The 230,686-nt window shown below is 69.9% G+C and carries 175 protein-coding genes, 2 tRNA genes, 13 pseudogenes and 1 riboswitch (1 of these 191 only partly in view); of the genes and pseudogenes, 105 read left to right on the top strand and 85 right to left on the bottom strand.

Translation table 11 applies throughout. The features are described 5' to 3' along the window. Positions 1-25 precede the first annotated feature (25 nt). Positions 26-1,543, bottom strand: a complete 1,518-nt coding sequence (locus tag ACN28I_RS09915; protein ID WP_420941822.1) for a lipopolysaccharide biosynthesis protein — start codon at positions 1,541-1,543, stop codon at positions 26-28. A gap of 1 nt (position 1,544) precedes the next feature. Continuing rightward, the gene (locus ACN28I_RS09910) at positions 1,545-2,876 is read right to left on the bottom strand and encodes an O-antigen ligase family protein (RefSeq protein WP_420941821.1); all 1,332 of its coding nucleotides are present in this window, start codon (positions 2,874-2,876) and stop codon (positions 1,545-1,547) included. A 268-nt stretch (positions 2,877-3,144) separates the two neighbouring features. On the opposite strand from ACN28I_RS09910, the gene ACN28I_RS09905 reads away from it, so the two are divergent. The 3 genes from ACN28I_RS09905 to ACN28I_RS09895 all read left to right on the top strand — a co-directional run bounded on the left by ACN28I_RS09905 (position 3,145) and on the right by ACN28I_RS09895 (position 9,236). After that, on the top strand, positions 3,145-4,641 hold the full coding sequence (locus ACN28I_RS09905; protein ID WP_420941820.1) for a right-handed parallel beta-helix repeat-containing protein: 1,497 nt from the start codon (positions 3,145-3,147) through the stop codon (positions 4,639-4,641). A 144-nt stretch (positions 4,642-4,785) separates the two neighbouring features. Further along, a complete protein-coding gene (locus tag ACN28I_RS09900; RefSeq protein ID WP_420941819.1) occupies positions 4,786-6,438 on the top strand; it encodes a right-handed parallel beta-helix repeat-containing protein in 1,653 nt (550 codons plus the stop codon). A gap of 185 nt (positions 6,439-6,623) precedes the next feature. After that, a complete protein-coding gene (locus tag ACN28I_RS09895) occupies positions 6,624-9,236 on the top strand; it encodes a N,N-dimethylformamidase beta subunit family domain-containing protein (RefSeq protein ID WP_420941818.1) in 2,613 nt (870 codons plus the stop codon). A gap of 107 nt (positions 9,237-9,343) precedes the next feature. Here ACN28I_RS09895 and ACN28I_RS09890 read toward each other — a convergent pair whose 3' ends face one another. The 6 genes from ACN28I_RS09890 to ACN28I_RS09865 form a co-directional block, all read right to left on the bottom strand. Further along, positions 9,344-9,787, bottom strand: a complete 444-nt coding sequence (locus tag ACN28I_RS09890; RefSeq protein WP_420941817.1) for a hypothetical protein — start codon at positions 9,785-9,787, stop codon at positions 9,344-9,346. Continuing rightward, the gene (locus tag ACN28I_RS09885; protein ID WP_420941816.1) at positions 9,784-10,431 is read right to left on the bottom strand and encodes a hypothetical protein; all 648 of its coding nucleotides are present in this window, start codon (positions 10,429-10,431) and stop codon (positions 9,784-9,786) included. The genes ACN28I_RS09890 and ACN28I_RS09885 overlap by 4 nt, the downstream gene beginning before the upstream one ends. Beyond that, positions 10,418-11,515: a hypothetical protein gene (locus tag ACN28I_RS09880; protein ID WP_420941815.1), complete on the bottom strand. Its 1,098-nt coding sequence runs from the start codon at positions 11,513-11,515 to the stop codon at positions 10,418-10,420. The genes ACN28I_RS09885 and ACN28I_RS09880 overlap by 14 nt, the downstream gene beginning before the upstream one ends. A 253-nt stretch (positions 11,516-11,768) precedes the next feature. Further along, positions 11,769-12,626, bottom strand: a complete 858-nt coding sequence (locus tag ACN28I_RS09875; RefSeq protein WP_420941814.1) for a DUF2381 family protein — start codon at positions 12,624-12,626, stop codon at positions 11,769-11,771. A 99-nt stretch (positions 12,627-12,725) separates the two neighbouring features. Then, positions 12,726-14,615 carry a serine/threonine protein kinase gene (locus tag ACN28I_RS09870; protein ID WP_420941813.1) on the bottom strand — a complete coding sequence of 630 codons (1,890 nt, stop codon included), beginning with the start codon at positions 14,613-14,615 and terminating at the stop codon, positions 12,726-12,728. Positions 14,616-14,722: 107 nt separating this feature from the next. Further along, positions 14,723-14,923: a hypothetical protein gene (locus ACN28I_RS09865; protein ID WP_420941812.1), complete on the bottom strand. Its 201-nt coding sequence runs from the start codon at positions 14,921-14,923 to the stop codon at positions 14,723-14,725. 358 nt (positions 14,924-15,281) lie between these two features. On the opposite strand from ACN28I_RS09865, the gene ACN28I_RS09860 reads away from it, so the two are divergent. From ACN28I_RS09860 to ACN28I_RS09835, 6 genes and pseudogenes are all read left to right on the top strand, one after another. Then, the gene (locus ACN28I_RS09860) at positions 15,282-15,923 is read left to right on the top strand and encodes a polysaccharide biosynthesis/export family protein (protein ID WP_420941811.1); all 642 of its coding nucleotides are present in this window, start codon (positions 15,282-15,284) and stop codon (positions 15,921-15,923) included. 55 nt (positions 15,924-15,978) lie between these two features. After that, positions 15,979-17,133 (top strand): hypothetical protein, encoded by a 1,155-nt coding sequence (locus ACN28I_RS09855; protein WP_420941810.1) that lies wholly within the window; start codon positions 15,979-15,981, stop codon positions 17,131-17,133. A 27-nt stretch (positions 17,134-17,160) separates the two neighbouring features. Beyond that, a pseudogene (locus ACN28I_RS09850) lies at positions 17,161-18,583 on the top strand (GumC family protein). A gap of 40 nt (positions 18,584-18,623) precedes the next feature. Then, the gene (locus ACN28I_RS09845; protein WP_420941809.1) at positions 18,624-19,361 is read left to right on the top strand and encodes a CpsD/CapB family tyrosine-protein kinase; all 738 of its coding nucleotides are present in this window, start codon (positions 18,624-18,626) and stop codon (positions 19,359-19,361) included. A 102-nt stretch (positions 19,362-19,463) separates the two neighbouring features. After that, positions 19,464-20,849 carry a sugar transferase gene (locus ACN28I_RS09840; RefSeq protein WP_420941808.1) on the top strand — a complete coding sequence of 462 codons (1,386 nt, stop codon included), beginning with the start codon at positions 19,464-19,466 and terminating at the stop codon, positions 20,847-20,849. A 225-nt stretch (positions 20,850-21,074) separates the two neighbouring features. Then, positions 21,075-22,031: pseudogene (locus tag ACN28I_RS09835) on the top strand (gluconeogenesis factor YvcK family protein). 31 nt (positions 22,032-22,062) lie between these two features. On the opposite strand, the gene ACN28I_RS09830 reads toward ACN28I_RS09835, so the two are convergent. From ACN28I_RS09830 to ACN28I_RS09815, 4 genes and pseudogenes are all read right to left on the bottom strand, one after another. Then, positions 22,063-23,481 carry an FAD-dependent oxidoreductase gene (locus ACN28I_RS09830; RefSeq protein ID WP_420941807.1) on the bottom strand — a complete coding sequence of 473 codons (1,419 nt, stop codon included), beginning with the start codon at positions 23,479-23,481 and terminating at the stop codon, positions 22,063-22,065. Between the two features lie 81 nt (positions 23,482-23,562). Beyond that, positions 23,563-24,204 (bottom strand): FAD-dependent oxidoreductase, encoded by a 642-nt coding sequence (locus ACN28I_RS09825; protein WP_420941806.1) that lies wholly within the window; start codon positions 24,202-24,204, stop codon positions 23,563-23,565. Between the two features lie 265 nt (positions 24,205-24,469). Beyond that, positions 24,470-24,973, bottom strand: a pseudogene (locus ACN28I_RS09820) (FAD-dependent oxidoreductase); the annotation flags it as partial. 339 nt (positions 24,974-25,312) lie between these two features. Then, positions 25,313-25,585 carry a hypothetical protein gene (locus ACN28I_RS09815; protein WP_420948881.1) on the bottom strand — a complete coding sequence of 91 codons (273 nt, stop codon included), beginning with the start codon at positions 25,583-25,585 and terminating at the stop codon, positions 25,313-25,315. Between ACN28I_RS09815 and ACN28I_RS09810 the strand changes: the two genes are divergently transcribed. The 3 genes from ACN28I_RS09810 to ACN28I_RS09800 all read left to right on the top strand — a co-directional run bounded on the left by ACN28I_RS09810 (position 25,477) and on the right by ACN28I_RS09800 (position 28,746). After that, positions 25,477-26,307, top strand: a complete 831-nt coding sequence (locus ACN28I_RS09810; protein ID WP_420948610.1) for a GNAT family N-acetyltransferase — start codon at positions 25,477-25,479, stop codon at positions 26,305-26,307. The two genes, ACN28I_RS09815 and ACN28I_RS09810, sit on opposite strands and share 109 nt — an antisense overlap. After that, positions 26,295-27,470: a DegT/DnrJ/EryC1/StrS family aminotransferase gene (locus ACN28I_RS09805; RefSeq protein WP_420941805.1), complete on the top strand. Its 1,176-nt coding sequence runs from the start codon at positions 26,295-26,297 to the stop codon at positions 27,468-27,470. The genes ACN28I_RS09810 and ACN28I_RS09805 overlap by 13 nt, the downstream gene beginning before the upstream one ends. A 64-nt stretch (positions 27,471-27,534) precedes the next feature. After that, positions 27,535-28,746 (top strand): GNAT family N-acetyltransferase, encoded by a 1,212-nt coding sequence (locus ACN28I_RS09800; protein WP_420941804.1) that lies wholly within the window; start codon positions 27,535-27,537, stop codon positions 28,744-28,746. 6 nt (positions 28,747-28,752) lie between these two features. Here the strand turns inward: ACN28I_RS09800 and ACN28I_RS09795 are convergent, their stop codons facing one another. Next, positions 28,753-29,967, bottom strand: a complete 1,215-nt coding sequence (locus tag ACN28I_RS09795; protein WP_420941803.1) for a hypothetical protein — start codon at positions 29,965-29,967, stop codon at positions 28,753-28,755. 137 nt (positions 29,968-30,104) lie between these two features. Between ACN28I_RS09795 and ACN28I_RS09790 the strand changes: the two genes are divergently transcribed. From ACN28I_RS09790 to ACN28I_RS09780, 3 genes are all read left to right on the top strand, one after another. Beyond that, a complete protein-coding gene (locus tag ACN28I_RS09790) occupies positions 30,105-30,773 on the top strand; it encodes a nitroreductase (RefSeq protein WP_420941802.1) in 669 nt (222 codons plus the stop codon). A 172-nt stretch (positions 30,774-30,945) separates the two neighbouring features. Next, a complete protein-coding gene (locus ACN28I_RS09785; RefSeq protein WP_420941801.1) occupies positions 30,946-31,725 on the top strand; it encodes a PAS domain-containing protein in 780 nt (259 codons plus the stop codon). A gap of 72 nt (positions 31,726-31,797) precedes the next feature. Continuing rightward, positions 31,798-32,739: an ATP-binding protein gene (locus ACN28I_RS09780; RefSeq protein WP_420941800.1), complete on the top strand. Its 942-nt coding sequence runs from the start codon at positions 31,798-31,800 to the stop codon at positions 32,737-32,739. Between the two features lie 93 nt (positions 32,740-32,832). On the opposite strand, the gene ACN28I_RS09775 is transcribed toward ACN28I_RS09780, so the two are convergent. The 3 genes from ACN28I_RS09775 to ACN28I_RS09765 all read right to left on the bottom strand — a co-directional run bounded on the left by ACN28I_RS09775 (position 32,833) and on the right by ACN28I_RS09765 (position 34,807). Further along, positions 32,833-33,765 (bottom strand): tetratricopeptide repeat protein, encoded by a 933-nt coding sequence (locus tag ACN28I_RS09775; RefSeq protein ID WP_420941799.1) that lies wholly within the window; start codon positions 33,763-33,765, stop codon positions 32,833-32,835. Further along, positions 33,762-34,244, bottom strand: a complete 483-nt coding sequence (locus ACN28I_RS09770) for a cytochrome c-type biogenesis protein (protein WP_420941798.1) — start codon at positions 34,242-34,244, stop codon at positions 33,762-33,764. The genes ACN28I_RS09775 and ACN28I_RS09770 overlap by 4 nt, the downstream gene beginning before the upstream one ends. A 146-nt stretch (positions 34,245-34,390) precedes the next feature. Continuing rightward, positions 34,391-34,807, bottom strand: a complete 417-nt coding sequence (locus tag ACN28I_RS09765; RefSeq protein ID WP_420941797.1) for a helix-turn-helix transcriptional regulator — start codon at positions 34,805-34,807, stop codon at positions 34,391-34,393. Between the two features lie 238 nt (positions 34,808-35,045). Between ACN28I_RS09765 and ACN28I_RS09760 the strand changes: the two genes are divergently transcribed. The 7 genes and pseudogenes from ACN28I_RS09760 to ACN28I_RS09730 all read left to right on the top strand — a co-directional run bounded on the left by ACN28I_RS09760 (position 35,046) and on the right by ACN28I_RS09730 (position 42,505). Beyond that, positions 35,046-36,197, top strand: coding sequence for a serine/threonine-protein kinase (locus tag ACN28I_RS09760; RefSeq protein WP_420941796.1), 1,152 nt, complete (start codon positions 35,046-35,048; stop codon positions 36,195-36,197). 69 nt (positions 36,198-36,266) lie between these two features. Next, positions 36,267-36,674, top strand: a complete 408-nt coding sequence (locus ACN28I_RS09755; RefSeq protein WP_420941795.1) for a (deoxy)nucleoside triphosphate pyrophosphohydrolase — start codon at positions 36,267-36,269, stop codon at positions 36,672-36,674. Between the two features lies 1 nt (position 36,675). Further along, positions 36,676-37,617 carry a hypothetical protein gene (locus tag ACN28I_RS09750; protein ID WP_420941794.1) on the top strand — a complete coding sequence of 314 codons (942 nt, stop codon included), beginning with the start codon at positions 36,676-36,678 and terminating at the stop codon, positions 37,615-37,617. A 240-nt stretch (positions 37,618-37,857) separates the two neighbouring features. Beyond that, positions 37,858-39,892: pseudogene (gene ftsH, locus ACN28I_RS09745) on the top strand (ATP-dependent zinc metalloprotease FtsH). A 112-nt stretch (positions 39,893-40,004) separates the two neighbouring features. Continuing rightward, positions 40,005-40,250, top strand: a complete 246-nt coding sequence (locus tag ACN28I_RS09740) for a hypothetical protein (protein WP_324950427.1) — start codon at positions 40,005-40,007, stop codon at positions 40,248-40,250. A 50-nt stretch (positions 40,251-40,300) separates the two neighbouring features. Continuing rightward, a complete protein-coding gene (locus ACN28I_RS09735; RefSeq protein ID WP_420941793.1) occupies positions 40,301-40,918 on the top strand; it encodes a nucleotide exchange factor GrpE in 618 nt (205 codons plus the stop codon). Positions 40,919-41,056: 138 nt separating this feature from the next. Continuing rightward, complete coding sequence (locus ACN28I_RS09730) at positions 41,057-42,505, top strand: trypsin-like peptidase domain-containing protein (RefSeq protein WP_420941792.1); 1,449 nt, start codon at positions 41,057-41,059, stop codon at positions 42,503-42,505. Positions 42,506-42,517: 12 nt separating this feature from the next. Here ACN28I_RS09730 and ACN28I_RS09725 read toward each other — a convergent pair whose 3' ends face one another. Continuing rightward, entirely contained in the window at positions 42,518-43,174 is a 657-nt protein-coding gene (locus ACN28I_RS09725; RefSeq protein WP_420941791.1) for a DUF6066 family protein, read from the bottom strand. A gap of 182 nt (positions 43,175-43,356) precedes the next feature. On the opposite strand from ACN28I_RS09725, the gene ACN28I_RS09720 reads away from it, so the two are divergent. Beyond that, positions 43,357-43,722: a PilZ domain-containing protein gene (locus ACN28I_RS09720; protein ID WP_420941790.1), complete on the top strand. Its 366-nt coding sequence runs from the start codon at positions 43,357-43,359 to the stop codon at positions 43,720-43,722. 78 nt (positions 43,723-43,800) lie between these two features. On the opposite strand, the gene ACN28I_RS09715 is transcribed toward ACN28I_RS09720, so the two are convergent. After that, positions 43,801-45,351 carry a Glu/Leu/Phe/Val family dehydrogenase gene (locus tag ACN28I_RS09715; RefSeq protein ID WP_420941789.1) on the bottom strand — a complete coding sequence of 517 codons (1,551 nt, stop codon included), beginning with the start codon at positions 45,349-45,351 and terminating at the stop codon, positions 43,801-43,803. Between the two features lie 302 nt (positions 45,352-45,653). Here ACN28I_RS09715 and ACN28I_RS09710 point away from each other — a divergent pair. Further along, positions 45,654-45,729: transfer RNA gene (locus ACN28I_RS09710), tRNA-Thr, on the top strand. A 164-nt stretch (positions 45,730-45,893) separates the two neighbouring features. Here ACN28I_RS09710 and ACN28I_RS09705 read toward each other — a convergent pair. From ACN28I_RS09705 to ACN28I_RS09675, 7 genes are all read right to left on the bottom strand, one after another. Next, the gene (locus ACN28I_RS09705) at positions 45,894-46,532 is read right to left on the bottom strand and encodes a cation diffusion facilitator family transporter (protein WP_420941788.1); all 639 of its coding nucleotides are present in this window, start codon (positions 46,530-46,532) and stop codon (positions 45,894-45,896) included. Further along, on the bottom strand, positions 46,525-47,292 hold the full coding sequence (locus ACN28I_RS09700) for a methyltransferase (RefSeq protein ID WP_420941787.1): 768 nt from the start codon (positions 47,290-47,292) through the stop codon (positions 46,525-46,527). The genes ACN28I_RS09705 and ACN28I_RS09700 overlap by 8 nt, the downstream gene beginning before the upstream one ends. A gap of 2 nt (positions 47,293-47,294) precedes the next feature. Further along, positions 47,295-48,575, bottom strand: a complete 1,281-nt coding sequence (locus ACN28I_RS09695) for a TolC family protein (RefSeq protein ID WP_420941786.1) — start codon at positions 48,573-48,575, stop codon at positions 47,295-47,297. Then, the gene (locus ACN28I_RS09690; RefSeq protein ID WP_420941785.1) at positions 48,562-51,711 is read right to left on the bottom strand and encodes an efflux RND transporter permease subunit; all 3,150 of its coding nucleotides are present in this window, start codon (positions 51,709-51,711) and stop codon (positions 48,562-48,564) included. The genes ACN28I_RS09695 and ACN28I_RS09690 overlap by 14 nt, the downstream gene beginning before the upstream one ends. A gap of 5 nt (positions 51,712-51,716) precedes the next feature. Next, positions 51,717-53,288, bottom strand: coding sequence for an efflux RND transporter periplasmic adaptor subunit (locus ACN28I_RS09685; RefSeq protein WP_420941784.1), 1,572 nt, complete (start codon positions 53,286-53,288; stop codon positions 51,717-51,719). A gap of 445 nt (positions 53,289-53,733) precedes the next feature. Continuing rightward, positions 53,734-54,039, bottom strand: a complete 306-nt coding sequence (locus ACN28I_RS09680; protein ID WP_420941783.1) for a hypothetical protein — start codon at positions 54,037-54,039, stop codon at positions 53,734-53,736. 35 nt (positions 54,040-54,074) lie between these two features. Continuing rightward, positions 54,075-54,608, bottom strand: coding sequence for a TlpA family protein disulfide reductase (locus ACN28I_RS09675; protein ID WP_420941782.1), 534 nt, complete (start codon positions 54,606-54,608; stop codon positions 54,075-54,077). A 96-nt stretch (positions 54,609-54,704) separates the two neighbouring features. Here ACN28I_RS09675 and ACN28I_RS09670 point away from each other — a divergent pair, with 96 nt between their 5' ends. The 5 genes from ACN28I_RS09670 (at position 54,705) to ACN28I_RS09650 (ending at position 59,838) form a co-directional block, all read left to right on the top strand. Then, the gene (locus ACN28I_RS09670) at positions 54,705-55,034 is read left to right on the top strand and encodes a YnfA family protein (RefSeq protein ID WP_420941781.1); all 330 of its coding nucleotides are present in this window, start codon (positions 54,705-54,707) and stop codon (positions 55,032-55,034) included. Between the two features lie 146 nt (positions 55,035-55,180). After that, a tRNA-Thr gene (locus tag ACN28I_RS09665) sits at positions 55,181-55,283 on the top strand. Between the two features lie 291 nt (positions 55,284-55,574). Then, on the top strand, positions 55,575-56,795 hold the full coding sequence (locus tag ACN28I_RS09660; protein WP_420941780.1) for an AHH domain-containing protein: 1,221 nt from the start codon (positions 55,575-55,577) through the stop codon (positions 56,793-56,795). 9 nt (positions 56,796-56,804) lie between these two features. Continuing rightward, positions 56,805-58,052: an imm11 family protein gene (locus ACN28I_RS09655; RefSeq protein WP_420941779.1), complete on the top strand. Its 1,248-nt coding sequence runs from the start codon at positions 56,805-56,807 to the stop codon at positions 58,050-58,052. Between the two features lie 271 nt (positions 58,053-58,323). Then, positions 58,324-59,838 (top strand): N-acyl-D-amino-acid deacylase family protein, encoded by a 1,515-nt coding sequence (locus tag ACN28I_RS09650; protein WP_420941778.1) that lies wholly within the window; start codon positions 58,324-58,326, stop codon positions 59,836-59,838. Between the two features lie 60 nt (positions 59,839-59,898). On the opposite strand, the gene ACN28I_RS09645 is transcribed toward ACN28I_RS09650, so the two are convergent. The 4 genes from ACN28I_RS09645 to ACN28I_RS09630 form a co-directional block, all read right to left on the bottom strand. Then, complete coding sequence (locus ACN28I_RS09645) at positions 59,899-61,023, bottom strand: SMP-30/gluconolactonase/LRE family protein (protein ID WP_420941777.1); 1,125 nt, start codon at positions 61,021-61,023, stop codon at positions 59,899-59,901. Between the two features lie 158 nt (positions 61,024-61,181). Further along, positions 61,182-61,631 (bottom strand): DUF2147 domain-containing protein, encoded by a 450-nt coding sequence (locus ACN28I_RS09640; RefSeq protein ID WP_420941776.1) that lies wholly within the window; start codon positions 61,629-61,631, stop codon positions 61,182-61,184. Positions 61,632-61,762: 131 nt separating this feature from the next. After that, entirely contained in the window at positions 61,763-62,161 is a 399-nt protein-coding gene (locus ACN28I_RS09635) for a DoxX family protein (RefSeq protein ID WP_420941775.1), read from the bottom strand. A gap of 78 nt (positions 62,162-62,239) precedes the next feature. After that, a complete protein-coding gene (locus ACN28I_RS09630) occupies positions 62,240-62,878 on the bottom strand; it encodes a TetR/AcrR family transcriptional regulator (RefSeq protein ID WP_420941774.1) in 639 nt (212 codons plus the stop codon). Between the two features lie 94 nt (positions 62,879-62,972). Here ACN28I_RS09630 and ACN28I_RS09625 point away from each other — a divergent pair. Continuing rightward, a pseudogene (locus ACN28I_RS09625) lies at positions 62,973-63,653 on the top strand (flavin-containing monooxygenase); the annotation flags it as partial. Positions 63,654-63,918: 265 nt separating this feature from the next. Then, on the top strand, positions 63,919-64,551 hold the full coding sequence (locus ACN28I_RS09620; RefSeq protein WP_420948880.1) for a hypothetical protein: 633 nt from the start codon (positions 63,919-63,921) through the stop codon (positions 64,549-64,551). 45 nt (positions 64,552-64,596) lie between these two features. Here ACN28I_RS09620 and ACN28I_RS09615 read toward each other — a convergent pair whose 3' ends face one another. From ACN28I_RS09615 to ACN28I_RS09590, 6 genes are all read right to left on the bottom strand, one after another. Next, positions 64,597-64,962 carry a Rieske (2Fe-2S) protein gene (locus ACN28I_RS09615; protein ID WP_420941773.1) on the bottom strand — a complete coding sequence of 122 codons (366 nt, stop codon included), beginning with the start codon at positions 64,960-64,962 and terminating at the stop codon, positions 64,597-64,599. Further along, the gene (locus tag ACN28I_RS09610; RefSeq protein ID WP_420941772.1) at positions 64,959-65,972 is read right to left on the bottom strand and encodes a fumarylacetoacetate hydrolase family protein; all 1,014 of its coding nucleotides are present in this window, start codon (positions 65,970-65,972) and stop codon (positions 64,959-64,961) included. The genes ACN28I_RS09615 and ACN28I_RS09610 overlap by 4 nt, the downstream gene beginning before the upstream one ends. Further along, positions 65,969-67,282: a homogentisate 1,2-dioxygenase gene (hmgA, locus tag ACN28I_RS09605; protein WP_420941771.1), complete on the bottom strand. Its 1,314-nt coding sequence runs from the start codon at positions 67,280-67,282 to the stop codon at positions 65,969-65,971. The genes ACN28I_RS09610 and hmgA overlap by 4 nt, the downstream gene beginning before the upstream one ends. Positions 67,283-67,315: 33 nt before the next feature. Further along, positions 67,316-68,389: a 4-hydroxyphenylpyruvate dioxygenase gene (gene hppD / locus ACN28I_RS09600; protein WP_420941770.1), complete on the bottom strand. Its 1,074-nt coding sequence runs from the start codon at positions 68,387-68,389 to the stop codon at positions 67,316-67,318. Between the two features lie 129 nt (positions 68,390-68,518). Further along, positions 68,519-68,986 (bottom strand): MarR family winged helix-turn-helix transcriptional regulator, encoded by a 468-nt coding sequence (locus tag ACN28I_RS09595; RefSeq protein ID WP_420941769.1) that lies wholly within the window; start codon positions 68,984-68,986, stop codon positions 68,519-68,521. Positions 68,987-69,006: 20 nt separating this feature from the next. After that, positions 69,007-69,522 (bottom strand): OmpA family protein, encoded by a 516-nt coding sequence (locus ACN28I_RS09590; RefSeq protein ID WP_420941768.1) that lies wholly within the window; start codon positions 69,520-69,522, stop codon positions 69,007-69,009. A gap of 309 nt (positions 69,523-69,831) precedes the next feature. On the opposite strand from ACN28I_RS09590, the gene ACN28I_RS09585 reads away from it, so the two are divergent. From ACN28I_RS09585 to ACN28I_RS09575, 3 genes are read left to right on the top strand one after another with little or no spacing between them, the layout of a single operon-like run. Continuing rightward, a complete protein-coding gene (locus ACN28I_RS09585) occupies positions 69,832-70,995 on the top strand; it encodes a protoglobin domain-containing protein (protein ID WP_420941767.1) in 1,164 nt (387 codons plus the stop codon). A gap of 7 nt (positions 70,996-71,002) precedes the next feature. Next, positions 71,003-71,725 (top strand): response regulator, encoded by a 723-nt coding sequence (locus ACN28I_RS09580; protein WP_420941766.1) that lies wholly within the window; start codon positions 71,003-71,005, stop codon positions 71,723-71,725. Then, positions 71,722-72,828 carry a sensor histidine kinase gene (locus ACN28I_RS09575; protein ID WP_420941765.1) on the top strand — a complete coding sequence of 369 codons (1,107 nt, stop codon included), beginning with the start codon at positions 71,722-71,724 and terminating at the stop codon, positions 72,826-72,828. The genes ACN28I_RS09580 and ACN28I_RS09575 overlap by 4 nt, the downstream gene beginning before the upstream one ends. Before the next feature lie 15 nt (positions 72,829-72,843). Here the strand turns inward: ACN28I_RS09575 and ACN28I_RS09570 are convergent, their stop codons facing one another. The 4 genes from ACN28I_RS09570 to ACN28I_RS09555 all read right to left on the bottom strand — a co-directional run bounded on the left by ACN28I_RS09570 (position 72,844) and on the right by ACN28I_RS09555 (position 76,811). Continuing rightward, positions 72,844-74,268, bottom strand: coding sequence for a sigma-54-dependent transcriptional regulator (locus tag ACN28I_RS09570; protein WP_420941764.1), 1,425 nt, complete (start codon positions 74,266-74,268; stop codon positions 72,844-72,846). Positions 74,269-74,344: 76 nt separating this feature from the next. After that, positions 74,345-74,887 (bottom strand): OsmC family protein, encoded by a 543-nt coding sequence (locus ACN28I_RS09565; RefSeq protein ID WP_420941763.1) that lies wholly within the window; start codon positions 74,885-74,887, stop codon positions 74,345-74,347. A gap of 123 nt (positions 74,888-75,010) precedes the next feature. Next, positions 75,011-76,354, bottom strand: a complete 1,344-nt coding sequence (locus ACN28I_RS09560; protein WP_420941762.1) for a universal stress protein — start codon at positions 76,352-76,354, stop codon at positions 75,011-75,013. 40 nt (positions 76,355-76,394) lie between these two features. Next, positions 76,395-76,811, bottom strand: a complete 417-nt coding sequence (locus ACN28I_RS09555) for a CBS domain-containing protein (protein WP_420941761.1) — start codon at positions 76,809-76,811, stop codon at positions 76,395-76,397. A gap of 261 nt (positions 76,812-77,072) precedes the next feature. Next, positions 77,073-77,182: riboswitch (TPP riboswitch) on the top strand. Between the two features lie 39 nt (positions 77,183-77,221). Between ACN28I_RS09555 and thiC the strand changes: the two genes are divergently transcribed. Together thiC and ACN28I_RS09545 are read left to right on the top strand one after the other, a co-directional pair. Beyond that, complete coding sequence (thiC, locus tag ACN28I_RS09550; RefSeq protein WP_420941760.1) at positions 77,222-79,108, top strand: phosphomethylpyrimidine synthase ThiC; 1,887 nt, start codon at positions 77,222-77,224, stop codon at positions 79,106-79,108. Between the two features lie 121 nt (positions 79,109-79,229). Further along, positions 79,230-79,616, top strand: coding sequence for a DUF4870 domain-containing protein (locus tag ACN28I_RS09545; RefSeq protein ID WP_420941759.1), 387 nt, complete (start codon positions 79,230-79,232; stop codon positions 79,614-79,616). Between the two features lie 13 nt (positions 79,617-79,629). Here the strand turns inward: ACN28I_RS09545 and moaA are convergent, their stop codons facing one another. The 3 genes from moaA to thiO form a co-directional block, all read right to left on the bottom strand. Continuing rightward, positions 79,630-80,628: a GTP 3',8-cyclase MoaA gene (moaA, locus tag ACN28I_RS09540; protein WP_420941758.1), complete on the bottom strand. Its 999-nt coding sequence runs from the start codon at positions 80,626-80,628 to the stop codon at positions 79,630-79,632. A gap of 57 nt (positions 80,629-80,685) precedes the next feature. Then, entirely contained in the window at positions 80,686-82,026 is a 1,341-nt protein-coding gene (locus tag ACN28I_RS09535; RefSeq protein ID WP_420941757.1) for an HD domain-containing phosphohydrolase, read from the bottom strand. 111 nt (positions 82,027-82,137) lie between these two features. Next, positions 82,138-83,247 (bottom strand): glycine oxidase ThiO, encoded by a 1,110-nt coding sequence (gene thiO, locus ACN28I_RS09530; protein WP_420941756.1) that lies wholly within the window; start codon positions 83,245-83,247, stop codon positions 82,138-82,140. Between the two features lie 306 nt (positions 83,248-83,553). On the opposite strand from thiO, the gene hisG reads away from it, so the two are divergent. The 12 genes and pseudogenes from hisG to ACN28I_RS09470 all read left to right on the top strand — a co-directional run bounded on the left by hisG (position 83,554) and on the right by ACN28I_RS09470 (position 95,652). Then, positions 83,554-84,408 (top strand): ATP phosphoribosyltransferase, encoded by an 855-nt coding sequence (hisG, locus tag ACN28I_RS09525; RefSeq protein WP_420941755.1) that lies wholly within the window; start codon positions 83,554-83,556, stop codon positions 84,406-84,408. Next, positions 84,405-85,706 carry a histidinol dehydrogenase gene (gene hisD, locus ACN28I_RS09520; RefSeq protein WP_420941754.1) on the top strand — a complete coding sequence of 434 codons (1,302 nt, stop codon included), beginning with the start codon at positions 84,405-84,407 and terminating at the stop codon, positions 85,704-85,706. The genes hisG and hisD overlap by 4 nt, the downstream gene beginning before the upstream one ends. Beyond that, positions 85,703-86,740, top strand: a complete 1,038-nt coding sequence (locus ACN28I_RS09515; RefSeq protein ID WP_420941753.1) for a pyridoxal phosphate-dependent aminotransferase — start codon at positions 85,703-85,705, stop codon at positions 86,738-86,740. The genes hisD and ACN28I_RS09515 overlap by 4 nt, the downstream gene beginning before the upstream one ends. Next, positions 86,737-87,331 (top strand): annotated as a pseudogene (gene hisH, locus ACN28I_RS09510) (imidazole glycerol phosphate synthase subunit HisH). Before ACN28I_RS09515 ends, hisH begins: the two are co-directional and overlap by 4 nt. Then, positions 87,328-88,041, top strand: coding sequence for a HisA/HisF-related TIM barrel protein (locus ACN28I_RS09505; RefSeq protein WP_420941752.1), 714 nt, complete (start codon positions 87,328-87,330; stop codon positions 88,039-88,041). The pseudogene hisH and the gene ACN28I_RS09505 overlap by 4 nt, the downstream one beginning before the upstream one ends. After that, positions 88,038-88,574 (top strand): imidazoleglycerol-phosphate dehydratase, encoded by a 537-nt coding sequence (locus ACN28I_RS09500; RefSeq protein ID WP_420941751.1) that lies wholly within the window; start codon positions 88,038-88,040, stop codon positions 88,572-88,574. The genes ACN28I_RS09505 and ACN28I_RS09500 overlap by 4 nt, the downstream gene beginning before the upstream one ends. Beyond that, on the top strand, positions 88,575-89,333 hold the full coding sequence (hisF, locus tag ACN28I_RS09495; RefSeq protein WP_420941750.1) for an imidazole glycerol phosphate synthase subunit HisF: 759 nt from the start codon (positions 88,575-88,577) through the stop codon (positions 89,331-89,333). Continuing rightward, a complete protein-coding gene (gene hisN, locus ACN28I_RS09490; RefSeq protein ID WP_420941749.1) occupies positions 89,334-90,107 on the top strand; it encodes a histidinol-phosphatase in 774 nt (257 codons plus the stop codon). It begins immediately after the preceding gene. Then, a complete protein-coding gene (hisIE, locus tag ACN28I_RS09485) occupies positions 90,104-90,733 on the top strand; it encodes a bifunctional phosphoribosyl-AMP cyclohydrolase/phosphoribosyl-ATP diphosphatase HisIE (protein WP_420941748.1) in 630 nt (209 codons plus the stop codon). Before hisN ends, hisIE begins: the two co-directional genes overlap by 4 nt. Before the next feature lie 307 nt (positions 90,734-91,040). Beyond that, entirely contained in the window at positions 91,041-92,858 is a 1,818-nt protein-coding gene (locus ACN28I_RS09480; protein ID WP_420941747.1) for an N-acetylmuramoyl-L-alanine amidase, read from the top strand. Positions 92,859-92,945: 87 nt separating this feature from the next. Then, positions 92,946-94,337, top strand: coding sequence for an LGFP repeat-containing protein (locus tag ACN28I_RS09475; protein WP_420941746.1), 1,392 nt, complete (start codon positions 92,946-92,948; stop codon positions 94,335-94,337). Between the two features lie 31 nt (positions 94,338-94,368). Further along, positions 94,369-95,652 carry a peptidoglycan DD-metalloendopeptidase family protein gene (locus ACN28I_RS09470; RefSeq protein WP_420941745.1) on the top strand — a complete coding sequence of 428 codons (1,284 nt, stop codon included), beginning with the start codon at positions 94,369-94,371 and terminating at the stop codon, positions 95,650-95,652. A gap of 43 nt (positions 95,653-95,695) precedes the next feature. Here ACN28I_RS09470 and ACN28I_RS09465 read toward each other — a convergent pair whose 3' ends face one another. From ACN28I_RS09465 to ACN28I_RS09450, 4 genes are all read right to left on the bottom strand, one after another. Beyond that, positions 95,696-97,591 (bottom strand): ribonuclease R family protein, encoded by a 1,896-nt coding sequence (locus tag ACN28I_RS09465; protein WP_420941744.1) that lies wholly within the window; start codon positions 97,589-97,591, stop codon positions 95,696-95,698. Between the two features lie 60 nt (positions 97,592-97,651). After that, the gene (locus ACN28I_RS09460) at positions 97,652-98,380 is read right to left on the bottom strand and encodes a WD40/YVTN/BNR-like repeat-containing protein (RefSeq protein ID WP_420941743.1); all 729 of its coding nucleotides are present in this window, start codon (positions 98,378-98,380) and stop codon (positions 97,652-97,654) included. A 65-nt stretch (positions 98,381-98,445) separates the two neighbouring features. After that, the gene (locus ACN28I_RS09455) at positions 98,446-99,255 is read right to left on the bottom strand and encodes a hypothetical protein (protein ID WP_420941742.1); all 810 of its coding nucleotides are present in this window, start codon (positions 99,253-99,255) and stop codon (positions 98,446-98,448) included. A 25-nt stretch (positions 99,256-99,280) separates the two neighbouring features. After that, positions 99,281-100,384 (bottom strand): hypothetical protein, encoded by a 1,104-nt coding sequence (locus ACN28I_RS09450; protein ID WP_420941741.1) that lies wholly within the window; start codon positions 100,382-100,384, stop codon positions 99,281-99,283. Positions 100,385-100,460: 76 nt separating this feature from the next. Between ACN28I_RS09450 and lpdA the strand changes: the two genes are divergently transcribed. Beyond that, on the top strand, positions 100,461-101,858 hold the full coding sequence (gene lpdA, locus ACN28I_RS09445) for a dihydrolipoyl dehydrogenase (protein ID WP_420941740.1): 1,398 nt from the start codon (positions 100,461-100,463) through the stop codon (positions 101,856-101,858). A 24-nt stretch (positions 101,859-101,882) separates the two neighbouring features. On the opposite strand, the gene ACN28I_RS09440 is transcribed toward lpdA, so the two are convergent. Continuing rightward, the gene (locus tag ACN28I_RS09440; protein WP_420941739.1) at positions 101,883-102,671 is read right to left on the bottom strand and encodes a DUF72 domain-containing protein; all 789 of its coding nucleotides are present in this window, start codon (positions 102,669-102,671) and stop codon (positions 101,883-101,885) included. Positions 102,672-102,912: 241 nt separating this feature from the next. On the opposite strand from ACN28I_RS09440, the gene lipA reads away from it, so the two are divergent. The 5 genes and pseudogenes from lipA to ACN28I_RS09415 all read left to right on the top strand — a co-directional run bounded on the left by lipA (position 102,913) and on the right by ACN28I_RS09415 (position 109,264). Continuing rightward, positions 102,913-103,848 carry a lipoyl synthase gene (gene lipA / locus ACN28I_RS09435; protein ID WP_043394636.1) on the top strand — a complete coding sequence of 312 codons (936 nt, stop codon included), beginning with the start codon at positions 102,913-102,915 and terminating at the stop codon, positions 103,846-103,848. Between the two features lie 40 nt (positions 103,849-103,888). Beyond that, positions 103,889-105,170 (top strand): annotated as a pseudogene (locus ACN28I_RS09430) (dihydrolipoamide acetyltransferase family protein). 85 nt (positions 105,171-105,255) lie between these two features. Beyond that, positions 105,256-106,632 (top strand): ClpX C4-type zinc finger protein, encoded by a 1,377-nt coding sequence (locus ACN28I_RS09425; RefSeq protein ID WP_420941738.1) that lies wholly within the window; start codon positions 105,256-105,258, stop codon positions 106,630-106,632. Continuing rightward, complete coding sequence (lipB, locus tag ACN28I_RS09420; RefSeq protein WP_420941737.1) at positions 106,629-107,714, top strand: lipoyl(octanoyl) transferase LipB; 1,086 nt, start codon at positions 106,629-106,631, stop codon at positions 107,712-107,714. The genes ACN28I_RS09425 and lipB overlap by 4 nt, the downstream gene beginning before the upstream one ends. Positions 107,715-107,845: 131 nt before the next feature. Then, positions 107,846-109,264: an IS4 family transposase gene (locus ACN28I_RS09415; protein ID WP_420941666.1), complete on the top strand. Its 1,419-nt coding sequence runs from the start codon at positions 107,846-107,848 to the stop codon at positions 109,262-109,264. Between the two features lie 43 nt (positions 109,265-109,307). Here the strand turns inward: ACN28I_RS09415 and ACN28I_RS09410 are convergent, their stop codons facing one another. The 3 genes from ACN28I_RS09410 to glp form a co-directional block, all read right to left on the bottom strand. Further along, on the bottom strand, positions 109,308-110,114 hold the full coding sequence (locus ACN28I_RS09410; protein WP_420941736.1) for an MBL fold metallo-hydrolase: 807 nt from the start codon (positions 110,112-110,114) through the stop codon (positions 109,308-109,310). A gap of 61 nt (positions 110,115-110,175) precedes the next feature. After that, entirely contained in the window at positions 110,176-110,853 is a 678-nt protein-coding gene (gene ribA / locus ACN28I_RS09405; RefSeq protein WP_420941735.1) for a GTP cyclohydrolase II, read from the bottom strand. Between the two features lie 66 nt (positions 110,854-110,919). Beyond that, positions 110,920-112,146 (bottom strand): gephyrin-like molybdotransferase Glp, encoded by a 1,227-nt coding sequence (glp, locus tag ACN28I_RS09400; protein ID WP_420941734.1) that lies wholly within the window; start codon positions 112,144-112,146, stop codon positions 110,920-110,922. 236 nt (positions 112,147-112,382) lie between these two features. On the opposite strand from glp, the gene ACN28I_RS09395 reads away from it, so the two are divergent. The 6 genes and pseudogenes from ACN28I_RS09395 (at position 112,383) to ACN28I_RS09370 (ending at position 124,160) form a co-directional block, all read left to right on the top strand. Then, positions 112,383-113,792: a transcriptional regulator gene (locus ACN28I_RS09395; RefSeq protein ID WP_420941733.1), complete on the top strand. Its 1,410-nt coding sequence runs from the start codon at positions 112,383-112,385 to the stop codon at positions 113,790-113,792. Between the two features lie 121 nt (positions 113,793-113,913). After that, a complete protein-coding gene (gene rnr / locus ACN28I_RS09390) occupies positions 113,914-117,459 on the top strand; it encodes a ribonuclease R (RefSeq protein WP_420941732.1) in 3,546 nt (1,181 codons plus the stop codon). A 158-nt stretch (positions 117,460-117,617) separates the two neighbouring features. Beyond that, positions 117,618-122,911 (top strand): annotated as a pseudogene (locus ACN28I_RS09385) (trifunctional serine/threonine-protein kinase/ATP-binding protein/sensor histidine kinase). 134 nt (positions 122,912-123,045) lie between these two features. Beyond that, entirely contained in the window at positions 123,046-123,219 is a 174-nt protein-coding gene (locus ACN28I_RS09380; protein WP_420941731.1) for a DUF5670 family protein, read from the top strand. 133 nt (positions 123,220-123,352) lie between these two features. Next, positions 123,353-123,448, top strand: a pseudogene (locus ACN28I_RS09375) (pilus assembly protein PilO); the annotation flags it as partial. A 448-nt stretch (positions 123,449-123,896) separates the two neighbouring features. Beyond that, positions 123,897-124,160 carry a hypothetical protein gene (locus ACN28I_RS09370; RefSeq protein WP_420948879.1) on the top strand — a complete coding sequence of 88 codons (264 nt, stop codon included), beginning with the start codon at positions 123,897-123,899 and terminating at the stop codon, positions 124,158-124,160. Positions 124,161-124,298: 138 nt separating this feature from the next. Here ACN28I_RS09370 and ACN28I_RS09365 read toward each other — a convergent pair whose 3' ends face one another. Then, positions 124,299-126,701, bottom strand: coding sequence for an endonuclease MutS2 (locus tag ACN28I_RS09365; protein WP_420948609.1), 2,403 nt, complete (start codon positions 126,699-126,701; stop codon positions 124,299-124,301). A gap of 56 nt (positions 126,702-126,757) precedes the next feature. Here ACN28I_RS09365 and ACN28I_RS09360 point away from each other — a divergent pair, with 56 nt between their 5' ends. From ACN28I_RS09360 to ACN28I_RS09295, 14 genes and pseudogenes are all read left to right on the top strand, one after another. Further along, a complete protein-coding gene (locus ACN28I_RS09360) occupies positions 126,758-127,480 on the top strand; it encodes a tetratricopeptide repeat protein (protein ID WP_420941730.1) in 723 nt (240 codons plus the stop codon). Between the two features lie 60 nt (positions 127,481-127,540). Beyond that, on the top strand, positions 127,541-128,794 hold the full coding sequence (locus ACN28I_RS09355) for an adenylate/guanylate cyclase domain-containing protein (RefSeq protein WP_420941729.1): 1,254 nt from the start codon (positions 127,541-127,543) through the stop codon (positions 128,792-128,794). 16 nt (positions 128,795-128,810) lie between these two features. Beyond that, entirely contained in the window at positions 128,811-130,004 is a 1,194-nt protein-coding gene (locus ACN28I_RS09350) for an exo-beta-N-acetylmuramidase NamZ domain-containing protein (RefSeq protein ID WP_420941728.1), read from the top strand. Between the two features lie 8 nt (positions 130,005-130,012). Continuing rightward, the gene (locus tag ACN28I_RS09345) at positions 130,013-130,684 is read left to right on the top strand and encodes a hypothetical protein (RefSeq protein ID WP_420948608.1); all 672 of its coding nucleotides are present in this window, start codon (positions 130,013-130,015) and stop codon (positions 130,682-130,684) included. Next, entirely contained in the window at positions 130,681-131,241 is a 561-nt protein-coding gene (nadD, locus tag ACN28I_RS09340; RefSeq protein WP_420941727.1) for a nicotinate (nicotinamide) nucleotide adenylyltransferase, read from the top strand. The genes ACN28I_RS09345 and nadD overlap by 4 nt, the downstream gene beginning before the upstream one ends. 50 nt (positions 131,242-131,291) lie before the next feature. After that, on the top strand, positions 131,292-133,445 hold the full coding sequence (locus tag ACN28I_RS09335) for a hypothetical protein (RefSeq protein WP_420941726.1): 2,154 nt from the start codon (positions 131,292-131,294) through the stop codon (positions 133,443-133,445). Continuing rightward, complete coding sequence (locus ACN28I_RS09330; protein WP_420941725.1) at positions 133,442-134,782, top strand: hypothetical protein; 1,341 nt, start codon at positions 133,442-133,444, stop codon at positions 134,780-134,782. The genes ACN28I_RS09335 and ACN28I_RS09330 overlap by 4 nt, the downstream gene beginning before the upstream one ends. 98 nt (positions 134,783-134,880) lie before the next feature. Further along, positions 134,881-137,695, top strand: a pseudogene (locus ACN28I_RS09325) (cation-translocating P-type ATPase). Positions 137,696-137,833: 138 nt separating this feature from the next. Beyond that, positions 137,834-138,256 (top strand): response regulator, encoded by a 423-nt coding sequence (locus tag ACN28I_RS09320; protein ID WP_420941724.1) that lies wholly within the window; start codon positions 137,834-137,836, stop codon positions 138,254-138,256. Positions 138,257-138,295: 39 nt separating this feature from the next. Then, positions 138,296-139,837 (top strand): ATP-binding protein, encoded by a 1,542-nt coding sequence (locus ACN28I_RS09315; RefSeq protein WP_420941723.1) that lies wholly within the window; start codon positions 138,296-138,298, stop codon positions 139,835-139,837. After that, the gene (locus ACN28I_RS09310) at positions 139,834-140,787 is read left to right on the top strand and encodes a sensor histidine kinase (RefSeq protein WP_420941722.1); all 954 of its coding nucleotides are present in this window, start codon (positions 139,834-139,836) and stop codon (positions 140,785-140,787) included. Before ACN28I_RS09315 ends, ACN28I_RS09310 begins: the two co-directional genes overlap by 4 nt. After that, a complete protein-coding gene (locus tag ACN28I_RS09305) occupies positions 140,690-142,486 on the top strand; it encodes a PAS domain S-box protein (RefSeq protein ID WP_420948607.1) in 1,797 nt (598 codons plus the stop codon). The genes ACN28I_RS09310 and ACN28I_RS09305 overlap by 98 nt, the downstream gene beginning before the upstream one ends. A 167-nt stretch (positions 142,487-142,653) precedes the next feature. Beyond that, positions 142,654-143,166 carry an RNA polymerase sigma factor gene (locus ACN28I_RS09300; RefSeq protein WP_420941721.1) on the top strand — a complete coding sequence of 171 codons (513 nt, stop codon included), beginning with the start codon at positions 142,654-142,656 and terminating at the stop codon, positions 143,164-143,166. Between the two features lie 657 nt (positions 143,167-143,823). Beyond that, positions 143,824-144,159, top strand: coding sequence for a Carotenogenesis protein CarS (locus tag ACN28I_RS09295; RefSeq protein WP_420948606.1), 336 nt, complete (start codon positions 143,824-143,826; stop codon positions 144,157-144,159). A gap of 12 nt (positions 144,160-144,171) precedes the next feature. On the opposite strand, the gene ACN28I_RS09290 is transcribed toward ACN28I_RS09295, so the two are convergent. From ACN28I_RS09290 to ACN28I_RS09280, 3 genes are read right to left on the bottom strand one after another with little or no spacing between them, the layout of a single operon-like run. Then, positions 144,172-144,633 (bottom strand): PIN domain-containing protein, encoded by a 462-nt coding sequence (locus ACN28I_RS09290; RefSeq protein WP_420941720.1) that lies wholly within the window; start codon positions 144,631-144,633, stop codon positions 144,172-144,174. A 2-nt stretch (positions 144,634-144,635) separates the two neighbouring features. Further along, entirely contained in the window at positions 144,636-146,996 is a 2,361-nt protein-coding gene (locus ACN28I_RS09285) for a WD40 repeat domain-containing protein (protein WP_420941719.1), read from the bottom strand. Next, positions 146,951-148,066: a serine/threonine-protein kinase gene (locus tag ACN28I_RS09280; protein WP_420941718.1), complete on the bottom strand. Its 1,116-nt coding sequence runs from the start codon at positions 148,064-148,066 to the stop codon at positions 146,951-146,953. The genes ACN28I_RS09285 and ACN28I_RS09280 overlap by 46 nt, the downstream gene beginning before the upstream one ends. Before the next feature lie 145 nt (positions 148,067-148,211). Here ACN28I_RS09280 and ACN28I_RS09275 point away from each other — a divergent pair. Next, positions 148,212-149,135 (top strand): annotated as a pseudogene (locus tag ACN28I_RS09275) (PAS domain-containing protein); the annotation flags it as partial. Positions 149,136-149,649: 514 nt separating this feature from the next. Next, positions 149,650-150,111 carry a sensor histidine kinase gene (locus ACN28I_RS09270; RefSeq protein ID WP_420948605.1) on the top strand — a complete coding sequence of 154 codons (462 nt, stop codon included), beginning with the start codon at positions 149,650-149,652 and terminating at the stop codon, positions 150,109-150,111. Here the strand turns inward: ACN28I_RS09270 and ACN28I_RS09265 are convergent. Both ACN28I_RS09265 and ACN28I_RS09260 read right to left on the bottom strand, forming a co-directional pair. After that, entirely contained in the window at positions 150,089-150,604 is a 516-nt protein-coding gene (locus ACN28I_RS09265) for a hypothetical protein (RefSeq protein WP_420941717.1), read from the bottom strand. The two genes, ACN28I_RS09270 and ACN28I_RS09265, sit on opposite strands and share 23 nt — an antisense overlap. 38 nt (positions 150,605-150,642) lie before the next feature. Next, entirely contained in the window at positions 150,643-152,199 is a 1,557-nt protein-coding gene (locus ACN28I_RS09260) for a hypothetical protein (protein ID WP_420941716.1), read from the bottom strand. A 391-nt stretch (positions 152,200-152,590) separates the two neighbouring features. Here ACN28I_RS09260 and ACN28I_RS09255 point away from each other — a divergent pair, with 391 nt between their 5' ends. After that, complete coding sequence (locus ACN28I_RS09255) at positions 152,591-154,612, top strand: ELWxxDGT repeat protein (protein WP_420941715.1); 2,022 nt, start codon at positions 152,591-152,593, stop codon at positions 154,610-154,612. Between the two features lie 85 nt (positions 154,613-154,697). Here ACN28I_RS09255 and ACN28I_RS09250 read toward each other — a convergent pair whose 3' ends face one another. Next, entirely contained in the window at positions 154,698-156,269 is a 1,572-nt protein-coding gene (locus ACN28I_RS09250; protein WP_420941714.1) for a bifunctional metallophosphatase/5'-nucleotidase, read from the bottom strand. A gap of 272 nt (positions 156,270-156,541) precedes the next feature. On the opposite strand from ACN28I_RS09250, the gene ACN28I_RS09245 reads away from it, so the two are divergent. Continuing rightward, entirely contained in the window at positions 156,542-157,702 is a 1,161-nt protein-coding gene (locus ACN28I_RS09245) for a hypothetical protein (protein WP_420941713.1), read from the top strand. On the opposite strand, the gene ACN28I_RS09240 is transcribed toward ACN28I_RS09245, so the two are convergent. Both ACN28I_RS09240 and ACN28I_RS09235 read right to left on the bottom strand, forming a co-directional pair. After that, complete coding sequence (locus ACN28I_RS09240; RefSeq protein WP_420941712.1) at positions 157,644-160,730, bottom strand: cyclic nucleotide-binding domain-containing protein; 3,087 nt, start codon at positions 160,728-160,730, stop codon at positions 157,644-157,646. The genes ACN28I_RS09245 and ACN28I_RS09240 overlap by 59 nt on opposite strands. A 114-nt stretch (positions 160,731-160,844) precedes the next feature. Further along, positions 160,845-161,825, bottom strand: a complete 981-nt coding sequence (locus ACN28I_RS09235; protein ID WP_420941711.1) for a PKD domain-containing protein — start codon at positions 161,823-161,825, stop codon at positions 160,845-160,847. Positions 161,826-162,139: 314 nt separating this feature from the next. Between ACN28I_RS09235 and ACN28I_RS09230 the strand changes: the two genes are divergently transcribed. The 6 genes from ACN28I_RS09230 (at position 162,140) to ACN28I_RS09205 (ending at position 171,803) form a co-directional block, all read left to right on the top strand. After that, positions 162,140-162,661 carry a hypothetical protein gene (locus ACN28I_RS09230; protein WP_420941710.1) on the top strand — a complete coding sequence of 174 codons (522 nt, stop codon included), beginning with the start codon at positions 162,140-162,142 and terminating at the stop codon, positions 162,659-162,661. A gap of 29 nt (positions 162,662-162,690) precedes the next feature. After that, positions 162,691-163,680: a hypothetical protein gene (locus tag ACN28I_RS09225; protein ID WP_420941709.1), complete on the top strand. Its 990-nt coding sequence runs from the start codon at positions 162,691-162,693 to the stop codon at positions 163,678-163,680. Positions 163,681-163,898: 218 nt separating this feature from the next. Beyond that, entirely contained in the window at positions 163,899-165,752 is a 1,854-nt protein-coding gene (locus ACN28I_RS09220; protein ID WP_420941708.1) for an ATP-binding protein, read from the top strand. Next, positions 165,749-166,741, top strand: coding sequence for a FecR domain-containing protein (locus ACN28I_RS09215; protein WP_420941707.1), 993 nt, complete (start codon positions 165,749-165,751; stop codon positions 166,739-166,741). Before ACN28I_RS09220 ends, ACN28I_RS09215 begins: the two co-directional genes overlap by 4 nt. Before the next feature lie 43 nt (positions 166,742-166,784). Beyond that, entirely contained in the window at positions 166,785-168,668 is a 1,884-nt protein-coding gene (locus ACN28I_RS09210) for a hypothetical protein (RefSeq protein WP_420941706.1), read from the top strand. Positions 168,669-169,208: 540 nt separating this feature from the next. Beyond that, the gene (locus ACN28I_RS09205; RefSeq protein WP_420941705.1) at positions 169,209-171,803 is read left to right on the top strand and encodes a hypothetical protein; all 2,595 of its coding nucleotides are present in this window, start codon (positions 169,209-169,211) and stop codon (positions 171,801-171,803) included. A gap of 6 nt (positions 171,804-171,809) precedes the next feature. Here ACN28I_RS09205 and ACN28I_RS09200 read toward each other — a convergent pair whose 3' ends face one another. From ACN28I_RS09200 to ACN28I_RS09190, 3 genes are all read right to left on the bottom strand, one after another. Continuing rightward, a complete protein-coding gene (locus ACN28I_RS09200; RefSeq protein ID WP_420941704.1) occupies positions 171,810-173,036 on the bottom strand; it encodes a sensor histidine kinase in 1,227 nt (408 codons plus the stop codon). A gap of 179 nt (positions 173,037-173,215) precedes the next feature. Continuing rightward, positions 173,216-175,222 carry a hypothetical protein gene (locus ACN28I_RS09195; RefSeq protein WP_420941703.1) on the bottom strand — a complete coding sequence of 669 codons (2,007 nt, stop codon included), beginning with the start codon at positions 175,220-175,222 and terminating at the stop codon, positions 173,216-173,218. Between the two features lie 515 nt (positions 175,223-175,737). Then, positions 175,738-176,151: a hypothetical protein gene (locus ACN28I_RS09190; protein WP_420941702.1), complete on the bottom strand. Its 414-nt coding sequence runs from the start codon at positions 176,149-176,151 to the stop codon at positions 175,738-175,740. A 106-nt stretch (positions 176,152-176,257) separates the two neighbouring features. On the opposite strand from ACN28I_RS09190, the gene ACN28I_RS09185 reads away from it, so the two are divergent. Beyond that, the gene (locus tag ACN28I_RS09185; protein ID WP_420941701.1) at positions 176,258-177,541 is read left to right on the top strand and encodes a hypothetical protein; all 1,284 of its coding nucleotides are present in this window, start codon (positions 176,258-176,260) and stop codon (positions 177,539-177,541) included. A gap of 124 nt (positions 177,542-177,665) precedes the next feature. Here ACN28I_RS09185 and ACN28I_RS09180 read toward each other — a convergent pair whose 3' ends face one another. Further along, positions 177,666-178,061 carry an SET domain-containing protein gene (locus tag ACN28I_RS09180; RefSeq protein ID WP_420941700.1) on the bottom strand — a complete coding sequence of 132 codons (396 nt, stop codon included), beginning with the start codon at positions 178,059-178,061 and terminating at the stop codon, positions 177,666-177,668. 295 nt (positions 178,062-178,356) lie between these two features. On the opposite strand from ACN28I_RS09180, the gene ACN28I_RS09175 reads away from it, so the two are divergent. Continuing rightward, on the top strand, positions 178,357-178,998 hold the full coding sequence (locus ACN28I_RS09175) for a hypothetical protein (protein ID WP_420941699.1): 642 nt from the start codon (positions 178,357-178,359) through the stop codon (positions 178,996-178,998). 12 nt (positions 178,999-179,010) lie between these two features. Here the strand turns inward: ACN28I_RS09175 and ACN28I_RS09170 are convergent, their stop codons facing one another. After that, positions 179,011-179,862 (bottom strand): Rossmann-like and DUF2520 domain-containing protein, encoded by an 852-nt coding sequence (locus ACN28I_RS09170; RefSeq protein ID WP_420941698.1) that lies wholly within the window; start codon positions 179,860-179,862, stop codon positions 179,011-179,013. Positions 179,863-179,866: 4 nt separating this feature from the next. Then, a complete protein-coding gene (locus ACN28I_RS09165) occupies positions 179,867-182,440 on the bottom strand; it encodes an AAA family ATPase (RefSeq protein ID WP_420941697.1) in 2,574 nt (857 codons plus the stop codon). 235 nt (positions 182,441-182,675) lie between these two features. On the opposite strand from ACN28I_RS09165, the gene ACN28I_RS09160 reads away from it, so the two are divergent. From ACN28I_RS09160 to ACN28I_RS09135, 6 genes are read left to right on the top strand one after another with little or no spacing between them, the layout of a single operon-like run. Continuing rightward, positions 182,676-183,365 (top strand): YIP1 family protein, encoded by a 690-nt coding sequence (locus ACN28I_RS09160; RefSeq protein ID WP_420941696.1) that lies wholly within the window; start codon positions 182,676-182,678, stop codon positions 183,363-183,365. After that, positions 183,362-184,690 carry a TolC family protein gene (locus ACN28I_RS09155; RefSeq protein ID WP_420941695.1) on the top strand — a complete coding sequence of 443 codons (1,329 nt, stop codon included), beginning with the start codon at positions 183,362-183,364 and terminating at the stop codon, positions 184,688-184,690. Before ACN28I_RS09160 ends, ACN28I_RS09155 begins: the two co-directional genes overlap by 4 nt. After that, positions 184,687-185,952, top strand: coding sequence for an efflux RND transporter periplasmic adaptor subunit (locus ACN28I_RS09150; protein WP_420941694.1), 1,266 nt, complete (start codon positions 184,687-184,689; stop codon positions 185,950-185,952). Before ACN28I_RS09155 ends, ACN28I_RS09150 begins: the two co-directional genes overlap by 4 nt. Continuing rightward, positions 185,949-186,713 (top strand): ABC transporter ATP-binding protein, encoded by a 765-nt coding sequence (locus ACN28I_RS09145; protein WP_420941693.1) that lies wholly within the window; start codon positions 185,949-185,951, stop codon positions 186,711-186,713. Before ACN28I_RS09150 ends, ACN28I_RS09145 begins: the two co-directional genes overlap by 4 nt. Beyond that, positions 186,710-187,942 (top strand): ABC transporter permease, encoded by a 1,233-nt coding sequence (locus tag ACN28I_RS09140; protein ID WP_420941692.1) that lies wholly within the window; start codon positions 186,710-186,712, stop codon positions 187,940-187,942. The genes ACN28I_RS09145 and ACN28I_RS09140 overlap by 4 nt, the downstream gene beginning before the upstream one ends. 32 nt (positions 187,943-187,974) lie before the next feature. Next, positions 187,975-189,204, top strand: coding sequence for an ABC transporter permease (locus ACN28I_RS09135; protein ID WP_420948604.1), 1,230 nt, complete (start codon positions 187,975-187,977; stop codon positions 189,202-189,204). Between the two features lie 22 nt (positions 189,205-189,226). On the opposite strand, the gene msrA is transcribed toward ACN28I_RS09135, so the two are convergent. The 3 genes from msrA to ACN28I_RS09120 all read right to left on the bottom strand — a co-directional run bounded on the left by msrA (position 189,227) and on the right by ACN28I_RS09120 (position 193,251). Beyond that, on the bottom strand, positions 189,227-189,886 hold the full coding sequence (gene msrA / locus ACN28I_RS09130) for a peptide-methionine (S)-S-oxide reductase MsrA (protein ID WP_420941691.1): 660 nt from the start codon (positions 189,884-189,886) through the stop codon (positions 189,227-189,229). Between the two features lie 112 nt (positions 189,887-189,998). After that, a complete protein-coding gene (locus ACN28I_RS09125) occupies positions 189,999-191,207 on the bottom strand; it encodes a peptidylprolyl isomerase (RefSeq protein ID WP_420941690.1) in 1,209 nt (402 codons plus the stop codon). Between the two features lie 136 nt (positions 191,208-191,343). Next, positions 191,344-193,251 carry a hypothetical protein gene (locus ACN28I_RS09120; RefSeq protein WP_420941689.1) on the bottom strand — a complete coding sequence of 636 codons (1,908 nt, stop codon included), beginning with the start codon at positions 193,249-193,251 and terminating at the stop codon, positions 191,344-191,346. 115 nt (positions 193,252-193,366) lie between these two features. Here ACN28I_RS09120 and ACN28I_RS09115 point away from each other — a divergent pair, with 115 nt between their 5' ends. Further along, the gene (locus tag ACN28I_RS09115; protein WP_420941688.1) at positions 193,367-193,654 is read left to right on the top strand and encodes a hypothetical protein; all 288 of its coding nucleotides are present in this window, start codon (positions 193,367-193,369) and stop codon (positions 193,652-193,654) included. Positions 193,655-193,683: 29 nt separating this feature from the next. Here the strand turns inward: ACN28I_RS09115 and ACN28I_RS09110 are convergent, their stop codons facing one another. Next, entirely contained in the window at positions 193,684-195,261 is a 1,578-nt protein-coding gene (locus ACN28I_RS09110) for a GspE/PulE family protein (RefSeq protein WP_420941687.1), read from the bottom strand. 130 nt (positions 195,262-195,391) lie between these two features. Between ACN28I_RS09110 and ACN28I_RS09105 the strand changes: the two genes are divergently transcribed. Further along, complete coding sequence (locus tag ACN28I_RS09105; protein ID WP_420941686.1) at positions 195,392-197,347, top strand: lysyl oxidase family protein; 1,956 nt, start codon at positions 195,392-195,394, stop codon at positions 197,345-197,347. A gap of 67 nt (positions 197,348-197,414) precedes the next feature. Here ACN28I_RS09105 and ACN28I_RS09100 read toward each other — a convergent pair whose 3' ends face one another. After that, positions 197,415-197,939 (bottom strand): hypothetical protein, encoded by a 525-nt coding sequence (locus ACN28I_RS09100; protein ID WP_420941685.1) that lies wholly within the window; start codon positions 197,937-197,939, stop codon positions 197,415-197,417. 152 nt (positions 197,940-198,091) lie between these two features. Between ACN28I_RS09100 and mtgA the strand changes: the two genes are divergently transcribed. From mtgA to ACN28I_RS09085, 3 genes are all read left to right on the top strand, one after another. Next, positions 198,092-198,970, top strand: coding sequence for a monofunctional biosynthetic peptidoglycan transglycosylase (gene mtgA / locus ACN28I_RS09095; protein ID WP_420941684.1), 879 nt, complete (start codon positions 198,092-198,094; stop codon positions 198,968-198,970). Positions 198,971-199,178: 208 nt separating this feature from the next. Then, the gene (locus ACN28I_RS09090; RefSeq protein ID WP_420941683.1) at positions 199,179-199,760 is read left to right on the top strand and encodes a hypothetical protein; all 582 of its coding nucleotides are present in this window, start codon (positions 199,179-199,181) and stop codon (positions 199,758-199,760) included. Continuing rightward, the gene (locus ACN28I_RS09085) at positions 199,757-202,195 is read left to right on the top strand and encodes a S8 family serine peptidase (RefSeq protein ID WP_420941682.1); all 2,439 of its coding nucleotides are present in this window, start codon (positions 199,757-199,759) and stop codon (positions 202,193-202,195) included. Before ACN28I_RS09090 ends, ACN28I_RS09085 begins: the two co-directional genes overlap by 4 nt. An 83-nt stretch (positions 202,196-202,278) precedes the next feature. Here ACN28I_RS09085 and ACN28I_RS09080 read toward each other — a convergent pair whose 3' ends face one another. Next, complete coding sequence (locus ACN28I_RS09080; protein ID WP_420941681.1) at positions 202,279-202,731, bottom strand: hypothetical protein; 453 nt, start codon at positions 202,729-202,731, stop codon at positions 202,279-202,281. 210 nt (positions 202,732-202,941) lie between these two features. On the opposite strand from ACN28I_RS09080, the gene ACN28I_RS09075 reads away from it, so the two are divergent. Further along, positions 202,942-204,021 (top strand): DUF3616 domain-containing protein, encoded by a 1,080-nt coding sequence (locus ACN28I_RS09075; RefSeq protein ID WP_420941680.1) that lies wholly within the window; start codon positions 202,942-202,944, stop codon positions 204,019-204,021. A 22-nt stretch (positions 204,022-204,043) separates the two neighbouring features. Here ACN28I_RS09075 and ACN28I_RS09070 read toward each other — a convergent pair whose 3' ends face one another. From ACN28I_RS09070 to ACN28I_RS09035, 8 genes and pseudogenes are all read right to left on the bottom strand, one after another. Continuing rightward, positions 204,044-204,622: a hypothetical protein gene (locus tag ACN28I_RS09070; RefSeq protein WP_420941679.1), complete on the bottom strand. Its 579-nt coding sequence runs from the start codon at positions 204,620-204,622 to the stop codon at positions 204,044-204,046. A gap of 17 nt (positions 204,623-204,639) precedes the next feature. Next, positions 204,640-206,523: a GH25 family lysozyme gene (locus tag ACN28I_RS09065; protein WP_420941678.1), complete on the bottom strand. Its 1,884-nt coding sequence runs from the start codon at positions 206,521-206,523 to the stop codon at positions 204,640-204,642. A 314-nt stretch (positions 206,524-206,837) separates the two neighbouring features. Further along, complete coding sequence (locus tag ACN28I_RS09060) at positions 206,838-207,635, bottom strand: hypothetical protein (protein ID WP_420941677.1); 798 nt, start codon at positions 207,633-207,635, stop codon at positions 206,838-206,840. Positions 207,636-207,661: 26 nt separating this feature from the next. Continuing rightward, a complete protein-coding gene (locus ACN28I_RS09055; protein WP_420941676.1) occupies positions 207,662-208,237 on the bottom strand; it encodes an imm11 family protein in 576 nt (191 codons plus the stop codon). Beyond that, complete coding sequence (locus tag ACN28I_RS09050; protein WP_420941675.1) at positions 208,234-209,046, bottom strand: hypothetical protein; 813 nt, start codon at positions 209,044-209,046, stop codon at positions 208,234-208,236. Before ACN28I_RS09050 ends, ACN28I_RS09055 begins: the two co-directional genes overlap by 4 nt. Positions 209,047-209,079: 33 nt before the next feature. Beyond that, complete coding sequence (locus ACN28I_RS09045) at positions 209,080-210,234, bottom strand: beta-ketoacyl synthase N-terminal-like domain-containing protein (protein ID WP_420941674.1); 1,155 nt, start codon at positions 210,232-210,234, stop codon at positions 209,080-209,082. Between the two features lie 482 nt (positions 210,235-210,716). Next, positions 210,717-212,297, bottom strand: a complete 1,581-nt coding sequence (locus ACN28I_RS09040) for a cation:proton antiporter (RefSeq protein ID WP_420948603.1) — start codon at positions 212,295-212,297, stop codon at positions 210,717-210,719. A gap of 115 nt (positions 212,298-212,412) precedes the next feature. Next, positions 212,413-212,562 (bottom strand): annotated as a pseudogene (locus tag ACN28I_RS09035) (cation:proton antiporter); the annotation flags it as partial. A 259-nt stretch (positions 212,563-212,821) separates the two neighbouring features. On the opposite strand from ACN28I_RS09035, the gene ACN28I_RS09030 reads away from it, so the two are divergent. From ACN28I_RS09030 to ACN28I_RS09010, 5 genes are read left to right on the top strand one after another with little or no spacing between them, the layout of a single operon-like run. Next, positions 212,822-213,733 carry a DUF2135 domain-containing protein gene (locus ACN28I_RS09030; RefSeq protein WP_420941673.1) on the top strand — a complete coding sequence of 304 codons (912 nt, stop codon included), beginning with the start codon at positions 212,822-212,824 and terminating at the stop codon, positions 213,731-213,733. A gap of 15 nt (positions 213,734-213,748) precedes the next feature. Next, positions 213,749-214,330 (top strand): DUF1175 family protein, encoded by a 582-nt coding sequence (locus ACN28I_RS09025; protein ID WP_420941672.1) that lies wholly within the window; start codon positions 213,749-213,751, stop codon positions 214,328-214,330. Beyond that, positions 214,327-215,946 (top strand): hypothetical protein, encoded by a 1,620-nt coding sequence (locus ACN28I_RS09020; RefSeq protein WP_420941671.1) that lies wholly within the window; start codon positions 214,327-214,329, stop codon positions 215,944-215,946. The genes ACN28I_RS09025 and ACN28I_RS09020 overlap by 4 nt, the downstream gene beginning before the upstream one ends. Beyond that, positions 215,943-220,661 carry an MG2 domain-containing protein gene (locus ACN28I_RS09015; protein ID WP_420941670.1) on the top strand — a complete coding sequence of 1,573 codons (4,719 nt, stop codon included), beginning with the start codon at positions 215,943-215,945 and terminating at the stop codon, positions 220,659-220,661. Before ACN28I_RS09020 ends, ACN28I_RS09015 begins: the two co-directional genes overlap by 4 nt. 7 nt (positions 220,662-220,668) lie before the next feature. Next, positions 220,669-222,882, top strand: coding sequence for a hypothetical protein (locus ACN28I_RS09010; RefSeq protein WP_420948602.1), 2,214 nt, complete (start codon positions 220,669-220,671; stop codon positions 222,880-222,882). Here ACN28I_RS09010 and ACN28I_RS09005 read toward each other — a convergent pair. The 4 genes from ACN28I_RS09005 to ACN28I_RS08990 all read right to left on the bottom strand — a co-directional run bounded on the left by ACN28I_RS09005 (position 222,870) and on the right by ACN28I_RS08990 (position 226,823). Then, complete coding sequence (locus tag ACN28I_RS09005) at positions 222,870-223,523, bottom strand: HAD hydrolase-like protein (RefSeq protein WP_420941669.1); 654 nt, start codon at positions 223,521-223,523, stop codon at positions 222,870-222,872. The two genes, ACN28I_RS09010 and ACN28I_RS09005, sit on opposite strands and share 13 nt — an antisense overlap. Positions 223,524-223,533: 10 nt before the next feature. Beyond that, complete coding sequence (locus ACN28I_RS09000) at positions 223,534-223,956, bottom strand: hypothetical protein (protein WP_420941668.1); 423 nt, start codon at positions 223,954-223,956, stop codon at positions 223,534-223,536. A gap of 115 nt (positions 223,957-224,071) precedes the next feature. Further along, positions 224,072-225,370, bottom strand: coding sequence for a dipeptidase (locus ACN28I_RS08995; RefSeq protein WP_420941667.1), 1,299 nt, complete (start codon positions 225,368-225,370; stop codon positions 224,072-224,074). Positions 225,371-225,404: 34 nt separating this feature from the next. After that, positions 225,405-226,823 (bottom strand): IS4 family transposase, encoded by a 1,419-nt coding sequence (locus ACN28I_RS08990; RefSeq protein WP_420941666.1) that lies wholly within the window; start codon positions 226,821-226,823, stop codon positions 225,405-225,407. Positions 226,824-227,064: 241 nt separating this feature from the next. Between ACN28I_RS08990 and ACN28I_RS08985 the strand changes: the two genes are divergently transcribed. Beyond that, entirely contained in the window at positions 227,065-228,711 is a 1,647-nt protein-coding gene (locus tag ACN28I_RS08985; protein WP_420941665.1) for a DUF692 domain-containing protein, read from the top strand. Between the two features lie 15 nt (positions 228,712-228,726). On the opposite strand, the gene ACN28I_RS08980 is transcribed toward ACN28I_RS08985, so the two are convergent. Then, the gene (locus tag ACN28I_RS08980) at positions 228,727-229,674 is read right to left on the bottom strand and encodes a hypothetical protein (RefSeq protein WP_420941664.1); all 948 of its coding nucleotides are present in this window, start codon (positions 229,672-229,674) and stop codon (positions 228,727-228,729) included. Between the two features lie 240 nt (positions 229,675-229,914). Between ACN28I_RS08980 and udk the strand changes: the two are divergent. After that, positions 229,915-230,551 (top strand): annotated as a pseudogene (gene udk / locus ACN28I_RS08975) (uridine kinase). Positions 230,552-230,560: 9 nt separating this feature from the next. On the opposite strand, the gene ACN28I_RS08970 reads toward udk, so the two are convergent. Next, on the bottom strand, positions 230,561-230,686 hold the final stretch of the coding sequence (locus ACN28I_RS08970; RefSeq protein ID WP_420941663.1) for an alpha/beta fold hydrolase. The gene runs 876 nt beyond the window's last position; only the last 126 of its 1,002 coding nucleotides appear in the window; the start codon falls outside the window, past its right edge; the stop codon is at positions 230,561-230,563.

Genomic DNA, 230,686 nt, shown 5'->3' with positions numbered 1-230,686 from the left:
TTCAGATGGCGAGGTCTCGAGTGCTTCAGCGCCTGAGCGAGGCGAGCAGGGCGAGGGGCCGCAGCCCGAACACCTGGAGGAGTGGCACCAGGGCTCCTGTGAACAGGACGCCCGCGACGGCGACGTGAAGCACTGCCCCTTCGCGCCCGCCCAGCGTCTCGAGCACGGGGCCCAGCCGGGTGGTGAAGGCCAGCACCGCCACCGCACACACCCCCGTGGCGCCGCACAGCCGGGCGAGCTCCTTCACGGGCAGCCAGTCGCGCAGCGCCGGCAGCGGCCCGCCAGCGGCGAGTGCGCGCGGCAATTGCCGCAGCAGCAGCGTCTTGCCCACCACCTCCGCCAGGAGCCAGGCCAGGATGCCGCCGAGCATCCCCAGCCAGGGCACGAGCAGCGCGAGCAGCGGCACCGTGGCGATCGCCTTGCCCAGGTAGGAGAAGAAGATGGCGCGCGTCTGTCCACGCGCGCGCAGCAGCCCGTCCATGGGCAGGCACGCGAGCATGATGCCCAGCACGCTCACCCGGAAGATGGGGACCGCGGCGTCGAACTTGCCGCCGAACAGCGCGCGCACCACCCACGGGGCACTGAGGACGAGGAAGGCGCTCGCCGGGATGAAGACGAGCGCGAGCTTGCGCGTGGCCTCCCGGAAGAGCGCGGCCGCCTGGGCGCCGAGCCCCTGCTTGTCCAACTGGCCCACGCGCACCATGAGGACTTCGCTGGTGGGCGAGTAGAACAGGTCCACCAGCGGCACCTGGAAGCAGCCCACCGCGTACACGGCGTAGAGCGCGGGCGGCACGCTCAGGGCGACGGCGTACTGGTGCGCGACCTGCTGGGGGATGCTGATCATCATCGCCGCGCCGAACGGCAGGGCGTAGGCGAGCTGCGCGCGCAGGCCGGCCCACGAGGGCCCCCCGCCCTCCGCCGAGAGCACCATCGAGAGCGTCACGCAGAAGCGCGTCAGGGTCAGGACGGCGAGCGCCGCCATGGCCCCCTTCATCCCGAAGCCCAGGAGGAACGGCGCGACGAGCGCCACGCTCTTGAGGATCTCGTAGCCCACGTAGACGAGCGCCGACGCCCGGGTGCGGCCTTGGCTGGTGAGGGTCGTCTCCAGCAGACCGCCGGCCAGCGAGAAGAGGACGAAGAAGGCGAGCTCGCCGCGGAACAGCAGCAGCGCCGGGTTGGGGAACCGCTCCGCGGCGAGCGGGAGCGCCGCCCAGAGGAGCCCCGCTCCCACGAACCCCATGGCCAGGTTGAAGAGCTGCGTCTGCAGGAGGACGGCCCGGGGCCCCTGGGCCCGCGGCACGAAGTAGTAGAGGCTCTGCGCCATCCCCAGCGACAGGATGCTCAGGACCGGGCCGCACAGCAGGAAGATCTGCTTGTAGGTGCCGTACTCCTCGAGCGACAGCTTGCGCGCGAGGTACAGCGGGGTGACCACGGTGATGACGGCCGCGGTCATGCGCGCGAGCACGAGCGGCAGGGCCTGGCGCGTGGCGCTCGTGCCGCGCTGCTGCTGCTGTGCCGCCTCCGCCGTCTTGTCCGCCGCCATGTCACAGTCCTCCCCGTGTGTCGCCACGGGCCAGACGTCCGGGCTGGGGCGCGTCCCCTCCCGCCCAGGGCGCGCGAGGCACGAGGGGCGCGGGGGAGAGCGAGCCCGTGCCGGACGTGCCTTCCGCCGGAACCGGGGACACCTGCGCCAGCCGCTCCGCGCAGGCGGCCAGCGCGAAGAGCACGTAGAAGTGGACGGACACCAGGAAGCCCGCGAAGAGGCAGGACACCAGGTGGCCCACCACCGCCGCCGCGAGTGCCCGGGCCAGCCAGCCCCGCTCCTTCTCCCGTGCGGCCTGCCACAGCGGCCCGAGCACCGAGCCGATGAAGGCCAGGAAGAGCCCCAGCCCCACGAAGCCCAGATCCGAGATGACCTGGAGGAAGACGTTGTGCGCGGCGTACACCCGGCCGCCCGTGTGCTGAGGGCCGTAGATCCGCCACGCGAAGGGGAAGGTGCCCGCCCCCACGCCCAGCAGCGGGTGCTCCAGGCTCACCCGAGAGGCCACCGTCCAGGCCTCGACCCGGCTCATCGCCGAGGCATCCTGCTCATAGGTGGACACCGTGCGGGTCCGATCCCAGAAGCTCCGCGGAGAGAGCACCAGCATGGCCATGGCCACCGCCACGACGACGAGCGTGCGGCCCAGGTGACGCTCCAACACCAGCCATGTCACCGCGGAAGCCACGAGCCCCAGGAAACCGCCGCGCGAATAGCTCAACACCATGGCGGTGATGGCCATCGCGGCGGCCACGCCACACGCCAGGCGCACCCACCAGGCGCTCCGCCGCCGGACGAAGAAGGCCACCGCCAGGGGGACCACGATGCCCACGCTCATCGCCATGCGGTTGGGGTCCGCGTACACGCCCAGCCACCGCGCGCGGTAGCCCTCCACCAGCTCCACCCCCGCGTTGTGCCAGGCGATGACGCCGCGGGAGGTGATGAGCGAGGACAGGATGAGCGCGAGCAGGGCCCACCGCAGGCGCCGCTCCGTCGTCACGAGGTTGATGACCGTCAAATAGACGAGCACCCACTTGAGGAGCTCCGCCGCCGTGGAGCGCGTGACGTCCGGGTACAGCGACCAGCGCAGGGACACGAAGGCCAGGCCACAGAAACACATCAGGAGCACGCCCCGCTGGCCACCCGCCCACAGCGGCTGTCTGCGCCCCACGCGTCCCAGGAGAAACAGGCCCGTCGCCATGGCGGACGTCAGCAGCGCCGGACGCCACCGATCGGCCCCGGGAATCCACTCACCGGGGCTCAGATAGATGCAGGCGAGGAAGGCGAGCAGGAATCCGAATGCCCAGCGGTCCCGGCCTTGTCGCGGCTTGCGTCCCATACTCATCTCCCAACGCCCATCCGCCGAGCCAAGGCCGACTCATCCCGGCAGTGCACCCCAGGGTGCACACATGGGGAGGCGGGGGCCATTGCCTCCCGGCGCACCATCTGGGGGGCAAGGAATCATCGCCTGCCGGATGAGAAGCGGGCCCGCGGGGCATGCCAGCCAGCGGCCTCTCCTCGCGCTCCTGGGCCCTCGCCCGCCGGAATCATCCGCGTCCGCGCGGTGTCCCAGACCACTCACTCTTTTCCCACGAGGGGTTGTCCTCATGCGTATCGGATTCACCGTGTTCCCTCTGCTCGCCGCCGTGATGCTGGCCTCCGCGTGTGGAGAAGGAGCAGCCCCGGGAGCGAGCGGTGCGCTCGGCTCGGACACCACCCGGCCAGACGGGCCCCCGGGGGTTCCCTCGTCCCCCTCCGGCGTCGAGCCAACGGTTCCGGTCGTGCCAGCCAACCCCGCGCGCGAGTGGGTGGTGAGCCCCACGGGCAACGACACGGCGGCCGGTACGGCCGCGGCCCCGCTGCGCACCATCTCCAAGGCCATTACCCAGGCCGGGCCAGGTGAGCTCATCCGCGTGCGCGCCGGCACCTACGCCGAGCGCGTCCTCATCATGGGCTCGGTCCGCCACGGCACCGCCTCGGCTCCCATCACCCTGCTGGGTGAGGGCAAGCCTCGCATCGTTCTGGGCTCCCAGTCCGGAGCGCTCATGGTGGTGGAGCGCAGCCATTGGGTCATCCGGGGCTTCGACATCGACGTCGAGAATCGTCCGACGCTCGCGGTGGCGTTCACCGGCAATCTCGAGGGCACGTTCCTCGCCGACTCGGAGATCCACCACGCGAAGTACGGCGCGGGGGTGAGCTTCCACAATGGTGCCAATGGCGCCACGCTCGAGAACAACAACATCCACCACCACGTCATCCCGGGTCAGGACTCCCACGGGGTGATGATCCAGCCCACGGCGCGCAACATCACCGTGCGCAACAATGTCATCCACGACAACTCGGGAGACTCCATCCAGTGCTACAGCGAGGATGGTGCGATGCCCGGCGCTCCGGCGGATGGCATCCTCATCGAGGGCAACGAGCTGTACGGCAACTTCGAGCAGGGGTTGGACATCAAGACGTGCACCAACGTCACCGTGCGCCGCAACAAGATGCACAACTCCAAGGGCAACGGCGCCATGGTGGTGCACATGTCCGCGAGGGACATCCTCATCGAGGAGAATGAATTCTACGAGTCGGGTCTGGCCATCGGCGTGGGTGGCAACCGCTACGGTCCGATGCCCTCGGGCATCGTCATCCGCCGCAACCTCATCCGGGACATGAGCACGGACCGGGGGACGGGTGGCGGGCTGCAGATGGCCAACTCCTCGGGGACGCAGGTGTACAACAACACCTTCACCCGGCTGCAGGCCCCGGCGCTCATCGTGGGGAGCGGGCAGGGCGGTCCGACGCAGGACATGGTGGTGAAGAACAACATCATCGACGCGGATTCCGCGGTGAGCCTGGGCAGCCAGGCGCCGGGGCTGAAGATGGACTCCAACCTCTACCGGCCGGGCTCCACCTTCCGGAGCGGGGGCTCCGTCTGGAATCTGGCCCAATGGCAGGCACAGGGCCACGATGGACGCTCGCGCGAGGGCAATGCCCAGCTCGACCCCACCACGCTGGCGCCTGGACCGGCCGCCGTGGATGCCGGAGAGCGTGTGGAGCTCAGCGCCACGTGCGGTGCCGGGCCGGATATCGGCGCCGTGGAAACCGGCTGTTGATGCGGCCCTTCGGGCAGCAGGCTTCCTGACAACAGATCGAGTCCTTGATGGGAGTGCGGGGTCCGCACTCCCATTTGCTTTCAAAGGAATAGGTGGGGGGATCCCCCTGTCGAGAGCACCGCACGAAACACAAAGGTGTTCTCCATGAACTATTTCAACAAGTCCTCCCTGTTCGCCGCTGCTCTTGTGTCCTGTCTGGTGACTGCCTGCGGAGCCCCCGCTGAGCGGGATGGAGCTCAAGGGCTCATCGACGGACCTGCCACGGAAGTTCCCACCCCCATCGACTCACCCAGTCCATCCACTCCACCGGTGGGCGACATTCCCATCGATGCGCCACAGGCGGGTGACTCGCCCACCGAGGCTCCGCAGGCGGGCGAAGTACCCTCCGAGCCCTCGCAGGGTCAGCCTCCCTCCGGCCAGAACGAGGGCTCGGGCCCCTTCCCGTTGCCCAGCACCCCTCCTGCCGCCCCTCCCGTCACCGCGGCCTCGTACAAGCGGGAGTGGGTGGTGAGCACCACGGGCAAGGACACGGCGGCCGGTACGGCCGCGGCCCCGCTGCGCACCATCTCCCGGGCCATCACCCTGGCCGGGCCGGGTGAGCTCATCCGCGTGCGTGCCGGCACCTACGCCGAGCGCGTCCTCATCATGGGCTCGGTCCGCCACGGCACCGCCTCGGCTCCCATCACCCTGCTCGGTGAGGGCAAGCCCCGCATCGTCCTGGGCTCCCAGTCCGGCGCCCTCATGGTGGTGGAGCGCAGCCATTGGATCATCCGGGGCTTCAACATCGACGTCGAGAATCGCCCGGCGCTCGGCGTGGCGTTCACCGGCAATCTCCAGGGCACGTTCCTCGCCGACTCGGAGATCCACCGTGCCAGGTATGGCGCGGGGGTGAGCTTCCACAATGGTGCCAATGGCGCCACGCTCGAGAACAACAACATCCATCACCACGTCATCGCGGGCCAGGACTCCCACGGGGTGATGATCCAGCCCACGGCGCGCAACATCACCGTGCGCAACAATGTCATCCACGACAACTCGGGGGACTCCATCCAGTGCTACAGCGAGGATGGCTCGATGCCCAGCGCTCCGGCGGATGGCATCCTCATCGAGGGCAACGACCTGTACGGCAATTACGAGCAGGGGTTGGACATCAAGACGTGCACCAACGTCACCGTGCGCCGCAACAAGATGCACAACTCCAAGGGCAATGGCGCCATGGTGGTGCACATGTCCGCGAAGAACATCCTCATCGAGGAGAATGACTTCTACGAGTCGGGTCTGGCCATCGGCGTGGGTGGCAACCGCTACGGTCCGATGCCCTCGGGCATCATCATCCGCCGCAACCTCATCCGGGACATGAAGACGGCCCTGGGGGTGGGTGGCGGGCTGCAGATCGCCAATTCCGTGGGGACGCAGGTGTACAACAACACCTTCACCCGGCTGCAGGCCGCGGCGCTCATCGTGGGGAGCGGGCAGGGCGGTCCGACGCAGGACATGGTGGTGAAGAACAACATCATCGACGCGGCCTCCGCGGTGAAGCTGGGCAGCCAGGCGCCGGGGCTGAAGATGGGCTCCAACCTCTACCGGCCGGGCGCCACCTTCCTGAAGGGCGGCTCCTCCTTGAAGCTGGCGCAGTGGCGCGGCCAGGGCTTCGACGGCAACTCGCTCGAGGGCAATGCCCAGCTCAACACCACCACGCTGGCGCCTGGGCCGGCCGCCGTGGACCGCGGTGAGAAGCTGGGCCTCGAGTTCTGCGGTGCCGGGCCGGACATCGGCGCCGTGGAGACGGGCTGCTGATCACCCCTGAAACGGCGCTTCCACGCTGAACCCGGGCACCCGCTCCCCTCCGAGGGGGGCGGGTGCTCGTTCATGAAGCGACGCTCTCCTCCTCCTGGCGGCGGTGGTTCCTCGTAGGAAATCCGGGCAATACCCTCTTCTCCGCCTTGCTGGGCTCGAGTCCCAGCTCCTGACAGGAGAGCGGTATGCGCGCGGAGCGTGGTGGAGTCTTCGGGGGAGGGGTGTTGCTGTTGGTCGCGATGCTCTGGGGGGGATGCCATGAGACTCCCACCCGCCCGAAGTTGGAGGAGCCGCGCCCCGAGGCCCCTGGGGGTGGATGCACTTCCAACTGCACTTCGCCCGCGCAGCCTCTCGAGCGCCAGCCCCAGCCCAACCCCATCCTGGTGGAGAACCAGCTCCCGGGAGATCCTCAGTGGCAGAGTGGATTCGCCGCCGGCGAGGGCGAGCTCGAGTTCTACACCTCCACCGAGTCCGTGGAAGCGGGCGAGAGCATCGGCGTCAAGGTCTCCACCCCCACGGAGCGCACCGTCACGGCCACGCTGTACCGGATGGGCCATTACGGGGGCGCCAAGGCTCGCAAGGTGTGGAGTGGGGGACCCTGGCGGACGCGGGCGCAGGCGCCGTGCCGGCGCGACGCGGCGAGCGCACGCATCGAATGTGATTGGCTCGACACCTTCTCCATTCCCATCGACGCCTCGTGGGTCTCCGGCCTCTACGTGTTGAAGCTCTCCCGGGAGGATGGGGGCATGCGGTACACGCCCTTCGTCATCCGAGACAGGCGCGCGGCGGAGATCCTCTACACGCCGAACTTCACCACCTATCAGGCGTACAACACCTGGGGCGGCACGAGCCTCTACTACGATGCCTCCGGGAAGACACCGTTCGGCCGTGCACGCGAGGTGTCCTTCAACCGCCCCTACAATGCCGGGAACGGCGTCGGGAAGACGTTCTTCCTGGAGCTCGGCTTCATCCAGCTCCTGGAGAAGCAGGGCTATGACGTGACGTATGGGACGCAGCTCGACTTCTTGCGCTTCCCCAATTTCCTGGAAGGGATTGGCGCCTTCGTCGGCGCGGCCCAGGACGAGTACTGGCCGGAGCAGGAGAGGGATCAGATCGACGCCGCGCTCGCGGGCGGAAAGATGAGCCTGGCCTACTTCGGCGGGAATGGCGGGTACTGGCGCATCCGCATGGAGCCGGACTCGAAGGGACGTCCGCTCCGCAACCTGGCCTGCTACAAGAACGAGCACAAGCTGGACTCGCGGCCGGGCACCACGGTGCGCTTCCGGGATCCGCCCAACGCGCGTCCGGAGAGCAACCTCTTCGGGGTGATGTACGAGGGCTGGCAGATCGTCATGTTCCCCCTGGTCGTGACGGACGACACGCACTGGCTCTTCGAGGGGACGGGGCTGCGGCGGGGGATGCCGCTGACAGGGCTCGTCGGGTATGAGTACGACAGGCATTTCCCCGAGCTGCCGGGCGCTCCCTCGGGGCTCAACGTCAGCATGGTGAGCCCGGTGGTGAGCGCGGAGGGCGTCCCGTCCTACAGCACGACGGTGGATCGCACCCTGCCCTCGGGGCGGCTGGTGTTCTCCGCGGGCACCATCTACTGGGGGCTCGCCATGAGCCCGGATCCGGAGCTGAGGGATGCCCGGGTCGAGCGCATGACGCTCAACGTGCTCGAGCGGGCGCTCTCCCACCGCCGTCCCCCGCGCACGCTGCCCGAGATGACGGGGCCGGGGCCCGTGAGCGACCCACCGGTGGGCCAGTGGGCCCGCGGTGTGGAGGCCTTCGCCGGGCAGGCCGGTGCATCGGGATGGCAGGATGGCCCCGCGGCGGAGGCCCGGTTCAAGGCGCCCACCGGGCTGGCCGTCACCCCGGCGGGGGAGGTGGTGGTCGCTGACACCGGGAATCACCGCATCCGGCTCATCCAGGCGGATGCGGCGCGCACGGTCATCACACTCGGTGGCAACGGGCTGCCCGGCTTCCGCGATGGTCCTGGGGAGCAGGCCATGTTCCGCCACCCCACGTCGGTGGCGGTGGGGCCGGCGGGGGAGATCTACGTGGCGGACTCCGACAACCACGTCATCCGCCGGATCCAGCGTGGCGCCACCGGCTGGACGGTGAGCACCGTCGCGGGGCGGAGCACCCAGGGAGGCTTCGCCGACGGCACGGGCTCGCAGGCGAAGTTCTTCCGGCCCCTGGCGATCGCCACGGACGCGGCGGGCAACCTCTATGTCGCGGACGAGATGAACAACCGGCTCCGGATGATCCGCGCCGGCACGCAGGAGGTGGTGACCCTCGCCGGCAGTGGCGCCGCGGGCAGGCAGGACGCGGAGACGGGCAAGCAGGCCAGCTTCTTCTATCCCACAGCGCTGGCGATCGGGGCGGACGCCCTGTTCATGCTGGATGCGGGCAGCCAGTTGGTGCGCCGCATCTCCCTGACTCCGCCCCACGCGGTGGAGACCATTGCCGGCAGGCAGCGCGGAGGGGTGTTCGGCTTCGCGGATGGAGCGGGGAGCGACGCCCGGTTCCGCGCGCAGCTCGGCATGACGGTGGCCGCGGATGGGAGCGTGGTGGTGGCGGACTCGGGGAACTTCCGCATCCGCAAGCTGCTGCCCGGCGCCCAGGCCAACTCCTGGCGGGTCGTCACCCTCGCCGGCTCGGGCCAGGCGGGGGCCCGGCTCGGTCCAGGTGACGTGGCGGATCTCGCCGCGCCCACGGGGCTCGCCACCGGTGCCGGCGGGCAGCTCTACGTGAGCGACTCGTACAACCACGCCATCCGGATCATCCTCCCGTAGCCGCCGTTCGCGAGGGGATGCGGCTACACCCGCGCCTGCTGCGGGATGTCCAGGCACGGCTGCGCACGGGGCTTCGCGGTCTTCTCACCCCGGCAGTACCCCATCGCTCAACCGTTCAGCTGGGCGGCGAGGAACTCCAAGAGCCTCTCGGGCTGTGGCTCTCCGAAAGGCAGGCGCCAACTGGAGAACGGCGGCTGCCCCGCGCCACAGGTGAATTGGATGTGATGGAGAGGGTGTTTCGGCCACGCCTGGCGTTCCGGGTCCAGGTGGAACATGAGCTGCCAGAACGGCACCTCGAAGGGAGGCCATGCGACGCACATTTCGAAGTCGGTGATGAGTTCTCCCTTTCCCTTTATCTGGAAATTGAGGGCGGCCCCGGTTGAAAGGGAATAGAGGGCATTGCGTTCCGAGGGCTCGAAGCGCCCTTCGCCGCAGTAGATGCGCCATCGTTGCTGGGGCCACTGGTCCAGGTGGGGTGGCTTGCCGCTCCAGTGCTCATGGCTGCCCACCCGCTTGCGGATGCCCTGGAGGAGTTGCTGGGCATACTTCATTCCAATACCTCGCGGAGGGCCTCGGACAGCGAGCGCCAGCGACTCAGATCCGGCTCAGGCACTCCCGTCGGCTCGCGGTCGAGGAGACGGCGCACAAGCTCGCTCGTGCTCATCCCATAGCGCGCCTCCAGCTCAATGCACCCTCGGCGGAAACTATCCACCATCGAGGTGTCACTTGGGTCCACGGCGAAGGAGTCTTCGCTCACGGTGATGACCTGGGCAACCGCCAGCAGATCGGGCGCATGGCGGGAGATCTCCGGCATGCGTGTCACGGTGGTCAAGAAGACCAGGGAGGCGCGAGGTTCGTGGGAGCGCAGGGTGTCGGTGAGCCAATCCCGCAGCAGGTTGAGTTCCCGCCAGCGGGCCTGGAGCTCTTCCGAGCTGCCTTCCGCGGCATCGTAGACGCACCAGACCGTCCGGCACTCCAAGGATGGATGGGTCTGGAGGCGTGCCTGGAGCGAGCTGGCCGGCACCTCATTCACGTGCGCTTCGGTCAGGCTCGGGATGGCGGACTGGAGCCACTCTCTCGCCTGTTGCACGCCGTGCAGGTCCTGGCAGACGGCGAGGGTGATGGGACTGCCGCCCGAGATGGCGATGGCGGCCACGTCGTCCAGCCAGCCCGAGTGCAGCTCAATCCCTGGCATGTTCCGCCTCCTGACGCCTGCGTCGCAGCAGTGCTTCCACGAGCGGATTGACGACGATGCGCAATCCCCCAGTCGGCAGGTCATGCTCCACGAGGGCTCCAATGCGCAGCAACCGCGCCCGGATGTGGGAGGGCCGCTCGGTATCGTTCAGCTCCAAGGCCTCATAGTCGTCAGGCTCGAGCTGGTACTGCCAGCGTTCGGTGACACGCTGGACGGCACGGGCGAAGGACTCGGGTTGAACTCGCTCCAGCCCATCGACGAGCGCTTGCGTCGCGGCATTGGAGAGGAGCTGCAGGAACTGGCGTGGGAGCCCACTGCTCAGGCGGATGGCCTCTCCGATGAGCTCACCAGAGAATATCTTGCTGGCTCCGCGTGCCTCGGTCATCCGAAGGAGGAAGTCATAGCCGGGTGAGTCAGGATCGCAGGGCAGGGCGCGCAGGCGCTCGACGAGGCGGAACCGCTCCTCAATGTCTCCAAAGTAGCTTTCGAAGCTAAGAGCCAGAGGCGCGGTGATGACCGCCCGGCAGGGCAACTCGCTGGTGGGGTTGCGCGCATCAAGGAAGAGGTCACGGGCGCTGTCCAGCGGCATCCTCTCCAGCCCATCCCAGATGAGGACGGCGGGTTTATTGGCAGCTTCGGCGATGGCTCTCAACAGAGCGGACGCCATGTCCCAGAACTGAGCTGGACCTTGTGCAATGAGAGGACGGGCGTGAAGAGGCTCGTTGCGGAAGCGCTGCAGGGCCGTGGGGGTAGGTGGGCCGCGAAAGGTACGCAGAGTAGGAGGAGTCAAACTGAGTGCCCTACCTAGCGCAGCGTTCAGATCCTCGATGTCGGCATTGCTCTCCGCGGAGATTCCGAACCAATCTTCACGCAGATGGACATAGGCCCAGAGTGCGCTGAAGACGAGCAACTCATGCCAACTCGTACCTTGGAGGTTGAGCACTTTGTCGACAGAAGGCTGGATAACGAGGTAACGCTCGTGAAGCAGGCTAGCTAGTCGGGCCAGTTCAGTGGACTTGCCTACGCCTGTCTGACCGAAGAGGAGCACGCGCGACCTGGTGGAGGGGGCGAGCTCGATGGCCAAGCGTGAGGCGAAGTCCGGGTTACGCGGCACATATGCTCCCTCTGGGGGGAAGCTCCGAGGGGTCGCATCGCGCGATGAACTCACTGAGGGGCGCCTGACGGCTCATGGCTTCAAGGTAGCAGTCCGGACGTCCGAGTTCAGGTGGTTCCCTGCCCGCCCGCATCCATCGGGTCGCTCACTCGTTGACGTCAACGAGTGGTGTGTGGGGAGTGCCTACATCACTCGTTGACGTCAACGAGTGAGTCCTCCGGCGTCAGGGGAAGCTCACGTTTCCAATCTCGACGCCCAGGGTTCCCTGTCCATCCCGGAGGCCGAGCGTGAGCTTTCCGCGGGCTTCCCGCTCCGGCAGCTCCGTCTCCGCCACGACGAAGCCGCGCCCCAGGGGCGCAAGGGGTTTCGGCTGCCACACGCCGGGCTGTGTCACCTCTTCTCCGTCACGTGTCAGCGTGGCCTTCGCCGCCGTCCAGGGTTGCTCCCCCGGGTTCCTCAACCTCAGTGCCACGGCCACCCGGAACACGGGCTCGCCGCCCTCCGGCACGTCCGGGGTGTAGCGGTAGGCGAAGACCGCCTCCACCTCGAGTGTGTTCATCGGAGACAGGGTGATGGACTTCGAGAGATCGCTGAACACGACCCCCGGGTCGCCCATCTTCATCCGGCCCCTGGCGAACAGCCGGGTGATGGGACCCTGTCCTGGGTCCTCCGTCTGAAGCCGCCGCAGCTCCCGCGCGAGCCTTTCGTTCTCCTCACGTGCCTCCCGGAGCTCTCGCTCCCAGGGCTCCTCTGGACGTCCGAAGCGGAAGACATCCACCGCCCGCGCGAGCCGGGCCGGGTGGAACAGCAGCGCGAAGGTGGCGCTCGCGGGGGCGGAGTCCCCCTCGAAGTACACCGTCAACCGCGAGGGCTTCCCGCTCCGGGATTTCCTCCTGGGCACGAGCACGAGGGTCCCCTCGTCCTCGTCCACCGGCCGGAACCGCTCCGCGTCCTCCAGCTCCACCCGAGCGATCCCGGAGTCGAAGACGAAGGTGGTGGGGCAGCTCCGCGCTGATGCACACCTCGATCGGCTCCCGGGCGGACTCCGCCGGCAACTCGATGGACCGCGTGGGCTCCGCACACGCGTCCGGGTAGGCCCGGCAGAGCGTGGTATCCGGGGACGAGGAGAGCAGCAGGAGGGCGGCGGAGGGGAGGAGCATGGCGGCCTGGGGAGGGCGCGTCAGTCGAAGCGGCGGACCGGCAGCGCGATGATGTTGGTGGAGAACGCCTCGACCTCGCCGGGGGTGCTTCCTGGCCTCAGCTCGAGGCCGCGCGCTGTCGGCTCCCAGATCTCCGCGCAGATGGGGAAGGTGGTTCCCTGGGGCGTCCAGGCCCGGGTGAGGCGCGCGTAGGCGCGTCCTCGCGCGAAATGCAGCTTCCCGGTGAGCACGCTGTTGGCGGGCAGCTTGCCCCAGGGGTCCGAGAGGAGGGCCGAGATGTCACCCTCGCGCACGGCGAGCCACCGGGGCTGGCCCTCGGTCTGCAGGCGGAGGCCGGGCCCTTTGTCGCCGAACTGGTTGCGGTAGCGGTAGAAGTCACCGAGCGTCTTCGTCATGGCCTCCTGGGCGCCGGCCGGGCACGCCTCGGGTGCGGGGTGGGCCTTGGCCACCGGGGCTCCCGCGCAGGCCAGGTTCGTGACGGCCGCCGCTCCGGCACACAGGCCGCGCAGGGTGGTGTTGCCCGCCCTGGCCGGCCGCTGGCTCCTGGGCGGAGTGGGGCTCTTCTGCGGAGTGGGGCTCTGCTGCTGTTGGTCTTTCACGGGGCTCACGGGGGTCTCCTCCTCGGAGGACGCCGCGGGGGAGGCGGCGGCCGCGGGGGTTGACTCCGGAAGTAGTGGAGCCGCGGCCGACCCAGTGTCAGGGGCCTTGGGCGCCCGCGCCATTTCGTGACTCGCGGAGACCGCCGCCGCCAGGGCGAGGCCGGCACCCAGCGCCACGGCCAGCCATTTCCATGGCCACGCCAGGCCTCGCGCCGGGCGCTCCCGGGCCGCCGCCCGTCCTCTTCGTCCCCGCCCGGAAGCGCCGCCTCCCTCCGCGAGCCTCACGGCGGGCGCGGGAGGTGTCTCCGGACGCGTGGGCAGCTCCGGCCGGCGGATGCGCCGCCCGGGGGCCTCTCCCTCCCGGGCCGCCGCCACCTCCTCCCACTCGAAGACGTCCGCCTCCCACTTCGCCCGCCTCCCGAAGGTCACCGCCGCCATCAGCGCGTCGTGGACCTCGGCGCCGTCGCGGTAGCGCTCCTTCGGGTCCTTGGCCAGCATGCGCATCAGCACGCCGCTCAGCGCCCGGGGCATCCGCCGGTTGACGCTCCGGGGCTCGGGCGCCCGTTGCGTGGCGATCGCCAGCACCAGCAGCTCTCCCAGCACCTCGGGCTTGAAGGGGTAGTGCCCCGTCGCCGCGCGGTACAGGCTCACCCCCAGCGCGTACAGGTCATCCGCGGCGCCCACCTCGTACGGCTCGCCCGAGTGCCTGCCCCGCTCCAACCAGAAGCGCATGGCCTCGGGGCTGCGCAGGTGCGTGGTGCCCGGTGGCAGCGGGCCCGGGGTGAGCGGCTCGGCGCCCTCGTAGACCCCGATGCCGAAGTCCACCAGCACCGGCTCTCCATCCGGCTCGCGGATGAGGATGTTCCCGGGCTTCACGTCCCGGTGCACCACGCCCCGGGCGTGCAGCGCTCCCAGCGTCAGCGCCATCTTCGCCCCCACCTCGGCGAGCTGGAGGAAGGAGGTGTCGCGCGTCTCGGGCCACTCGTCCAGGGGCAGGCCGGGCACCAGGTCCATGACATGGTAGAGGTGGCCCTCGACAGGATCCGGCCAGCGCCCATGTCCGTGGATGCGGACCACGTTGGGGTGCACGGCCTTGTCCATCAACAACACCACCTCCCGGCCGGCGCGGACGTCTCCGGGGCGCAGCGCCAGCTTGAGGGCCAGCATGACGCCGGGGTGATGGATGTCCTCCACCTGGTAGGCGGCGCCGTAGCCCCCCACGCCCAGCTTCTCCACCACGCGCCAGTGGCCCACCTCCGTGCCCGCGGGCAGGGCCTCGGGAAGCAAGGTGCGCGTCAACTCGGATTGCATGGGGGGCCATCCTCCCGGCAAGGGGGGTGACCTTGCAAGTCAGAAGGACGCGCGGCCCGGAATGACCTGGGAAGTCACCGGCCCGCGCTCGTCCCCCCGTAGGTTTTTCAGGCCTCCTTGGCGATGCCGGCCGCGGGCACCGTCTCCTTGGTGCCGCTCAGCACCGAGGTGCCCGCGAACAGGCCCACGCCGACCAGGGCCAGCGCCGCCGCCTCCGCGTAGTTGCCCAGCACCGAGCCGAGCAGCGTCATCATTCCCGCGCCCACCGTGAACATCCCCAGCACCGCCCCCGCCGCCGCCTTGCGCATAGCCGCCGTCCGCTCCTCACTCGCCCAGGCCCTGCCTGGGTCCGGGTTCCTCCGGAGAAGGCTTCAAGCGGCGTGCCACGTCTTCCCGCGAGGGAATGGGAAAAAACCAGGGACAGGGTGGGAAGCGCGGTTCCCATTCCGAGGGAGATCCGGCGAGTGATCCGGAACCACCCCCCGGGGTGATGCCGGAATTTTTTCCCGTACAGCCCTCCCACTTCCCCTGGGGTGTAGCGCGTAACCCATGACGATCCGGGGACTTTGCCTGTCTGGGGTCGTTGGCACACCCGCTGCTAGTGCCTCCCGCGAACATGCGGTCCCTGGCCTTTCCGCGGCCGGGGACTTTGGGGAGAGGCGAACGATGGGAAAGACGAGCGCGAGGTGGTGGGTGGTGCTGGGGTTGCTCCTCCTGTCGGGGTGCGCCCACCGGGCCCCGGCGCGGGTGGACAATTCGGACCAGCCGTACCGCATCGGCCGTGAGGACATCCTGGATGTGGCGGTGTGGCGTGACGCGGATCTCTCGCGCACGCTGCCGGTGCGGCCCGATGGTTTCATCTCCCTGCCCATGGTGGGTGAGGTAAGGGCCGAGGGGCGCACGCCCGAGGAGCTGGCCGCCGAGGTCCGCGAGGCCCTCAAGCCGTACGTGCAGGATCCCCGGGTGACGGTGATCGTCCGCGAGGTGAACAGCAGCCGGGTCTTCATCACCGGAGAGGTGACGAACCCCGGCGCCTACCCGCTGCGTGGCCGGGTGTCCATCCTCCAGGCCATTGCCCTGGCGGGCGGCTTCACCGACTTCGCGGATCGCGACGCCATCGTCGTGCTGCGCCGCTCGGGGGCGAAGAAGGCCGCCACCGCGGAGGGCTCGGGCACGGGTGGCTCCGGCACCCAGGAGGCCACCACGGAGGGCGACTACATCTCCGTGAGCTACAGCGAGCTGGTGAAGGAGCCGCGGAAGTACGAGCCGCTCATCCTGCGGCCGGGCGACACCATCATCGTTCCGTAGCAGGTCGAGGCACCGCGGGTGTGGTCTGGGTTGGAGCGTGGGGATGGAGGGTGCCGTGAAGGTTTCCTGGAAGAGATGGTTGGCGGCGGCGGCGGTCGTGGGGACCTCTCCGGCCGCGCTCGCCAGCACCGTGGTGGAGCCTCGAGCCCAGGTGTCGCTCGAGGAGCGCTACGACGATGACTTCCGGCTCAACGACGCCGGTGTGACGGGCGGTCAGTTCATGACCAAGGTCACGCCGCGGCTCGGGCTGGACCTGAAGGATCCAACGCTGAAGCTGGAGAGCTACTACGCGGCGGACCTTCTGATGCGGCACGGCAGCGGCCGGTTCACGCTGGATCACCGCGGGGGCGTGTCGGTGCGCAAGCAGCTCTCGCGCCGCCTGCGGGTGGAGGTGTCCGGCAGCATCTACCGGGTGACGGATCCCGCCTCGCTGCCGCGTGACAGCGTGGCGCGCTCGACGGATCCGGTGCTCTACGGCCAGTCGCGGGTGTACGCGTCGGGGCGGCTGAGCCGGCAGGTGGACCTGGGGGCGGGCTACGCGTTCGAGGGCGTGCAGGTGCAGATGGCGGGCAGCGATGCCGGCTTCGTGCACACGCCGTTCGCCGAGCTGTGGCTGCGCACCTCGCGGCGGCTGTCGCTGGGGGTGGAGTACCGCTACCAGGGCTTCGTTTTCGGCGACAACTTCCAGCAGGCGCACGGTGTCTTCGGTGCGCTGCGCTACCGGCTGTCGCGGCTGACGACGTTCACGGCCCGCGGCGGTCCGGTGTCCTTCACCGCCGAGGACGGGACCGGGGGACTCATTCCCCGGGTGAAGCTGGAGCTGGTGCACGAGGCGGGGCCGTTCGACCTGGGCTTCGTCGCGGGGCATGACCTGGTGGGAGCCAGTGGCTTCACCAACGCGCTGTGGGCGGACTACGCGGGCCTGGTGCTCAACCGGCACTTCAATGACCGGGTGTCCGTCTACGGGGTGGCCAGCTTCTTCCGCAATGGACGCGCGCCAGGGGAGGGGGCCTTCACCTGGGACGGCGGTGCGCGGGTGGCCCAGGGCTACGCGCTCGGCGCGGGGCTCGAGTTCAAGATCAACCGGTATGTGTCGATGCAGACGGCCGTGGATCGCATCGCGCAGGTGGGCGTGGATGAGGAAGTGGCGGCGGGAATGAACCTGACCCGGAACGTCGCGGCGGTCCGGCTGCACATGAAGGCTTGGTGACACGTGGAGCGAGGAGGAGGAGCGCACATGGAGCGTGGGATGACGGCAGACCAGGTGCTCAAGGCACTGTGGCGCCGGAAGGTGCTGGTCGGGGCCATCGTGCTGGCAGTTTTCGCGGTGGGAGCCGCCATCGTGTTGAGCCAGCCGAGCGTGTACGAGGCGACGGCGGTGGTGCGCGTGCAGCACCAGCGCCCCGGAGAGGAGATGGTGCAGCGCACCGTCAGTGAGCTGGTGGAGCAGCGGCTGCTCACCGTGCGCCAGGAGCTGATGGCGCGGCCGGTCCTCCAGAAGGCCATCGAGGAGATGAACCTCTATCCGGAGATCGTCTCGGAGAAGGGCATGGAGGCCGCCGTCAACCGCATGCGCAAGGACATCACCGTGCGTGTGGAGGGGGAGAGCGCCTTCGAGCTGACGTACGCCAGCACGGATCCGAACGTGGCGGCGCAGGTGGCCAACCGGCTGCCGCAGCTCTTCGCCGAGCAGGCGCGGAAGTCCCGCCAGGAGCAGGCGGCGCGCGCCACCCAGCTCTTCCAGGACGAGGTGGTCGCGCTCTCCAAGAGCGTCACCGAGTGGGAGAAGAAGATCGCCCAGTTCAAGGTGGACCACCAGGGTGAGCTGCCCGAGCAGCTCGAGATGAACATGCGCGGCCTGGAGCGCGTGGGGGCGCTGCTGCAGACGAAGTCCGAGGAGCTGCGCGTGGCCGAGGCCCGCCGCTCCGACCTGGCGCGGGCCCGCAACGCCGCGGACAGCGAGGCCGGCCGCATGGAGGCCGCCGAGCACTCGCTCACCCAGGGCCTGGTGGCCGCCCGCTCCTCGTGGACGGCGGATCACCCCGAGGTGAAGCGTCTGTCCGCGGAGCTCAACACCATGCGTGAGCGCCGCAAGGAGGCCGAGGGCCGCCAGTGGGCCGAGCGTCAGGAGCGCACCCGCGTGGCCGAGCTCATCACCTCCATCCAGAAGGAGATCGAGGGGCTGCACCAGCAGGCCAAGGACTACCAGGCGCGGCTGGATCGCACCCCGCAGTGGGCCCACGCGCTGGGCGTGCTGAACCGGGACTACGAGATTGCCCGCACCAAGTACCAGAGCGTGGTGTCCCGCCGCGTGGAGGCGGAGCTGGCCCAGGAAGCTCGAGGCCAAGAGCGCCGAGAGCCTCTTCAACACCATCTCCCCGGCCGGCGTGCCGGTGGCGGCGGCGCGGCCGGATCGCATGAGCGGCCTGCTCATCGCCTTCCTGCTCGCCCTGGGCGTGGGTGTGCTCACCGGTGTGGTGCTGGAGATGCGCGACGACACCATCCGCGACACGCAGGAGCTGCGCGAGCGCCTGCCCCTCCCTGTCCTCGCGGTGGTCCCGAACATGCAAGGCAAGGCGGAGAAGCGGGTGCTGATGCCCGCGACGGGGAACCGCAATGGAGTGGTGACGCCGTCCACCAACGACACGCCGCTCAACTAGGAGACTTCGGGTGAACAACGCGGAATCCGGGAGGAATGGAATGGAGCAGCAAATGGAACGGGCGGGGAATTTCCTTCCCCGGGTGGATGACGCGGCGGGCTCGCCCAACGCGGTGGACAGGCGGGTGGTGTCGCTGACGGCACCGGCGTCGGGTGCGGCGGAGCAGTACCGCAGCCTCTACTACCGGCTGGAGCGGATGCGCGAGCTGCGTCCTCTCAAGGTGGTGGGTGTCACCTCGGCCATGCCGGGTGAGGGCAAGACGGTGACCACCGTCAACCTCGCCCTGGCGGCGGCCCGGGCGAATCCGGAGCGGCGCATCCTCCTCATCGACGCGGACCTGCGCCGCGGCCAGGTGGCGGATGTGCTCGGCATCAAGGGCAGGCCCGGCCTGTCGGAGCTGCTGAGCGGGGAGTGCGAGGTGAGGGACCTGGTGCGGCGCTTCCACGCCACGCGCATGGCCGTCATCACCGCGGGCGGTACGCCCGAGGAGCCCACCCAGGCGCTGGCCAGCGGGAAGATGAAGCAGTTCCTCAAGGTGGTGCGCGAGCACTTCGACGAGGTCTACATGGACCTGCCGCCGACGCTGCCCTTCGCGGACTCGGCCATCCTGGGGCACCAGACGGACGGGCTGCTCATGGTGGTGCGCGCCAACGTCACCCCGGCCGGTGCGGTCAACCAGGCCGTGGAGCAGCTCGGTGGGGCGCCCATCCTGGGCTGCGTGTTGAACGGGGCGGAGATGAGCGACACCCCGTACATGAAGAACTACGTCCGGAAGTAGCGGACGGAGGGCTCCCGGCCACGCGGAAGCAGCGCGTGGCCGGGGGTCTCGAGGCGGCAAGGGCAGCGCTGGGGGGCGGGCGAGGCGGTCGGAGGGAGATACGTGCTTCGGGTTTTCCATCATTACTTTTCATCCAGGAAGCTGACGCTCTTCATCATCGAGGGCGCCGCCATTGCCCTGGCGTGTCTGCTGGGGGCGGCGGCCTGCGCGAGGGTGCTGGCGCCGGCGGATTCCCATCTACCGTTGGCCCAGGCGATGCCGGGGTTGTTGTTGCTGGGGGCCACCTTTGTCCCCACGTTCCAGTTCTCGCTGTACCTGATGGATCTGTACAACCTGAGGGTGGCGGCGGAGGACCGGAGCCGGGGAGCCCGGCTGCTCAAGGCGGCCGGAGTCACGACGGCGGTTGTCGGTCTGTTGATGTTGGCGGTGCCGGCGGTGCTGCCGGTGCGGTTGCCGCCCGGTGCGCTGCTGGGCGGGGCCGTGGGCGCCCTGGTGGGGACGCTGCTGGTGCGCTCCTCGCTGCGCGCGGTGGTGGGTGTCCCCAGCCGCGTGCTCATCGTGGGGGATGGCCTCAAGGCGCGCTCGGTGGCCAACGCCATCGAGCAGGGCGGTGAGGACAGCTTCCAGGTGGTGGCGCTGGTGGATCCGCGGGTGCCACTGGCCAACGGCGCGGAGGCCGAGCCGGTGGACGTGACGGCCGAGCGGCTCGGGGCCGAGTTCGTGGTGCAGGCGGCGGATGACATGCGCGGGGCCAACTGGATGGAGGCGCTGCTGCGCTGCCGTCTGGCCGGGCGCCGGGTGTACGAGGCCGCCGGCTTCTGCGAGCGGGTGTTGCGCCGCTTCCCGGTGGCGCACGTGCGCACCAGTGACTTCGCCTTCGCGGACGAGCTGACGGTGTCGAGCACGCGCAAGTGGGCCAAGCGTGTCTTCGACATCGCCGTGGCCTCGACGCTGCTGCTGTGCGCCGCGCCCTTCCTGCTGCTGGTGGCGATCGCCATCAAGCTGGACTCCAAGGGGCCGCTCTTCTACCGGCAGGAGCGCGTGGGCCTGAATGGTAGGACGTACCAGCTCTGGAAGTTCCGCAGCATGCGCACCGACGCGGAGAAGGACGGGGCGGTGTGGGCCCGGGCGAATGACGATCGTGTCACCCGGGTGGGCCGCTTCATCCGCAAGACGCGCATCGACGAGATTCCCCAGGTCTTCAACATCCTCACGGGGGACATGAGCTTCGTGGGGCCGCGGCCGGAGCGTCCCGTCTTCGTCGAGCAGCTCAAGCAGCAGATCCCCTTCTACGGGCTGCGTGAGGCGGTGAAGCCGGGCCTCACCGGGTGGGCGCAGATCCGCTACCCGTACGGGGCTTCGGTGGAGGACGCGCGCAACAAGCTGGAGTTCGACCTGTACTACGTGAAGAACGGCTCCCTGTTCCTGGACATGGCCATCATCTTCCATACCGTGCGGCACGTGTTGCTGGCGCGGGGGGCGCGGTAGAGCGGTACGGGCCGGGCCACGGTGGCTCGGGTGTGTGGGGTGACACCGCCGGGGGGGCCCGGCGGTGGTGGTGCGGATGGGCGTTGGAGGGGATGGGACATGCTCGAGTCATCGGAACTGCCTCTCGACGAGGCGTTGGAATGGGATGCGCGCACGGGGCGCCGGACGGCCCACCGGAACGAGCTGCTGCAGGCGCTCGACATCCGGCCGACGCGCATCGTCGCGATGGGGGGCGGCACGGGCCTTCCCATGGTGCTGCGCGGCCTGGCCCGGCGCGCGGATCCGAAGCTGGGAGACCCGGGGCTGGACATCACCGCCGTGGTCGCGATGAGCGATGACGGCGGAGCTCCGGCCGGCTGCGGCGCACGCGGGGGACGTTGCCTCCCGGGGACGTGCGCAACTGCCTGGTGGCCCTCGCGGGCGGCAAGGGCACCAGTCCCCTGAGCGAGGTGTTCCAGTACCGCTTCGCCGGGAAGCGGGGGCTGGCGGGCCACGCGGTGGGCAACCTGCTGATCGCCGCGCTCGCCGAGGCTCAAGGGCGACTTCCTGGAGGCGGTGCGCGTCTCCGGGGAGCTGCTGGGGGTGAAGGGCCGGGTGCTGCCCAGCACCACGTCCCCGGTGCAGCTCGTGGCCCAGATGGAGGACGCCACCGAGGTGGTGGGCGAGCGCAACATCAGCCGCGCCCACGGCCGCATCCGCAAGGTGCTGCTCAGCCCGCGCTCGCCGCCTCCGGTGGACGGGTTGATCGAGTCCATCCGCACCGCGGACCTCATCGCCATCGGGCCGGGCTCGCTGTACTCGAGTGTGCTGCCCAACCTGCTGGTGGACGGGGTGGCCCAGGCGCTGTGCGAGACGCGGGCGCTGAAGGTGATGGTGGCCAACCTGATGACGCAGCCGGGCGAGACGGACGGCATGGACTGCCTGGACCATGTGCGTGCCGTCATCGACCACGTGGGCCCGGTGCTGGACGCGGTGCTCATCAACGGCGCCCTGCCTTCGGACGAGGCCGCGAAGCGCTACGCGCTCAAGGGCCAGTTCCCCGTCCGGGTGGATCGCCGCGCCCTCATCAGCGCGGGCGTGGTGCCGGTGGAGGCGGACCTCCTCAAGGAGGGCTCGCGCATCCGGCACGACAGCCGCAAGGTGGCGCGCTGCCTGCTGAAGATGGCGCGCTCCGGGCTGTAGGCGGGCGCCCGTCCGGCGGGAGCCGCCCTGCTCAGGCCGCCTGATTCTTGGCGGCGGTGGCGGGAGCGAAGGGCGGCTCCGGCTTGCGCTCCATCGCGGCGGCCGTGGGCCTGGAGGTGAGGACCTTCAGGACCATGCCCGGGGAGAAGAGGGCCGTGGACGGCTCGACCATCTGCATCACCCGCACGAAGGTGTTCAGGGCCTCCTCGTCGTGGCCCACGAGCGCCTGGAGGCGGTCGCTGTACCAGCTCATCAGGGCGAACGCGGGAGGGCGCTTGCCCTCCACCTGGGGAAAGCGCAGGTCTCCGCTCGTCGCCATGGTCCAGGGGGATTCCAGGAGCTGGCCCACCTGCCGGCGGTAACGTGAAGCCAGCCCGCCCAGCCCCTGGCGCAGGCCCTCGCCCAGGGCCCGCGCCTGCAGCGCGCCCGTGGTCATGCCCTGCCCGTAGATGGGGTTGAAGGAGCAGAACGCATCTCCCACGGGCGCGAGCCCCTCGGGGAAGCGGGACATGCGCTCGTAGTGGCGCCGCTGGTTGTGGGAGTAGCGGAAGACGTTGATGGGCCCGAGCGGCTCGGCATCCTGGAGCACCTCGTGGATGTGCGGCTGGATCAGCTCCCGCGTGTATCCGAGGTAACCGGCGTCATCCAGGGGCGGTTGCAGGCCATGCCAGCCGGCGAGCAGGAGCAGCATCTGATCGTTCTCGATGGGGGCGAGCACGGCCATCCGCCGCTCCGTGGGCAGCTTGGGGCCGATGCTCATCATCTTCCAGTCCGCGACGAGCCCGGGGGGCCGCCGGAAGAGCCGGCTGGCGTAGACCACGTCGACCTGGATGTGCGTCTCCTCGACGCGGGGAAAGCCGAGGGCCTCCAGCCACTGGGGGGTCCGCGAGCCGCGGCCGCTGGCGTCCACCACGAGCTCGGCCTCGAGCGTCTCCTCCTGCCCGCCGCCGGGGACGCGCAGGTGGACCCCCGTGACGCGGGCCTTGTCGGGGCTCGTCAGGAAGCCTGTCACCTCGCGGCCATCGCGCACGTGCACGTTGGGCAGGGCCTGGAGGCGCTGGCGGATGACCCACTCCAGCAGCGGCCGGCTTTGCGCGTAGAAGTGGAGACCGCAGGGGATTCGCGGGCGCCAGAAGCCGCCCATGAACCAGGCATGCTCGTCGGTGAAGTCGATGAAGTGGGAGCCGGCGGCCTTCAACTCCTCCCGGAAGCCGGGGAAGACCTCGCACAGGACGTTCATGCCGGGCGTGAACAGGCCGTGGACGTGTGCCCCCTGGGGGACGCCCTTGCGGAGCTGGGCGCCGTTCTCCAAGCGGTCCCTCTCCACCAGGGTGACGCGCTCGAAGTGGCGGGACAGCACACCCGCGGCGATCAGCCCCGCCGTGCTACCGCCATAGACGAGGGCGTGCTTGCCGGCGGGCGTGGAGGGGAGGGGGGTCGAAGTGCTCATGGGGACCTCGGTGCCGCGAATGAAGGCCCAGAGCGTAGGCGACAACCTCCCCGGACGTCGAACGGCTGAAGGCCCGCCTGCTCAGGCCGCCTGGTTCCTCGAGATCGCCATGGGCACCGGCGCGTGCGTCTGGGCGCTCGCGGCGGGCCGGGTGGTGAGCGCCTTGAGCACCATCCGCGGGGCACCCATGGTGGCGGGGGACGCGACCATGTGCATCACCCGCATGAACGTCTTCAGCGCCTCGGGATCCCGCGCCGCGAGCCGCTGGAACCGGTCGCCATACCAGTTCGTCAGGCCGAACCCCGGCGGACGCTTGCCCTCCACCTCGGGGAAGCGCAGGTCGCCGGTCGTCGCCATGGTCCAGGGGAGTTGGAGCAGCTCGCCCACGTGCCGGCGGTAGCGCTGCGCCACCCCGTCCAGCCCCTGGCGCAGGCACTCGCCCAGGGCCTGCGCCTGCAGCGCGCCCGTGGTCATGCCCTGGCCGTAGATGGGATTGAAGGAGCAGAAAGCATCTCCGAGCACCGCGAGCCCCTCGGGGAAGCGGGGCATGCGCTCGTAGTGCCGCCGCTGGTTGTGCGAGAAGCGGTAGTGGTGGATGGGCCCGAAGGGCTCGGCGTTCTTGAGGGCCTCGTAGAGGTGCGGCTGGGGCAGGGTCCGGGCGAACTGGAGGAAGTCCGCGTCGTCCGTCGGGGAAGGGCCCTCGCCCAGCCAGCCGCCCAACATCACCAGCCAGCGGTCCCCCTCGATGCGCTGAATGGTGCCGACCTTCCGCTGCTCGGGCAGCTTGGGGGAGATGCTCAGGAGGCTCCCATCCCGGCTCGAAGCCCTGGGGCCGGTGGTACAGGCGGGTGGCGTAGCGCACGTCGACGTGGATGTGCGTCTCCTCCACGCGGGGGTAACCCAGTGACTCCAGCCACTGGGGTGCGCGTGAGCCGCGGCCGCTGGCGTCCGCCACCAGGTCCGCCTCGAGCGTCTCTTCCTCGCCGCCGCCGGGCGCCTGCAACCGGATGCCCGTGACGCGGGCCTTGTCCGGGCTCGTCAGGAAGCCCGTCACCTCGCGGCCATCCACGATGCGCACGTTGGGCAGGGCCTGGAGGCGCTGGCGGATGACCCACTCGAGCAGCGGCCGGCTCTGGCAGGTGAGATCCAGACCAATGCGTCCCCGGGGAATCCAGTTGCCGCCCATGCACCAGGCGTGGTGCTCGGTCATGTCCATGATGATCCCCCCGGCGGCCTTCAGATCCTCGGAGAAGCCAGGGAAGATCTCGTTGAAGATGTTCAGTCCGCGCGAGAGCAGGCTGTGGGCATGCTGCGCCTGGGGGACGCCCTTGCGCGCCTGCGGCCCGGGCTCGAAACGGTCGCGCTCCACGAGGGTGACGCGCTCGAAGTGGCGGGAGAGCACTCCCGCGGCGATCAGCCCGGAGATGCTGCCGCCGTAGACGAGGGCGTGCTTGCCAGCGGGAGGGGAAGGCGGGGAGGTGGGAGTGCTCATGAGGACCTCGGTGTGGGAGAAGAGGGCCGAAGCGTAGGCGACCCCCCGCGCAAGGTCGATTTGCTGACAGATGCCTGCCAGCTCCCTGTGGGTTTGCCTCGGAGGGAGCGGGCGGAAATGCCGCGCGTGGGTTGTGGGCGGGCACGTCCGTTACCACCTTCCGGCGCACGCGGGCCCTCGAGGCGCCGCGCCGTCAGGAGCCGGACACATTCACATGGAAGCCAGACAGCTCTCCCCCGCGCCGAGCGTCACCGAGGTGGCGGATCGGACCGCCTTCATGGCACTCGAGCCTGAGTGGAACGCGCTCGTGGAGTCCACGGCCGATGAGCCTTTCTACCGTCATGAGTTCATCCGGATATGGATGGACAACTTCGCCCCGGAGTCGAAGCAGCGCGTGCTGACGCTGCGCGACGAGGCGGGGAAGCTGAGCGCCGTCCTGCCGCTGATGGCCGGGCGGGCGTCGATGTATGGGGTGCCGGTGCGGCAGCTCTCCGCCGCGGCCAATACCCACTCGTGCCGCTTCGACGTGGTGGCGCGCGAGCCGAAGGTGGCCGCGGAGGCGTTCCTCTCGCACCTGCGCACGGACAAGAGCTGGGACGTGCTGCTGCTCACGGACGTGCCCGAGGGCGGGGCCGGCTGGCCGCTGTACGAGGCGGCGAGGGCGGCGGGGCTGTCGGTGGGGACGTGGGAGTCGCTGCAGTCGCCCTACATCCCGTTGCCGGCCTCGTGGGAGGCGTACCAGCAGAACGCTGCAGTCCAAGTTCAAGGCCAACTGCCGCCGTCGGCGCCGCAAGCTGGAGGAGAAGGGCCGCGTCACGGTGGAGCGGGTGGAAGGCGGCCTGGATCTCGAGGCGAAGCTGGAGGAAGGCTTCGCGCTGGAGGCGAGCGGCTGGAAGGGCCGGCGCGGAACGGCGATGGCGCAGGACGCGCGGACGCGGGGCTTCTACTCGGAGCTGGCGCGCTCGGCGGGCTACGCGGGCCGGCTGGCGCTCTACTACATGCGGCTGGACGGGCGCGCGGTGGCCTTCCAGTACGCGCTGGAGTACGGCGGGCGCTACTTCCTGCTCAAGCCCGGCTACGACGAGACGCTCGGGGATTGCAGCCCGGGCCAGCTCCTCATGGAGGACGTGTTGCGCGACTGCATGTCGCGAGGCCTGCGCGAGTTCGACTTCCTCGGGCCGGACATGGTGTGGAAGCGGGACTGGACGGACAAGGTCCGCCGCCACACCTGGCTCTACGTCTTCAACGATACGGCATTGGGCCGCGCCATGTGCGCGGCGAAGTTCCGCTGGGCACCGGTGGCCAGGGAGGTGGTGGCGAAATGGAAGCGGTGAAGAATTCGCGGTTGTTCGTTCCCGCCCTGCCGACGTTGTGGCCGGGCATGTTGCTGGGCCGCGGTGAGCCGAGCGGCTTCATGCCCTTCAGCGCGCCCAACGTGCGCTGGTTCTACTTCGCCCGCAACGCCGTCTGGCTGACGGTGAAGATGCTGGGGTTGGACAAGGGCGAGGTGCTGATGCCCGCCTACCACCACGGTGTGGAGGTGGAGGCCGTGGCGGACGCGGGTGCCACGCCGCGCTTCTACCGGGTGGGCAGCCGCTGGGACGTGGACGTGGAGGACGTGGAGCGGCGCATCGGGCCGAACACCAAGGCGCTCTACCTCACGCACTACGCGGGCTTCCCGGGCCCCGCCGACGAGATGCGGCGCATCGCCGACAAGCATGGCCTGCCGCTCATCGAGGACTGCGCGCTGTCGCTGCTGAGCGCGGACGGCTCGGTGCCGCTGGGGACGACGGGAGACATCGGCATCTTCTGCCTCTACAAGACGCTGCCGCTGCCACATGGCGGGGCGCTCGTCGTCAACGGCCCGAGGCAGTACAGCCTGCCCGAGCCGCCCATGCCGCCGCTCACGTCCACGTTCAGCCACACGGTGTCCGCGCTGCTGCAGAACCTGGAGCTGCGGGGAGGCCGCTTCGGGCGCGGGGTGCGCAGCTTCATCCGCGGCCTGGGCAAGGGCGCGGTGAAGGCCGCGGACATCCAGCGCGTGGCCACGGGCACGCAGCACTTCGATCGGCGGCACGTGGACCTGGGGATGAGCCCGTTCGCGAGGCGGATCGCCCAGGCGCAGGACCTGGAGTCCATCGTCGAGCGGCGGCGGCGCAACTACTTCTACCTGCTGGGACGGCTGCGGGACGTGTCGCCGCCGCTGTTCAACCAGCTTCCCGCGGGGGTGAGCCCGCTCTTCTACCCGCTGGTGGTGGAGGACAAGGCGGAGGTGCTGGCGAGGCTGCACGCGAGGGGCATCGAGGCCATCGACTTCTGGCGGCACATGCACCCGGCGTGCGACGCCTCGGCCTTCCCCGAGGTGATGCAACTGCGGCGGAGCATCGTGGAGATTCCGTGCCACCAGGATCTCACGCCGGAGGTGATGGCGGAGGTGGCCCTGGCGGTGCGAGGCGCGCTGACGCAGGACCAGCGCACCCGCAAGCACGCGGGCTGAAGTCCCCCCTCTCCCTCCGGGAGAGGGCCGGGGTGAGGGTCTTTCGAAACACGAGGTCAACACCGTGATCCACGAAGCGGAACTGTCACCCACTCCGAGCCCGGCGCAGTGGCTGGAGGTGGACACCGTCTGGGGCCTGTCGCAGCTCGCGGGGCTGCGGGGCGCCTGGAGCGGGCTGCTCGAGCAGAGCAACGCGGGCCCGTTCAACGCCTGGGAGTGGCTGTACCCGTGGTGCCGGCGCATTGGCGCGGACCGCAAGCCCTTCGTGATGCAGGCGAAGGACCGGACGGGAGCGCTGGTGGGGCTGATGCCGCTGGGCTTCGAGTACCTGTGGGTGCTCGGGAGGCCGGTGCGGCGGCTGGCGTTCCTGGGCGAGACGCACGTGGGCAGCGACTACCTGGACGTGGTGGCCCGGCGAGGCCGCGAGGAGGAGGTGGCGCGCCTCTTCGCCGAGGCCCTGTGGGAGCTGAGGGACCAGTGGGACGTGCTGGATCTGTCGGACCTGCGCGAGGACTCGGTGACGGTGCGGGTGCTGCGGGAGACGTTCGGCAAGTACCGGGCGGACCTGCGGATGTCCACGCGCTACGTGTGCCCGTACGAGACGCTGGGGAAGGGCGAGTCCTTCGACGGCTTCCTGAAGCGCACGAGCCGGCGGGACAACTTCCTGCGCCGCAAGAAGTGGCTGGAGAAGCAGGAGGGCTACCGCATCGAGAAGACGGAGGCGCCGGGCGCGCTGGCCGGGCCGCTGACGGACTTCTTCCGGCTGCACGCGATGCGGTGGGAGTCGGACGGAGGCTCGCAGGGCATCCGCGGCAGTGGCGTGGAGTCCTTCCACCGTGACGCGACGCAGTTGCTCGCCGAGCGGGGCCGGCTGCGCATGTACACGATGAAGGTGGGAGGCCAGGCGGTGGCCTCGGTGTACGGCATCCTCCACCGGGACTCGTTCATCTACTTCCAGTCCGGCTATGACCCGGCGTGGCGCAACCGGAGCGTGGGCCTGGTGCTGGTGGGCGAGACCTTCAAGGACGCCCTCGAGGCCGGGCTCACCGAGTACGACTTCCTGCGCGGCACCGAGTCCTACAAGTCCGACTGGACGACGCAGCAGCGGCGCACCGTGTCGATGCGCGTGCTGTCTCCGGGCGGAGGCGGCGAGTGGCTCGTGCGGCGCGAGGAGGCGATGAAGCAGGTGCGCGAGGTGGCCAAGCGCGTGCTGCCGCAGGACATGGTCGAGCGCGTGCGCCGGTTGCGGCGCAGGCTCTCGGCGGTGCGCGGGTAGGCCGCGTCAGGGCGCGCTGTCGCCAGCCACGGCGGGAGAACGGGCCGGGGCTGGCACGGGCTCGAGCTCGAGCACGCGCGGGGTGCCCAGGAGTCCGGTGGTGACGAGCACCTGGACCTCGGAGTCGCGGGGGATGGCCTGTCCGAAGTCATAGGGCAGGCTCACCTTGCCGATGCGCTCCAGCTCCAGCTCCCAGAACTCGACGCCTCCCAGGTCATCGGGGTACGAGCGGAGGACCTTCACCTGGTCCCCCTCGACCCTGGCACCGGAGGGCAGGGTGTTGAGGCCGCAGAGGAGGATGGGGAGCAGCACGCTGCCGATGATGGCGAGGCAGGGCACCTGCCAGGCGCGCCGGTAGAAGCTGTGCTGGCCGCGCGAGGCCCACAGCAGGCCCAGGCCCACCAGCGCCCCGGCGGCGAGCCCGAGCAGCCAGCTCGTGAGCAGGCCCAGCGGGAAGGCCGCGTTCCCGGTGAGCACCTGCAGCACGGCCAGCAGGGTGAGGCCCGCGGGCATGGACAGCATCGCCAGGGTGGTGGTGACGCGCAGCTCCGCGTTGGTGTCGAGTACGCGGGACCGCAGCGCTCCGGGCGTGCCACGCCGGGGCGACTCCTTCAACGTCTTCACCACCGTGTGGAGCTGCTGGAAGAAGGAGGCGAGGCGCGCGGGGAACTCGGCCTCGTCCACGCGGTGGAGATCCAGCTCCGCCTCCAGGCACTGTCCGGCCTGTACCCAGGCGACATGGCCCTTTGGCCCGGGAGTCGCCGGGTCGTTGTCCGCTTCCAGCGGGAGCGCGGCGATGGCCTGGCGCAGCGGCTCGTGGCTGAGCAGGCGCGCGGCGGCCTCGGGGTCCGAGCACAGCAGCAGGTGCCGCGCATCGAAGGCCGCATCGCCGGTGGTCAGCTCGGCGATGAAGCCGCGCTTCTTCCACTTCTGATCCGAGGACGTCTCGGCGCGCAGCACCAGGTCCGTGGAGGTGACGGACGGGAAGGTCAGGTGCCAGAAGGGGCGCGCGGGGATCAGGGTGTGGGTGAGCACCAGCTCCCAGGGGATGCCCTCGGCCGTCCCGGTCACGCGGCGCGCATCCTGGGCCGTGCCCCCGAGCTCCTGGGCCACGGCGTTCACCCACGCGCGGCGGCGGCGCAGGCCCATGAAGAAGAGGATGACCGGGGCCCACAGCGGGTTGAGGAGCATGAAGAGCTTCCCCCAGGCGATTCGGAACATGCGTCGGCTCCCTGTCGAGCGGGCATTCTCACCCAGGGACGGGCCGGGTGCCCAGAGGGGGGGCCGCGAAGCTGGAACTCGCACTCGTCCACGCCCCCTTCACTCCCTCCCGCGGATGTGGGAATGAAGCGGCCATCATGTTGGACTTCGAGGAACTCGTCCGAAGCCGGTGCTCGAGCCGCCGTTTTCTCCCCACCCCCATTCCTCGAGAGCTGCTCGCGGAGGCCCTGGCGCTCGCGCAGCTCGCGCCCTCCAACTCGAACATCCAGCCCTGGCGCCTCTTTCTCATGGAGGGCGAGCGCCTGGAGCGCCTGCGCGAGGCCCTTCGGGCGGAGGTGAAAGCGAATCCGCGTGAGCTGGCACCGCTGCCCGTGTCCTTCCAGGGGTATCGCCGTGAGTTGGGGACGATCGTCTACGGGGCGATGGGGATTTCCCGGGACGATGAAGCCGGAAGAGCACTGGCCTCGCAGCGCAATTACGAGTTCTTCGGCGCGCCCATGGCCGGCATCTTGTGCATGCACCGGGACCTCGGTCTCGCGGATGCGGTGAGCGTCGGAATGTACCTCCAGACCCTGGTCCTGGGATTGACGGCTCGGGGTATCGGCTCCTGCGTCCAAGCCGCGTTGACGACGTATCCAGAAGTCATTCGCCGTGAGCTGGCCATCCCCGAGGAGCTCGTGATCCTCTGTGGGCTGTCCTTGGGGTATGCGGATCCTGCCTTTCCCGCGAACCACCTCAAGGTGCCGAAAAGGCCCGTGGAACAGAATGTGTCGATTCTCGGCCCGGATGCGGACCGGGCCGCGTGAGCCCTTGACCCGCTCGCTCTCTGAGCAGGGCTCCTCTTCGCCTTTTCCTTCCGGGCGAATGGCCCGGTGCGCCGGGAGGGGTTGTGTCCAGACCCGGGCTTCCTCGTCCCCTGGCCGTTGACGGGGAGAGACGCCTTGGGCACACCTGCGGACCCCCGCTGGGCCCATCGAGATGGACACCCGAGAGAACCCCGCCCGCCAGGCAGCCGAGGGCAGCCATGGCTCCCCGCTCCCCATGCCGCCTGTTGCTCCGGTGCTCGACCATCAGGATCTGTTCGAGAACACCCCCAACCCCTACCTCGTCGTGACGCCGGACCTCACCATCGTCGCGGTGAACGAGGCCTACCTGCGCGCCGTGAAGGCGGTGCGCGAGAGCCTCCTCGGGCGCTACCTCTTCGACGTGTTTCCGGACAACCCCTCCGACCCGGGCGCCACGGGCGTGAGGAATCTGCGCGCCTCGCTGGAGCGGGTGCTCTCGACCCGGGCGCCGGACATCATGCCGGTGCAGAAGTACGACATCCGCACGCCGGAGACGGGGGACTTCGAGGAGCGCTTCTGGAGTCCCCGCAACATGCCGGTCCTCACCGCCGGGGGCCAGGTGCGCCTCATCATCCACCACGTGGAGGACGTGACGGAGTTCGTCCGGATCTCCCGGCAGCGCGAGCGCGAGCGGGAGATGAACGCCGAGCTGCGCAGCCGCAACGCGCGGATGGAGGCCGAGATCCACCAGAGCGGGCTGGAGGCTTCCAGGCGCTCAACGTCGAGCTGCTCGCCGCCAACGAGGCGCTCGCGCGGCGCATCCGGGCGTCGGAGCAGGCCGAGCGGGCGGTGCGCGAGAAGGAGGAGCTGCTGCGGGCCGTCATCAGCTCGCTCACGGAAGGCGTCACGGTGCAGGATGCCCGGGGGGTGCTGTGGCTCGCCAATGCGACGGCCGAGCGGCTCTTCGGCCTGACCCAGCCGGAGACTCCAGGGGCGCGACTCCGCGGACCCCCGCTGGGGGGCGGTGTACCTGGATGGCACGCCCATGCCCGCCGAGCAGCACCCGCCCATGGTGGCGCTGCGCACCGGGATCCGCCAGGTGGACCGGGTGATGGGCATCCAGCAGCCGGACGGCACGCGCGTGTGGCTGTCGGTGAATGCCCAGCCGCTCTTCGAGCCCGATGGCCGCACCCTCGCCGGCGTGGTCTCCTCCTTCTTCGACATCACCGAGCGCATCCGGAGCGAAGAGGAGCGGGGGCGGTTGCTGCGGGAGGCCCAGGAGGCCGTCCGGGTGCGGGATGAGTTCCTCTCCATCGCCTCGCACGAGCTGCGCACGCCGCTCACGCCGCTGAACCTCAAGCTGCACAGCCTGCTGCGCGCGGCGGAGTCCGCTCAGGGGGGCGCGGTGCCGGCCGCGCGTGTCGCCGCGGATGTCCACGTGGCGCAGCGGCAGGTGCGCAAGCTGGCGGACCTGATTCGAGACCTGCTCGACGTCTCGCGCCTCGCGCACGGCAGGCTGTCGTTGAACCTGGAGGACGTGGACCTGGCGGCGCTGACGCGGGAGGTGACGGAGGGGCTGGCGCCAGAGGCCGAGCGCGCCGGGTGCACCGTGGAGGTCCACGCGGCGGCGGCGCTGGTGGGGCACTGGGATCGGCTGCGGCTGGAGCAGGTGCTCACCAACCTGCTGACCAACGCGCTCAAGTACGGCGCGGGCCAGCCCATCCGGGTGGATGTGCGCGCGGAGGGGGAGGGCGCGGTGCTCGAGGTGCGCGACGGCGGCATTGGCATCGAGGCCGAGCATCTCGCCCGCATCTTCGGCAAGTTCGAGCGCGCCGTGTCCGAGCGCCACTATGGCGGACTGGGGCTCGGGCTCTACATCACGCAGCAGGTCGTCCAGGCGATGGGCGGCAGCCTTCACGTGGAGAGCCAGCCGGGGCAGGGAGCCACCTTCCGTGTGCACCTGCCCCTGCGCGGCGCGCGGGCCTGAAAACACCGGGGCCGGACACCGCTGACGAATCAGCGGCGTCCGGCCCCGATTGAAGTGTCCCCGACAGGATTCGAACCCGCCGGGGTGGCCTTTCTACCGGCCCAGCTCGCCGCGGAGCTGCTGGATGGCGGAGAGCAGCGGCGGCGGGTGCATCTCGCCAGGCACCTCGACGGCGAAGCGCTCGAACATCCCCAGCGCCTTGGCCTTGTCGCCCTGCCGCATCGCGATGGCGCCCAGGAACAGCAGCGCCTCCTGCGCGTCCGGGTACGTGTCCACCAGCATCATCAGATCCCGCTCCGAGCCCGCCTCGTCCCCGCGCACGGCCTTCAGCACGCCCAGGTGCACCCGCAGCTCCACGCTGAACGGATCCAACGCCAGCGCGCGCTGCGTGACGCGATCGGCCTCCTCGTACATCTGCCGCCGGATGAGCTCGTGGCTCAGCAGCGCCGCGGCATCGATGTCCGACGGGTTGTTCCTCAGGCGCTCCATCGCCTGCTCCAGATCCGGATCCTGCTGCGGCGGCTGCTGCGCGTTGGCGCCCAGGCCCGGAGGCACCCGGCCCGTGGCGGCGGCGTCCTCGCCTCGCGGGAGCTGCTCGGACACCAGCGTGTAGCTCAGGATGGCGAAGAACAGCACGATGCCTCCGCCCCACATCGCGCCCTTCAACTGGGGCGACAGGCCGCCCGTGGCCGCCGGCGCCTCCCGCAACTCGCCCGCGGCCCCCGGGGTGGCTCCGCGCTTCTTCAGGTTCGCGTCCTTGGCGCGCAGCGCCGACGCGGCCTCCAGCTCCAGCCGCTTGCGCTCCGACTCATAGCGCTCCGGCTCCAGGGCATGCTTGTCCGCGGCCAGCTCCTTGAGCTGCTCGATGAGCGACTGGTAGCGCCGCTCCAGATCCTCGAGCGCGCCATCCTTCGACTCCGGCGCGGGCGCACCGCTCTTGCGGGTGAGGAGGAACAACACGGCGGCGATGAAGCCCACCGCGAGCACGATGAGGCCAGGCATCCAGTTGGTGGCGGTCGGGTTCATTGATCCAGCTCCCGGCGCACGGCCGCGAGGTAGGGGTCCTCGGAATCGGTGGAGGCGGTGGGCGTCACGGGCGCGGAGGCCGCCGGAGTGGCGGAGCCGGGCTCGCGCTTCACCTGCCGGTAGATGACGAAGGCGCCGCCCAGCAGCAGCAGCACCGGGGTCAGCCACACGAGCGGGTTCTCGGCCACCTTGGGCTGCAGCAGCACCCACTCGCCGTAGCGGGCCACGAAGTAGTCACGGACCTCCTGGTCCGTCTTCCCCTCGGAGACGAGCTCGCGGATCTTGTCGAGCTGGGCGCGGGCCATGGACGAGGGGCTGTCCGTGACGGAGAGGCCCTGGCAGACGGCGCAGCGCAGCTCCTTGCCGAGCGTTTGCACGCGGGCCTCGAGGGCCGGCGCGAGGGGTTCACTTCCAGCCTGCTGGGGCGCGTACTGCCCCGAGGCGAGAAAGAGGGTGAGCGTGAGGAGGGCAGCAGTCATGGGGTGGCCGGAATCCGGCTCACCTACCTAGCGCCCCTGCCCGGGTGTTGCCTAGGGAAACCCCAGGGCAGGAGGGCGGACACGGCCCCCGCCCGCCCGCTCCCCGGCCACCCGAAGCCGCCTGGAGGGCCTGTGAAGGGGGCCTGTCAGGAGGGGGAGGAGTCCTCGGAGGAGCGGCCCTGCCGGATCAACCGCAGGCGCAGCAGTCCGGTGGCCATGAGACTGAGCAGGCGGAACTCGGCCGGCTCCAGCCGCTTCACGGTGCGGACCAGGCGGCGGATCTCCCCGGGCTCCTCGACGGGACGGGGGGCCGGCTCCTTGGTCCAGAAGTTCTCCTGCGCGGGGGTCAGCCCCAGCAGCACATCCGAGGGGATGCGCAGGATCTCACAGAGCTTCTTCAGCGTGGGGACGCTGGGCAGCATGCCGCCGCGCTCCAGCCGTCCATACACCTCGGTGGCGAGACCCACCCGTTCGGCCACGTCCTCCTGGGTGAGATTGGCCCGGACCCGAGCCGCCCGGGCCGCTGTCCCGATGGTCCCAGCCAGTCCTCGTGGGAGTGCCATGCCGTGCGATCCTCGAAATAGAGAGCAGGGCGTAGGGCCCGGAGCACCCGGGCCTACGTGACTTCTAAGATAACCGGAAAAGTGGTGACTTCAAGAGTCATGTGAGAGGTAGACACGACTTTCGAGGTCACAGCCCGAAGATCCGCCCCAGCAGCTCCCTGTCATCATTCTTGGTGCTTCGTGGGGCGCATGTTTACCTTTCGAGTCAGCCCGCGCATACCCCCAAGGAGTGCTTCGCATGTCGATCCGGACGACCCCTGAAACAACCTCCACGCGAGAGACCCACCCGGTGGTGTTCGATGCCGGGATGGTGAGTTACGAGCTGGTGCGCTCGTTGGGCCAGGGCCATCACGGGGAGTTGTTGCTCACGCGCCAGCGTTATCACGACGGCGCGGGAGGCTACACTGTTCTCAAGCGTCTCAACCGCGTGGTGCGTCAGGAGGACTACCAGCGGTTGGTGGAGGAGGCGCGCCTGGGAGGCCAGTTGCGCCACCCCAACATCGTCTCGGTGCAGCTCCTCGGGGGCACCGCGGACGCGCCGCTGCTGCTGGTGGAGTACGTCGAGGGCCAGCTCCTGGGTGACCTGATGCGTCAGGCCGCGCGTGCGGGCCGCTCCGTCTCGGAGGCCCTCGCCTGCCATGTGACCTCTGAGGTCGCGGATGGGTTGCACTACGCGCACGCCGTCCTGGACGAGAAGGGCCGCCACCTGGGCGTCGTCCACCGGGACGTGACGCCCCAGGGCATCATCCTGAGCCGGCATGGCGAGGTGAAGCTGACGGACTTCGGGGCCGCCTGGTCCCGGCTCGAGGGGCGCATCTCCACCGAGGGCGATAGCGACCTGGGCAACCTGGCCTACAGCTCCCCCGAGCGGGCCATGTTGGATCCCCTGGACGGACGCTCGGATCTGTTCTCCCTGGGACTGATCCTCCTGCAGCTGCTCACGGGCGAGCACCTGCTGCACGCGGCCGAGCGCCACGAGGCGGAGCTGCTCAGCCGCCAGTTGCGTGCGCGGGGGGACGGCCGCGTGCCGGGCCTCGAGGAGCTGAGCGCCTCGCGCACCGGCGAGCTGATGAAGCGCATGCGCCAGCTCAGCTCCCAGCACGTGCAGGCGGCGACGCGCTCGCTGCCGGAGGGGCTGCGGCCCATCATCCACCGGGCGCTCGCGCCGCGGCGGGAGGACCGTTATGCCACGGGGGGGGAGCTGGCCCGGGCACTCCGGGATCATCTGTGGAGCTCGGGGCTGAGGTACGGACGGGCCGAGCTGGCGGCGGAGGTCTCCTCGCTCACCCAGGCGGCCCTGGCGGAGCTGGAACAGCCCGCGGGCACCCCGAAGCGGGGCAGGAGGTCGGCGTCCCGGGGCCGACGGGGAGGCGCTGGAAAGGCGTCCTGAGGCTTGGCCTGGGGCCCCGGGCCGTGTTAGTCCGCCCCCCTTCCTGCTTCCGTGAGAAGGAGTCTGGAAATGGCTCGCCGTCACATCCGCGTCGTCGGCGCGATGCTTCAGAACACCGAGGGGCGCTACCTCATCACCCAGCGCCCGCCCAAGGCGACGCTGCCGCTGCTGTGGGAGTTCCCCGGAGGCCGGGTCGAGGAAGGGGAGGGGGACGAGCAGGCCCTCGCCCGGGAGATTCGTGAGGAGATGGGCGTGGAGGTGGAGGTGCTGGAGCAGGCCCTCCACACCCATCACGACTATCCCACCTATGACATCGACTTCCGCGTCTACCGCTGCCGGCTCACCAGCGCGGAGTCGGCCATCCAGCACCTGCGCGTGCATGATCACCGCTGGGTGACGCTGGAGGAGATGGCGAAGTACCAGTTCCCCGACGCGGACGCGAAGACGTTGGCCAAGCTGCTGGGCCTGGAAGCCTGACGTGAGCCGTCGTTCCGCCCTGGTGCTCGCGGGGCTGTTGCTGGGGGCCTGCACGACGAAGAAGCCCTCCGGCTCCGAGTCCTCCACCGCGGCCGACCCGCGCTACCCTCCCGCCGAGGGCCTGCCCGGCTGCCGGCTCTATGGGGAGCCCCGGCGCATTGGCCAGGTGGCGCTGGAGCTGGCCGAGCTGTCCGGTCTCGCCGCCAGCACCCGCCACGAGGGGGTGCTGTGGGCCCACAACGACTCCGGCAACTCCTTCCGGCTCTTCGCCCTCGATGCGTCCGGCAAGGTGCTCGCCTCGGTGACGCTCACCGGGCTCGAGCCGAAGGACGGGGCGAGGATGGACCTGGAGGACATCGCCCTGGGCCCGTGCGCCTCGGGTGAGACGCGCTCGTGTCTCTACCTGGCCGACATCGGTGACAACTTCGAGCGCCGGGAGCAGGTGCGGATCTTCCGCTTCCCCGAGCCGGAGGTGGCCGACGCCTCCGTCGCCGTGGAGACACTGGCCTTCTCCTATCCGGACAAGCCCCATGACGCCGAGTCGCTCATCATTGAAGCGGGCACGGGCCGGCTGGCGGTCATCACCAAGGAGCGCGGCTCGCTGGGCGAGGTGTTCGCGCTGGACGGGCTGGCGCCGGGCACGGTGACGAAGGCCACGCACCTGGGCACGCTGCATGCACCCGGGGAGGTGGACTACCGCACCACCGCGGCGGCGCTCCATCCGTCCGGCCAGCGGCTGTTGCTGCGCACCTATACCCGTGTGTGGGAGGTGCGCCGTCCCGAGGCCTCCCGGTTGGAGGAGCTCGTCCAGGGCGAGGTGGCGGAGGTGCCCGGCCCCAGCCAGGCCCAGTCGGAAGCCATCACCTGGTTGCCCGGTGGACGCTCCTTCGTGCTCGGTTCCGAGTTCGCCGGCCAGTTCATGTACCGGGTGGACTGCCGCTGATCGGCGTCCCCGGCCGCGAGCTGTTTACTGCCGGGCAGAGCCGTTGTCCGGATGGATGAGCGCTGTTCCGGCGTTACCACCATTACCCAGCTGTATCGGGCATGCCGGGTTGACCGGCGGGCGAGTGTGGACATCTTTTGCCCGCGGATCAGTCGTAACACGTACCACCAGGGGTACGTGCCATGGGGGAGGGGGAGTGCGTCGACGATGAAGCCTCAGAACACCATGCCGCCGGGGGGAATGAGCCCTCGCGGAAAGAAACAGGAAAAGCCACAGCCTCCTCCCGCCAACAAGGGGTTCCGGTTCGGCTCGCCGCTGGGCTACATCCTTCTGCTCGTCCTGGGCTTCATGCTCTTCAGGAACGTCTTCACGGACGCGGGCGTGCAGCGCAAGACCTACAGCGAGCTCCGCGCGGCCATCGAGGAGGACAAGTTCTCCAAGGTGCAGATCGCGCCGGACTGGGTGAAGGGCTATCTCAAGGAGAGCGGTACGCCTCGTGCGTCCGGCACGCCCGCGAGCGGGTCCGAGCGCCTGCGTCCCGAGCTGCAGTGATCTGCCGTGGATGGCCTACCGCGTCCAGGGAGACGAGGAGCTGGTGCCGCTGCTGGAGCGGCAGGGCGTCCCGTACGAAGCGGTGGTCCAGTCCGGCTTCAGCGATGTGCTGCTGATCTGGCTGGTGCCGCTGGGCCTCGCCTTCCTCTTCTGGAGCTTCATGATGCGGCGGATGGCCGGCGGGATGGGCCAGGGTCCGCAGAGCGTCATGAGCTTTGGGAAGACACGCGCCAAGGTGCAGGCCGAGGCCGACACCGGCGTGGGCTTCAAGGACGTGGCCGGCGTGGACGAGGCGGTCGACGAGCTGCGGGAGATCGTCGAGTTCCTCAAGACGCCGGAGAAGTTCCGCCGGCTGGGCGGCCGCATCCCGAAGGGCGTGCTGCTGGTGGGCCCGCCGGGAACGGGCAAGACGCTGCTGGCCCGTGCCGTCGCGGGTGAGGCGGGCGTGCCCTTCTTCAGCCTCTCCGGTTCCGAGTTCGTGGAGATGTTCGTCGGCGTAGGCGCCGCCCGGGTGCGCGATCTGTTCGCCCAGGCCACCGCCAAGGCCCCGTGCATCATCTTCATCGACGAGCTGGACGCCATCGGCAAGAGCCGCAACGCGGGGGTCGCCGGTGGCCATGACGAGCGCGAGCAGACGCTCAACCAGCTCCTGGCGGAGATGGATGGCTTCGACAGCCGCGCCGGCCTCATCATCCTGGCGGCCACCAACCGCCCGGAGATCCTCGACAGCGCGCTCATGCGTCCGGGCCGCTTCGACCGGCAGGTGCTGGTGGATCGTCCGGACAAGCGCGGCCGCGAGCGGGTGCTGGAGATCCACTCCAAGGGCGTGAAGCTGGGACCGGACGTGGACCTCAAGTCCATTGCCTCGCGGACCCCGGGCTTCGCGGGCGCCGACCTGGCCAACGTGGTGAACGAGGCGGCCCTGCTCGCCGCGCGCCGCAACCGCGACTTCGTCATGAAGGCCGACTTCGAGGAGGCCATCGAGCGCGTGGTGGCCGGCCTGGAGAAGAAGAACCGCCGGATGAACGAGCGCGAGAAGGAGATCGTCGCGCATCACGAGGCCGGCCACGCGGTGGTGGGGTGGATGCTGCCCCACGCGGAGCGGGTGACGAAGGTGTCCATCATCCCCCGAGGCATCGCCGCGCTGGGCTACACCATGTCCCTGCCGCTCGAGGACCGGTACCTCATGTCCTACGACGAGCTGCGCGACAAGATGGCCTCGATGATGGGCGGCCGTGCCGCCGAGGAGATCTTCATCGGCGAGGTCTCCACCGGTGCCTCCAACGACCTGAAGCAGGCCTCGGAGATCGCCAAGCTGATGGTGCGCGACTACGGCATGAGCTCGCTGGGGCCCGTGGCCCTGGGGGCCGAGCAGAACCCCTTCCTGCGCTCGGCCGGCGGTCCGGAGGTGCGCACCTACTCGGAGCAGACGGCGCGGATGGTGGACGATGAGATCCGCAAGATGGTGACCGAGGCGCTCGAGCGGGCCCGGGAGGTGCTCTCCACCCACCGGGACAAGGTGGAGGCACTGGCTGCCCGGCTGCTCGCCACCGAGGTGGTGGACGAGGATGAGATCCTCCGCATCCTCGGGCCCAAGGCCACCGCGGCACGGGGTCTGCTGCACCCGGAGGCGCGCCAGGTCATCTCCGCCCACCCGGCGGGCGGTGACGAGCCGCCTCCGCCCGGAGCCCAGCACTCCACCGGGAAGTTGCCCGACGCCTGAGCCTCCGGGCGCCCGCCCGCTTGCTCTCCAGCCTTGCCTTCGCCCTTTCACGCCGCATGTTCTGCGGTGTCGAGAGGGCGAAATTATGTTGCCCGGGAAGGAGGGAGAGGCCGTGGAGAATAGAATCGGGAAGAGCTATACGGCGCGGAAGGCACTCTTCGCCAAGGGACTGCGAGAGGGCCGTCTGTCGGTGCAGGAGATAGAGAAGGCCCTGCCGGCGGGGACGCTCACGGCGGCCGAGCGGTGGCTGCTGTACTACTCGCTGCGAGCAGCCCAGGTGGAGATCGTCGACGAGGTGACGGGCCAGGTGGATCACGGCTTCATGTCCGAGCAGCCCGCCGCGCCCGCCGAGCACTAGTTCCGCCGTCGGAGCGTTGACACATCCCCGGGGCTGGTTACGTTCGCCGCATGAACGGCAATCCCCGGACAGAGGGTGCGTCCCAGGACGCGCAGGCCCAGGAGGCCGCCGCCTCGGCTGCGCCCGAGACGTCCACCGAGCAGCAGCCGCCGGCCCAGGAGGCCGCGCCAGCGGTGGATGCGGAGAAGCAGCGGTTGGAGGCGGAGTTGGCCACGGCCCGGCGCCGCGTGGATCAGCTCGCCCGCGCCTACCAGGAGCTGGAGAAGGACCGCGAGGAGTTCAAGCAGCGCCTCACCCGCGAGCGTGAGCGGATGATGGACGTGGAGCGCGGCAACGTGGCCACCGTGCTGCTGGAGGCGGTGGACGAGCTGGACCGCTCGCTGGCGATGAGCGGGGGAGATGTCTCGTCGCCCCTGGCGCAGGGCGTGAAGATGATCCGCGACGGGATGCTCTCGAAGCTGCAGCAGTCGGGCATCGAGCGCCTCCAGGTGGTGGGGCTGCCGTACGATCCCAACACGGCCGAGGCCACGGACATGGAGATGACCGCCAACCCGGACGATGACCAGAAGGTGGTGGCCGAGGTCCGGGCGGGTTACCGGCTGAAGGAGCGGATCATCCGTCCGGCCCGGGTGAAGGTGGCGAAGTACATCGCCCCCGCCCAGGCCTGAGCGGCGCCACAGGTGTTCCCTCTCCCTCTGGGAGAGGGGTAGGGTGAGGGTCTTCCCCCTCGCCCCGCCGTGCCCCGGAAGCGGATCCGGACAATCCTGGGAAATAGGCGGAGGGAGTGGCTGTTCGAGCCCATCGCCATGGCCCGTGTCGTGAATCCCCGGTCTCTGTCCCTTTTCCCCCTCCTCGCGGTGCTCTCGCTGGTGCTCGTGCCCCGGGCGGGGGCCCAGCAGGGAGCGCTCGCGCCGTGGCTCGAGGCACGGGCGCGGGAGCATGCGGCCTGGGCCGAGGACACCCAGCGGGTGACCAGCGGGCCCATGGGGCTGTGGCGGGAGTGGGCCGCCAGCGAGCCGATGCTGCCGGGCTTCGTGCCGCCCACGTCGCTGGCGCCGCTGATCCGCGCGGTGGAGGCGGGCGTGGTGAACATCAACGTCATGGGGGCGGCCCACCCGCTGCGGGGCGTGACGCGCTCGGCGAGCGGCTCGGGCTTCATCCTCACCCCGGACGGGTTGGTGGTGACGAACAACCACGTGGTGGCGCGCGAGGACGAGGCGGCGAGTGAGATCATCGTGCGCCTGTCGGACGGGCGCGAGTTCTACGCCGAGGTGGTGGGGCGCGACGCGTCCACGGACGTGGCGCTGCTGAAGCTGCTGGGCAAGGGCGTGGGGGGGCTGCCGGCGGTGTACCTGGGGGACTCGGACCGGATGGAGGTGGGGGACTGGGTGGTGGCCATCGGCAACCCGTTCGGCCTGGACCACTCGGTGTCGCACGGGATGATCTCCGCCAAGGAGCGGGTGATCGGCGTGGGCCCCTTCGACGACTTCATCCAGACGGACGCGCTCATCAACCCGGGCAACTCGGGCGGGCCGCTCTTCAACATGCGCGGCGAGGTGGTGGGCGTGAACACGGCCATCATCACCGAGGGGCAGGGCATCGGCTTCGCGGTGCCCATCAACATGGTGAAGGATCTGCTGCCCAACCTGCGCAAGAACGGCCAGCTCCAGAAGGGGTGGCTGGGCGTGGTGATCGACGAGCAGCCGCAGGTGGGCACGCGCGCCGCGGTGGTGACGCGGGTGTACCCCATCAGTCCGGCGGCGCAGGCGGGCATCCGCCCCGGAGACCAGGTGGTGCGGGTGAACGGCAAGCAGGTGGACTCGTTCCAGCAACTCCTGCGCAAGGTGGCCATCATGGCGCCGGGGTCCGAGGCGAAGCTGACGTTGCTGCGTGACGGCGTCTCGCAGGAGGTGGTGGTGAAGCTGACCGCCCGTCCGGCGCAGGAGGTGCTGGCGGCGATGAACAGCCCGGGCAACCTGGGGGAACTCGGACTGATCCTCCGGGACGTCACCCCCGAGGTGGCCGCCCCCATGGGCCTGCAGCCCTACGGCGGGGTGCTGGTGTCGGGGGTGTTGCCGCGCAGCCCGGCGGCGAACGCGGGGCTGCGGACGGGAGACGTGGTGACGGAGGTCAACCGCCGCAAGGTGAAGGACGTCGCGGCGGTGAAGGGGGCGCTGGAGAAGGGCGCGGGCGCCTCGGTGCTCCTGCGCGTGCAGCGCGGGGATGTGCAGCAGTACGTCGCGCTGAAGCTCTGAGCCCTCCGGGGCCTACTTCTTCTTGCCCTTCCTGGCGCCTGTCCCGGCGGCGGCCCCCTCGGCGAACCACAGGCCGAGCGGCTCGCCCGTGCGCGCGTCCGTGAGGCGGATGGCCTCCACGCGCGCCGCCACCCCCTGGGCCTTTCCGCCGCTCTTGCGCGGGAGCGTCCACACCCCCTGTGGCGTGAAGACGACCTGCACCCGGATCTGCCGGGCGGAGAAGAGGCGCAGGAAGTCGGTGGCGGCCCAGCCCTCGGGGGTGGTGCCGGTGATGCGGATGAGGGGCAGCAGCGGGTTGCCCGCCGAGTCCGTCTGCGTGGGTGTGCCCTGGGTGAGGACGTAGGCGCCACCCGGGAAGGAGGGGATGACCTGGATGGTGTAGTTGCCGCTGCGGGGCTGGTACGGGCCGGGGCTGAGCATGGTCGCCACCTCCTCGCGGACGATCATGTAGAGCTTCCGGCCGCCGTACTTCCCGCGGAATGCCTCGGCGTCCCTGCGGCAGGACGGGCCGGCGAACAAGCCGGCGCACTCGCCGATGTACTTGTCCAGGAACGTCGTGAGGCTGCCCAGGGCCTCGGCCTGATCCCTCAGTTGCGCGAAGCGCGCGTCCACGTCCGCCAGGGCGAGGGTGGGCAACAGCAGCAGGGCGGTCAGGAAGAGTCGTTTCACGGGGGGCTACTCCAAGAAGAAGGGAGGGGGAGAGTGCCACCGCCCGGCGCCTCCGGGCACCCCGGAGATGGGTACGTGACGGTACGTCTCGGTATGTGGCGGTATGGGATGGTGGAGATTTTGACTACATGTCCGCACCATGTAGTTTCTGTCCCACCTTCCCCCCTACCCAGAGGCACCGGATGGCACCACAGGCCCAGGTTCGAGAGCGGCGTACCCACCTGCGTTTCGACAAGGTTTTCACCATCTACCTCTCGACGGAGGGGGGGCTGAGCCGGGGCATCGGCCGCAACATCAGCGCGCAGGGCATGTTCGTGGAGACGCGGGAGCAGCTCTCGCTGGGCGAGCGGGTGAAGGTGACGTTCGCGGGCGAGGACGGCACGGAGATGACGTGCCTGTGCGAGGTGCGCTACCAGGTGGCGCTGGCGTACGGGCGCAAGGACGGGCGCGAGGGCAACAGCCGCGGCGTGGGCCTGCGGGTGGTGGCCTACGAGGTGGCGGAGGATCAGCCGCTGCTGCTGGTGGCGCGCGAGCGGGTCATGCACTGAGAAGCGCCGGGGGATGGAAAAGCGAAAGGGCACGGCCGCCAGGAGCGACCGTGCCCTTCGTGCTTCAGGGGGAGGGGATTACTGCGAGAAACCCTCGAGGAGGTAGTGGGCCTCGATGCGCTTGAGCGCGAGGATCATCGCGGCGCAGCGGGGATCCACTTCCTTGCCGATGCAGAACGGACGGCTGTCGTGCGTGTCCGAGCGGCGGGCCTGGTTGCGGGAGATGTCGCGGATGATGCGGTAGTTGCGCTTCATCGCGTGCTCGAGGCGCTGGTTGACCTCGGCCTCGCTCCAGCGCTCCATGCGCTTGTTCTGGATCCACTCGTAGTAGCTCACCGTCACGCCGCCGGCGTTGGCGATGATGTCGGGGATCATGTCGATGCCGCGCTTCTGCAGGACGCGATCGGCCTCGGGGGTGGTGGGGCCGTTGGCGCCCTCGGCGATCAGCTTGACCTTGAGGCGCTCGGCGACGTCGGCGGTGATCTCTCCACCCAGGGCGGCGGGGAAGCAGATGTCGGCCGGGACCTCCCAGAAGTCCTTCTTCTCGATCTTCTGGGCGCCGGGGAACCCGAGCACGCTGCGGCGCAGGTTCTTCGGATCGTTGACGTGGGCGATGAGCGCGGGCACGTCGATGCCGTCGCCGTTGAAGAGGGTGCCGTCGGCGTCGTTCACCGCGAGGAGGCGGGCGCCCATCTTCTGGAGGATGGCGGCGCCGTGGCTGCCCACGTTGCCGAAGCCCTGGAGGATGAAGGTCTTGCCCTTGAGGGTCTCACCCTTCTCGGCGAAGTAGTCCTCGATGCAGAAGGCCACGCCCTGGCCGGTGGCGGCCGCACGGCCCTCGGAGCCGCCGATGCGCACGTCCTTGCCGGTGACGATGCCGCGCAGGTTGTGCCGCTCGCGCTCGCCGTCCGAGTACTGGCGGTACATGAGCGCCATGATGTCCCCGTTGGTCCCCACGTCGGGTGCGGGGATGTCGATGTTGGGGCCGATCAGGCTCTTGAGCCTGTACATGAAGCGCAGGGTGATGTTCTCCAGCTCCTCGCGGCCGTACGAGCGCGGGTCGATCTGGATGCCACCCTTGCCACCGCCGAACGGAACCTCGGAGATGGCGGTCTTCCAGGTCATCTCGGCGGCGAGCGCCTTGAAGAGATCCAGGGAGACCTCGCGGTGATAGCGGATGCCGCCCTTGTAGGGGCCGCGGGCCTGGTTGTGCTGCACGCGGTAGGCCTTGAAGCGCTGGGACTCGCCGGGGACGAGCTGGTAGACGTTGCCGTCCGGCAGGCGCAGGTGGCCGCGGCTGATGTTCACGTCCGAGCCCAGCAGGGCGCGGCCGTTGAGGATGATCTTCCCGTCGGCCAGGCGCTCGAGACCCTCGGGGTTGCGGACCTGGGTGACGGAGAGGCTGGCGAAGTCACGCGCCTGCTCGGGGGCGAGCGGCACGAGGCGGTCCTTCAGCTTCGCGGTGACGTAGAAGATGTGCTCGTAGTCGGGCTCCTCGAGCTCGAGCCGCACGCGCTTGTCGAGGCCGATGAGATCGGCGGCGCGATGGAAGATCTCCATCGCCTCCGTGTAGACGGTGCGCTTGGGCGTCGGGGCCGGGGCGCGCATGAAATTCTCTTCGCTGGCCATGTGAAAATCGCTCCTTGGGGATAGGCGATTGTTGAGTAAAGGCGAGGCCCTTATGCGCATAGCCGCCCCCATGAGGTCAACCGCCGGGCAGGCTTGTTGGAATCCAAACTTTTAGTTCTTTCAGGTAGTTAGCCAACGCGGCGTGTCATTCACACACCGGGTGCTCGCCTGCGTGCGCTCCCGGGCTGGGCGCGGAGGGGGAGGGGGCTTGACGGGGGGGATGAAAGAAGTGCTTGCCCTGGTTGGAGCAGCGTGTTACTTCGCGCCCATCTTTCGGTGACGCCGAAAAGCGCTGTGGTTGTGCCGACATAGCTCAGTCGGTAGAGCAACTGATTCGTAATCAGTAGGTCTCCGGTTCAAATCCGGATGTCGGCTCCATGAACGGGTCGCCAGGCGAGAGTCTGGCGGCCCGTTCTCTTTTTGCGCGCTGGCGTCTCCGGCCTTCTTCCGTGCCTGTCGAGCCCCTCTGCCATCCTGGGGCCGCGCTGGCCCTGCTCATGTGGGGCTACCTGGGCTGTGTTCCTCTTCGAGAAGCTCGTCCGTCAAGCACAGCAGTCCTCACCGCGCCACGCCTCGCGGCCCTCCTTCACCAGGAAGAAGGTCATTCCCAGGGCGGCGACCGGGTCGGCCCACCACCAGCCGAAGGCGGCGTTGAGGCCGATGCCCACCAGGGTGATGAGGGACAGCCACCAGCACGCCGTCGTCTGGAAGGCGTCGGCCTCCATGGCTCGGCTGCCGAGGGCCACGGCCGTGCACCGCTTCGCTCGCGCCAGCCATACCATGACCCCCAGGGACAGCGAGGTGAGCAGGATGCCCACCAGCGACGGCTTCACCTCCTCGCTGCCTCGAAGTGTTGTCACGGCGTCCACGGCGATGAACCCGGCCAGGAGGAACAGCGAGAGGCCGATGAGCTGGTGGGCTCGCCTGTCCAGCCGCTCCACCGCCTCGGTGTTCCTGGCATGGCGCTCCGCGAGCAGCCGCCACAGCATGACACCGCCCGAGGTGCTCTCCACGAAGCTGTCCACCCCGAACCCCAGGAGGGCCACGCTGCCCGCGGCCAGCGCAGCGGTCACGGCCACCACGCCCTCCACCACGTTCCACCCCACCGTCAGCCCCGTGAGGGCCAGCGCCCGGCGGAGGAGAAGCGGGCGTCCTTCTGGCAGCGGATGCGCTTCAAGCATGGGTTACCCCTCCAGCCTGGAACCGCGCGGGGAGTCGGCCCACGCCGGGAAGGAAGCGGCCCACCCGTGACGCATAGGCCCGGTAGGCCTCTCCATGAAGGCGCATCAGGTGCTCCTCTTCCAGCCGCACTTGGAGGGACACCAGCAGCACGTAGTCGGCCCACGCCATCACCGTCCACGCGCTCGGCGTCACCAGGGCGATGCCCGTCACCACCAGCAGCATGTCGGTAAAGATGGGGTTGCGGACCACGGCGAACAGGCCCCCCGTCACCAGTTCCGTGCGCTCCCGGTCGATGCCGATGCGCCAGGAGGTGCCCATCTGCGCCTGGGCCACCATGGTGACGAGCAGGGCGCCGCCTGCCACTCCCCAGCCCACCCAGCGGATGGAGGCCGGGGTGGACCACACGCCGAGCGACTCTCTGAGCCGCCGGCCCAGGGCCTGCCGCGCTCGATGCAGCCGCACCGCCGCGTTGTTGGGCGTGAGGCCCGCTTCCTGGGCGAAGGTGGACACGCTGACCCCCTCCAGGTCCACCCGGCGCACGATGGCCGTGTACTCGGGCTTGAGTGTACCGGCCAGCTCCGCCACGCACCCGCACACCGCGCGCTCCGCGTCGTGCAGCCCCTCGCCCTTCTCCAGGCCCCGCACGAAAGCCGCCTGGAGCACCTCCTCGGCTTCACCCGGGCTGCCCACGCGAGGGGTGAGGAAGGCGAGGAAGCGTTGCCGCTGCGCCACCAGCACGTCCAGGACCTGCGGCTCCATGCTCACGGCTCCACTCCCTTCCCGGCGGAGGTGGGCAGGCCGCCGCCCACCACGCGCTCCAGCTCCGCCTCGGCGGCGTTCAGCTCTTCCAGTGCCTCGATGTAGCCCCGGCGGGCCTCCAGCGCCTCACGGCGGATGAGCAGCAGTTGCAGGAAGTCGAGTTGCCCGGCTCGGTAGCCCTCGGTGGCCAGCTCCGCATTCTCCCGGGCCGCCTGGAGGACTCCTCCGGTGAAGGCTTCCCATGCTTCACGGGCAACCCGGTAGCGGGCCGCTGCGAGTTGCACCTCCTGCGTGACGCGCCGCTCCAGCGCCTCCAGCGCGAGCTGCGCCTGGGTGACGCGGGCGCGGGTGGCTCCACGCTCGGCCTGGTTGCGGTTGAAGAGCGGGAGCGAGAGGCCCAGGGTGCCCTGGACGATATGGGCGTCCTCCTCGCGGTTGTAGCTTGCGCCAAGTCTCGGGGTGGGAATGACCTCACGGCCAGCGAGTCTCTGCGCTGCCTCCGCGGCACGCAGCTCCTCACGCGCCACCAGCAGATCCGCCCGGTTGCTTCGAGCACGGGACAGCCACGTCTGCACCTCAGCCGTAGGCCGAGCCTCGGTGGGCTCCAGCGTGCCCTGCACGGTGAGGGGCTCGCCGGCCTCCAGGGCCAGGAGCAGCTTCAAGGCCCCCGTCGCGACCCCATGCCGGTTCTGGGCCGCCAGCCGCTCGCGGCGGGCACGGCCCAGCTCCACGCGCGCCGTGTTCACCTCGATGAGCGACGCATCCCCCGTGCGGTAACGCTCCTCGGCGGCCTGGAGGGCCTGTCCCGCCAGCTCCGCTGCTTCGGCGGCGAGCTTCACCTGCTCCGCGGTGGCCAGCCCCCGGCCGAACGCCTCGCGCACCTCCGCCGCGAGCTGGACCCGTCGCAGCTCCAGCCGCGCCTCGGTGGCGCTGCGCAGCGCCTGGGCCTCATCGCGCCGGGCTCCACGCTGCCCGCCTATCTCCACGGGCTGGGTGAGCGACACGCCGTACTCCAACGTGCTGGTGCCGCCGCGCTGGCGGGGGCCGAGGGCCGCTTCCAGCTCGGGGTTGTTGCGCAGAAGGAGGCTGGCCTCGGACAGCCGGGCATCCGCCGCCGCGACCTCGGCCTGAGCCGAGCGCACCTCCGGGTGGTTCTCCAGCGCCAGTCGCACCGCTTCGTCCAACGTGACGGTGCGCTCCTGGCCCCTGGCGGGCACCGCCACGAGCAGCACGAGCCCCATCAGGGCCGGCCAGAGGGAAGGGCTGCGGTCAGACAGCGGCATGGGCCGGCTCCTTTTCTTCTTCGTCGGGGCCGGACTCGGGCCCGCTTGCGTGCGCTCCCTCCTGCGTCCGGGTGGTGCCGCTCCCCGCGCCGAAGACCGAATACAGCACCGGCAGCACCAGCAGCGTCAGGACGGTGGAGGAGAGGACGCCACCGATGACGACGGTGGCCAGGGGCCGCTGGACCTCCGCGCCCACGCCCGTGTTGAGGGCCATGGGGAGGAACCCGATGGCGGCCACGGCGGCCGTCATCAGCACCGGCCGCAGCCGCGAGTGGGCCGCTTCGCGGAGGGCTTCCTTCAGCGCCTGGCCCCGGTGGAGGAGCTGCCGCACGCGGGAGACCAGCACCATGTCCCCCAGCACCGACACGCCCGAGAGGGCGATGAAGCCCACGGCGGCCGAGATGGAGAAGGGCAGGCCCCGCACCAGCAGTGCCAGCACTCCGCCCACCATGGCGAACGGCACGCCCGCGAAGACGCGCAGCGCATCCAGCACCCGCCGGTAGGTGAGGTACAGCAGGGTGAAGATGAGCGCGAGGGCGATGGGCACCACGATGAGCAGCCGCTCCCGTGCCCGCTCCAGGTTCTCGAACTGCCCACCGAACCGGAGGTAGTACCCGGCCGGCAGCTCCACCTTCTCGCCCAGCGTCCGGCGGACCTCGTCAACGAAGCTGCCCAGGTCGCGCCCGCGGACGTTGGCCTGGATGACGACGCGGCGCTTGCCCCATTCGCGCTGGATGGTGGTGGGCCCTGACACCTCGCGGATGGTGGCGAGCCGCCCCAGGGGAACCCGCTCGCCGCTGGGGGCGGCCACGAGCACCGTGGCGAGCTTCGCCGGGTCCTCCCGGTACTCCTCGGTGAGGCGCACGGCCAGGTCAAACCGGCGCTCTCCCTCCCGCACCTCGCCCACGATGTGCGTGCCCACGGCGGCCACCACGTCCAGCACGTCCCGGGCGGGAATGCCGTAGCGGGCGATGGCCGCCCTGTCCACCGCCACCTCCAGCACGGGCTGTCCCGTCACCTGCTCCACCGTCACATCCGCGGCACCGGGGATGGCGCGCACGAGGGCCTCCATCTCCCGGGCCTTGGCCTTGAGCACGTCCAGGTCATCCCCGAAGAGCTTGATGCCCACGTCACTGCGCACGCCGGCAATCATCTCGTTCACGCGCATTTCAATCGGCTGGAGGAAGGCCATCCTCATGCCGGGCAGGTCCGCCAGCTCCGCCTTCATCTCCGCCACCAGCTCCTCCTGCGTGCTGGCGCGCTTCCACGCCTCCCGGGGCTTGAGGGTGACGAACACGTCGGACAGCTCGATGCCCATGGGGTCGGTGGCCACCTCCGCCGTCCCGGTGCGCGTCCACACCCGCTTCACCTCGTCGGGGAACCTGGCGAGGAGCACCTTCTCGAGCTGTCCCCCGTAGCGCAGCGACTCGGTGAGAGATACCTCGGCCAGCCGCACGGTGTTGATGACGATGGTGCCCTCGGACAGGCGCGGGACGAACTCGCTGCCGAGCCAGGTGGCGGCGACGCCGGTCCCCACCACCAGCAGGCTCGCGCCCACGAGGACGGCCCTGGCGTGGGTGAGGGCCCAATCCAGGGCCGGGCGGTAGACGCGCAAGAGGAAGCGGACGAGGCGTGGCTCGCGGTGCGTTGCGCCCCCCTTGCGCAGCGCGAAGGAGGCCAGCACCGGCATGAGCGTCATGGACAGCAGGGCGCTTCCGAGCAGGGCGGAGATGACGGTGAGCGCCATGGGGCGGAAGAGCTTCCCCTCCACCCCCTCCAGGGCGAGGATGGGCAGGTACACCACCATGATGATGAGCTCGCCGAAGAGGGTGGGTTTGCGGACCTCCACGGCGGCGTCCCGCACCACCTCCAGGATGCTGCGCCCCTCCTTCACCTTGGCCAGCCGCCGCTCCGCGTTCTCCACGAGGATGACGGAGGAGTCCACCACGAGGCCGAAGTCGATGGCTCCCAGGGACATGAGGGTGCCAGCGATTCCGAAGCGCAGCATCGCGTTGAAGGCGAACAGCAGGGACAGCGGTATGGCCGCCGCGACGATGAGGCCCGCCCGCCAGTTGCCCAGGAAGATGAAGAGGACGGCGATGACGAGCAGCGCGCCCTCCAGGAGGTTGGTCCGTACCGTGCGCAGGACCAGGTCCACCAGCTCCGTGCGCTCGTAGACGACCTCGACCTGGACGTCCCCGGGCAGGCTCTTCTTCACCTCCTCGAGGCGCTGGGCCAGGGCCTGCGTCACGACGTGGGAGTTCTCTCCCATGAGCATGAAGCCCAGGCCCAGCACGACCTCTCCCTCTCCATCCGCGGTCGTGGCTCCGCGGCGGATCTCGCTGCCCACCTCCACCCGGGCCACATCCCGCACGCGCACCGGCACGCCGTTGCGTGCGGCGATGACGACCTCCTCCACTGCCTTGCCGTCCTCCAGCACGCCCACGCCGAGGACGAGGCTGGCCCCTCCACCGCGCTCCACCACACCGCCGCCCACGTTGGCGTTGTTGGCCTCCAGGGCGCGGTACACGTCCCCCAGCGAGAGGTTGAACTGCTGGAGCCGCCGGGGTTCCACCACCACATGCCACTGCTTCTCCGCCCCGCCCCAGGCGTTGATCTCGGCCACGCCCGGCACGCTGCGGAGCTGCGGCGCGATGGTCCAATCATGCAGCGTGCGCAGCTCCTCCAGGCTCTTCGTCCTGCTTTTGACGAGGTAGTGGAAGACCTCGCCCAAGCCCGTGGCCACCGGCCCGAGGGTGGGATGAGCGATGCCCACGGGCACCTCCACCCGGCCCAGCCGCTCGGCCACCTGCTGGCGGGCGAACCACAGGTCCGTGCCGTCGCTGAATTGGAGCGTCACCTGGGACAGGCCGAACTTGGAGATGGAGCGCATCTCCGCCAGGTGAGGCAGGCCCGCCAGTGCCTGCTCGATGGGGATGGTGAGCTGCCGCTCCACCTCCACGGGGGTGAGGGCCGGGGCAACGGCATTCACCTGCACCTGGGCGGGCGTGGTGTCCGGGAAGGCGTCCAGTGGCAGCGCCCGGAAGGCCAGGAGGCCAGAGACGATGAGGGCCAGGGTGAGCAGCAGCACCGCTCCGCGGTGTTTGAGTGACCAGTCGATGATGCGGGTCAGCATGGTGGCTATTCGCCTTCCTCGCAGCAGCCCGCGCCGATGGAGTCCTTGAGGATTTCCGTCTTGAGCAGGAAGGCTCCCGTGGTGACGACCTCCACGCCGGGAGCCAGGCCCTTCACCACCTCCACCTCCTCCCGGGTGCCCGCGCCCAGCTCCACCGCGATGGGCTCGTAGAGGCCGGCTTCCTTCTTCACGAAGACGAGCGTGCGGCCCTCGGCGCGCTGGATGGCCTCGCGGGGCACCATGAGCGCTTCATGCTCGGCGGCCACCTGCACCTTGGCCCGCAGGAAGAGGCCCGCCTTGAGGGTGCGGTCCGGGTTGGGCAGCTCCACGCGGGCTCGCACGGTCCGGGTGGCCGGGTCCACGGAGGCCCCCACGCGCGTCAGGGTCGCCTCCCGGGCTTCACCTGGCACTCCCTCGAAGGTGAGCGTGACCCGCTGGCCCGCGCGCACCACGCCAGCGTCCGCTTCGGGAATCTCGAGCTGCGCCCAGAGGATGGACAGGTCCGCGATTTGAATGAGCACCTGCCCGGCGGCCACATTGCGGCCTGGGACGGCATCTCGGGCCACCACCGTGCCGCTGAAAGGGGCCTTCAACAGATAGGAACCCTGCTGGGTTCCGGTGGACGCTCCCGCGGCCGCCAGCGAGGCACGGGCCGCATCCCGCTCGCCTTCGGCCGCCGCTGCCTCGGCCTGTGCCTGTTCCAGGTTCTTGCGGGGGCTGATGCCGCGCTCAACGAGCGCCTGCTGTCGGGCGAGCGCGGCGCGTGCGGCCTCGAGCCGGGCCTGGGCCGCGGAGAGCCGTCCCTGGTCCTCTCCCACGGCGGCGGAAGCGACGGCCACCAGGGGCTGGCCCGTCTTCACCTCGTCGCCCACGTCCACGTGTGCTTCGATGACGAGGGCATCACTGCGTGCGGACAGTTGTGCGAGCCGGTTCTGGTTGAAGTCGAGCTGGCCCACCACGTCCAGGGTGCGGGCAAAGCGCTTCTTCTCCACGCGCTGCGTCTGGATGCCGGCCTCACGGGCCGTCTCCGCCGAGGCCAGCCGAACGCGCATGTCGGGCGGGGGGAAGACGGGAGGCTCCGCTCCGGCCGCCTTCACCAGCTCCGGGTGGCAGTACGGACAGACAGACTCCGGGAAGCCGTGCTCGCGGCAGTAGTCGCCGGCCTCGATGAACCTGGCCACCAGCTTCGGGTTGCATTTGGTGCACTTGGACTCGGGGACCGCGTGCTCCTTGCTCCAGTCCTTCGGGGTGGTGGCCTGCGCGGTGAAGGTGAGGCCCGGATTGCACTGGCGGCAGTGGGACTCGGGCAACCCGTGCTCCTCGCACCAGTCGTCCTGTGCCTTGAAGACGTCGATGAGGTCGGGGTTGCACTTCGTGCACAGCTCCGCGGGCACGCCGTGCTCGCACAGCTTCACCGCCTGGGCGGCTTCAGTGCCCGGCGCGGAGGGGTCGCCCGCATCGGCCGACTTCGAGGCGGACTGCTCCGTCGCGGTGGGCCTGCCGTCCTTCGAGCAGGCGAGCACTCCCATCACGAGGAAGGCCGCCAGGGCCATCGGGCCGATGCGGGCGGGCAGCATCTACTTCACTCCCTTCTTGGCGAGCCTCCGGGTGGCAGATGGCGCACTGGGACTCGGGCCGCTCGTGCTCGGCACACCAGTCACCCTTGGCCTTGTAGACGGCCGCCAGCTTGGGGTTGCAGCGGGTGCAGAGGGACTTCTGCACGCCGTGCTCCTCGCATCTGGGCTTTTCAGCCTCGGCCTTGGGGGCCTGCTTCGGCGGGGCCTCCTCGGCCAGGGCGGGGAGGGTGGGGACGAACAGGAGGGACAGCACCACGGACAGGGAACGCAGCGAACGCATGGATGGAACTCCAGTCGCGAAGGCCCCGAGAGGCCCGCGACGACGGTGCAAGCCCCGCGCGGCATGCGCGGGGAGGTGAGGGGACACAGGATTGAGCGAGGACTCGCGTGCGTCGGCAGCGCCCGCGACGGGGCTCTGGACACACGTCTCCCTAGAAGGACGGTCTCAGGCTCTCGGTGGCTGGAAGATGTCCGCGCTCACGCCGGAGGGAACCGACTCGTGAATGATCGACTGCACCGGTTCATGGATGGGGACCGGGACCGGCGCCTCCACCATCGGCATGCTCGGGGCCGCCCGGAGCGGGCAGCACAGGCACATCGCGCAGTCGAGTGCGCAGTCCGCGCACTGCTCTCCCGTCTCCTCTTCGTCCTCGCACGTCACGGCCCCCTCGCTGGCGAAGGCGAGCGTCTGGAAGACGCCCCCGGTCGTCAGCACGAGCAGGATGGCAAGGATGCGCAGGAGGAGCTGCATCGGTCGTCAGGGCTTACTGGGGACCCGGCGGAGAGTCAATGCGCGGGAGCGGGCGCACGGGGGGGATGCTCCCGGCTCAACCTCTCCAGAAGGCGGCGCATGGCCTGGGAATTCCAGTCACGAGGGCCGGAGAAGCGGGCCACCAAGCGCCCGTCGACCACCAGGATGCTCGCCGGGAGCGTGTCCACGCCAAACGAGCGGGCAACCGCGTGGCCCTCGTCCAGGCGCAGGTGGAGCCCGGGGGCGGGCGGTCCCCCCAGGAAGGCTTCCACGTCCTGCATGTGCGCGTCATGACTGAAGACGATGACGCGCAGCCCCTCGGGTGGTTTCTCCGCCAGCTCGAGCAGCCCAGGCGTCTCCTCCCGGCAGGGTGGGCACCAGGAGGCCCAGAAGACCACGAGCAGTGCATGGGAGGTGGGCACGCTCTCGAGCGCGGGAGCGGCTCCATCGAGCCGGACGTAGCTCGGAGGTGGCTCGGTCCGGCAGCCCGGCAGCAGCACCAGGCAGAGCAGGGCGGCCACGCTCGGGCCGATGATGCGCGTGAGATCACGGAGTAGCGGATGGGTCATGACCTTCCCGAGGGCCTGACCGTTCTATCGCGAGCCCTTGGCCTTGTAGTACCAGGAGTCTGTCGCCCCCCTCGCTCTCCTGAGAGGTACAGTACAGTGCTGCTGCTGCGCGCCTTCGGACTCTTCGTCCTGACGGCTCTGGCCGAGGTGATCGGTTGCTACCTGCCCTACCTGTGGCTGCGCGAGGGCAGGTCCGCGCTGCTGCTCGTCCCCGCGGCTGTGAGCCTCGCCGTCTTCGCGTGGCTCCTGACGCTGCATCCCACCGGAGCCGCCCGTACCTACGCGGCTTACGGAGGTGTGTACATCGCCGTGGCGCTCATCTGGCTGTGGCTCGTCGAAGGAGAACGGCCCACGACTTGGGACATTGTCGGAGCACTCGTCGCTATGATGGGAATGGCCATCATCGTGCTCGGCCCCCGAAGGTAGCGGCGCCGGACGCGCATGGAGACCCCCGTGCAACGGGGGAGGCGTGGGTTGGGTTCTCGCCCGTGAGCCCACCTGGAAAGCCGCTTCCGACCCGCCAGTGTTGGGTAATTCGAGCCGCCACTAGCGGCCAAGCAGGGCCAAAACAGGCCGATTTCCTCAGTGATTCTGGCTGGTTGCGATGGCGACCCGAGAGGGCACCACTCATTCGTAATCAGTAGGTCTCCGGTTCAAATCCGGATGTCGGCTCCATGAACGGGTCGCCAGGTAAAAACCTGGCGGCCCGTTCTCTTTTCCGGGCGCCAGCGTCTCCCGCTTCCTTTCGTACCTGCCGAGCCCCTCTGTCATCCTGGGGTCGGTCCCTGGCCTCGGAGGTGCGGTGTGTCCACCCGTTTTGTGGGTCCGTGCTCGGCAGGCACGCGGCAGCGCCCTTGGCTGGGTGCTTGGGCCCTCATCATCCTCTTCCTGCATGCCGCGTGCGCCACGGGCGTGCCTCACACGCGTTCATCCACGGCTGAAGCGGAGGTGGAGGGCTCGGACGAGGTGGTTCGCCTCGCCCAGCCCACCCGATTCGGGGCCGTGCAGGTCAGCGACGTCGAACTCAACGCGGCCCTCACCACCCTGGTGCTGAACATGCCGTTGCGGGTGGCCAGCTCCGGTTTTCCGCTCTACCTCCATCGGAAGCTGGCACTGGCCTCCGTCCCACTTACGGGCGAGGCGTGGCGCACGCCCCTGGCGCGGTCCTACGGGGGCTTCTGCGAGCGGCAAGGCACGCCGGGCGACTGCCTCAAGCTGTTCAAGGACGGACCGGGTCTGGATGGCGAGGACAAGCGAGACCTCGCCCTGGCGCTCTCCGTGAATGCGGCGCTGGAGGCGCGGGACGCGGAGCTGCGCGGCATGTTCTCCACGACGCAGCTGTGGACGACGCTGAGCCTCACCATCATCGGATACATGGCTTTGGTGGCGGCACCCGAGCCCGTCTCTAAAGGCGTGGCCGCTGCACTGGCCCTGCTCATGTGGGGCTACCTGGGCTGGGAGTTCTTCGAGCTGGTGCGGGCCTGGTTCCGGCTGTGGGAGGAGGCGGCGGAGGCCAGCACGTTCGCGGAGCTGCGTGAGGCGGGTGACCGCTTCGGCAAGGTCATCGGGCCCAACAGCGTGCGGATTCTCCTCCTGCTGGGCACGGCGGCAGTAGGGGAAACGGCGGCGCTCGTGTCCAAGGCCCCGACGCTACCGGGCTTCGCGAAAGCCGCCGATGCGCTCAAATCTCATGCCGGCATCCGAGACGTGCTGACGGCCGCGCAACAAGCGGACAAGGTGAAGGTCGCCGTGGCCGAGGGCACCTTCAGTGTCGTCCTGCCCGCCAACGTCGTGAGCATGGCCGCGAGGGGCTCTCCGGCGGGAACTCCGGCACGTACAGCTCCCTCGAAGAAGAAGCCGGAACTCCACCACATCGCCACCATCGAGAACGAGAAGTCCACCTTGCGCGGCGGTCCCTGGACGAAGGCATTCAAGCCGATCTTCGACAAGGCGGGCATGTCGATGAAGGACCCGGCGAATACGGTTTCACTGCTTGGGCACAGAGGTCCTCATCCCGAGGAGTACCATCAAGCCGTTTTTCGTCACCTGAAGACGGCGACGGAGAACTGCCCCAATCAACAGGCATGTGCCGTAGCATTGAAGAAAGCACTCCGTGAGTTGGCTGCGGAAATCTCCGATACGGGCAGCTTGCTCCACAGGCTGCTGACCCGTGGGGCCTCGCCCTAGGAGTTCTTCATGGCGAAGCGGTATTTCGACTTGTTCGAAGACGTTTACATCCCGAACCGGTGGGCACTGGGAAACCCCCTGGATGAGGGGAATCAAGAGCTTCGTACCTGGCTCTTTGAGCGGGGCGAGCCCGCGCACCTCGAGGGGCTCATTCGCATTCCCCTCTATGCTCCTGGGAGCGCGCTCGACTTCTCTTTCGTGTCAGGGGCGACCATCCCCGTGGTCCATGCCAGGGTAGCCGCTGTGTTCGCCAAGCTGGCCCCCGGTGATGTGCAGCTCATTCCGGTGGAGGTGAGCGGGCAGAGCGAGCCGTATGTCCTCCTCAACATCACGCGCGTCGTGAAGTGCATCGACGACGAGGCTTCCGACGAAGTGCGCTACGTGACACCGGAGCATGGTCTGCCGGACCAACTCGGAGGGTACCGGTCCGTGATCGGCATGCGGATCGACCCCACGAAGGTGGGCGATGCCCAGGTGTTTCGTACCTGGGGATGGAAGGTCGCCATCATCGTTTCCGAGGCCATCAAGGAGGCCCTTGAGGAACTGGGCGCGACGGGGTCGAAGTTCAAGGAGGTCACCGGCCCCAGCACCATCAGCGCGGACGAGCGCACGAGGAACCGGAAGATCCGCGAGCTGCTGGAGACGGCGGCCACCGCTCGTGAAACGGCTTGGCGCACCCTCGGCTCGCTGGACAAGGACGTCTTCATGCCCATCGCCATGAGCGGCTCGTGGCCGGGCCAGCGGCAGCTCTGGAGCGTCATCCGCCGCGAGTCAGGGCGTACGCTGCTTGTCACGCACGGACTCTCGGACCCGTTCATCGAGCGCCTGGAGCCCTCCGTGGGCTTCGGTCTGGAACTCGCCCTGGAAGTGGACGCGGCCGTGAAGGACATCTCCAAGGGCTGGCCCCTGATGCTGCTGGACCGTGTGGCGGATGAAGTCGCCGAGCACGAGCACGTGCGCGAGAGCGTGAAGGCGGGCCTCTTCTCCATGGAGGTGTCCGGAAAGGGCATGCCCAAGTCCCTCGTCACCGAGGAGGGCAGGGTGGCCGTGCTGCTGGGCGTGGAGTCACGCACGCTGCCGAGTCACTTCTCCGCTCCGTATGGGGAGGTGAAGCTCGTCACCGTCAAGGCGCTGCTACCCTCGGAGCTGGCGTACCTGCTGGAGCACGGCGCGGAGGGCCAGTCCGAGTTGGCGCGGCGCTTCGTGGAGAGCGGCGAGGAGCACCTGTCGCGTCTCAGAAGGAAGCCCGTGGCGTAGCACGGAGCGGTGATGCGAGGGTTGGCGCACCGACCGGACGGCTCCGGGCTATAGAGTGCCCATGGCTCCCTCCCATCCCACGATTCACCGCCTGGCCGCCTCCGCTGCATCCGCTCCCCTGACACGCCGCACTGTGCTCGGCTCGGCGTTCGCACTGGCCGGCGCGAGCGCACTCGGATGCGCGGGACGCGGACAGAGGCCCGGGGCGGGTCAAACCTACGACGTCCTGGTCCAGGGCGGCACTGTCTATGACGGCACGGGCGCTCCAGGCATGGCCGCGGACGTTGGCATCGCGGGAGGGCGCATCGTCGCCATCGGTACGCTGGCGGGAGCCGCGGCGCGCACCCTGATCGATGCGCGCGGGCTCGCCGTTGCACCCGGTTTCATCGACCTGCACTCCCATGCGGATGGCACCCTGTTCGACGACCCGAATGCCGAGTCCGTCCTCCGCCAGGGCGTGACGACCGTCGTCGCCGGGCAGGATGGGTTCTCGCGAGCGCCCCGCCTGCGTGCTCCGGCGCCATCCGTGGCGGGAGGTGGCTCGGAGCGCTTCTTCGGGAGCATGGGCGCCTTCTTCGAGGCCGTCGAGCGCCTCTCGCCCGCCGTCAACGTCGCGAGCATGGTCGGGCTCGGAACGGTCCGGGAATCGGTCATCGGGGAGGAGGACCGTCCTGCCACGCCCGAGGAGTTGGCCAGGATGGTGGCCCTCGTCGAGGCCGCGCTCGCAGAAGGGGCATGCGGTGCGTCCTCCGGGCTCGAGTACACGCCCGGGGCCTTCGCATCCCTCGAGGAACTCATCGCCCTCTGCCGTCCGCTTGGTGCACGCGGGCTCGTCTACGCGACGCACATGCGCAACGAGGACGAGCGGCTCCTCGAATCCATCGACGAGGCGATTGCCGTCGCGCGGGGCGCGGGCTGCCCGCTCCACATCTCCCACCTGAAGACGCAAGGCCCCAGGAACTGGAGCAAGCTCGATCAGGTCTTCGCGCGGCTGGAGCGCGCGCGCACGGTGGAGCGTGTCGATCTCTCCTTCGACCGCTACCCCTACGCGGCGTACCAGACCAACCTGACCAATCTCTTTCCCGCCTGGAGCCGGGACGGTGGCGCGGAGGCCTTTCTCGCGCGTCTCTCGGATCCGGTGATGGGAGAGCGCCTGCGGTCCGCCGCGATGGCGAAGGTGGAGAGCATCGGCGGCTGGGACAACGTGATGGTGTCCGCGGTGGCCCATGCGGCGGACCGGGCCGCGGAGGGTCAGCGGCTCGGCGGTTATGCCGCGGCACTCGGCACCTCTCCCTATGAGACAGCCGTCGGTCTGCTCCAGCGCAGCCGCGGTAACGTGGGCATGGTCGGCTTCGCCATGAGCGAGGACAACCTCGTGCGCATCATCTCGCACCCGCTCTGGATGGCGGCGAGCGATGGCTCCGCCGTGGCGCTGGAGGGGGCCGCGCGCCGCGGCCACCCGCATCCGCGCTCGCTCGGGACCTTCCCCCGGGTGCTCGGCGTGTACGTGCGTGAAAAGAAGGTGCTGACGCTCGAGCAGGCCATCCACAAGCTGTCGGGCTTCCCCGCCGCGCGCGCGCGGCTGAAGGATCGCGGACTGCTCGCCCCCGGGATGGCGGCGGACGTCGTGGTGTTCGACCCGGACCGCGTCGCGGACCAGGCCACCTATCCCCAGCCCTTCGCGTATGCCACGGGGATCCGCGCGGTGCTCGTCAATGGGGCGCTCGCGTTGCGTGACGGCGAGCGGGGGCCGCACCGGGCGGGACGTCCTCTGCGTCCTGACTGATGGGCGCGTGCTCCGGCTCCGCCGCCCTCAGCCGGCACGGCCCGCCGGGGAGGGCCCTGATCAAGGCCTCTGGGTGAGCGGCACGATCAGGAGCGAGCGAGAGACAAAGGAGCCGATCCAGAGCTCGTCACCGACGACGATGGCGCTCGTGCCCGCACTGAAGGTCTCGTTGGCGCCTCGCTTGAAGAGCGTGGCCGCCTGGAAGGTGGCCGGATCGATGCGGGCCACCTCCGTCCCAATGCCGCACTTCAGGACGAATCCACACAGGCCCACGACGGCGAGGTAATTCGGGTGCCCTGTCGCGAGGATGGCGCCGTCGGGCGCGAACCGGATGTTGTCTGGATGGAAGCCAAGTTCGACGGACCGGGGGGGCGTGGCGGCTCCACCGAGGGGGACCTCGTGCACCTTGTTGTTGAAGTACTCGTTCACGTACAGGCGCGTGCCGTCCGGCGACACGAGGATGCCGTTGTCTCCTTGAAAGCGGGTACCCGGAACTTCCGTCCAACCGCCTCCAGGCCCCCACCGCAACACCGCACCCTGCGACGAAGACGGAAGGTGCGGAATGGTGACGACGATGCCGCCGTCCGGGAGGGGGGCGACGGAGTTGGCTTCATGCTCCGCGGGCAGCACGATGCAGCCGGTCCAGGTCAGCTCGGGCCCCTCGGTTGAAACCCGGACGTCGAATACCTCGATCGACTCGCGGCCGCCGTGGTTGACGGCGTAGAGCGTGTGCTCACCCTGGGCGCGGGCACGGAGGGCAATCCCGTGCGCGGAGAGGAGCTTCGGATCGGGTGCACCGGGGCAGCCGGGGTAGGCCGGCGCGGCCGGACGCGAGAGCTCGGGTGTGATGGCGCGGAAAGCCTTGTCGCCGATCCTGACGGCGTAGAAGCCGCCCGAGGCCCAGTCGTCGTTGCCCATGTTGCCCGTGATGACCCAGTCACTGTCCCCGAGGCGCAGCAGGTCTTCTGGCTTGTTGAGCCCACACACGGCGCGGACGCCGCTGGTGAGCTCGCACTCCCTGCCCACACCTCGCCCGGCCGGCCAGATCTTCCAGTAGAGAGCGGGCGCGGCGGCGAACACCAGCAGCGCGAGGAGGCCGAGTGCGGCGATGCGCACGCCCCTTCTGCTGAAGAAGGAGCGGGGAGCGGCGGGTGCCCGTGTTGCTTCACTGTCAGGTGTCGGCATGTCTGTCATCCGGACCTCCTCATGGGACGCTTGCCGGCACGCGATCGTGGTGCGCTTGAACGGCCCGTGCCAGACCAGCGGGTCCGCGGCGTACCGCTCCCCGACGGCCGGGTTGCGTGACAACGTGGTCACGTCCGTCGCGGAGCGGTCCGGTCCACCTACTCGGCGCGGACCCAGTGCTGGGTGCGCCCAATCAGTGCGATGCCGATGAAGCCGCGGACCTTCAGCTTCTTGCCGCCGTCCTCGACGGCGATCTTGCACTTGTAGGTCTTGCCATTGGCCGGATCGAGGATCGTGCCGCCCGACCACTCATTGCCGTCCTTCTTGAGGTCGCGCAGGATGACCATCCCCGTGATGGGCTGGTTCTTCAGCGCCCCCTCGCACTTGTCGCAGGCCGGATTCTGCTCCTCGTTGGGCTCGCGGAAGAGCTTCTCGATCTTCCCGAAGAGCTTGCCGCCCTCTTCGTAGATGACGATGACGGACTTGGGCTTCTTCGTCTCGTCGTCAATGGTGGTCCAGCGCCCCACCGCGCTCGGCGCCTGGGCCAGGGCGCTCGTGGCGAACAGCAGGGTCAGCGTGGCCAGTCCCAACCAACGGGTTGCAGTCATTTCGAGGTCCTCAGGCGCTGGGAGTCACATGCCGCGAGGGGCCGTGCGCCGCGGTAACGTCCCCTCCGCGTTCCATCCGCACTCAGCGGCTGAGCCTACCCCCAGAGCAAGAAGTACCCAAAGCCCTCCTTCTATCTCTTCGCGCCCCGGCGCGCGGCATCGACGCTCCAGATGCCCGAGCCGTGCACGGAGATGTAGAGGAACACGAAGCAGTAGAGCGCGGCGAGCTCGCCATTGTTCACGATGGGGAGGATGTTCCCGGCGGGAAACACGTGTCCCATGAAGAAGGCGACCGCCATGGTGCCGCTCGCCAGGAAGGCCGCGGGTCCGGCGAACAGCCCGATCAGGATGAGCACACCGCACACGAACTCGATACCTCCGGCGCCGTAGACGATGAACGGAGGCGCCCCGGGAGGCGTGCCACCGAACATGCCGAAGAGTTTCTGCATCCCGTGCAGCGAGAACATGAATCCGCTCATGATCCGGAACAGGGCATAGATGCGTTCAGCGTGGGGCTTCAGGAATCTCATGGCTTCTCCTCTTCGTGCATTGGCGCACGACACGCGCAGAGCTGACACCAAGATGGATAGAAGCCGTCCAGGAAATCTTCACGCTCCGGCGGTCCAGCCCTGGCCCCTGAGCACGAGGCACAGGCGCATGGCGGCGTCGACCACCTCGTGAATCGGTTGCGAGTAGCCGCTGGCGATCCAACTCAAGGCGATGTGGATGACACCGCCCATCACGCCCGCGCGCAGCAGCGGTTCGGCCGCCGCGCGGCTTTCCCCCTGGGGGTCGATCGTCCGCGCGAGCAGGTCCCCGAGTGCACGCAGGGACGCTTCGAGGGCCTGGTCGACCGCGGGACTGACGCCCGAGATCTCCACGAGGAACACCCGCGCCGACTGGGGATGGGCCTTGAGCGCCTCGTAATAGGCGCTGAGCATCGCGCGGGCCCGCTCGATGGGTCCGTCCGGGGCCCCGGCCACCGCCTTCTCCAGCTCGCCGAGGAGGAAGTGCATCACGGCCTGGAACGAAGCCACGAGCAGTTCCTCACTGTTGGAGAACGACTCGTAGAAGTAGCGCTCGGTCAGCCCGGCCGCCTCGCAGACGGCCTTCACGGTCGCGTTGCGATAGCCCTGCTCGCCGTAGACCTGGATGGCCGCCCGGAGGAACTGCTCGCGCCGCTGGGCTCGCCGCTCCTCTGCGGAGGAGCCGCGGTAGCGCCGGTTGGCCACGGGGGAGGGGGGCATGTTGCTCCTATTGACATGAACAATTGTCAGATGCAAATTGACAACGTGCGGTGTCAATTATGTCCATGACTTCGGTGCACGGGAGAGCGCATCCATGACTGACCGGGCGGCACACGTCGAACACGCCTCTGGCAGCTCGGCCGCGAGGCCGGAAACCCCGGTGGAGCACCACGACGTGCTCATCGTCGGCGCGGGCCTGTCCGGCATCGGCGCGGCGTATCACCTGCAGGCCAACTGTCCGGGCAGGACCTACGTGCTCCTCGAGGGGCGCGAGGCGATCGGCGGGACGTGGGATCTGTTCCGCTATCCGGGCATCCGCTCGGACTCGGACATGTACACGCTGGGCTACTCGTTCCGGCCGTGGACCGATCCGAAGGCGATCGCCGACGGGCCGTCCATCCTGCGCTACGTGCGGGAGACGGCGAGCGAGTATGGGATCGACCGGCACATCCGCTTCCGCCACCACGTCAAACGGGCTTCCTGGTCCTCCGAGCACGCTCGCTGGACGGTCGAGGCCGAGCGCGGGCCCGACAAGGAGCTCGTCCGCTTCACCTGCAACTTCCTGCTGATGTGCAGCGGGTACTACAACTACGCCGAGGGCTACCGGCCCGAGTTCCCCGGTGAGGCGCGCTTCCAGGGCACCCTCATCCATCCGCAGTTCTGGCCGGAGAAGCTGGACTACGCGAACAAGCGCGTCGTGGTGATCGGCAGCGGCGCGACCGCCGTCACCCTCGTGCCCGAGATGGCGAAGATGGCCGCGCACGTCACCATGCTGCAGCGCTCGCCGACCTATGTCGTCTCGCGCCCGGCCGAGGATCGGCTCGCCAATGGGTTGCGCCGCATCCTGCCGTCGATGCTCGCCTATGGGATCACCCGGTGGAAGAACGTGCTGCTCAGCATGTTCTTCTACAAGCTGGCGCGGAAGATGCCCGAGCGGGTGAAGGCGTTCCTCGTCGACCAGGTGCGCGCGCAGCTCGGTCCCGGCCACGACGTCGCGCACTTCACGCCGAGCTACAAGCCGTGGGACCAGCGCGTTCTGCATGGTCCCCGACGCCGACCTGTTCGACGCCATCAAGCAGGGCCGCGCCTCGGTGGTCACCGATCACATCGAGACGTTCACGGAGAAGGGCATCCAGCTCGCCTCCGGCCAGGAACTGGAGGCGGACATCATCGTGACCGCCACGGGGCTCAAGTTGCAGCTCCTGAGCGATGTCGTGTTCAGCATCGATGGCGAGCGGCGCGACCTGGCGAAGAGCCTCAGCTACAAGGGCATGATGTTCAGCGACGTGCCGAATCTCGCCTACTCGTTCGGCTACACCAACGCGTCGTGGACTCTGAAGGCGGACCTCACCTGCGAATACGTCTGCCGGCTGCTCAACCACATGGCGCGGCACGGCGAGACGACCTGCATGCCGCGCCGCGACCCCTCGGTCGAGGAGCTGCCGCTGCTCGACTTCTCGTCGGGCTATGTCCTGCGGGCGCTCGACGTGATGCCGAAGCAGGGCTCGAAGCATCCGTGGCGGCTGTACCAGAACTACGCGCTGGATCTGTTCATGCTGCGCTTCGGCAAGGTCGACGATGGCACGATGGCGTTCTCCCGCGCGCCGAAGCCGGCGTTATCGAGCGGCCAGGAACCCCCGCGCGACGCGACGTCGTCGCGCGAGGCCGCCTGACGCTCCTTTCAGGGCTGGAAGCGGGGCGGTGGAGTCCGGCCCGTGTCAGGCCGTGCGCACCACGCCGTGCTCGACCGTGACGGGCCAGGGCGTCAGCCGTTGGCCAGCACACGGGCCACCGACGCACACCCCATCGTCCAACCGGAAGAGTGCCCCATGCCAGGAGCAGGAGATCAGCCGGGCATCGGGCGTCAGATAGCTGTCGAGCTTCTGCGCGAGCGGCAGTCCCTGATGCGGGCAGCGGTCCACGTAGCCCCGGACCTGCTCGCCGGTGCGCACCAGGAAGCCGTGGAAGTAAGCGTCATCGATCTGCAGGACGAAGTTGCGCGCCCCGGGGTCCGCCAGGGCGTCGAGCGTACAGAGCGCGACGCCCGCGGGGGTCTCGAAGACGCGCGTCCGCTCCGGGTTCATCGGCGTGGAGCCGCGACGGTCTGCTCGATCGCGCCGAAGAGGGAGCGGCCCGCCTCGTCCTGCATCTCGATGCGCACGCGGTCCCCGTGGCGGAGGAAGGGCGTCTTGGGCGCCCCGGCCAGGAGGGTCTCGACGGTCCGCACCTCGGCGATACAGGAGTAGCCGAGCCCGCCATCCCGGATGGGCTTCCCCGGCCCACCATCCGCGTCGCGGTTCGACACGGTGCCCGAGCCGATGATGGTGCCCGCGCAGAGGTCGCGCGTCTTCGCGGCGTGGGCCACGAGGGTGCCGAAGTCGAACGTCATGTCGACGCCCGCGTCCGCGCGCCCGAAGGGCTCCCCGTTCAACGAGACGCGCAGCGCCCCGTGCAGCTTGCCCTCGCGCCACGCGCCACCGAGCGCGTCCGGCGTGATGGCCACGGGCGAGAACGAGGAGGCCGGCTTGGATTGGAAGAACCCGAACCCCTTGGCCAACTCCCCCGGGATGAGGTTCCGGAGCGACACGTCGTTGACCAGCATGACGAGCCGGATCGCCTTCAGCGCCTCTTCGCGCGTCGCGCCCTGCCGCACGTCTCCGGTGATGACCGCGACCTCGCCCTCGAGATCGCAGCCCCAGCTCTCGTCCGCGAGGGGAATGGGTTCACGCGGGGCGAGGAAGCCGTCCGAGCCGCCCTGGTACATGAGCGGGTCCGTCCAGAAGCTCTCGGGCATCTCCGCCTTGCGCGCCTTGCGCACGAGCGCCACGTGGTTCACGTACGCCGAGCCGTCCGCCCACTGGTAGGCGCGGGGCAGGGGAGAGGCGCATTCCGCCTCGGAGAACGGGCTCCTCGGCCCATCGCCCCGGTTCAGAGCCGCCGCGAGGGTGCGGAGCGGCCCTTCGCAGCGGTCCCACTCGTCGAGGGCCCGCTGCAAGGTCGGTGCGATCGCCGTGGCGTCCGCGTACCAGGCCAGGTCATCCGAGACGACGGCCAGACGGCCATCACGTCCTGACTTCAGTGAGGCGAGCTTCACCGCTTCGTCTCCGAGCCCGTTCCGGGCAGGCGTGCCTTGGGGAAGTTCGACCAGCAGGCGTCGTAGTCACGCTGCAGGGCGGGGGTCTCCATCGCGAAGCGCGTCGGAGAGATCACCTGGCGGGTCTCGAACATGAACGCCAGCGTGTCGGCGATCTTGTGCGGCGCGAGGTTGACGGACACCGCGCGCTCGTAGGTCTCACGGTCGGGGCCGTGGCCGCTCATGCAGTTGTGCAGCGACGCGCCGCCCGGCATGAAGCCCTCGGCCTTCGCGTCGTACGCACCGTGCACGAGCCCCATGAACTCGCTCATGATGTTGCGGTGGAACCACGGCGGCCGGAAGGTGTTCTCGGCCACCATCCACCGCGGCGGGAAGATGACGAAGTCGCAGTTGGCCACCCCGGGGCTCTCGCTCGGCGAGGTGAGTACCGTGAAGATCGACGGATCCGGGTGATCGAAGCTCACCGTTCCGATCGTGTTGAAGCGCGACAGGTCGTACTTGTACGGCGCCAGGTTGCCGTGCCACGCCACGACGTCGAGCGGCGAGTGGTCGAGCTCGGCGGCCCACAGGCGGCCCTGGAACTTCTGCACCACGCGCGTCGGGCGGTCCACGTCCTCGTAGGCGGCCACCGGCGTGAGGAAGTCGCGCGGGTTGGCGAGCCCGTTCGCGCCGATGGGCCCGAGTTCGGGGAGCCGGAAGTGCGCCCCGTAGTTCTCGCAGAGGTACCCGGAGGCCTCGCCGTCGGGCAGCTCGGCGCGGAAGCGTACCCCGCGCGGCACGATGCCGGCCTCGCCCGGCGCGAGCCCGAGCACGCCCATCTCGGTGACCAGCCGCAGCCGCCCCGACTGCGGGACGATCAGCAGCTCTCCGTCGGCGTTGTAGAAGACGGTGTCGGTCATCGACCGGTTGGCGACGTACTGGTGGATCCCCACGCCCGTGCCGTGCGACGGCGAGCCGTTCCCACCGAAGGTGACCAGCCCCTCGATGAAGTCGGTGGGCTGGGCCGGACGCGGGAGCGGGTTCCAGCGCAGGCGGTTGGGTGTGGCGGGCGCCTCGTTGAAGGGCCCGCTGCGCAGCAGGCCCTCCGGGAGCGGACGAAAGGGCCCATGGCTCGAGCTGGGGCGCAGCCGGTAGAGCCAGCTCCGGCGGTTCTCCCGCCGGGGCGCGGTGAACGCCGTGCCCGAGAGCTGCTCGGCATACAGCCCGTAGGGCACACGCTGCGGAGAGTTCTGCCCCTCCGGAAGCGCACCCGCAACGGCCTCGGTCGCGAATTCGTTACCGAAGCCCGACATGTATCCATCCATCGCCATGTGTCCTCCGCGAGGTTCCGCGCTACGGGATGACTACTTCCGGGTCTCGACCTTGATGACGCCGCGCCGGATCTGATCGAGCTCGATGGACTCGAACAGCGCCTGGAAGTTCCCGTTGCCGAACCCCTCGTTGCCCTTGCGCTGGATGACCTCGAAGAAGATGGGCCCGAAGAGGTTCTCGGTGAAGATCTGCAGCAGGAAGCCCTCGGACTTGCTGCCGTCGATGAGGATGCGGTTGTGCTTCATCCGCGCCAGGTCCTCGCCGTGGCCCGGCACCCGCTTGTCCACCAGCTCGTAGTAGGTCTCGATGGTGTCCTGGAAGATGACGCCGCGCTCGCGCAGCTTCTCCACCGTCGTGTAGATGTCCGGGGTGGTCAGCGCCAGGTGCTGGATGCCCTCGCCGTTGTACTGGCGGATGAACTCCTCGATCTGCGACTTCTCGTCCTGGCTCTCGTTGAGCGGGATGCGGATGGCCTGGTCCGGGGCGATCATCGCCTGCGAGAACAGGCCGGTCGCCTGGCCCTTGATGTCGAAGTACTTCTGCTCGGTGAACCCGAACACCCGGTTGTAGAAGGTGGACCAGGTGCGCATCTCGCCGCGGCGCACGTTGTGCGTGAGGTGATCGAGGATGTCGAGGCCGACGCTGTTCTTCTTCTCGGCCTCCTCGGCCCCGGGAATCTGGCGCCAGCCGTCATACAGCGAGCCCTTCGCCCCGTGGCGGTCCACGAGATAGAGCAGGCTGCCCCCGATGCCCTGGAGGACATATCCGTCGGCGCCCAGCGTGCCGGACGCCGGGTCCGCCGGACGCGCGCCCCGCTCGATCGCCAGCTCGTAGGCCTTCTTCGCGTCCGCCACCCGGAACGCCATGCCGTTGGCCGAGGGGCCATGCAGCTTGCGGAACTCGGCGGCCTGCCCGGTGGGCTCCCGGTTCACGAGCAGGTTGATGCCCCCCTGCTTGTAGCGGATGACGTCCTTCGTCGGGTGCATCGACCAGGCCGTGAAGCCCAGCCGCTCGATGAGCTCGATCATCTTGCCGGGCTCCGGCGAGGTGAACTCGACGAACTCGAAACCATTCAACCCGAGGGTGTTCTCCGCCACGTTGCTCATGAGCCGGTCTCCTCCGTCTAGCTGCCGAGATAGTAACATCTGAAACAGTAACATCTGAAACCAAGTACGCAAGCGAGCAGGGGGGCGCCTGTCGGGCGGTGGATGCCGCGAGGGGGGAGACGCGGTGCGTCAGCGACGGGAGAGGACGCGCTCGGCGGCCGTTTCCAGGCGGCGGAGCACGTCCTGGAGCTCGGAGATCTCCCGCTCGCTGAGCCCCTGGAGGACCTCCGCCTCGAGCTCGAGCGCCGCGGGCATGACGCGGGTGTAGAGCTTCTGCCCCTCGGCCGTGAGCGAGAGGCGGAGGGAGCGGCCATCCTCGGTGTTCGTCACGCGGCGCAGCAGCTTGCGCCGCTCGAGCACCTGAGCGGCGCGGCTCACCGTCACCTTGTCCATCTTCGTGCGGCCGACGATTTCCTGCTGGGTGAGCTCGCCGTCCTGCGCCACCACGGCGATGACGCGCCACTCGTGCGTCTTGAGGCCGAAGTGCTCCTCGTAGGCCCGGGCGATGACCTGGCTCACCGCGTTGGAGGCCAGGGACAGCCGGTACGGCAGGAACTCGTCGAGCTTGTGATGAGGGGAGCGCGCCACGGTCGTCACGGATTGTACAACACGCCGGCTCAGAGCCGGACCTGGATCTCGTAGCGCCGGTTCTTCGCCTTCTTGGCCGCCGTGTTGTCCGGCTTCACCAGGAGCTGCTCCGAGCCGCGGCCCACGGCGATGATCTCCCCGCGCGGCACGCCCCGGGCGACGAGCTCCTTGACGATGACCTCGGCGCGCTTCTCGCTGAGCTGCTTGTTCTTGGCCGCGTCGCCGCTCGAGTCGGTGTGCCCGGAGACCTCGAACTTGTAGTTCTTCACCCCGCCGGCATCGAGCTGCTTCTTCGCCTCGACGAGGGCGTTGGTGAGGTTGCGGAGCTTCTTGTCGCAGCCGGGCTCGAGCACGTCGGTGCCCGACTTGAAGCTGCACTGGTTCTTGCGGGCGTCCTCCATCAGCTTCGCGTTGACGCGCTTCTCGATGGCGGCCTTGCCCGCGTTACCCGCCGACTGCTTGAGCTGGTCGAACGGGCTCTGGGCGGACGTGGCCGTGGGAATCGCGAGCAGGGACAGGGCAATGCACAGCGCCTTCAGCTTCATGGGGTTCTCTCCGGGTCTGGACTGCGACGGCCGCCCAGGCTGCCCGGGGAGGGCGCGTGGATCCAGCCTCGCGTGTGCAAAAGCTGCGCGCTGTCCCGTCCTTCCGCACGGGTTGCGCTCCACCAGGAACACGCCAAGGCGGTTCCCATGGCGTGCTTCTTGCCTTGTGAGAGCTTCGCGGCCGAGCGCTTCCGCCCGCTTGCCCGGGGGAGCGGCCGCCCTGCTTCCCACCGGGTTGATTTCCATGCAGGGGAGGAGGGTTCAACCGGTGTTTCCCAGCTTGGGGCGCGCTAGAACGTTCACCTACGAATGGCTGAGACCTTGTTCGAGGAGTTGAAGAGATACGTAGGCTTCGGGGTGGAGGACGAGCAGGCGCTCCGTTCCCTGCACGAGCTGGCCCGGAACGAGTTCCCGGCCATCTCGGTGATCTTCTACGACCGCATCCTGCAGCACGAAGGCGCGCGCAGCGCCCTGGCCGGTGAGAGCCAGGTGGGCCACCTCAAGGTGACGCTGGTGGCCTGGATGGAGCAGCTTCTGCGCGGGCCCTGGGATGAGGACTACTACCTGACGCGCTGCCGCATCGGCCGCATGCACGTGCGCATCGCGCTGCCCCAGCACTACATGTTCGGCGCGATGAACGTCCTGCGGCAGGAGCTCAACCGCATCATCGACGAGCGCTATGCCCAGCAGCTCGCGCTGCTGCGCGCCGCGCGGGTGGCGCTCGGGAAGATCCTCGATATCGAGCTGGCCATCATGCTGCACACGTACCGCGAGGATCTGCTCGCCCAGCAGGCGCGCAGCGAGCGGCTGTCCACCTTCGGCCAGCTCGTGGGCTCCATCGGGCACGAGCTGCGCAATCCTCTGGGTGTCATCGAGACGTCGCTCTTCATCCTCAAGGGCCGGCCCCTGGCCACCGACGAGCGCGCCACCAAGCACCTGGATCGCATTGGCGAGCAGGTGACGCTGGCCAACCGGATCGTCACGGACCTGCTGGACATGATCCGCGACCGGCCGCTCAAGCGCGAGCCCCTGCGGCTCGACGAGGTGTGGAAGGACGCGCTCACCTCGGTGCCCGCGCCCGAGGGGGTGTCCATCCGCGCCGAGGGCCTGGAGGGACTCCCCACGCTCGCGGGTGACCCCGGGCAGATGCGCCAGGTCTTCGTCAACCTGCTGGAGAACGCCGTGCAGGCCGTGGGGAACACGGGCACGGTGACGCTGGAGGCCTCGGCGGGTCCGGACAAGGTGGAGCTCGTCCTGGAGGACTCGGGGCCCGGTGTCAGCGACATCATCCGGCGCCGGATCTTCGAGCCGTTGATGACCACCAAGGCACGGGGCATCGGCCTGGGGCTGCCGCTCGTCAAGCGCATCCTCGAGCGGCACGGGGGCTCCATTGCCTATGCTCCTCGCGAGGGCCGGGGCGCGCGCTTCGTGCTCCGGCTCCCTTCTCTTTCCTCCCCTCCCTCTTCGATGTAGCGATGCCATGAGGAAATACCTGCTGCTGGATGACAACGAGGCCTTCGCGGAGAACCTCGCGGAGATCCTCCGCGACGGAGGAGACGAGGCCACGGTGGTGACGGAGGGCGCACGGGCCCTGGAGCTGGCGCGCTCCCAGTGCTTCGACGTGCTCCTCACCGACATGAAGATGCCCGGCATGAGCGGGGCCGCGGCGGTGCATCGGATCCGCCAGGTGGACCCGGGGCTCGCCGCCGTGGTCATCACCGCCTACCCGGGGGAGGATGACCTGGAGACGGCCCGGCGCGAGGGGCTGCTCGCGGTGCTGCCCAAGCCCGTGCCCATCCCCACGCTCGTGTCGCTGCTGTCCGAGGCGCGCCGGGATGGACTGGTGGTGCTCGTCGAGGATGACCTGGCCCTCAGCGACAACCTCACCGAGGTGCTGCGCTCGCGCGGCTTCTCGTGCGTCACCGCCCGCTCGGTGCTGGACACGGAGCAGTTGGCCTCGGTGCGGCCCTTCGCGGCGCTGGTGGACCTGCGGCTGCCGGGGGGCCCGGATGGGGAGGCGCTGCGCCGGCTGCGGGCACGCTTCCCGCATCTGCCGGTGTTCGTGATGACGGCCTACCCGGAGATGCTTCCTTCGGCGGCCATGCCGGAGCACACGGACGTCTTCTCCAAACCCTTCGATACGGCCGTGTTGCTGGATGTGCTGGATCGCGTCCACGCCTCGCGCCCGCAGAGGTCCTCATGAGCCTCTCCCACTCCAAGCGTCCCCGCGTGCTCGTCATCGACGACAACGCGGCCTTCCTCGACAACCTCCAGGAGTTGCTCGGCGACGCGGGCTACGAGGTACACGGGGCGAGCAGTTGCCGCGAGGCCCGCGAGCGAGTCCGGGAGGGCTTCGACGTGGCGCTGGTGGACCTGCGGCTGCCGGACGGGGACGGGACGGCGCTCGCCCGCGAGCTGAAGGAGAAGGTGCCCGAGTCCGAGGTGGTGCTGCTCACCGGGTTCGCCACGCTGGAGACGGCCGTGGCGGCGGTGCGCGCGGGGGCCTGCGCCTACCTGATGAAGCCCTGCGCGCCCAACGAGCTGCTCCTCACGCTGGAGCAGGCCATGCGCCAGGTGCGCCTGCAGGAGGAGAAGCGCGAGCTGGCGCGCCGGGCCCAGGTGACGGAGAAGCTCGCCGCGGTGGGCACCATGACGGCCGGGCTCTCGCATGAGATCCGCAATCCGCTCAACGCGGCGGCCCTGCAGTTGTCGGTGTTGGAGCGGCGGATCCGCCGGCTCTCCGAGGAGCAGCAACCCCATCTGCTGGAGCCGCTGCTGCTGGTGCGTGATGAGATCCGCCGGTTGGATCACATCCTCGAGGACTTCCTCCAGTTCGCGCGGCCGCGCGAGTTCCGCCCGGATCCGGTGGAGGTGAGCCAGTTGCTGCGGCGCGTGGTGGATCTCCTGAGCGGCCAGGCGGAAGCGCGCCGGGTGCGGCTGCTGCTCGAGGGGGACGGGGGCGAGTCGGTGCCGCCCGTCCAGGGAGAGGAGGAGCGGTTGCGCCAGGTGCTCATCAACCTGGCCCTCAACGCGCTGGAGGCCACGCCGGCCGACGGGCTCGTCCGGGTCTCCGCGGCGCGCGAGGGCGACCGGGTGTTGATCCTCGTGGACGACTCGGGGCCGGGCATTCCGCCGGAGATCCGCGACCGGCTCTTCGAGCCCTTCTTCACCACCAAGGCCTCGGGGTCCGGCCTGGGCCTGTCCATCGTCCACGCCATCGTGACGCAGCACGGCGGCACGCTGGAGGTGGGCAGCTCCCCGGAGGGTGGGGCGCGCTTCCTCCTGCGCCTGCCCCTGGCCCGTTGATCCCCGCCCGGCGGGCTACTCCGAGGCGGAGCCGGTCTCCGGGCTCTCCTCGTCGGTGTCGTTGTCCGGCGAGGGCTTGCCGGTCGCGCCCGTGCCGTACTCCTTCAGCCGGTACTGCACCTTGCGCACGCTGATGCCGAGGATCTCCGCGGCCCGCGTGGTGGAGCCCTGCACCATCTCCAGCGTGCGGAGGATGGCCTCGCGCTCGATCTGCGCCAGCGTGGCTCCCGGAATCAGGGAGGAAGGGGAGGATCCGGTGGGCCGGGGCCCCCGCAGCACGGGCGGCAGGTCATCCGTGGTCAGCTCGTTGCCCGCGGCCAGCACCACCGCGCGCTCGATGGCGTTCTCCAGCTCGCGGATGTTGCCCGGCCAGTCGTAGGACAGCAGCGCCTGCAGTGTGCCCGGCGCCAGCCCCCGCACGTCCTTGCCGTACGCGTCGCTGTACTTCTCCAGGAAGTGGCTCACCAGCGCGGGGATGTCGCTCTTGCGCTCGCGCAGGGACGGCAACGTCACCGCCACCACGTTGAGCCGGTAGTACAGGTCCTCGCGGAACCGGCCCGCCTTCACCTCGGCCACCAGATCGCGGTGGGTGGCCGCGACGATGCGCACGTCCACCTTCAGCGACTGCGTGCCGCCCACGCGCTCGAACTCGCGCTGTTGCAGCACGCGCAGCAGCTTCACCTGCACCGCCGGGGCGATCTCTCCGATTTCATCCAGGAAGAGGGTGCCGCCGTCGGCCAGCTCGAAGCGGCCCTCCTTGCGGGCCACCGCGCCGGTGAAGGCGCCCTTCTCGTGGCCGAACAGCTCGCTCTCCAGCAGGCCCTCGGAGAGCGCGGCGCAGTGTACCTTGACGAAGGGCTTGTCGCGCCGCTGCGACTCCTGGTGGATGGCCTGGGCGATCAGCTCCTTGCCCGTGCCGGACTCGCCGAGGATGAGCACCGTGGCGCGGGTGGACGCCGCCCGCCGCACCACGTCGTAGATGGCCTGGAGCTGGGGCGCCTCGCCGATGATGTTGTGGAAGCGCGTGCGCTGGCGCACCTGCTCGCGCAGGCTCTCCGCCTCGCGCTTCAGCTCCCGCTTCTCCAGCGCCTTGCCCAACACCACCAGCACGGCGTTGGCGTCCAGCGGCTTGACCAGGTAGTTCTCGGCGCCGGCGCGCATGGCCTCCACCGCCGTCTCCACGCTGGCGAAGGCCGTCATCACGATGAACGTGGCGTCCGAGCCCTGCTCCCGCGCCTTCTGCAGGAAGGTGAGCCCGTCCATCTTCGGCATGCGCACATCCGTCAGCACGACGGCGGGTGAGAAGTCGGACAGACGGGCGAGCCCCTCCTCCCCATTGGCGGCCTCGGCGACTTCATAGCCCTCCTCACCGAGGATGGTGGCGATGGCGCGGCGGGCATTGCCCTCGTCGTCGACGACCAGGATGCGTTGAGCGGACATGGTGTGGACCGTAACAAGCAAGCGCCCCCAAGGGGCGGATTCCTACACGGTGAGCAACCATGCCCCGCACGTCACGTCAAGGTTCATGACCGGATGCCCGTTCCCCCTCCCACCACCGCCAGGTCTGCCGGTGGCGGCGATCCTCCTCCAGCGCCGCCACGTGGTGCTCGTCCCAGGTGTCGATGATGGGTTCGATCCGGGGGGTGAGCCTCAGCATGGAGCTGGGGAAACACCGCTCCGGGAGCGCCTCGAAGATGCCCCGCACGAGCGCCGCTTCCTGTTCTCCCCGGACGGCCACGTGGGGGCGGACGATCAGGTCCGTGTAGTGGGGAAGCCCGTCCGGCCCGTCCACCCGCCGGGCCACGGCGGAGCTCTGGTAGAAAAGAACCTCCACACCCAGGGCACGCGCCTGCTCCATGAAGGCCAAAAGGGTTCTCCCCTCCACGGCCCCCACCAGCAGGGTCTCGGGGTTCCAGGGCCCCTCGCTCCAGGGCGCCTCCAGGCCGTCAGGCTGCTCCCCCAGGGGGATGGCGGAGGCACGATCCCCGGAGAGCCGCGCGCCACATCCGCGCTGCCATTGAAGCCGCGTCTCGAACTCGGTGATGGCAACGTAGGTCACAGCACACCTCCCGGAGGTCGTTCACCCGGGATGAAACCTTCAATGTGCGTGCCGGGAATTCATGGGCCTGGGAAGCCAAGCCTTTTCCCGAGCATCGGAACGGGAGCCCGGATGCCCGCCTGCTCACGCCGGACGGACGAGCAACACCGGCCTGCTGCTGCTCTGGAGCACCTCCTGGGCCACCGAGCCGAGCAGTGCCTTGGTCAGCCCCGAGCGCCCATGGGTGGCCAGGCAGATGACGTCGCAATTCAATCGCTCCGCCGCCTGGGTGACGGCCTCGGACACCTTCCGGCCGTGGACCACCTCCACCCGCGTGGAGATGCCGCGGACGGCCGCCTCGGGCGGGATGAGCCCTCGCAGCACCTCGGCGAGGCGATCCTTCTCGGGGGTGTGCACCGGGGGGGAGCCCTGCGGCGCGAGGTACTGCGCGTAGAGCGGGGGCGTGCCGCCTACGGGCTCCAGCACGTGCAGCAGGTAGACGGCGCCGCCGGCCGGAACGATGGAGTAGGCGTGGCGGATGGCGCTGATGCCCACGTCGGAGAGATCCGTGGGGGCGAGCACCCGGCGCACCTCGGGGATGGTGAGCGTGGACACCGCGCTGGCCGGTACGCACAGCACGGAGACGGGCGCATCGTGGACGATGCGCTGCGACACCGAGCCGTACCACCACTTGCTCGCGCCGGTGCGCTGGTGGGTGCCCACCACGATGAGGTCCGCTTCCTCCTTGCGCGCCAGCGCCACCAGCGATTCCGCGGGCCGACTCATGCCGGGATCCAGGTGCACCCAGACGGCCCCGGTGCCGGGCATGTCGCCCAGGCGGGCCGTCAGGTCGCGCCGCAGCGCCTCCTCCACCTCGGGCGTCACCTCGGACTCGGGGGAGAGGGGCACGCCGTAGCGCACGTGGGCATCCGCGCCCCAGTAGTGATGGGCGGCCACCACCTCGCAGCTCCCGAGCGAGCGCAGCTTGCGCACCCAGGCCACCGCCGCATCGGAGGGCGGGGAGAAGTCCAGGCCCAGCAGGACGCGCAGGCTGCGCTCCCCGCGGGCCCAGGCCGCCAGGGGGTCCGGCGCGCGCAGGACGAGCACCGGACAACGGGCCGCCTGCACCACGCGCTCCGTCACGTTGCCGATGCGCCAGCGCGGCGCCCGCTGCCCATGGTGGGACACGATGATGAGCGAGGCGTGGACGACGGCCGCATGCTCGACGAGCACCTCGTCCGGGGCGCCCTCCCGCAGGTGGACCTCCACCCGGAGGTCCTCGGTGCGCAGCTCGGCGGCCAGGGCTTCCAGGCGGGAGAGCAGCTCGCTTCGCAACGTCTCATCGCTCGAGGCACTGCGCCCGGCGCTGCCGTACTCGGTGACGTGCACCAGGTGGAGCACGTCACCGGTCCTGCGGGCGAGCACCGCCGCCGCCCGGGCCGCGGTCATCGCCCGCTCCGAGAAATCCGTTCCGAAGACGATCGACATGGTGCTCCCCCTGGCCCTTCTCAGGCCGTTGTGGCGCGGCTCAGGCTTCGTACTCGGCCGCGAGGCTGCGGCGATCCATGTCCTCGATGAGGTGCTGGGCGAAGCGGACCATGTCCGCCTCGGTGAGGATGCCGACGAGCGTTCCGTCCGCCCCCACCACGGGCAGGCAGCCGAACTTGTTGTCCAGCATCAGCTTCACCGCCTCGCGGGTGGACGTGTCCGCCTGCACCGTCTTCACGTCGCGCACCATCACGTCCGAGGCCCACAGCGGCTGCTGAACCGGATCCGCCCCCCGGCTCTTCGCCGCGGCCTTCAGCAAATCCCGGTGGGTGACGAGCCCGACGAGCTTGCCCCCACGCACCACGGGCAGGTGCCGGATGCGATGCAAGCGGAGCAGCTCCTCGGCCATGGCCAGGTTCTGGGTCTCGGTGATGGTGACCAGGCTGCTGCGGGTCATCAGCTCTCCAACGGTCTGCATAGACGTGGCTCCGGTCCTTATGAATCGTGGGTCTTGAAAGAAGCTATTGCAGGATCTGCTCCAGGGCGTGCTCTTTCGGTAGCCCGCCACGTTGGCTGCCCCAGGCGGGGCTGTCCGGCGCAACGATTTCGTCCGGGGGAGGGCCTTCCGCAGAGAATGCGCCCCCGGTTGTCCGCTTCCTGGAGGACAGGGGGCCCTGCGGGCGGTTGATACCCGGCCGCCCGGTGCGCTACACCCTCGCCCAGTCGCTAGGGGTGCCCCCGATCAAGGGGCTGAGACGGCCGTGGCGCGGCCAACCCTTGGAACCTGAACCGGTTCGTACCGGCGGAGGGAAGCGGCGGGCGCCCCACGCCTCGCCTATGCCCTCTCGTGCATGTGAGGAGAGTGACGTGAGCGGAGCCTCGAAGAGCCTCAAGGTGGATGGCAAGGTGCTGGAGGGCATTACCCAGGGGCCCCTGCCGGCCTCGCGCAAGGTGTACGTGCCCGGCGTGCTGCACCCGGACGTCCGCGTGCCCATGCGGGAGATCAGCCAGACGCCCACCCGGCATGGTCATGGGCCGGACGCGCAGGTGACGCCCAACCCCTCCATCTTCGTCTACGACCCGAGCGGCCCGTACACGGACCCCGGCGCCTCCATCGATCTGCGCGCGGGCCTGCCCGCGGTGCGCTCCGAGTGGATCCGCCACCGCGGGGACGTGGAGGAGCTGGCCGGCATCACCTCCGAGTATGGCCGCGCCCGTGAGGCGGATCCGCGCCTGGCCGGGCTGCGTTTCGGCCACCGCCGCAAGCCGCTGGTGGCGAAGCCGGGGGCCAACGTCACCCAGTTGCACTACGCGCGCAAGGGCATCGTCACGCCCGAGATGGAGTACGTGGCCATCCGCGAGAACCTCAAGCGCGAGGCCGCGGCCGCCGAGCTGTCCCGGCAGCACCCGGGCAACGCCTGGGGCGCGGCCATTCCCCGGGAGATCACCCCCGAGTTCGTCCGGGACGAGGTGGCGCGCGGCCGGGCCATCATCCCGGCCAACATCAACCACCCGGAGCTGGAGCCGATGATCATCGGCCGCAACTTCCTGGTGAAGATCAACGCCAACCTGGGCAACTCGGCCGTCACGTCCTCCATCGAGGAGGAAGTGGAGAAGATGGTCTGGTCCATCCGCTGGGGCGCGGACACGGTGATGGACCTGTCCACCGGCCGCAACATCCACGAGACGCGCGAGTGGATCCTCCGTAACGCCCCGGTGCCCATCGGCACGGTGCCCATCTACCAGGCGCTGGAGAAGGTGGGCGGCAAGGCCGAGGAGCTCACCTGGGACATCTACCGCGACACCCTCATCGAGCAGTGTGAGCAGGGCGTGGACTACTTCACCATCCACGCGGGCGTGCTGCTGCGCTACATCCCGCTCACGGCGAAGCGGATGACGGGCATCGTCAGCCGCGGCGGCTCCATCCTGGCCAAGTGGTGCCTGGCCCACCACCAGGAGAACTTCCTCTACACGCACTTCGAGGAGATCTGCGAGATCCTCAAGGCGTACGACGTCAGCTTCAGCCTGGGGGACGGGCTGCGGCCGGGCTCCATCGCGGACGCCAACGACGCGGCGCAGTTCGGCGAGCTGGAGACGCTCGGCGAGCTGACGAAGATCGCCTGGAAGCACGACGTGCAGGTGATGATCGAGGGCCCGGGCCACGTCCCCATGCACCTCATCCAGGAGAACATGACGAAGCAGCTCGCGGTGTGCCACGAGGCGCCCTTCTACACGCTGGGGCCCCTCACCATGGACATCGCCCCGGGGTACGATCATTTCACCAGCGGCATCGGCGCGGCGATGATCGGCTGGTTCGGCACGGCGATGCTCTGCTACGTCACGCCCAAGGAGCACCTGGGCCTGCCCAACCGGGATGACGTGAAGGAGGGCGTCATCACCTACAAGATCGCCGCCCACGCGGCGGACCTCGCCAAGGGGCACCCGGGCGCTCAAATCCGCGACAACGCCCTGTCCAAGGCCCGCTTCGAGTTCCGCTGGGAGGATCAGTTCAACCTCTCGTTGGATCCCGAGCGCGCCCGCGCCTTCCACGACGAGACGCTGCCCGCCGAGGGCGCCAAGGTGGCCCACTTCTGCTCCATGTGCGGCCCGCAGTTCTGCTCCATGAAGATCACCCAGGACGTGCGCGACTACGCGGCGAAGGTCGGGGTGGGGGAGGAGCAGAAGGCCCTGGAGGCCGGCATGGCCGAGAAGAGCGAGGAGTTCAAGAAGGCCGGCGGGGAGCTCTACCGCTGACCTCGGAGCGCCCGGGATGACCTGCCGGGTCATTCCGGGTGACCTGCCGGGTTCGCTGTTTCGTGACTTTTCCCTCGGGCTGGCGGAAGATGTCTCCCGTCAGCACACGAGGGGTGCCTCCATGGAAACTCAGCAGCAGATCGGCTCGTTCATCACCGGCTCCCCGGAGCCGACGGCAAACGAGAAGCTCTGGGGCGCGATCGCCCACGTGAGCCCCGTGTTGCTGTCGGCCCTGGGCCCCCTGCTCGTCATGCTCCTCAAGGGCAACCAGTCCGTCTGGGTGGAGCGGCATGCGAAGGAGGCCCTCAACTTCCAGCTCACGGTGCTGGCCGCCGCCGCCGTGCTGATGGTCGCGGGCCTGCTCCTGTTCTGCTTCGGGGGTTTCCTGCTCTGGAAGCTGCTGGCACCCCTGTGGCTGGTGGGCACCGTGGTGTCCGTCTACGCGGGCATCAAGGCCCACGAAGGGGCGCTGTACCGCTACCCGTTCAACGTCCGGCTGGTGAAGTAGCGCCGCTCGCGGCTCAGCCGCCGATCCCCATCATCGACAGCAGGGCGGTACCGGCACCGGGCTCGGTGAAGCGGTGGCCGTCCGGCTTCTCGCCGAGGGCGCCGCGGATGGCCAGGGCGAGCTCCTCGTCCGTGGCTCCCCCGCGGATGAGCGCGTGCAGCGGCGCCTGGGCCCGTCCGCCGAGGCAGCTTCGCAGGTCTCCGTTGGAGGCCACGCGCACGCGGTTGCAGCCGCCGCAGAAGTTCTGGGAGAGGGGAGAGATGAAGCCCACCCGTCCCTGGGGCGCGCGCCAGTACTGCGCCGGGCCCGAGGCGGGGCCACTCGGCTCCTCATCCGGCACCAGCGGGAGGCCTCCGGCCTGGAGCCGCTCCACCAGTTGCGCGGTGGGCACCGGGGTGCCCTGGCCGAAGGGCATCAGCTCGATGAAGCGCGGGGTGATGCCCCGGGCGTGGGCGTAGGCGATGATCGCCGCCACCTCGGTGTCGTTCACCCCGCTCATGACGACGGCGTTGAGCTTCAGCGAGGCGTAGCCCGCGCCCACCGCCGCGTCGATGCCGCGCAGGGTGGAGGCGAAGTCCCCCTGCTTGGAGATGCGCCGGAAGGTGTCCTCGGAGAGGGTGTCCAGGCTGATGTTGAGCTGGGAGACACCCGCCTCGCGCAGGGGCACGGCCAGGCGCTCCAGGTGGCTGGCGTTGGTGGTGATGGCCAGCCACTCCACCCCGGAAACGGCGGCGATCCGCTGGGCCACCTCGAGGATGTCCGGGCGGATGAGGGGCTCGCCCCCGGTGAGCCGCACCCGGCGGATGCCCAGGCGCGCGAAGACGGAGACGATGCGCTCGAACTCCGCGGGCGTCAGCAGGTCCTTCTTCCCACCCCAGCTCGCCGGCGAGCAGTACGCGCAGCGGAAGTTGCACCGGTCCGTCACGGACAGGCGCAGGTAGGTCATGGTCCTCCCCTGGGCGTCCTGCAGCGGCGGGGTCAGGGGATCCCTGTGGGGAAGAGGGGCGGTCATGAGGAGGGCTCGACTATTAACCGACGAGCCCTCGTCTGGCATCCCCTCAAATGAGCCTCAGTCGCGTGTATTACCCTGGCGGCCCCCGGCGAGGACCGAGAGGACGACCGATTGCTCCGGACGGCTGGCCGTGGAGGCGGCTCCCACCGCGGGGGCGGGAGCAGGCGTGGCGGCGGCCGGGCTGGCGGCGCCGCGAGGGGCCGGACCCGTTCCGGGCGCCGGGTTCCCTGGGCCGGGGATGCTCTGGTCGATGTCGTCCAGGTCATCGGTCAGCCGGGCGAGCGTGGCCTCGGCCTCCTGGGCCTGCGCCTCGGCCTGCACCAGCGTCAGCTTCCGCAGGTGCATGTCCTCCTTGATCTTGATGAGCGCCTGCTCACCGATGTCGAGGAAGGCCCGGACCACGTCGCGATCGAACTGCGTGCCGGCGCAGCGGGTGATCTCCGCGATGGCGTTGGCGAAGGTGGTGCCCTTGCGGTAGGGCCGGTCGCTCGTCATCGCGTCCAGGGTGTCCGCCACGGCGAAGATGCGCGCGCCGATGTGGATCTCCTGGCCCCGGAGGTTGCGCGGGTAGCCCTGCCCATCCCAGCGCTCCTGGTGCGACAGCACGATCTGCGCCGGCGTGGCCAGGAAGGGGATGTTCTGGATCATCTGGAAGCCGATGTCCGGATGCTTGCGCATCTCCTGCCACTCCTCGGGCGTGAGCTTGCCCGGCTTGAGCAGCACGGCGTCCGGCACGCCAATCTTGCCGATGTCGTGCAGCAGGGCGCCGCGGCCGATCTCTTCCAGCTCCTGGCCCTTGATGCCCATGCGCTCGGCGACGGCGCTCGTGTAGCGCACCACGCGCTGCGAGTGGTCCGACGTCTCGTGCTCGCGCGCGTCCAGCGCCGCCACCAGCGCCAGCAGCGTGGACTGGTAGGTGTGGGCGATGTCGCGCAGCGCGTTGCGCAGCTCGGTGGTGCGATCCCGCACCTTGCGCTCCAGCTTCTTCTGGTAGCGCTTGCGAGCCAGCTCGATGCGGCGCTTGGCGAGCGCCCGCTCGATGGCGCGGATGAGATCCGTGAGCTTGGGCGGCTTGAGGAGGTAGTCGACAGCGCCCCGGCGCAGGCAGTCCACGGCGGACTCGGTGTCGCCGTAGCCGGTGAGCATGATGACGGAGGTGTCCGGATAGCGCTCACGCAGCTGCTCGAGCAGCCACAGGCCATCCTTGCCCGGCATCTTCATGTCGCTGATGACCAGCGGCGTCTCTTCCTGACTGGCGATGTCCAGGGCCATTTCAGCGCCACTGGCCACCACGCAGTTGTATCCCTCCTCCCTGAGGAGGACGGAGATGACGTCGCGCACAGAATCGTCGTCGTCGACGATCAGAATCCGGGGAGGTACGGGAGGAATGGCTTCCACAGGGAACGATTCTAGGAGGATCGGGCCGCGGAAGGCCAACCCGACGCGGTTTTTCGACTTTCCCGGCTGCTCGGCCGGGTGGTCCGGGGGGTGGAATGTCTCCCCGGCGGCTCAGCGGCGGGGGAAGCGATCGAAACGGAACGGTGTGAGGTCCAAGGATGGGGACTCCCCGAGGACAGCCTGGGCCATGAGCCGGGCGGTGATGGGGGCCAGGAGGATGCCGTTGCGGAAGTGGCCCGTGGCCAGGAAGAGGCCGGGCAGGGGTCCGGCCCCCAGGATGGGCAGGTGGTCGTCGGTGTAGGGCCGCAGGCCCGCCCAGGTCTCCTGGACCGGGGCCGAGGCCAGGGCCGGGCAGAGTTCCATGGCCAGGGCGAGGATCCGGTGGAGGCCCTCGGCGGTGACGTGCTTCTCGAAGCCGGCGAACTCCAGGGTGCTCCCGGCGAGCACCCGGCCATCGGCCCGGGGGATGAGGTAGCCCTTGTCGGAGAAGACGACGTGGGAGAAGAGCGGCAGCCGGGTCTGCAACTGCACCATCTGTCCCCGGGCCGGGCGCACCACGCGGGGATCCACCGAGACGCCCTGTACCAGGCCGGACCAGGAGCCGGCGGCGATCACCACGGCGTCCGCGCGCAGGGTCTCCCCATCGATATCCACCCCCACCACGCGGCCGTGCTCCTCCACCACCCCACGCACGTAGCCGGTGCGGAAGCTGGCGCCCACCCTGGCGGCGGCCATGGTGAGGGCCCGCGTGAGCAGCCGGTTGTCCACCTGATGGTCATCCGGGAACCGGGCCGCGGCCATCACCTGGGGGGAGAGCTGGGGCTCCAGGGCGTGGACCTCGGCGGGGCCGAGCAGCTCCGCGCGCAGATCCAGGGCACGCTGCCACTCCACGGTGGCCTTCAGGCGTTGGGCTCCGGCCTCGTCGAAGGCCAGGTGCAGCAGGCCGCCAGGCAGGTAGTTCACATTGACGCCCGTGAGGGCCAGCAGCTCCGCGGCGAACTCCGGATAGAGGGCCCGGCTGCGCAGGCACAGCTCGAGGAAGGGCCCGGGGCCCTCGGACTCCATCTGGGGCGCGAGGATGCCTCCGGCCGCGCTGGAGGCCTCGGCCCCGGGAATGGCGCGCTCCAGCACCGTCACCCGCGCGCCGGCCTGGCGCAGCCTCAGGGCGATGCCACAGCCCATCACCCCGCCACCCACGATGATCACGTTGGCGTCACGCATCGCCGCCGCTTGTGCTCGGTCCGGGTGGGGTTTGCAAGCGGGGTTTTCTAGCTTTGTGAGAAGGCCGGGTTGACGGGACGGGGGTGTCTCCGTTACTTAAGGGGTCCCGTGCGTTTCTCGTCCAACCACCATCACCATGCGCATCACCATCGGCCCCCCGACGGGACCGCTCGCCGTGCGCATGCTTGGGTTGACGCGTAAGAAGACGCCCCCCGATGCACCCGCCGCAGTGAACGGAAGCCCGTCCCACCCAGGACGGGCTTTTTCCGTTTCCGCGCCCGTCCGCCCACCTCTCAGGTACCCACGATGCTGAAGATCGCCCTGCCCAACAAAGGCCGCCTCTCCGAAGAGGTCCGCGAGCTGTTCAACGATGCCGGCCTGGAAGTGAAGGTCAGAGGAGAACGAGCCCTCACCGCGTCGCTCGGCGGCGAGTTCGAGGCCATTTTCGTCCGCGCCCAGGACATCCCCGAGTTCGTCGCCGATGGCGCGGCGGCCGCGGGCGTCACCGGGTGGGACCTGGTGTGTGAGTCCGGCCGCGAGCTGGAGCAGTTGATGGACCTGGAGTTCGGCAGGTGCCGGCTGGTGGTGGCCGCCCGCGAGGAGAGCGGCATCCAGAAGCTCGAGGACATCCGGGACGGGGTGCGGGTGGCGTCGTCCTTCACGCGGCTGACGGCGGAGTTCTTCGAGAAGCGCGGGCAGAAGGTGACGGTGGTGCCGGTGTCGGGCGCCACGGAGATCGCCCCGCACCTGGGCATCGCGGACATCATCGTGGACCTGACGTCCACGGGCTCGACGCTGAAGATGAACGGCCTGCGCGAGGTGGGGACCGTCGTCCAGTCGAGCGCGCGGCTGATCGCCCGGAAGAATCAGCCGCCCGAGGACGCGGCGAAGCTGGAGGAGTTGCGGCAGGCGCTGAGCTCGGTGCTGGCGGCCCGGGGCAAGCGCTACCTGATGGCCAACGTGCCGCGCCGCGTGCTGCCTGGCGTGCGCGAGGTGCTCCCGGGCCTCAATGGCCCCACCGTGGTGGACGTGCAGGGCGGTGACTTCGTGGCCGTGCACGCCGTGGTGCCCGCCAAGAGCATCTACCGCACCATCGCCGCGCTGAAGAGCCTGGGTTGCGAGGGCATCCTCGTCACCCGCATCGAGAGGCTGATGCCGTGAACCCCGCCTTGATCAAATACCGGGGACGCCTCCAGGCGCTCACCCCCGAGGCGCGCCGCCGCCTGGTGGATCGCACGGGCACGTCGGATGCCCGCGTCGCCCAACGCACCGCGGACCTCATCGCCCGCGTGCGGCGGGACGGAGACAAGGCGCTGCGCGAGATGGCGCGCGAGTTCGACCGCGCCGAGCTGCAATCCCTGGAGGTGCCGCGCTCCGTGTGCGAGGCGGCGCTGGCCTCGCTGGAGCCGAAGCTGAAGGAGGCGCTGACCCGCGCGGCGCGCAACATCGCCAAGGCACACGCGGCGCAGAAGCCCCAGGCCACCGAGGTGGAGACGGAGCCGGGCATCATCGTGGGGCGCCGGCCGGATCCGCTCGGGCGCGTGGGCGTGTATGCACCGGGTGGCCGCGCCGTGTACCCGAGCAGCGTGCTGATGGGCGTGGTGCCCGCGAAGGTGGCCGGCGTGGGTGAGGTCATCGTCTGCTCGCCGCCGGGCCCGGATGGGAAGCCCTCGGAGGGCGTGCTGGCGGCGGCGGCGCTGGCCGGTGCGGACCGCGTCTTCGCCCTCGGCGGGGCAGGGGCGGTGGCGGCCCTCGCCTACGGCACCGAGAGCGTGCCCCGGGTGGATCGCATCGTCGGCCCCGGCAATGCCTACGTGGCCGCGGCCAAGCTGCAGGTGGTGGACGCGGTGGCCATCGACGCACCGGCGGGGCCCAGTGAGATCCTCGTGGTGGCGGACAGCTCGGCGGACCCGGAGGCGGTGGCGCGGGAGATGCTGGCCCAGGCCGAGCACGATCCGGATGCCTGCTGCGTGACGGTGACGGTGGGCGATGTGCTGGCCAAGGCGGTGGCCTCGGCGGTGGAGCGGGCGGCGGCCCGGGCGAAGCGCCAGGAGATCGTCCTCAAGGCCCTGAGCGAGCGTGGCGCGGTGCTGAGCGTGGACACGCTGGAGGAGGCCTGGCCCTTCGTGGCGGAGTTCGCCCCCGAGCACCTGCTCATCGCCACCACGTCGCCGATGCAGGATCTGCCCAAGGCGCGCAACGCGGGCACGGTGTTCGTGGGCCAGTTCGCCTCGGTGGCCTACGGCGACTACATGACGGGCGCCAACCACGTGCTGCCCACCGCGGGCCTGGCCCGGGCGTACTCGGGGCTGAGCGTGCTCGACTTCTTCCGGTGGACCACGTACCAGCGCGTCACCCGCGACGCGGCGGCCCGGCTCGCCGAGGACGTGGGCCTCCTGGCCGACAGCGAGGGCCTCTTCGCCCACGCCGAGGCCGCTCGCGGTTGGAGGAAGTCATGAGCCTGCCCTCGCGCGCCTCCTACCGGGACATCCCGCTGTACTCGCCCTCCAAGGTGAAGTGCGGCGTGGACCTGAGCGACAACACCAACCTCTTCGGCATGCCCCCGGCCGCCGAGCGCGTCCTGCGCGAGACGGTGACCACCCAGGTGAGCCGCTACCCCGTGGGCTACGCGCCGGACCTCAAGCAGGCGGTGGCCCGCTACACGGGCGTGGACCCCTCGTGGGTGACCACCGGGTGTGGCTCGGATGACGTCATCGACAGCACCGTGCGGGCCTTCCTGGAGCCGGGCGAGCTCTTCGCCTTCCCGGACCCCACCTTCGTGATGATGCCGTACCTCTCCAAGGTGAACGGCGTGCGGGGCGCGGCGGTGCCACTGAAGCCGGACTTCGACATCGACGTGGACGGGCTGCTCGCCACCGGGGCGAAGCTCATCTACGTGTGCTCGCCCAACAACCCCACGGGCACACCGGCCTCGCGGGCCGCGCTGGAGCGGCTGGTGGACCACGCGCCCGGCATCGTCCTGCTCGACGAGGCCTACGCCGAGTTCGCCCGGGAGAGCCACCTGGACCTGGCGAGCCGCCCCAACGTGCTGGTGGCGCGCACGATGTCCAAGGCCTTCGGGCTGGCGGGCATGCGGGTGGGCTACGCGGTGGGCCCCCCCACGCTGGTGGCCGAGGTGGAGAAGGCTCGCGGGCCCTACAAGGTGGCCGGCCTGTCCGAGCGCATGGCCGCCGCGGCCCTCTCCGAGGACGTGCCGTGGATGAAGGCCCGGGCCGAGGAGGCGCTGGCCGTCCGCGCCCGGCTGGTGGCCGAGTTGGAGACGCTGGGGCTGAAGACGCTGCCGTCCGAGGCCAACTTCGTGATGGTGCCGCTGCCCGGCGCCCCCGCGGTGGCGGAGCGGATGCGGCAGCGGGACGTGAACGTTCGTGCATTCCAGGGACTGAAGGGCATCGGGGACGCGCTCCGCATCGGCTGCGCCCCGTGGACCCAGATTGAAGCGGCGCTCGGTGCGCTGCGGGAGACGCTGCGGTGAGAGTGACGCTATTCGACTACGGAGCGGGCAACCTGCACTCGCTGGCCAAGGCGCTCGCCACGGCGCCGGGCGTGGAGGTGCGTGTGCAGGAGGATCCGATCCGGGCGATCGACACGGACGTGCTGGTGCTGCCGGGGGTGGGTGCCTTCGGCGCGGCGGCGGCCCGGATGGAGCCTGGGCGCGACCAGATGCGGCAGGCGCTGGAGGACGGCCTGCCGTGCCTGGGCATCTGCCTGGGCATGCAGCTCATGTTCGACACCAGCGACGAGGGGGGAGGCTGGGGCCTGGGCTTCTTCCGCGGCCGGGTGACGAAGCTGAGCACCCGGCGCGTGCCCCACATCGGGTGGAACTCGGTGGAGGAGGACACCGCCCTGAAGAGCGCGAAGCTGGGCAGCGTCTACTACGCGCACAGCTTCGTCTGCCGCGCCGAGGAGTCCGGCGTGGTGGTGGGCTGGACGACGCACGAGGAAGACCGGTTCCCCGCGGCGGTGCGGCGCGGCAACGTGCTCGGCGTGCAGTTCCACCCGGAGAAGAGCCTCGGCGTCGGGCGTGCGCTTCGTGCAGGCCTTCCTCGAGGAGGTGCGCAAGTGATCGCCATTCCTGCCATCGACCTGCGCGAGGGCGCCTGCGTGCAACTCGTGGGTGGCTCCTACGCCGACGAGCGGGTGCGGGTGAAGGATCCGCTGGACGCGCTCGCGCGCTGGCGCTCGTACGGTTTCAAGACCTTCCATGTGGTGGACCTGGACGCGGCGCTCGGCAAGGGCTCCAACGAGGGCCCCATCGGGAAGCTGCTGTCCCACGAGCCGGGCCTCACCTTCTCGGTGGGTGGCGGCGTGCGGAGCACGGCCAAGGCGGAGGCGGTGCTCGCGCTGGGGGCCTCCTACGTGGTGGTGGGCACGAAGGCCATCGAGGATCCGGCGTGGCTGCGCGAGGTGGCCGAGCGCTTCCCGGGCCGGGTGGTGGTGGCCGCGGACGTGAAGGGCCGCGAGGTGGTGACGCGCGGCTGGACGGCGGGCAGCGCCCAGGACATCGGCGATGTGCTGCGGACGCTGGATCCACTGGCCCTGGGTGGCCTGCTGGTGACGGCGGTGCACAAGGAGGGGCAGATGGAGGGCGTGGACCTGCCGCTCATGGAGGAGGTGGCCCGGTCGAGCCGGCATCCGCTGTTCGCCTCGGGCGGCGTGACGACGGTGGAGGACCTGCGGGCCCTCGGGCGGGTGGGGGCCTTCGGGGCCGTCATCGGCATGGCGCTGTACACGGGCAAGCTGGACGCCACCGGCGTGGCGCGGGAGTTCGCATGACCACCATCGTTCGCGAGACGAAGGAGACGAAGGTCACGGTGGAGATCGCCCTCGGCAAGGGCGTCGCCAAGGTGGACACGGGGCTGCCCTTCTTCGATCACATGCTGTCCACCTTCGCGCGCTACGCGGGCCTGGACCTGACGCTGCACGCCCGGGGAGATCTGCGGCACCACCTCATGGAGGACGTGGCCATCACCCTGGGCACGGCGGTGCAGAAGGTGATTCCCGCCACGGCCGCCCGCTACGGCGAGCGCACCATCCCCATGGACGACGCGCTGGTGCAGGCCTGCATCGACGTGGCCGGCCGCTTCTATTACCGGGGCCCGCTGCGCAACAAGCTGTACGAGCACGTCATGCGCTCGTTCTGCGAGCACGCCCGGGTGACGCTGCACCTGCGGATTCTTCGCGGCAAGGACAGCCACCATGTGACGGAGGCGGCCTTCAAGGCGCTCGGCATGGCGCTGCGCGACGCGATGGTGGACTCGGGAGTGGTGTTCAGCACGAAGGGCGCGGTCGCCCTGGAGGTGAAGTAGATGCTCACGCGGCGGCTGATCGTCTGTCTGGATGTGAAGGGTGGGCGCGTGGTGAAGGGCGTCCAGTTCGAGGGCCTCCGGGACGTGGGTGACCCCGTGGAGCTGGCCATGCGCTACGAGGAGGCGGGGGCGGACGAGGTGACGTTCCTCGACATCTCCGCGAGCAACGAGGAGCGCGGCACGCTGTGGGAGCTGGTGCACCGCACGGCGGAGCGGCTGTTCATCCCGCTGACGGTGGGCGGCGGCGTGCGCACGGTGGACGACGTGGGCCGGGCGCTGCGGGCGGGCGCGGACAAGGTGAGCCTCAACTCGGCGGCGGTGGCCCGCCCGGAGGTGCTCACCGAGTGCGCCGATCGCTTCGGCGCCCAGTGCGTGGTGGCGAGCATCGACGCCAAACGGGACGGCGACAGGTGGCGCGTGTACACGCACGGCGGCAAGAAGGCCACGGATCTGGACGCGGTGACGTGGGCGCGCGAGTGCGTGAAACGTGGGGCAGGTGAAATCCTGCTCACGAGCATTGACCGGGATGGGGCCCGTTCGGGGTATGACCTGGAGCTGACGCGGACGATCGCCGAGCAGGTGGACGTTCCGGTCATCGCCTCGGGTGGTGCGGGCAACGCGGAGCACGTCCTGGCCGCGCTGCGGGAGGGGAAGGCGGAGGCGGCGCTGGTGGCGGGAATCCTCCACGACGGCGTCACCACCGTCGGGGCGATCAAGGAGCTGCTCCAGAAGAGCGGCCTCGGGATCAGGAGCCTCTGAATGGATGCGCAGACGTTGATGCAGGCGGCGGAGGAAGTGGCGCGCAAGTCGGGCGACGTGGCCCTGGGCTACTTCCGCCAGGGCGTCACGGTGGACACCAAGGGGGACGGCACGCCGGTGACGGTGGCGGACCGGACCGCCGAGAAGACGGCGCGCGAGTGGATTGAAGCCCGTTTCCCGGAGGACGGCATCCTCGGGGAGGAGTTCGGCGAGACGCGGGCCGGAGCGAAGCGCCGGTGGATTCTGGATCCCATCGACGGGACGAAGACGTTCATCCGGGGCGTGCCGCTGTGGGGCACGCTGGTGGCGGTGGCCGAGGGCGAGCGGATTCTCGCGGGCGCGGCGTACTTCCCGCCCGTGGGGGAGATGCTGGTGGCGGCGCCGGGGCAGGGGTGCTGGTGGAACGGCAAGCGCACGCGGGTGTCGGCCGAGGCGGAGCTGTCCCGGGCGGTGGTGCTGTCCACGGACGAGCGCTTCCAGGCGCACCCGGAGCGCGGAGCGAAGTGGCGGGCGCTGACGGCCAAGGCGTCCATCGCCCGGACGTGGGGGGACTGCTACGGCTACCTGCTGGTGGCCACGGGGCGGGCGGAGGCGATGATCGACGAGGTGCTGTCGCCGTGGGACGCGGCGGCGCTGCAGCCCATCATCGAGGAGGCGGGCGGAATATTCACGGACTGGACGGGGACGAGGACCTCGTTCGGCGGCAACGCGATCGCGACGAACGCGGCGCTCGCGGAGCAGGTGCGCGAGCTGCTGGGCGCCAAGAGGGCATGATGCTGGACCTGTCGAAGCTGGATTTCACCAAGGGCAACGGGCTGGTGACGGTGGTGACGCAGGACGCGCACTCGGGCGACCTGCTGATGGTGGCGCACGCGGACCGCGAGGCGTTGGAGAAGACGCTGGAGACGGGCGAGATGTACTACCGCTCGCGCACGCGGGGCCTGTGGCACAAGGGCGGCACGAGCGGGAACGTGCAGCGCGTGGTCTCCCTGTCGGCGGACTGCGACGGGGACGCGGTGCTGGCGCGGGTGGAGAAGGCGGGCCCGGCGTGCCACACCGGGGCGGAGACCTGCTTCGACATCGGTCCGGTGGACGCGCTCGTCGAGCTGGACCGGACCATCACCCAGCGGGCGGCGAAGGCGCCGGAGCCGGGAGAGAAGCCGAGCTATACGCGGCGGCTCCTGGACGACCGCAACCTGCGCCTGAAGAAGATCGGCGAGGAGGGGGCGGAACTGGTGACGGCGTGCGCGGATGGGGACAAGGCGCGCGCGACGGAGGAAGCGGCGGACGTGCTCTACCACGTGCTGGTGGCGGTGCGGCCGCTGGGCATCACGCTGGATGACGTGAAGGCAGTGCTCGCGCGCCGGGCGGGAAAGACCGTCCCTCCCGCCAAGAAGTAGCGGTCCATCACCCCGCCCATATCCCCGCCCATTTCCCCTCTCCCCCCGGGAGAGGGACGGGGTGAGGGTGCCCGTCCCCGTGCTCAATCCCACTCGGACATCCACCGTCCACCGGGCGGAAGAATCCGTTCCCCATGTAAATTCTCCGGGCGCGGGATGCCCGGAAATCCTCGCGTTATCTTTTTTCACCGATTCTTGAGATGCGGCCCGGCTCGCCGCCTCTTCCTGTTGAGCTCCCCCTCGCCCCGGTCATCCGCGCGGCCCCGGAGCGGCTCATTTCACGGCGTGACGCCGTCAGGAGGAATCGATGAAGAACAGGTCTGGAATTCTGATGCTCACCGCCGCGCTGGCCCTGGCGCAGGGGTGCGGCATGAACGAGCAGCCGGTGTCCGACGCCCCCGCCGTGGTGGACGTGAAGGCGACGGAGGCCTCGGCCCGTGAGGACGAGTCTTTCGACGCGCTCTTCCGGGAGGCGGGCCAGGAGTTCAACGTGCCGCCCGCGCTGCTCAAGTCCATCTCGTTCGTGCAGACGCGCTATCAGATGGTGGAGGGCGCCGAGGAGTTCGAGGGCCGCCCGTCCGTCTACGGACTGATGGCGCTCTCGGGCGCGGTGCTCGAGGAGGGCGCGAAGCTGTCCGGCGTCACGGTGGAGCAGGCGAAGAAGGACGCGCGCTCCAACGTGCGTGCGGCGGCGGCGCTCCTGTCGAACCGCGCGGAGGCGCTGCGGCTCGACCGGACGCAGGCGGACAAGTGGGCGCCGGCGGTGGCCGAGGTGTCCGGCATCGAGTCCGAGGAGGGCCGTCGCAGCTTCGTCCAGAACGAGGTCTTCCGGGTGGCTCGCCTGGGACTGGGGACGCTGTCGAAGGAGTGGGCCGTCAGTGGACAGGGCCTGCCCGTGGATGAGCTGGGCCAGCAGAGCCAGGCGCTCGCCGGTCCGGACTACGCCCCGGCCATCTGGCGGCCCTCGCCCAACTACAACGCCCGGCCCATGGGGGTGAGGATGGTGGTCATCCACACCTGTGAGAGCAGCTACTCGGGGTGCTGGAGCTGGCTGACCAACAGCACGTCGCAGGTGAGCGCGCACTACGTGGTGCGCGAGGACGGTGGGGAGATCAGCCAGCTCGTACGGGATGGGAGCCGCGCCTGGCACATCGGCGCCACCTACCAGTGCAGCAACAACGGCGGCGCGGAGTGCGGGCTGAACGGGCGAAGCGCCAACGACTTCACCATCGGCATCGAGCACGGCGGGTATGCGTCGACGGTGAACTGGCCGGTGGCGCAGATCGACGCCTCGGCCCGGCTGCTGTGCGACATGACGCGGGACCACGGGATTCCGCGGGACCGCTACCACGTGGTGGGGCACGGCCAGCTCCAGCCGTACAACCGCACGGATCCCGGCGCCAACTGGCCCTGGACGGACTACCTCAACCGGGCCAACGCGCACTGCGGCTGCACGGTGGGCGGGGCGATCCTCACGCGCTACAACCAGCTTGGCGGAGCCGGGGGCCTCCTCGGCAGGTGCGTGACGAACGAGCTGGCGACGCCGGACGGGGTGGGGCGCTTCAACCACTTCGAGCGCGGCAGCATCTACTGGACGCAGGCGACGGGGGCCTGGGAGGTGCACGGCTCCATCCGCGCCAGGTGGGAGGCGCTGAACTGGGAGAAGGGCGTGCTGGGCTACCCCATCACGGGCGAGCTGACGGCGCCGGACGGGGTGGGGCGCTACAACCACTTCCAGAATGGCAGCATCTACTGGACGCAGGCGACGGGGGCCTGGGAGGTGCACGGGCTCATCCGCGAGAAGTGGAAGGCGCTGGGCTGGGAGACGAGTCCGCTGGGCTACCCCATCACGGGTGAGATGGTGACGCCGGACAAGGTGGGCCGCTACAACCACTTCCGTAAGGGCACCATCGAGGGGAGCATCTACTGGACGCAGGCGACGGGTGCGTGGGCGGTGTACGGCGCCATCCGTGAGAAGTGGAAGTCGCTGGGGTGGGAGAACAGCGCGCTGGGCTACCCGGTGTCCGACGAGTACGCCGTCACCGGTGGCCGCGAGAGCGAGTTCCAGAAGGGCTTCATCACCTACAACTCCGCTACCGGCGCGCTCACCGTGCGGATGAAGTAGCGCGCGGAGTGACGGGGTGAGGGCCGGCGTCCCCGTGCTCCACCCCGCACCACCCCCTTCATTTCCCCCTTCCCCCCGAGAAGACACATGCGCTTGTTGCGCCGTTTGATGCTGCTCTGTGGTGCCCTGACCGCCATCAGCTGCGGTGGTCCCGATGAACCGCGTCCCGTGGACGAGCTGACGGGCGAGGTGCTGCTCGATCTGGCCGGAACCCACGACATGCACCGGCTGATGGAGGATGCCGACCTGACCGGGGGCGGCTGGATCACCACCACGCAGGTGCAGCAGTTCCTCCAGCAGAAGGGCTCCTATCTGGCGGGGTACAGGGATCCCGCGTGGGGCAGCAAGACGGCCGCCACGCTCATCGTCGAGCGCTCACGGGCGCATGGCATCAGCCCGCTCTACATGCTGGCGCGGATCCAGATCGAGTCCAGCCTCATCCAGAGCGGGACCTCGACCAACCTGGCCAAGGCCACCGGTTGCGGCTGCCCTGACAGTGGTGGCTGCAACACGAGCTACGCGGGCTTCGGCAACCAGGTGGAGTGCGGGGCCGCGAAGATCCGGGGCTACTTGAGGGACCTGGACGCGGGCCGGCCCACGGTCAGCGGGTGGAAGGTCGGTCTCACCAAGCAGACGTCGGATCCCTGCACGGTGACGCCCGCCAACAAGGCCACCGCCGCGCTCTACACGTACACCCCGTGGGTGGGCGCGTATGCCATGCAATGCGGAAGGTCCACGGTGGGCGGCTCCTCGCTCATGGCGGCGGTCTTCACCCGCTACCGGAGCGATTACAACTGGGGCTCCGGTTGCGTGCTGCAGGGGGACATCAAGGTGAAGTACGACGCGGTGAACGGGCCCGTGCTGCTGGGGGCGTGCCGGGCCGGAGAGCTGGCGACGCCGGACGGGGTGGGGCGCTTCAACCACTTCGAGCGCGGCAGCATCTACTGGACGCAGGCGCTGGGCGCGCACGTGGTGCTGGGCAGCATCCATGACAGGTGGGAGGCGCTGAACTGGGAGAAGGGCGTGTTGGGCTACCCCATCACCGACGAGCTGACGACGCCGGACGGAGTGGGGCGCTACAACCACTTCGAGCGCGGCAGCATCTACTGGACGCAGGCGACGGGAGCCTGGGAGGTGCACGGGCTCATCCGCGAGAAGTGGAAGGCGCTGGGCTGGGAGACGAGCCCGCTGGGCTACCCCATCACGGGTGAGATGAAGACGCCGGACGGGGTGGGCCGCTACAACCACTTCCGCAAGGGCACCATCGAGGGGAGCATCTACTGGACGCAGGTGACGGGCGCGTGGGCGGTGTACGGCGCCATCCGTGAGAAGTGGAAGTCGCTGGGGTGGGAGAACAGCGCGCTGGGCTATCCGGTGTCCGACGAGTACGCCGTCACCGGTGGCCGCGAGAGCGAGTTCCAGAAGGGCTTCATCACCTACGACTCCACCACCGGTGCCCTCACCGTGCGCATGAAGTAGCAATGCCCCCCAACACAGGATGGAAATTCCCATGAAAGTCGAAGGCATGCTGAATCCACGTACGTGGCTGTCAGGTTTGTCATTGGTGCTGCTGCTGAGCGGCACCGGCTGCGGTTCCGAGGCCCCGAATGAGGGCACGCAGGAGGCGCCCACGCAGGAGGCGCCCGCCCAGGAGGAGACCCTCACCTCGGCCTTGGCGCGGCCCTACTTCCAGGCCCCCTTCCCCTGCGGGCAGTCCTGGACGTACAGCCACCACAGCGCCGAGGTGCGGCGCGCGCTCGACTTCGTGAAGAATGGTGGAGGCACCAGCGGCCAGCCCCAGCTCGCCTCGGCGGCGGGTTACGCCACACGGCACTACGAGGCCGGCGGCGCGGGCAACTACATCAAGATCGACCACGGCGGCGGGTGGACGACGTACTACTTCCACCTGTCCGGCTTCTCGGTGCCCAACGGCACCCACGTGGCGCAGGGCCAGCAAATCGGCGTGACGGGGAGCACCGGCGCGAGCAGCGGAGCGCACGTCCACTACGAGCAGCTGCTCAACGGCGTGGGCCAGGACATCGTTCTCAACGGCGTGTCGCTCGCGCCCTATCCCGGCAGCTACGGCTCCAGGAGCATCGTCAGCAACAACTGCCCCGTCAGTTGCGTGCTGCAGGGAGACATCAAGGCGAAGTATGACGCGGTGAACGGGCCCGTGCTGCTGGGTGCGTGCCGGGCCGGAGAGCTGGCGACGCCGGACGGGGTGGGGCGCTTCAACCACTTCGAGCGCGGCAGCATCTACTGGACGCAGGCGCTGGGCGCGCACGTGGTGCTGGGCAGCATCCATGCCAGGTGGGAGGCGCTGAACTGGGAGAAGGGCGTGTTGGGCTACCCCATCACCGACGAGCTGACGACGCCGGACGGAGTGGGGCGCTACAACCACTTCGAGCGCGGCAGCATCTACTGGACGCAGGCGACGGGAGCCTGGGAGGTGCACGGGCTCATCCGCGAGAAGTGGAAGGCGCTGGGCTGGGAGACGAGTCCGCTGGGCTACCCCATCACGGGGGAGATGAAGACGCCGGACGGGGTGGGCCGCTACAACCACTTCCGCAAGGGCACCATCGAGGGGAGCATCTACTGGACGCAGGCGACGGGCGCGTGGGCGGTGTACGGCGCCATCCGTGAGAAGTGGAAGTCGCTGGGGTGGGAGAACAGCGCGCTGGGCTACCCGGTGTCCGACGAGTACGCCGTCACCGGTGGCCGCGAGAGCGAGTTCCAGAAGGGCTTCATCACCTACAACTCCGCCACCGGCGCCCTCACCGTGCGCATGAAGTAACCCCCTCTCCCCACCCGGCCCTCCACGCGAGCCGGGTGGGGACTCACCCGGCGAGCGCGAGCTCGACGCGGCCGTGCTGCTCGTCGGTGGAGGCCACGCGCACCTGTAGCGGCATGCCGATGGAGAACGTGCGCGTGGCGCTCACGAGCGACGTCTCCCGAGGGTCTGGCTGGTAGGGCCCGTCGGGCAGTGCGTCCGCGGGGAGGTTGGCCTCCACCAGCAGGCCGTCGAGCTGGACGAGCAGGCCGGAGGGCTTCACCCGGGTGATGCGTCCGGTGAACTCCCGGCCCACGTGCGAGGCCATCACCCGCGCCTCCAGCACCCGGTGGCGATCCTTCTCGGCGCGGCTGGCGGTGCGGGAGCGCTCGTTGAGGTGCACCCCGAGTTGCTCGACGGCGGGGTCCTCGTGCACGAAGTCGCGCCGGCCCCGCAGGTACTGCTTGAGGGCGCGGTGGACGGAGAGGTCCGCGTAGCGCCGGATGGGGGAGGTGAAGTGGAGGTAGGCGCGCGCCGCGAGGCCGAAGTGCATGGCCGGGACCACGGTGTAGCGCGACGGCCCCAACGAGCGCCGCAGCACCGAGCGCAGGGCGGGTTCCGCGGTGCAGCCGGCGATCTGCCGATCGAAGGCGGCGAGCGCCAGCGGGGTGAGCCTGCGGCCGAAGCCCGCGCCGAAGCCCGAGTGCTGCGCGAAGGCGGCCAGGTCCACCACCCGCCGTGGCTCCGGCTCGTCCTGGACGCGGAAGAGGGCGGGGATGCCGCGATCGATGAGCCAGCCGGCGATGGCCTCGTTGGCGGCGACCATGAAGCGCTCCACCAGGGTATGCGCCGTCGTGGGCCGCACGGCCTCGATGCCGGAGACCTCGCCCGTCTCCTCGTCGAAGGTGAAGCGGGCCTCGTCGCGAGACATCTCGATGCCGCCTCGCCCGGCCCGCGCCACCGCCAGCCGCGCCGCCGCCGCGCGGAACCACAGCATCGCCTCGCGCACCGCCGCCATCGGCTCGGACACCTCGCCCTTGTCGAGGTAGTCCGCCACCTCGGTGTAGCTCAGCTTCGCCCACGAGCGGATGAGGCTCTCGTAGACGTCCGCCGCGGTGACGCGTCCCTCGGGGTCGATGCGCAGCTCCACCGTGAGGCACAGCCGGTCCTCGCCGGGCACCAGGCTGAGCCAGTTCGCCGAGAGTTCCTCGGGGAGCATGGGCAGCATGGCACCGGCGAGGTACACGCTGGTGGCCCGCTCTCGCGCCGTGCGATCCAGCGCCGAGCCCTCGGTGACGAACTCGGCGGGGTCCGCGATGGAGACGAACAGGCGCAGGGCCCCGTCGCCCCCCGCGGGCAGCACGGAGATGGCATCGTCGATGACGCGCGTCGAGGCCGAGTCCACCGTGACGGTAGGCACCTGGCGCAGGTCTCTCCGCCCTCCGAGCGCATGGGGCACGGAGAGGACCCGCTGCACCTCGGCCTCGACCTCCGGGTCGAAGCCGCGGCGCAGCCCGTGGCGCACGATGATGCGCTCCAGCGAGCGGTCCGCGCCCGGCTCCAGCTTGCGCAGCAGCCAGGCCTTACCGTCGGCGACGCGCGCCACCACCGCGTCATGGGGCTGCACCTCGACACCCGCGGTCTCCAGGGGCCATTCACCGTTGGCCACGTCGCGGTCGATGCGCAGGTGGACCGCTCCCTTGCGCAGCACCACCTCGCCGTAGACCTCCTGGCGCGGGCGCTCGAGGAGGGACAGACCGCTCGCGCTCCACCGGCCATCCGCCGAGGCCGTCACCGTCGCGGAGACGACGTCGTCGGCGAGGTACGGGTTGAGCTCGGGCGGCGGGATGAAGGCGGAGAGCACCTCGTCGGAACCGGATGGCTGCACGACGAGGAAGCCGAAGCCGCGAGGGTGGACGTCGATGCGGCCGGTGACGGTACGCGAGGGGACGGGCGTTTCCATGGGGCGCGGGCATGCTAGCCGTCCTGCCCGCGAGCACCTATCCGTACGAGCGATGGAATGTCAGCGAGCGGGAACGAGCTTGTTCCCCTCGCGCCGCCAGAAGAGCGGCAACGAGGCGCGCACCTGGGGGGCGCCTCCTGGCTCCTGCCGCTCCACGCGCGTGACCTGCTCGTCCGAGGACAGCTTCCAACTCACTCCCGAGGGGCCTCGTACCTCTGGCTCCGGCTTCGGGACCGGCATCTGGGGCGGCTGCTTCGGGGTGCTCCAGGTTCTTCCTCCGTCAAGCGTGGTGATCGCCCGGACCGGGGCGTTCTCCTCGTTCACGTCCGACAGCCACACCGTGCCCCGCTGGCCATCCGTCCACTCCATCTGCTCCGGCCACTCGGACCAGACGGCCTTGGGTAGTTTGGCGCGGCGTTTCCACGTGGCCCCGCAGTCCGAGCTCGCGAACAGCGTGAGCTCCCCCGGGCCCTCCGTGCTCCAGCCCACCAGCACGCGGCCCTGGCAGCCCTCGAACTCCACGAAGAGCACCTCGCTGTGCTCCACCGCGGGCAGCACCTCGGTCCAATGCGCTCCGCCGTCCGTGCTGCGCAGCAGCAGGGCTCGCAGCGGGTGTGAGGGGACGGAGAGCTTGCCGGAGAGGTAGATGCCCGCCTCCGCTCGGGCGGGAGCCGCGAGCCCGGTGATGGTCAACGTGACCTCGTCACCGGGCTCGGCCGCGCCTGCCTTCAGTGCCACGGGCGATGGGGGAGTGGCGGCGAGCAGTGCGCAGAGGCACAGCGGGAGCATGGGGTCTCCTGGGTGGGGAGACCCTCACCCTAGCCCTCTCCCAGGGGGAGAGGGGACATGCACGGTCACGGCTTGGGGAGCCCGCGTTCGACCAGCGACACCAGGTCCGCCTGCACACCCACGACCGCGAAGCCGAAGTTGCCCCAGTTGTAGATGTCCCGGCGCTTCACGTCCGCGCCGCCTCCGAGCAGCCGCAGCCGCGCGTAGGCGTGCACGTCTCCCTTCGTGTTCAGCGGAAGGCCCAGCGTCAGCGCCACGTCGTAGATGCCGCCCGTCGTGTTGCCGAGCAGTCCGAAGGTGGACAGCGCGTCCGCCTCGAGTCCCGCCCACACCCGCGACGGCAGCTCGTAACGCAGCCGCGTCTTCAGCGCTCCCACCACGCCGATGTCGCTCTCCTTCGCGTACCGCGAGCCGTCCACCGCGCTGATGCCCACCAGCGCGTTGCGGATCTGCACGCTCGCCCCGATGTCCCAGGTGAAACGCTCCCCGTTGACGAGCCGGTACAGGTAGCTGGCCCGGTACCCCTCGAAGAGGTAGCGGCTGTCCACCACGGTGCCCGTGGGGAACACCGTGCCCCGGAAGTCGATGTCCTTCGCCAGCGTCGCGCGCGTGGTGATGTCGAAGGGCGCGTACAGCAGGATGATGCCGTGCCGTTGCCCCAGCCGCGCCTCGAGCGCGATCCGTTGGCTCCGGTACAGATTGTCCTTCTGGTTGAGGTCGCTGGCCTCGAACTCCGTCCCGGTCGGGCCGTAGCGCCCGTCGTTCTGGAAGATGTAGGCCGGGCCCGTCTCGTACTCGGCGACGAGCGCCGACAGCGGGCTTTGGGCCAGGGCCGGAGTGGCCATCAGGGTCAGTGCGAGCAGGTGGATTCGCATGGTGGCCTCTCCGATGCCGGACCACTCACCGCGTTCCGCGTGTTTCCACCTCATTCAACGTGAGCTTGTCTTTGTCGGGAAACACACTGATCGCTTCCACGTCCAGCAGCGGCACCGGAAGCGCGCAGGTCTCCCACTGTCCGGTGCCCCGGAAGCGGCAGGCCACCGGATCCACGAAGTTCGTCTTCGTGTCCGGGTCATGCTTCCCCAGGCCCGCCTGGGTGCGGACGGCCGCGCGCAGGGTGCCCGGGCCACTGGCGCGCACCCTCAGGCCCGAGAGCTGGCGCACGGGCGGCTCGAACACCGCGCTCAGCGCACCGTCCTTCTCCCAACGCTCTCCCCGGGGCGCCGTCGCGAGCGCCACGCCCGTGGACTCCTGCCCGTCGAAGGCCGTCTCTCCGCCCTGGGCGCCCACGGTGCGGTCCGGTTTCAGCACGGCGCTCTCTCCAGCCGGCTTCTCCTGGACGAGCTGCGTCAACGAGGGCACGGCGCCTCGCACCACGGCCGCGTGCAGCACGTTCACGGGGAGCTGGCCCGCCTTCGCGCACACCGGCGCGAGCTGCCCGAGTGTCTCCTTCTGCGCGTCCGTCAGGCTGTCCTGGGGCAGTGCCGCCGGGGCGAGCAGGGCGCGCGCCACCTCGCCACAGGCGTCCGGAGTCCCCGGCCCCGCGTGTTCCAGGTACCAGCGCAAGTGGGTGGAGTCCGTAGGACGGCCCGCGAGCAGCCCCATCACCGAGCGTGTGACATGACTCGCACAGGGGTTGGCTCCGGCCTGGCAGCGTTGGCACAGGGTCTCCAGCAGCTCCCTCAAGGGAGGCGCCCCCGCCTCGAGCTGCGAGCGGGCATCCAGGGCCGGGCCCAGCTCGCAGGCGCGCACCGGGGGCCGCGGGCAGGCGTCGAGCTGTTGCCGGGCCCTCGCGAAGGCGGCGGGGTTGCCCGGGGCCCGGATCGCGCCTTCCAGGGCTCTCTCCAGGGTGCGGCAGGACGGGTCGCTCGCGGGGGCGCTCGCGGGCGCGGGGGTGGGGCGCTCGGTCCGGCGCTCGCCGCGGTGGGTCACGTAATAGAGGCGGATGAAGGCCACCAATGCCAGGGTCATCAGCAGCAGGGTTCGGAGCGGGAAGCGTCTCACGATTGCAAACTCCTTGATTCCGGCCGGGATGGGTGGTTATCAGCGCCGCTCGGGTACATCCACTCCGGAGGCGTTCGTGGCTGAGACTTTCGACGTGGTGATCATCGGTTCGGGCCCCGGCGGGTATGTCGGTGCGATCCGGGCCGCGCAGCTGGGGCTGAAGACGGCCATTATCGAGAAGGACAAGCGGCTGGGTGGCACCTGCCTCCACCGTGGCTGCATTCCCACCAAGTCGCTCCTCTGGTCCGCCGCCCTCCTGCACCACATCCGTGAGGCGGCTGACTTCGGTATCGAGGTGCCGGCTCCGGTGGTCAACTGGGCCAAGGTCCAGGAGCACAAGGGCAAGGTGGTCACCAAGGGTGCCAACGGCATCGACTACCTGATGAAGAAGAACAAGATCACCGTCCTCAAGGGCCACGGCCGCATCGCCGGCAAGGGCAAGGTCGAGGTCACCGGTGAGGGTGGTTCCAAGCAGACGCTGGACACCAAGAACATCATCATCGCCACCGGCTCGGTGCCCAAGTCCCTGCCCAACGTGGCGGTGGACCACAAGCGCGTCCTCAACAGCGACTCCATCCTGGAGCTCGACCGCATCCCCAAGAGCCTGATCGTCATCGGCGCGGGCGCGGTGGGCTGCGAGTTCGCCTCCGTCTTCAACCACATGGGCAGCCAGGTCTCCATCGTGGAGTACATGCCCAACCTGCTCCCCATCGAGGACATCGACTGCTCGAAGGAGCTGGAGAAGCACTTCAAGCGCCGGAAGATCGATCTGCACACCGGCGCCAAGGTGGAGAAGGTCGAGACCAGCGCCACCGGCGTGAAGCTCACCATGACCGTGGGCACCGAGACGCGCACCATCGAGGCCGAGTACGTCCTGTCCGCCGTGGGCCGTGCCCCCGTCAGCGAGGACATCGGTCTGGACAAGACCGGCATCAAGGCCGAGCGCGGCTTCATCAAGACCGACGCGATGATGCGCACCACCGAGCCCAACGTGTATGCCATCGGTGATGTCATCCCCACGCCGATGCTCGCCCACGTGGCCAGCGCCGAGTGCGTCCTCGCCGTCGAGCACATCGCCGGCAAGAACCCCGCGCCCATCAACTACGATCTCACCCCGTCCGCCACCTACTGCTACCCCGAGGTGGCTTCCGTGGGTCTGACGGAGAAGAAGGCCAAGGAGCGCGGCTACGACGTCAAGGCCGCCATCTTCCCGTTCTCCGCCGTCACCAAGGCCTCCATCTCCAACGAGGCCTTCGGGATGATCAAGGTCGTCTCCGACAAGAAGTATGACGAGGTGCTCGGCGTCCACCTCGTGGGCCCCCACGCCACCGAGCTCCTCGCCGAGGCCTGCGTCGCCATGCGCCTGGAGATCACCACCGAGGAGCTCGCCCACACCATGCACGCCCACCCGACGCTCTCCGAGATCATCAAGGAAGGCGCCGAGGCCACCCTGGGTCACCCGATCCACATCTGAGTCACTGGGGTGAGTAGGGTTTGATCAGGCCGTCCGGGACTCCTCTGTCTCGGACGGCCTTCGCATGTCTGGTGGTGGGCGCACCTTCACGTGGCCCAGCAGTTCCGCCAGATCGAATGCGTCCAGCAGCGCGTGCCCCTTCAAGTCGTTGTTGAAGTAGACCCAGGCCGTCCGCCCCTTGCGTCTCCACACGTCCAGGTCGCACGCCACCCGCCACAGGGCCTCGCGGCCGTAGCGTCCCTCGTAGCGGGAGCCCGCCCCGTGGAAGCGCACGTAGCGGAAGCCTCCCGTCAGGCGCGGGGGAGGGACTGGCACCAGATCGTGCTCGCACACCGCCGCTCCCCGACGATCCAGCACCTCCAGCACCTCCTCGTGGTACCAGGCCGCGTCGCGGAACTCGACGACGTATTGGACGCCTTTCGGCAGCGCGGCCAGGAAGCGATCCAGCCGCTCGGGGTCGGGCTTCTTCATGTGCGGCGGCAGTTGCCACAGCACCGGGCCCAGCTTGTTTCCCAGGCGCAGGATGACGCTGAAGTAGCGCTCCAGGCCCTCGCCCACGTCCGTCAGCCGCTTCATGTGCGTGAGGTAGCGGCTGCCCTTGCACGCGAACTTGAACCCCGCGGGTGTCTGCTCCCGCCAGCCGTCCACCGCGTCCGCCGTGGGCAGCCGGTAGAAGGGCGCGTTGAGCTCCACCGTGGCGAACACCCGGGTGAAGTAGGGGAGCCAGCGGTTGGCTGGCAGCCCGGCCGGATAGAAGAGTCCCTTCCAGTGCTTGTAGACGTAGCCGCTCGTCCCCAGGTGGATGGCCTTCATGCCCCTAGCATGGGCACTCCCGCCCTCCCGGGCTCCTGGCACCCGGCGTGTGATCCGCTCATCCATCGGGCAAGCTGTGCTTACGGCTCTCGGGAGGGGAGCGAGCCTCCTCGACGGCTCCGTCCCTGCCCACCGCCGATGGCGCCGTTACAACAGGCCGGAACCCAGGGAAGCTGACGCCTCGCGTCAAGGCTTCCCGCTTGACCCTGCTTTCGCCCAAACCGTAGAAGGCCCGCGACCCATGGCAACTCCCGATCGTTTCCCCCTGCCGCAGGTATCCGAGTCCACCCGGAAGCCCGAGTGGTTGAAGGTGCGTCTCCCGAGTGGGGATGGCTACGAGCGGGTGAAATCCATCGTGCGCCGCACCAAGCTGGCCACGGTGTGCGAGGAGGCTCGCTGCCCCAACATCGCCGAGTGCTGGGGCGGTGGCACCGCCACGGTGATGCTCATGGGCGAGGTGTGCACCCGCGCCTGCCGCTTCTGCCACGTGAAGGTGGGCGCGCCCCCTCCGTTGGACCCCATGGAGCCCATCCACCTGGCCCAGGCCGTCAAGGAGATGGACCTCGAGTACATCGTGGTCACCTCCGTGAACCGTGACGACCGGCCGGATGGCGGCGCCAGCCACTTCGCCTCGGCCATCCGCGAGCTGCGCCAGCACTCGCCCAAGACGGTCGTCGAGGTGCTCATCCCCGACTTCAAGGGCGTGGAGCGCGACCTCACCACCGTGGCCGAGGCCCGCCCGCACGTGGTGGCCCACAACGTCGAGACGGTGGAGCGTCTCACCCCCACCGTGCGTGATCGCCGCGCCACCTACCGCCAGTCGCTCAAGGTGCTCGAGTACCTCAAGCAGCGGCCGGAGAAGCTCTACACCAAGACCTCCGTCATGGTGGGCCTCGGCGAGACCGATGCCGAGCTGGATCAGACCTTCAAGGATCTGCGCGCCGTGGGCGTGGACGTGCTCACGCTCGGCCAGTACCTCCAGCCTTCCCAGTACCACCTGCGCGTGGAGCGCTTCGTCACCCCGCAGCAGTTCGCGGACTACAAGCAGCTCGCCGAGTCCTACGGCTTCCTCTACGTCGCCTCCGGACCGCTCGTGCGCTCCAGCTACCGCGCCGCCGAGTTCTTCATGAAGGGCCTCATGGAGCGTGAGCGCCTGGGGCTCGCCGGCAACACCTGAGCTTTCTCAACACCCTCACTCCCGAAACGGACCCCCGCGAATGGCGATCTTCGAGTTCAAGCTGCCCGATCTTGGCGAAGGCGTGCAGGAGGGCGAGCTGGTCAAGTGGCACGTCAAGGCCGGTGACAGCGTCAAGGAGGACCAGACGCTCGCCGAGGTGATGACGGACAAGGCCACCGTGACCGTCCCCAGCCCCAAGGCCGGCCGTGTCGTGCAGACGCACGGCAACGAAGGAGACATGGCCAAGGTCCATCAGATCCTCGTCACGCTGGAGATCGAAGGTGCCGCTCCGGCCCAGGCCTCGGGTCATGGTGCTCCCGCCGCTCACGGTGCTCCCGCCGCCGCCGCTGCTGCCGCTCCCGCGGCGGCGCAGGCCACGGGTCCTCAGGCCGCCTCCAAGGTGCTGGCCACGCCGCTCACCCGCCGCATGGCGGCCGAGCACGGGCTCAACCTCGCGGAGATCTCCGGCTCCGGTCCGCAGGGCCGCGTGATGAAGGCCGATGTCGTGGCCGCGCTCGAGGGTGGCCGCTCCACGCGCAATGAGGTGGCTCCCGCCGCCGCCCCCGCGCAGCAGGCCCGTCCGGCCGCGCCCTCGGTGGCTCCGGGCCGTGGCGACGAGCGCATCCCCCTGCGCGGCCTGCGCAAGAAGATCGCCGAGAAGATGGTGCGCTCGAAGTTCACCGCGCCCCACTTCGGCTTCGTCGAGGAGGTGGACTGCACCGAGCTCGTCGCCCTGCGCAAGCGCCTCAACGAGACCCTGGCCAACGCCGGCGAGAAGACGAAGCTGTCCTTCCTGCCCTTCATCATCAAGGCCACGCTCGCGGCGATGAAGAAGTACCCGCACCTCAACGCCAACATGGACGAGGCCGCCCAGGAGCTCGTCGTGCGCGGCGAGTTCAACATCGGCATCGCCGTGGCCACCAACGAGGGCCTCACCGTCCCCGTCATCAAGAACGCGGACCGCCTCAACCTGCGCGAGCTGGCCGAAGAGGTCGTCCGCCTCAGCACCGCCGCGAGGGATCGCAAGCTGAAGATGGAGGAGCTGCACCGGGGGCTCCTTCACCATCACCTCGCTGGGCCAGACCGGCGGCATCTTCGCCACGCCCATCATCAACCACCCCGAGGTGGCCATCATGGGCATCCACCGCATGCGCAAGCGTCCCGCGGTGGACAACAACGGCCAGGTCGTCGTGCGCGAGATGATGAACGTCTCCATCTCCGCCGATCACCGCGTCATCGATGGCCAGGTCGCCGCTGACTTCGTGTACGAGGTCATCAAGTACCTGGAGCATCCGGACATGCTGTTCCTGGCCATGGCCTGACGGCCGGGCCGTCCGCCGGGGGCGCGTGCCTCGCTGGGAGCGCTCGCGCACCGCGCTCCCGGCTTCCGAGGAGGTCAAGCTGCCCATGGCCGACAACATTCGCGACGTCATCCGCGCTGCCCAGGCCGCGGAAGCTGGGGGGGACAAGCCCCGCGCCATTGAATTGCTCCGGCTCGCCGCCGCTCTCTGTCGGCGCTCGGGCAACAAGCCGCGTGCCGAGCAGCTCCTGCGCTACGCCCTCCGGTTGGATCCTTCCCGTAAGGAGTTGGAGGAGGAGCTGAGCCAGTTGGAGCGCGAGGAGCCGGCTCCGCCTCCGCCCCCTCCCGAGTCCGGCGACGATGAGCCCGAGCCCGGGGTGTTCGTCCTCGAGGAGGACACCTCGTCCTCCCTCCAGGAGGCCCTGCGCGAGGCCGAGCTGGCCATGGACCGCCGCACCCGTCCCGTGGCCCTCGCCGTCGAGGTCATGCGCTCCGCGGTGATCAGCGTGGCGGTGCCCGGTCAGGAAGACCCTCACCCCAACCCTCTCCCAAAGGGAGAGGGGGCCGCGGCGGCAGAGGGGGAGGGGACTTTCATCGAGCGCGGGCCTACCCGCGCGGATCCGTCCCTCGATGCCTGGTGCTCCTTCTGCTGTCGGCCCCGCTCCGAGGTGGGCGCGCTCGTCGCCGGTCCCGCGGGTGCGTTCATCTGCTCGGCGTGTATTGGCGAGTCGGGGGCTCTGCTCGGCGGTGTGGCCTCGGTGGCTCCGGCCTTGAGTGTCAGGGCTCCGGTTTCCCAGCGGCCTGTTTCCGTCGAGCGGGTGGGGCGGGAGCAGGCCCGTGAAGCGCTCGAGCGCGGCCTGGAGGCAGGCGTGCGCCGCGTGCTGCTGCTCGGGCCCGAGGGTTCTGGAAAGAGCACCTGGATGCGGGCCCTCGTGGAGCAGGGGAGGGGGGTGCTCGTGACTCCCGAGTCGCTCGACCGCGCTCCCGTGGATGCCGTGCTCCTCGTGGAGGATGTGGACCGGCTCGCTGTCGCCGAGCAGGTTTCCCTGAGCGCCTTCCTCGCCCGTCACCCCGCGTGCACCGTGCTGATGACGGCCCGGGGTGGTCCGGTGACTTCGGGGCTCGTGATCCTCTCGGACTCCGGCCGGCTTCCCATCCCCTCCACCGCCGCGCTCTCCGAGGCCGCGCGGGGCGCGTTGCCCGTCGTCCTGTTGGAGCAGGTGCAGATGCTCGTCGCGCTCGAGGCACCGGGCGTCGAGGACCTGGTCGAGATCGCCCGGCGCCAGCTCGCTTCACGCGAGGACTACCGGCTCTCCGACGAGGTGCTCACCGCCCTCGCCACCGAGGCCGCCCGCTCGCCGCGCTCCGGGCATGAGCTGCAAGCCCTCCTCGCCCGCGTGCCCCCCGGCTCCTGGCGCCTGGAGGTGAAGAAGAAGGGGAAGGCGAAGCCGGCCCGCCGTGGCCGACGGAAGGGATCGTCGTGAACACGCTGACGGTGTACCGGCTCGGCCGGGTCGAATACGAGGATGGGCTCCAGCTCATGAAGCTCTTCGGCGAGTCCCGCCGCCAGGGCCTCTGTGGAGACGTCCTGCTGCTGCTCGAGCACCCGCCCGTGCTCACCCTCGGCCGTGCCGCCAAGCGCTTCAACATCGTCGCCAGTGACGAGCGCCTCGCCGCCGAGGGCGTGGAGACCTACGAGACGGACCGCGGGGGCGATGTCACCTACCACGGGCCCGGGCAGCTCGTGGGCTACCCCATCTTCCTCCTCCCCGAGGGCCGTCAGGACGTGCGCCGCTACGTGCGCGACGTCGAGCAGTGTGTCATCCGCACCCTCGCCGAGTACGGCATCACCTCCGGCACCATCCCCAAGTGGCCCGGGGTGTGGATCGGCCAGGAGGACTCGCCCGATGCCCGGAAGATCGCCGCCATCGGTGTCCACCTCGCCCGCTGGCTCACCAGTCACGGCTTCGCGCTCAACGTCAACACGCACCTGCCGCACTTCAACCTCATTGTCCCCTGCGGCATCAGCGAGGCCGGTGTCACCTCGCTGCAGAAGGAGCTCGGCCGCCCCGTGCCCATGGCCGAGGTCGAGGAGAAGATCTCCCGGCACTTCGCCGATGTCTTCGGGCTCCAGCGCGCCGAGCCCGCGCCCCTCACGCGCACGGTGAGCGTCACGCTGGTGCGGGGGAAGGGCGCGGAGGCTCGCGTGCTGCTGCTGCGCCGGCGCCCCGAGCGCGGAGGCTTCTGGCAGATCGTCACCGGCCGCCTGGAGCCGGGCGAGCAGCCCCGCGAGGCCGCCGCCCGCGAGCTGTTCGAGGAGACCGGGATGCGCACCGACGTGGTGGACCTGGAGTACCGCCACGCCTTCGCCGTCGGCACCGTGGTGCCTCCGCGGCTCGTCGAGGAGAACGGGTTCGCCGCCCGGTGCACCGAGGGTTTCGAGGTGCGGCTCGGTGACGAGCACGATGCCTACGAGTGGGTGGATGTTCCCACCGCGCTGGCCCGGCTTCCGTTCCGCGGGCTCCGCGAGGGCGTTCAGCGCGCCATCCGGGCTCTCGCGGAGTGACTCCAGACCCTCACCCCGACCCTCTCCCGGAGGGCTGAAGAATGCACACGGAGGGGGAGAGAGGGAGCAAGGGGTGAGCAAGCTGTCAGGCGCATGACTTGAGCGGTAGGGTCCTATAAGGGAGGCGGCGCATGAACGCTGCCTCTTTGCATCTGACGTACGAGGTTCTCTATCCGGCAGGGAGTTTCGGACCCCAGGACGAGGTGTGGTTGAGGGACAGGCTGCTGCACACCCTTCACCTGATGGAGGGGCAGCCCGGGGTCACCCTCAACCGATTGGGCACCAGCCGGGCGGAACGAATAGGGGCCTACCGGATGGTGGAGAATGAAGACGTCAGCTTCCAGAGGCTGCTGGAGCCAGCGGCCCAGACAGTGGCGAAGGCAGTGGCGCAAGGGCAAGCCGGAGAGGTGGCCTTGTGCGTGCACGACCGCACGGAAGTGGAGCTCAGTCACCTGTCCATGAGCGGGGTGGGCCTGGTGGGCAACCCCGTGTGTCAGGGCTTCTTCCTGCAGACGGCTCTGGTGGTGCAGGCCGACGGCGCCGCCTTTGGAGTGCTGGGAGCGCGCACCTGGGCGCGCCCGGCAGGGCAAAGGGGCAAGGCCCAGGACAGAAAGCAGCGGCCCTTCGAGCACAAGGAGAGCGGCTTGTGGTGGCAGGCCCTGGTGGAGGCCGAAGAGCGCGTGGGAGAGCCAGGGCGCCTGCTGCACGTCATTGATGCCGAAGGAGACATTTTCGAGTTGTCCTCCCGCGCGGCCAGCCAGGGCTATCAGCTGCTGGTGCGCGCCGGCCAGGACAGGCGAGTGCAGGAGGAAGGGGGGAAGCTGTGGGCCAGCATGGAAGGGTTGCCGGTGGTGGGCAGCCAGCAGTTGCACGTGTCGGCCCAGCCTGCCCGAGCTGACAGGGTGGCTCGCACCGCACGCGACGCCACGCTGTCGCTGCGCTATGGCTCCCTCACGCTGCTGCCTCCCGGGCGCCAGGGTGGGCCGCCGGTGCAGGTGTGGGGCGTGCTGGTGCGCGAAGAAGAGCCGCCACAGGGACAGAAGGCCGTGGAGTGGCTGCTGCTGAGCAACGTCCCCATTGAAAGTGTGGAGGCGGCCTGGGGCGTGGTGACGGCCTACCAGAAGAGGTGGGGCATTGAGGAATTGCACAAGGCCCTGAAGACGGGCTGCCGCCTGGAGCGGCGGCAGCACCAGAAGCGCGAGCACCTGGAAAACCTGCTCGCCCTCACCCTGCTGATTTCCGTGACGTTGCTTCGCCTGCGCACCCTGAGCCGCACCCTCCCGGAGGAGCCCGCCACCGCAGTGCTGGAGCCCACCGAGGTGCAGGTGCTCCAAGCCATGGCACCCCGACTCGCTCCGCGGATGCGGCCTCAAGGGGCACTGACGCTGCGTCAGGCCCTGCTGCTCATCGCGGCCCTGGGTGGCTACATGGCCAACCCGGACAAGAAACCTCCGGGCTGGCTCGTCCTCTGGCGCGGCTACGAGCGGCTACGCGACTACGTCGCGGGTTTCTCCCTTGCCCAGTCTCTTACCGCTCCCCCGCCTGCTTAGCGTGTGCAATCTTCAGCCCGGAGGGAGAGGGAGGAGTGGGGGATCAGAGCTTCAGGATTTCCAGTTCCACGGCGGCGATCGTCTCCGGCCGGTGCTTACGCACCTCCTCGACGAACCGGTCCATCGCCGCGTCGTCACGCGTGGTCTCGTGGTGGAAGAGCACGAGCTGCTTCACGTTCGCCGCGTTGGCCGTCTCCACCGCCGACTCCCACGTCGAGTGGCCCCAGCCGATCTTCGCGGCGCCCTTGCGGCCCCGGTACTCATCCTCGGTGTACATCGCGTCGATGATGAGCATGTCCGCGTCCCTCGCGAACTCCACGAGGTCCTTGTCCTTCTCGCAGCCGTGCTCCACGTCCGTCGCGTACACCACCGACCTGCCGTCGCACTCCACCCGGTAGCCCAGATTGCCTCCCGGATGGTTCAGGTCCAGCGTGCGCACCCTCGCCGGGCCTATCTCCAACTGCTGGCCCGCCTCCAGGTTCTTGTACGTGAGCTGCGCCTTGAAGGTCTCCTCGGCCGTCACCGGGAAATAGGGCTGCACCATCTGTCCCGACAGCACCTCCTTCACCGAATGGCTGCCTCGCGGCGCGCCGTACACCGTGAAGGCGTACTTCGGGATGAAGATGGGCGTGAAGAACGGCAGCCCCTGCAGGTGATCGTAGTGGTAGTGCGAGAGGAAGATCGAGGCACGCGTGGGGCCACCCGCCGTCAGCAGCTCCTGCCCCAGCACGCGCACGCCCGTTCCCAGGTCGAAGATGAGCAGCTCGTCCCCGCATCGCATCTCGACGCAGGGCGTATTGCCCCCGTAGCGCTGCGTCGTCGGCCCCGGTGCAGGGATCGAGCCGCGCACTCCCCAGAAACGCACATGGAACGGGACGCGCGCCTCGGCGGGCGTTCCCTCTCGTTCGTTCTCAGCCAACCTTCGCTTCCGTGTCGTCGTCGTCCTCGGCGAAGAGCTCAATCAGGTGCCCCGTCCGCTCGCGCTTCGTCCTCAGGTACCCGACGTTATGCGGATTGTGTTCCGTACGCGAGGGAATGCGTCGACGTACGGGAATTCCCTCTTCCACCAGGCCTGCAATTTTCAGCGGGTTGTTGGTGATGAGGTCCACGGACCGCACTCCGAGCAGGCGCAACATCTCCGCGGCGACGTCGTAGCTGCGCAGATCGTCCGGGAAGCCGAGCTGCCGGTTGGCCTCGTAGGTGTCCAGCCCCTCGGACTGCAGGGCGTAGGCCTTGATCTTGTTGCCCAGGCCGATGCCCCGGCCCTCCTGGCGCAGGTAGAGCACCACCCCGCACCCGTTCTGGGTCACGAAGTCCAGCGCCCGGTCCAACTGCTCCCGGCAGTCGCACTTCAGGCTGCCGAAGACCTCGCTGGTCAAGCACTCGGAGTGAACCCGGACCGGCACGCCCTCCAGGTCCTGCACCTGCCCCACCACCAACGCCACGTGCTCCCGGCCGTTGCGCTTCTCGCGGAAGACGACCGTGCGCAGCACGCCCCGGCCAGTGGGCACATCCGCTTCAGAGAACTTCTCCAGCAGGGAAGTGCTCTTGCGGGTCGGAAGAACCTGAGGTGAACGCGACTCGGACATGATGATCCTTTCTCCCGCACAACAGTTGGTGGCACAAGTTGGATGCGAACCAAGGAAGTTCGTTCTTCATGCCCCCCAGGACAGAGGAAGCAATTCCACCTTGTCACCAGTAGCCAGCCTACTGGAGGAGCGTGGGAAGTGAAGCAGGTGGGTGGCCGAGGCCGCGGATCGCAGGGCCCCCGACGTCTGGGTGGCCAGGGGCCGCGCCCACAGCTCGCCGTCCTGCCAGGTAGCCGTCACGCGGACGTAGTGGGCCAGCCCCTCGGGTTTCTTCAGCTCGCCCGCCAGCCGGCCGGACACCCGGGGCGGCTCCACGTCCGGGTGCCCCAGCATGCGGCGCAGGGCCGGACGGACGAAGAGCTCGAAGGTGACGAGCGACGAGGTGGGGTTGCCGGGCAGTCCGATGTAGACGGTGCTCCCCTTGCGCCCCACCGCCAGCGGCTTGCCCGGCTTGATGGCCACGCGCCAGAAGTCCCGCTCCACCCCCAGCTTCTCCAGGGCCTCGCGCACGAAGTCGTGCTCGCCCACGGACATGCCCGCGCTCGTCAGCACCAGATCGTACCCCCCGGCCGCCGCGAGGTGCCGGTACACGTCCTCCAGGGTGTCCCGGGCGATGCCCAGCACCGACGGCACTCCGCCCGCGCGCAGCACCGCCAGCGAGAGCGCCGGGGCATTGGCGTCCACGATGCGGCCCTCGGCGGGCGCGTCCGCCCGGCACAGCTCGTCGCCGGTGGAGAGGATGGCCACCCGCGGGCGGCGCGGCACCGGCGCCGTCAACATCCCCTGGCCCACCAGCAGCCCCAGCTCCGGAATCCCCAGCGGCGTGCCCCGGGGCAGCAGCACCTCGCCCTCCCGCGCATCCTCGCCCTTCGGACGGACGAAGTGGCCCGGACCCACCGCCTCGAGGATCTCCACCACCTCCCCCCCGGGCGCCAGTTGCGTCCGCTCGCGCATCACCACCGCGTCCGCTCCCGCCGGCAGCGGGGCCCCCGTCATGATCCGCGCGCACGTGCCCGGTTGGACCTCCTGACGGGGCATCTGGCCGGCGTAGATCGTCTCCTTCACCTGGAGGCGGACGGGCAGGGGGGCCGAGAGATCGGCGCTGCGCACCGCGAAACCATCCATGGCCGAGTTGTCCCAGGGCGGCAGGGTCCGCTGGGCGCGCACGTCCTCGGCCAGGGCGCGCCCCAGGGCCTCCTCCAGCCGGACCCACTCGGGGGGCAGCGGGGAGACCAGGGCGAGCGTGCGGGCTCGGGCATCCTCCACGGGCAGCAGCGCGGCATCTTCCTTCATGGGTCGGGCGTCCTCGGGGTGATCTCCCAGGGCTGATTGGATTGGCCCCGGGCCGGCGAAACAGGCGTGTAGCGATTGGCTGTTTTTGGGATCAAAGTCCCTAGGAAATTCAAGACTTTGTTTGACAGTCCCACTGATCATCGTTACAAGCGCTGGTGATCGCATGGCCCGCGTCCGGGCGGGGGCCGATGTGCCAACCCGTTGAAAAGACACGGGAATTCAAGGAGACAGCGTCGATGGCCAAGCCCAGGTCCGGGGCCAAGAAGGCGACTCCCGCTGCGAAGAAGGTCAAGTCGACGAAACCGGGTGTGCTCAAGACCGCCTCCAAGAGCGTGGCCAAGGCCGCCGCGAAGTTGGTGACGAAGACCTCCGGTAGCGCCAAGCAGCAGGAGAAGAAGGCTCCCGCGGAAAAGAAGGCCGCACCCGCCGCAGCGAAGAAGACCGCCGAGAAGGCGGCCACCAAGGTGAAGGAGGTTGCAGCGGCGGCCACGAAGATCGCCGCGAAAGCCGCCGCCAAGGTGAAGGAAGTCGCCACGCCCAAGGTGAAGGAAGCCGCCACGTCCAAGGCAAAGGAGGCCCCCGCTCCCAAGGGGAAGGAAGCCCCCGCGCCCAAGGGCAAGGGCCGCGAGCCCGTGGCGGCGCCGCCAGCGGTCGAGAAGCCGCGTCCGCGCGCCACCAAGCTGCCTCCCATGGCCGAGCCGCTCAACAAGCGCGACCTGGAGCAGCTCCTCACCGCCGGCGCGGGCCGGGGCGTGGTGGGCGAGGGCAGCCTCAAGGGCCGCCTGACCGTCATCGACGGGCTGCCCAACCTGGTGGTGGTGGGCCGCGACAAGCGCGAGCTGACCTTCATCCTCCAGGGGCCGGATCAGGAGGTGCTGCCGGCCTACCTGGACCACAAGGTGTCCGTCAGCGGGCTCATCAAGAAGACCACCAACTACGGCGGCACGGTGGACGTGCGGAAGTTCTCCGCCAAGAAGCCCGAGGTCGAGGAGTCCACGCCGGAGCCCGTGGAGACGGAGGTGCGGCTGCGCTACCTCTCCCCTGGCGAAGTGTCCCAGGTCATCTCGGCCGGCATGGGCGCGGGCATGAAGGGCTTCGCCGCGCTGCGCGGCAACCTGGAGATGACCGGCGATGAGTTCGTGCTGGTGGTCTCCAACGGCGGCACCCGGCAGCAGGTGTCCTACATCCTCGAGGGCAAGGGGGCCAAGGGGCTGCGCAAGTTCCTGGGCCATACCCTGTCCGTCACCGGCGTGGTGGACAAGTCCTCCGGCTGGGGTGGCCGCATCGACGTGGAGAACGTGGAGCCGCGTCCCTCGGACATCCGGCCCATCTCCCGCGAGGGGTTGGACTCCGTCCATGTGGAGGGCGAGCAGTCGACCCACGTGGAGGTGAAGCTCAACCACGCCTTCACCGTGAGGCTCCAGGAGCAGCCGGGCTTCACCTGGGCCATCGAGCCCACGGCGGCCAAGCGCGTGGGCCTGCGGGAGGCCAACTTCGAGCCCTCCTCCGACGGCCCCGCCACCCGCGAGTTCTTCTTCACCCCTCGCAACCCCGGGACTTCCGAGGTCGAGTTCTTCCTCGCCAAGGCCTTCAACCCCGGTCAGGTGGAGCGTTCGTTCAAGCTCAACGTGACCGTCAAGCCCTGAGGGCCTGTCTGGCGCTCCCACTCCACGCGTCATCGTCCTTCCGCCCGGGGGTCCCAGATGGGACCCGCCGGGCTTACTTTTTTCAGGGCCGCCCGCTGGGCTTCCTGATTCGGGACCTCTCGTGACCGATCTTCCTCGTGACGTGAAGCGACACCTGGCCGAGTCCAAGCATCCGCTCGGCATCAAGGAACTGTTGAAGCTGACCCACCTGCACCCGGGTCAGCAGACCCAACTCAAGCGCACCCTGCGCGACCTGGTCCGCAGCGGCGAGCTGCTCAAGGAGGGCAAGCGCTTCCGCCTGCAGAGCGGGCGGCCAATCCCCCTCGAGGGCAATGGAGACGGTGGGGCGCACCCTCCCCATGTCCGGCGGGGGCGCGAGGAGCAGGGGCCCGGTGGCGGGCGTGGCCGCGGGCAGGAGGAGCGCGGTGCTCCGGGGGCCTGGCGTGAGGGAGGGCGTGACGAGCGCCGGCCCGGTGGCCCGCGTGAGGACGTCCGTGCCGAGCCCGATGCGCGTTTCGCTCCCAAGGGACGCTTCGCGAAGGAGGGCATGCCCGAGCCCCGGGGCCGTTTCGTGCGAGAGGGCCGCATGGAGCCCCGGAGCCGTTTCGCCCGGGACGAGCGCGGTGGACCTCCAGCGCGCGGCCCGGCGGCCCAGCAGGGGCCCGAGGCCCGGAGCCGTTTCGCCCGGGACGAGCGCGGCGGGCCCGGCGGCCAGCGCGGCGGCCGTTTCGAGCCCCGGGGCGCCGGTCCCCAGAAGGGAGGCTACGGCCAGCAGGCGAAGCCCGGAGGCGGCCGTCCGGAGCAGGCGGGCCGTTTCGAGCCCCGGGGCCAGCGCGGCGGCCGTTTCGAGCAGGATCGCCGCCCGGGACGCGGCGGAGGGCGTCCCGAGCGCGAGGCGCGTTTCGAGCCCCGAGGCCGTGGCGGCCGGGGAGGGCGGGACCGGAGCGAGGGGCAGGAGATCACCACCCTCGAGGGAATCCTCCACGTGCACCGCGACGGCTACGGCTTCGTGCACCCCAGCTCGGGCGAGGGGGACAACATCTTCCTTCCGCCGCAGGAGGCCTCGCGGGCGCTCGACAATGATCGGGTGATCGTCGAGTCCTGGGGCCGCCCCGGGCGCATGGAGGGCCGCCTGGTGCAGGTGGTCGGCCGCACCCGGCAGCTCGCCGTCGGCACCTACGTGGAGCAGGGCAAGCGCCAGGCCTTCGTCATCCCCTACGACAAGAACCTCCAGACGCAGGGCAACATCCGCGTCCCGCCCACCCAGATGGCCCGGGACGGGGACGTGGTGAAGGTGCGGCTCGGCATCGGCGCGGAGCTGCTGGAGCCGGGCGATGGCCTCTATGGCGAGGTCGCCGGCTCCGTCGGCAAGCCGGGAGACCCCAGCAACGAGGTGCTCTCCATCGCCTACTCGCAGGGCTTCTCCGACGAGTTCCCTCCCGAGGTCATGGACGAGGCGGACCGCATCCTCCCGGCGGTGAGCGAGGAGGAGGCCCGCGGGGAGAACCGCCGCGACCTGCGGCGGATGGCGCTCGTCACCATCGACGGCGAGGACGCCCGCGACTTCGACGATGCCGTCTACACCGAGCCCCACCCGCAGGGCTTCCGGCTCGTGGTGGCCATCGCCGACGTGACGCACTACGTGCGCGAGGGCACGGCCATCGACGCCGAGGCCCTGCGCCGCGCCACCTCCGTCTACCTGCCGGACCGCGTGCTGCCCATGCTCCCCGAGCGCCTCAGCAACGGCATCTGCTCGCTGCGTCCCGACGAGGACCGGCTGTGCATGGTGGCCGACATGGTGCTCGACAGGAGCGGGCGGCTCGTCTCCAGTGAGATCTACCCGGGCGTCATGCGCAGCCACGCCCGCTGCACCTACAACGAGGTGCAGGACGTGCTGGACGGCAAGGACGTCCCCCACCGCAACGCCTTCAAGCCCCAGTTCGAGCGGCTCATGGAGCTGGCCCGGGTGCTCATGCGCATGCGCAAGGAGCGCGGCGCCATCGACTTCAACCTGCCCGAGCACAAGGTGATGATGGGCGAGGACGGCATGCCCGCCCGCATGGAGAAGCGCGAGCGCAAGGACAGCCACCGGCTCATCGAGGAGTGCATGCTCGCCGCCAACGAGGCGGTGGCGAAGTTCTTCTCCGACCTGGGCCTGCCCAGCGTCTACCGCTACCACGGTGAGCCCGACGAGGAGAAGCTGGCCGTCTTCGCCCAGCTCGCCCAGGCCTACGGCTTCCGCCTCCAGGCCGAGGAGATCTCCCCGAAGGCCCTCAACGCCTTCATGGCCCAGCTCCAGGGCCACCCCGAGGAGCGCGCCCTCAACCAGCTCCTGCTGCGCTCGATGATGCAGGCCGTCTACACGGCCTCCGACGTGGGCCACTACGGCCTGGCCGCCGAGTACTACCTCCACTTCACCTCGCCCATCCGCCGCTACCCGGACCTGCTCGTCCACCGGCTCCTCAAGGCGCACTGGGAGCGCAGCGGACAGGAGCGCTCCCCCGGCCAGCTCGAGCGCGAGGAGCAGCGGCTGGAGGACATGGCCTCGCAGAGCTCCGAGCGCGAGCGCGCCGCCATGCAGGTGGAGCGCGAGGTCGTCTCCTACTACGCGGCCCTGATGATGAAGGACCGCCTGGGCGAGGAGTTCACCGCCACCGTCGCCGGCCTCGTCGAGTTCGGCTTCTTCGTGGAGCTCGACGAGGTGCACGTGGAGGGGCTCGTCCGCGCCGACTCGCTCGGTGTCGGGACGCGCTTCGACAAGAACCTGCACTCCTTCACGCTGCCGGGCGGCTTCCGCGTCCGCGTCGGACAGAAGGCCCGGGTGCGGCTCGTCAACGTGAACCTGGCCCTGCGGCGCATCGAATTCGATGCCCTGGAGGTCGCCGGCAAGGCCATCGGGGCCATCCCGGAGGTCGCCCGGGAGGAGCGGGAGACGCAGAAGGAGCAGGCCTGGCAGGAGCGCAAGAAGGCCAGCCGCGCCGCGCGCGAGCGGGCCCGGGCGGAGCAGTGGGGCCGCCGTGCCGAGCGGACCGGGCTCTCCATGGCCGAGGCGGAGGCGCTGCGCAGGCGCGAGGCCGAGGCCGCCGAGCGGGCCGTGCCCGGAGTGGTGGAGACCCCGGACGTGGCTCCTCCCCCCGTGCAGCCGCGGACCGAAGCGCAGGAGCCGGCCGCCGCCCACGTGCCGACGGTCGCGGATCGCATCCGTGCCCTCGCCGCACAGGGTGCGCCGGAGCGGGTCGAGCCCGTCCGGGCCGTGCCTCCCACGCGGCGCAAGAAGGCCGCCGCTGCCGCCGAGGAGACGCCCGCGCGTGCGAAGCGGGCCGCCGCCGGGACTCCGAAGAAGACCGCTGCTCGCGCCGCCGTGAAGAAGGCCGCGGCGGGTGGGGCAGGGGCGAAGAAGAAGGCTCCCGCCGCCAAGAAGGCCGTGGCCGCCAAGAAGGCCGTGGCCGCCAAGAAGGCTCCGGCGAAGAAGGCCGCGGCCGCCAAGAAGGCCCCGGCCGCCAAGAAGGCTCCGGCGAAGAAGGCCGCCGCGAAGAAGACGGCTCGGGCTCCGGCCGCGAAGAAGGCTCCCGCCACGAAGAAGCAGGCGACACCCGCGAAGGTGCGTGCCGCGGCGAAGGGTGGGGCGAAGAAGTCCGCCTCCGCTGGCAAGGCGAAGAAGCGGTAGGGCAGGGGAGCGTGGGCCACCCGGCCTGGCACTCGCGGTGCCAGGTCCCCGCTCCTCCAGGGGGGAGGTGTTCCTCCGCCCCGCCCCTGTTCTGTATCCTGGCGGCCTGTCCCCGCGCGCGGAAGCCCGGGGCGTTGCCCGGGGGGGGCTTTCCACGCATGGTGAACATTCGAGGCTACACGCTCCGCGGGGCCATCAAGGCCACCGGGACGAACCTGCTGTTCCACGCGGTGCGCGACGCGGACGGCCTGCCCCTCATCCTCAAGACGCCCATGGCCGCCTCCCCGGGCGCTCGCGAGAGCGAGCGCTACCAGCGGGAGTTCTCCATCCTCCAACGTCTGCGGGACGTGGGGGGCGTCACCCGCCCTCACGCCTGCGAACGCCTTCATGACCGCCCGGTGCTCCTCCTGGAAGCGATGGAGGGCACTCCGCTGTCCGCGCTCACCGGCTCGCCGCTGGAGCCCGCGCGCGTCCTGAAGCTGGCCATCTCCCTGGCCTCGACCCTGGCGGAGCTGCACCGCCGCGGCGTCATCCACAAGGACATCAAGCCCTCCAACATCCTCCTCACGTCCACGGGGCAGGCGTGCCTGCTGGACTTCGGCACGGCCACCCTCCATCTCGTCGAGCACGTGGAGGCGGCCCCCGCGCCCCTGCTCGAAGGCACCCTGGCCTACATGTCCCCGGAGCAGACCGGGCGCATGAACCGCTCGATGGATTACCGCACCGACTTCTACTCGCTGGGCGTCACGCTCTACGAGCTGCTCACGGGCAGCCGCCCCTTCCACGGGCGGGATGCGCTCGAGTGGTTCCACGCCCATCTGGCCCTGGTCCCCCCGTCGCCGCTGGAGCGGGTGCCGGGCCTGCCTCCGGCCCTGTCCGCCATCGTGATGAAGCTGCTGGCCAAGGTCTCCGAGGAGCGCTACCAGAGCGCCGACGGGCTGAAGGCCGACCTCGAGCGGTGCCAGGAGGGACTGCTCCGGGGCGAAGCTCGAGGACTTCCCGCTCGGGGTGCATGACTTCTCCAGCCGCTTCCAGCTTCCCCAGCGGCTCTACGGGCGGGCGCCGCACGCCGCGGCCCTGCTCCAGGGCTTCGAGCGCGTGGCCCGGGGCGGCCGTCCCGAGCTCGTGCTGGTGCGGGGCTACTCCGGCATCGGCAAGTCCGCGGTGGTGCACGAGCTGCACAAGCCGGTGGTGCGCCGGCGTGGCTTCTTCCTGAGTGGGAAGTTCGACCAGTTCCAGCAGGACATCCCCTACGCCACCCTGGCGCAGGCCATCCGCGGGCTGACGCAGCAGCTTCTGTCGGGCACCGACGCGGAGCTGGCGAAGTGGCGCGAGCGCCTCCTGGAGGCCTGGGAGGGGGAGGGGCAGCTCCTGGTGGACGTGGTGCCCCAGCTCGAGCTCATCGCGGGCAGGCAGCCGGCGGTGCTGGAGGTGCCCGCCCTCGAGGCGCAGCACCGCTTCAACCGGGTGTTCCGCAAGTTCCTCGGCGTGTTCGCCACCGCGGAGCACCCGCTGGTGCTCTTCCTGGATGACCTGCAGTGGGCGGATGGAGCCAGCCTGCGGCTCATCAAGCACCTGCTCACCCACCCGGAGACGCCGCCGGTGCTGCTCATCGGGGCCTACCGCGACAACGAGGTGAGCCCCTCCCATCCGCTGGTGTGCTCGTTGGAGGAGCTGCGCAAGGCCGGCGCGCAGCTCACCGGCCTCCAATTGGAGCCGCTGCGCGTGGAAGAACTCCAGGAGCTCGTCGCCGATACGCTGCCCGGGGCGGACGAGGGCCTCGTGCGCCTGCTCTCGGTGCTCGTCCAGGAGAAGACCGGGGGCAACCCCTTCTTCGTCCTGCAGTTCATGCGGACGCTCCACCAGGACGGGCTGCTGGCGCGGACGCCCCAGGGCACGTGGCGCTGGGATGCGGAGGGCGTCCGGGCCAAGGGCTACTCGGACAATGTCGTCGAGTTCATGGTGGGCAAGCTGCGCCAGCTTCCCCTGGTGACGCAGAACCTGCTGCGCCTGGCGGCATGCGTGGGCAACACCTTCTCCGCGCCCATGCTGGCCATCATCTCCGACCAGGGCGAGCCGGGCGCGGTGGAGCGGGGCCTGGAGCCCGCGTTCCAGGAAGGCCTGCTGGTGCGCGCCGGTCCGGAGCAGTACCGCTTCCTCCATGACCGCATCCAGCAGGCGTCCCATGCCCTCATCCCCGAGCAGGAGCGCAAGGCCGTCCACCTGCGCATCGGCCGGTTGCTCCTGGCCAGCCTGTCCCCGGAGGAGGTGCGCGAGAAGCTCTTCGACGTGGTGAGCCAGCTCAACGCCGGGGCGGAGCTGATCCGCGAACCCGAGGAGCGCCGCCGCGCCGCGCGCCTGAACGCCGAGGCCGGTGGAAAGGCCCGGAGCTCGACCGCGTTCCGCTCGGCCGCCACCTACTTCGCCGCGGCCTTCCAGCACCTCTCGGAGGACCCCTGGTCAGTGGAGCCCGGGCTGGCCTTCGAGGTCCGGCTGGCGCAGGCGAGCTGCGAGTTCATGAGCGGCAACGCCACCGGGGCGCGCCGTTTGGTGGAAGAGCTCCTGCCCCGGGCACGCACCTTCCCGGAGCTGGCGGCCATCTACCGGCTGAAGAGTGACCTGCACATCGTCGCCAACGAGGTCCTGGAGGCCGCCACGTGCCTGCTGGAGTGCCTGGCGCGGATGGGCATGCCGATGCCACTGCGCCCCTCCTGGGAGGAGGTGGCGCAGGCCCACGGGGAGGTGTGGACCCTGTTGGGGGACCGCCCCATCGCCAGCCTCATCGATCAGCCCCTGGTGAACGCCCCGGACCTGGATGCGGTGTTGAGCGTCCTCGGCGCCCTGTATGTGCCGGCGTTCTTCACGAGCCCCGAGCTGCTCAGCCTCCACCTCAGCCGCATCGTCGCGCTCAGTCTGAAACACGGCCACACCCCCGCCTCCGTCCATGGGTACTCCTGGTTCGGGGTGATGGCGGGCCACGCCTTCAAGAAGTACCGGGAGGGTCAGGCCTTCTGCCAGCTCGCCCATGCGCTCGTGGAGCGTCACGACCTGGCTGCCCTTCGCGGCAAGGCGCTTCACGCCCTGGAGCGGGCCAACTGCTGGACCGAGCCCCTTGCCCTCTCGCTCGAGCTGAACCAGAGGGCCTTCCAGCACGCGCTCCAGGCCAGTGACATCCAGATCGCCTGCTTCGCCGCCTGTCACCTCGTCACCAACCGCCTCACCTTGGGGCACCCCCTGGAGGAGCCTCTACCAGGAGTCGATCGCCCGCCTGGACTTCGTGAGCAAGGCGGGCTTCGGGGGCGTGAGGGATGTGCTCCACTACACGCAGCGCTACGTGCAGCAGCTGCGCGGGCTCACTCCCTCGTTCGACTCGCTGAGCGGGGAGGGTTTCGACGAGGAGACCTTCGAGGCCGGGCTTCCCTCCAACCAGAGCACCACGCAGGGCTGGTACTGGCTCACCCAGGCGCAGTCCCGCTTCCTGCGCGGTGCGTACCCGGAGGCCCTCGAGGCCGTGGACAGGTCCTTCGAGCTGCGCTGGGCCTTGTTGGGCCTGCTCCCGAGCCTGGAGCTGCACTTCTTCCGCGCGCTGATCCTCGCCGCCTGCCACGGGGGAATGGCACCCGGGCAGCAGCGTCTGGCCCTCGAGGCCATCCGCGGCCACCAGCGGCAGCTCGCGGAGTGGGCGGAGCATTGCCCTTCGACCTTCCGCGCCCCCGAGCGGCTGGTCTCCGCGGAGCTGGCCCGGCTCATGGGCCAGGAAGGGGAGGCCCTCCGCGCCTACGAGCAGGCCCTCCAGTCCGCGCGTGAGCATGGCTTCATCCAGAACGCGGCCCTGGCGTGTGAGCTGGCCGCCCGCTTCTGGCGGGAGCGCGACGTTTCCACCCTCGCCGAGGCCTATGCCCGCCAGGCCCGCGCGGCCTACATGCGCTGGGGCGCCCATGGAAAGGTCAAGCACCTGGACCTCGAGTGGCCGCTGCTGGCCTCCACCGAAAGCGCCGAGGGGACGGACACGGATACCGGTTCGACGCAGCTCGACGCCCTCACCCTGGTGAAGGCCCAGCAGGCCATCTCCGGGGAGATCGTCCTCGAGCGGCTGGCCACCACGCTGCTGCGCGTGGCCATCGAGAACGCCGGTGCCCAGCGCGGCGCCCTGCTGCTGCCGCGGGGGGACACGCTCCAGGTCGTGGCGCTCTCGGGCACTACGCCCGAGCACGCCACCGCCGGCTCGGACGAGCCGCACCTGCCGTGGTCCCTCATCTCCTACGTCAAACGGACGTGGGAGCATGTGCTCATCGGCAATGCCTCCCAACCCCACCCGTTCGCGGCCGATCCCTGGTTGGCGCGCGGCCGCGCCCGCTCCGTGCTCTGCCTGCCGCTGCTGCGCCAGGAGGAGTTCCGCGGCGTGCTGTACCTGGAGAACGATCTCGCCGCCGATGCCTTCACGCCGGCCCGGCTCTCCCTGCTCGGCCACCTCGCCTCGCAGGCCGCCATCTCCGTGGAGAACGCGCGGCTGTACGCCGACGTCCAGCGCGCCGAGACCGCCCTGCGCCGCGCCAATGACGAGCTGGAGAAGCGGGTGGAGGAGCGCACCCGGGAGCTCAAGCAGGCCCAGACCCGGTTGGTGGACACGGCCCGCACCGCGGGCATGGCCGAGGTGGCCGCCAACGTGCTGCACAACGTGGGCAACGTCCTCACCAGCGCCGTCATCAACCACCAGGTGCTGCGCCAGACGGTGGAGTCCTCGCGCGTGGGGCGCTTGAAGCAGGCCACCACCCTGCTCGACGAGCACCGTCATGCGCTGGCGGACTTCCTCACCCGCGAGCCGCGGGGCCTCCATTTGTTGGATTACCTCTCCGTGCTCGCCGACGAGCTGCTGCGTGAGCAGGCGACTCTGCGCGAGGGCATGGAGGCGATGGGCATGCACATCGAGCACATCCGCGCCATCGTCCACATCCAGCAGAACTACGCCAGCAGCACCCTCCTCACCGAGGAGTGTGACCTCGCGGGGCTCGTCCAGGATGCGCTGAGCATCCTCATGCCCGCGCTCCGGCGCCACGGTGTCCACGTCACCCAGGAGCTCGCCATGCTTCCTCCGGTGCACCTGGACAAGCACAAGGTGCTGCAGATCCTCATCAACCTCATCGGCAACGCCAAGAAGGCCGTGAAGGGGCTCCCCGAGGGGCAGCGGCAGGTGCACGTGCGGCTCGACGCCGTGGGCCGCAGGGCTCGCATCCAGGTGGTGGACAATGGCATCGGCATTGCCCCGGAGAACCGCGAGCGGCTCTTCTCCCAGGGCTTCACCACGCGCGAGGGCGGCCATGGGCTGGGCCTGCACTCCAGCGCGCTGGCCGCGAAGACGCTGGGAGGCCGTGTCAGCCTGGAGAGCGATGGGCCCGGCAAGGGCGCCACCGCCATCCTCGAGTTGCCGCTCGAGGGCGGAGAACCGGGTTGAGCGGGTAGCGGCGGGCCTGACGCCCTGCATGCGGCCGGACGGGCGGAGGAGACTCCGCGTCCCCTGGGAGCGGGCCGGGTGTCCCGTGCTTCCAGCCCGGGACCGGGTCCCCACCTTCCAGCCAGGGGGTTGCCATGGACTTGAAAGGCCTCGCTTGGCTCGCGGTCGTGCTGTTCGTCCTCTGGGTGGTCGCGGGCTTGATCTTCAAGATCTTGGGAGCGGCCATCCACCTGCTCCTCATCGCGGCGGTGGTGCTGGGCGTCATCAGCCTCGTGTCGCGCGTCCGCGGGTCCCGCCCACCCAGGTAGCTTAGGATGCCGGGCGGACCCCTCCGCGAGGTGATGAATGGATCGCCGCAAGGCCGCCGTCTTCGTGTTGTGCGCCAGTGTCAGCCTGAGCGGCTGTGAGAGTGAGCAGGGCAGGTGGTTGGCGCAGCGCCAGCGGCAGCTCGGCCTGGCGCTCGCGGAGAAGGCGGAGATCGCCCAGAACCTCAACGAGCGCCGCCGCGAGCTCGACGTGCTCGAGGAGAAGCTCGCCGGGTTGAAGCTGTATGAGATCCACGCCGGGGACTTCTCCCGGATCCTGTCCGACCATGACCTGGATACCCTGGAGATCGACGAGGTGGAGGGGGCACTGCGCGTCCGTTTCGGCGCCTCCGGCGGGGCCTCCCGACTGCTCGAGGCCCTGCGCGCATTCCCCGAGTCGGAGCGGGACCTCGTGCTGAAGCGCGTCTCGGCCGAGCCCACGGCCTGGTCGGTGGAACTCGAGGTACCCGCCGAGCCGGTGGTGTCCGTGCGGGAAGGATCGTCCACGCTCGGGCCTCCCGCGCCCGCGAAGCCCATGCCCGGGCCGGGTTTTCTCGAGTCCGTCTTCGACCGCAACCGGCGCTCGCAGCAGAGGGAGGAGATCCGGATGATGGAGCGGAATATCTCCGAGCCTCGACAAGGTCCTGGGCGAGGTTTCCCATCTCGGCCGGCGCAAGGCGGTGCTCGAGGCCCGCCTTCGCGCCTCGGAGGAATTGAATACGGCCGAGCGGCTCGCGGGGCAGCGGGCCCTCGTCGAGGCCCTGTTTGGTGGCCGCAAGCCCCGGCTTTTGACTGGCGTGGCCGAGTTCCAGGGCCGCCAGCTCACGCTCCGGAGCCTGGGTCAGGGGGATGCCGCGAGGCGGCTGGCCTCCCTGTCCGAAGTGGGCCAGGTGGTCGAGGCCGGCACCGACGCGATCGTGATTTCGACCGCCGCGCGGCCGTGAGCAGTACCCCAGCCCTCTCCCAGGGGGAGAGGGGGCATACACAGAGGGGAACCCGGGGTCCGGATACCCTCACCCTGTCCCTCTCCCGGAGGGAGAGGGGTTGTGACTCCGTGGGTCTGTGGCCCGCGGACTCCCGGCTCAGGCCCTCAGGGCCACCACCGTCACGCCGTCTCCTCCCTCGTGGTTCTCTCCCGGACGGAACATGCGGATGTACGGCGAGGCCGCCAGGTAGTCCCGGATCGCCTGCCGCAGTGCTCCCGTCCCGTGCCCGTGGATGATCAGCGCCGACTCCTCGCCGCTCCTCATCCCCCGGTCCAGGAACGACTCCACCTCCGAGAGCGCGTCCTCGGCCCTCATGCCTCGCACGTCGCAGCGGTAGTTCGTCGCCTCCACCGCCTCCGGCGCCGCCGCCTTCGCCCTCTGGAGCTGCTGCACCTGCTTGTTGCGCTCCGGGAACTTCGACTCCTTCGGCTTCGGCGCCCTCGAGCCCGACAGCTCCGACACCGGCACGCGCATCTTCATGATGCCCGCCGCCACCAGCACCTGGTCCCCGTGCAACTCCAGGATCTCCACGTCCTTGTTCAATCCCGAGTGCCGCACCCGCGCCCCCACCCGCAGCTCCGCCGGCGGCGGTGCCTCCACCTGGAACAGCTCCGCCCTCGCCGCCTTCGCCCGCTGGCTCGCCTCCTCCGCCCGCTGCAGCAGTTGCGCCCTCGCCTCCGACGCCGCCTTCTCGTTCGACTGCGCCCTCAACACCTTCAGCAGCTCCTGCACCTCCGCCGCCGCCTGGTCGCTCGCCGCCGCCACTTCCTCGTTGAAGCGCATCAGCCGCGCCTTGCGCTCGCGCTCGAACTGCTGCTTCTGCTCCTCCAACTGCGCCCGCAGCCGCTCGGACTCCTCCGCCGCCACCTTGGCCCGGTCCAGCTCCTCCTGCAGCTTGCGCCGGTCCTCCTCCGCCGCCGCCAGCGCCTTCGCCAGCGCTCCACCCGCGTTCATCACCAGGTCTCGCGCCCGTGTGCAGATGTGCTCCGGCAACCCCATCCGCGACGCCACCTCGATGGCCGACGACGCACCCGCCGCTCCGAGCTGCAGCTTGTACGTGGGCGCCATCCTCTTCGCGTCGAAGCCCACCCTCGCGTTCAGGAAGCGCGGATCCAGGTGCGCCAGTGCCTTCAGCTCCTCCAGGTGCGTGGTCACCAGCACCACCGCCCCCTTCGTCAGCAGCTCCTCCAGCACCGCGATCGCGATGGCCGCGCCCTCGCGCGGATCCGTGTCCGCGGCGATCTCGTCGATCAGCACCAACGAGTTCTTCCCCACCGACAGGGTGATGTCCCGCAGCATCGTCACGTGCGCGCTGAACGTGGACAGGCCCTGCGACAGGTCCTGCGCGTCACCCACCGTCGAGTGCACCGAGCGGTAGAGCGGCATCTTCGAGCCCTCGCCCGCGGGAATCGGCAGGCCGGCCCGCAGCATCAGCGCGCACAGGCCCACCGCCGTCAGCGTCACCGTCTTGCCGCCCGCGTTCGGTCCGGACACCACCAGCGCCCGCGCCTCGCCCTTCATCTCCACGTCGTTGGGCACCACCTCGGTGTCCCTGAGCACCAGCCGCGGGTGACGCAGCCGCAGCAGCGTCAGATCGTCCACCCCGGAGAACTCGGGCGCGTGCGCCCTCAGGTCTCCCGCCAGCACCGCCGCCGCCTCCACCTCGTCCAGCTCCGCCACCGCCGCGATGCCCTCGAGCACCTTCGCCGACTCGCGCCCGAGCTGGTTCGTCAGCTCCTGGAGGATCCGCCGCTCCTCCTCCGTCACCACCGATTGGGCAATGGCCAGGTCGTTGCCCATGCCCACCAGGCCCTCGGGCTCCACGAACAGCGTCTGCCCCGTCTGGCTCGCGTTGTGGACGATGCCCGGCACCTCGCCCCGGTAGTTGGACACCACCGGCACCACGTACCGGCCGTTGCGGATGGTGTAGTAGTTCTCCCGCAGCTTCGGCAGGAAGTTCTCGTCGTGGAGCTTCTCCTCCAGCCAGCCCTTGATGCGCCGGTGCAGCCCGCGGACGCGATCCCGCGCCTCGCGCAGCTCCGGGCTGGCGCGGTCGGAGATCTCCCCGTCCGCCTCGAAACTCCGGTCGATGCGCACCGCGAGCTGCTCCAGCATGGGCAGCCGCCGGGAGATGGCCGCCAGCCGGGGCACCACGTGCTGCCGCTCCTCCAGCGCCTCACGCGTGCGCACGAAAGCGAACAGGAGCTGCGCCGACGCGATGAGCTGCCGGGGCTCCAGCAGGCCTCCCTTCGAGGACAGTTCCAGCGCGTTGCGCAGGTCCGTCACCCCGCCGAGCGGCAGGGAGAACTGCTCCTGCGCCAGCCGCCGGGCCTCGGCGATCAGCTCCAGGGCCTCCGCGACCTGCTCCTCGCCGGCGAGGAACGGCCGGGCGAGCGCACGCTCCCTCCCGGGTTCGGTGCGGCAACGATGAGCCAGCGCGCGGAGCACATCCGCGAATCCAAGGTCTTCGAGCGTTCTCTGAGCAATCTGCACGGTCATGGGTTTCATGCGCCGCCGGGGCGCCCGTCAAGAAGAAGGTAGGGTTTTGAAAGCCAGTGCCGCTCTGCTATCTGCCCGCCATGCTCTGGCTCGTGGTGGCGGGCACGCTCGCGGCTGCCATGGACGCATCGTCTTCCGGGGACCTGACAGCGGCCCTGGCCCGGGAGGCCTCGGGTGACAGCGCGGGGGCCCTGGCGTCCGTCCAGGCCGTGGTGCGCGTCTGGCCCGCCGAGGCCCTCCCCCGGTTGGAGGCGGCCCGGCTGCTGCTGAAGCTGGGGGGAGACCTGGACCAGGCGGAGACCCACCTCGACGTGGCGGCCGCCGTGGCCCCCGACAACCCCCGCGTCCATTACCTGCGCGGGTTGCTGTGGGAGGAGCGAGGCCACCCCCTGCTCGCGGCCCGCTCCCATGAACTGGCCGTCTTCTATCGTCCGTCCTACGAGGATGCTCGTTTCCGGCTCGCCGGCCTCTGGGCCTCCCTGGGTGACTGGCTCAAGGCCGAGCTCCACTACCGCTTCCTCGCTCGCTCCCGTCCCGAGTGGGTGCAGGTGCGCCTCCAGCTCGCCCGGGCCATCGAGGAGCAGGGCAGGGTGGAGGACGCGGAGAAGGAGCTGCTCCGCCTCAAGGCCGAGCAGCCCACCAACGCCCTCGTCATCCGTCAGCTAGCGAACCTCTACGAGCGCACGGGCCGGGCGAAGCTGGCGGCGAAGCTGCGAGCGGGCCTGGAGCCGCCTGCTCCCCCCAAGAGGATGCGTCCTCTGCGCCCGTCGCGCCGGTAGGGAACCTTTCGTTCCCTCCGTGATTGCGTGGAAAGCGCCACTGCATACACTGCGCGCGCCTTGAAGACCGCCAACCTCGCCATTGTTTTCACCGACATCCAGGGCTTCACCGAGCGAACCAGCCGGCAGACCCTCGAGCAGAACCAGCGCCTGCTCAAGGTGCACAACGATCTCCTCACGCCCGTCTTCAGGTCCTTCGGTGGACGCATCATCAAGTCCATTGGCGATGCCTTCCTCGTCACCTTCGAGTCGCCCACCCAGGCGGTGCTCAGTGGCATGGCCATCCAGGACCGGCTCTGGCAGTACAACCGCTCCGCGCTGGATGCCGAGCGGCTCGACGTGCGCGTGGCCATCAACGTGGGCGAGGTGCGGGTGGAGTCCAACGACGTCTTCGGCGAGCCCGTGAACATCGCCTCGCGGGTGGAGTCCATCGCCGAGGCCGGCGAGGTCTTCTTCACCGAGGCCGTCTACCTGGCCATGAACAAGGCCGAGGTGCCCGCGCAGGAGGTGGGCGCCTTCGAGCTCAAGGGCATCCCCGGGAAGATCCGCGTCTTCCGGGTGCCCCGCGCGCCGTACCGTGTGGAGGTACCCGTCGTGGTGCACGTGGCGCCCGGAGCCGAGGCGCCGCTCCCGAACGAGCAGCCGCCCTTCGGCAACCTGGCCCTCTCGCGCATGCCGGGCTCCTCGCATGCGCAGGGTCCGGATCTGGCCTCCACCGCGGCCGCCCTGGGCTCCCGCGCGGCCACCGCCGGCGGCAAGCTGATGGAGCGCACCCGCACGGCCCTCCAGTCGGTGAAGACCGCACCTCGTCCCTCGTTCGCCTCCTCGCGCAATCTGGCGGTGGGCGGCGGCGTGCTGGCGCTGGTGCTCGGCATCGGCTTCGTGATGGCGGACAGCGAAGCGGAGAACGCCATCGAGGAGGTGGCCGAGGCCTCCTCCGCCAAGGAGAAGCTCGCGCTGGTCCCGAAGACGGAGAAGCTCATCAGCCAGGAGAAGGATCCGGGAGAGAGGGCCTGGCTCCACGGGCAGCTCGCCGAGGCGCTGGAGGCACCTGGCCAGGCGGTGGGCTTCTACCGGAGTGGCGTGAAGGCCGGCCACGGTGACTCGGAGGACCGGCTCCTCGAGATGTTGGAGCACCCGGAGTGCCGCGTGCGCGTCAACGCCGCGGAGGCGCTGGGCGAGCTGAAGCTGGCCTCCGCGCGGGACGAGCTGGAGGACCTGGCCGAGGACGGCGGCCCTGGCGAGGATTCGGGCCTGTTCGGGTGCGACTCGCGCAAGGCGGCGAAGAAGGCCCTGGAGCGGCTCGGCCGCTGAACTGTTGGGGGACGACATGAGACAGGTGAAGACAGGACTGGATGTCTGGGTGGAGCAGGGCTTCGCGCCGCTGAAGGGCAAGAAGGTAGGCGCCATCGTCAACCCCACCAGCGTGGACTCGCGCTTCCGCCACCTGGCGGATCTGCTGGCGCAGACGTCCGGGGTGAAGCTGGCGGCCCTCTTTGGTCCCGAGCACGGGATTCGCGGCGAGGCCCAATACATGGTGGCCGTGGGCGAGGCGCGCGACCGGCGCACCGGCGTCCCCGTGCACAGCCTCTACGGCTCCACCTTCGAGTCGCTCTCGCCCCGCGCCGAGTGGTTGCAGGGGCTGGATGCGCTCGTCTTCGACATCCAGGACGTGGGCAGCCGTTACTACACCTACGTCTACACCATGGCCCTGGCCATGCAGGCCGCGGGCAAGGCGAAGATTCCCTTCTACGTGTTGGATCGGCCCAACCCGCTCAACGGCGTCACCATCGAGGGCAACCTGGTGGGCGAGCGCTACCGCTCCTTCGTGGGCCTGTACTCCATCCCCAACCGGCACGGCATGACGGCCGGCGAGCTGGCCCGCCTCTTCAACGACGAGCAGGGCTTCGGCTGCGAGCTGACGGTGGTGCCCATGGAGGGCTGGCGCCGCGAGGACTTCTGGTCCGATACCGGGCTGCCCTTCATCTCGCCCTCGCCCAACATGCCCACGCCGGACACGGCGCTCGTCTACCCGGGCATGTGCCAGGGCGAGGGCACCAACGTCTCCGAGGGCCGCGGCACCTGCCGTCCCTTCGAGCAGTTCGGCGCCCCCTGGGTGGAGACGGACGCGCTGATCGCCCGCCTGGAGCGCGAGAAGCTCCCCGGCGTCGCCTTCCGCGCCGTGGGCTTCACCCCTACCTTCGACAAGTACAAGGGTGAGTCCTGCAATGGGGCCTTCATCCACGTCACCGACCGGAACGCCTTCCTCCCCCTGCGCACCGGCCTGGCCATCTTCCAGGCGCTCTACGAGCTGGGCCAGGGCGGGAAGTTCGCCTGGCGCGAGGACGCCTACGAGTTCGTCGACGACGTGCCGGCCTTCGACCTGCTCTGCGGCACGGATCAGGTCCGCCGGGGAATCGAGTCCGGCTGGCCGCTGGATCGTCTGATGGAGGGCTTCGATACCCAGGCCCGGGACTTCGCCAGGCGGAGGGAGCGTCACCTGCTGTACGCTCGAGGGTCGTGAGCCAAGACGTGATCGGCATCCTGTCCGACAGCCATGGAGATCTGGCCGCTTTCGAGGCGGCCTATGAGCTGCTGCGGGCCAAGGGCGCCCAGCGCTTCATCTTCCTCGGCGGCCGTTATTCCGATCTGGACGAGTGGATCCTCGACCGGCGGGAGCGCAGCCGGGGGGGCCGGGAGTACTCGGGGGCGGACTTCATCGAGGACGTGGCGAAGTGGCTCGCCGTCACCGAGCAGAAGCCCCGTCCTCGCTCGCTGTCCATTCCGGACGATGCGCTCAAGGAGCTCGATGATGATCCGCTGCTCGTGCGCGAGCACTTCCTGCGGACGCCGGAGCGCGACTCCATCCAGTACCGCGACCCGAGCATCCCCCGGAAGGTGCTGGACATGGTGGGCGACACGCTCTGCTGCCTCACCTATGACAAGAACGATCTGAGCCGGGACGATCTGGTCAACGCGCTCATCTTCATCCACGGCAAGGAGTCCGAGCCGAAGCTGGTGCAGATTGGCCCGCGTTTCTTCCTGACGCCGGGACGGCTGGCGGGGGCGGCGGAGCAGACGTGCGCCCTGCTGGAGCGCGTGGACAAGGATCTGCGCTTCTCGGCCTTCCGGTTGGATGGGAAGGCCGTGTTGGAGCCGCAGACGTTGGCGGTGGATCGCCGCACCAAGCTGTCCGTCAAGTGAGGCCCCCCTTGCAGGTCGCGCTCCTCGGAGGCTCGTTCAACCCGCCGCACGTGGGCCATCTGCTGGCGGCCCACTACGTGCGCGCCACCCAGGGCGTGGACGAGGTGTGGCTGATGCCCACGTACGTTCATCCCTTCCGCAAGCCGACGGTGGACTTCGAGCACCGCGTGCACATGTGCGAGCGGATGTGCCAGGACGCGGCGGGCTGGATGAAGACGTCGCGGGTGGAGAGCGAGGTGGGCAAGGACGGGCGCACGGTGGACACGCTGGATTTCCTCCAGGCGCGCCATCCGGAGCACCGCTTCTCGCTGATCATCGGCTCGGACATCCTCAAGGATCTGCCGCACTGGAAGGACTTCGATCGCATCCAGCGGATGGCGCGCGTGGTGGTGCTGTACCGCGCGGGCTACCCGGCCGATGAGACCGTGGGGCCACCGTTGGCCATCGTGTCCTCCACCGACATCCGTGAGCGGCTGAGCCGGGGCGAGTTGCCCTCGGACCTGGTGCCGCGCATGGTGCTCGACTACGCCCGCGAGCATCAGCTCTACGGGTTGTGAGCGCCCAGGCTCGTGGAGCCGGGGGGCGCCTCGGCCCGGTTCTCCTGGCCGTGGCCACGCTGGTGTTGCTCGGGGGCTGCGCCACGGGCCACCCGCGCGGCGGTCTGACGAGCGGCTTCGGCCTCCATTCGCGCGCCCATTCAGCCCCCCGGAGGCCAGCGGGAGGCGCGGGCGGCTTCCCCGGGCCTCGGGAGGGCAGGGCGGAGGGGCTGGCACCGGCCCCGCTCTCTTGCGCGGGCGTGGCCCTGCCGCCGGGCTGGCCCGATTTGTCGGCCCGAGACGAGGAGCTGCTGGCGCCCTTGCTGGGGTGCTCGCCCGCCGAATTCGTCCAGGTGCAGCAACGGGTGGACATGCCCCGGCTGCTGGAGACGTTGGAGGACTGGGGCGCCGTACGGCTCGGTGCGCTGGGTCCCGTGCGAGACGATGCCGCGCCCCTCCTGCAACGCAAGCGCGCCGCCTTCCTCCTCACCGCCACCGAGCGGTACGGCCTCGCGCATGCCGAGGTGTTCGCGCTCTTCGTCCTGCATTCGGCCCATGACGACGAAGTGAGGGAGGTGCTGCGGCTGCTGGCCGGGGACAAGCAGTTGGGGCAGACGCTGGGCCTCATGCCGGCCGTGCGCGAGGAGTTGGAGGCGCGCGGCGTGTCCCTCTCGGACTACCCGGACCGGGCCGAGCAGGCCGGAGACGTGCTGCGAGGCCTGGGCCGTGCCGCCCGGGATGCGCTCTCCAGCAGTCCCACGAGTGACGGGGCCCGCTACCTGGAACTGTCCTCGCTCTGGGGGCAGTTGCCGCCGCCCTACCAGCAGGCCCTCCACGAGGTGGAGCGGGCCCAGATGGAGCGGCACTTCTCCCCGGGTCATGTGGTGTTGGGCGGTTTCGATGCGCTGACGTTCGGCGTGCCGCTGGGCTTCTACTCCCTGGTGGCCGGGACGGGTCATGGGGCGTACGCACTGACGCAGGGCCAATACGAGCAGGCCACGCGCGAGTTGACGCCCGCGGCGCTGCTGGTGGCCCTGTACGCGGGTGGGAAGGGCGTGCGCGCCCTGGTTGGCGCTGGGCCGGGAGGCGTGCGTGGGTCCCTGGTGACGGAGCCGCGCATGAGGGCTCTCCAGGAGGTGGCGCGGCAGTTGGAGGCGCGGCTGGGCGTGGAGGGCCTGCGGGAATTGGCCCGGGACATCCGCGCCAGCCGTGAGGCGGGCCACTTCGTCGCCGTGGGAGGCGTGGATGCCGCCCTGGCCTTGCGCGAGGCGCGGGGCGATGTGGCCAGGGCGCAGGCCTGGTTGTCCCAGGCCAGGCCCCAGCAGGCGGGCCCCACTGCGACGAAGGGCGGAGAGGGGAAGGGCTCCGGGGACGTGGCCTCCGTGGCGGACGATGCGGCACGTCCTTCCCCGAGAAGCACTCGTGCAGGGAAGCACCAGGGAGGCATGGCCTCACTGGTGGACGAGGATGCCGGTCTCACTCCGGAGGTGGTGCAAGCCAAGCTCGCGCGGGTGGAGTTCGACTCCGCGGGCCCTCGTCTGGCTGGGAACGTGGCGGTGCTGGAGAAGCAGCGTCCCTCCCTCGACGCGCCACCGCCGGGAGCCGCGGGACACCCGCTGTGGAGCGAGTATGTCGCCTATTACGAGAACCGCGTCGCACAGTTGAAGCAGGGGACGGCGGTGAAACCGCCCCTGGCATGGGCCGGGTACGAGCGGATGCGGGGGTGGTTCGCCCGGGGGCTGGCCTTCGAGCGCGCCATGGTGGAGCTGCTGCGCGCCGACGCGGCCCTGCCTCGGGGACTGCGGCGCTTCCTCGGGGACTTCGACAAGCCCCGCATCGAGACATACGTGGGAGTGAAGAAACCGGAGAGCGGCCTGCGCTTCGCGGACGTGCTCGTCATCGAAGAAGGCGTGCACGCCGGCCCGCTCCCTCGCGTGGAGACGTTCAGCTTCAAGAGCCGGGACCTCTCGTTGCTTGAGGATAACGTTTTGAGGGCACAGATGAGGGCGGACGTGAGCGAAGCCCTGGGTTATTACGGCGAGACGCTGGACATCCGCAGGCCCTCTCTCAAGCCCCTTCTCGGAAAGGGCGGCGAGGTGCCGGTGCAAAGGGTCCGCCTCATCTACGAGGGCGGCGCACTCAAGCCCGCAACTCCGGATGCTTTGAATGCAGCCGTGAATGCAGCCGAGAACGCCGTTCCGGGAGTGGAGGTGCTGTTCCAATGAAGGTGCTGAGAGCTCACGACCTGGGTGCGGAGGACCGTCTTCGGCTTACCTTCAAAGGAGCCTTCGACCATCAAGCGGTACTGGAGCGCGAGTTGGAGCCGTTCCTCCAGTCGCTTGAGGAGTACGCGGGCGAGTGGATGCCGGACGTCGTGGGCGGCAAGCGGCGACGCAGGTATGCCCGTGCTGCCATTTGGAAGGCCCTGGAGGAGGAGCGCATTGAAAGATGCACACACATAGGGCTCTACCGGACGAAGTGGCCCGCGTTGGACATGACGCTCCATCTCTGGTTCCCGCCGCTTCCTCCCGAACTGGACGTCTCGGTCAACCTGCAACCCCTGCCTTTTTTCGCGAAGGAGGAGCGCTGCCACGAGTTCGTGGCCATGGTCCGCGCCTGGGCCTCTCGCTACCCGGTCTCCTACGCCGCGGCCCACAGCATGGCCGACAGGGATTTGGCGAATTTTCCCAGTTTTGGCCGTGACAAGGCGGTCTGGCACCGGGACGGTTTCGACAAGATCTACGAGGTGTGCTGGCTCAACGTCTTCGGCCCCAAGCTGGTGGAGACCGTCGGCCGCGAGCGCATGCTGTCCACACCGGCCCACCAGGTGGAGGAACTGCCCAACGGCTCCATCCTCCTGGTGATGTCGCCCACCCCGGCGGACTTCGCCAGCGACGCGGCCCGCCAGGCCCAGGCTCGCGCGCACGTCCACCTCCGGCCGGACCTGGATTTCGACACGGTGCTGAGCACCCTGCGCGAGCGCAGCGCCGCACTCGCCCCCGTCGAGCCCCGCTTCCATCCGGATCTGGCGCCGCTCCTCTTGCGCACGCTGGACCGCTCCGCCATTCACGAGCGCCAGCGCCGGATCGCCGAGCTCAACGCCTGGCAGCCTCCCGCGCCCGAGGAGTGGCTCCCCACTGACGCCGCCCTGCCTTCCGACGTGGAGGACCCCGAGCGTGCTCGCGAGCACTACGGCGACCTCGCCGAGCACCTCGTGGCACTGCTCCACTCCGAGGTCCCCTCCGTCTTCGAGGAGACCCCCGAGTCGCTCACGGACGCCAACTTCTACTTCTGGCGCGAGGAGTTCCCGAAGAGCCGTCTGCGGGAAGCCATCGACGCCCATGCGGTGCCCGCCATTGGCGCCTACCTGGGGGAGGTGTTGGTGCGCAATCTGGGGGGACGGTGGATTCCGCGCCAGAAGCTGGAGGAGGTGCAGGTGCTCGTGGGCACGCGTGTCTGGTTGCCCTTCGTCCGGGCCCAGCACTACATGCGTTCCTGCCAGGCCTTGCTTGATTACTCCCTCACCCAGCTCTACCGAGAGGCCGAGCGGCACCGCGCCTGAGCGCGATCGTCCTTCGATTTTCCCAAAGCATTTCGGACAAATTTGCTTTTGGCCAGGGAGTGGGGGCGTTCACACATTGGCTCTGAGAGGAGCGCCCCATGAACTCGACCACGTCCGTGTCTCCACCTGACTCCCCACAACCGCGGGACCAGCCCTGGCACGCGCTGCCGTCCGAGGCGGTGCTCGAGACCCTCCAGACCCACCCCGAAGAGGGCCTCTCCGAGGCCGAGTCCCGCGCCCGGCTCGAGCGCCATGGCCCCAATGTGCTGCAGCGCGTCTCCGGTGAGAGCCCGCTCAAGCTGCTGTGGCGCCAGGTGAACAACCCGCTCATCTGGGTCCTGCTCGCGTCGGCCGGCCTCGCCATCGCCCTGGGCAAGATAACGGATGGCCTCATCGTCCTCGCCGTGGTGGTGCTCAACACCCTCATCGGCTTCGTGCAGGAGTTCCGCGCGGGCAAGGCCATCGAGGCGCTCACGCAGATGGTGCCGGAGAACGCCACCGTCCTGCGCGATGGCCAGAAGCTGACGGTGCCCTCCTCCTGCCTCGTGCCCGGTGACGTGGTGCTGCTCGCCTCGGGAGACAAGGTGCCCGCGGATGTGCGGCTGCTCGCCGCGCGCAACCTCCAGGTGGAAGAGGCCGCGCTCACCGGCGAGTCCGTCCCCTCCGAGAAGCGGTTGGAGACCGTCGCCGCGAGCGCGGGCGTCGGCGATCGCACGAACATGGCCTTCGGCGGCACCCACGTCACCTACGGCACCGGCACCGCCGTGGTGGTGGCCACCGGCGGCGCCACCGAGCTCGGCCGTATCTCCCAGATGCTGCGCGAGACGGTGGATCTGCAGACGCCCCTCACGAAGGCGCTCGCCACCATCAGCCGCTACATCACCGTCTCCATCCTCGTCATCTCCATCATCCTCCTGGGCGTGGGTCTGTTGCGTGGCTACAAGGTGGCCGAGTCGCTCATGGCCGCCCTCACGCTCGCCGTGGCCGCCATCCCCGAGGGCCTGCCCGCCATCGTCACCATCGCCCTCGCCATCGGCGTGCAGTACATGGCCTCCCGCCGCGCCATCATCCGCAAGCTGCCCGCCGTGGAGACCCTCGGCAGCACCACCGTCATCTGCTCCGACAAGACGGGCACCCTCACCCGCAACGAGATGACGGTGCAGGCGTTGTGGACGCCCACCTCGGTCTGGTCCCTCTCGGGCGTGGGCTACGCACCCCAGGGCGAGCTGCGCCGCGAAGGTCAGCCTCCAGGCCCCCCCTCCGAGGACGCCCGCGAGCTGCTCGTCGCGGGGGCGCTCTGCAATGACGCCTCGGTCCGCCCCAAGGACGGTTCCTGGGAAGCTCACGGGCGATCCCACCGAGGGGGCGCTGATCGTCGCCGCCGAGAAGGCCGGCTTGAAGGTGGACGAACTGCATGAGCGCCACCCCCGCGTGGATGCCATCCCCTTCGAGTCCGAGAACCAGTTCATGGCCACCCTCCACGAGGACGGGCAGGGCGGCCGCTTCATCCTCCTCAAGGGCGCGCCCGAGGTGGTGCTGCGCCGCTGCGCCATGGGCGAGGGGCCCGGTGCCGGCAAGGTGCTCGCCGAGGTGGAGCGGCTGGCCTCGCGGGGCATGCGCATGCTGGCCGTGGCGAGCAGGTCCGTCCCGGCCTCGCACGCCGGCCTCCAGTTCGAGGACGTGGCGGGCGGCTTCCGGCTCCTGGGGCTCGAGGGGATGATCGACCCTCCGCGCGAGGAGGCCATCCACGCGGTGAAGGGCTGCCATGCCGCGGGCATCACCGTGAAGATGATCACCGGAGATCATGCGAAGACGGCGGAGGCCATCGGCGCGCAGCTCGGCATCCTCGATGGGAGCCAGGTGGTGACGGGTGCTCAGTTGGCGGAGATGGATGAGACCCGGCTGCGCGAGGTGGTCACGGCCTCCCACGTATTCGCCCGTGTGGCGCCCGAGCACAAGCTGCGCCTGGTGCGCGCCCTCCAGCACGAGGGGCATGTGGTGGCCATGACGGGCGATGGTGTCAACGACGCGCCCGCGCTCAAGCAGGCCAACATCGGGGTGGCCATGGGCATCACCGGCACCGCCGTGTCCAAGGAGGCCGCGGACATCATCCTCACGGACGACAACTTCGCCTCCATCGTCGCGGCGGTGGAGGAGGGCCGGCGCGTCTACGACAACCTCATCAAATCGCTCGCCTTCGTGCTGCCCACCAACCTGGGACTCGCCCTCATCCTCATCGTCGGCGTGGCCTTCTTCCCCATCATGCGGCTCAACGGCGAGGACGTCCCGCTGCTGGCCATGCTTCCCACCCAGTTGCTGTGGATCAACCTCGTGGCCACGGTGGCGCTCGCGCTGCCGCTCGCCTTCGAAACCCGGGAGCCGGATGTGATGCGGCGGCCCCCCCGCCTTCCGAGCGAGCCCGTGCTCAGCCGCTTCGTCCTCCTGCGCACCTTCCTGGTGGCGGTGCTCATGTGTGCCGGTGCCACCGGCCTCTTCCTCTGGGAGTACAACGCCGCGCTGGCACGGGGGCTGACGCACGAGATGGCGCTCGCCGAGGCGCAGACCATGGCCGTCACCACGGTCATCATGTTCCAGATCTTCTACCTGCTGAACTGCCGCTCCCTGCGCGACTCCGTCTTCCGCATCGGCCTCTTCAGCAACCCCTTCGTCTACGCGGGCATCGGGTTGCTGGTGCTGCTGCAGCTCGGGTTCATCTACCTGCCTTTCATGCAGAAGGTTTTCGACACCGCGCCCCTGTCGCTCCAGGAGCTGGGACTGTGCGCGCTGGTGGGAGCCGCCGTCCTGCCCGTCATCGGCGTGGAGAAGTGGTGGCGCTCGCGGCGTGCGCGGCACGATCGGGAAACCGGCAGCCCGCTCCGTCTGCGGGTTCCACGGCGCGCGACCGTGGGGTAGTCCCTCGCCGGGTAAAAGAACTGGTTGGCGTGTAAAGTAATCCAGACGCAGGCGCTCGCCCGGGTTGCGTCCCGGGTGGGCCTCCCGTCTACTGCCTCCACAAGGTCCCCCGGCCTTGCCCCCTCTCGTGGCCCCCCCATGCCGGCGTTGAAACGCATCCTGTTGGTCGAAGACAGCGAGAACGATGTCACCCTCATCCTGTCCGCTTTCGCCGAGGCCCACCTCGCGGACAAGGTGGTCGTGGCCAATGATGGCCAGGAAGCGCTCGACTACCTGTACCGGCGGGGCCCCCACGCCGCGCGTCCGGCGGACAACCCGTCGGTGGTGCTCCTGGATTTGAAGCTGCCCCGGGTGGACGGGCTGCAGGTGCTGAGCCGGATGAAGAGTGATCCGGACCTGAAGCTGGTGCCCGTGGTGATGTTCACCTCCAGCCGCGAGGAGGTGGATCTCGTGCGCTCCTACGGCCTGGGGGCGAATGCCTATGTCATCAAGCCCGTCTCCTTCCAGGAGGCTCGAGTCCGCGCTCGAGGGGCTGCGCATCTTCTGGACGGAGGTGAATGAGCCCCCGCCGGGCAGTGCGCCCGTACTGAAGGGGGGCGAATGAGCTTCGCCCCCATCTCCAAGGCCCCGCGGGAAGCGGGCTCCCGGACAGGGTCTCTCCTGAGCGTGCTCCTCCTCGAGGACGACCCGCTCGATGCCGAGCTCATCCAGGAGCGGTTGGAGCGGGGAGGACTCCCCGTGGAGTTCACCCGCGTGGACTCCGATGGGGCCTTCACCGAGGCCCTGGCCGATCGCCGCCATCAGCTCATCCTCTCGGACTACAACATCCCGGGCTTCCATGGCCTGTCGGCGTTGCAGCTCGCGCGCCGCACCCGGCCGCAGCTTCCCTTCATCTTCGTGTCGGGAGCGCTCGGGGAGGAGCGCGCCATCGAGCTGCTCAAGCAGGGCGCCACCGACTACGTCCTCAAGGATCGCCTGGAGCGGCTGGTGCCGAGTGTGGAGCGTGCCCTGCGGGAGGCCCGCGAGAGTGCCGAGCGGCAGCAGGCCGAGCTGCGCCTGCGGGAGAGCGAGGAGCGCTACCGGCTGGCCGTGAAGGCCACCCGGGACGCGCTCTGGGACTGGGATTTGAAGACGGGCCAGATCACCCGGAACGAGGATGTCTGGGAGCAGTTCGGCTATCGCGATCAGAAGGTGGACCCCACCGGTCAGTGGTGGCGCGAGGCCGTCCACCCGGAGGATCTCCCGCGCGTGCTGCAGGGCCTCCAGGCCGTCGTCGAATCACCCGAGGGCGATCGGTGGGAGATCGAATACCGCGTGCGCCGCAATGATGGGCGCTATGCCACGGTGGCGGACCGCGGCTTCCTCGTGCGGGACGAGCACGGCCGGGCCAGCCGGATGGTGGGGGCCATGCAGGACGTGACGGCGCACCGGGCCGCCGAAGCCGAGGCACTCCAGCGTGCCGAGTTCGCCCAGCAGCTCATCGGCATCGTGTCCCATGACCTGCGCAACCCCCTGGGGGCCATCTCCATGAGCGCCGAGGGGCTCGTGCACCAGGCGTCCCTGGGCGAGCGGGATGCCTTCTACGCCCGCCTCATCCTCACCAGCGCCGAGCGCGCCACCCGCCTGGTGCGGGATCTGCTCGACTTCACCCGGGCGCGCCTGGGTGGCGGCATTCCCTTGCATCGCGGCAACGTGGAGCTGCGCGCGCTCGTCCGGCAGGTGTTGCAGGAGGTGGGGCTCAACCACCCCGGGCGGCAGCTCCACGAGCATTACCAGGACGCGGGCAAGGGCCTGTGGGACGCGGACCGGCTGGCGCAGGTGCTGGGCAACCTGGTGAGCAACGCCCTCCAGTATTCGCCCCGGGATGCGCCCGTCTCGGTGTCGGTGGTGGGGGAGGCGGACGCCGTGGAGATCGAGGTCCACAACACCGGCGAGCCCATCCCCGCCGGGTTGATCGGCCGCCTCTTCCAGCCCCTGCAGCGCGGCGAGGACGCCTCCGACAACTCCCGCCGCAGCATCGGGCTGGGCCTCTACATCGTGGATCAGATCGTCCGGGCCCATGGGGGCGCGGTGGGCGTCCGCTCCTGCGAGCAAGAGGGCACCACCTTCCAGATTCGACTGCCGCGGATGCCTCTCCCATGAAGACCTCCCAGTTCTTCTCCAACGTGAGTCACGAGCTGCGCACCCACCTGGCGCTCATCCTCGGGCCCGCGGAGTCCCTGCTCGTGCACGGCCACAACCTCACCGGAGTCCAGCGCAGGGATCTGGACGTCATGCGCCGCAACGCCGTCCAGCTCCTCAGGCACGTCGATGATCTGATCGACACCGCCCGGATGGACGTGGGGCACATGACGCTGGCGTACGCCGAGGTGGATCTGGCCGCGTTGGTGCGCGAGGTGGCCAGGCAATTCGAGCCGCTGGTGTTCCTGCGGCACATCACCCTCACCGTGGACGCGCCCGGGCCCCTCTCCGTGCAGGTGGACGTGGAGAAGCTGGAGCGGGTGCTCATCCACCTGATGTCCACCGCCTTCAAGTCCACTCCGGACGGTGGACGCGTCCGCCTGTCGGTGAACGGGGCTCCCGGCGAGCGGGCGCTGCTGGAGGTGGAGGACTCGGGGCAGGAGGCCACGCGCGGACAGCCGGGTTCGGAGCTGGGCCTGTCCCTCGTGCGCGACTTCGTCGCGCTGCACGGCGGGCTCGTCCGCGTGACGGAGGCGCGGGGCGGCGGGGCGCTCTTCCAGGTGGAGTTGCCCTGTCAGGCGCCCGAGGGCACACAGGTGACGCGGCGCGCTCCCGAGGTGGCCTGGGGGCTGGAGGCGGGCCTGGCGCTGCGCAGCATCCTGGAGGCACTCACCCCCCAGGTGGACGAGCGGACCCCGGCCGACGCCCAGGCCCGGACGCAGGACACCGTACGCCCGGCCGTGCTGGTGGTGAAGGACAACCCGGAGGCTCCACCGCTTCCTGCTGGATGCGCTCCAGGAGGACTACCGCGTCATTTCCGCCTTCGATGGCCAGGAGGCGCTCGAGAAGGCCCGGTTGCTCCGGCCGGACCTCGTCCTCACCGGCCTCCAGCTCCCCCGGCTGAGCGGTGATGCCCTGGTGGCCGCGCTGCGCCAGGAGGAGTCGCTCGAGGGGGTGCCCATCGTGGTGCTGTCCACGAGTGACGATGAAGCGCTCAAGCTGAAGCTGCTGCGCGAGGGCGCCCAGGACTACCTGGTGAAGCCCTTCTCGGCCGAGGAGGTGCGCGTGCGCGTGCGCAACCTCGTCCAGCTCAAGCGTGTCCGCGAGGAGCTGGAGCGGCGCAACCACGAGCTGGAGCAGCTCCGCTCGCGGGAGGAGGCGCACTACCGGGCCATCCTCGACGCGGCCCCGCCCGTCATCTACGTCAAGGATCTCCAGGGCCGCTACCTGCTGGTCAACAGGGCCTTCGAGTCCTTCATCCGCCGCAATCGTGGGGCGCTGCTCGGCAGGACGGACGAGCAGCTCTACAGTCCCGAGATCGCCGAGGCGTTCCGCCGCAATGACGTGGAGGTGCTGCGCCGCAACGGCCCCGTGGAGTCGGAGGAGTGGGCACCCCACGTGGATGGGCTGCACGCGTACCACTCGATCAAGTTCCCGCTGCTGGACACGTCGGGCCAGCCCTATGCCCTGTGCGGCATCTCCACGGACATCAGCGTCCAGAAGCGCGCGGAGGTGGAGCGCGAGCGCTTCTTCCAACTGGCGCCGGACATGTTCTGCATCGCGGGCCTGGACGCCCGCTTCAAGCGCGTCAACCCGGCCTTCTCGCGGGTGCTGGGCTGGAGCGAGGCGGAGCTGCTCGCCCAACCCTTCCTGGATCTCATCCACCCACAGGATCGGGAGCGGACGGTCCAGGAGCTGACGGACATCGAGCAGGGCCAGCACGCCCTCCACTTCGAGAACCGCTACCTGTGCAAGGACGGCTCCTGGCGGTGGCTGGCCTGGACGACCTCTCCCTCGACGGAGGATGGCTTCATCTTCGCCGCCGCGCGTGACATCACCGTGCAGCGCGAGGTGCAGGAGGCGGTGCGGCTGCTCAACCAGCAATTGGAGCAGCGCGTGAGCGAGCGGACCCGGCAGCTCGAGGAGGCCAACCGGGAGCTGGAGTCCTTCAGCTACACGGTGAGCCATGATCTCCGGGCGCCCCTGCGCCACATCACCGGCTTCGTCGAGCTCCTCGAGCGCCATGCCCGCGGCGTCCTGGACGCCAAGTCCCAGGGCTACCTGCGCACCATCTCCGAGTCGGCGCGGCGGGGCGGCCAGCTCGTGGATGATCTGCTCGCCTTCAGCCGCATGGGCCGGGTGGAGATGCGCCAGTCCCTCCTGCAACTGGAGCCGCTGGTGGCGGAGGTGTGGGAGGAGCTCGCTCCGGAGCGCGAGGGCCGGCACATCCTCCTGGAGGTGGGGCCGATGCCGGAGGCGAGGGGAGACCCCGCCATGCTGAGGCTCGTCTTCAAGAACCTGCTCGGCAACGCGGTGAAGTACACGCGGCCCCGGGAGGAGGCCCGCATCGGGGTGACGGCCGAGCGGGGCGAGGAAGGCCTCGTCATCCACGTGAAGGACAACGGCGTGGGCTTCGACATGGCCTACGAGGACAAGCTGTTCGGCGTCTTCCAGCGGCTGCACCGTGCCAGCGAGTTCGAGGGCACGGGCATTGGCCTGGCGCACGTGCGGCGCATCATCATGCGCCACGGAGGCCGGACCTGGGGCAAGGGCGCCCTGGGGCAGGGAGCCACCTTCTCCTTCTCCCTGCCGGTGGCTCCCGCGCCCTGAGCGGGCTCAGCCGCCCGGCCCCGCCCGGGTGACGCGGTATGTCATGCCGCGGCGGCGAGGGGGCTGGCAACCGCTTTTTCCCCTGGGGTCGCAGGGGGGCGGAAACGTTTTCCGGGGTGAATCGTACGTGAGTCAGGAGATGCGAAGTCCCACGGACGAAGAGGCTCATGGAACGCTTCTGCGACGGTGACCAGGCGGCTTTCGAGGCGCTCTTCGCCCGGCATGCCGGACGCGTGCAGGGCTTCCTGGCGCGGATGGTGCGGGATGGGCCGCTCGCGGAGGATCTGCTGCAGACGACCTTCCTGTCCGTCGTCCGGGCGAGGGGCCGGTACGAGCCGGGCACGCGCTTCGCTCCCTGGTTGCTGACGATCGCCGCCAACGCGGCGCGGGATGCGCTGCGCCGCCGCCAGCACGTGGAGGCGTACGCGAAGGATCGGGATCCCTCGCCCGCGTCGGTCCCACCCGGAGTGGGCGATCCCGGCATGCGCAGGCACATCGAGGATGCGCTGCAGCAGCTTCACCCGGACCAGCGCGAGGCGGTCATCCTCAGCAAGGTCGAGGGGTGGTCGTTCGAGGAGATCGCCTCCATGCGAGGCATCAGCGTGGGCGCGGCCCGGGTCCGGGCGCACCGGGGATACGAGAAGCTCCGGCAGTTGCTGGATGGGCTGGAGGAGGCCTGATGCGACCGTCCATCGATGCCTTGCTCGCCGAGGAGCCTCCGGACCGACAGCGCGGCCAGGGAGCGGGCGCTGTCCGCCGCTCGCCAGGAGCTGGCGCACCCTCGTCCGGTGCGGCGCTGGCGGACGCAGGCCACGTGGGTGTTCGCGGCGTCGGCGGGCCTGGCGGCCGGGGTGGCCGGGGTGCTGCTCCTGCTGGGGCGGACGTCCGGTGCCGTCCTGCTGGGCCGCGCGCCGCTCCTGGCCCTGCTCTGGGCCACCAGCGCGGTGTGCGCCTGGGCCGCGGTCTCTCCGCGCGGCCGGAAGCTCGAGCCGTGGGGCGTGATGATGGCCCTGGCCAGCGCGGCGGCGCTCGTCCTCACCCGGGGCCCGGCCACCGAGGCCTCAACCCTGCCGGAGTGGGTCTGCACGGCCAGTCACATCGGGGTGGCGCTCCTCCCGCTCGCCGTGGCGGTGGCCGTCCTGCGCGGCGCCGCCTTCCGTCCCTTGCGTGCCCTCCTGGCCGGTCTCTCCGTGGGAACCACGGGCGCCTTCCTGGGAGAAGCTCGCGTGCACCCTGAGCTGGCAGCACGTTCTGGGTTACCACCTGTCCGCCTGGGCGATCGCCGCCGTCGCGACGCTCGCCGTCTCCAAGTCCCTCGAACCCCGGTCTTTCGCGCCATGATCCAGGATGCCACTCTCATCGTTTTCGAGGACGTGGAAGGCGCTCCCGTGCGCATCGGCGAGACGGTGAAGATCGTCGGTACCTCGGCGGATGACTCCATGAACCGGCGGTTCCTCGGCCAGGCCGGCGTCGTGGTGGCGCTGGTGTTCGATGACCCGGACCTCCAGTACCCGCATGATCCGCTCATCCAGGTGCGCGTCGGCGACGTGGGCGAGGATCTCTTCTTCCCGGAGGAGCTCGAGCTGGCGCCGGAGTGGGCGAGGCGGCGGATCGCCGAGCTGAGGCAGTCGATGCGGGAAGTGGAACGGCGCGACCTGGAGCGGATGACCTGAGGCGGCGCCCGCTCAGCGCTCCCGTCGCGGCAGCCGCTCCACCATCTGCCGCGGCTTGAGGATGCCGAACGGCAGATCCTTGCGGCCGGCCATCGACAGCACCCGCTTGTCCTTGCTCACCAGCCAGGAGGCGCCCACGCGCGCGGCGAGGACGAGGAACTTCTGGTCATCCCGATCCCGGCAGCGGGGCAGGGGAGGCACGGGCATTCCGGGCTCCTCGGCGGCCATGCGCACGAGGCTCCGGTAGCGGGCCTGGACCGCGTATCGTGCCGCCTCGTCCAACGCGAAGGAGGGGTAGGCGAGGACGAGCTCCAGCTCCCCCAGGGTGTCCACATCCGCCCAGGCGGTGACCTCGCCCGCCGTCAGGGCCTGGGCCAGGGGACGCACGGTGGGGTCGTCGAAGACCAGCAGGTCCAGGACCACGTTGGTGTCGAGCACCAGGGGCAACGGCGGCGAGGAGGGCACGGGGGACATGGTCAACGCCAGGAGACTCCGGCCGGGGGCTCCTCGCCCGTGATGGTCTTCATCCAGGCGCGCAGTGCCTCCCTGTCCGAGGGGAGATCATCCAGCCAACGCCGGAGGGTGCCGTCCTCGCCCGTGGAGACGAGGCCGCGGCCATCCGGGAGGAATTCCACGGAGCCCACCTGCCCGCTGTGGCCGCGCAGCATCCGGCCCTCGCCGGTGGCCAGGTCCCACAGCCACACCGTCTTGTCGAGACTCGCCGCGGCCAGCCGTGTGCCGTCGGGAGAGAAGGCGATGTCCCGGACCTCGCCATGGGGGCCGCGCAGCGTGAGCTGGAGCTGGCGCGTCCGGGCATCCCAGATCAACAAGCGCCCATCCTTCTGGTTCCGGCTGGCCACGCGGTCTCCCGCCGGGGAGAAGAGGACCTCCAGCACGCCCGCGCCGCTCGCGTCCATGCGATGGCTCTGGCCGCTGCCCAGCTCCCAGAAACGCACGGTGTGATCCATGGCGCCCGTGACGAGGTGCTGCCCATCCGGGGAGAAGGCCAGGGAGCGGACGGAGTCCTCGTGGCCCTTCAGGACCTCGAAACGTCCCGAGGCCACGTCCCACAACCGCACCATCCGGTCCGCGCTCGCGGAGGCGAGCCGTGTGCCCTCGGGCGAGAAGGCGACCTGCCACACCCGCTTGCCGTGACCGCCGAGCAACCGTCCCGTTCCGGCGGAGGGCTCCCACAGGCGCACGTCGCCGCCCTCGTCGGCCGTGGCGAGCCACCGGCCATCACCGGAGAAGGCGAGGGTGGACACGCGGAGCGAGTGACCCGCGAGGGAGCGCTCCACGCGTCCGGTGGTGGCATCCCACAGATGGACCTGGCCATCGGGCGCGCTGGCGGCGAGCCACCGGCCATCCGGGGAGAAGCCCAGTGCGCTCAAGGGGAGTCCGCCCCTCTCCAGGAGCACCGTGCCCGAGGCCGCATCGACGAGGCGGAGCTCCCCGTTCGAGGACAGGGAGGCCAGCCGCCGGCCATCGGGCGAGAGCGACAGGGAGATCTGCGTCGTCTTGACGGCCGCGAGGATGCGATGGCTCTCCGCCTCCACGGAGAACAGGCGCACCTGGCCATCGGCGCTGGCCACGGCCAGGCGCCGGCTGTCGGGGGAGAAGAGGACGGGGTTGGTGTGTTCCCGGGCGCCGCGCAGGATGCGGACCTCGCGCGTGGAGAGCTCCCACAGGTGCGCGGTGCGATCGTCGCTGCCGGAGGCCAGCCAGCGGCCATCCGGGGAGGTGCTCAGGCTGGTGATCCGCCCGGAGTGGCCGTGCAGCTCCGTCAGTTGTCCGGTGGTGCTCTCCCAGAGCCGCACGGCCCCATCCAGCCTGCCGAGCGCCAGCGTCGAGCTGCCCGGGATGAAGACGAGCGCCGTGAGGGTGCCCAGTCCTCCCGCGAGGAGCCGCCCCTTTCCGCTGCGAGGCTCCCAGGCGTACAGCTCTCCCGTGGTGCTGCCCGTGAAGAGCCTGCCGTCCGGAGCGAACGCGTCCGCCCAGACGATCCCCGCCTCCTTCACGAACTGGAAGGTGCCTCGCGTCAGGCTCCCGATCGCCGATTCGGAGGCCTGGGAGTGGTAGCCGCGCACGAAGACATGGTCCCCGTCCGGCGAGGGGAGGAGCTGATCGATTCCCTTGACGCCCGTGTGGAACGTCCGCGCCGCGCCCGTGCCCAGGTCCCACATGTGCAGCACGTCATCCGACCGGCTCGCGGCGATCAAACACCGCTCCCCACAGGCGACATCCAACGCCGAGACCGGGCCGGACAGGGTCGCGAACAACCTGCCCTCGCCCGTCTCCAGGTTCCACTCGCGCAGCGTGCCGTCCTTGCCGCTCGTGATGACCCGTCGGCCGCCGGGGAGGAGCTGGATCCGCCAGACCTCGTCGGTGTGTCCGGAGAAGATCCGGCCCTCGCCCCGCTCCACATCCCAGACGCGCAGCGTGTGGTCGTCGCTGCTGGAGAGGAGATACCGGCCATCGCTCGTGAAGGCGGTGTCGTTGACGGCCTGCTGGTGGCCGTTCAGCACGGAGGCGAACCCCTGGGCCCGGGCATTGGCGGCGATGGTCCGCACCTGGCTCCAGCGGTCGAAGCCGGGCGAGAGATCATTGAGCCAGCCGATGGCCTTGTTGGGATCCTTCTCCACGGCATCGCGGGCCTGCATCAGCAGGAGCTCGTCGGCCCTGGCCCGCGCCCGTTGTTCGGCCTTGTGGGCGAGATCCCTCTCGGACACGACGCGGCGGACGCTCACCACGCCCAGGGTGGCGAGCAGGACCAGCGCCACTCCCGTGACCATCATCGCGGCCCGGTAGCGCCGGACGAAGCGGCGCAGCAGCTCCATCCGGGAGTAGTGGTAGGCCCCGACGATCTGTCCCGTCTGGAAGCGCCGCAGATCCTCCGCCAGCTCGCGCGCGGTGGCGTAGCGCCCGGAGGAGCTCGCGCCATGGCCTTGGTCACGATGGCCAGCAGATCCTCCGGGATGTGCTTCTGGCGCTCGGAGAGCGGCGGCGGCGGGCCGCCCACCACCCGTTGCAGCACCTGCTCCGAGGTCTTCCCCTCATAGGGACGGGTCCCGGCCAGCAGGTGGTAGAGGATGGCGCCCAGGGCATAGACATCGGCGCGCTCGTCCACGGGCTGCCCCTCGGCCTGCTCCGGTGGCATGTACGCCGGCGTCCCCATCACCGTGCCCACCCGCGTGAGGCCACCGTCCACGGCGGGAGCGGCGGGAGGCGGGGCCTCGCTGGACTCGGCACCGTGGTCGCGCGAGAGGTCCTTGGCCAGACCCCAGTCGATGACGACCGTCTCGCCGAAGTTCCCCACCAGCACGTTGGCCGGCTTGAGGTCGCGATGGATGATGCGCTCGGAGTGCGCGTACGCCATGGCTTCGGCCACCGCGAGCACGTGGGGCAGCAGCGCCAGCCGCTCCTTCAGGGTCTTCCGCTCGGAGATGACGTCCGCCAGCGAGCGGCCGGACACCAGCTTCATGGAGTAGAAGGGCTCGCCGCCCGGCCAGCGTCCCGCCTCGTACACGGGCACGATGGCGGGATGCTGCAGGCGCGCGGTGACGAGCGCCTCGGCCACGAAGCGGGGCTCGGTTCCGCGGGCCGGCGCGAGCATCTCCTTGATGGCCACGGGCCGGTCCAGCCGCAGGTCCCTCGCGCGCAGGATGCGGCCGATGCCGCCGCGGGCCAGCTCTCCGGTGATGGAATAGCGGGATGGATCCACCTCCGGCAGTGACCCCGGGGAAGGGCCCTCCGTGCCCGCCTGCCGGGCGGAGAGCAGGGTGGTCCGGGTCCCCGCCTCGGCATCTTCCGGCGCGCCGCCGGGCTGGACGGTGAAGGTGCTGTCGGTCCCGGGATTTTCCCGTGCGTCGATGGACCCGCCTGCCTCGGTCGGCCTGGCTTGGCTCATGGCGCCACCAGTCTACGGCAAGAGGCCGCCGTTGGCTCCACCTGTCCGGGATACGCCTGCCCCCCCGCCTGCCAGGGCTGGAAGGTATGGCACTATCCGGTTTGTAGGGGGCTGAAGCTTTCAGGAACCCAGGGGGGGAAGTCCGATGATGAGCCAGGGTCCGTGGGCGTGGTTCGTGGCGCGATTGGATGGCTTCCTCTCGGAGTCCTTGCGCCGGGGTTCTCCCCTCGAGCTCGGCCGGGCCCGGTTGCTGGCGGGGACGTGCCTGGGGCTGCTCGCCTGCGACGCGCTGATCCTCCTCCTGGTGCTGCCAGGCCCGGGCCACTGGAGCCTCATCCTCGTGAGTCTGGTGTGCGCGATGGGCTTCGGCGGCGCGCTGGTGCTGCTGCGCCGTGCGTCCTCGACCCGGCCCCTGGCGCTGCTGCTGTGCTCGCTGGTGACGGCGGGGACGATCAACAGCAGCCTCCAGTTGAAGGAGCTGGCGGTGGCCACGCATGCCTCGGTGATGCTCATCCCGGTGCTGTCGGTCTACCTGCTGGGGTGGCGCCTGGGCCTGCTCTTCTCCGTGCTCGCCAGCGTGAACGTGGGCCTCGTCTTCCCGCTCCACACCTGGGGCTCGCTGACGGAACCCGGCCAGACGCTGTGCGTCTTCGCGGCCCTCTACGTGCTGTGTGCCTGGGCGGTGGGCTGGCTGTTCGTCTCCGCGAGGGACGAGGCCCAGGCCAGGGTCGAGCGGACGCTGCGGACCCTGCGCGAGAGCGAGGGCAAGCTGGTCAGCCTCCTCCAGAGCACGGATGACCTGGTGATCTCCGTGGATGCGCGGGGGCACGTGGCCACCGCCAACGACGCGGCGAGACAGCTCTGCCGCCGGGTGATGGGCAGGGAGCTTCACGTGGGGGAGGCCGCCTTCAAGGACTTCCCACCGGAGGAGCGGGCCCGGTGGCTCGGGTTCCTGGACCGGGCCCTCCAGGGCGAGCGGGTGCGGGAGGAACTGAGCCTCCCGTTGGATGGGCGGCCGTTCACGTTGGAGCTGACCATCAACCCCGTGAAGGGCGAGGACGCATGCGTGGTGGGGACGACCCTCTTCGGCCGTGACATCACCGCGCGCAAGGAGGCCGAGGCCCGGTTGAGCCAGATGCACCGCAACCTGTTGGACGTGTCGCGCGAGGCGGGCATGGCGGAGATCGCCACGGGGGTGCTGCACAACCTGGGCAACGCGCTCAACAGCGTGAACGTCTCGGCGGGCCTGGTGACCGAGCAGTTGCGCGGCCTGCACGTGGCCGGGGTGAGCCGGGCGGTGGAGTTGCTGGACGAGAACGAGGCGGAGCTGGGCACCTTCCTCACCGTTGATCCGCGGGGGCGTCAGTTCCCGGCCTACCTGAGGGAGCTGGCACGGCGGCTCACGGAGGAGCGCGAGCGGGTGCTGACGGAGATGGACACCTTGTCCTCGAGCGTGGAGCACATCAACGCCGTGGTGCGCATGCAGCAGCAGTACGCGCGCTCCTCCGGGATGCGGGAAGAGTTGCTGGTGCCGGAGGCTCCTCGACGACGCGCTGCGCCTGCACGCCCTGGCCTTCGAGCGGGTGGGCATCCAGGTCCTGCGCGAGTACGCCCCGGTGTCACCGGTGTGGGCGGACCGGCACAAGCTGCTGCAGATCCTGTTCAACCTGGTGAGCAACGCGCGTCATGCGTTGCTGGAGAGCGGGCGCCCGGACAAGCAACTCTCGCTCCGGGTGGGGCCGGGGACGGCCGGGCGGCTGCGCATCGAGGTGGCCGACAACGGGGTGGGGATTGCCCCGGAGCATCTGATCCGCCTCTTCGCCCAGGGATTCACCACGAAGAAGGACGGGCATGGCTTCGGGCTGCACCTCAGCGCCCTGGCGGCCGAGGAGCTGCACGGCTCGCTCTCCTGCACCAGCGAGGGCCCGGGCGAGGGCGCCACCTTCATCCTCGAGCTGCCCACCCGTGGCGAGCCGCTGGCCGGGACGTCCGGAGACGACCGGCCAGGGCCCGGAGTCCACGTTACTGCGGGTCGACGGGCATGATCTTGATGCGCTCGCCGTTGGCGCCCTCGGCCTTGGTGGCGTTGGAGGAACGCTGCGCGTCCGTGGGGGTGCCGATCGCGAAGCTCGCGACCCGCGACCGCTGGGCGCCCTTGAACTCACCGGACACGGAGACGACCAGGTGCGAGCGGCCGGCGCCCCGCGTGAAGGCGACGTCGTAGCTGGCCGTCGAGGCCTCCGGGAAGTTGACGCCCTCGGCGAGCGTCGGCTGGCTGGTGACCGTCAGCCCGTCCAGGCCATGCACGCTCACCCGCACGCCGGTGGCCGGGGAGTCGAAGCGCACGGTGACCCGGGCGGACGACTCCTCGAGCTGGGCATTCACCACCACCGGGGCCTGCATCTTGCCGTGCACGGGCTGCTCCGTCGCGGCGGTGGAGGCGGCCGAGGGCGGCGTGGACTTCGTCGAGGAGGAACAGGCCGCCAGGGCCAGCAGCGCGAGGAAGCCCGGGACGGCAGCGAAAGTCTTTCGATTCATGTGTGCTCCTGAATTCGTTGGCGAGGGAGGGGACCCGGTCACGGGCTCGTGATGGAGATGGAGACGCTGTAGCTGCCCTCGGTCTCCTTGAAGCCCGTCACGACCAGGACGTAGGTCTCGCGGTTCTCGGTGGTGACGCTGAAGGATTCGGTGCCGGAGAGGTTGTTGTCGGAGGCGCCCACGACCTCGCCCTGCTTGTAGAGCTCGATGCCCACGTCATCCGTGGAGGTCGCCGAGACCGTGACCCGGGAGCCATCGCCATAGAACACGTAGTACTGGTTCTGGTACCACGTGTTGTACGCGTAGCCCCCGTCGAGGGTGAGCCTGTTGCTGTACGGGAAGGAGTACACGCCGCTGTACATGGGGAGCATCCGCGAGTCGCCCTCGCCCCAGACAGAGGAGATGGGGCCCATGTCGTAGCGGGCGAGCAGGGTGTTCACCGCGGCCGCGTCCACGCCCGGCTGCTCCTTGAGCGTGGTGATGAACGAGGCGATGGTCGTCATCGCGGGCGTCGTCTTCTGCTTGCCCACCAGGACGTCGTAGAAGGTGCCCAGTCCCACGGAGATCTGGTCGTACCCCGACTCGTTGGTGCCCGAGTCGTAGAGGTCATAGAGGAGCCGGTGCACGCTCGTCTCGGAGAACACCCCGGGGTTCGGATCATCGGTGTCCAGCGGCTCGGTCTCGGCGTCGATGCCAAAGGCCGTCAGCGTCCCACCCGCTCCACCCCAGACCGTGTCGACATACAGGGACTCGGGCAGGAGGATGGCCGCGAGGGCGTTGCCGTAGCCCTCGCCAAAGGCGATGCGCGGATCGAGCACGTCACCCCGGCCGTGCGGGCCTCCGGGGCTGTCCGAGCGCGACAGGTTGTTCTCGAAGTAGTGACCCCACTCGTGGACGATGACGTGGCTGTCGAACTCGTCGGTGTCCGCGCCCGCCTTGCCGAGGATGTAGATCTCATTCTCCGCCGGGGAGAAGTGCGAGGTGCTGATGAAGCCGCTCGCCTTGTCGCCTCCCTGGGGAACGTTGTCCGGGCTCCAGTTCACCTTGAGCGCGGGGAAGGTGACCGGGCGGACCGCCATGAACGCCTTGGCGGCGGTGTACATGGAGTCGAGCACGGCGAAGGGTGCGGCCGAGCGGCGGGCCGCGTCGTAGGCACTGCCCGACCAGCCGTGGCCGGCGTGCAGGTTCACCGACGTGTTGGCGGTGGTGATCGTGCTGCCAATCCCCCAGATCGCGTTCCCGTCCGTGTTGTCCTCGACCTGGATCCGCGGGCTGTCCGTCTTGGCGAGCGCCTCGAGGGTGATCGCTCCGATGCCCCCGGCCGTGTAGGCGAGCTGGTAGTTGCCCTGCTCATCCGTTTTCGTCGTGGCGAGGACGGTCGTTCCCTGCCGCACCTGGACGACCGCGTTGCGCACGGGCCGCTTCTCCGCCTGGGCGAAGCCCAGCGTTCCCGTGGCCGTCGTCGCCGAGTAGGTCGCCGGGACGAAGTCGTAGGTCACCTTGCCGCTGACCGCCCCATTGCCCTTGCCGATTCCCCCGCCACCGCCGCCTCCGCCTCCGCCCCCGGGGCATCCCGCCGCCAAGGCGACGAGCATGGCGTATGCCGGTACACGCCCGATGCGGCGTGTCGAAGCCCTGCTGAACATGTGCATGCTGTTTCCCCCGCTGCCTTTCATGGCAACCAGACTGGGCCCGGGTTTCCTGTCCTGCTGTCAGGAATGAGACGGACGCGTTGTACCCTGGGGCGTACCACCGTCCCGCACCGCGGCGCAAGCCGAGCCAGGTTCGCCGATAGGGGAGCGTCAACGGTGTGAGCCAATGACAAGCATCCCCGGTGACTTGACTGTTTCTTCGCCCTCCGACTGGGAAATGCGCTGTGCAGCACAGAAACCCTTTCTCGTCCTGGAGCGCGGCTTGTCGTGTTGGAGCGGATGCACAGTGTACGGCCCCCTCTCATCCGCTCCTCTCAAGACAGGAAGGTGGACCATGCGTCGGTACTGGACCGGTGTGTCTTCACTGCTATGCATCAGCGCCCTGGCCGCGGCGGGCACCCCGTTCACGGCCGCCGCGCTCGACTCTCCCTCTCCCGTGGTGGATCCCGCCGCCTGCCGTACCGTCACCATGGTGAAGGGCATTGCCTCGGGCGGTGCCAGCTCCTTCCCGGACTATGACGTCCAGCCGCCCATGGTCCTGGGCAAGACGGCCTTCTTCGCCGCGAACGATGGAACGAGCGGTCTGGAGTTGTGGAAGAGCCGGGGAGGGGAGTCGGACACGGAGCGGGTGGCGGATGTCTTTCCGGGCTCGACGGGCTCGGAGCCGCGCTCGCTGACGGTGGCTGGCAATTCGCTCTTCTTCACCGCCAAGGGCGAGGGCCTGGGCCGCGAGCTGTGGAAGACGGATGGGACGGCCGAGGGCACCGTGCTCGTCAAGGATCTCCGTTCCGGCCCCGAGGACTCGGGCATCACCCTGCTGACGGCGCTGGGTGACACGTTGTTCTTCGTCGCCGATGACGGCGTCCATGGCGCCGAGCTGTGGAAGAGCGACGGCACGCCGGAGGGCACGGTGCTGGTGAAGGATCTCGTCCCCGGTGCCGGAGGCGCGGGCATCACCTCGCTGGCCGTGCTGAGGGACGCGCTCTATTTCGCGGCCGACGGCGGGCCCCACGAGGCCGAGCTGTGGAAGAGCGACGGCACGCCGGAGGGCACCGAGCGCATGGCGTCCGTCCGGGTCATCGAGAGCGATCCCGGCGAGCAGATCATCCAGAGCCTGACGGTGTCGGGTGACACGCTCTACTTCTTCGCCGGATCGCCCTACGCGGGGCAGTGGGACCTGTGGAAGAGCGACGGCTCGGCACCGGGGACGGGGCGGGTGAAGACCCTGGCCCGGAGCGTCTCCGAGTATGCCGCGTCCCCCATGGCGCTGACGCCCGTGGGCGGGCAGGTCTTCTTCGTGTCGGGGGCGGGCGGCTCCCTGTGGCGCAGTGATGGCACGGGCGAGGGCACGTACATCGTCAAGGAGTCGAGCAACGCCCGCTTCCTGACGAATCTCAACGGCCAGCTTCTCTTCACCGCCTGGGACGACGCGAGCGGCTTCGAGCTGTGGCGCAGCAATGGCTCGGTGGCCGGCACGGTGCTGGTCGAGGACATCCGCCCCGGCCGCGACAGCGCGGCGCCCTTCTGGCTGACCGTGGTGGACGGCAAGGTGCTGTTCAGCGCGGAGACCGCGGAGGAGGGCCGGGAGCTCTGGTCCACCGATGGCACCCGCGAGGGGACGGCGCTGCTCCACGACATCGTTCCCGGCCCCGGCTCCTCGTCGCCCTCGTGGCTCACTCCCGTGGGCCCGCGCGTCTTCTTCGTCACCGACGACGGCACCGACGGCGCCGAGCCCTGGGTGCTCAACGACTGCACCCCGCCGGAACTCGTCTGCCCGGCCCGGATGTACATGGAGGCGCAGGGGCCGGCGGGTGCGCCCGTGACGTATGGGATGGCCACGGCGAGCGACAACAAGCCCGGGCTCCCGAGCATCAGCTACAGCAAGATCTCCGGCAGCGACTTCCCCATCGGCAGCACCGCGGTCTTCGCCACGGCGACCGACGAGTCCGGCAATTCGTCGAGCTGCTCGTTCCAGGTGGTGGTCAGCGACACCTCCGCGCCCAAGCTCACCTGCCCGCGCGACATGGAGGTCTGGAGGAAGTACCGGTATGGCGCGAAGGTGGACTTCCGGGCGGAGGCCACCGACGCGGTCTCCAAGCCGGCCATCACCTATGAGCCCGCGCCCGGCAGTGACTTCGTGGTGGGCGTCACCAAGGTCCGCGTCACCGCCTCCGATACCTTCGGCAACGTCTCGCGCTGCTCGTTCGACGTGAAGGTGCGGCGCGACTACGAGCCCCAGGGGGACAGCGGCTGCGGCTGCGGCGCGTCCTCGCCCGGGGTGCTCTCCGGCTGGGCGCTCCTGACGGCCGTGTCGATGCTGGCCGGGCGCCGCCGCAAGTCCGGTGGCTCCAAGTAGGGACTGACGCAGTCACTGGAAACACGAGGGCCCGGTACCCCCGAGAGGAGGGTGACCGGGCCCCGTGGCTTCCGCGGACGGCGGATTACTTGATCAGCTTGTCCAGCGGCTTGGCGTCGGTGGTGCCCTTGTCCTTGGTCCAGTCGATGACGGGCGTCTGCCACGACATGCCCGTCTCCTCCGGCTCCGGGTCCAGCTTCTCGAACTCGAAGCCGTCACCGCCGAAGTAGAGGTACTCGATCGTCGCGACCCGGTACTCCTTCTTCGGATCCAGCGCCTTGCCCTTGGCGTCCTTGAACTTGCCCTTTCCGGCGGACGTGAAGCCCGAGTACACCGCCTCCGGGTTGGCGAGCTGACGGGCCAGATCCGCGCCCTTCACCTGCACCACCATCACCGAGTTCTCGAACGGCAGCACCGAGTACACGCTGCCCTTGGTCACCTTGCCCGCGGGCAGGCCCTCGCGGAAGCCCTTGCGGTTGAGCACCGCCGCGTCCGTGCCCACCTGCTCGCGGATGGCCGTCGTCACCCAGCTCGCGAGCTGCTTGGAGTCCTTCTCCAAGGCCTTCTTCGTGACGCCGATCTGCTCGCCGAGGGCCTGATCCAGCTTGGCCTTGAAGTCGGCGATCATCTTCGCGGTGTCGGCGTCCGGAGCCGGCGCGCCCTCGCCGCCCGTCACGTCCACCATCGTCACCTCCACGCCCGTCACCTGCTCACCCTCGGGCTTGGAGGCGTCATAGGTGTAGGCGGCGCGCAGGTACTTGTCGAAGCCCCGGCCCAGGGACACGAAGGTGGTGTTGCCCTCCTTCGTGTTCACCGGCTGGGCGCAGCGGCCACCGGCCACCAGCGACACCTTCCACTCGGGGTGCTTGCCCACCACGCCCTGGAGATCGCTGGGGCACTCGTCCGCGAGCACCACCACCGTGTCCGCCCCGGACTTCAGGGCCTCGCCCACCGCGTTCGTCAGCGCCTGCTCGTCGGGGAGGACCTCCAGGCCCTCGGCGCGCCCGGACATGGCCGTGGGCACCGTCTTGGGCGACGTCAGGCCCACCACGCCGATCTTCAGGCCCTGGCGCTCGAACAGCTCGAAGCCCGGCAGCTCCCAGTCCTTGGCCAGCGCCGCGTCCTTCACCTTCAGGTTGGCCGCCAGGAAGGGGAAGCCGCCCGCCTTCACGTTCTTCTGGAACTGCTCGCGCCCGTAGTCCAGCTCGTGGTTGCCCAGGGCGGAGGCGGCGAAGCCCATGCGGCCCATCACCGCCGAGGTCGTCTCTCCATAGAAGAAGGAGGAGATGGCCGGCCCGTTCCACGCGTCGCCGATGGCCAGCGCCAGCGTCGAGGCGTCCTTGCAGGGCGCCTGGCCATCCTTGAGCTGGCCGGGGCAGTGCTTCTCCTTGGCGGCCCACCAGCCGAGCAGCTCCGCCGCGCCGGTGGCCGGCTTCTCACCCTCGGCGGAGGGGGTGGGCAGCAACTGGCCATTGGGGCTGCCGGTGACGAGCACCGTCACCGTCGTGGGCTTGGAGGCGGGCTGGGCCGCGGGGGCCTGCGCCGGCTGGGCCGTCTGCGCGGGCGGGGTCTCCTGAGCGGAATTCTTCTCGCAACCGGTGAGGGCGCCCAGGAGGGCAAAGGCCACCACACCGTTGATAACGGACTCGCGATGCATGAGGGCTCCGAATTCGTTGGCGATACGACCGCGCGAATACCACACCTCCCCCCCCAGGTCGCCAAAAAGGGCACCCCCCGCCGGGGCAGGTCCGCCGTGCTAGCCTTCCGGGTGTGTTGAACCGTCAGAAGGACGCCCTGCCTCTTCCAGAGCAGCAGCAGGGTGGGGGGAGCCCCGAGCCCGGACCGGTCACCGCTCGCGAGCAGTGGCTGGGGGTTGTGTGGGCGGACGTGCGTCGGGGTGCCGGACACTTCCACCAGCGGAGTGTTCCGTTGCCAGTGAACCGGCTGGGGCAGCTCGTCCATGGTTTCTGCCTGCCGTTCCACCTGGTGCGGAGCCTGTGGGCGGACCGGGAGTTGCGGAGGCGCTACCTGGCGGTGAGCGTGCTCCAGGTGGCCGCCATCGTCGGGCTGGCGGTGCTGTTCACGGGCTCGGGCAAGGAGGTGGCGGAGACGGTCGTGCCCGAGGATTGGAAGGAGCAGCAGGGCGAGGAGGTGGAGGGGCGGCTGGCGGAGGTGGAGGCCGCGGTGGAGGAGGCCGAGGCCCGGATGAATCGGGCGCGCCAGTTCCAGAAGGTCGCGGAGAGCGCGGCGGCGATCGCCGGAATGGCGGGCTCGGATCCGGAGAAGGTGCGGGCCCAGGTGGAGCAGGCCCTGAAGGAGGCCCAGGCGGCCGAGGAGGGCCGGCGGGCGGCGCGGGAGGCGGCGAAGGCCGAGGGCGAGAAGGCCGAGCGCCAGGAGAGGAAGCGCACCGTCTACCAGGCCGTCTATTGGGCGGCGCTGTTCTCCTCCCTGCAGATCGCCCAGTGGATCGTCATCGCCCTGTCGCGCGACTTCCACACGGTGCTCGAGCGCGAGGTGAGCCTGCGCACCGGAGTGGCGCCGGAGGACGAGCCGCTCACCCCGCGCGTCCGGCTCAACCTGCCGTGGCTGCGCAGGAAGATGAAGCAGCGCTGGCGGGCCTTCGTGGTGTTCGCGTTCGGGGCTCCCGTGCTCTGGGTCGTCACGCTGCCCCTGCCCTGGAGGGAAGAGCTCTTCGCCGCGCTGATGTCCCTGTGGGCCGGCTGGTGGTTCGTCGTCTTCACCGCGAGCAAGAGCGCCCTGGCCTGGAGCGAGCAGGCTGCGCGCGAGCCCTGGTTCCTGCGCGGCTGGCCTGGGCTCGCCGCGCGTCTCCCGCTGCTGGGGCGCTACGGCTCGATGTGGACGAACCACACGCGCGAGGTGTTCTCCCCGGCCGCCAGCGTGGAGCGGCGGCCGTGGGGCCTCGCGGGGCTCGCGGTGGTGCGGGGGCTCGCGGCGCTGCCTCTGGTGAAGTGCTTCCTGCGCCCCTTCATCCCCGTGGCCGCCGCCCATCTGCTCGTGGCCGGGGGTCCGCCTAGCCCGTCAGGGGCCGCTTCTGCTCCTCCGGGGGAGGGCTCTGGTCCTCCTTCGTGAGGTTCAACACCGGATGCGCTCCGCTCAGCGGCGGATGGTCGGACGCGTTGATGACGGCCCGGAGCTGCTGGGTCACCGCGCGGAAGAAGCCCGTGAGCAGCTCCGGACGGTCCGCGAGCAGATCGAGGAAGTCCCGCCGGTCGATGACCAGCACCCGCGTGTCCTGCACCGCCACGACGTCCGTGGGGCGGGGGGCACCGTCCAGCAGGCTCACGTCGCCGAAGGTCTCCTTGGCCCGCATCCGCAGCACGTGCTCGCCGTTGCTGATCGCGTCCACCGCGCCTTCGATGATGACGTAGAGCGCGTCTCCCGGGTCCCCCTGGCTGTAGACGCGCTCGCCCGCGCGGAAGCGCGCCTCGCGGGCAATCGCCGCCACCGCCGCCACGTCGTCCACGTCGCTCTGCGAGAAGACGTGCACCTCCTCGAGGAGGAACAGCTTCTGCACCGTCGCCTGGCTCATGTCTCCCTCTTGGGGGGGCGGCAGATCCATGCCGATCCGGCCCGCCACGTAGCGCGCACACGCGCGCAGCACCACATCCTCGCTGCGGCACAGCCACGCCAGATGCGCCTCCAACTGGCCCGTCGTGCCCGGAGGAAGATCCCGGTGGTGCGACTCCACCTGCTCGCGCACCAGCGCCCGGTCCTCCTCGTTCGTCAGCGTCTCCAGCAGCTCCAGCGCGTAGGCCCGCCGCCGCGCGTCCTGTCCCGCCACCTGCTGGTGCACGCGCCGCATCACCTGGGGCGGGTGCAGCAGGCCCAGCAGGAAGAAGGACAGCTCCAGCGCCTGATCCAGCCGATCGCCCACCACGCGGGTGAGCAGCGAGTGCTCTCCCAGCTCCGCGCGCAGATCTCGGAAGGGCTCCGCCAGGGCGCGGTACACCTCGCGCCGCCGGCCGAGCGCCTCGCGCACCCGGTCCTCGTCCACCGGGTGCTCCGGGTGCTCATCGCGCAGGCGCGACATCTCGGCGCCGATGCGGAAGTGCAGCCGGGCATCGTCGCGCACGTTGGAGAAGAGCAGGGCGTGCAGCGCCCCCGGCGTGCCGATGAGGCGCAGCACCCGCGGCACCTGCAGCCGCATGGGCAGCGGCGCCGTCAGATCGTTGAGCGTCGCCTCCAGCAGGGGCGTCACTTCGTCCCCCAGCGCGGCCAGGGCCTCGCGCGCCTCGCGCCGCTCCTCGCGCCAGGTGAGGAAGGTGAGCAGCCGGGGCGCCAGCTTCACGTAGCCGCCCTCGCCCACGGAGCCCAACGCCACGCGCCGCACCGAGCTGTCCGGATCGTTCAGGTAGGGCGTCAGCATGGGCGTGTAGCTCGGATCCTTCAGCCGTCCGAACAGCCGCGCCACCTCGCGGCGATCCGACACCGGCGCCTGCGCGCCCCGGGCCGTCAGCGCCCCCAGCGACACCAGCGCCGCCGCGTGCCACTTCGTGGTGAGCAGCGCCCCCACGGCCGCGCAGCGCAGCCCCACGTCCGGGCTCTGCAACAGCGGCGGCAGCAGCACCTCCGCCCGCTCCGGCGCCAGCTTCGCCAACGCCCCCACCGCGCTGTCCCTCGGACGCCGCGCGCCCTGCGTCACCAACTGCTCCAGCAGCGGGGCCGTCTCGGTGGCGCCCAGCTCCAGCGCCAGGGCCACGGCGCGCTCCTGCACCCGCTCGTGCGTGTGGTGCAGCAGCACGGGCAGGTGGGGCCGCAGCGGCAGGCCTTCCTCCGCCAGCATCTCCAGCGAGTGCAGCACCCGGTCCGGCGCGCTCGAGCCCAGCGCCTCCACCAGCAGCTTGCGATCCTCGCGGCCCAGCGCCTCGTCGTCCTCGCCGTGGGCGCCCACCTGCTCGCCCAGCGCCTCCACGTAGGCCGGCTTCAGGCGCAGCAGCAGCACGCCCAGCAGTCCGCACACGCCCACCACCACCAGCGCCATGGTGATGCCGTCGGCCGCACGGCCCGCGCCGATCAGCAATACGCCGGCCAGAATCGTGCCGCCCTTGCGCAGCAGTCCGTCCACCGCGCCGCGCAGCGCCTCGCGCTCCTCGTCCGGCACCGCCGCGTACAAGAGCTGCACGCCCACCGGCAGCAGCGAGTAGTTGACGGCGTTCTCCAGCAGCCGCAGCAGGTGGACCGGCCACAGCTCCTTCGTCAGCAGCGAGGCCACCGCCAGCGGCGCCATCGCCGCTGGCAGCAGCGCCAGGTAGCTCATCAGCCCCAGCCGCTTGAGGAGCCGCTCGGCCAGCAGGAGCTGGAAGAGCACGCACACCAGGCCGATCCAGAGCTGCAACGAGCCGAAGAGCGCCGCCAGCCCGTCCTCGCTGAGCGTCCGCTCCACGCGCAGGCGGAAGAGGTAGTCCACGAAGGAGGACAGCACCGCGAAGCTCACCCCCAGCGCCGCCAGCACCCGGGCATAGCTGCTGGTGGCGAGGTACTTCCAGGCCGCCACGGGCGGGGCCAGGTGCCGGGCGCGCATGGGCTGCGGCGCCTCGCTGTGGTGGAAGTGGAAGGCCACGCCCGCCGCGTAGAGCGACAGCGCGCCGCCCACGATGATGGAGGCGGTGCCGAGCCGCTCGGCGAGTCCCTGCACCAGCAGGCCGCCCAGCATGCCTCCCGCCATGCCCACCCCGTTGAGCGCGGTGAAGGCCCGCCGGGCCTCGCGGGCGTCGAAGGCCGACGCCATCCGCCCCCAGAAGCGCAGGGAGATGACCGTGGTGAAGGCGTCCACGAAGAGGTACAGCACCAGCGCCGGAATCCTCTGGCCCATGGACACGCCCGCGGCCAGCCCCAGCACCACCAGCCCGGCCACCCCGGTGAGCACGCTGAGCGACTCGCTGCGCGCGTCCGCCTCCCGCCGCGGCAGCAGCGTCAGCGTCGCCACGAGCAACGCGCCCACCAGGTACAGGTAGGGCATCGTCTGCGACTCGAAGCGCGACAAGACGAGCGCGTTGGCAGCCGTCTTGAGCTGCGTCACGCCAGCGATGAGGGCGAACTGGAACGTCGCCGCGGGCCACAGTCGGTGGCCCCAGGACTGTGACTCTTGGGCTGCCACGGGCAGCGCAGTCTATCTGTCGAAAACCGGATTTTCCATGATGAAGCGCAGGGCCTCACGACTGGAGAGCAGGCAGGCGGGCTTGACTTCCCGTGAAGTGCTCACCACCGGACGTCAGTCGTCCGCCGCGCCGCCGAGAATCCAGGAGCGGATGCGCACCAGCTCCCCCGGGTGGGCATCGAAGTGGTCCGGGGCGTTGCGCGGCATGCGGCTGCCACAGTCCGTGCCGGTCAGCTTCATCATCAGCGCGGAGGCGCCGTCGTCGCCGGGCGCCACCCGCATGGACTGGGAGCACGCCCGCGTCAGCATCGGTGTCCCGACGAGCGCGGCATGGCTCCGGCCCGGTGCCAGGTCCAACCCGCCGCTCCGGCCGTGACACGTGGTGCACAGCGAGTCCCAGAGCACCTGGATGTCCTGGGCGTAGCGCGGCACGGACACCGGCACCGTCACCGTGCCTCGCACCGGGGCCGCGCGGCCGTCGGAGACGAGCACCTCGAAGGTGAAGGCCGTCCCGCTCCCCACGGGAGGGGAGAACCAGGAGATGTCCGCCCCCTCGGGCCCCGAGACGAAGGTGCCCTGGGGGCCGGGCCCGAGCTGGCGCCAGAGGTACGTGAGGGCATCTCCGTCCGCGTCCTCCGCCCGCACCGAGAGCGTGAGGGTGTCTCCGGCCCTCGCCGGCCCGGGAGAGACGACCGGCGCCCCGGAGAGCACCGGCGCGCGATTGCGGCCCCGGGGCGGGGGCCGCACCTGCACCTGGACCTCGGCCTGCACCGTGCCCCCGTTCCTGTCCATCACCGTTACCCGCAGCGTGAAGGCCGTCGGCTTCTTCACCACCGGTGCCAGCCAGGTGGGCGTGGCCGAGGCCGCGTCGCTGAACGTCCCGGCGGGTGACTCGGGAAACTGCTGCCAGGTGTAGGTGAGCGCGCCTCCGGCGGGATCCACCGCCTGGATGGAAAGCTTCACCGGGAGTGGGCCCTCGACCTGGCCGGGCAGGGCGGCGGGAGCCCTGAGGATGACGGGCGCGTCGCATGAACAGATGAGGACACAGGTGAGCAGAAGCCCCGCGAAAGCACGCTTGCCAACGGAAGACAGCATGGCCCCCCCCTCCGGCGCACCGTCTCGTTACAGCCATTCAAAGCTAGTCAGTGATGGCCAGCGTGCATGAGGCAAACTCATGGTTGCCTGCCGCCCCGGGCCTGTTTGAGTATGTGACGCGTTGGTCCTACGCTGGGGGCATCATGATCACCGCCGTACTTCTTGCCCTTCTCTGTTCGTCTCCTGACGGCGCCACCCAGGCGCTGCCACCCGGCGCCCTGGGCGCGCCTCCGCATGCCGACGAATCGCCGACGGCCTGGGCCTGTACCGTGGAGACCCTGCGGACAGGCCGCGAATGTATTTTCGAGGCCGATGTGACGTCTTCCACGGATGTGCAGGCGCAGTCCGCCGGCAACGTCCGCTCCCTCAAGGACATCGGCCACACGCTGTGCGTGCAGGCCGCGAAGCCGCCCTCGGGAGTGGCGGCGGACAAGAACCTCGTGACGCAGTGCGAGCGCAAGTTCGCCGACGCCGCGGAGGACTCGTGTGGCCTGGACGGGAAGATGCCCGTCATCGACGCGAAGGGCCGTTTCGCGCCGGCCGCGCGGACGTGCTACCGGCAACTGTCCCAGGTGCTGCAGGACACCGCGATGATGGCGACGGTGGCCTCGGCGTGCTGCCAGTGCGCGGAGAAGCGCGGCTGCCCGGGGACGGGTGAGCGCTGCCACGAGAACGTGGCCCGCCAGGAGGTGGGTGGGGCCGCGCTCGCGTGTCTGGCCAACCAGTGCGGCGAGGCGTGCTCCCTGGTGATGCCGGCCTCCCGGACGACGACCGGCGACTCGAGGCCGGTGAAGCACCAGGCCCGGCGCTCGTCCCAGGCCTCGGGGTCGCTGTAGTGGCAACCGGCGGGATGGAGCGAGGAAACATGTCTGTCTTCCAGAAGCTGACGAAGGTGGCCACGCGTTCGGGCGCGGCCCTGTTGTGTGCGGTGGCCGTGGTGGGGTGTGGCTCGTCGAGGCACACGCACACGACGGTGGACGAGGCGCCGCCGGGGCGGATGCTGGCGGAGGAGCGGCCGGCACGCCGGGCGGCGAGGGCCGACCCCGGCCCCGTGCCCTCGAGGCCGGAGGAGAAGGCCTTCGGCGCGCGCTACGCGACCCCGGCGCAGTGCGAGGTGGCGGCGCGCAGGCTGCTGGCCACGTCCCGGGACGAGGCCTGGTCGGCGCTGAAGTCGTGCGTCGAGCGCACCCACTTCACGCTGCTCAACGCGCTGCTGAGCGACGCGTGGGCCGAGGAGCTGCGGGTGCGGCCGGACGCGGCGCAGGTCATCGCCCAGGTGGTGGCGTGGCGCGGCGGCAGCGTGGAGGGTGAGTTGCAGATCCTGCACGCGCGCAAGGTGCCCATCTTCGGGTTGTCGGCGGCCGTGGCGCAGCCGGAGATGTACAAGGGCCGCTACCTGCTGCTGCGTGCCCAGGTGGCGGACGTGCGCAGCGAGGACGACAAGCCCACGGTGTGGCTCGTCGAGCAGGGAATGGGCTCGGTGGCCCGTGAGCAGGCCGTGGGCTACGCGACGCGGAAGGACTCGGTGAAGGTGCACTCCGGCGCGGTCGGCGGGAACGTGGGGATTCTCGGTCCGTCCAACCTGGGCGGGCAGATCGCCACCAGCGAGCAGGAGGTGAGCTCGTCCACGGTGCAGCGCTTCGACAACGTCACCGACGAGACCGGCCGCGAGGCCCTCGGCCGCCTGCAGAAGGCGGATCCGTTCTTCGCGCCGGGCCAGGACTTCGTCGTGCTCGCGCGCTTCGACGGGCTGCGCGTCACCTCCGGCGGCGAGGGGGATGACGAGGACGCGCCCAAGCTGCCGGTGCTCACCATCGTCGGCTACTACGCCCCGCATCCGCTCGTCGTGTACTGAGGGCCGGGGGGGGGCACTTCACTCCGGCGCTTTGCCCAAACCGGGGTGGAGCACCTCTCCGGTGTGCGTAGGCTCCCCACCGTCTGAGCGGAAGCGTCCTCCTCCCAACTCCCGGCGCCCGTGCGCGTTCACGGCGAGACGTCACACCACACCCGGGTCGGATCCGTCCCGGCTCCCTGTGCTGGAATCGTTCGCGTCTGCTGGACAGGGGAGTGGTCGTGCCTGTGCGCTTCGTCTCGAGATTGATGCTCGTGCTGGCCCTGGTGGGGGTGGTGCCCGTCTTGCTTCTCGGCGGGCTGTCCTTTCGCGCCAACCGCGATGAGTTGCATCGCCTGGTGGGCGGGCTTCAGACCCAGGCGGGCACGGAGCTCGCGCGCTCCTGCCGCCAGCTCGTCCTCACGGGCGTGGACAACCTCCGCCTCGCCGCTGAATACCTCCCGCTGGAGAGCCTCGAGCCCGAGCATGCCCACGAGGTGCTGAGCATCCCCTTGCGCCAGATCGGGTCCCTCAACCTCCTCATGCTGGTGGACACGCAGGGCCGCGGCATCGGTGACGCCGTGTTCACCCCCGAGGGCGGTGGCAACCGGCAGCCCGTCACCAAGTCCTCGCTGGCCCTCTTCTCGCGCCAGGCGCCCGTGCCGGACGCCCTCTCCACCGGCGCCGCCATCGGCCCTCCGTACCGCATGCCCGAGACGGCTGGCGCTGGCGGCCGCGTGGCGCTCGCGGTGCGCACCGGCGAGGACGCCTCCCGCCTCCTGCTCGCGGAGCTGTCGCTCGCCGAGCTGGAGCGCCAGGTGGCGGAGCTGGCCGGGGAGGATGGACTGGCCTTCATCGTGGATGCCCAGGGCGCGCCGGTGGTCTCCGCGCACGGGCATGGCTCGCTGAGCGAGGAGGAGCGGGGCCTCGTGGCCGAGGGCCTCTCCCGGCGCGAGCCCGTGGTGCGCACCGTGCGCGGGGTGGAGGGCTCCGAGTACCTCGCCGCTTTCGTTCCCGTGCCGGATCTCGGTTGGGGCGCGGTGGTGGGCCGCAATGCGAGCGCCGCCTTCGCACCCGCCGAGCACGTGCGCCGCTCGACGTTCTTCTGGGCCCTCATGGCGCTGGCGGCCACCGGGGTGCTCGGCTTCGTGCTCGCCCGGGGCGTGAGCCAGCCCGTCGCCCGGCTCTCCGAGGGCGTCGCCGCGCTCGCCGAGGGCCGCTATGGCGAGCGCGTCTCCGAGGACGGCCGCGATGAGCTCGGGCTGCTCGCCCGCTCCTTCAACCACATGGCCGGCGAGCTGCAACGGCGCGACGCCGAGCTGCGCCGCTGGAGCGAGGAGCTGCAGCAGCGCGTGGACGAGCGCACCCGGCAGCTCCGCGAGGCGCAGGATCAGATCTCCCGCACCCGGCGGCTGGCGGCGCTCGGCTCCCTCAGCGCCGGCATCGCCCACGAGCTCAACAATCCGCTCACCGGCATCCTCGGCCTGCTGTCGCTCTCGCGCGAGGAGGTGCCCGCCACCTCCACCGTGGGCCAGAGTCTGACGATGGCGCTCGAGCAGGCGCGCCGCATGGCGGGCATCATCCGGGAGCTGAGCCAGATGGCGGAGCAGGAGCGAGCGGGCGCGGGCCGTCCCCTGAATCCCGCCCAGCCGGTGCGGGCCGCCCTCCACGAGGTGCGCGAGGAACTCCAGTCGCGCGGCGTCACCCTGTCCTGCGCGCTGAACGAGCAGGTGCCCCAGGTGCTCGGGCACGCGGATCAGCTCCAGAAGGTGGTGACGAACCTGCTGCAGAACGCCCTCACCGCGATGCCCTCGGGCGGCACGCTCTCCGTGGGGCTCGAGGCGGTGGAGGGTGACGCGGTGTGCCTCTCGGTGAAGGACACCGGCAAGGGCATCCCCGAGACGATGCGCGATCGCATCTTCGATCCCTTCTTCACCACCAAGGACGAGCCCGGGCGGGTGGGGCTGGGGCTGTCGGTGGCCCACCGCATCGTCGAGGCCCACCATGGCCGCATCCGGGTGGAGAGCGACGCGGGGCAGGGCACCACCATCACCATCATCCTTCCCGCGGCGAGCGCGGAGGCACACCTCGCATGAGTCACGACCTCGGCAGCCAGGAAGCACCGCGCGTGGACAGCCCGCGCCCTGCCAGCCCCCCACGGGATTCACTCGGCCGGGCCCTGGCGCTCGGGCTGTGCCTGGTGACCCTGCTGGCCATGGGGGGCTGGTTCTTCTTCGAGCGCTTCGGCGCCGCCGTGCCCGCCGCCCCCGCGCCGCTGCCCGTCCCGGCCGTCATCCCCGACGTGCGCGCCACCGTCGTCGAGGTGGTGGGCTCGGTGGAGTGGACCCACGACGGGAAGTGGGAGGCACTGCGGGTGGGGCATGAGCTCGCTCCCGACGACTCCGTGCGGACCGGCCCCGGGGCGCGGGTGGACCTGAAGGTGGGGGACGAGGCCTCGCGCCTGTCCATCCCGGAGCGCTCCGAGGTGCGGGTGGGTGAGGTGACGCGCGCCGTCCACACCATCCAACTGCAGCGCGGCCGCATCGACGTGGACTACCACGGGCGGGAGGACCGCGTGCTGCGCGTGCACAGCGAGAACGGCACGGTGGCCGAGACGCGGGCGGCGCGCTTCACCATGCTGCGCAACGGGGCCATGGTGGCGGTGGCCACCCGGGGCGGCTCGGTGAACCTGTCGTCCGCGGGCGTCACCGTGCAGATCGGCGCCGGGCAGCAGTCGGTGGTGTTCGAGGGCGCGAGGCCGCTCGACCCGGAGCCCATCCCGCTGGAGGTGCTGCTGAAGGTCGCGTCGACGGCTTCCGCCCAGGACTCGCTGTGTGTCTCGCTCTCGGGGAAGGTGCGCGTGGGCACGGAGGTGTTCGTGGAAGGCGAGCCCACGCTCGTCTCCAGCGACGGCTCCTTCCGGGCGGACGTTCCCCGCCGCGAGGGCCTCGCTCAGGTGAAGGTGGTGGCGAGGGAGCCGGGTGGAGAGATCCGGGAGATGATGATGGCCTGCCGCCCCGCTCGCCGGGGCTCCGGAACCCGTCAGGCCGATTCGGTGAAATTCCGCTGGGGCGGGGCTCCCTGAAGCCATGAGCTCGTGCCCGAGGTCACTCCTGGTAGGGCTGCTGGTGGCCGTATGGCCCCTCCTCGCCGTGGGGGCGGACGCCGCCCGCACGTCGCGAGGCAGCATCCGCATCCAGTGTGTCCCCGGGCATCTGCTGTTGGGCGCGGACAGCGAGGCCGAGGTTCGCATCGAGCTGGATCCGCAGGCTACCGGGCTGGAGCTGTTCGCCAGCCTGGGTGAGGTGGGGCCGGTGACGCAGGTGAAGCCGGGCGTCTTCCGTGCCACCTACGTGCCGCCCCGGCAGAGCGTCCCCCTGGAGGTCATCCTCGTCGCGCTGGCGCGGGGACAGGAGGGGACGCTCGATGGCTGGTCGGTGTTGCCCCTGTGGGGCCAGGGCGTGGCCGAGGTGCGCACCCGGCCCGGCGCTCCCGTCACGCTCCAGGTGGGAAGCGAGCCCTTCGGGTCGGTCCTCGCGGACGCGAGAGGCCGGGCGCGCATCCCCGTGAAGGTGCCGCCCGGAGTGCACGAGGCCTTCTTCGGCAAGAGGCGCATCGATCTCGGGGTGCCACCGCAGCCCTTCCTGCACGCCGTCGCCGAGCGCCGCGAGGTGCGGGCCGATCGCGAGGAGACGGTGGCCATCCGCCTCTACTCCTTGAATCCCGCGGGGGTGCGTCCCCGCCCGGGGGCCTTCTCCGTGTCGCGCGGCACCGTGAGCGCGCCGGCCGAGCTGGAGCCGGGCGTGTTCCTCCTGCGGTGGACCGTGCCTCCGGGGCCCGCGGGGAGCCTGGAGCTGAAGGGCTCGGTGACGGGGGACAAGCGGGGGGCCGTGAGCGTGCGGCTGGTGGCGGTGCCCGGCCCGGCGCGGCACTTCGAGATGCGGGTGGACCACGAGGAGCTCGTGGCCTCCGAGGAAGTCCGGGTGACGGTGGAGGTGTCCGCCCGGGACGCGGCCGGCAACCCGGCGAGTGCCGGACTGCGGCTCGAGTCCGATCTGGCGGGAGAGGGAGGGCTCACCGAGCGTCAACCGGGAGAGTACGCCGGGGTGCTCGGCTTCGCGCCGCGCTTCGGGACACGGGAGCGGGTGGAGCTGCGGCTGCTCGCGGAGGGCACCCCGGCTCCCGTGCTGACGCGGACGCTGAAGCTGCGCCCCGCCGGGCCCGCGCGGGTGAAGGTGGAGCCGTTGCAGCCACTGCTCATGGCGGATGGCCAATCGGAGGCCGTCTGGCGCATCTCCGTGGAGGATCGTTTCGGCAACCCGGTGCGCGAGCCCCGGCCCGAGGCCGCGCTCGCCCGGGAGCTGGCGAGCACGCTCCTGTCGAAGGCGCCGGGCACGTACGAGCTGCGGTACGTGCCGCCCGCGGCCGACGCGGACCACCTCTCCGAGCTGGAGGTGCGGGTGGGCGGGGTGCACGGGCGCGGAACGCTCTCGCTGTTGCGCCGCCGTCCGGTGCTGGTGGTGGCGCCGCGCGCGGGCCTGGTGACGAACCTCGGCGATGTGGTGGCGCCGTCCGCGGGGCTGCGGCTGGAGGTGTGGCCGCTGCGCCAATGGCCGTTCCTGGGGCTGATGCTCGACACCGGGTACCTGGGGTTCTCGCGGACGGGGGGCCCGGCGGCGCCAGGCTTCACCGGGCGCAACGAGTGGCTCGACACCACCGTGGCCGTGGGGGGGCGCACCCTGCGGGAAAAGGGGCTCCAGGGTTGGGTGGCGGCGGGCCCGTCGTTGGTCCGGGTGCGCAGCAGCGTGGCGTGGAGTGGAGGGCCCGTGCTGGAGGAGGGCACGTGGGTGTTGGGCGCGCAGGCGCTGGTGGGCGTGGGCCTCCCTCTGGGACAGGGGCAGCCCTTTCTCGAGGCGCGTGTGAGCTGGTTCGATGATCCGTCCTTGCGCGTGCTGCGTGGCGCGCTGTGGGGCGGCGGTCTCCACCTGGGGTATCGCCTTGAGCTCTTCTGATCGTGCCCTTCCTCGGCTTCTCCCGCTCCTCGCGCTGTGTGTCCTGGGGGCCGCCTGTACCGAGGCTCCGGGCGTCGCGCATGATCCGCGTCCCCAGCGCCTGGTGCCCGCCTGGGGGATGAACACGGAGCCGGTGTCCGTGGTCATCGAGGGGGAGAACTTCCTGCCGCTCGCCACCCAGCACATTGGCAGCGGGACGCCGGTGACGATGGATGCACGCTTCGAGGCCTTCCTCGGCGAGGTGGCGCTCGAGGACGTCACGTTCGTGGATGTGCGCACGCTGCGAGCCCGGGTACCCGGAAGACTCGCGCCAGGCTGGCACGCGCTGACGGTGGCGGGGCCCCTGGGCAAGCGCGTGGAGCTGCCGCGGGCCTACCTGTCCTCGGAGGTGCCGCTCGCGCGGCTGGATGCCCAGGCCCGGTTGGAGCGGGAGCGGCTCTCGGTGGAGGAGCGGACGCGGCTGCTGCTGAAGGTGGAGAACACGGGGAACTCGGTGGCGCTCGGCGTCACGCCGGTGCTGAGCCCGTGGGCGAGGGCAGGGTGGAGATCCTCTCGGAGCCCCCGCCCGCCGACATCGCCGTGGGCGGGAGCGCGTCCTTCGAGTGGGAGCTCCGGGCGGCCGCGCCGGGAGACGTGCGCTTCACCGTGGAGGCCCAGGCCCGCGAGGAGCTGACGGGCTCGGAGCTGCGGGCACCCGCCGTGGAGGTGGGGCCGTTGCGGATGCGCCATCGCACGGTGCTCGCCGCCTCGTTCCTGCCTCCGGCACAGGTGATCAACGTGGGGCAGCGGGTGAAGATCTCCCTGCGCGTGTCGAATACGGGAGAGAGCGCGGCGCTCGGAGTGGTGCCGGGGAAGCCCGTGCCCACGGGGCCCGTGGCGGTGGACGTGTCGGGGCCCACGCCGGGCAGCGCGGACCTCCTGCCCGGAGAGAGCCGCGAGTTCGAATGGGAGTATGTCGCCGGCCGCGTGGGCACCCTGGCCTTCCAGGCGGGCGCCGCGGGCCGTGATGACTTCAGTGGCGCGGAGGTGATTTCTCCGGAAGCCCGCTCGGCCGACATCGCCGTGCAGTTGCCCGCGGAGCTGACGGGGCGCTTCTTGTCGCTGCCCACGAGGGTCAGCCTGGGGCAGGAGTTCATCATCGAGCTGGAGGTGACCAACCGGGGAGACTCGGCGTTGCTCGGAGTGGTGCTCGAGAGAGCGGGTGCCACGGGCACCTGCGCGCCGGAGCTGGTGCCTGGGACCGAGCCGTGGCCGAAGCGCGTGGACCTCCTCCCCGGAAAGGGAACGGCGGTGTTCCGCGCGCGCGTCATCGCCCGGGCGGAGGGCTGGTGCGTCTTCCATACGGCGGCTCGTGGGATGGATCAGACGGACGGGGCGCCGGTGACGCTTCCTCTCGTCAGCTCCTCCACCCTCAGCGCGCAGCGGCCCGCGTCGCTCACCGCCACGCTCTCGACTCCCTCCGGCATCAAACCGGGGAACACCTTCGACGTGACGCTGACGGTGCGCAACACCGGGAGCGCCGTGGCCCTGGGGGTGAATCCCTCGCTCCCGGAGTCGAGCAGCAACGTGGTGGAGCTCCACAGCGCCCCCTCCTCCGTGGGAGTGGAGCTCGCGGGTGGGGCCAGCACCACCTTCACCTGGAAGTACCGTGCCACCAAGGTGGGCAAGGCGTCCTTCCGCTCGGAGGCGGCTGGGCGGGACGGAAACACGGAAGCGCCCGTGGCCACCGGGCTGATCTCCTCGGGCGAGGTCTCCATCCTGCCCGAAGTGGAGCAACTGCTCCCGGATCCCCTCGGAGACGGCTCACCCTTCGCCCAGGTCCTCGGCTACGACGGCCGCGTCTATGTCGGCCCCAACAAGAGCGGCACCGGGGGCGTGAGCGTGGACCTGGACGGGCTCGGGGGCCAGAGCTTCGGCTTCTTCGTGCACAAGGACACCACGAGCAACTCCAGCCAGAACACCTCCACGGCGCCCTATCCCTCCATCGGCGCGGCGGGCTGCAGGGCCAATACGTCCGCGTGCGGCCCGGACAACGAGGATGGCCGCGGCTTCTTCTTCTCCGGCCGCGTGGGGACGCAGGAGTGGCTGGGGATTGGCGGCGCCAGGAGCGGGGGAGACCTGGACTACGTCTACCTGGGCCAGGACACCGATGACCTGAACACCATGTACCTGCGCTACCTGGATCTCTCCGCCCTGCTCGGCGGACAGACGCGGGGCTTCTCCTCGGCCCTCTTCTTCCGGGATCGGCTCTACCTCGGCTTCCCGGACACCGGCGGCAGCCGGCCCTACCTCCTCGTGGTCAAGCGGTTCCCCACGGCGGATCCCGGCTACGACGCCTCCTCGGGCACGGATGTGGAGGACCTGAAGGCCGACGACATGCCCGGCATCGGCTCGGGCGGCACCCCGAAGAACAACGCCGCCGTGCAGATGATCGACACCCTGGCCGGGTTCAATGATCGCCTCTACGCGGTCAACAACGGCGGGTGCGTCCGCTCGACGACGCCCACGCCGCGCTCCTTCAGCTCCTTCCCGGGGGATTGGGCTCCGTGCACGCCCTCGCTTCCGGCCTGGAGCTCGCGCACCAGCCGGACGACGTCCAAGACGGCGGAGCTCGAGCCGGGGGACAAGGCCGTGCCGCAGCTCGCCGTGTTCCAGGGGAAGCTCTACCTGGCGCGCAACACCACGAGCACTGCGGGAGTGAGGGGGCCGCAGCTCTTCGTGTGCGGTCCGGAGCGCACGGGCGCCACCCTGGATTGCGACCCGGGGGACTGGTCCCTCGTGGCCCCCAACTCCGCCGGGGACACGCTGTTCACCCAGTTCAACGACGCGGACAATGTCTCGATCTCGCTCCTGGTGGCCACCGCGGATGCCCTCTACGTGGGCTTCGACAATGCGTCACGGGGCGTGGTGGTGATGCGCGCCGCCACGCCCGCGCCCCTCGGCCGGGAAGACTTCCTCGGCAAGGAGCGGTGCTCCGCCGCGCAGTTCCCCACCGGGTGCGAGGGGCTGGGTGGCAACGGGCTGGGCGCGGGCGCCACGCGCCTCTTCGATGGCAAGGCGCTCGGCACCGGGTCCGTCTACCTCACCGCCGGCAACGGCACCGGGCCGGCGGGGCTCTACCGGCTGGTGGACTGAGCCGGCTCACTGCGCCACGGCGATCGCCTGCTCCTCCAGCGGCATGGCGGAGCGGGAGGCGCGCACGTGCGGCGGCAGGGCGAGGCGGAACGTGGTGCCCTGGCCCGGGTGGCTGTCCACGGTGATGGAGCCGTCGAAGGCCTCGACGATGGACTTGCAGATGAAGAGGCCCAGCCCCGTGCCCTCGCCCGAGGGCTTGGTGGTGAAGAAGGGCTCGAAGAGGTGCGCCATGTTCTCGGCGGGGATGCCCATGCCGGTATCCCCCACCTCGGCGCAGGCCTCGCCGTTGGGGCCCGTCCACAGCCGGACGCGGATCTCATGCTCGCACCCGTCGTCGGGGATGGCCTGGGCCGCGTTGACCACCAGGTTGAGGAAGACCTGGGCCAGGCGCGCCTCGTTGGCCCGCACCAGCGGCACGTCCTGGTAGTCGCGCACCACGCGGGCCCGGAAGCGGATGTGCACCAGCGCCATCTTCAGCGCCGCCTCGAGCACCTCGCGCAGATCCACCAGCATGCTCGAGTCATCCGGGTTGCGGGCGAAGGCCTTCACGTCCCGGGCGATGTCTCGCACGCGCTCGGCGCCGTCGCGGATGTCGTGCAGGGTGGTCTCCACCGCCTGCAGGCGCGCGGCCAGCTTGCCCAGCTCCGGGCCCGAGCCCTCGCGCGACTGGCGCTGGAGGCCCTCGCGCACCGACGGCAGCTCCTCCTCGAGCCAGTCCAGGTTGGAGAGCACGTAGGCCAGGGGCGTATTCACCTCGTGCACCACGCCGGCGGCCAGCAGGCCCAGCGAGGCCAGCCGATCCGCCTGCACCAGCATGGCCTGCATGCGCTCGTGCTCCTGGCGCATCCGGTACTGCTCCAGCGCCAGCTTGAGGCGGTGCGCCAGCGCATCCACCTCGAAGGGCTTGAGCAGGTAGTCGAAGGCCCCCAGGCGCAGGGCCTCGATGGCGCTGTCCACGTTGCCGTAGGCGGTGACGATGAGGGCGTTGCACCCGGGCTGCACCGAGCGCAGCCACTTGAGGAACTCCAGCCCGTTCTCTCCCGGCAGGTTTTTGTCGATCAGCGCGCAGGCGAAGGTGTGCTTCGCGGCGAGCTGGCGCGCGGTGGCCGCGTCGGGGGCCAGGACGGGGATGGCCCCCGTGCGCTGCACGATGAAGGAGAGGATGGTGCGCAGCGACGGCTCGTCGTCCACGACCAGGACGGACTCGGGAGCGGGATGGGCAGTGGTTCTCATGGGTGTCTGTCTCCCACCCCCTGAGTATTTCCAGAGGGTGGGACAAACTGAGGTCGTCTCGCCTGGGACGCAAGGGAGCAAGCTCAATCCGGGCTCCAGGACATTCAGGGGAAGGCCGGGTTCGTTGCGCGGAGGACACCCGACTGCCCGCGAGGGCAGGTCCTACAGGAGGGCCTGTCCTACAGGGAGATACCCAGCAGGTGCAGCTCCCCGAGCCCGTCATCGAAGCGCCGGGCGTATTGGTAGAAGAATGAAACGGGGACGGCCTGCCCGAAGGTGGTGCGCAGGTGGAGCGCGCCGCCCGCGGCCCGGTGGTTGTCCCTCAGGTCCGTGCGGGCCCAGGAGCCGAAGGCCTCCAGCTCCACCTGGCTGATGAAGAAGGAGGGCCCCAGCCAGAAGAAGGAAGTCCAGCCGTAGTCGATGATGACACGGTAGCGGTAGCGCGCCTGGGCGATCACGACGTTGCGCGCGCGGAGGCGGAAGTCCTCGTAGCCGCGCAGGTACTCGGAGAAGGCGGTGCCCGGCTGGAGGCGCAGCGGGAGATCGGGCGCGTCCTCGGGATTGGGGCGCGAGCGGACGCTGAGGGCGGAGCCGGAGGAGATGCCGCCCACCTGGAGGAGCCCCTCGGGCGCGTTGGGCAGGAAGCGGGCGATGGCGGTGAGCTGGAGGTTGTCGCGCAGGAGCAGGGGCAGGCCGGGCACGTAGGCGGTCACCTCGGCGCGCAGGTCCGCGAAGGGGTCGGCATCATCGAAGGCGAGCGGGTACACGCCGGCGCCCAGCGACAGGCCGAGGCCCCGCTGGGTGCCACCATAGGAGGTGCTCTCGCCCGCGAAGTAGGAGATGGCGGCCTCCGGGCCGATGAGCGAGGTGCGCACCCCGGGCCGCGTGGCGGTGGCGTAGTAGTCCCGGCGCAGCGCGAGCAGGCTGAGGCTCACGGGCGTGGTCCAGAAGGTGCGGGACGTGGACAGCGCGGCCTGCAAGTCCCGCTGGCCCCGCTGGACGTTGCGCGCCACGGACAGCCCCGTGTACCAGGGCGCGGTCAGGCCGGTGGCGTAGCTGAAGTTGATGCTGGGATCCCTCAGCGTCGAGTCGGCCTGGGCCAGCAGCGCGTACTGGTGGAAGCCCAGCCGGTCCTGCCCCGCGAGGGCCACGCCGCCGTAGAAGACGGCCCGGGTGCGCTCGGCCTCATCCTGCTCCGGGAACGCATAGAAGTAGGGGACGCGCAGCTCCGGCAGGAAGAAGTGCTCCAGCGGCGAGTAGGGCTCGTCGGAGAGGATGTCCAGCTCGCGCGCCTGGTACGGGGCCGAGGTCCGCGTGGGCTCACTGGCCGGCGCGGGAGCGGGGGAGGGCGCCTGGGTGAGGGCCTCGGAGGGCGCCACCGGGGCGATGGGGGCGCGATCCAGCGAGAAGTCGAACCGATCGCGGTTGAGGAAGACGATCTCCGAGCCGCCGGCCGGGGCCACGTCCATGACGAGGTGCGGCGCGTCGGTGATGCGCACCGGCTCACCGCCGGCCACGTCGAGGACATGGGCCTGCCACCGGCCCTCGTGCTCGCGCTGGAAGACGATCCGGCCCGCGTCCACCCAGCGGGGCGAGTAGTTGAAGTGCGTGTCGTCCGTGAGCGGGCGCACGGTGCCATCGGTCTCCAGCAGCGCGAGGTTCCAGCCCTGCTCCGTCATCCGGGGGAAGACGATGCGGCCGTCCGCCGCCACCGAGGGCGGCCCCAGGGAGGACTGCCCCTCGAAGCGCGTGAGCGGCACGCGCGCCCCGGTGGTGAGCTCCAGTCGGTGGAGGTTGGCGGTGTCTCCCTCGACATGGACGAAGACGTAAGCCTGGCCGTCGGGGGTGACGGCGCCGCCCATGCCCTCGAGGCCCTCCCACGTCTCGAGGACGTCGCCGGTGCGCGGGTCCACCTGCCACACGCGCGAGACGTAGTTGTCCAGCGAGTCGATGTCCGCGGCCATGAGGAAGAGGAAGGCGCCGTCGGCGGTGAAGGACAGGCCGCTCATCACCGTGGGGGAGGTGGCGATCCACCGGCGCCCGGGGAGGAACTGGGTGAGGGAGCGGCTGAAGCGGATGGAGCCATCGCGCTCGCGCACGGTGAGGTGGGTGACCTGGTCGCGTCCGGCGTCCACGGTGGCGATGGCGCCATCCGGCGAGGCGGCCATCCGGGCGAAGTAGCCCACGTTGGGGGCGAGCACCTGCTGGGTGGCGGGACGCTCCCGCCGCTGCTGCTCCCGGGCGATGGACCAGGAGAACTCCTGGAAGAGCTCGGCCGAGGTTGCGGCCGTACACGTCGCCGAAGCGCAGCGTCAGCGCGAACGGGGGGATGATCGTCCCGCCCTGCACCTCCACCAGCTCCCACAGCCGCTCCTCGCCGTAGCGCTCCGCGAGCCACGCCACGAAGTAGCTGCCGGTGAGGTAGTTGCCGCCGAGCGGATCCAGCCGCCGGTGCTCGGGGGAGAGGTAGCCGGGGTGGAGCGTGCCGTCGACGGACTGGGAGGCGGCCTCGAAGAAGCCGCGCCACATGGGGCTGTGGGGACGGCCCTGGGCCTTGCCCAGCCGGCCCTCGTAGTAGGTGGCGAGCCCCTCGAGGAACCAGGACTCGGTCAGGCTGTTGGGCTGGAAGAGGCCGCCGGTGAGGGTGTTGAGCAGCCACCAGATGCCGTGCGTCTGCTCCATCTGCACGTAGTGGACGGCCTCATGGCAGCCCACCGCGCCCAGCTCGGCGGGGCCGAAGCCCAGCAGGTTGAAGAGCTTCCAGCGACATGTGCGTCGGCATCACCATCTGCTGGGGGACGCTGGAGTAGTCCGGGCTGACGTACGCGTTGTTGAAGTTCGCGCCCGTCAGGTAGACGAGCACCCGCTCCTGGTGGCCGGGCTTCCGGGGGAGGCCCCGCAGACGCTCGACGCAGTCCTCCAGGCGGGCGGCGATGCGCAGGGCCGATGGCCGCAGCCGGGCCGGGTAGTAGAGCTCCAGGGTGCGCGTGGACAGCTTGCGCATGTCCTCCCGGGCGAATTCCGTCTGGACGTTCTGGGGGAAACGGGGTGTGACGAATGCACACCCGGCGAGGGAGAGCAGGAGCAGCAGGAGGGGGGGTAGGCGGCGAGGCATGCGCCCCCATCCTAGGTGCGGTCACAAATCGTGGCGATGAACTTGGTTTTCAGGGTAAGGGGGTCGACCGTTCGACACGCCCGCGTACCCTGAACAGGAATCGTCCATGGCCTTCCCTGCCCCTCCCCATGTCCAATCCGCCCAGGCCCAGGTCGCCGCGGCCCTCGAGAAGCTCGAGGGCAAGCCGGTGGATCTCCTCACGGTCCCCTGGACGGAAGTGGAGACGTCCATCCCGAAGCTGCTCGGCACCGCCTTCAATCCGAACGACCCCAACCATCAGGGACTGGCCCTGGGTCTGGCCGGAGCGCTCGCCGAGCGTCTGGGCAAGGAGCACAACGCCTTCTGGTTCGTGAACCGGGACTCGCCCGAGGGGGCCTCGCTGGGTTTCCCCGAGGTGCCCATCGTGCTCTCGCCGTTCGGCGAGGTGATGAACGCGCTGGTGTCGGGCAAGCTGGCGCGGCTGGACGAAGTGGTCGCGGGCATCCGCCGCACGCTGGGCGAGGCGCGCTTTGGCGCCGCCGGCAACCGGCCGAAGCTGGGCCCCGCGGAGTACCAGCGGATGGTGGATCCGGGCTTCATGCAGTTCCTGGTGGTGGACCCGGCCAAGGCGCAGAAGACGCTGGAGACGAAGCCGGACGCGCTGGCGCGCGACATCCGTGAGGCGCTCGGCCGGGCCACGCAGCTTCCGCCCGAGGTGCGTCAGCAGTTCGAGGGCCAGGTCGTCGCGGTGCTCCAGCAGATGGACGCGACCAAGACGCTGGCGGACCAGGTGGAGGTGGCGCCGCGCATCGCGGAGCTGATGATCCACCTGTACGCCACGCAGGGGAACACCGGGGCGGCGCAGAACGAGTTCTGGGGCCAGCTCATCCTCCCGATGCTCTTCATCGGCTCGCCGCAGAACTTCCCGCCGGTGGACGAGGAGGAGCTGCAGGCCTTCAACCAGGGCGTGCCGCCGATGGAGTTCTTCGTGGACGTGGTGCCGCACGCGGTGCAGGCGCCCGAGGACGGGCTGCTGGGCGCCTTCGATCGTTCGGAGGTGGGGCTGGTGCACCCGGCCTTCGAGCGCGCGGGTGTGCAGCGCTTCCTGAAGCTGCAGACGGATCGCCTCAAGCCGCTGCTGGAGCGCTTCGACGCGAACCAGATGGTGGACGCGGTGCGCCGCTTCACCAAGTACATGGAGGAGAAGGCGGGCAAGGGGACGCCGCCGAACCCGCAGAACGAGGAGATGCTGAAGGCGGCCACGGTGCTGCTGACGGATCTCAAGCGGGCGGTGACGGAGGCCAAGGGCGAGCTGTGCCTGCGGCAGATCACCGAGGCCGACGCCATGTCCGAGCAGGTGGTGGCGGTGATTCGCCAGGCGCTCAACGCGCCGCGCATCATCCTGGCCTGAGACGGGCCTGAGCGTTGCCCTCTCTCCCTCTCCTCTCCCTCTCCCACCGGGAGAGGGTCGGGGTGAGGGTGCCACGGATCCCAGGGGCCGGACGGGACCACCCGCTGGCCCCTTGGTGTTTCAACTACTCCACGCGCTCGGGCTCGATGATGCCCGCGAACGGCTCCCAGCTATCCTCCATGGTGGCGTAGTCGTCGGTGAGCTCCTCGCCCTTGGCGATGTCGCGCAGCGCGAGCGTGAAGCGCCGGGTGGGATCATTGCCGCAGCTCGGCGTGGGCGAGTGGTTCATGAAGCGCGCGTGGTCGCCGCACAGCACGAGGGTGCCGCGCTCGCAGTAGGCGTAGCGCGCCAGGAAGGTCTTCATCTCCGGCGTCATCTTGGCCACGTCGGCGGGCGTGAAGCGCTGATCGATCGGCTCGTCGAAGGCCCAGATGACGGTCCCCTTGGGGATGGGCTCACCCGCGAACAGACCGATGCCGTGGATGCTCGAATGGGAGATGTAGCTCTTCACGCGAATCATGATGCCTCTCCACCTCGGACTTCGTTTCCTGGGGACCCCTCGCGGGCCCATCCATCAGGCCCCTGAGTCGCGAGGGGGGCCCTCGCCTCGTTGAGGTAGGGTCTCCATGCATGAACCCCCGCCTGCCTCTCTTTCTTCTGGGACTGGTCACGAGCCTCGCCCTGCTGGCGGGCGCATGCGCCCCCCTGAGGGAGCATTCCCCTGCGGAGACGAAGCGGGAAGCACGGGCCGGGACTCCCTTCGCCCGAAGCAACGAGGCCCCGGAGGCAAGAGCGCCAGCGCGAGGGCGGCGCTCGTGCGCAAGCTGAATCGTCTGGCCGCGGGGACGCCAGAGCGGACAGCCGTGAATGACTTGACCCATGCACTCTGGCGCAAGCGTCACCCCGAGCTGATACCTGCCGTTCGAAGCGCTCTGCAGCGGATTTCCCCGCCGGAGGCCCGAGCGTTGCGCGCCCTTCTCCGCTTGCTGGAGAGCTCTCCCGAGGAGTTGAGCGCATGGATCGAGAATGGTGCGGTGCCATTGGAGGACAAGACGGAGGTCCTGACGGTGCTGGACGAAGAGGTGCCAGCCGAGCTGGAGCCTCTGCTTCCTTCATTGAGCTCGCTGGCCCGTGCGATCATCGACGTGGCCGCGACGCGGGACGGGGCGGAAAACGAGTTCTGTGAGCGGCTGCTGACCCTGTTGCTCCTGCACCGCGAGCGCCTGTTTCCCGCACTTTCCCCCGAGTCACGTTCCGCGTTGCGCGACGTGGCACGCAGGCTGGCGGCAGCGCAGGCGGCGCTTCGTAGCATTGGGGCCGCGGTCACCCTCCAGTATGTAGGGCAGCGGGAGGACGCGGACTTCTTGGATGCCCATCGGCCTCAGGACGATGTGCTCGGTAAAGTGTTCGATGATGCGGCGCTCGCCCTGCGTAAGCGCTCCTCCCCGCAGGCGTGAGCCTACGAGCGCTTAACGGTTTTCAGGCTTGAGGAGTCTCTCCAGCGCGGAGCGGGCTTCAGGAGGCAGCCGGTGCCCCACGAGCCGCAATCCACGCCGGGAGAGTGGACGGTAGACATCGGCCACCTCGGGCGGAAGTGCCTCCAGGTGAGCCGTCACCACCCCCGCGTCTCCCCGGGCGATGGGACCGGTGTACCCGGCCGCGAGTCCCCGGGCCTCCACGCCCCGCAGCGCCGAGCGCGTCAGGGGCAGCAGCGCGGCCAGGGCGTCCTCCTCGGAGATGCCCGCGGCGCGGAAGGCCTCCACGGCCGCGGAGAGGGCCGCCACCACACCTCCCGCGCTCAGCACGGCCCCGGCATGGTAGGCGGCGCGCCGCCGCTCCGGCACCCGCAGGGCGCGCAGGCCCACGTCCTTCGCCATCCGCTCCAGCACCTCGCGCAGCCAGCGGGAGCGGGTGCTGAGGGCCACCGAGTTTCCGGCCAGCGAGTCGCGTGGATCCGACACCGCGACGAGCGGATGGAAGGAGCCGAGCACCCGCCCGCGCGGCGCACCCAGCGCCTGTAGGGACAGCGCGCCCGCGCAGTGCACCAGGGCGGCACCCCGCGCCAGCCGGGGCTTCAGCTCCTCGGCCACCCCGGGCACGGCCTTGTCCGGCACGCACAGCAGACACACCCGGGCCTCGGCCACGTCCCGCTCGGAGGCGGGCTTCAGCCCCAACTCGAGGGCGCGGCGACGGCTCTCCTCGGAGCGCGCCAGCACACGCACGGGCCAGCGCTTCGCGGCGAGCGCGAGGGCCAGCGCACCGCCCAGACGGCCCGCGCCCACCACCACCACCTTCGGACGGCTGGGACGCGGGGCGCTCACGGGCTCAGCGGCTCTCGCGCTGGAACTGGAGCTCTCCGGCCTGCACGGACACCTGGACCCGGTCGCCCGCCATGAACTCACCGGCGAGGATCCGCTCGGCCAGGGGCGCCTCCACCAGCCGCTGCACCACCTGGCGCATGGGCCGGGCGCCCAGCTTCGGATCGAAGCCGCCCGACTTCAGCAGCAGCTCCACCACCTCCGCCCCCGCCACGTAGGCAATGCCCTTCTCCGTGGCGAGCCGCCGGCTGCTCCCCTCCAGCAGCAGGGTGGCGATGCGGGCCACCTGCTCCTCCGTCAGGGGACGGAAGGGGAGGCGCTCGTCGATGCGGTTCCACAGCTCGGGCGGCAGGGCCTGGCGCGCGGTGGCGCTCGCGGCGTCCATGTCGTTCTGGCCCTTGGTGCCCTCCGCCGCCGCCGTGCCGAAGCCCAGCGTGCGGCTCGTCTTGTGGAAGGCGTCCGCGCCCAGGTTCGTCGTGAGGATGACGACGGTGTTCGAGAAGTCGATGTGCCGGCCCTTGCCGTCCGTCAGGCGGCCCTCCTCCAGCACCTGGAGCAGCAGCAACTGCACCTCGCGGTGGGCCTTCTCGATCTCATCCAGCACCACCACGCACGAGGGGCGGCGGCGCACCGGCTCGGTGAGCTGGCCCCCATCGCCATAGCCCACGTAGCCCGCGGGCGAGCCGATGAGGCGCGAGACGCCGTGGCTCTCGGACATCTCGCTCATGTCCACGCGCACCAGCGATTCCTTGCTGCCGAAGAGCACCTCGGCCAGGCCGCGCGCCATCTCCGTCTTGCCCACGCCCGTGGGGCCCAGGAAGAGGAAGGAGCCCATGGGGCGGCGCGAGGCGAAGCCCGCGTAGTTGCGGCGGATGACGCGGGCGATGCGGGAGATGGCCTCCTCGTGGCCGATGACGCGCTCGCCCAGGTCCGCCTCCAACCGCAGCAGCCGCGCCGAGTCCGTCATCAGCAGGCGCTCCTCGGGGATGCCGGCGATCTTCGCCACCACCCGGGCCACGTCCGAGGCCTCCACCAGCTCCTTGCCCTCGCGGCGGCTGCGCGAGCCGGCCAGGTCCACCACGGAGATGGCCTTGTCCGGCATGAAGCGCTCCGTCACGTAGCGCGACGCCAGCGACGCGGCCGCCTCCAGGGCCTCGGGGGTGTAGCGCAGGCCGTGGTGGTCCTCGTAGCGGCCGATGATGCCCTGGAGGATCTCCACCGTCTCCGGCACCGACGGCTCGTGTACCACCACGGGGGTGAAGCGCCGCTCCAGCGCCGGATCCTGCGAGATGAACTTGCGGTACTCGTCGTGCGTGGTGGCGCCGATGCAGGGGAACTCGCCGCGCGCCATGGCCGTCTTCAGCTCGTTGGCGGCGTCCTGCGGGCCCTCGCCCGTGGAGCCCGCGCCCACCAGCGTGTGGATCTCATCGATGAAGACCACCACGCGGCCGTCGGCGCGCCGCACCTCTTCCTTGAGGGCGTTGAGCTTCTCGGAGAACGAGCCGCGGAGCTGCGTGCCCGCCACCAGCGTGGCCATGTCCAGCTCGAGGAGGATCTTCTCGGCCAGGGTGCCGCGCAGCTCCAGCAGGCGCTGGGCCACGCCCTCCACCACGGCCGTCTTGCCCACACCCGCCTCGCCCAGCAGGCACGGGTTGTTGGTGCGCCGCTTGCCGAGGATGTCGATGACCTCCTCGATTTCCTTGGCGCGGCCCACCACGGGATCCAACTTCCCCTCCTGGGCGAGCCGGCTCAGGTTGCGGCCCAGCGAGGTGAGCAGGGGGAAGCGCTTCTCGTCGAGCACCAGAGAGGGCGCGGCGGGGCGGGCCGGGGCAGGCGCCGGGCGCGGCGTGGCGGCGGGCAGGGAAGGGGAGGGCAGGGACGGGGAGGGCGTCGCGGGAGCCGTCACGGACGGGGCCTGGACGGCGGGCGCCGGCGGCGGGGTGCGCGTGGGCAGCGGGGGCACCGGCGTGGGCTCGGCGGCCCCGGGCACGTCCTCGTTCACCTCGTCGATGAGATCGCGCGGGGAGAGGGCGGGCCGGGACGGGGCGCGGGGCGGCGCCGGGGCGGGGCGCGGGGAGATCGCCAGGGCGGAGGCGGGCGGCGCCGAGGGCGGGGCCCCCAGGGGGCGGCTCGGGCGGGGCATGCCCACCGCCATCGAGTTGCGGCCCGGCTGGAGCCGCCGGGGCATGCTCCCGCTGAGACAGTAGGAGAGGGCGGTGTTGCCCAGGTTGATGAGGTGCAGGCCCGCCTTGGCCATCAGATCGCTGGCGGCGCAGCGCACCCGGGTGAAGGCCACCAGCAGGTGCATGCAGTCCGTCTCGCGCGCGCCGCTGCTCTGGGCGATCTCCCTCGCCCGCATGCACAGCTCCCGCACGAGCCCGTCCTGCTCCGAGGGCTGCGACGTCATCCTCTCCAGGAGGCTGTCCTCGTCGACGCCCTTCTCCTTCAGGAGGAGCTGCGCCCGGTTCTCCACCGTGAAGAGCGCCAACAGCACGTGGGCCGAGGTAGGCTTCTGTGCCACGCTCTGCGCGATGTCATGGGCTTCGTGGAGTACCTGAGCGAGATCGGTGCTGTCGACCATTCGAGTTCCGGCAGGCGGGCAGGCGAGCAAATACACCCTTCGGATCGGCTCGGCAAAATTTCCGCTACAGGTCGCTACACCCCCCACCCGGCGTGGGGGGAGACCTGGGAATGGGCCGACTGCTAGCCTGTTGGGGGGCCATTGTCATCCGGCTTGCAATAGGGGGCGCTCCTGGGCGTACATCCCGTGCGCCCCGTCACCTCCACTTATGAGCTCAATCGTTCAACCCACCCGCGTGCTCCTCGACCCACTCGACGCGACCGGAGCCGCCATCGAGGCCCGCCGCTGGGTCTGGCCCCTGCTGATCCTCGCCGTGTGCGTGTCCGCTTCCGGGACGGCCTTTTCCCTCCGCTGGGACGCTGGCCCCGCGGTGGTGCAGCAGCTGCAGATGACCGGCAAGCTGGAGCGGGCCACGGAGACGGAGATCTCCGAGGAGATCCAGACGGCCTCGCGCAAGGCGCTGGTGGCGGGGATCGCCAAGGGCGTCTTCGTGATGCCCTTCCTGACGCTGGTGCTGGCGGCGGCGCTGTGGGTGGCCGCGTGGCTGTTCGACCGGACCGCGCCCTTTGGCCGGCTCATGTCGGCGGCGGCGCTGGCCATGCTGCCCATCGCCCTCTACCACCTGGTCTTCACCGTCTGCGCGCTGGCGCAGCACTCGCTCACCGAGGCGCGGGTGATGAGCCTGGTGCCCTCGAGCCTGGCGGCCCTGGAGGGCCTGTCCCCGAAGATGACCCGGGTGCTGCGGGGCGTGGACTTCTTCAACCTGTGGAGCGTGGGCCTGATGGGGCTGGGCTTCTCCTCGGCCACGGGGATGCGCAAGGGCCGGGCGGTGCTGCTGTGCACCGTCCTCTATATCCTGTTCGTCGGGGTGTTCTTCGTTGGGATGCCCGCGATGATGGCTGGTGGTCAGGGAGGTGGTCGATGAACGCGCTCATGCTCGCGGTGGTGCTCGCCGCCAATTCCACCCCCGTCAGCCTGGAGGAGGCCCGCGCCCGGAGCCGGGAGAACGTCCAGGCCCTCACCGCCGCGCTCCAGGCCTCCAGCGCCGAGCAGGATGTGCGCAGCGCCCGCTCGTCGCTGCTGCCCCAGGTCCGGTTCTCGGGCGGCACCTCCCTCACGTACATCGGCCCCCAGCGCTCCTATAACGTCGTGCCCGTAGAGGGCGGCGGCTTCCAGCAGTTGGAGATCGACACCCCGGAAGTGGCGTACCCCGGCTTCAACCTGGGCGTCTCCGTCTCGCAGCTCCTCTATGACCGGGCCGTGTGGGCGCGGCTGGAGCAGAGCGGGGCGCAGCTGGAGGCGCTGCGGGGCGAGGCGACCGAGCAGCAGGACACCTCCGAGCTGGAGGGCATCAACCGCTTCTACTCGCTCTTCCGCACCCAGGCGACCATCCAGGTGCTGGAGGCCAACGTGCGGCGCAGCGAGCAGCAGCTCGAGCGGGCCCGGGCGCTCTTCCAGGCGGGCCGGGTGGGCAAGGCCGAGGAGCTGTCCGCCCAGGTGAACCTGGGCAATGATCGCATCGCCGTGGTGTCGCGGCAGTCGCAGCTCGCCACGGACCAGGCGCGGCTGAGCACGTGGCTGGCCATGCCGGGCGCGGAGGCCGTGGAGGCGGTGGATCCGGGCGTGTTGACCGAGGTTCCCGCGCCGGCGCCCTCGCTGGAGCAGGCGCTGCGGGACGCGAGGACCCGCCGGCCGCTGCTGGTGGCGCTGCGGCAGCGGCTGCGCGTGGCGGAGCTGCAGGAGAGCATCGCCAACGCGGGCTACCTGCCGCGCTTCTCCCTCGATGCCGCCTACCAGCGCAGCGGTCCGGACCCGGCGGTCTTCTTCGGCCAGCCGGCCCGTCAGAACCTGGTGCGCGGTGGCCTGAACATCTCGTGGGACATCTTCAACGGCTTCACCACCCAGGCGCAGGCGCGCCGGGCCGAGTACCAGAGCCGGGTGGCCGAGCTGAACCTGCAGCAGTCGGAGCGCGAGCTGGAGGGCGCGGTGCGCCAGTCGCACGTGGCGCTGCAGGCGCAGATCGTCTCCGCGGAGCTGGCCGAGGCCAACCGCAAGGCGGCCGCCGACGCGCTGGTGCTCGCCGAGGAGCGCTTCAACGCGGGAGTCAGCTCGACGCTCGAGGTGCGCGACGCGCAGCTCAAGCTCACGCAGGCCGAGCTGACGCTGCTGGAGAACCGTATCAACGTCGAAATCGCCCGCTTCACGCTGATGCGGGCCATGGGCACTCTGGCCCCGGGAGAAGCGCAATGAAGTGGTGGAAGGCGGTCATCGCAGGCGGGCTGTTCCTCGGAGCTGCGGCCATCACGGCGGGTGGATTGAAGGACCGGCCTCCCCCCACGGTGGAGGCGCAGGTGACCAAGGCCCGCAAGGGCACCATCACCCGCACCATCACGGGCGCGGGCAAGGTGCAGGCGGCCACCACGGTGAAGATCTCCTCCAACCTCTCCGGCGACCTGACGGAGCTGCTGGTGAAGGACGGGGACCGTGTCATCAAGGGCCAGGTGCTGGGCCGCATCGATCGCAAGCGCTACGAGGCCTCGGCCAAGCAGGCGCTGGCGGCGCAGAACGCGGCGCGCTCGGACGCCCAGGTGTCGCAGGTGGAGGTGGATCGCACCACGGCCGAGCTGGCGCGCGTGGAGGAGCTGGGCAAGAAGGGCCTGGCCTCGGCGGCCGAGGTGGATCAGTCGCGGGCGGCCCGGGACACGGCCACGGCCCGGCTGGCCTCGGCCCAGCAGCGTCTGGCCCAGGCCTCTGCCGTGTACGAGGAGGCGCAGACCAACCTCTCCAAGACGACGCTGCTCTCGCCCATCGACGGCAACATCATCGAGCTGTCGCGCGAGGTGGGTGAGCGCGTGCGTGGCTCGGACTTCTCCGAGGACGTGGTGATGACCATCGCCGCGCTCAACGTCATGGAGGTGAAGTTCGAGGTGGGCGAGCACGAGGTGGTGCACCTCAAGCCCGGCCAGCCCGCGGAGATCACCGTGGACGCGCTGGAGGGCGAGTCCTACGAGGGCTCGGTGGTGGAGATCGCCCAGAAGGCGCTCATCAAGAACCCCGGCACCGAGGCCGAGGTGACGACGTTCCCCGTGACGGTGGCGCTCAGCACGCGGCCGGCGCGGGTGCTGCCGGGCATGAGCGCCGAGGTGCGCATTTCCGCCGAGAAGCATGACGACACGGTGCTCGTCCCCATCCAGTCGGTGACGGTGCGTCCGGAGAAGAGCCTGCCGGACTACAAGGCGCCGGTGGAGGGCACGGGCCTGACGGTGGCGCGCCGCGCGGAGACGCTGGCCAAGGTCGTCTTCGTGGTGGACGCGGACAACAAGGCGCAGGTGCGCCGGGTGCGCACGGGCATCGCCTCGGACACCGACCTGGAGATCCTCGAGGGCATCATCGAGGGCGACAAGGTGGTGGAGGGCCCCTACCGCACGCTGTCCAAGGAGCTGAAGCACGGCGACACCGTGCGCGAGCCGCAGATGGGCGGCCCCGGCGGTCCGGGTGGGAAGAAGTCGTGAGCGAGCCCAACGGCACCGGGTCCCCCCGGCTCATCGATGTGCAGGACGTCACCCGCGTCTTCCACGTGGGTGGCGAGGAGGTGCGCGCGTTGCGGGGCGTGTCCTTCGGCATCGGCCGCGGCGAGTGGGTGGCCATCATCGGCCAGTCCGGCTCGGGCAAGAGCACGTTGATGAACGTGCTGGGCTGCCTGGATACGCCCAGCAGCGGCCGCTACATGCTCAACAACAAGGACGTGTCGCGCATGTCGGACGACGAGCTCGCCGAGGTGCGCAACGTGGAGATCGGCTTCATCTTCCAGACGTTCCAGTTGTTGCCGCGCGAGACGGCGCTCTCCAACGTGGAGCTGCCGCTCGTCTACCGGGGCATGAAGGCCAAGGAGCGGCGCGAGCGGGCGAGGGCGGCGCTGGCCAAGGTGCACCTGGAGCACCGCATGCACCACCGGCCCAACGAGCTGTCCGGCGGCCAGCGCCAGCGCGTGGCCATCGCGCGGGCCCTGGTGGCCGAGCCCTCCATGCTCCTGGCGGACGAGCCCACGGGAAACCTGGACTCGGCCACGGGCGAGGAGATCGTCCGGCTCTTCGAGGAGCTGCACCGGGCGGGCAACACGCTGGTGCTCGTCACGCACGAGCCGAAGCTGGCGGCGCGCTGCCCGCGGGCCATCCGGCTCAGTGACGGGGAGATCGTCGCGGACGGACCCGGGCGCCAGGTGGCCCTGGGAGATGCGCAGGCGCCCCAGGCGCAGGCCGTGGGGAGCCCATGAACAAGGCCGTGCGCGTGGATGTGGTGGAGGGGGCGCGCATCGCGTTCTTCTCGCTGGGGGCCAACCGGATGCGCACCGTGCTCACCACGGTGGGCATCGGCATCGGCGTGGCCACGCTGCTGGCCATCATCGGCATCGTCCAGGGGCTCAACAGCTCCTTCGAGAAGCAGCTCGCCTCCCTCGGCACCAACACCCTGCACGTCTCCAAGTTCCCCTGGGTCATCAAGGGCGACTGGTGGATGTTCCGCAACCGGAAGAACTTCACCCTGCCGCAGGTGGAGCAGATCCGCGCGCAGGCCTCGTACGTCTCCGCCATCTCGCCCGTCGTCGGCCGCATCGGAGAGGTGTCCTTCGGTGGCCAGCAGCTCTCCACCGTGGACGTCACCGGGGTGACGCACGAGTACTTCACCATCGGCGCCTGGCAGTTGGTGGCCGGGCGTGCCATCACGGAGGCGGATGACGCCGTGACGCGGCCCGTGGCGGTGATCGGCGCCACCGTGGCGGAGAGTCTCTTTCCGGGGCTCAATCCCCTGGGCCGCTCCATCCGCATCGACGGCCGGCCCTTCCAGGTGGTGGGCATGCTGGCGCGCAAGGGCAAGCTCCTGGAGCGGGACCAGGATCTGACCGTGATGGTGCCCTTCAAGACGTTCTATTCCACCTTCGGCAAGGGCCGCCCCTTCAGCATCGTCGTCTCCGTGGAGCGCGCGGAGGACATCCGCAAGGCGGAGGAGCAGCTCATCGGCGTCGTGCGGCGCGTGCGCGGCACGCCCCCGGGCCTCCCGGACGACTTCTCCATCAACCGCCCGGAGCAGCTCGCCCAGACGTACGAGCAGCTCACCGGGGCGCTCTATGGCGTGGCGCTGGGCGTGGGCTTCATCACCATGTTGGTGGGTGGCATCGGCATCATGAACATCATGCTGGTGTCGGTGCGGGAGCGGACGCGGGAGATCGGCATCCGGCGCGCGCTCGGGGCGCGCAAGCGCACCATCGTGCTGCAGTTCCTCATGGAGGCCTCCGCGGTGTCGGCGGTGGGCGGCCTGCTGGGCACGGTGGTGGGGCTGGGGACGGCCAAGGTGGTGTCCCTCATCACGCCCCTGGCGGCGGACGTGCAGCTCTTCACCATCGTGGGCGGGGTGGGCTTCGCCGCGCTGGTGGGGCTGTTGTTCGGCATCTGGCCGGCGGCGCGGGCCGCGAACCTGGATCCCGTGGAAGCCCTTCGCTACGAGTGAGCACGACCATGTTCCGACGCATCGAGGCCAACCTGCTGGCGATGGCCGACAACCTGCGGCTGGCCATGGGCACCTTCCTGGGCAACCCACTGCGCACGCTGCTCACGCTGCTGGGCATCGTCATCGGCGTGACGACGGTCATCGTCATGATGGCGCTCATCGAGGGCCTGCGCCTCAAGGTGAACAACGACCTGTCGCAGCTCGGGGCCAACACCTTCGAGGTGAGCAAGTGGCCCTCGGGCTTCGGCCGGGTGAACTGGCGGATGTACGCCAGGCGCAAGGACCTGACGCTGGAGGACATGCGCGCCATCCAGCAGTGGTGTCCCTCGGTGGGCGTGGTGTCCGCCTCGGACACGTCCGGCGGGCAGAAGATCTCCAGCGCGACCGTGGAGACGCGTCCCTCGGTGCGGGTCACGGGCGCCACGGCCGAGTACATCGACACCAGCGGCATCACCGTCGCCGCGGGGCGCTTCTTCAGCCCGGTGGAGGCGGTGGACGGCCGTCAGGTCGCGGTGGTGGGCCTGGACGTGGTGGAGACGCTCTTTCCGGGCATGGAGCCGCTCGGCCAGCAGCTCCGCATCAAGGGCCGCCCCTTCACCGTGATCGGGGTGCTGCAGCGGCGCGGCAGCTTCCTGGGCATGATGAGCATGGACAACGTCATCGTCGTGCCGCTGCTGGCCTACGAGATGGTCTATGGGTCGGTGGAGTCGGTGGAGATCGCGGTGCAGGCCCGCGAGCCGGATCAGCTCGCCAAGGCGCAGGAAGAGGTGACGAACCTGATGCGCCGCCGGCGTGACGTGGCGCCGTTGGACCCCAACGACTTCGAGGTGCACACCAACGAGTCGATGACGGAGACCTTCAACAGCCTCTCGCAGGTGATCACCATCGCCAGCTTCGGGGTGTGCCTGCTGTCGCTCGTGGTGGGCGGCATCGGCATCCTCAACATCATGCTGGTGTCGGTGACGGAGCGGACGAAGGAGATCGGCATCCGCAAGGCGCTGGGGGCGCGCAAGTTCCGCATCCTCGCCCAGTTCGCCACCGAGGCGGTGATCATGTCGCTGCTGGGCGGGATCATCGGCGTGGGGCTCGGCTTCGGGCTGGCCTTCCTGTCCCGGTGGATGCTGGGCTTCAACACCGTGGTGCCCGCCTGGGCGGTGGCGCTCTCGCTGGTGATGAGCTCGGGCGTGGGCCTGGTGTTCGGCATCTACCCCGCGGCCCGCGCCGCGAGGTTGGATCCCGTGGAGGCCATGCGCTCGGAGTAGGGCGCACGGCCCGGGCCGCCCGCTACGGCGCGGCGGCCACGCCCACGGGGCAGCTCACGCCGGTGCCCCCCAGGCCGCAGTACCCGTTCGGGTTCTTGGCCAGGTACTGCTGGTGGTAGTCCTCGGCGTAGTAGTACTCGGGAGCCGGGCGCAGCTCCGTGGTGATGATGTCGTGGCCCGCCGCGGTGAGCACCTTCTGGTAGGCCTCGCGCGAGGCCAGCACGGCCTGCCGCTGCGCGTCCGTGGTCCAATAGATGGCCGAGCGGTACTGCGTCCCCACGTCGTTGCCCTGGCGCATGCCCTGCGTCGGGTTGTGGCTCTCCCAGAAGACCTTCAGCAGCGTCTCGAAGGAGACCTGCTTCGGGTCGTACACCACGAGCACCACCTCGGTGTGGCCGGTGCGGCCGGAGCACACCTCCTCATAGGTGGGGTTGGGGGTGTGGCCCCCCGCGTAGCCCACCGAGGTGGAGTACACGCCGGGCGTCTGCCAGAACTTGCGCTCGGCCCCCCAGAAACAGCCCATGCCGAAGATGGCCTGCTCCAGGCCCTCCGGGAAGGGCGCCTCGAGCGGCGCGCCGTTGACGTGGTGCTTCGGGGGGACAGCCATCCGGGTGGAACGGCCCGGCAGGGCCTCCTCCGCGGAAGGCATCTTCAGCTTGCTGGGGTTGAGGATCCGCCACATGCCCCGAGATTAACGCGGCGTCCCGGTGCCCGCCGGGAATGTGACGCGCCCGCCGCCTGCTGGAGAACAGGAGGGATCATGCCGGGTGGCGCTCCCTCCCTCGCCGCGGCGCCTAGCGGAGCTGCTTGCCGTTGCCGGAGAAGACGCCGGGGACGCCCTCGAAGCGCACCTGGGCCTTGCCCATGACGTGGCGCACGGCCACCACCTGCAGGGCGGCGTTGCGGACGCCCTCGGCCGTGGCGGGGTTGGCCAGCGCGCGGCGCGCCTCCTCCAGCGACAGCCCGTAGGGCACCACCGCCTCCTGGAGCACCTCGTCCATCTTGTCCGGGGTGAGCTGCAGGTGGTCGCGCTCGATGAGGGCCTTCAGGGCGAAGGCGATGCGCAGGCGCCGCTCGGCCTCCAGCCGCGTGGTCGGGTCGTCCAGCCACCCGTCCAGCGACTCCTGCAGCTCGTCCGGAGCGAAGTCCTTCTGCGCCAGCAGGCGGGCCTCGGTGGAGCTCCAGGCCTGGCGGATCTCCTCGTCCACCAACTCCACGGTGAGCGGCACCTCGGTGCGCAGCACCAGCTCGTCCAGCACGCGCTCCTGGGCCTCCAGCCACATGTCGTCGGCGCGCTCGTTGGCGATCTCATCCGCGAGCGACTCCATCACCGCCTCGAGCGTGGTGCCGCGGCCGAGCTTGCGCACGAAGGCGTCGCTCTCGGCGTCCGGACTCGTCACCTCCCGGGCCGACACCACGTCCACCAGGAAGGTGGCGTGCACCCCGCGCAGATGCTCCACCGGGTACGTGTCCGGCAGCGTCACCTGCACCTCCTGGCCTCCGCCCACCGGCGTCCCCACCAGCCCCTCGGGCAGGCCGGGCAGCAGATCCGACGGCGCCATCTCCATCTCCAGGCCGCTCTTGGCGCTGAAGGGGATGAGCCGGCCCTGGGCATAGCCGAGCGTGTCCAGCACCACGGTGTCACCCATCTGCACGGGCTCGCCGGGCGCCCGCTCCCGCGTGGGCGAGTTCGCGCGCACCAGCTCGTGGAAGCGCATGAGCAGCTCTTCCCGGGTGATGTCCGAGTCCTGGGGGACGGTGACCTGGAGGTTGTCCAGCGAGGGCGCCTTCACCTTGGGCAGCTTGATTTCCTGCCGCTGGGGCGCCGCGCTCGTGGCGGCCCCGGACGCACGCGCCGGCTGGGCCACCGGACCGCCAGGGGAGGGGGGGGCTTTGGCCGCCGGGCGCTGACCGCCCTCCAGCTTCCGGAGGATGTGATCACCCTCGATGGAACCGGTGCTGCCGCGGCTGGCTCCATTGCCATCGTTGCGAGAAGACACCATGACTCCTTGGGCGCCCGTGGTGGGCCCATCCGGTGAAAATGAAGGAGCGGGCGGCACCCACTGGGGGACACCGTCCGCTCGGTTCAATCGGGATTAAAACAGAAATCCTGTTTTGAGGGCAGTCCCTGCCCCGGCCTCAGCCGAAGAGGCCGCCGACGAAGCTGGACACCGTCGAGACGGCGGCGCCCACCTGGCTGACGACGGGGATGTTGGTGGCGGCGGCGATGGAGCCCAGGGCGGTGACGCCGGCGGTCACCCGCGAGCCGACGCTGGCGTTGGGGTTGCGCAGGGTGTTGACGAAGGCGGCGGTGTCCGCCGCGGCGATGGCGATGTTGACACCGGGCACGAAGCGGCCCGCGGCCCTGCCCGCCGCGGCGACGCCAGCCCGGGCGACGCTCGTGGCGGCGACGCGGGAGGCGACCCGGCCGGCCACGGAGCCGGCGGCGCGGGAGGCCACGTTGGCCGCCGTCTGGGCGACCCGGGCGGACACCCGCGGGGCCACGTTCCGGGCCACCCGGCCGAGGGTGCGGAAGGCGTCGCGCGCCTGGGGCACGGCCTCGGCGATGTCCCGGACGGAGCTGAGCGTTTCCCGGGTGGAGGTGAGCGCCCGGCCCACGTCCTCGGCGCTGCGCGTGCGGATGGCCTGGCGGATGTCGCGGAAGGCGGTGGGCGCCTGGGTGATGGCGTTGCGGACGTTCTGGCCCAGGTTGGCCAGGGTGCCCACGGCCCCGCCGAGCCCGCGGGTGTTGTTGCGCAGGTTGCCCACGGCCTGGCCCAGGCGCGAATTCGTGGCGCGGGAGATCAGGTTCTGGGCGGTGTTGTGCACGCGCGAGGCGCCGAGGCGCTCGGCCACGTTGCCCGCCGCGCCGGCGGCCCGCTGGAACTGCTGGCCCAGGCGCTGAGCCGTCCTCGGGAAGGTGCGCGAGAAGTCATCGCGGATGTTGCGCAGCGCCTCCCGCGCCTCACGCCCGGCGGTGACCACGTCGCGGGCGCCCCGCACCGCCTCGTACGAGGAGCGCAGCGCCGTGCCCGCGCTCGAGAGGCTGGGGTCGCGGAAGGCGTTGCGGATGTCGTTGAAGGCGGTGCGCGTCTGGCCGGCCGCGTTGCGCACCTGGCTGCCGAACTCCACCAGTGAGTGGGCGCTACCCAGGGTGCGCTGGGCAAATCCCGCGGTGCGCCGGAAGGCCTGGGCGGTGGGGTTGTTGGCCACGCTCGTGGCCAGCCGCTGGGCGCTGGTGGCCACGCGGTCGAGCCCGGTGCGCTGCGCCACGTTGGACGCCACGGAGGCGGCGCGCTGGTACGTCTGGGACAGGCGCCCGGCGGCCCGCGGGAAGGTGTTGGCGAAGTCGTTGCGGATGTTGCGCAGGCTGGTGCGCGCCTCGCGGGCCTGGGTGACGACCTCTCCGGCGGAGCGGGCGGTGTCGGTGACGGAGCGGACGGCCTGGCCGGCGGCCGAGAGGCTGCGGGTCCTGACGGCGTTGCGCACGTCACTCGCGGCGGTGCGCGCCTTGCCGGCGAGCTCGCCCACGCCCTGGCCGAACGTCTGGAGGTTCTGGGCGTGGCCGAGGGTCCGCTGGGCGAAGCTGGCGGTGCGCCGGACCGACTGGGCGACGGGGTTGGTGTTGACGCGCGCCGCCACATGGCCGGCCGTCCGCTGCACCTGCTCCACGCCGCGCTGGGCCGCCCGCTGGAGCTGGGCCGGGGCATGCTGCACCGCGTGGGCCGCGCCGCTCACCGCACGTCCCACGTTCCGCACGTTCTGACGCACCGCGGTGGAGGCGCGGTTGAGGGCCCCACCCAGCAGGCTCCGGGGCTGGGGCTGGGCACGCTCGGCGGCGGCTCCACTGTGGGCGCGAGCGAGCTGCCGCGTGGCGACACTCGCCGTGCGGGCCGCCGCCCTCTGGACGACGTTCCGGGCGGGGGTGAAGGTGCTGCGGGCAGTGTTGAGGGCTCGGGCCGCGGGCCTGCTGACGGCCGCCGCGATGCGCGCGGGGGCGCGGAAGAGCTGCTGGGGCTTGCGGACGATCCGTCTCAAGAAACCCATGGAAAAATCCTCTCGAAAATCAAGACAGGAGGATTATCGGGCGGGGCCCTTCTCCAGGTGCGTCCGCCGTGCACGAATCGTACGTCTTCTGGAGGATGGCCTAGAGTGGAGGCAGATGACGGCTCCACCCTCCACGCCCCCCGAGACTTCCGAGCCCGTTGTCTCCGAGCGGCCCCGGCTCATCATCAATGGGGAGCCCTTCCGGCCCGAGGATCTCGGCCGGAGCCTGTCCGAGTCGGTGCTGCTGCGGCTGAGCGTCGAGAAGGAGCCGTACGAGCCGCCCGCACCACCGCCTCCCCGCCGCGAGCCGCTGCCGGCACGGGTGGAGGCCCTCCCGGCCCGGACCCTGGCGGTGATTCTCGTGCTCCTCGGGCTGGGACTGGCGGCGCTGATCCTCCTCTGAGGTGACGCGGTGCGCCATCCAGAGGCCGCTCAGCCCTCGCTGTCCTGGCCCTGTCCCTGGCCCCGCTGGCGATCCTCGCGGGCGGCCATGATCTGCCGGTAGGGGATGACCCGGACGAGCTCCGCGAGCGTGGTCTGCCCGCTGGCGATCTTCTCCAGCGCGTCCTCCACGAGGGTGCGGAAGCCTTGGGCCCGCGCGTGGCGGCGGAGCTGCGCGCTGTGGGCGCCCTGGGCGATCAGATCCTGCAGCCCCGAGTCCACCACCAGCAGCTCGTAGAGGCCGGTGCGCCCCCGGTAGCCGGTGTGGCGGCACTCCTCGCAACCCACGCCCGTCCGGGGCTGGATGCCCTCCAGCAGCGGGCCGAGCAGATCCAGTTGCTTCCGGGTGGGCTCGGCGGGGGCCTCGCACTTGGAGCAGATGCGCCGCACGAGCCGCTGCGCCAGCACCGCGAGCAGCGAGTCCGCGATGTCGGTGTCATCCAACTCCAGACCGCGGAGCCGGCCCACGGCGCCCACGGCATCGGCGGTGTGGAGCGTGCCCAGCACGACGTGGCCGGTGGCCGCGGCGTTGAGCGCCATGCTGCCCGTCTCCAGGTCGCGGATCTCCCCCACCAGCATCACGTTCGGATCCTGCCGCAGCAGCGCGCGCAGCAGCAGCGCGTGCGACATCTGCGGGCTGACCTCCTTCTGGTTCACCTTGGGGACGTAGTACTCGATGGGGTCCTCGGCGGTGATGATCTTCTTGCGCCCATCGTTGAGCTGCGCGAGCGCTCCGTAGAGCGTGGTCGTCTTCCCGCTGCCCGTGGGGCCGGTGACGAGGATGAGGCCCTCGGGGTTGGAGAGCAGGTTGAGGAACAGCCGCTCCGTCTCCGGATTCATCCCCAGCTTGTTCACGGGCACGAGCCCCGCGCTCGAGTCGAGCACGCGGATGACCACGTCCTCGCCGCCCGGACTGGGCACCACGCTCACGCGGAAGTCGACGACCTTGGGCTCCTCGCTCCGGGAGATGACGGCGCGGATGCGGCCATCCTGGGGCCGGCGGCGCTCGGTGATGTCCATCCCGGAGAGCACCTTGATGCGGCTGACCACCTCCTGCACGGACTCCGGATCCATGTCCGTGTAGGCCTGATGCAGGATGCCGTCGATGCGGTAGCGCAGGTCCACGTCATCGCGGTAGCTCTCGATGTGGATGTCCGAGGCCTTGCGCTCGAAGGCGCCGGCGAGGATGTCATCCACGAGCTCGACGGGCGTGGGCGGCTGCCGCGAGGGCGGACGCTTGTTGATGACGAGATCCGCCTTGGTGTGGGCTCCGGCGCCGAAGCCCGTCCGCAGGGCGGATTCGATCTCGTAGCGGTTGAGCTTCACCGGCTTGATGGGCCGCTGCAGGAAGTCGGAGATCCGGAAGCGCAGGGCCTGGTTGTCGGGATCCGCCATGCCGATGGGGACGGGCGCGTCGGCCGCCTCGGCGTCGATCTTTCCCAGCACCACCACCGAGTGGCGGCGGCAGAACGGCTCGGGCAGCAGCCGCATGGAGTGGCGATCGAGGGTGTACTGCGAGAAGCTCGGAAAAGGTGTCGGACCCTTGGGCCATGAGCACGGGCATAGCACGCCCCGAAAAGGGTTCGATATGTGGCGTCTCCTCCGTCGTTCTCCTCCGCGTGCTCCGCGTATGGGAGCATCCATGAACGGCAACGCCGGGCCCGGCCGGAGGGCTCTGGACACCGAGGGGGTTTCAATCATGAAGACGCGTCGAGTTCTGGTCTCCGCCGCGCTGGCGGCGGTGCTGGGGGGCTGCCTGACACCTCCTCCGCGGGAGAATCCGGACCCGCCCGTGGACCAGGGGCCCTTCCTGTCCAACACGCCGCTCTGGACGATCGAGGCGCCCGAGTCCCTCCGGCTGTCGTGCTTCGGCAGCGCCATCGCGCTCGGAGACGTCAACGGAGACGGGAAGCAGGACCTGGTGGTCGCGGCGCCTCCGTGCTCGGGGATGACGGGCAAGGGCTCGTTGGCCATCTACTCCGGCAATGGCACGTCCTTCTCCTCCGAGCCCGCCGTCGCCGAGCTGGACTGGCAGAACCCCAACCCGTCCGCGAGCGGGCGCAGCAGCACCATATTCATCGGCAACGTGAACGGGGATCGCTTCGCCGACATCCTCATCCGCTCCCAGACCACGGGGACGCTCGTGTTCGCGGGCAAGGAGGACCTCGGGACGGTGCTCCAGACGCCCCTGTTCCGCGTGCCGTTCTTCGGGGTCCACTATGTGAGCCTCCTGAGCGATCTGAATGGGGATGGGCTGGATGACCTCGTCATCACCCAGGGCTCGGCGCGGCGGACGGCCATCTATCGCGCCACCCCCACCGCGGACGCTCCGTTCACCCCGGTGAGGGCCTTCCCGGACCGGGCGCTGCGCGTCATCCGCGCGGGTGACCTCAACGGCGACGGCGCGAATGAGCTGCTGTTCGGGACCCCGGAGGGCTCCAAGCTCTACCTCGGGTGCAAGACGGAGGAGGCCGGATCCTGTGTGGGCGGCCTGACGTTCTCTCCGGCCTGGACGGCCCCCGAGCAGGTGGTGGGGTTCTTCCCGGATCAGAACGGGGATGGGCACCGCGAGGTCATCCTCGGTGACACGGGCCGCGTGGCGGTGCACCTCTTCCAGCCGGAGGGAGGCATCTCGCCGTCGCCCATCTGGAGCACGCTCGGGGACGCGGCGTACCCCGGCCTGACCACCGCGACGTACTTCGTGGGGGACCTGGACAAGGACAACAAGGAGACGGAATTCCTGATGTCGGCGGCGGGGCGCCTGTACGCGTTCTTCCCCAAGCAGGGGCTCTCCTCCGAGGTGCGCGCGGATTGGGCCTGGCCGAAGAGCAACTCGCTGGGGCCGGCGTTCCAGGGGTACGTGCGCTACGCGCCCGTGGGCGCCGGGGATCTCAACGGGGACGGGTACGCCGACATCCTCGCCGGACTGGCTCCGCCGTTCGACCAGCTCACCCCGGCGACGCCCCCGCGGCCGGGACGGGTGGTGGCCTACGCCGGAGGCAAGGTGCCGCCCCTGACGCCCACGCCCTTCCTGCGGCCGGCCGCGTCGTGTGGCCTGGCGGGCGGCTCGGGCAAGCCGGACATGACGGTGGACGCGGACGTCATCTCCCGCACGGCGTATGTCGAGCAGCGCAACTTCGCGGAGACGGCCTGCGAGGTGACGGAGCGCTGCGTGGGTGCGCCTGGAGACCGGCGGCTGCTGCGCTTCAGCGTCTCCATTCCGAACCTGGGCTCGGGCGCGGTGAACATCCCGCCCCCCGAGACGCGGCCGGACCTCTACGAGTTCGACGCGTGCCACCAGCATGATCACCTCGTCGGCTTCGCCAGCTATGAGCTGGTCGATCCCCAGAACGCGGTGGTGGCGGTGGGCCGTAAGCAGGGCTTCTTCCTGGTGGACCTGGTGCCCTACTGCGGCGACGCGGGCGCGCCGGTCCTCAACATGGATGGCTCGCAGGGCATCTCGCCGGGCTGGGCCGACGTGTACGCGGGCGACTACCCGTGCCAGTGGCTGGACATCACGGACGTCGCGGACGGCACGTACACCCTGCGCATCGGCGTGGACGTGAGCGACCTCATCGACGAGGAGAGCCTGCACCCGAACTCCGTCGACGTGAATGTGAAGATCTCCGGCAACTCGGTGGAGATCCTCCCGTAGGAAACGCCCGTGCTCCGGGGGGGAATCCACACCCCGGAGCACGTGGGTCCGCGGTGAGCACTCCGCGTTACGGAGTGGCCGTGCAGCCGCAGCCGCAGTCGTCGAAGAAGGCCGACTGGCCTTCGGGGCAGGTGAACCGGATGACGGCGCACTGCTCGGGATCCTGCGAGACGTAGCTCCGGCTCGGATCGTTGTAGTTGCAAGCGTTGGTGGTGCAGCCGCAGCCACAGTCATTGAAGAAGGCGGACTGGCCATCGGGGCAGGTGAAGAGGATGGCGGGGCACTCGGCGGGGTTACGGGAGACGTAGGTGTAGCCGGGCTCCCTGCCGTTGCAGCTCTTCTTCTTCGCCCCCTCCTCCTGGCAGACGCCGCCGCAGTCAGCGCCCCCCTGGTTGGGATCGCACTCGTCGTTGGGGTCGTCCACGCAGGTGAAGCCCTCGGTGCAGGGGATGCCGGCGATGCCGCCGCAGAATTCACCGTCCTGGGCCAGGGCCGCCGTCTGGCTGGCGGCATCGGCCGTGGGGCTGCAGGCCGAGCCCAGCAGGGCGATACCCGCGACCAGGACGCAACAAGGAATAGACCGCAGGGACATGGGAACTCTCCTTTGCGAAACAGAAATCGTCACGGAGAGTGCGTTTGGGGGGAGGCGGGCAAGGGGGCCCTCCACGAGCAGGCAGGGGAGGGTTGTCTGCCGGGTCGGTGAATTTTCCTCGGGCGGCGCTCCGATGTAGATGGAGCCCGGACATGGCCAGCCGGACGATGAAGCTGAAGCAGAGCACGGGCACCACGGGGAAGGTGAAGCAGGCGACCACGGGCAAGTCGCGCCAGGTGGCGAAGGCGCCCGCGAGCGGTGGATGGGTGCGCCGGGTGCTGATGCTGGCGTTCCTGGGACTGGTGGTGTTCGCGTCCTACGAGTACGCGCGCCTGCCGAGCGCGGAGCCGCTGCTGAAGCAGAACCCGAAGACGACGGCGCTGATGGAGCAGCGGGCGGAGGAGGCGCGGGAGGCGGGGCGGAAGCCGAGGCGCCGCCAGCAGTGGGTGGGGCTGTCGAGCGTGTCCCGGCACGCGATCGACGCGGTGCTGCTCTCGGAGGACGCGAGCTTCTACCTGCACGAGGGCGTGGACACGAAGGAGCTGGAGAACGCCCTGGAAGACGCGGTGCGCAAGGGGAAGCTGGGGAGGGGAGCGTCGACGATCACCCAGCAGTTGGCGAAGAACCTGTGGCTGTCGACGGACCGGAGCCTGTTGCGCAAGGGGAAGGAGCTGATCCTGGCGCACCGGCTGGAGGAGGCGCTTCCGAAGAACCGGATCCTCACGATCTACATGAACGTGGTGGAGTGGGGGAACGGGGTGTACGGCATCGAGGCGGGGGCGAGGGAGCACTTCGGGGTGGCGGCGTCGGAGCTGACGGCGGCACAGGGGGCGATCCTGGCGTCGATGCTGCCGGCGCCGCGCAAGAGGTCACCGGCGTCGGGCTCGAGGGCGCTGAAGAAGCGGGCGCACTGGGTCATCGAGCAGATGGAAGCGGTGAGGCGGCTCAACGCGGAGCAGGCGAGGGCGGCGCACGCGGAGATCGATCAGATCCTCGGTGGGAAAGAGTCCGGGGACGAAGCCGAGGGCTGACCGCGCCAATATGCGGCTACACTGTGAGGCATGCGTACGCGCCGCCTCGTGGGCCTGGGGCTCCTGTTCATCGTCATGGTGCTGGTGGGGTCCTTCCTGGTGCCCGCGGCGGCGGAGACAGCCCCGGAGAGGGTGGTCGCGATCGTGCCGTTGGGCGAGGTGCGGCAGGAGTTCCTGGACGAGGTCCAGCAGGAGCTTCCAGTCGCGCATGAAGGTGCGGATCCGCATCGACCCCTCCCGAGAGCTGCCAAAGGAAGCCTGGTACGCCCCACGCCAGCGCTGGAGGGCGGATCGGCTGCTGGACTGGCTGGACGAGAACCCGCCGAAGGATGCGTGGAAGGTGGTGGCGGTGACGGAGGCGGAGATCTCGGCCACGAAGGGGAACATCGTCGACTGGGGCATCGCGGGGCTGGGGAGCCTCGGTGGGCCGAGCTGCGTGGTATCGGCGCACATCTACAAGAAGCACAGCAAGACGAAGGAAGCGCTGCTGCGCCGGCTGGGAGACATGGCGGTGCACGAGTTCGGGCACACGCTGGGGTTCCCGCACTGTGAGGAGAAGGGCTGCGTGATGGCGGACGCGAAGGGCAAGGCCATCTCGTCCGCCGACGCGAAGCTCGGGGCACTACTGCGCGAAGTGCCTCGGGACGCTGTCCACCGAGGACCGCGCGCTGGTGAAGTAGCGGCTCGGTCCTCGCCGGGCGGGCGCGCCCGGTCCAGCGGCAGGAGCGGGACGGAATGGGCTACTCTCTGGCGCGGACCCTCTTCCGGGTCCGGGGGAACCCTTTCATGATCCGCCGTCTCGCCATCCTGGGGCTGCTGGGCCTCACCGCCTGTCCCTTCCTCGAAGAAGACGATCCACCCACGACGCCGCCCTCCATGTCCTCTGGCACGGTGAGGGGGTCGCTGACGCCTTTCCGCATCCAGTCCGCTCCACCCGAGACCGGGTGGCCCGCGCAATTGAAGGACGCCGGAGTCCGGCGGCAACTCTCCCAATCCATCTCCAAGGCCCTCGCCTCGAAGCAGGGCGTGCGGCGCGCGGAACTCACCGGGGACCCGGTGGGTGATGCCGACGCCGTCCCCGGTGACGTCATCGTCCGCTTCGAGCAGGCCCGCCTCTCCGAGGCCGCCGTGCTCGCCCGGGTGCACCTGCCCGGCTACCGCGCGGTGCACAAGGGCTCCCTCTCCGAACACCTGCACCTCATCGGCTACGAGCCCCTCGAGAAACGCCTCCTGAAGCAAGCGGAGACGGGCGACCTGGCCCGGCAGGTGGGAAAGCTGCGCGGCGTGCGTTACGCGGAGAAGAACGCGCGTGTCCAGGCCTTCAAGGCGCCCAATGATCCGAAGTACTCGAGCCAGTGGCACTACCCGATGATGAACCTGCCGGCCGCCTGGGATCTCACCACGGGCTCGAGCAGCGTCGTCGTCGCGGTGCTGGACACCGGCAGCATCACGCACCCGGACCTGACCAACCGCCTGCTGCCGGGGGCCGATCTGATCTCCGATGTCACCCTGGCGGGGGACGGCAACGGCCGCGACACGGATCCGACGGACATGGGCAAGGACCAGCCCAACGGCGGCTCCACGTGGCACGGCGCGCACGTGGCCGGCACCATCGGCGCGGAATCGAACGAGGGCAAGGGCGTGGCCGGCGTCACCTGGAGCGGCCGCAATCTCCTCCCGGTGCGGGTGCTGGGCAGGGGGGGCGGCTCGTTCGCCGACATCGCCGCGGGCCTCCAGTGGGCCATTGGCCGCGACGTGAGCGGCCTGCCCCGCAACCAGAACCCCGCCCACGTCATCAACATGAGCCTCGGCGGGCAGGCCAGCCCCAGCCAGGCGCTGCAGGAGGTCATCGATGATGCCGTGAGCCAGGGCGTCATCATCGTCGTCGCCGCGGGCAACTCGAACATGAATGCCGGCCAGTTCTCGCCGTGCAACCAGCAGAACGTCATCTGCGTGGGTGCCACCGGCTTCACCGGCAAGCGCTCGAGCTACTCCAACTACGGCAGCGCGGTGGACGTGATGGCCACCGGTGGCGAGATGAGCGAGGACGGCAACGGGGACGGCGAGCCGGATGGGGTGCTCTCCACCGTGCTCAATGACAGGTCTCAACCCATCCATGGCTACTTGCAGGGCACCAGCATGGCCGCCCCGCACGTGGCCGGCATCGCGGCGCTGATGAAGGCGGTGCACCCCCGCATCACCCCGGCCCAGGTGAAGCAGCTCCTCAAGAGCACCGCCGCCACCTCCAGCCAGTGCACCGAGGGCTGTGGCGCCGGCCTCGTCAACGCCCAGGCCGCCGTGCGGGAGGCCCAGAAGCTCGCGGGGGGCGGCACGACGCCGGATGCCCCGGCGCAGCTCGGGGTGGGCTCCACCCAGCTCTCCTTCTTCGGGAGCGGCACCCAGCAGCTCACGGTCCGCAACCTGGGCGGCGGCACGCTCCAGGTGACCGCGAAGGCCCTGGGCACCCTGGCCTCCGCGCTGTCCTTCCCCGCGGGCACCACGGTGAGCTTGTCCGCCTACGGCTCGAAGTCGCTTCCACTGGCCGTCAACGCCGCGGGGCTTGCCCATGGCGACTACCTCGCCCAGGTCTCCCTCACCGGCGACAACGGGGACAGCGCCTCGGTGCTGGTGAAGCTCCGGGTGGGGGCTTCCCAGGACAAGGACGCCGTCATCGCCTTCGCCTACCAGGATCTCTTCGGCGAGTGGCAGGTGGACGAGGAGGCCGTGGCGCTGGTGCCGGCCTCGGGTGGCTACGCCTACAGCCTGAAGCTGACCCCGCGCACCTACTACGCGCTGGCCACCATCGATGATGACGGCGACGAGGCGTACTTCGAGGAAGGAGAGCGCGTGGGCTTCTGGCGTGACGCCACCTCCATCGAGCCCATTGTCCTGACGGCCAGCCAGACGGTGGGCAACATCAGCTTCACCCTCGCGCCCTATCAGACAGGTGAAGAGGAGCCCACCACGTCCATCATCGGCCGCGATTGCACCAGCGATGCCCAGTGCGGCGAGGGCTTCTGCGCCACCAACTTCCCCGGGGGCTACTGCACCCAGAGCTGTCTGGCGACGAGCTGCCCGGCGGGCTCCCAGTGCTATGCCGACTCGGACGGCGCCTCGGCCTACTGCTTCGCCACCTGCACCGGGGTGGGCACCCAGGGCTCCTGCCGCTCGGGCTACGTCTGCGCCAATGATGGGGCGGGCGGCGGCGCGTGCGTCCCCCGATGAGGTGAGTCTGGAGTGAATCGGGCAGGGGAGTGCCCTGGTGCTTCCCTGCCCACGAGGCTGGCCAACTCCTTACCCGGCTACCACTACGGCTCCGCCAGCCCCTGGGCGAGCAGCGCGAGCCGGGTGACGATCTGCTCCTCCGAGGGAGGAACGACCGCGCTGATCGAATGCAGGAGGCTGATGCGCAGGCCGTTGTTGCGCAGCCAGAGGATCAGCTCCTCGGCGTTGATGGGATCGGGCCGGACGAGGAACTTCCGGGCGATGGGTACCCGGGACAGGTACAGCGCCTCAAGGGAGGACAGCTCGCCCTCGGGGCCGGCGTAGATGGGCTCCGTGTGTTTGAACCAGGGCCTGATGTCCTCCAGGAGCCACTGGACCCGGGTGCTCTTGAAGCGCTCGAGCTTCAGGAACTCCTCCAGGTGGTTGCGCTCCAGGAGGATGCAGTCGTCGCCCGCGCACCACGCCTCGATGCTGAGGTGATGGGCCAGGAGCCGGTGCTGGCGCCGGCAATACTCGCGGTGGGGATCCATGGACATGCCCGTGCTCTCCTCGTCCTGACCGGCGTACCATCTCCGGCCAGCTCCGGCAGCCGGAATGAGCGGCTCGACGCTGGAGAGAAGGCTCGGGAAGGCCCAGGGGTTGACGCCAGAACAGGCGCGGGCCGTGCCAGCCAGCATCCTGGAGGCCGCCGTTGCCTCGCCCGAGGGGCATGCTTAAGCGGGAGGTTCACCTCCTGGAGGTCGCCCATGCTGCATGCCCCACTCCTCGGCCGAGTCCTGCTGCGGTTCGACGCTGGCAAGGAGGACCTCCACGAGGATCTCTCCGCGGCGGTGTTTTCTCCGGATGGGAGCCTCTGGGTGGCCTCGGACGAGCACCACTCGCTCGAGCGCTTCTCCCCGGTGGACTCGCGCGTCTTCGGCGAGCACCGGCACTTTGTCATGGCGGATCTGCTCGGGGAGGAGGTCCGCGAGGAAGTGGACATCGAGGCGCTGGACTTCCAGGACGGACACCTGTGGTTCGTGGGCTCGCACAGCGCGAAGCGCAAGAAGCCCAAGGGCAAGACGATGGTGAAGGACCTGGAGCGCCTGGCCACCGTGGAGCACCAGCCGTGGCGCTTCCTGCTCGCCCGGGTGCCGCTGCCGGGGTTCGCGCCGGGCTCGGCCGCCCCTGCGAAGCTCCAGCGCACGGAGGGCCGCGAGGGCCCGGGGGTGAGCGTGCTGGTGGAGCTGCTGCGCCAGGATCCCCACCTGGGGCCCTTCCTCGCGCCCGCTTCGCCGGAGGATCCGGAGGGGGCCCTGGCCCTCCCCAGCAAGGACAACGGGCTGGACATCGAGGGGCTCGCCGTCCACGGGGACCGGGTCTTCCTCGGGCTCCGGGGGCCCGTGCTGCGGGGCTACGCCGTCATCCTGCAGATGGAGGTGGAGGAGGTGGGCAACGGCCTCCTCGCGCCCCGGCGGACGAAGAATGGCAGTGCCTACACCAAACACTTCCTCGACCTGGATGGCCTGGGCATCCGCGAGCTGTGCCGCCATGGGGAGGACCTGCTCATCCTCGCGGGGCCCACCATGCCGGTGGATGCCCCCATCCGGCTGTTCCGGCTGCACAAGGGCCTGCTGCTCTCCGGAGACACGATCCACCCGCAGGAGAAGGGCGTGCTGGAGCCGCTCTTCGACCTGAAGGAGGGGAGCCGGGACGACAACGCCGAGGGCGTGGCTGTGTTCTCCTGGTTCGCGCCCAACGACTCCGTGCTCGTCGTCTACGACACGCCCTCGCCGCAGCGCCGCTACGGGCCGGACGGCGTGCTCGCGGACGTGTTCCGGCTCTGAGCCCGCCCAGACCCGATGCAGTTCAGTCCAGAAGGTTCGCCAGGCCCGCGTACGTATGGGTTCCGGGGATGCCATCAATCGGGCCCGTGTAGCCGCCTCGGCTCGCCAGGGACTGAAGCACCTTATAGGTGTGGGTGCCCGGTACTCCATCGATGGGTCCCGTGTACCCGGCGCCGCTCAAGAAGGTCTGGAGGCCCCGCCACGAGTTCACACCCATCGCGCCATCGATGGGGCCCATGTACCCGCCCAGGCGCGCGACCCGCTGGAGTGCCGCGTACGAGTTGGTGCCCATGACGCCATCAATGGGGCCCGTGTATCCAAAGCCTCGCAGCACGGTCTGCACGCCCTTCCACGAGTTGGTGCCCATGACCCCGTCAACGGGGCCTGTGTAGCCACCCTTCACCGCGAAGCGCTGAAGCCCCTTCCACGAGTTGGTGCCCATGACGCCATCCACGGGCCCCGAGTAGCCGTAGCCGGTGAGGACCTGCTGGACTCCCTTCCACGTGTTCGTGCCGGGGACGCCGTCCAGGACGCCCGTGTACCCGCCTGCTCGAGCCAACCGCTGCAGCGTCACCCCCTGGCTGTTGGTGACGGGAGGCACACCGCCGCCCGACCCGTTCAGGTACGCCTGGATCCCGTTATACGTATTGGGCCCGGGGATGCCATCGATGGGCCCCGTGTAGCCACCGTCCTGGGCAAGCAGTTGCAATCCCTTGTAGGTGTTGATGCCCGGATCGCCGTCGGCAGGCCCGTCGTAGTACCCCAGCTCGCGAAGGATTTTCTGCACTCCGAGCCAGGTATTGACACCCGGAACGCCATCCAAGGGGCCTGTGTAGCCGCCCCGCTGGGCCAGCTTCTGCAGGATGATTCCCTGTTCGATGGTGATGACAGGATCGCCGCCGCCCGAGCTCCCCCGGGAATGGCCGTCGGCGGGGGAGGAGTCGCGCCATCCGGCGGCTGAGACAGTCCGGTGAACGCGGACAGCTTCGCGACGTTCAAATCGAGAGGAATTCCATTCTGGTTGCCGGACGAGGTGTACTGATGAATCTCCCACGCCGGGAAGGCCGCCCCGATCGTCGGATTGCCCGGCGTGCCCGTGTAGTGGGCGATCCACAGTTTCGAGCCCACCGCCTTGGTCTGGGTCCAGGTGTTGGAGGTGAGGAGGCTCGAATAGGTGTACAGGAACGGGGCCTTCCCCAGGCGGGACTTGACCGCTTGCATGAAGGTCGCGGTCATCGAGTCGTTCCAGAAGATGCCCGCGTCGATCGCCTCGTTGTCGAGCACCAGGAGGTCGCCTGGCCGATGGTCATACAGGTGATCCATGAAGTACTGCGCGTCACCCGCGGGGTTGGTGGAGCCAGCCACCCAATAGTGCCCGACGATCAACCCGGCCGCGCGAGCCCGGGCGACCTGCTGGGCATAGTAGGGCGCGACATAGAGGGGAGAGACATTGGAGCCGCCTGCTTTGACAATCGCGAATTGATAGCCGGCACTGCGAATGGCGTTGAAGTCGAGATCACGCTGGGTCGTGCCGACATCGATCCCGTAGACACCGCTCATCCCTGACGGTGGAGGTGTCGTGGGGGCCTGGGCCAGCCAGTTGTTGAGGCCCAGATAGGTGTACTGTCCCGGGAATCCATCCACGGGTCCCGTGTACCCTCCCAGCTGTGCGAGCCTCTGCACCCCTTTCCAGGTGTTCTCACCCGGGATGCCGTCAATGGGGCCGGAGTAGAAGCCACGATTCGCGATGACGGTCTGAACACCTTTCCACGTATTGACTCCAGGGACGCCATCCACCGCGCCCGTATATCCACCCCGCTGGGCAACGCGCTGGAGCGTCTTTCCCTCCTCGAGGCTGATCTGGATTCCCCCGGAACCGCCACCGGTGCCGGTACCTCCGCCAGAGCCAGTGCCGAGCACGTTCCGAATCAGGGGGGCGGGATCGCTGACATTCTCGCCAAACGCACAGCGATCCGTGGAGCCTCGGGTCATGTGGAGGTGCGGCCCGGTCCACGCCGACCCATGATCATCCCCGTGGCCCGCCGCATAGGCGATGATCTCACCCTGCTGGACGTAATCTCCCACGGAAACCCGTGTCCGGATGACGTGGGCGTACCCGGAGAAATCGCCCGGCGCGGATTCCACGGCGACGGTGTGTCCCACGATGGAGGAGTACTGGATGCGGCGGACGATGCCGGAGCGCAGCGCGGGAATCGCCTGACCGCTGCTGGCGGCGACGTCGAGACCCCGGTGGCCAGCGGGGCCGTAGTAGGGGCCAGTGACTCCGAAACGAGTGACCCACCGTCCTTCCGCGTAGAACGCTTGCACGTTCGACGGCACGGCGAGCGTGCCTTCTGCTGTGACCGCGTCAAGGCTCTCGCCTTGCCCCCCCTCCGGGTCCATCCCACCACACGCTGTCAGGACCGCCATGCCCAACACCAGCTTCACGGCGGTGGAGAAGAAACTTCGCAATAGGCTTTTCGATGTGGACCTGCTGTTCATTCCACATTGTCGTGGCGCCCGTTGCGGAGTTGCGCCCGGATTTCCCAGATTCTTGGGAGTTCGGGAGGCGGCCGGATAGGAGCGATCTTGCCGGAGGCTCCGAGCGTCGGGTCCGATTCCCGCCGCCTCCAAAGAGGTTGCCCGCCGCTCTGAGTCGCGCACTCTCCTGACGAGGGGGCGCGGGTTGCTTTTGGGGACCACCTTGGGCCTCCTCTTGGGGTCCAAGTTCGGGACCGGGCTCCTTCCAGGCCTCCCCCGGGAGGGGGGCTGTACAGAATCCATGGCCACTGCCCCCGGCTACCCCGCAGCGTAACTCAAGGGGGGGTACGCCAAGCAAGGGGCTCGGGACGCGGGCGCTGGGGTCTGGCAAGCAACCACTCTGGAATGCTTTGTGGATACAGGTTCTGGATTCGCATTCCCAACGAGGCAGCCAGCCTCAGGAGTGCCACTCCCTCAATGAAGACATGGGCCTCCGTCCGTAACATCTCCGGATCCGCGCCTGGGTTTGCACGCTCTCGCGCGAGTTCTTGCGAGCGCTCGAGCAGCAGGCCCGCCCAAGCCATCTCGAATTTTCGCTCGTCCCCAGCCAGCAAGGCCTCGCACAGTCTGAACCGGGCGGGGGCCTGGGCCCCGGATATCGCCTGGAAGCGCGAGAAGGTGGCGATGGCCTGCTCGGACTTTACACCCACACGCAGCACGTCCATGAGGAACTTCACATAGAGGAAGTCGTCCTCGTACTCATCCTCGCGTGCCCAGGTGCTCGCGCACACGGGTACCATGCTCCGAGCGGTGTCGAAGTCATCCGCCGCGATGGCATCGAAGAAGGGCAACGCCCGGCTCGTGCAGAGGTAATACCGATCGATCACAATGCTCCAATCAATGCGCTGGAGAATTGACAGGTAAGCCTGGGCACTCTTGCTCAAACACGAGAAGAATGGCTCGATGTCCGCTTCGAGCAGCACCGAGCAGATTGCCAGACGGCGGTACTGGGTACAAAGTTTCTGCATGAGCGCCGCTTCGGTCTCGATGCGCGGTGGTGCCCGCAGTTGCTCCAGCAGCCGGCCCAAGGTGAAGCGGATGTTCCTGTAATCATCTTCCAAGTCCGATGACATGCTCGTCCCCAAGCGTTGGCCGTGGCTCAAAGCATGACGGGAGAGTCCAGGTCGAGCATACCCAGCCCCGTGATTCCTGCCGCAGCAAGCTTCTCGAGCAGGTCCACCCGGATGATGAATGCCCGGGGATATTCCTTGATGCGGAACAAGGAGCGCTGCTCGGGAATCTTATCCTCGCGCAGGACTAACCGACGGATGACGAGGAACTGCTCTGGGGAGAAGCTGGATCGATCGTACTCCGAGCGTTCGAGGTCCACGCAATCCACTGTTCCCAGCACGTGCGCAATGGCATAGGGCACGTCGACCACGCGATCCTTCTTGTCGATGATGGAGACGGGTAGCCACTCGATATCAAGCGGCTCGGCCTCCAGGAGTTTGCGCACCTTCTCCGAGACGATGAGGCGCGAGAACTTGTTGGGGATGAAGTCCGTGAGCTTCATTCCCTTACGGTTCTTGGAGAGTGGGTAGGACGCCTGCGTTGGGAACTTGTTCCCCATGCGCTCTCCCTCTCCTAGCCGCCAAGCCTGGGTCACCCCCTTGACCTCCTGCTCGATGTAGCCCAACTCCTCGAGCGGAGGAACCTTCAGAATCTTGTAGTTCACTTGCTCTTCCCTTGCTGGCGCAGCCTCGCCTCGATGCTGGCCCCCAGTTCTTGGATCTTGTTGACGTGGACCCCACCCGGCATCTGTTCCAAAATGAGGAGCAGGTTGTCCGAAATTTTGTCGAGGTCGTCCTTGATGTGCTTCACGCTCTTCGGATCAACCTTGTGTACTTCCTTGTCGCCCAGAGCCTTGTCCAACTGATCCTTCAACCAGGACAGCTTCTCCTGTGCGAACGAATCGAAGCCTGGGTGGTTGTTGGGGTGGACAGGCCAGTTGATGAGCTCACCGACGTCCTTCCACTTCGGCAGCAGGACGATGTTCCGCTCGCCGTTGAGGTTGTAGCCCGCCACCATGAGGAGTTCCAGCAACTGGTAAGGATCGGCGCGATTCTCGTCGAAGAGTTCTTGAAAAAGCATCTCATTGGCAATCATATGATGCCAATTGTGCTTGTATGGGTGGTGCCCACCCTCCCCGTTGTCATAAAGGGGTACGAAGTTACCATGGTGTCCGATGTCCCAGATGTGCGGATCCACCGGCTGGTTGGCTTGTTGTTGCTTCGGCGTGATGAAATTCTTGGTCCCCCCACCCAGTTGTACGAGCGAGACGATCTTGGTACGAATGCCGGTCACCTTCGCCGGATCATAGCGCGGGTTGTTATAGTAGGCTTTTCGGTCCCGCAGGGTGGCGTTGTAGCCATTCTTGGCGTACTTGCACTCGGCATTCTGAGCGGCGGCGTGGCGGACAACGCAAGCTCCGTCCTTGTGGTAGTCAGAGTTCTTTGTCAACCGTTCGATATGTTTTTCATCCATGCGGCTCTCCTTTCCTGTTCAGGGCTGGGGCCATCAAAGAGCGTGGATACCGATTGCTCCCTTGCGTCCGTCTTCCCCGGACGCCCACACCAGGACGTCCTCCGTCCTCGCATACGCCCGCTGCAGTGCTCGTACCGCCATGCAGGTAGCGAACGCGGCAGTGGCCGCCCCTGTCTCGCCGAACGACTCCGCTGGATTCCACTGCCGGGCCCCCTCCAGTTCCCGTCCGAGCTTTACCAGGGACATTCCCCACTCCCGGGCCCGCCACTCATCCCCATTCAGGCTACCAATGTTCAATCCGATTCGTCGATTCCCTAGCTCCGGCTGTTGTAGGAACCCGCGCAGGGTCTGGACCAGCATCGCCCCGGTGTTGGGTCTCCCCGAGAAGCGATGGTGCGAGTCCTGGCCCACACTTGGAGCCCCCACTAGAGCCTCGATGCGTGCACCCCGGCGTGTGGCGTGCTCATACCGTTCCAGAAGCACCAGGGCCGCGCCCTCACCTGGCAGAAACCCCACCGGTTGATCTGGTGTCTTCAGCATTCGCAGGCCCAGCAGCACTTGGAGCAATTCTGGCTCCAAGTAGGAGTCCACCCCGCCCACGACGCACCAGTCCTGTTCCCGCGCACGCAGGCTGCGGATGGCCTCCTCCATCACGGGAAAGAAGCCAGCAGGGCCCTCAAAGGACAGCCTCCGGTGCCGCGAGTGGAAGGCAACACTGCTGAGTTCCTCAAGCCGAGGGAAGAATCGTCCGCGGTAGCGTTCGCGCTCCTCCTCCAGGTCAGGCAGGTCCCCCACAGGTAGACCGAGCTGCTCGGCCCTCTGGCGCTGCCGGGCCTGTTGGCACTGGCGGAAATAGCCGTGGCCTAGGTTCAGCAACAAGCCTGTGGTCCGAGCATCGCGCGCCTCCAGGCCCGCATAGCTCATCAAGTCCTTCAGGGCAGCCGTCACTAGCCGCAGGCTCCTGGCCAGTCCCTGGAATCCGTCCGTCAGACCTCGAACGGGATGACCCCGGAGAGGCACCATCTTGAATGGCTCGTCTTCGTCGAAGACGCGGGAATCCTGCAACTCGATGCAGCGCAGGATGCCCGCCCGTGCCGCCGCACACGACTGCACCACTCCGCCCAGGGATGACACCATCCCGAGCCCCGTCACCACAATGGAATCAGGTCTCAGTCTCCTGTTGGCCATGCATTGAAGTATACGAAGAATGAGGATCCAACGTAGCGAAGGGTGCGTCGTCGCCGGAGTGAAGAGCGTTCCCGCGTGGTGGCGGCGGGCTTGGCCGGCACTTCATACAGCGGCAGGCTGGGCGCCCGGAGCACATGTTGGCCCTGGCAGCTCCCACTGCTTCCGCGAAGTGCCCGCTGGGCATGCCGTGCGCTTTGAACGCCACGGGAGCATGACAGCACAGCAGTTGCTTCTCGGACGTGGTGGACGTTTCAATGGAAGTGGCTGCGGACACTTGGGCCCGTGGAGCACGCCAATTCCGACAGCAGAGCGGGTGCGGTATCGGGGCATGGAGACAGGACAAGAGAGAAACGGTGCCAGTAGACAGTTCCGGGTCCCAAAGGGACCAAAAAAGGACCAAATCGAACGGACGCGCCTGGACTCGCCCGGACAGAAAGGGCGCCCCATCTACAGACTGGAAGCAACCCGCTGCTCCGAGCCGCTCAGTCCGGGGGCTTGTCCGTTCCGTCCGTCCCCCCGGCTCCGTCCGCGTGCAACTGGGCCTGTGTCTGGGGCCGGTTGTCCTGCTCGAAGAGCGAGCGCAACTCCGCCCGGGACTGCTGCGCCGTCTGGAGGAGCTTCTCCTCGTCCTGGTACACCGCGTGCTGCTTGTGGAGCATCTCCTCGTCGTAGGCGCGGAAGCGCTCCACGATTCCCCGGGCCCGCTCCTCGTCGAAGCCGAGCCCCTGGAGCACGTGGCCGGCCATCTCCAGGCTCGACAACAGTGTCTCCCGGTTGAGCACCTTCACGCCCTCGTCCAGCAGCCGGTAGGCGTGCGCGCGGTTGCGGGCCCGGGCATAGACGGGCAGCTCCGGGAAATGGGCGCGCACGAGCCGGGCCGTGCGCACCGAGGCGTCCATATCGTCGATGGCCAGCACGAAGAGCTTCGCCCTGGCCGCTCCCGCGGCGCGCAGCAGCTCCAACCGCGAGGCGTCGCCGTAGTAGATCTTGTTGCCGTAGCGGCGCAGGAAGTCGACCTGCTCGGGGCTCACTTCCAGCGCGGTGAAGCCGATGTCCAGCATGTTGAGCACGCGCCCGACGATCTGCCCGTACCGGCCGAACCCGGCGATGATCACCGGCTGCTGTTCCGCGTCCTCCAGGTGATCGTAGTCCGCCGGGACGGTCCGCCGCAGCATGCGCTCGACCACGCGATCGTGCAGCACCAGCAGGATCGGCGTGGCGGCCATGGACAGGGACACCACCACCGTGAGCAGCTCGGTGAGCCCACGGTCCATCACTCCGGCGGTGGCGGCGACCCCGAACAGCACGAAGCCGAACTCGCCGCCCTGGGCGAGCGCCAGCGCCATGATGCGCCTCCCCTGAATCATCAGCCCCATGGGCCGCCCGAGCCCGAAGAGGACGCCGCCCTTGAGCACCATCAGCCCCACCACGCACCCGGCGACGAGCAGCGGCTGCTGGGTGACGAGCCGCAGGTTCATGGACATGCCCACGGCGATGAAGAAGAGCCCGAGCAACAGGCCCTTGAAGGGCTCGATGTCCGCCTCCAGCTCGTGACGGTACTCGGAGTCCGCGAGCAGCACGCCCGCGAGGAACGTGCCGAGGGCCATGGAGATGCCGGCGAAGGTCATCAGGAGCGCCACGCCCACCACCACCAGGAGGGTGGCGGCGGTGAAGAGTTCCTGCAGTCGCGTGGAGGCGATGAGCCGGAAGACGGGGCGCACCAGGAAGCGGCCGCTCAGCACCACCGCCGCCAGCACGGCCACCACCTTGAGCATGGACAGCAGCAGGCCCTGGCCTCCGCCCCCCGTGTCCGCCTGTCCCTCGGTGATCAGGGGAATGAGCGCGAGCAGGGGGATGACGGCGAGATCCTGGAACAGGAGGATGGCGAAGCTCTCGCGGCCGTGGCGGGCGGTGAGCTGCTGGCGCTCGCCGAGCAGTTGGAGGGCGATGGCCGTCGAGGACAGGGACAGCCCGAGGCCGGCGATGAGGGCGGCCTTCATGGACAGGCCGAGCGCCAGTCCCGCGCCCGTGAGCAGCAGGCCGCTGATCAGCACCTGCGCCAGGCCGAGCCCGAAGACGGAGCGGCGCAGGGCCCAGAGGCGGGCGGGTTGGAAGCTCGAGGCCGACGATGAACAGGAAGAGGACGACGCCGAACTCGGCGAAATGCAGGACGTCCTCGGGGTCCCGGATGAAGCCCAGCCCCGAGGGGCCGATGATGGCGCCCGCGGCGAGGTAGCCGAGGATGGAACCGAGCCCCAACCGCTTGAAGAGGGGCACCGCGATCACCGCCGCGATGAGGAAGACGGCGACTTCGTTGAGGATGCTCATCCGTGGGACTCCGGGGCCGCGCTCCCCGGGTCTAGGAGGCTCCACGGCTCATCGCAAGCTCTTGACGGTGCCTCCGCTCACGGGGCGGTGTTCCGCGAGCTTCTTCACCCGTTGCTGGCCGTCCGACATGCTCAACCCGTCACGTCATGACGCCGGGGCGACTCGACAGGTGACCTGCCAGGGGCTCTAGCACCTTGAATGCAGCGGCCACATGACGCAGGCTGTCCGCCGTTCCTCCCTTCGACAGGACCTGCCCGCGATGCTGCCCGTACTCCTGGCCGTGCTGCTCTCCCAGGCCCCCACCGCTCCGTCCCGCCAGCAGGGCGTTCCCATCGGCCAGGGCAAGACGCTGCCCACCGTGCGCCTCACCGCTCCCGCTGGCGGTTGGACGGTGGACCGGATGCTGCTCGTCGAGGGCACCGTGAGCGACACCACCATCGATCCGGTGGTTCTCTCTATCAACGGCGACCGCTACCTGATGCGCACCTTCAGCGGGCGCTTCAAGCGCAAGTTCCCCGCCGCCAGCGGCAAGAACGTCGTCACCCTCATGGCCACCAATCAGGCCGGTACCGCGCGCGCCCAGGCTACCAGCTACGCGCAGATTCCCCCCGTGCCCCTCAAGGCCATCCTCACCAGTGACACCCAGGGCGTCTACACCGACCTCCACATCTACGAGCCCACCCAGGACAGTGTCTCCACGGCCAAGGCGGGCGAGGCCTCGGGCCCGGTGCTCGATCTGAAGAAGATGGCCCACGTCTACTGGGCCGATACCGAGAGCCCCAGCGGCGGCACCTTCTTCCTCAACGATCAGGGTGACTCCTTCGACGACCCCGCCTACGGGCCCTACCTCTACGTCCACCGCGCGCCCCCCAAGGGCCTCTACCTCATCGCCACCAACTACTGGCCCAGCGGCGACAAGGCCCACACCGTGGCCACCCTCAACGTCGTCCTCTACGAGGGCACTCCCCAGGAGCTGCGCCGCATGGTGCGCATCCCGCTCGCCACGCCCGGCACCACGCGCGTGCTCGCCTGGGTGAATGTGCTCGGCGACGGCAAGGCCAAGGTGTATGTGCCCTCGCAGGATCCCGCGCCCAAGGGCGCCTGGTGGCCCCGCAACCTGGATGAGGCCGTCAAGACGCTCACCACCGGCGGCGTGGACTCGGAAGGCTGAGGCACCCGGCTCCCCATGAGTGCGCTGTTCCTGCTTCTGACCCTCCAGGCGGCCACGCCCGCTCCGGCCGAGGCCCTCGAGACGCTGCTGCGGCGCGAGGTGGCCCAGGTGGCGCTCGCCCAGGTGCGCCGCATGGACCCGGCCTGGCACCCCGAGCAGCGCGACTGCGCGGGCCTCGTGCGCTTCGCCTTCCGGGGTGCCTACCGGCGCTTCCGCCCCGAGCGGCTCGCCTCGCCCCTGTGGCTCGACGACCAGGGCCGGCCCGGTGACTTCGCCGACGCCGAGACGCTCCTGTCGCGCAGCTTCGTGCCGCTCGGCCGCGACGAGGCCACGCGCGAGTCGTTGCGCACCGGTGACCTCGTGGCCTTCCGCCAGGAGCGCGACGCCGGCCCCATCTTCCACCTGATGCTCGTGGTGCGCCCGGAGGACAAGGCGCACGCCCCCACGCGCATCGTCTATCACCCGGGCGACAAGGGGGCCGCGGTGCGCACCGGCGTCCTCCAGTCGCTCGTCACCGAGGCCCCGCTGGAGTGGCGCCCGGTTCCCCAGAACACCGCCTTCCTCGGCTTCTTCCGCTTCAAGGAGTGGATGCGATGAATCCTCCCTCTCCCTCGGTGGGCGCACCGCCCCCGCCTCCGTCTCCCAAGAGTGGCCGCAACCGGACCCTCCTCCTCGTGGGCATCGGCATCGCCGTGCTCATCGTGGTGGCCCTGGTGGCCTTCTTCATCGGCCGCGGCACCTCCGCTCCGGCGAAGGGGCCGGACGCCCAGGGATCCACCGCGTCTCCGGGCACGTCCGGCTCGGCCCAGAGCTCGGTCCTGCAGGCCCTGCCTCCCGCGCCCGGCAAGCCCGGGCAGATGCAGGTACCCACCGAACCGGTGCGTCCGGCCTTCTGGGTGGACGTCTATGCGCCGGGCAAGGTGCGCGAGGCGCTCACCGGCAATGCGTGGCTGAAGGAGCAGCTCCAGAAGCCGCTCGGCAAGGGCTTCGTGGGCGGGTGGGCCGCGTTCCTCGGCACGAGCGGAGAGGACCTGGGGGCCAACTTCCAGGGCGCCGTGTTCGACGTCATGGCCGGCCAGTTCCTCACCGCCCCGTTCCGCATGGTCTGGTACTCGGGGGAGAACCGCGCGGGCACGCCCGCCATCATCGTCCCCGAGCCGGGCAACGCCACCATGGCGGCCTTCGACTCGATGAGCGGAGTGGTGCGCCGCAACGAGCTGACGGCCCCGTCGTGCCCGGGCGGGGAGGGCGAGGTGCCTTCGGAGGGCTTCACGCTGCAGCGCTGGCTCATCGCCGAGCAGACGCTGTGGGCCGCGCGCACGGATGACAAGCTGGTGTTCGGCCGGCACCCGGCGGTGGTGCTCCAGGGCCTGTGCGAGCTGCACCTGGACCTCGAGGCGCCCCAGGGCGTGGACGTGGAGCTGGGCTTCGCTCCCGAGCCGCTCGGCCGCGAGGCGCAGCTCCTCACGCACGTGATGGGCGTGGCCAACGGCATCCGGCTGCAGTTCGCCGTCGAGGGCCATCGGCTCGTGAGCCGGGGCATCTCCGGGCCGGTGGCGGATGAGCCCCGGTTGGACAGCGCGCCGCTCTCGGACGAGTTGCTGAAGCTCGTCCCCGAGGAGACGCCGGTGCTGCTCGCGCTCCAGCTCAAGCTGCCCGAGCAGTTGGACAAGGACACCCTCAAAGCCTTCTGGTCCGGCAAGGGCGCCGCGGTGCCGCTGCGCACGCGGCAGGTGGCCATGGTGTGGACGCCTCGGGGAGACCCGGCGCTGTCCACCGAGGTGGCACTGCTGTGGGGCCGGCCCGAGGACGCGCAGGCGCTCGGGCTGCTGTTCTCCGGGCCCAACAAGATGGCATCCGCCACGCTGTGCGGGCACCACGTGCTGGCCTCCACGCCGGACGTGCTCGCCCGGTTGCGCAAGGCGTGCGAGGGCAAGGGGCCCAACCTGCTCAACGCGGCGGCGCCGGTGGTGCAGGGGCTGCGCGCGCCGGGCTCGGTGTCCTTCGGTGTCCACACCGGGCGGCTGCTCGGCATGCTGGTGGCGGATGGGTACTGGTCGCAGGTGACGCAGGCGGATTCGAGCAAGCCGAGGCCCCGCGCGGCACCGCCGGAGATCGAGGCGGCCCGGCGTGATCTGGAGACGCTCCCGTACGTGGGGCTGCGTGGCACGGTGGATGGCAACAGGCTGGTTCCGGGAGGGTTTGGCTCATGAGGTACTCCGCTCGTATCGCGGTGCTGGCCGCGCTGGTGTGCGCTGGCGTGGCGGCGGCCAAGCCGCTCTACATCACGGTTCCCCGGGCCTACGGCAGCAGTGAGCCCGTGGCCGTGGACGTGGCCTTCGAGAACAAGGGGCCCGTGGAGCTGCGGGTGCTGAAGCCCGCGGACACCGATGCTTTCATCCGCGCGCAGGGTGACGTCCGGCGCGCCTGGCAGGTGCCTCCCACCACGGCGAACCCCGGCAACGCGCTCAGCCGTGGCCTCAATGCCGCGCACTCGCCGGGCTCGTTCCTGTTGTTCGCCCTCAATGAGGACTTCCGCAAGTCCGTGGCGCCGGGCCTGCCCGCGCGTCCGCCTCCGCCGCCGGGCCGTCCGCTCGCCCGCGTGTCCGAGGGCCCCGAGAAGCTCGTGGGTGTGCCCGCTGGTTTCTCCGTGGTGCGCAGCCAGTGGCTCAACCTGGACCTCGGCGGCGCCGAGCGCGAGTTCAGCGTCCCGGGCTTCGACACCTCGTATTACAGCGGCGGCTTCGAGGAGCGCCGCGTGACGCTCCCGCCGCTGCCCGTGGGGACGTACATCCTCCAGATCGTGCAGGGCCGCGTGGAGGGGCAGGTGGTGCTCGTCGTCACCGACCTCACCGTGCAGCTCAAGCAGACGGACGGGCAGGTGCTGGTGCGCGTGGCGGGGAGGGATCAGAAGCCGCGCGCGGGCGCGCAGGTGCAGGTGTATCTGCCCTCGGGCAAGGGGCCGGTGGGCACCACGGACGCCAAGGGCGAGGTGACGCTGGCCGTGCAGGAGCCGCGCCTCATCGCCACGGCGGCGTCGGGCGGGGACACCGCCATCGTGGACACGGACTTCTACTCGTCGCTGGCGGTGGCGCCGGACGTGTTCATCTACAGCGACCGGCCCATCTACAAGCCGGGGGATGAGGTGAAGTTCCGCGGCCTGTTGCGCCAGCCGGACAGCTTCCTCGCGCGCCTCTTCACGCCGCGTCGGCGCGACGTGGCGGTGAAGCTCGTCTTGGCCGAGGGCCGGGAGATCCGGACGAGCGCGAAGGTGGACGAGTTCGGCGCCTTCAACGGCACCCTGAAGGTGCCGGTGGACCTGGGCACGGGCGTGCTGCGGGTGATGGCCGAGCTGGACACGCAGCCGCACCAGGGCGAGGCGCGCGTGCAGGACTACGTGAAGCCCACCTTCTACCTGGAGCTCCAGCCGGAGCGGGAGACGGTGGTGCCGGGCGAGACGCTGCGGGCCACGGTGAAGGCGCGGCGGTACGCGGGCGGAGTGCCTCCTGGGGCGAAGTACGAGGTGTTCCTGTACCGCTCGCTGCTGGACGCGCCGGCCTGGGTGGATGATGCGGGGCTGGGCGGGCAGGGGAGCGCGGTGACGTACGGGAGCGCCTCGAGCACGGAGGGCCGGCTGAGCGTCCCCGAGCGACTGTTCTCCACGGTGGCCCAGCGCGGCGCGGACGAGGATCCGTGGGCGAGCGCCGCGACGTTCGATGCCAACGGGGATGCGCGGATTGAAATCGGGGTGCCCGCGCTCAAGCCGGGCGAGGAGCGCCTGCCGTACCGCTACACGCTCACCGTGCGCGCGCGGGATGACCAGGCGACGTTCGCCAACGCGAGCGCCGCCTTCTTCCTCTCGAAGGTGGAGGTGCTGGGCAATACGCGCTACTCGGCGGCGGTGGTGAAGAAGGGCACCGAGGCCACGCTGGGCATCCGCGCCACCACGCTCTCCGGCAAGCCCTACGGCGCCACGCCGGGCGAGGTGGAGTTCGTGCTGCGCAAGGCGGATGGCAGCGAGAAGAGCCTGGGCAAGAAGAGCTTCACCACGGCGGCGGATGGGGCGTACCGCGAGAAGGTGCCCACCTCCGACGTGGGCGCGGTGGTGGCCCGCGTCATGGTGAAGGACAAGGGCGGCGAGGCCTGGACGGGTGAGGACCAGTTGCTCGTCATCGGCGAGGCCTCGGAGGCGGTGGCGCAGGTGCCCAACCTGACGCTGGCGTCGCTCTCGGGCACGCTGGAGCCGGGTGACACGGCACAGCTCGTGGCGCTGCTGCCGGACGGCTGGGGCCCGGGGGGCTCGGACGAGGGCCCGGTGTGGGTGACGCTCACGGGCTCGGGGGTGTACGGCACCCAGCTCGTGGAGCTGAAGGGCCGCACGCTGGTGCACGCCTTCGAGGTGGAGAAGCGCTTCGGCAGCGCGGTGTATGCCTCGGTGGCGTACCCGACGGCCTCGGGCCGCTGGGAGGAGCGCACGGTGGGCTTCCGCGTCATCCCCTCCGAGCGGACCCTCTCCGTGTCGTTGCAGCCCCGGCGCGCCGAGGCCACGCCCCTCACCGAGCAGGTCATCGACGTGCGGGTGACGGACCACGAGGGCCAGGGCGTGGTGGCGCAGCTCTCGGTGGGCGTGGTGGACAAGGCCGTCTATGCCATCCAGAGCGAGTTCCGCCCCAAGGTGCTGGACTTCTTCTACCCGGTGGGCCGCAACAACGTGGCCACCTTCTTCTCGGCCGAGTTCCAGGGCTACGGCTACGGCGAGGCCCTGGCGCGGAAGATGGCGGGGCTGCCGGATCATGCCTTCGCCTCCATCAAGCCGCCCACGCGGCAGGCGAAGGACCTGGACCGGGACACGGCGTACTGGAGCCCCACCGTTGTCACGGACCGGGACGGGCGGGCGACGCTGCGCTTCAAGCTGCCGTCCAACCAGACGCTGTGGGTGGTGACGGGCGTGGCGGCGGACACCTCGGGCCGTTTCGGCGAGTCCACGGCCGAGTTTGCCACGCGCGGTGGGCTCAACCTGTACGCCGCGCTGCCTCGGTTCCTCCGGCAGGGGGACGAGGCCTTCGCCTCGGTGCGTCTGTCCGCGGGAGCGCTGTCCCAGGGCAGCCAGTTGCTGGACGTGCGGCTCGCGGCGGCGGGGGTGCTCGAGTCCGCCGTGGCGACGCAGAAGGTGGAGCTGGGCCAGGGCGGCGAGCAGGTGCTGCCCATCACCCTGAAGACGAAGGGCCCGGGCACGGCCGAGCTGGCGGTGGAGGTGACGGGAGGCAAGGAGCCGCTGCGCGACCGGCGCTCGGTGGCGGTGCGGCCCGCGGTGCTGGAGGAGCCGATGAAGGTGTCGCAGTGGGGCGGCGGCTCGCTGGCCCTGCCCGCGGCGGCGAGCGCGACGGTGTCGGAGGTGCAGTTGGTGTTGCAGCCGTCGCTGGTGGACGCGGCGCTCGCCAACGTGCGCGAGTTGCTCACGTACCCGTACGGGTGCCTGGAGCAGCTCGTGTCCACCACGGTGCCGAACGTGGCGCTGTACCAGACGCTGAAGAAGGCGGGCACGCTGGAGTCGCTCGACACGGACAGCCAGGCGCTGCTGGCCGAGGCGCGCAGCCGCTCGGTGCAGGGCATGGCTCGCATCCTGGAGATGTCCGTGCGCGGCGGCGGCTTCACCTGGTTCAGCGGCTACAGCACGCCGGATCTGCCCATGACGCTCATCGCCCTGGACGGGCTGGCGTACGCGGTGGAGGCGGGGCTGGTGGATCGGAACGATCCGCGCATCACCGAGAGCATGCGCTGGCTGGAGGCCCAGGAGGGGCTGCCCTTCGAGTGGGAAGCCACGCGGGCCTGGGTGCTGGCGCGGCTGGACGGAGAGCGGCAGGCGGCCCGGGTGCGCGCGCTGGTGGAGGCCGCGAAGCCGGGAGACCTCTACCCGCTGGCGCTGGCGGTGCTGGCCGCGGAGAAGGCGGGTGTGATGAAGGAGCCCGCGCTCACGGGACGCATCGACGAGCTGGTGGCGCTGAGCAACGAGGGTTTCGTCACGCTGGCCAACATGCCCGCGCCGAGCGAGGCCCTGTGGCGCTACCCGCTGCGGCGGGTGGGCCTCACCGCCATCCTGGGACACGCGGCGTCCTTCGGGAAGCTGGACGTGGACAAGGCGCGCCGCCGGTTGCTGGAGGCGCTGACGGAGCCGGAGCTGTCCACCTTCGATCGGAGCACGGCGCTGCTGCACTCGATGTGGCTCATCGAGCGCGACGCGAAGGAGTTCCGCAAGCTGGCGCCTCCCGAGGTGAAGGGCGCGAAGGGTCCGGTGCGCTTCACGCCGCGCGGGATGGGGCTGGTGGCGACGCTGGAGCCGGGGACGCGCACGGTGGACGTGGCGGACTTCGCGGGCGTGGCGACGCTGAGGGGCACGGTGGCCACGCCGCTGGCGGAGGTGAAGCCGGTGGCCGAGGGCATGAGCCTCCAGCGCGCGTACTACGTGCTGCGCGAGGGCGGGCGGGTGAAGCTCGAGCCCGGCGTCAGCGTGAGCCAGGGCGAGGAGGTGTACGTGGAGCTGACGCTGGATGCGCGCGGCGACAACCGGAACCGCTCGGCGTACTACGTGGTGGAGGACGCGGTGCCCGCGGGCTTCGTGCCGCTGGTGGAGGACAAGGAGTTCCGCGGTCCCCCCCACGCGCTGCCGCTGGCGCCCGAGGCCCTCAAGCGGCGCTCGCTGAGCCCCGAGCGGGCCACGTTCTTCTTCGAGGAGCCGGCGTGGTGGAGCGACAGTCCGCGCACGGTGGGGTACGTGATGCGGGCGCAGTTCGCGGGCACCTTCTCCGCGCCGCCGGCCTTCATCGAGGACATGTACGTGCCGGGCATCCGCGGGCGCACGGGTCCGGACGTGCTGCAGGTGGCGCAGTCCCAGCGTGGCCCGGGCGACACCGGCCCGGGCGGGTGGTGAAGCGGTGATGGGGTGGGCCGCCGTGACGGTCGCCTTGCTGGCGGCCACCCCCGTCTTCCTCACGAGGGGAGACGTGACGCCCGAGGCGGAGCTGCGCGCCGAGGCCGAGGCCACGTGGAAGGCGCTGGAGGCTCGCTACGTAGCCGAGGCCGGAGGTGTCCCGGGCCGGGCGCCGGTGAACATCTCCCTGCGGAGGGGCGAGGGGATGTTGCCCTCGCGCAACGGGCAGGGGCGGCCGGGCGTGGTGGAACTGCGGCAGAGCACGCCCGGAGTGCTGGACGAGCGGATGCGCGTGGCCCTGCGGCACGAGCTGGCGCACCAGTTGCTGTGGTGGGCGTGCCCGGCCTCGGCGGAGGACCGGCTCTTCCACGAGGCCTTCGCGCTGGCGGTGAGCGGGGAGCTGGCCGAGTGGCGGGAGGCGCCCTACCAGTCGCTGACAAGTGCTTCGGCGGAGCTGGCGCACAACCCGGACGTGGACACGCCACGGGCTCGGCGGGCCCTGGCGCGCGTGCTGAACGAGGACACGGGCTTTCCGAGGGCTCTGACGCGCCGGTTGCGGCAGTGCCAGGACGGGGCGCGTTGGGCAGTGCCGCTGTCGGTGGACGAGCTGGCCGGGGTGGCGGTGCTGACGGCGGCCTCCGCCACGGTGGTGCTCAGCCGCCACTCGGGCGAGGTGCTGTTCTCCGAGGGGGACATCCGCACGGCGATGCCCTACGGCTCGACGCTCAAGCCCTTCGTGGTGGCCGGGAGCACGGCGCCGCCGCCGGTGCTCTCTCCGCGAGCGGAGGTGCCCGAGTGGGTCTGTGGCGAGCGGCTGCCCGGGAAGGTGGACGCGAAGACGGCGCTGGTGCGCTCGTGCAACGGGTACTTCCTGGACTGGGAAGGGCAGGGGAGCACGCCGAAAGCCTTCGGTCCCTGGGGCGCGGTGCTGGCCGCGGTGGGCCTGTCCGGCGAGCCCCTGGACATGGCGGATGCCATTGGACTGCGCTCGACGCTGCGCCTCTCTCCGTGGGGGCTGGCCCAGGCGTACCGGCTGCTGGCCGAGGCGAGGCCGGACTTGATGGAGGTGCTCGCGGGCAGCGCGGCGCGCGGGACGCTGTCTGAATTGCCGGCCTCGAAGGCCTACGCGGGCGTGGCGGCGAAGACGGGGACGGTGCGGGACGCGGAGAGCCGGCCGAAGCTTGGGTGGATCGTCGTGGTGGACGAGGACCTGGTGGCGGTGGTGGCGCGTCCGGGGAAGATGCCGCGCGCCTTCGCGGACGAGGTGCCCGAGGTGCTGGCGAAGGTGCGGAAGAAGCGGAGCGGGCTGGAGGCCGCGCGGGTGCAGGTGCTGGGGCTGGTGCAGCCGAGTGCCATCGAGGCCCGGTGCCAGGGCGCGGGTTTCTCCCTGGAGCAGGGCACGCCGCGAGCCGTCCCCGAGGGTTTCACGAAGCTGGAGCCGCTCGTACAGAAAGGCACGGTGGTGTGCCTCGGGAGCCCATGGCGGGTGCGCTTTCCGGATGCGCCAGCCGGCCGCGACTATGCGGGCATCTTCACGAACTCCCCGCCGCCACCCTACAAGCTGCCCGCCGGAGTGCCCACGAGCCCGAATGCCTTCAAGGCCCGGAGGGGCTCGGACTTCCTCTTCCGCACCACCCGGCTGCAATACACGGCGGGAGTGGTGGCGGCCGAGGACGCGTCGTTGAAGGGAGAGGCGCGGGTGGCGCTGGCGCGCGTGGTGGCGCACAACGAGCGGCACGCCCACAGCCGCCACCCGGGCCGGCCGGTCTGCGACACGACGCACTGCCAGGCCTTCCTCGGGACGGTGCGCGTGCAGCCCGAGGAGGAGCGGGCGCTCGCGGCAACTGCGCTGCGCTGGCGCGAGTGGCTGCCGTTCTCTCAGGGAGGCCAGGAGCCGTGGAGTGAGACGCGTCCGCGCGGGCAGGTGGAATCCCTGCTGGGCCACGGCGTGACGGGGGTGCGCTTCGCGGACGGGCGCGTGCACTACCTGCGCACGAAGCGGGAGGGGAGCGCGGTCTTCGACGCCGCCGAATCACTGCCGTGCGAGCTCCTGCGTTCAGCGCTGAAGCTCCCCGCCTGTCCACTCACCGCCCACTTCGGGGACAGGGAAGTCTCGTTCGAGGGGCGGGGCCAGGGCCACGGGGAAGGGCTCGATGTGGAGGCGGCGAAGGCGAGCGGCCTCGATGCCGGGCGGATCCTCGAGCGCGCCTACGCCAGGTGAGGCAGTCCGTTCAGTTCCGCCACCCGCTGGAGGATGTCCGCGGGTTGGTGGGCGATGAAGTCGGGGCCCGCCTTCGTGAGGACGTCGAGGGACTCGAATCCCCACGACACGGACAGCACGCGCAGCTTCATCTTCCTGCTGGCCACCACGTCCCGCTCTTCATCTCCGACGTAGAGCACCTGCTCGTGGGTCAGCCCGTACGTCTTCAGGTACCGGGAGATGACCTGGTCCTTGCCGAACAGGTTGCTGGAGCAGTGGACGCGCTGGACGACCGGCTCCATGCCGTTCCTGGCCAGGAACCGCTGGATGTTCTCGGCCGCGTTGGTCGAGATGATGCCGACCGTGAGGCCGTGGCGGTGGAGCGTCTGGAGCACGGGGAGCATGCCGTCGAAGGCCACCACCGAGTCCACGAAGTTCTTGTAGCTCCGGCCGACCTCCACCATCACCGAGGGCAGCTTGTAGAGCGGGACGCCCATCTTCCGGCATCTCTCCGGGATGGAGAGTCTGCTCAAGACGGGGATGTCCGCTTCGACCATCGGGTTGAACCGATGCTTCTCCGCCACCTGGTTGTAGGCCGAGAGCACCACCGCCCTCGAGTTGGCGATGGTGCCGTCGAAGTCGAACACCACGTTGGAGATCATGCCGCGGACCTCAGTGCGCGGGCTTGAACGTCCCGGGCCGGGACGCCGCGGCCTGCTGCACGGCCTGCTCGAAGTCTTCCCGGCTGGTGAAGGTGCTGATGCCGCCCAGCTTGAGGCTGGCCAGCGACACCCCCATCAGCACTACCTTCGAGCCGAACAGCACGCTGAGTGAGTTGAGCTTCGGGGCGAGCGGGACGGCGCGCTCCGTCATGATGGTGCGCGCCTCGGTGGCGTAGAGCTCCATCTCCTCCCAGTCGTGGAAGACGTCGGTCTTCGGCTGGGTGGAGACGATTCCCTCGATGCTCATCATGGCGAGGTGGGCCAGGTGGGCGTCGTACATCGCCCCCTGGAATCGCGTCACGATGACGTGCGGAGCGGGCTGCCACAGCCGCAGCTCCCCGTTCGGGGTGGTCCAGGTCTTGGTTCCATTCACGACCGAGTGCGCGAGCATGCGGGGCGAGTTACGGCAGCCGGCAGCCGGAAGCAAGGACTGACGCTTCCCATCCGGCGATGTGGGTGGGGGTAGGGCTTCTACCGTCGAGCATAGGTCATTGGTGCCGGGGTGGGGGCTGCGCCCAATCGAGGAAGAGGTCGTCCCGTGGCACGGAGAGTCTCCGAGCGGACTGAAGGACGGAGGGGTCCGCCCGGCGCTCCACCGCCTCGAGCACGCGCAGCAGCCGCTCTCCGGAGCTGTCGAGGTGGTCGCGGGCGAGGCCATGGGCCTCCAGCGCGGCGAACAAGGCGGGCAGGTCCCCCGTGTGGCGGAGCCCCTGGGCACAGGCACCTCCCGGCCGGGCGCGGAGGATGACGCTGCTGAAGTCGCTGCCGAGCATGACGGCCTCGGGGCCCACCTGCCGCGCGTAGTGCAGCCAGTGAGCCACGTCGTCGTCACAGGTGCCCTGCTGGTAGCCCTCCCAGCGCTCCTCGAGGGGCACCTGCTGGAAGGAGCGGAAGAGGCCGATGCCGATCAGCCCTCCGCCCGCGCCGATGCGCTGGGCCAACGGGGTGCTCAGGCAGCGCGTCCCGGCCCAGCCCGCCCCGGTGTGCGAGTAGAGGAGGGGCACCCCCGCGGGCCCGGCGAGGGCGAGCACCTCCTCGATGGTCCGATCGCTGGCATGGGCCACGTCGATCAGGATGCCGAGCTGGATCATCCGCCGGACCGCATCCACGCCGAGCGGCGTCAGGCCTCCGTCCCGTCCGTTGGTGAGGCCTCCCACGAGCGCGCCGAACTGGTCATCGGCCGCGCCGGCCAGCGGGTTGTCGAAGAAGTGGACGAGGGTAATGGAGCGCGCGCCCGCGGCGTAGAGCAGGTCCACGTCCTCCACGCGCCGGATGCCCTCGCCGCCCTCGACGGCGGGGATGAGCACGAGCTGTCCGTCCGCGAGCTTCCGCCGCGCCTCCGCGGCACTGTGTGCCAGCACGAAGTCGGGGTTGCGCCGGGCGAAGGCCTCGAGCTCCGTGAGCTGGTGGAGGGCCTCGCCCAGGGCGCTGCGGCCGGGACGGGTGGCGTTGGGCGGCCAGACCGTCGCGAGGATGAGCCGCACGCCCGCCCGCCGCAGCGCCGCCGCGTCCACCTGGTTGACGAGGAACGCCGCGTGCGAGCCCGCCAGCACTCCATCTCCGGGCTCGCCCTGGAAGAGGGGCCCGAGCGCCGCGCGCATGGTCACGTGCACGTGGAGATCGGCGCGGAGCACCTCGGGCGCCACCGCGGGCGCGGTTTCTTCCGGAGGCGGCCGGAGGACGGCGCACCCCAGGCTTCCCAGCAACATCAGCGAACAGAGCCACAGCTCACGGACGGCCATGGGGGCAGCATGCCGGAGCAACAGGGGGATTGTCGTGTTGCGCATGCTCCCTCTCCCTCTGGGCTGAAGATTGCACACGCTAAGCAGGCGGGGGAGCGGTAAGAGACTGGGCAAGGGAGAAACCCGCGACGTAGTCGCGTAGCCGCTCGTAGCCGCGCCAGAGGACGAGCCAGCCCGGAGGTTTCTTGTCCGGGTTGGCCATGTAGCCACCCAGGGCCGCGATGAGCAGCAGGGCCTGACGCAGCGTCAGTGCCCCTTGAGGCCGCATCCGCGGAGCGAGTCGGGGTGCCATGGCTTGGAGCACCTGCACCTCGGTGGGCTCCAGCACTGCGGTGGCGGGCTCCTCCGGGAGGGTGCGGCTCAGGGTGCGCAGGCGAAGCAACGTCACGGAAATCAGCAGGGTGAGGGCGAGCAGGTTTTCCAGGTGCTCGCGCTTCTGGTGCTGCCGCCGCTCCAGGCGGCAGCCCGTCTTCAGGGCCTTGTGCAATTCCTCAATGCCCCACCTCTTCTGGTAGGCCGTCACCACGCCCCAGGCCGCCTCCACACTTTCAATGGGGACGTTGCTCAGCAGCAGCCACTCCACGGCCTTCTGTCCCTGTGGCGGCTCTTCTTCGCGCACCAGCACGCCCCACACCTGCACCGGCGGCCCACCCTGGCGCCCGGGAGGCAGCAGCGTGAGGGAGCCATAGCGCAGCGACAGCGTGGCGTCGCGTGCGGTGCGAGCCACCCTGTCAGCTCGGGCAGGCTGGGCCGACACGTGCAACTGCTGGCTGCCCACCACCGGCAACCCTTCCATGCTGGCCCACAGCTTCCCCCCTTCCTCCTGCACTCGCCTGTCCTGGCCGGCGCGCACCAGCAGCTGATAGCCCTGGCTGGCCGCGCGGGAGGACAACTCGAAAATGTCTCCTTCGGCATCAATGACGTGCAGCAGGCGCCCTGGCTCTCCCACGCGCTCTTCGGCCTCCACCAGGGCCTGCCACCACAAGCCGCTCTCCTTGTGCTCGAAGGGCCGCTGCTTTCTGTCCTGGGCCTTGCCCCTTTGCCCTGCCGGGCGCGCCCAGGTGCGCGCTCCCAGCACTCCAAAGGCGGCGCCGTCGGCCTGCACCACCAGAGCCGTCTGCAGGAAGAAGCCCTGACACACGGGGTTGCCCACCAGGCCCACCCCGCTCATGGACAGGTGACTGAGCTCCACTTCCGTGCGGTCGTGCACGCACAAGGCCACCTCTCCGGCTTGCCCTTGCGCCACTGCCTTCGCCACTGTCTGGGCCGCTGGCTCCAGCAGCCTCTGGAAGCTGACGTCTTCATTCTCCACCATCCGGTAGGCCCCTATTCGTTCCGCCCGGCTGGTGCCCAATCGGTTGAGGGTGACCCCGGGCTGCCCCTCCATCAGGTGAAGGGTGTGCAGCAGCCTGTCCCTCAACCACACCTCGTCCTGGGGTCCGAAACTCCCTGCCGGATAGAGAACCTCGTACGTCAGATGCAAAGAGGCAGCGTTCATGCGCCGCCTCCCTTATAGGACCCTACCGCTCAAGTCATGCGCCTGACAGCTTGCTCACCCCTTGCTCCCTCTCTCCCCCTCCGTGTGCATTCTTCAGCCCTCTGGGAGAGGGCGGGGGGTGAGGGTCGTCACACGGTGCGCAAGGGAAGACCCTCACCCTGGCCCTCTCCCAGAGGGAGAGGGGACGCCGCGCATCTGCGGTGCTGAGAATGGGCGCTGGCCGCTGTAGGGTTGACCCTCCATGAGCCTCTCTGACGCGGCTGCCTGGCAGCTCCCCTGGCGCGGGCTGGGCCTCAGCAGCAACCTCGACGCGGCGGACCAGCCGCACCCCTACCGGTTGCTCGCCGAGTCGCCCGGCCTCTTCGACTACGTGGAGTACAGCGCCCCCCTGTCGCTCGACGAGACGCGGCGGTACGCCTCGCTCTTCCCCGAGATGTGGGAGCGCCGCGGCGACGTGCCGGTGCTCTTCCACCCCGTGCACCTCAACCTCTACGGCCCCGAGCTGGAGCCCGTGAAGGCCCTCGCGGACCTGGATGCGCACGCGCGCGCCGTGGGCAGCGCCTGGGTGGGCAACGACATCGGCTGGTGGCACGCGGGCGGGCAGCCGTTCCCGGGCTACCTCTACTTCACTCCGCCCTTCACCGAGGCCGGCGTCCGCGACAGCGTGGCCCATGCGCTCCACATCCAGTCGCACCTGTCCGTGCCGCTCGCGCTGGAGAACCCCGCCGCCTTCGCCAAACGCGGCGAGCTGCACGTGCTCGACTTCATGGCCCGCGTGCACGCGCGCACCGGCCTGCCGCTGCTGATCGATCTGGGGCACCTGCTCAGCTACCAGCTCGCCGCCGGGCTGCCCCTGGAGACGGGGCTCGACGGCTTCCCGTTGGACAAGGTCATCGAGCTCCACCTCGCGGGCGGCGTCATCACGCGGCGCAACGGGCGGGGCTACTACGTGGATGACCACACCCAGCCCGTGCGCGAGGAGCTCTTCGGCCTGCTGGAGTCGCTGTTGCCGCGCTGCCCCTCGCTGCGCGCCGTCACCTTCGAGGGAGACGGACACCCGCCCGAGGTGGCCGCCCTCACGCTGCGCCGCCTGCGCAAGCTGGTGCCCGCCACGCCGCGGCCTCCGCTCACACTCACCCCGGTGAAGGAGCCCGCGCCGGCCCTCACCCGCGAGAGCGAGCCGTGGTCCCTCTACGACATCGGCTACGGCGCGAAGGCGGAGACCGGGGGCGATGCGGAGGGCGCCCGGGCGGAGACGGACTTCCGCCTCGCGGTGGTGGCGGAGACGCTCGACCGGGACTGGCCGGTGTCGCGGTTGCTGCTCGCGGGCACGCGGGATGGGCTGCGCGCCTTCACCGCCTCCAAGGAGTTCCGCGAGCTCTTCGAGGGCCTGAGCCGCTCGCCGGGACATGCCTTCGCGTCCTGGGCGCGGCGCCAGTTGCGCGAGCATCCGGACGAGGGCGCCGCGGCGGCGGTCACCTTCGAGACATTCCTGCCCAACGCCTTCATGACGCGGCCGGCGCCGGCGCCCGGTCCGGGGCAGGTGGGGCTGGCCGAGGACGTGCGCGTGGGCTCCTTCCCCGTGGACCTCACCGAGCTCGTCTTCGCCGCGAAGGCGCTGCGCCGCCACCTCACGGGACGCGCGTGGGCGTGCGAGGTGCTGGACGTGAGTGGCCTGGAGTCGCTCGCGCAGGTGGCGCGGCGCCCGGCTCCGGGCCCGTGGACCTTCGTCGTGCGGCGCAGGGGCAGGGGGTTGGAGGTGCTCCCGGTAGCGCCCTCGCTGTTGCAGGTGCTGCGCTCGCTCGTGCAGGTGCCCCGGGCGGTGGAGGAGGTGCCCGCCCCGGTGCTGGCGGAGGGCAGGGCGCTGGGCGTGTTGCGCCGGGGCTGAGCCGGACGGGCGCGCTCAGGGGCAGGGGCCGCAGTCCCTGCCGCAGTTGTCGTAGGCCTCTCCGGTGCCGCACTTCTCGGACACCTGACAGACGCCATCCCCGCACGTGTAGATCTCCGAGCGCAGCAGCCGCGTGGTGATGGCCGGGTAGCTGATGCCGTTGTGGGTGCAGGACACGTAGAAGCGCCGCGAGGCATCGAGGGTGCAGAACCTCGCGCAGTCCTGTTCCACGCGCAGGAGCGGGGCGCACGGGTGGCCTCCCGCGTCCCTCTTGTTGGAGAGGGCGCAGGCGCGCGCGGTGCTCTCCCTCTCGTTGAGCGGACGCCCGTCATTGCCGGCGTAGACGCCCTCGGGGGTGAAGAGGTTGCCGAAGAAGCAGGCCTCCTTCTCCGAGTACAGCGCCAGCTCCCAGTCCGGCGTGGGGATGGCCACGCCCTGGGCGCTCAGGCCCTGCACGGAGATGGAGATGTGGAGCTCGTACTTGTCCACATGGGCCGCCAGGCAGGCGGAGACGATGCGTTGCTCGGCCAGCGTGGCGGGCGAGCCTTGGGTCCAGTCCGGCGCGAGTCCCAGTCCTCCCCGCCAGCTCCACGTCTGGCCCGTGGTGGGGGAGGTATAGGTGCGGCTCTCCTCTGCGGGCGCGGCGCAGCGGACGAGGTACTCCATCACCGAGGCGTGGAGCTCCGGGTTCGTCTGGAACCAAGCGTGGAACCTGGCGGAGGACAGGCCCTCGAGCGACAGGCCGTTGAGGGACAGCCCGTTGAGCGACAGGCCATTGAGGGACAGGCCATTGAGGGACAGCCCGTTGGAGGTGTGCAGCTCCTTGAGCGCCTGGGGCCGCCGTGCGAGCGGCTCGGGCCCGGGTGCTGCGTCCTCCATCGGGCTGCAGGCACTCGCGGTCAGCAGCAGCAGCAGCACGAGCCTTGAGCGGTGGAGACCTGCGGCGGAGACACCGGTTTCCATGGGCTACCCCCCAGCGTGGCGATGCGTCCGGGCCTTGCGCCCGGGGAGCCTCGAAGGCGTGGTCGCGAGGAAGCTGCGCTCCAACTGTAGAATGTACTTATGATTGGAATCAGTAAAGGTGATGAAGCCGGGGATTCCGGGGGATGTCGGTGGGCTGACAGAGGCCGCAAGACAGGACTTGTCGGGTTCCAGACGAAGCCTTGCGCGCGCCTGCCTTGCTGCGGTAGTTCGCGCCTCATGCTGTCGTCACCTCTCGTCGTTGGCATCGCCGGTGGTACCGCTTCCGGTAAGACGACGGTCGCTCGGAAGGTCCGCGATGCGCTCGCCGACTGCCGCGTGGCCTTCATCGATCAGGACTCGTACTACCGGGACCTGTCGGACCTGACGCTGGCCGAGCGCCGGGAGGTCAACTTCGATCACCCGGACGCCTTCGACACGGACCTGCTCGTCGAGCACCTGCGTGAAGCTCAAGGCGGGCCGGCCCATCCAGAAGCCGGTCTACGACTTCGTCACCTCCACCCGGCAGCAGCACACCGTGCGCGTGGACCCCGGGGACATGATCCTCATCGAGGGCATCCTCGTGCTGCACATGAAGCCGGTGCGCGACGAGATGAACGTGCGCATCTACGTGGACACCGACGACGATCTGCGGATCCTCCGCCGGCTCGAGCGCGACATCCACGAGCGCGGCCGCGACTTCGACCACGTGGTGAGCCAGTACCTGCGCCACGTGCGCCCCATGCACATGGGCTTCGTCGAGCCCTCCAAGCACCACGCCGACATCATCGTCCCCCACGGCGGCAACAACGACATCGCCATCGGGATGCTCGTGGGCGCGCTGCGTGCCCGCCTGAGCAATCCCCACCTGCAGCGGTAGTACGGGGCCTCAGCTCCGGCGGCGCAGGAAGTCGCGCATCGGGCCGTGCAGCCGCCGGGCCTGGGAGAGCAGGCTCGCGTGGGTGCTCGGCGGGGGCAGCTCGTGGTAGTGCGCCCGCACGCCCGCCGCGCTCAG

This window comes from Archangium gephyra (assembly GCF_049060025.1).
In the GTDB taxonomy this organism is placed as follows: domain Bacteria; phylum Myxococcota; class Myxococcia; order Myxococcales; family Myxococcaceae; genus Archangium; species Archangium gephyra_A.
The sequence above is the reverse complement of the archived record's forward strand: the minus strand, read 5'-3'. Positions and strand labels throughout refer to the sequence as shown.

What these genes read in the sequence shown, in the direction of transcription:
- ACN28I_RS09290 (WP_420941720.1), bottom strand. Translation starts at nt 144,633, where the DNA reads ATGTCCCCCGTGCCCTCCTCGCCGCCGTTGCCCCTGGTGCTCGACACC.
- ACN28I_RS09590 (WP_420941768.1), bottom strand. Translation starts at nt 69,522, where the DNA reads ATGAAGCTGAAGGCGCTGTGCATTGCCCTGTCCCTGCTCGCGATTCCC.
- glp (WP_420941734.1), bottom strand. Translation starts at nt 112,146, where the DNA reads ATGAAGGAAGATGCCGCGCTGCTGCCCGTGGAGGATGCCCGAGCCCGC.
- ACN28I_RS09885 (WP_420941816.1), bottom strand. Translation starts at nt 10,431, where the DNA reads ATGCCAGGGATTGAGCTGCACTCGGGCTGGCTGGACGACGTGGCCGCC.
- ACN28I_RS09635 (WP_420941775.1), bottom strand. Translation starts at nt 62,161, where the DNA reads ATGAGATTCCTGAAGCCCCACGCTGAACGCATCTATGCCCTGTTCCGG.
- ACN28I_RS09255 (WP_420941715.1), top strand. Translation starts at nt 152,591, where the DNA reads ATGCGTCGGTACTGGACCGGTGTGTCTTCACTGCTATGCATCAGCGCC.
- ACN28I_RS09415 (WP_420941666.1), top strand. Translation starts at nt 107,846, where the DNA reads ATGAACGCTGCCTCTTTGCATCTGACGTACGAGGTTCTCTATCCGGCA.
- ACN28I_RS09045 (WP_420941674.1), bottom strand. Translation starts at nt 210,234, where the DNA reads ATGGCCAACAGGAGACTGAGACCTGATTCCATTGTGGTGACGGGGCTC.
- ACN28I_RS09200 (WP_420941704.1), bottom strand. Translation starts at nt 173,036, where the DNA reads ATGAGAACCACTGCCCATCCCGCTCCCGAGTCCGTCCTGGTCGTGGAC.
- lipA (WP_043394636.1), top strand. Translation starts at nt 102,913, where the DNA reads ATGGCAACTCCCGATCGTTTCCCCCTGCCGCAGGTATCCGAGTCCACC.
- ACN28I_RS09825 (WP_420941806.1), bottom strand. Translation starts at nt 24,204, where the DNA reads ATGTTGGGCGGCTGGCTGGGCGAGGGCCCTTCCCCGACGGACGACGCG.
- ACN28I_RS09315 (WP_420941723.1), top strand. Translation starts at nt 138,296, where the DNA reads ATGAGCTTCGCCCCCATCTCCAAGGCCCCGCGGGAAGCGGGCTCCCGG.
- ACN28I_RS09025 (WP_420941672.1), top strand. Translation starts at nt 213,749, where the DNA reads ATGAGTGCGCTGTTCCTGCTTCTGACCCTCCAGGCGGCCACGCCCGCT.
- ACN28I_RS09285 (WP_420941719.1), bottom strand. Translation starts at nt 146,996, where the DNA reads ATGGAGCTGCTGCGCCGCTTCGTCCGGCGCTACCGGGCCGCGATGATG.
- ACN28I_RS09545 (WP_420941759.1), top strand. Translation starts at nt 79,230, where the DNA reads ATGGAAACTCAGCAGCAGATCGGCTCGTTCATCACCGGCTCCCCGGAG.
- ACN28I_RS09020 (WP_420941671.1), top strand. Translation starts at nt 214,327, where the DNA reads ATGAATCCTCCCTCTCCCTCGGTGGGCGCACCGCCCCCGCCTCCGTCT.
- hisIE (WP_420941748.1), top strand. Translation starts at nt 90,104, where the DNA reads ATGATGCTGGACCTGTCGAAGCTGGATTTCACCAAGGGCAACGGGCTG.
- ACN28I_RS09235 (WP_420941711.1), bottom strand. Translation starts at nt 161,825, where the DNA reads ATGCTGTCTTCCGTTGGCAAGCGTGCTTTCGCGGGGCTTCTGCTCACC.
- ACN28I_RS09460 (WP_420941743.1), bottom strand. Translation starts at nt 98,380, where the DNA reads ATGCTCCCGCTGTGCCTCTGCGCACTGCTCGCCGCCACTCCCCCATCG.
- ACN28I_RS09185 (WP_420941701.1), top strand. Translation starts at nt 176,258, where the DNA reads ATGGCCTTCCCTGCCCCTCCCCATGTCCAATCCGCCCAGGCCCAGGTC.
- ACN28I_RS09650 (WP_420941778.1), top strand. Translation starts at nt 58,324, where the DNA reads ATGGCCGCGGACGTTGGCATCGCGGGAGGGCGCATCGTCGCCATCGGT.
- ACN28I_RS09585 (WP_420941767.1), top strand. Translation starts at nt 69,832, where the DNA reads ATGGCTGAGACCTTGTTCGAGGAGTTGAAGAGATACGTAGGCTTCGGG.
- ACN28I_RS08995 (WP_420941667.1), bottom strand. Translation starts at nt 225,370, where the DNA reads ATGCGCAACACGACAATCCCCCTGTTGCTCCGGCATGCTGCCCCCATG.
- ACN28I_RS09455 (WP_420941742.1), bottom strand. Translation starts at nt 99,255, where the DNA reads ATGCGAATCCACCTGCTCGCACTGACCCTGATGGCCACTCCGGCCCTG.
- ACN28I_RS09100 (WP_420941685.1), bottom strand. Translation starts at nt 197,939, where the DNA reads ATGTCCCTGCGGTCTATTCCTTGTTGCGTCCTGGTCGCGGGTATCGCC.
- ACN28I_RS09765 (WP_420941797.1), bottom strand. Translation starts at nt 34,807, where the DNA reads ATGGCACTCCCACGAGGACTGGCTGGGACCATCGGGACAGCGGCCCGG.
- ACN28I_RS09720 (WP_420941790.1), top strand. Translation starts at nt 43,357, where the DNA reads ATGGCACCACAGGCCCAGGTTCGAGAGCGGCGTACCCACCTGCGTTTC.
- ACN28I_RS09090 (WP_420941683.1), top strand. Translation starts at nt 199,179, where the DNA reads ATGAAGGTGCGGATCCGCATCGACCCCTCCCGAGAGCTGCCAAAGGAA.
- ACN28I_RS09250 (WP_420941714.1), bottom strand. Translation starts at nt 156,269, where the DNA reads ATGCATCGCGAGTCCGTTATCAACGGTGTGGTGGCCTTTGCCCTCCTG.
- ACN28I_RS09675 (WP_420941782.1), bottom strand. Translation starts at nt 54,608, where the DNA reads ATGACCCATCCGCTACTCCGTGATCTCACGCGCATCATCGGCCCGAGC.
- ACN28I_RS09910 (WP_420941821.1), bottom strand. Translation starts at nt 2,876, where the DNA reads ATGGGACGCAAGCCGCGACAAGGCCGGGACCGCTGGGCATTCGGATTC.
- ACN28I_RS09895 (WP_420941818.1), top strand. Translation starts at nt 6,624, where the DNA reads ATGCGCGCGGAGCGTGGTGGAGTCTTCGGGGGAGGGGTGTTGCTGTTG.
- ACN28I_RS09320 (WP_420941724.1), top strand. Translation starts at nt 137,834, where the DNA reads ATGCCGGCGTTGAAACGCATCCTGTTGGTCGAAGACAGCGAGAACGAT.
- ACN28I_RS08980 (WP_420941664.1), bottom strand. Translation starts at nt 229,674, where the DNA reads ATGGAAACCGGTGTCTCCGCCGCAGGTCTCCACCGCTCAAGGCTCGTG.
- ACN28I_RS09645 (WP_420941777.1), bottom strand. Translation starts at nt 61,023, where the DNA reads ATGCCGACACCTGACAGTGAAGCAACACGGGCACCCGCCGCTCCCCGC.
- ACN28I_RS09890 (WP_420941817.1), bottom strand. Translation starts at nt 9,787, where the DNA reads ATGAAGTATGCCCAGCAACTCCTCCAGGGCATCCGCAAGCGGGTGGGC.
- ACN28I_RS09080 (WP_420941681.1), bottom strand. Translation starts at nt 202,731, where the DNA reads ATGTCCATGGATCCCCACCGCGAGTATTGCCGGCGCCAGCACCGGCTC.
- ACN28I_RS09365 (WP_420948609.1), bottom strand. Translation starts at nt 126,701, where the DNA reads ATGACCGTGCAGATTGCTCAGAGAACGCTCGAAGACCTTGGATTCGCG.
- ACN28I_RS09330 (WP_420941725.1), top strand. Translation starts at nt 133,442, where the DNA reads ATGAAGGTGCTGAGAGCTCACGACCTGGGTGCGGAGGACCGTCTTCGG.
- ACN28I_RS09620 (WP_420948880.1), top strand. Translation starts at nt 63,919, where the DNA reads ATGGTCCCCGACGCCGACCTGTTCGACGCCATCAAGCAGGGCCGCGCC.
- ACN28I_RS09705 (WP_420941788.1), bottom strand. Translation starts at nt 46,532, where the DNA reads ATGCTTGAAGCGCATCCGCTGCCAGAAGGACGCCCGCTTCTCCTCCGC.
- ACN28I_RS09915 (WP_420941822.1), bottom strand. Translation starts at nt 1,543, where the DNA reads ATGGCGGCGGACAAGACGGCGGAGGCGGCACAGCAGCAGCAGCGCGGC.
- ACN28I_RS09775 (WP_420941799.1), bottom strand. Translation starts at nt 33,765, where the DNA reads ATGAACCCGACCGCCACCAACTGGATGCCTGGCCTCATCGTGCTCGCG.
- ACN28I_RS09010 (WP_420948602.1), top strand. Translation starts at nt 220,669, where the DNA reads ATGGGGTGGGCCGCCGTGACGGTCGCCTTGCTGGCGGCCACCCCCGTC.
- ACN28I_RS09870 (WP_420941813.1), bottom strand. Translation starts at nt 14,615, where the DNA reads ATGCAATCCGAGTTGACGCGCACCTTGCTTCCCGAGGCCCTGCCCGCG.
- ACN28I_RS09575 (WP_420941765.1), top strand. Translation starts at nt 71,722, where the DNA reads ATGAGCCTCTCCCACTCCAAGCGTCCCCGCGTGCTCGTCATCGACGAC.
- ACN28I_RS09685 (WP_420941784.1), bottom strand. Translation starts at nt 53,288, where the DNA reads ATGCTGCCCGCCCGCATCGGCCCGATGGCCCTGGCGGCCTTCCTCGTG.
- ACN28I_RS09570 (WP_420941764.1), bottom strand. Translation starts at nt 74,268, where the DNA reads ATGTCCGCTCAACGCATCCTGGTCGTCGACGACGAGGGCAATGCCCGC.
- ACN28I_RS09690 (WP_420941785.1), bottom strand. Translation starts at nt 51,711, where the DNA reads ATGCTGACCCGCATCATCGACTGGTCACTCAAACACCGCGGAGCGGTG.
- ACN28I_RS09350 (WP_420941728.1), top strand. Translation starts at nt 128,811, where the DNA reads ATGAGACAGGTGAAGACAGGACTGGATGTCTGGGTGGAGCAGGGCTTC.
- ACN28I_RS09795 (WP_420941803.1), bottom strand. Translation starts at nt 29,967, where the DNA reads ATGTTCCGAATCGCCTGGGGGAAGCTCTTCATGCTCCTCAACCCGCTG.
- ACN28I_RS09085 (WP_420941682.1), top strand. Translation starts at nt 199,757, where the DNA reads ATGATCCGCCGTCTCGCCATCCTGGGGCTGCTGGGCCTCACCGCCTGT.
- hisN (WP_420941749.1), top strand. Translation starts at nt 89,334, where the DNA reads ATGGATGCGCAGACGTTGATGCAGGCGGCGGAGGAAGTGGCGCGCAAG.
- ACN28I_RS09680 (WP_420941783.1), bottom strand. Translation starts at nt 54,039, where the DNA reads ATGCAGCTCCTCCTGCGCATCCTTGCCATCCTGCTCGTGCTGACGACC.
- ACN28I_RS09580 (WP_420941766.1), top strand. Translation starts at nt 71,003, where the DNA reads ATGAGGAAATACCTGCTGCTGGATGACAACGAGGCCTTCGCGGAGAAC.
- ACN28I_RS09905 (WP_420941820.1), top strand. Translation starts at nt 3,145, where the DNA reads ATGCGTATCGGATTCACCGTGTTCCCTCTGCTCGCCGCCGTGATGCTG.
- ACN28I_RS09120 (WP_420941689.1), bottom strand. Translation starts at nt 193,251, where the DNA reads ATGGGTTTCTTGAGACGGATCGTCCGCAAGCCCCAGCAGCTCTTCCGC.
- ACN28I_RS09155 (WP_420941695.1), top strand. Translation starts at nt 183,362, where the DNA reads ATGAACGCGCTCATGCTCGCGGTGGTGCTCGCCGCCAATTCCACCCCC.
- ACN28I_RS09555 (WP_420941761.1), bottom strand. Translation starts at nt 76,811, where the DNA reads ATGACCCGCAGCAGCCTGGTCACCATCACCGAGACCCAGAACCTGGCC.
- ACN28I_RS09165 (WP_420941697.1), bottom strand. Translation starts at nt 182,440, where the DNA reads ATGGTCGACAGCACCGATCTCGCTCAGGTACTCCACGAAGCCCATGAC.
- ACN28I_RS09900 (WP_420941819.1), top strand. Translation starts at nt 4,786, where the DNA reads ATGAACTATTTCAACAAGTCCTCCCTGTTCGCCGCTGCTCTTGTGTCC.
- ACN28I_RS09805 (WP_420941805.1), top strand. Translation starts at nt 26,295, where the DNA reads ATGGAAGCGGTGAAGAATTCGCGGTTGTTCGTTCCCGCCCTGCCGACG.
- ACN28I_RS09755 (WP_420941795.1), top strand. Translation starts at nt 36,267, where the DNA reads ATGGCTCGCCGTCACATCCGCGTCGTCGGCGCGATGCTTCAGAACACC.
- ACN28I_RS09295 (WP_420948606.1), top strand. Translation starts at nt 143,824, where the DNA reads ATGATCCAGGATGCCACTCTCATCGTTTTCGAGGACGTGGAAGGCGCT.
- ACN28I_RS09845 (WP_420941809.1), top strand. Translation starts at nt 18,624, where the DNA reads ATGGAGCAGCAAATGGAACGGGCGGGGAATTTCCTTCCCCGGGTGGAT.
- ACN28I_RS09060 (WP_420941677.1), bottom strand. Translation starts at nt 207,635, where the DNA reads ATGTCATCGGACTTGGAAGATGATTACAGGAACATCCGCTTCACCTTG.
- hisF (WP_420941750.1), top strand. Translation starts at nt 88,575, where the DNA reads ATGCTCACGCGGCGGCTGATCGTCTGTCTGGATGTGAAGGGTGGGCGC.
- ACN28I_RS09695 (WP_420941786.1), bottom strand. Translation starts at nt 48,575, where the DNA reads ATGCCGCTGTCTGACCGCAGCCCTTCCCTCTGGCCGGCCCTGATGGGG.
- ACN28I_RS09140 (WP_420941692.1), top strand. Translation starts at nt 186,710, where the DNA reads ATGAACAAGGCCGTGCGCGTGGATGTGGTGGAGGGGGCGCGCATCGCG.
- ACN28I_RS09760 (WP_420941796.1), top strand. Translation starts at nt 35,046, where the DNA reads ATGTCGATCCGGACGACCCCTGAAACAACCTCCACGCGAGAGACCCAC.
- ACN28I_RS08990 (WP_420941666.1), bottom strand. Translation starts at nt 226,823, where the DNA reads ATGAACGCTGCCTCTTTGCATCTGACGTACGAGGTTCTCTATCCGGCA.
- ACN28I_RS09180 (WP_420941700.1), bottom strand. Translation starts at nt 178,061, where the DNA reads ATGATTCGCGTGAAGAGCTACATCTCCCATTCGAGCATCCACGGCATC.
- ACN28I_RS09215 (WP_420941707.1), top strand. Translation starts at nt 165,749, where the DNA reads ATGAGTCACGACCTCGGCAGCCAGGAAGCACCGCGCGTGGACAGCCCG.
- ACN28I_RS09150 (WP_420941694.1), top strand. Translation starts at nt 184,687, where the DNA reads ATGAAGTGGTGGAAGGCGGTCATCGCAGGCGGGCTGTTCCTCGGAGCT.
- ACN28I_RS09700 (WP_420941787.1), bottom strand. Translation starts at nt 47,292, where the DNA reads ATGGAGCCGCAGGTCCTGGACGTGCTGGTGGCGCAGCGGCAACGCTTC.
- ACN28I_RS09655 (WP_420941779.1), top strand. Translation starts at nt 56,805, where the DNA reads ATGGCGAAGCGGTATTTCGACTTGTTCGAAGACGTTTACATCCCGAAC.
- ACN28I_RS09050 (WP_420941675.1), bottom strand. Translation starts at nt 209,046, where the DNA reads ATGGATGAAAAACATATCGAACGGTTGACAAAGAACTCTGACTACCAC.
- ACN28I_RS09115 (WP_420941688.1), top strand. Translation starts at nt 193,367, where the DNA reads ATGACGGCTCCACCCTCCACGCCCCCCGAGACTTCCGAGCCCGTTGTC.
- ACN28I_RS09515 (WP_420941753.1), top strand. Translation starts at nt 85,703, where the DNA reads ATGAGCCTGCCCTCGCGCGCCTCCTACCGGGACATCCCGCTGTACTCG.
- ACN28I_RS09065 (WP_420941678.1), bottom strand. Translation starts at nt 206,523, where the DNA reads ATGAACAGCAGGTCCACATCGAAAAGCCTATTGCGAAGTTTCTTCTCC.
- ACN28I_RS09380 (WP_420941731.1), top strand. Translation starts at nt 123,046, where the DNA reads ATGGACTTGAAAGGCCTCGCTTGGCTCGCGGTCGTGCTGTTCGTCCTC.
- msrA (WP_420941691.1), bottom strand. Translation starts at nt 189,886, where the DNA reads ATGTGGCGGATCCTCAACCCCAGCAAGCTGAAGATGCCTTCCGCGGAG.
- ACN28I_RS09015 (WP_420941670.1), top strand. Translation starts at nt 215,943, where the DNA reads ATGAGGTACTCCGCTCGTATCGCGGTGCTGGCCGCGCTGGTGTGCGCT.
- hisG (WP_420941755.1), top strand. Translation starts at nt 83,554, where the DNA reads ATGCTGAAGATCGCCCTGCCCAACAAAGGCCGCCTCTCCGAAGAGGTC.
- ACN28I_RS09425 (WP_420941738.1), top strand. Translation starts at nt 105,256, where the DNA reads ATGGCCGACAACATTCGCGACGTCATCCGCGCTGCCCAGGCCGCGGAA.
- ACN28I_RS09225 (WP_420941709.1), top strand. Translation starts at nt 162,691, where the DNA reads ATGTCTGTCTTCCAGAAGCTGACGAAGGTGGCCACGCGTTCGGGCGCG.
- ACN28I_RS09785 (WP_420941801.1), top strand. Translation starts at nt 30,946, where the DNA reads ATGGACACCCGAGAGAACCCCGCCCGCCAGGCAGCCGAGGGCAGCCAT.
- ACN28I_RS09860 (WP_420941811.1), top strand. Translation starts at nt 15,282, where the DNA reads ATGGGAAAGACGAGCGCGAGGTGGTGGGTGGTGCTGGGGTTGCTCCTC.
- ACN28I_RS09075 (WP_420941680.1), top strand. Translation starts at nt 202,942, where the DNA reads ATGCTGCATGCCCCACTCCTCGGCCGAGTCCTGCTGCGGTTCGACGCT.
- ACN28I_RS09615 (WP_420941773.1), bottom strand. Translation starts at nt 64,962, where the DNA reads ATGAACCCGGAGCGGACGCGCGTCTTCGAGACCCCCGCGGGCGTCGCG.
- ribA (WP_420941735.1), bottom strand. Translation starts at nt 110,853, where the DNA reads ATGTCCGAGTCGCGTTCACCTCAGGTTCTTCCGACCCGCAAGAGCACT.
- ACN28I_RS09640 (WP_420941776.1), bottom strand. Translation starts at nt 61,631, where the DNA reads ATGACTGCAACCCGTTGGTTGGGACTGGCCACGCTGACCCTGCTGTTC.
- ACN28I_RS09500 (WP_420941751.1), top strand. Translation starts at nt 88,038, where the DNA reads ATGACCACCATCGTTCGCGAGACGAAGGAGACGAAGGTCACGGTGGAG.
- ACN28I_RS09125 (WP_420941690.1), bottom strand. Translation starts at nt 191,207, where the DNA reads ATGGTGTCTTCTCGCAACGATGGCAATGGAGCCAGCCGCGGCAGCACC.
- moaA (WP_420941758.1), bottom strand. Translation starts at nt 80,628, where the DNA reads ATGACCGCCCCTCTTCCCCACAGGGATCCCCTGACCCCGCCGCTGCAG.
- ACN28I_RS09190 (WP_420941702.1), bottom strand. Translation starts at nt 176,151, where the DNA reads ATGCCTCGCCGCCTACCCCCCCTCCTGCTGCTCCTGCTCTCCCTCGCC.
- ACN28I_RS09280 (WP_420941718.1), bottom strand. Translation starts at nt 148,066, where the DNA reads ATGAGCCAAGCCAGGCCGACCGAGGCAGGCGGGTCCATCGACGCACGG.
- ACN28I_RS09790 (WP_420941802.1), top strand. Translation starts at nt 30,105, where the DNA reads ATGTTGGACTTCGAGGAACTCGTCCGAAGCCGGTGCTCGAGCCGCCGT.
- ACN28I_RS09030 (WP_420941673.1), top strand. Translation starts at nt 212,822, where the DNA reads ATGCTGCCCGTACTCCTGGCCGTGCTGCTCTCCCAGGCCCCCACCGCT.
- ACN28I_RS09465 (WP_420941744.1), bottom strand. Translation starts at nt 97,591, where the DNA reads ATGGAAACGCCCGTCCCCTCGCGTACCGTCACCGGCCGCATCGACGTC.
- ACN28I_RS09865 (WP_420941812.1), bottom strand. Translation starts at nt 14,923, where the DNA reads ATGCGCAAGGCGGCGGCGGGGGCGGTGCTGGGGATGTTCACGGTGGGC.
- ACN28I_RS09265 (WP_420941717.1), bottom strand. Translation starts at nt 150,604, where the DNA reads ATGAATCGAAAGACTTTCGCTGCCGTCCCGGGCTTCCTCGCGCTGCTG.
- ACN28I_RS09475 (WP_420941746.1), top strand. Translation starts at nt 92,946, where the DNA reads ATGCGCTTGTTGCGCCGTTTGATGCTGCTCTGTGGTGCCCTGACCGCC.
- ACN28I_RS09440 (WP_420941739.1), bottom strand. Translation starts at nt 102,671, where the DNA reads ATGAAGGCCATCCACCTGGGGACGAGCGGCTACGTCTACAAGCACTGG.
- ACN28I_RS09480 (WP_420941747.1), top strand. Translation starts at nt 91,041, where the DNA reads ATGAAGAACAGGTCTGGAATTCTGATGCTCACCGCCGCGCTGGCCCTG.
- hppD (WP_420941770.1), bottom strand. Translation starts at nt 68,389, where the DNA reads ATGAGCAACGTGGCGGAGAACACCCTCGGGTTGAATGGTTTCGAGTTC.
- ACN28I_RS09260 (WP_420941716.1), bottom strand. Translation starts at nt 152,199, where the DNA reads ATGCTCGTCGCCTTGGCGGCGGGATGCCCCGGGGGCGGAGGCGGAGGC.
- ACN28I_RS09780 (WP_420941800.1), top strand. Translation starts at nt 31,798, where the DNA reads ATGCCCGCCGAGCAGCACCCGCCCATGGTGGCGCTGCGCACCGGGATC.
- ACN28I_RS09105 (WP_420941686.1), top strand. Translation starts at nt 195,392, where the DNA reads ATGAAGACGCGTCGAGTTCTGGTCTCCGCCGCGCTGGCGGCGGTGCTG.
- ACN28I_RS09735 (WP_420941793.1), top strand. Translation starts at nt 40,301, where the DNA reads ATGAACGGCAATCCCCGGACAGAGGGTGCGTCCCAGGACGCGCAGGCC.
- ACN28I_RS09770 (WP_420941798.1), bottom strand. Translation starts at nt 34,244, where the DNA reads ATGACTGCTGCCCTCCTCACGCTCACCCTCTTTCTCGCCTCGGGGCAG.
- ACN28I_RS09630 (WP_420941774.1), bottom strand. Translation starts at nt 62,878, where the DNA reads ATGCCCCCCTCCCCCGTGGCCAACCGGCGCTACCGCGGCTCCTCCGCA.
- ACN28I_RS09830 (WP_420941807.1), bottom strand. Translation starts at nt 23,481, where the DNA reads ATGAGCACTTCGACCCCCCTCCCCTCCACGCCCGCCGGCAAGCACGCC.
- ACN28I_RS09560 (WP_420941762.1), bottom strand. Translation starts at nt 76,354, where the DNA reads ATGTCGATCGTCTTCGGAACGGATTTCTCGGAGCGGGCGATGACCGCG.
- ACN28I_RS09395 (WP_420941733.1), top strand. Translation starts at nt 112,383, where the DNA reads ATGGCCAAGCCCAGGTCCGGGGCCAAGAAGGCGACTCCCGCTGCGAAG.
- mtgA (WP_420941684.1), top strand. Translation starts at nt 198,092, where the DNA reads ATGGCCAGCCGGACGATGAAGCTGAAGCAGAGCACGGGCACCACGGGG.
- ACN28I_RS09715 (WP_420941789.1), bottom strand. Translation starts at nt 45,351, where the DNA reads ATGGCCAGCGAAGAGAATTTCATGCGCGCCCCGGCCCCGACGCCCAAG.
- ACN28I_RS09005 (WP_420941669.1), bottom strand. Translation starts at nt 223,523, where the DNA reads ATGATCTCCAACGTGGTGTTCGACTTCGACGGCACCATCGCCAACTCG.
- ACN28I_RS09470 (WP_420941745.1), top strand. Translation starts at nt 94,369, where the DNA reads ATGAAAGTCGAAGGCATGCTGAATCCACGTACGTGGCTGTCAGGTTTG.
- ACN28I_RS08985 (WP_420941665.1), top strand. Translation starts at nt 227,065, where the DNA reads ATGAGCCTCTCTGACGCGGCTGCCTGGCAGCTCCCCTGGCGCGGGCTG.
- hmgA (WP_420941771.1), bottom strand. Translation starts at nt 67,282, where the DNA reads ATGGCGATGGATGGATACATGTCGGGCTTCGGTAACGAATTCGCGACC.
- ACN28I_RS09310 (WP_420941722.1), top strand. Translation starts at nt 139,834, where the DNA reads ATGAAGACCTCCCAGTTCTTCTCCAACGTGAGTCACGAGCTGCGCACC.
- ACN28I_RS09300 (WP_420941721.1), top strand. Translation starts at nt 142,654, where the DNA reads ATGGAACGCTTCTGCGACGGTGACCAGGCGGCTTTCGAGGCGCTCTTC.
- thiO (WP_420941756.1), bottom strand. Translation starts at nt 83,247, where the DNA reads ATGCGTGACGCCAACGTGATCATCGTGGGTGGCGGGGTGATGGGCTGT.
- ACN28I_RS09730 (WP_420941792.1), top strand. Translation starts at nt 41,057, where the DNA reads ATGGCCCGTGTCGTGAATCCCCGGTCTCTGTCCCTTTTCCCCCTCCTC.